The 162295-nt window shown below is 38.7% G+C and carries 168 protein-coding genes, 1 tRNA gene, 2 pseudogenes, 1 riboswitch and 1 other annotated feature (1 of these 173 running past the window's edge); of the genes and pseudogenes, 46 read left to right on the top strand and 125 right to left on the bottom strand.

Features of this window, described 5'->3' with window-relative positions; all coding sequences use genetic code 11:
• Positions 1-579: 579 nt before the first annotated feature.
• From ACTWQM_RS07070 to ACTWQM_RS07035, 8 genes are all read right to left on the bottom strand, one after another.
• Entirely contained in the window at positions 580-1956 is a 1377-nt protein-coding gene (locus ACTWQM_RS07070; RefSeq protein ID WP_443257475.1) for an MFS transporter, read from the bottom strand.
• 221 nt (positions 1957-2177) lie between these two features.
• The gene (locus ACTWQM_RS07065; RefSeq protein WP_443257474.1) at positions 2178-2846 is read right to left on the bottom strand and encodes an aspartate/glutamate racemase family protein; all 669 of its coding nucleotides are present in this window, start codon (positions 2844-2846) and stop codon (positions 2178-2180) included.
• Positions 2847-4199 carry a TRAP transporter large permease subunit gene (locus tag ACTWQM_RS07060; protein WP_443257473.1) on the bottom strand — a complete coding sequence of 451 codons (1353 nt, stop codon included), beginning with the start codon at positions 4197-4199 and terminating at the stop codon, positions 2847-2849. It lies immediately after the preceding gene.
• 277 nt (positions 4200-4476) lie between these two features.
• The gene (locus tag ACTWQM_RS07055) at positions 4477-5634 is read right to left on the bottom strand and encodes an NAD(P)/FAD-dependent oxidoreductase (RefSeq protein WP_443257472.1); all 1158 of its coding nucleotides are present in this window, start codon (positions 5632-5634) and stop codon (positions 4477-4479) included.
• A complete protein-coding gene (locus ACTWQM_RS07050) occupies positions 5621-6844 on the bottom strand; it encodes an NAD(P)/FAD-dependent oxidoreductase (protein ID WP_443257471.1) in 1224 nt (407 codons plus the stop codon). The genes ACTWQM_RS07055 and ACTWQM_RS07050 overlap by 14 nt, the downstream gene beginning before the upstream one ends.
• On the bottom strand, positions 6841-7143 hold the full coding sequence (locus ACTWQM_RS07045) for a (2Fe-2S)-binding protein (protein WP_443257470.1): 303 nt from the start codon (positions 7141-7143) through the stop codon (positions 6841-6843). Before ACTWQM_RS07045 ends, ACTWQM_RS07050 begins: the two co-directional genes overlap by 4 nt.
• Positions 7140-7418: a (2Fe-2S)-binding protein gene (locus ACTWQM_RS07040; RefSeq protein ID WP_443257469.1), complete on the bottom strand. Its 279-nt coding sequence runs from the start codon at positions 7416-7418 to the stop codon at positions 7140-7142. Before ACTWQM_RS07040 ends, ACTWQM_RS07045 begins: the two co-directional genes overlap by 4 nt.
• A 181-nt stretch (positions 7419-7599) precedes the next feature.
• On the bottom strand, positions 7600-8118 hold the full coding sequence (locus ACTWQM_RS07035; RefSeq protein WP_443257468.1) for a hypothetical protein: 519 nt from the start codon (positions 8116-8118) through the stop codon (positions 7600-7602).
• 236 nt (positions 8119-8354) lie between these two features.
• Here ACTWQM_RS07035 and ACTWQM_RS07030 point away from each other — a divergent pair, with 236 nt between their 5' ends.
• A complete protein-coding gene (locus ACTWQM_RS07030) occupies positions 8355-9413 on the top strand; it encodes a YeiH family protein (protein WP_443257467.1) in 1059 nt (352 codons plus the stop codon).
• 221 nt (positions 9414-9634) lie between these two features.
• Here the strand turns inward: ACTWQM_RS07030 and xsc are convergent, their stop codons facing one another.
• The 8 genes from xsc to ACTWQM_RS06990 form a co-directional block, all read right to left on the bottom strand.
• On the bottom strand, positions 9635-11410 hold the full coding sequence (xsc, locus tag ACTWQM_RS07025) for a sulfoacetaldehyde acetyltransferase (RefSeq protein ID WP_443257466.1): 1776 nt from the start codon (positions 11408-11410) through the stop codon (positions 9635-9637).
• Positions 11411-11449: 39 nt separating this feature from the next.
• Positions 11450-12394: a selenium metabolism-associated LysR family transcriptional regulator gene (locus ACTWQM_RS07020; RefSeq protein WP_443257465.1), complete on the bottom strand. Its 945-nt coding sequence runs from the start codon at positions 12392-12394 to the stop codon at positions 11450-11452.
• A 61-nt stretch (positions 12395-12455) separates the two neighbouring features.
• On the bottom strand, positions 12456-13811 hold the full coding sequence (locus ACTWQM_RS07015; protein ID WP_443257464.1) for an aminotransferase: 1356 nt from the start codon (positions 13809-13811) through the stop codon (positions 12456-12458).
• A 43-nt stretch (positions 13812-13854) separates the two neighbouring features.
• Entirely contained in the window at positions 13855-14991 is a 1137-nt protein-coding gene (gene ald, locus ACTWQM_RS07010; RefSeq protein WP_443257463.1) for an alanine dehydrogenase, read from the bottom strand.
• A gap of 205 nt (positions 14992-15196) precedes the next feature.
• The gene (locus ACTWQM_RS07005; protein ID WP_443257462.1) at positions 15197-15916 is read right to left on the bottom strand and encodes a GntR family transcriptional regulator; all 720 of its coding nucleotides are present in this window, start codon (positions 15914-15916) and stop codon (positions 15197-15199) included.
• Positions 15917-16176: 260 nt separating this feature from the next.
• The gene (locus tag ACTWQM_RS07000; protein WP_443257461.1) at positions 16177-16686 is read right to left on the bottom strand and encodes a TRAP transporter small permease subunit; all 510 of its coding nucleotides are present in this window, start codon (positions 16684-16686) and stop codon (positions 16177-16179) included.
• A 25-nt stretch (positions 16687-16711) separates the two neighbouring features.
• Positions 16712-17815: a TRAP transporter substrate-binding protein gene (locus tag ACTWQM_RS06995; RefSeq protein WP_443257460.1), complete on the bottom strand. Its 1104-nt coding sequence runs from the start codon at positions 17813-17815 to the stop codon at positions 16712-16714.
• A gap of 111 nt (positions 17816-17926) precedes the next feature.
• Entirely contained in the window at positions 17927-19237 is a 1311-nt protein-coding gene (locus ACTWQM_RS06990; RefSeq protein WP_443257459.1) for a TRAP transporter large permease, read from the bottom strand.
• A 754-nt stretch (positions 19238-19991) separates the two neighbouring features.
• On the opposite strand from ACTWQM_RS06990, the gene ACTWQM_RS06985 reads away from it, so the two are divergent.
• The 3 genes from ACTWQM_RS06985 to ACTWQM_RS06975 all read left to right on the top strand — a co-directional run bounded on the left by ACTWQM_RS06985 (position 19992) and on the right by ACTWQM_RS06975 (position 21185).
• A complete protein-coding gene (locus tag ACTWQM_RS06985) occupies positions 19992-20258 on the top strand; it encodes a DUF1292 domain-containing protein (RefSeq protein ID WP_443257458.1) in 267 nt (88 codons plus the stop codon).
• Between the two features lie 130 nt (positions 20259-20388).
• Positions 20389-20877 (top strand): pyridoxamine 5'-phosphate oxidase family protein, encoded by a 489-nt coding sequence (locus ACTWQM_RS06980; RefSeq protein WP_443257457.1) that lies wholly within the window; start codon positions 20389-20391, stop codon positions 20875-20877.
• A gap of 134 nt (positions 20878-21011) precedes the next feature.
• Positions 21012-21185: a hypothetical protein gene (locus ACTWQM_RS06975; RefSeq protein ID WP_443257456.1), complete on the top strand. Its 174-nt coding sequence runs from the start codon at positions 21012-21014 to the stop codon at positions 21183-21185.
• Positions 21186-21505: 320 nt separating this feature from the next.
• On the opposite strand, the gene ACTWQM_RS06970 is transcribed toward ACTWQM_RS06975, so the two are convergent.
• Positions 21506-21583, bottom strand: a complete 78-nt coding sequence (locus tag ACTWQM_RS06970; protein ID WP_443257486.1) for a putative holin-like toxin — start codon at positions 21581-21583, stop codon at positions 21506-21508.
• Between the two features lie 410 nt (positions 21584-21993).
• On the opposite strand from ACTWQM_RS06970, the gene ACTWQM_RS06965 reads away from it, so the two are divergent.
• The gene (locus tag ACTWQM_RS06965; RefSeq protein WP_443257455.1) at positions 21994-23661 is read left to right on the top strand and encodes a peptide ABC transporter substrate-binding protein; all 1668 of its coding nucleotides are present in this window, start codon (positions 21994-21996) and stop codon (positions 23659-23661) included.
• Positions 23662-23923: 262 nt separating this feature from the next.
• Here the strand turns inward: ACTWQM_RS06965 and ACTWQM_RS06960 are convergent, their stop codons facing one another.
• From ACTWQM_RS06960 to ACTWQM_RS06880, 17 genes are all read right to left on the bottom strand, one after another.
• Positions 23924-25618, bottom strand: coding sequence for an ABC1 kinase family protein (locus tag ACTWQM_RS06960; protein ID WP_443257454.1), 1695 nt, complete (start codon positions 25616-25618; stop codon positions 23924-23926).
• A gap of 220 nt (positions 25619-25838) precedes the next feature.
• Entirely contained in the window at positions 25839-26465 is a 627-nt protein-coding gene (locus tag ACTWQM_RS06955; RefSeq protein WP_443257453.1) for a sterol desaturase family protein, read from the bottom strand.
• 82 nt (positions 26466-26547) lie between these two features.
• On the bottom strand, positions 26548-27249 hold the full coding sequence (locus tag ACTWQM_RS06950) for a GntR family transcriptional regulator (protein WP_443257485.1): 702 nt from the start codon (positions 27247-27249) through the stop codon (positions 26548-26550).
• Positions 27250-27518: 269 nt separating this feature from the next.
• Positions 27519-28076, bottom strand: a complete 558-nt coding sequence (locus tag ACTWQM_RS06945; protein ID WP_443257452.1) for a DUF1697 domain-containing protein — start codon at positions 28074-28076, stop codon at positions 27519-27521.
• A 95-nt stretch (positions 28077-28171) separates the two neighbouring features.
• On the bottom strand, positions 28172-28570 hold the full coding sequence (locus ACTWQM_RS06940) for a VOC family protein (protein ID WP_443257451.1): 399 nt from the start codon (positions 28568-28570) through the stop codon (positions 28172-28174).
• A gap of 219 nt (positions 28571-28789) precedes the next feature.
• On the bottom strand, positions 28790-29416 hold the full coding sequence (locus ACTWQM_RS06935; protein ID WP_443257450.1) for a DJ-1/PfpI family protein: 627 nt from the start codon (positions 29414-29416) through the stop codon (positions 28790-28792).
• Positions 29417-29651: 235 nt separating this feature from the next.
• The gene (locus tag ACTWQM_RS06930; protein ID WP_443257449.1) at positions 29652-30167 is read right to left on the bottom strand and encodes a DinB family protein; all 516 of its coding nucleotides are present in this window, start codon (positions 30165-30167) and stop codon (positions 29652-29654) included.
• 175 nt (positions 30168-30342) lie between these two features.
• Entirely contained in the window at positions 30343-30744 is a 402-nt protein-coding gene (locus ACTWQM_RS06925; protein WP_443257448.1) for a DUF6157 family protein, read from the bottom strand.
• A gap of 107 nt (positions 30745-30851) precedes the next feature.
• Positions 30852-31391 (bottom strand): helix-turn-helix transcriptional regulator, encoded by a 540-nt coding sequence (locus tag ACTWQM_RS06920; RefSeq protein ID WP_443257447.1) that lies wholly within the window; start codon positions 31389-31391, stop codon positions 30852-30854.
• 12 nt (positions 31392-31403) lie between these two features.
• Entirely contained in the window at positions 31404-31829 is a 426-nt protein-coding gene (locus tag ACTWQM_RS06915) for a helix-turn-helix transcriptional regulator (RefSeq protein WP_443257446.1), read from the bottom strand.
• A gap of 228 nt (positions 31830-32057) precedes the next feature.
• Positions 32058-32411 (bottom strand): DUF2200 domain-containing protein, encoded by a 354-nt coding sequence (locus tag ACTWQM_RS06910; protein ID WP_443257445.1) that lies wholly within the window; start codon positions 32409-32411, stop codon positions 32058-32060.
• 317 nt (positions 32412-32728) lie between these two features.
• Positions 32729-33160, bottom strand: a complete 432-nt coding sequence (locus tag ACTWQM_RS06905) for an SRPBCC domain-containing protein (protein WP_443257444.1) — start codon at positions 33158-33160, stop codon at positions 32729-32731.
• 796 nt (positions 33161-33956) lie between these two features.
• Entirely contained in the window at positions 33957-34307 is a 351-nt protein-coding gene (locus tag ACTWQM_RS06900; protein WP_443257443.1) for a VOC family protein, read from the bottom strand.
• 403 nt (positions 34308-34710) lie between these two features.
• The gene (locus tag ACTWQM_RS06895) at positions 34711-35283 is read right to left on the bottom strand and encodes a dihydrofolate reductase family protein (RefSeq protein WP_443257442.1); all 573 of its coding nucleotides are present in this window, start codon (positions 35281-35283) and stop codon (positions 34711-34713) included.
• Positions 35284-35364: 81 nt separating this feature from the next.
• Complete coding sequence (locus ACTWQM_RS06890) at positions 35365-36201, bottom strand: helix-turn-helix domain-containing protein (protein ID WP_443257441.1); 837 nt, start codon at positions 36199-36201, stop codon at positions 35365-35367.
• Between the two features lie 446 nt (positions 36202-36647).
• Complete coding sequence (locus tag ACTWQM_RS06885) at positions 36648-36998, bottom strand: hypothetical protein (protein WP_443257440.1); 351 nt, start codon at positions 36996-36998, stop codon at positions 36648-36650.
• A 269-nt stretch (positions 36999-37267) separates the two neighbouring features.
• Positions 37268-37444, bottom strand: coding sequence for a hypothetical protein (locus ACTWQM_RS06880; RefSeq protein ID WP_443257439.1), 177 nt, complete (start codon positions 37442-37444; stop codon positions 37268-37270).
• A 423-nt stretch (positions 37445-37867) separates the two neighbouring features.
• Here ACTWQM_RS06880 and ACTWQM_RS06875 point away from each other — a divergent pair, with 423 nt between their 5' ends.
• Together ACTWQM_RS06875 and ACTWQM_RS06870 are read left to right on the top strand one after the other, a co-directional pair.
• Positions 37868-38521: a pyridoxine/pyridoxamine 5'-phosphate oxidase gene (locus ACTWQM_RS06875; RefSeq protein ID WP_443257438.1), complete on the top strand. Its 654-nt coding sequence runs from the start codon at positions 37868-37870 to the stop codon at positions 38519-38521.
• Between the two features lie 48 nt (positions 38522-38569).
• Entirely contained in the window at positions 38570-38743 is a 174-nt protein-coding gene (locus ACTWQM_RS06870) for a hypothetical protein (protein ID WP_443257437.1), read from the top strand.
• A gap of 665 nt (positions 38744-39408) precedes the next feature.
• Here ACTWQM_RS06870 and ACTWQM_RS06865 read toward each other — a convergent pair.
• From ACTWQM_RS06865 to ACTWQM_RS06835, 7 genes are all read right to left on the bottom strand, one after another.
• Entirely contained in the window at positions 39409-40197 is a 789-nt protein-coding gene (locus ACTWQM_RS06865) for an HAD family hydrolase (RefSeq protein ID WP_443257436.1), read from the bottom strand.
• Positions 40198-40955: 758 nt separating this feature from the next.
• The gene (locus ACTWQM_RS06860) at positions 40956-41306 is read right to left on the bottom strand and encodes a VOC family protein (protein ID WP_443257435.1); all 351 of its coding nucleotides are present in this window, start codon (positions 41304-41306) and stop codon (positions 40956-40958) included.
• A gap of 106 nt (positions 41307-41412) precedes the next feature.
• A complete protein-coding gene (locus ACTWQM_RS06855) occupies positions 41413-41823 on the bottom strand; it encodes a hypothetical protein (RefSeq protein WP_443257434.1) in 411 nt (136 codons plus the stop codon).
• 126 nt (positions 41824-41949) lie between these two features.
• Positions 41950-42516 (bottom strand): GNAT family N-acetyltransferase, encoded by a 567-nt coding sequence (locus ACTWQM_RS06850; protein ID WP_443257433.1) that lies wholly within the window; start codon positions 42514-42516, stop codon positions 41950-41952.
• 196 nt (positions 42517-42712) lie between these two features.
• Positions 42713-43006 (bottom strand): VOC family protein, encoded by a 294-nt coding sequence (locus tag ACTWQM_RS06845; protein ID WP_443257484.1) that lies wholly within the window; start codon positions 43004-43006, stop codon positions 42713-42715.
• A gap of 453 nt (positions 43007-43459) precedes the next feature.
• Positions 43460-44275, bottom strand: a complete 816-nt coding sequence (locus ACTWQM_RS06840; protein WP_443257432.1) for a nuclease-related domain-containing protein — start codon at positions 44273-44275, stop codon at positions 43460-43462.
• 138 nt (positions 44276-44413) lie between these two features.
• Positions 44414-45028, bottom strand: coding sequence for a DUF4352 domain-containing protein (locus ACTWQM_RS06835; RefSeq protein ID WP_443257431.1), 615 nt, complete (start codon positions 45026-45028; stop codon positions 44414-44416).
• A 256-nt stretch (positions 45029-45284) separates the two neighbouring features.
• Here ACTWQM_RS06835 and ACTWQM_RS06830 point away from each other — a divergent pair, with 256 nt between their 5' ends.
• Positions 45285-45680, top strand: a complete 396-nt coding sequence (locus ACTWQM_RS06830; protein ID WP_443257430.1) for a (deoxy)nucleoside triphosphate pyrophosphohydrolase — start codon at positions 45285-45287, stop codon at positions 45678-45680.
• Positions 45681-45967: 287 nt separating this feature from the next.
• Here the strand turns inward: ACTWQM_RS06830 and dcm are convergent, their stop codons facing one another.
• From dcm to ACTWQM_RS06785, 9 genes are all read right to left on the bottom strand, one after another.
• Positions 45968-47065, bottom strand: a complete 1098-nt coding sequence (gene dcm, locus ACTWQM_RS06825; protein ID WP_443257429.1) for a DNA (cytosine-5-)-methyltransferase — start codon at positions 47063-47065, stop codon at positions 45968-45970.
• 189 nt (positions 47066-47254) lie between these two features.
• Positions 47255-48406 carry a restriction endonuclease gene (locus ACTWQM_RS06820; protein ID WP_443257428.1) on the bottom strand — a complete coding sequence of 384 codons (1152 nt, stop codon included), beginning with the start codon at positions 48404-48406 and terminating at the stop codon, positions 47255-47257.
• A gap of 213 nt (positions 48407-48619) precedes the next feature.
• Positions 48620-49036: a very short patch repair endonuclease gene (locus ACTWQM_RS06815; protein WP_443257427.1), complete on the bottom strand. Its 417-nt coding sequence runs from the start codon at positions 49034-49036 to the stop codon at positions 48620-48622.
• Between the two features lie 124 nt (positions 49037-49160).
• On the bottom strand, positions 49161-50123 hold the full coding sequence (locus tag ACTWQM_RS06810) for a PD-(D/E)XK motif protein (RefSeq protein ID WP_443257426.1): 963 nt from the start codon (positions 50121-50123) through the stop codon (positions 49161-49163).
• On the bottom strand, positions 50113-51519 hold the full coding sequence (locus tag ACTWQM_RS06805; RefSeq protein ID WP_443257425.1) for a DNA cytosine methyltransferase: 1407 nt from the start codon (positions 51517-51519) through the stop codon (positions 50113-50115). Before ACTWQM_RS06805 ends, ACTWQM_RS06810 begins: the two co-directional genes overlap by 11 nt.
• Complete coding sequence (locus ACTWQM_RS06800) at positions 51446-52195, bottom strand: hypothetical protein (protein WP_443257424.1); 750 nt, start codon at positions 52193-52195, stop codon at positions 51446-51448. Before ACTWQM_RS06800 ends, ACTWQM_RS06805 begins: the two co-directional genes overlap by 74 nt.
• 10 nt (positions 52196-52205) lie before the next feature.
• Positions 52206-53135 (bottom strand): hypothetical protein, encoded by a 930-nt coding sequence (locus ACTWQM_RS06795; protein WP_443257423.1) that lies wholly within the window; start codon positions 53133-53135, stop codon positions 52206-52208.
• A complete protein-coding gene (locus ACTWQM_RS06790) occupies positions 53132-55159 on the bottom strand; it encodes a hypothetical protein (protein ID WP_443257422.1) in 2028 nt (675 codons plus the stop codon). The genes ACTWQM_RS06795 and ACTWQM_RS06790 overlap by 4 nt, the downstream gene beginning before the upstream one ends.
• Before the next feature lie 17 nt (positions 55160-55176).
• Complete coding sequence (locus ACTWQM_RS06785) at positions 55177-57948, bottom strand: Z1 domain-containing protein (protein WP_443257421.1); 2772 nt, start codon at positions 57946-57948, stop codon at positions 55177-55179.
• A gap of 990 nt (positions 57949-58938) precedes the next feature.
• On the opposite strand from ACTWQM_RS06785, the gene ACTWQM_RS06780 reads away from it, so the two are divergent.
• Entirely contained in the window at positions 58939-59790 is an 852-nt protein-coding gene (locus ACTWQM_RS06780; RefSeq protein ID WP_443257420.1) for a DegV family protein, read from the top strand.
• 91 nt (positions 59791-59881) lie between these two features.
• Positions 59882-60178 (top strand): hypothetical protein, encoded by a 297-nt coding sequence (locus ACTWQM_RS06775; RefSeq protein ID WP_443257419.1) that lies wholly within the window; start codon positions 59882-59884, stop codon positions 60176-60178.
• 112 nt (positions 60179-60290) lie between these two features.
• On the opposite strand, the gene ACTWQM_RS06770 is transcribed toward ACTWQM_RS06775, so the two are convergent.
• Positions 60291-61241 (bottom strand): MBL fold metallo-hydrolase, encoded by a 951-nt coding sequence (locus ACTWQM_RS06770; protein WP_443257418.1) that lies wholly within the window; start codon positions 61239-61241, stop codon positions 60291-60293.
• A gap of 359 nt (positions 61242-61600) precedes the next feature.
• On the opposite strand from ACTWQM_RS06770, the gene ACTWQM_RS06765 reads away from it, so the two are divergent.
• Positions 61601-62599 carry a DUF3231 family protein gene (locus tag ACTWQM_RS06765; RefSeq protein ID WP_443257417.1) on the top strand — a complete coding sequence of 333 codons (999 nt, stop codon included), beginning with the start codon at positions 61601-61603 and terminating at the stop codon, positions 62597-62599.
• A gap of 329 nt (positions 62600-62928) precedes the next feature.
• Here the strand turns inward: ACTWQM_RS06765 and ACTWQM_RS06760 are convergent, their stop codons facing one another.
• The 16 genes from ACTWQM_RS06760 to ACTWQM_RS06685 all read right to left on the bottom strand — a co-directional run bounded on the left by ACTWQM_RS06760 (position 62929) and on the right by ACTWQM_RS06685 (position 77627).
• On the bottom strand, positions 62929-63630 hold the full coding sequence (locus ACTWQM_RS06760) for a hypothetical protein (protein WP_443257416.1): 702 nt from the start codon (positions 63628-63630) through the stop codon (positions 62929-62931).
• Positions 63631-63652: 22 nt separating this feature from the next.
• Complete coding sequence (locus tag ACTWQM_RS06755) at positions 63653-64231, bottom strand: cob(I)yrinic acid a,c-diamide adenosyltransferase (RefSeq protein WP_443257415.1); 579 nt, start codon at positions 64229-64231, stop codon at positions 63653-63655.
• A gap of 2 nt (positions 64232-64233) precedes the next feature.
• On the bottom strand, positions 64234-64641 hold the full coding sequence (locus ACTWQM_RS06750) for a bifunctional adenosylcobinamide kinase/adenosylcobinamide-phosphate guanylyltransferase (RefSeq protein WP_443257414.1): 408 nt from the start codon (positions 64639-64641) through the stop codon (positions 64234-64236).
• On the bottom strand, positions 64638-65264 hold the full coding sequence (locus tag ACTWQM_RS06745) for a histidine phosphatase family protein (RefSeq protein ID WP_443257413.1): 627 nt from the start codon (positions 65262-65264) through the stop codon (positions 64638-64640). Before ACTWQM_RS06745 ends, ACTWQM_RS06750 begins: the two co-directional genes overlap by 4 nt.
• Complete coding sequence (gene cobS, locus ACTWQM_RS06740; protein ID WP_443257412.1) at positions 65222-66028, bottom strand: adenosylcobinamide-GDP ribazoletransferase; 807 nt, start codon at positions 66026-66028, stop codon at positions 65222-65224. The genes ACTWQM_RS06745 and cobS overlap by 43 nt, the downstream gene beginning before the upstream one ends.
• Entirely contained in the window at positions 66018-66878 is an 861-nt protein-coding gene (locus tag ACTWQM_RS06735; RefSeq protein WP_443257411.1) for a cobyric acid synthase, read from the bottom strand. The genes cobS and ACTWQM_RS06735 overlap by 11 nt, the downstream gene beginning before the upstream one ends.
• Positions 66875-67435, bottom strand: a complete 561-nt coding sequence (locus tag ACTWQM_RS06730) for a bifunctional adenosylcobinamide kinase/adenosylcobinamide-phosphate guanylyltransferase (RefSeq protein WP_443257410.1) — start codon at positions 67433-67435, stop codon at positions 66875-66877. The genes ACTWQM_RS06735 and ACTWQM_RS06730 overlap by 4 nt, the downstream gene beginning before the upstream one ends.
• Positions 67417-68493 (bottom strand): threonine-phosphate decarboxylase CobD, encoded by a 1077-nt coding sequence (gene cobD, locus ACTWQM_RS06725; protein ID WP_443257409.1) that lies wholly within the window; start codon positions 68491-68493, stop codon positions 67417-67419. The genes ACTWQM_RS06730 and cobD overlap by 19 nt, the downstream gene beginning before the upstream one ends.
• Positions 68468-69433: an adenosylcobinamide-phosphate synthase CbiB gene (gene cbiB / locus ACTWQM_RS06720; protein WP_443257408.1), complete on the bottom strand. Its 966-nt coding sequence runs from the start codon at positions 69431-69433 to the stop codon at positions 68468-68470. The genes cobD and cbiB overlap by 26 nt, the downstream gene beginning before the upstream one ends.
• A gap of 3 nt (positions 69434-69436) precedes the next feature.
• Positions 69437-70897 (bottom strand): adenosylcobinamide amidohydrolase, encoded by a 1461-nt coding sequence (locus tag ACTWQM_RS06715; protein ID WP_443257407.1) that lies wholly within the window; start codon positions 70895-70897, stop codon positions 69437-69439.
• Positions 70897-71964 (bottom strand): FecCD family ABC transporter permease, encoded by a 1068-nt coding sequence (locus tag ACTWQM_RS06710; protein WP_443257406.1) that lies wholly within the window; start codon positions 71962-71964, stop codon positions 70897-70899. Before ACTWQM_RS06710 ends, ACTWQM_RS06715 begins: the two co-directional genes overlap by 1 nt.
• Positions 71927-72925, bottom strand: coding sequence for an ABC transporter substrate-binding protein (locus ACTWQM_RS06705; RefSeq protein WP_443257405.1), 999 nt, complete (start codon positions 72923-72925; stop codon positions 71927-71929). Before ACTWQM_RS06705 ends, ACTWQM_RS06710 begins: the two co-directional genes overlap by 38 nt.
• Positions 72926-73222: 297 nt before the next feature.
• Positions 73223-73408: riboswitch (cobalamin riboswitch) on the bottom strand.
• 461 nt (positions 73409-73869) lie between these two features.
• The gene (locus tag ACTWQM_RS06700) at positions 73870-74550 is read right to left on the bottom strand and encodes a hypothetical protein (protein WP_443257404.1); all 681 of its coding nucleotides are present in this window, start codon (positions 74548-74550) and stop codon (positions 73870-73872) included.
• Between the two features lie 232 nt (positions 74551-74782).
• Complete coding sequence (locus ACTWQM_RS06695) at positions 74783-74860, bottom strand: putative holin-like toxin (protein WP_443257483.1); 78 nt, start codon at positions 74858-74860, stop codon at positions 74783-74785.
• Between the two features lie 261 nt (positions 74861-75121).
• Complete coding sequence (locus tag ACTWQM_RS06690) at positions 75122-75814, bottom strand: OmpA family protein (RefSeq protein WP_443257403.1); 693 nt, start codon at positions 75812-75814, stop codon at positions 75122-75124.
• Positions 75804-77627 carry a MotA/TolQ/ExbB proton channel family protein gene (locus tag ACTWQM_RS06685; RefSeq protein ID WP_443257402.1) on the bottom strand — a complete coding sequence of 608 codons (1824 nt, stop codon included), beginning with the start codon at positions 77625-77627 and terminating at the stop codon, positions 75804-75806. Before ACTWQM_RS06685 ends, ACTWQM_RS06690 begins: the two co-directional genes overlap by 11 nt.
• Positions 77628-77843: 216 nt before the next feature.
• Between ACTWQM_RS06685 and ACTWQM_RS06680 the strand changes: the two genes are divergently transcribed.
• The 3 genes from ACTWQM_RS06680 (at position 77844) to ACTWQM_RS06670 (ending at position 80854) form a co-directional block, all read left to right on the top strand.
• On the top strand, positions 77844-77981 hold the full coding sequence (locus ACTWQM_RS06680) for a hypothetical protein (RefSeq protein ID WP_443257401.1): 138 nt from the start codon (positions 77844-77846) through the stop codon (positions 77979-77981).
• A gap of 124 nt (positions 77982-78105) precedes the next feature.
• Positions 78106-79287, top strand: a complete 1182-nt coding sequence (locus ACTWQM_RS06675; RefSeq protein WP_443257400.1) for an MFS transporter — start codon at positions 78106-78108, stop codon at positions 79285-79287.
• Positions 79288-79573: 286 nt separating this feature from the next.
• Positions 79574-80854 (top strand): HRDC domain-containing protein, encoded by a 1281-nt coding sequence (locus ACTWQM_RS06670; RefSeq protein WP_443257399.1) that lies wholly within the window; start codon positions 79574-79576, stop codon positions 80852-80854.
• A 246-nt stretch (positions 80855-81100) separates the two neighbouring features.
• Here ACTWQM_RS06670 and ACTWQM_RS06665 read toward each other — a convergent pair whose 3' ends face one another.
• Together ACTWQM_RS06665 and ACTWQM_RS06660 are read right to left on the bottom strand one after the other, a co-directional pair.
• Complete coding sequence (locus ACTWQM_RS06665; RefSeq protein ID WP_443257398.1) at positions 81101-81430, bottom strand: endonuclease/exonuclease/phosphatase family protein; 330 nt, start codon at positions 81428-81430, stop codon at positions 81101-81103.
• A gap of 66 nt (positions 81431-81496) precedes the next feature.
• Positions 81497-81871 carry an endonuclease/exonuclease/phosphatase family protein gene (locus ACTWQM_RS06660; RefSeq protein ID WP_443257397.1) on the bottom strand — a complete coding sequence of 125 codons (375 nt, stop codon included), beginning with the start codon at positions 81869-81871 and terminating at the stop codon, positions 81497-81499.
• Positions 81872-81973: 102 nt separating this feature from the next.
• Between ACTWQM_RS06660 and ACTWQM_RS06655 the strand changes: the two genes are divergently transcribed.
• The gene (locus ACTWQM_RS06655) at positions 81974-82198 is read left to right on the top strand and encodes a hypothetical protein (RefSeq protein ID WP_443257396.1); all 225 of its coding nucleotides are present in this window, start codon (positions 81974-81976) and stop codon (positions 82196-82198) included.
• A gap of 41 nt (positions 82199-82239) precedes the next feature.
• Here ACTWQM_RS06655 and ACTWQM_RS06650 read toward each other — a convergent pair whose 3' ends face one another.
• The 4 genes from ACTWQM_RS06650 to ACTWQM_RS06635 all read right to left on the bottom strand — a co-directional run bounded on the left by ACTWQM_RS06650 (position 82240) and on the right by ACTWQM_RS06635 (position 86103).
• Positions 82240-82809: a hypothetical protein gene (locus ACTWQM_RS06650; protein WP_443257395.1), complete on the bottom strand. Its 570-nt coding sequence runs from the start codon at positions 82807-82809 to the stop codon at positions 82240-82242.
• Entirely contained in the window at positions 82802-83734 is a 933-nt protein-coding gene (locus tag ACTWQM_RS06645) for a ParA family protein (RefSeq protein WP_443257394.1), read from the bottom strand. Before ACTWQM_RS06645 ends, ACTWQM_RS06650 begins: the two co-directional genes overlap by 8 nt.
• Before the next feature lie 271 nt (positions 83735-84005).
• Entirely contained in the window at positions 84006-85412 is a 1407-nt protein-coding gene (locus ACTWQM_RS06640) for a hypothetical protein (protein ID WP_443257393.1), read from the bottom strand.
• Positions 85393-86103 (bottom strand): ABC transporter ATP-binding protein, encoded by a 711-nt coding sequence (locus ACTWQM_RS06635; RefSeq protein WP_443257392.1) that lies wholly within the window; start codon positions 86101-86103, stop codon positions 85393-85395. The genes ACTWQM_RS06640 and ACTWQM_RS06635 overlap by 20 nt, the downstream gene beginning before the upstream one ends.
• A gap of 233 nt (positions 86104-86336) precedes the next feature.
• On the opposite strand from ACTWQM_RS06635, the gene ACTWQM_RS06630 reads away from it, so the two are divergent.
• Entirely contained in the window at positions 86337-86786 is a 450-nt protein-coding gene (locus tag ACTWQM_RS06630) for a hypothetical protein (RefSeq protein ID WP_443257391.1), read from the top strand.
• Positions 86787-87103: 317 nt separating this feature from the next.
• Here ACTWQM_RS06630 and ACTWQM_RS06625 read toward each other — a convergent pair whose 3' ends face one another.
• The 10 genes from ACTWQM_RS06625 to ACTWQM_RS06580 form a co-directional block, all read right to left on the bottom strand.
• Positions 87104-88837, bottom strand: coding sequence for a CocE/NonD family hydrolase (locus ACTWQM_RS06625; protein ID WP_443257390.1), 1734 nt, complete (start codon positions 88835-88837; stop codon positions 87104-87106).
• A gap of 218 nt (positions 88838-89055) precedes the next feature.
• Positions 89056-89937, bottom strand: a complete 882-nt coding sequence (locus tag ACTWQM_RS06620) for a glycine betaine ABC transporter substrate-binding protein (protein WP_443257389.1) — start codon at positions 89935-89937, stop codon at positions 89056-89058.
• Between the two features lie 20 nt (positions 89938-89957).
• Complete coding sequence (locus ACTWQM_RS06615; protein WP_443257388.1) at positions 89958-90788, bottom strand: ABC transporter permease; 831 nt, start codon at positions 90786-90788, stop codon at positions 89958-89960.
• Positions 90785-91984, bottom strand: a complete 1200-nt coding sequence (locus ACTWQM_RS06610; protein WP_443257387.1) for a quaternary amine ABC transporter ATP-binding protein — start codon at positions 91982-91984, stop codon at positions 90785-90787. The genes ACTWQM_RS06615 and ACTWQM_RS06610 overlap by 4 nt, the downstream gene beginning before the upstream one ends.
• A gap of 25 nt (positions 91985-92009) precedes the next feature.
• The gene (locus ACTWQM_RS06605) at positions 92010-92468 is read right to left on the bottom strand and encodes a thioesterase family protein (protein WP_443257386.1); all 459 of its coding nucleotides are present in this window, start codon (positions 92466-92468) and stop codon (positions 92010-92012) included.
• 14 nt (positions 92469-92482) lie between these two features.
• Positions 92483-93457, bottom strand: a complete 975-nt coding sequence (locus tag ACTWQM_RS06600; RefSeq protein WP_443257385.1) for an L-carnitine dehydrogenase — start codon at positions 93455-93457, stop codon at positions 92483-92485.
• A 13-nt stretch (positions 93458-93470) separates the two neighbouring features.
• Positions 93471-94349: a 3-keto-5-aminohexanoate cleavage protein gene (locus tag ACTWQM_RS06595; RefSeq protein WP_443257384.1), complete on the bottom strand. Its 879-nt coding sequence runs from the start codon at positions 94347-94349 to the stop codon at positions 93471-93473.
• A 217-nt stretch (positions 94350-94566) separates the two neighbouring features.
• The gene (locus ACTWQM_RS06590; RefSeq protein ID WP_443257383.1) at positions 94567-95091 is read right to left on the bottom strand and encodes a TetR/AcrR family transcriptional regulator; all 525 of its coding nucleotides are present in this window, start codon (positions 95089-95091) and stop codon (positions 94567-94569) included.
• A gap of 371 nt (positions 95092-95462) precedes the next feature.
• A complete protein-coding gene (locus tag ACTWQM_RS06585) occupies positions 95463-95876 on the bottom strand; it encodes a putative immunity protein (RefSeq protein WP_443257382.1) in 414 nt (137 codons plus the stop codon).
• Positions 95877-95975: 99 nt separating this feature from the next.
• Positions 95976-96395, bottom strand: a complete 420-nt coding sequence (locus ACTWQM_RS06580; RefSeq protein ID WP_443257381.1) for a pyridoxamine 5'-phosphate oxidase family protein — start codon at positions 96393-96395, stop codon at positions 95976-95978.
• A 174-nt stretch (positions 96396-96569) separates the two neighbouring features.
• Between ACTWQM_RS06580 and ACTWQM_RS06575 the strand changes: the two genes are divergently transcribed.
• Together ACTWQM_RS06575 and ACTWQM_RS06570 are read left to right on the top strand one after the other, a co-directional pair.
• A complete protein-coding gene (locus ACTWQM_RS06575) occupies positions 96570-97724 on the top strand; it encodes a DUF3137 domain-containing protein (protein WP_443257380.1) in 1155 nt (384 codons plus the stop codon).
• Between the two features lie 15 nt (positions 97725-97739).
• Entirely contained in the window at positions 97740-98309 is a 570-nt protein-coding gene (locus tag ACTWQM_RS06570; RefSeq protein ID WP_443257379.1) for a LemA family protein, read from the top strand.
• Positions 98310-98576: 267 nt separating this feature from the next.
• Here the strand turns inward: ACTWQM_RS06570 and ACTWQM_RS06565 are convergent.
• The 8 genes and pseudogenes from ACTWQM_RS06565 to sda form a co-directional block, all read right to left on the bottom strand.
• Positions 98577-98797: pseudogene (locus tag ACTWQM_RS06565) on the bottom strand (hexameric tyrosine-coordinated heme protein).
• A 125-nt stretch (positions 98798-98922) separates the two neighbouring features.
• Positions 98923-100206 carry a GntP family permease gene (locus ACTWQM_RS06560; RefSeq protein ID WP_443257378.1) on the bottom strand — a complete coding sequence of 428 codons (1284 nt, stop codon included), beginning with the start codon at positions 100204-100206 and terminating at the stop codon, positions 98923-98925.
• Between the two features lie 36 nt (positions 100207-100242).
• Positions 100243-101421, bottom strand: coding sequence for a thiolase family protein (locus tag ACTWQM_RS06555; RefSeq protein ID WP_443257377.1), 1179 nt, complete (start codon positions 101419-101421; stop codon positions 100243-100245).
• 85 nt (positions 101422-101506) lie between these two features.
• Entirely contained in the window at positions 101507-102286 is a 780-nt protein-coding gene (locus ACTWQM_RS06550) for a 3-hydroxybutyrate dehydrogenase (protein WP_443257376.1), read from the bottom strand.
• Between the two features lie 18 nt (positions 102287-102304).
• Positions 102305-102979 carry a 3-oxoacid CoA-transferase subunit B gene (locus ACTWQM_RS06545; protein WP_443257375.1) on the bottom strand — a complete coding sequence of 225 codons (675 nt, stop codon included), beginning with the start codon at positions 102977-102979 and terminating at the stop codon, positions 102305-102307.
• An 18-nt stretch (positions 102980-102997) separates the two neighbouring features.
• Positions 102998-103693, bottom strand: coding sequence for a CoA transferase subunit A (locus ACTWQM_RS06540; RefSeq protein ID WP_443257374.1), 696 nt, complete (start codon positions 103691-103693; stop codon positions 102998-103000).
• Between the two features lie 218 nt (positions 103694-103911).
• Complete coding sequence (locus tag ACTWQM_RS06535; protein WP_443257373.1) at positions 103912-105276, bottom strand: sigma-54 interaction domain-containing protein; 1365 nt, start codon at positions 105274-105276, stop codon at positions 103912-103914.
• Between the two features lie 577 nt (positions 105277-105853).
• Positions 105854-106021, bottom strand: a complete 168-nt coding sequence (gene sda / locus ACTWQM_RS06530) for a sporulation histidine kinase inhibitor Sda (RefSeq protein ID WP_443257372.1) — start codon at positions 106019-106021, stop codon at positions 105854-105856.
• 258 nt (positions 106022-106279) lie between these two features.
• On the opposite strand from sda, the gene ACTWQM_RS06525 reads away from it, so the two are divergent.
• Positions 106280-107095, top strand: coding sequence for a helix-turn-helix domain-containing protein (locus ACTWQM_RS06525; RefSeq protein WP_443257371.1), 816 nt, complete (start codon positions 106280-106282; stop codon positions 107093-107095).
• Positions 107096-107323: 228 nt separating this feature from the next.
• Here ACTWQM_RS06525 and ACTWQM_RS06520 read toward each other — a convergent pair whose 3' ends face one another.
• Together ACTWQM_RS06520 and ACTWQM_RS06515 are read right to left on the bottom strand one after the other, a co-directional pair.
• Entirely contained in the window at positions 107324-108277 is a 954-nt protein-coding gene (locus tag ACTWQM_RS06520; RefSeq protein WP_443257370.1) for a hydroxyacid dehydrogenase, read from the bottom strand.
• Positions 108278-108475: 198 nt separating this feature from the next.
• A complete protein-coding gene (locus ACTWQM_RS06515; RefSeq protein ID WP_443257369.1) occupies positions 108476-109342 on the bottom strand; it encodes a DMT family transporter in 867 nt (288 codons plus the stop codon).
• 232 nt (positions 109343-109574) lie between these two features.
• Here ACTWQM_RS06515 and ACTWQM_RS06510 point away from each other — a divergent pair.
• The 7 genes from ACTWQM_RS06510 to ACTWQM_RS06480 all read left to right on the top strand — a co-directional run bounded on the left by ACTWQM_RS06510 (position 109575) and on the right by ACTWQM_RS06480 (position 116325).
• Positions 109575-109647, top strand: a tRNA-Val gene (locus tag ACTWQM_RS06510).
• Between the two features lie 395 nt (positions 109648-110042).
• The gene (locus ACTWQM_RS06505; protein WP_443257368.1) at positions 110043-111773 is read left to right on the top strand and encodes an ABC transporter ATP-binding protein; all 1731 of its coding nucleotides are present in this window, start codon (positions 110043-110045) and stop codon (positions 111771-111773) included.
• Positions 111763-113580 (top strand): ABC transporter ATP-binding protein, encoded by a 1818-nt coding sequence (locus ACTWQM_RS06500; protein WP_443257367.1) that lies wholly within the window; start codon positions 111763-111765, stop codon positions 113578-113580. The genes ACTWQM_RS06505 and ACTWQM_RS06500 overlap by 11 nt, the downstream gene beginning before the upstream one ends.
• 93 nt (positions 113581-113673) lie before the next feature.
• Positions 113674-114399, top strand: coding sequence for an alpha/beta hydrolase (locus ACTWQM_RS06495; protein ID WP_443257482.1), 726 nt, complete (start codon positions 113674-113676; stop codon positions 114397-114399).
• A gap of 182 nt (positions 114400-114581) precedes the next feature.
• On the top strand, positions 114582-115103 hold the full coding sequence (locus tag ACTWQM_RS06490; protein WP_443257366.1) for a YjcG family protein: 522 nt from the start codon (positions 114582-114584) through the stop codon (positions 115101-115103).
• Complete coding sequence (locus ACTWQM_RS06485; protein WP_443257365.1) at positions 115100-115525, top strand: GNAT family N-acetyltransferase; 426 nt, start codon at positions 115100-115102, stop codon at positions 115523-115525. The genes ACTWQM_RS06490 and ACTWQM_RS06485 overlap by 4 nt, the downstream gene beginning before the upstream one ends.
• A gap of 104 nt (positions 115526-115629) precedes the next feature.
• Positions 115630-116325 carry a DUF421 domain-containing protein gene (locus ACTWQM_RS06480; RefSeq protein ID WP_443257364.1) on the top strand — a complete coding sequence of 232 codons (696 nt, stop codon included), beginning with the start codon at positions 115630-115632 and terminating at the stop codon, positions 116323-116325.
• 54 nt (positions 116326-116379) lie between these two features.
• Here ACTWQM_RS06480 and ACTWQM_RS06475 read toward each other — a convergent pair whose 3' ends face one another.
• From ACTWQM_RS06475 to ACTWQM_RS06465, 3 genes are all read right to left on the bottom strand, one after another.
• On the bottom strand, positions 116380-116643 hold the full coding sequence (locus ACTWQM_RS06475) for a hypothetical protein (protein WP_443257363.1): 264 nt from the start codon (positions 116641-116643) through the stop codon (positions 116380-116382).
• Between the two features lie 150 nt (positions 116644-116793).
• Positions 116794-116997, bottom strand: a complete 204-nt coding sequence (locus tag ACTWQM_RS06470; protein ID WP_443257362.1) for a hypothetical protein — start codon at positions 116995-116997, stop codon at positions 116794-116796.
• 162 nt (positions 116998-117159) lie between these two features.
• The gene (locus tag ACTWQM_RS06465) at positions 117160-117390 is read right to left on the bottom strand and encodes a hypothetical protein (protein WP_443257361.1); all 231 of its coding nucleotides are present in this window, start codon (positions 117388-117390) and stop codon (positions 117160-117162) included.
• A 203-nt stretch (positions 117391-117593) separates the two neighbouring features.
• On the opposite strand from ACTWQM_RS06465, the gene ACTWQM_RS06460 reads away from it, so the two are divergent.
• On the top strand, positions 117594-118052 hold the full coding sequence (locus ACTWQM_RS06460) for a CotY/CotZ family spore coat protein (protein WP_443257360.1): 459 nt from the start codon (positions 117594-117596) through the stop codon (positions 118050-118052).
• A 47-nt stretch (positions 118053-118099) separates the two neighbouring features.
• On the opposite strand, the gene ACTWQM_RS06455 is transcribed toward ACTWQM_RS06460, so the two are convergent.
• On the bottom strand, positions 118100-118579 hold the full coding sequence (locus ACTWQM_RS06455; RefSeq protein ID WP_443257359.1) for a CotO family spore coat protein: 480 nt from the start codon (positions 118577-118579) through the stop codon (positions 118100-118102).
• A 72-nt stretch (positions 118580-118651) separates the two neighbouring features.
• Positions 118652-119992: a magnesium transporter gene (gene mgtE / locus ACTWQM_RS06450; protein WP_443257358.1), complete on the bottom strand. Its 1341-nt coding sequence runs from the start codon at positions 119990-119992 to the stop codon at positions 118652-118654.
• A 719-nt stretch (positions 119993-120711) separates the two neighbouring features.
• On the opposite strand from mgtE, the gene ACTWQM_RS06445 reads away from it, so the two are divergent.
• Entirely contained in the window at positions 120712-121893 is a 1182-nt protein-coding gene (locus tag ACTWQM_RS06445) for an FtsW/RodA/SpoVE family cell cycle protein (RefSeq protein WP_443257357.1), read from the top strand.
• On the top strand, positions 121893-122633 hold the full coding sequence (gene prpE / locus ACTWQM_RS06440) for a bis(5'-nucleosyl)-tetraphosphatase PrpE (protein ID WP_443257356.1): 741 nt from the start codon (positions 121893-121895) through the stop codon (positions 122631-122633). Before ACTWQM_RS06445 ends, prpE begins: the two co-directional genes overlap by 1 nt.
• Here prpE and ACTWQM_RS06435 read toward each other — a convergent pair.
• Genes ACTWQM_RS06435 through ACTWQM_RS06425 form a run of 3 tightly spaced genes read right to left on the bottom strand, consistent with a single transcriptional unit; the run spans position 122624 to position 124968 of the window.
• Complete coding sequence (locus tag ACTWQM_RS06435; RefSeq protein ID WP_443257481.1) at positions 122624-123502, bottom strand: RluA family pseudouridine synthase; 879 nt, start codon at positions 123500-123502, stop codon at positions 122624-122626. The genes prpE and ACTWQM_RS06435 overlap by 10 nt on opposite strands.
• A gap of 33 nt (positions 123503-123535) precedes the next feature.
• Positions 123536-124345, bottom strand: coding sequence for an NAD kinase (locus ACTWQM_RS06430; RefSeq protein WP_443257355.1), 810 nt, complete (start codon positions 124343-124345; stop codon positions 123536-123538).
• A 14-nt stretch (positions 124346-124359) separates the two neighbouring features.
• A complete protein-coding gene (locus ACTWQM_RS06425) occupies positions 124360-124968 on the bottom strand; it encodes a GTP pyrophosphokinase (protein ID WP_443257354.1) in 609 nt (202 codons plus the stop codon).
• Positions 124969-125140: 172 nt separating this feature from the next.
• Between ACTWQM_RS06425 and ACTWQM_RS06420 the strand changes: the two genes are divergently transcribed.
• The 4 genes from ACTWQM_RS06420 to ACTWQM_RS06405 all read left to right on the top strand — a co-directional run bounded on the left by ACTWQM_RS06420 (position 125141) and on the right by ACTWQM_RS06405 (position 127685).
• A complete protein-coding gene (locus ACTWQM_RS06420; RefSeq protein WP_443257353.1) occupies positions 125141-125725 on the top strand; it encodes a CYTH domain-containing protein in 585 nt (194 codons plus the stop codon).
• 82 nt (positions 125726-125807) lie between these two features.
• Entirely contained in the window at positions 125808-126188 is a 381-nt protein-coding gene (locus tag ACTWQM_RS06415) for a globin domain-containing protein (protein WP_443257352.1), read from the top strand.
• A gap of 17 nt (positions 126189-126205) precedes the next feature.
• Positions 126206-127102 carry a ClpXP adapter SpxH family protein gene (locus ACTWQM_RS06410; protein WP_443257351.1) on the top strand — a complete coding sequence of 299 codons (897 nt, stop codon included), beginning with the start codon at positions 126206-126208 and terminating at the stop codon, positions 127100-127102.
• A 400-nt stretch (positions 127103-127502) separates the two neighbouring features.
• The gene (locus tag ACTWQM_RS06405; protein WP_443257350.1) at positions 127503-127685 is read left to right on the top strand and encodes a hypothetical protein; all 183 of its coding nucleotides are present in this window, start codon (positions 127503-127505) and stop codon (positions 127683-127685) included.
• A gap of 119 nt (positions 127686-127804) precedes the next feature.
• On the opposite strand, the gene pepF is transcribed toward ACTWQM_RS06405, so the two are convergent.
• From pepF to ACTWQM_RS06365, 8 genes are all read right to left on the bottom strand, one after another.
• Entirely contained in the window at positions 127805-129616 is a 1812-nt protein-coding gene (gene pepF, locus ACTWQM_RS06400; RefSeq protein ID WP_443257349.1) for an oligoendopeptidase F, read from the bottom strand.
• Between the two features lie 91 nt (positions 129617-129707).
• Positions 129708-130889: a competence protein CoiA gene (locus tag ACTWQM_RS06395; RefSeq protein ID WP_443257348.1), complete on the bottom strand. Its 1182-nt coding sequence runs from the start codon at positions 130887-130889 to the stop codon at positions 129708-129710.
• A 474-nt stretch (positions 130890-131363) separates the two neighbouring features.
• A complete protein-coding gene (gene mecA, locus ACTWQM_RS06390; RefSeq protein ID WP_443257347.1) occupies positions 131364-132071 on the bottom strand; it encodes an adaptor protein MecA in 708 nt (235 codons plus the stop codon).
• A 317-nt stretch (positions 132072-132388) separates the two neighbouring features.
• A complete protein-coding gene (spxA, locus tag ACTWQM_RS06385) occupies positions 132389-132784 on the bottom strand; it encodes a transcriptional regulator SpxA (RefSeq protein WP_092493689.1) in 396 nt (131 codons plus the stop codon).
• Positions 132785-133479: 695 nt separating this feature from the next.
• Positions 133480-134067: a GNAT family N-acetyltransferase gene (locus ACTWQM_RS06380; RefSeq protein WP_443257346.1), complete on the bottom strand. Its 588-nt coding sequence runs from the start codon at positions 134065-134067 to the stop codon at positions 133480-133482.
• A gap of 279 nt (positions 134068-134346) precedes the next feature.
• The gene (locus tag ACTWQM_RS06375) at positions 134347-135567 is read right to left on the bottom strand and encodes a putative glycoside hydrolase (protein WP_443257345.1); all 1221 of its coding nucleotides are present in this window, start codon (positions 135565-135567) and stop codon (positions 134347-134349) included.
• 351 nt (positions 135568-135918) lie between these two features.
• The gene (locus ACTWQM_RS06370) at positions 135919-136857 is read right to left on the bottom strand and encodes a cation diffusion facilitator family transporter (protein ID WP_443257344.1); all 939 of its coding nucleotides are present in this window, start codon (positions 136855-136857) and stop codon (positions 135919-135921) included.
• Positions 136858-136904: 47 nt separating this feature from the next.
• The gene (locus ACTWQM_RS06365) at positions 136905-137234 is read right to left on the bottom strand and encodes an ArsR/SmtB family transcription factor (protein ID WP_443257480.1); all 330 of its coding nucleotides are present in this window, start codon (positions 137232-137234) and stop codon (positions 136905-136907) included.
• Positions 137235-137426: 192 nt separating this feature from the next.
• Here ACTWQM_RS06365 and ACTWQM_RS06360 point away from each other — a divergent pair, with 192 nt between their 5' ends.
• The 4 genes from ACTWQM_RS06360 to alr all read left to right on the top strand — a co-directional run bounded on the left by ACTWQM_RS06360 (position 137427) and on the right by alr (position 142620).
• Positions 137427-138470, top strand: a complete 1044-nt coding sequence (locus tag ACTWQM_RS06360; protein WP_443257343.1) for an NERD domain-containing protein — start codon at positions 137427-137429, stop codon at positions 138468-138470.
• Positions 138471-138794: 324 nt separating this feature from the next.
• A complete protein-coding gene (locus ACTWQM_RS06355; protein WP_443257342.1) occupies positions 138795-140042 on the top strand; it encodes a PucR family transcriptional regulator in 1248 nt (415 codons plus the stop codon).
• Positions 140043-140153: 111 nt separating this feature from the next.
• The gene (gene ald / locus ACTWQM_RS06350; protein ID WP_443257341.1) at positions 140154-141284 is read left to right on the top strand and encodes an alanine dehydrogenase; all 1131 of its coding nucleotides are present in this window, start codon (positions 140154-140156) and stop codon (positions 141282-141284) included.
• A 148-nt stretch (positions 141285-141432) separates the two neighbouring features.
• The gene (gene alr / locus ACTWQM_RS06345) at positions 141433-142620 is read left to right on the top strand and encodes an alanine racemase (RefSeq protein WP_443257340.1); all 1188 of its coding nucleotides are present in this window, start codon (positions 141433-141435) and stop codon (positions 142618-142620) included.
• A 396-nt stretch (positions 142621-143016) separates the two neighbouring features.
• Here the strand turns inward: alr and ACTWQM_RS06340 are convergent.
• The 4 genes and pseudogenes from ACTWQM_RS06340 to fabF (ACTWQM_RS06325) all read right to left on the bottom strand — a co-directional run.
• Positions 143017-143237: pseudogene (locus ACTWQM_RS06340) on the bottom strand (amidohydrolase); the annotation flags it as partial.
• A gap of 346 nt (positions 143238-143583) precedes the next feature.
• On the bottom strand, positions 143584-144048 hold the full coding sequence (locus ACTWQM_RS06335) for an acyl-CoA thioesterase (RefSeq protein ID WP_443257339.1): 465 nt from the start codon (positions 144046-144048) through the stop codon (positions 143584-143586).
• Positions 144049-144076: 28 nt separating this feature from the next.
• On the bottom strand, positions 144077-145819 hold the full coding sequence (locus tag ACTWQM_RS06330) for a class I adenylate-forming enzyme family protein (protein WP_443257338.1): 1743 nt from the start codon (positions 145817-145819) through the stop codon (positions 144077-144079).
• 45 nt (positions 145820-145864) lie between these two features.
• Positions 145865-147094, bottom strand: a complete 1230-nt coding sequence (gene fabF / locus ACTWQM_RS06325) for a beta-ketoacyl-ACP synthase II (RefSeq protein WP_443257337.1) — start codon at positions 147092-147094, stop codon at positions 145865-145867.
• A 252-nt stretch (positions 147095-147346) separates the two neighbouring features.
• Positions 147347-147524: a binding site (T-box leader), on the top strand.
• A gap of 54 nt (positions 147525-147578) precedes the next feature.
• Between fabF (ACTWQM_RS06325) and trpS the strand changes: the two genes are divergently transcribed.
• The gene (trpS, locus tag ACTWQM_RS06320) at positions 147579-148574 is read left to right on the top strand and encodes a tryptophan--tRNA ligase (protein ID WP_443257336.1); all 996 of its coding nucleotides are present in this window, start codon (positions 147579-147581) and stop codon (positions 148572-148574) included.
• A 149-nt stretch (positions 148575-148723) separates the two neighbouring features.
• On the opposite strand, the gene ACTWQM_RS06315 is transcribed toward trpS, so the two are convergent.
• The 6 genes from ACTWQM_RS06315 to ACTWQM_RS06290 form a co-directional block, all read right to left on the bottom strand.
• Entirely contained in the window at positions 148724-149485 is a 762-nt protein-coding gene (locus ACTWQM_RS06315; protein WP_443257335.1) for a YjbA family protein, read from the bottom strand.
• A gap of 99 nt (positions 149486-149584) precedes the next feature.
• A complete protein-coding gene (locus ACTWQM_RS06310) occupies positions 149585-149791 on the bottom strand; it encodes a hypothetical protein (RefSeq protein WP_443257334.1) in 207 nt (68 codons plus the stop codon).
• Between the two features lie 911 nt (positions 149792-150702).
• Positions 150703-151941, bottom strand: coding sequence for a beta-ketoacyl-ACP synthase II (fabF, locus tag ACTWQM_RS06305; RefSeq protein ID WP_443257333.1), 1239 nt, complete (start codon positions 151939-151941; stop codon positions 150703-150705).
• A gap of 29 nt (positions 151942-151970) precedes the next feature.
• Positions 151971-152909, bottom strand: a complete 939-nt coding sequence (locus ACTWQM_RS06300; RefSeq protein WP_443257332.1) for a beta-ketoacyl-ACP synthase III — start codon at positions 152907-152909, stop codon at positions 151971-151973.
• 91 nt (positions 152910-153000) lie between these two features.
• Positions 153001-153981 carry a BMP family ABC transporter substrate-binding protein gene (locus tag ACTWQM_RS06295; RefSeq protein ID WP_443257331.1) on the bottom strand — a complete coding sequence of 327 codons (981 nt, stop codon included), beginning with the start codon at positions 153979-153981 and terminating at the stop codon, positions 153001-153003.
• Between the two features lie 73 nt (positions 153982-154054).
• On the bottom strand, positions 154055-154624 hold the full coding sequence (locus tag ACTWQM_RS06290; protein WP_443257330.1) for a hypothetical protein: 570 nt from the start codon (positions 154622-154624) through the stop codon (positions 154055-154057).
• A 138-nt stretch (positions 154625-154762) separates the two neighbouring features.
• Here ACTWQM_RS06290 and ACTWQM_RS06285 point away from each other — a divergent pair, with 138 nt between their 5' ends.
• Positions 154763-154948 (top strand): YjzD family protein, encoded by a 186-nt coding sequence (locus tag ACTWQM_RS06285; protein ID WP_443257329.1) that lies wholly within the window; start codon positions 154763-154765, stop codon positions 154946-154948.
• Between the two features lie 105 nt (positions 154949-155053).
• On the opposite strand, the gene ACTWQM_RS06280 is transcribed toward ACTWQM_RS06285, so the two are convergent.
• Complete coding sequence (locus ACTWQM_RS06280) at positions 155054-155392, bottom strand: hypothetical protein (RefSeq protein ID WP_443257328.1); 339 nt, start codon at positions 155390-155392, stop codon at positions 155054-155056.
• 94 nt (positions 155393-155486) lie between these two features.
• On the opposite strand from ACTWQM_RS06280, the gene ACTWQM_RS06275 reads away from it, so the two are divergent.
• Together ACTWQM_RS06275 and ACTWQM_RS06270 are read left to right on the top strand one after the other, a co-directional pair.
• Positions 155487-156311: an undecaprenyl-diphosphate phosphatase gene (locus tag ACTWQM_RS06275; RefSeq protein ID WP_443257327.1), complete on the top strand. Its 825-nt coding sequence runs from the start codon at positions 155487-155489 to the stop codon at positions 156309-156311.
• A 55-nt stretch (positions 156312-156366) separates the two neighbouring features.
• A complete protein-coding gene (locus ACTWQM_RS06270) occupies positions 156367-156636 on the top strand; it encodes a YrhK family protein (RefSeq protein ID WP_443257326.1) in 270 nt (89 codons plus the stop codon).
• Between the two features lie 28 nt (positions 156637-156664).
• Here the strand turns inward: ACTWQM_RS06270 and ACTWQM_RS06265 are convergent, their stop codons facing one another.
• Entirely contained in the window at positions 156665-157789 is a 1125-nt protein-coding gene (locus ACTWQM_RS06265) for a TIGR04053 family radical SAM/SPASM domain-containing protein (RefSeq protein WP_443257325.1), read from the bottom strand.
• Positions 157790-157929: 140 nt separating this feature from the next.
• On the bottom strand, positions 157930-158169 hold the full coding sequence (locus ACTWQM_RS06260) for a DUF2249 domain-containing protein (RefSeq protein ID WP_443257324.1): 240 nt from the start codon (positions 158167-158169) through the stop codon (positions 157930-157932).
• A gap of 211 nt (positions 158170-158380) precedes the next feature.
• Here ACTWQM_RS06260 and ACTWQM_RS06255 point away from each other — a divergent pair, with 211 nt between their 5' ends.
• Positions 158381-159079, top strand: a complete 699-nt coding sequence (locus ACTWQM_RS06255) for a Crp/Fnr family transcriptional regulator (protein WP_443257323.1) — start codon at positions 158381-158383, stop codon at positions 159077-159079.
• On the opposite strand, the gene ACTWQM_RS06250 is transcribed toward ACTWQM_RS06255, so the two are convergent.
• Positions 159071-159631, bottom strand: coding sequence for a hypothetical protein (locus ACTWQM_RS06250; RefSeq protein ID WP_443257322.1), 561 nt, complete (start codon positions 159629-159631; stop codon positions 159071-159073). The two genes, ACTWQM_RS06255 and ACTWQM_RS06250, sit on opposite strands and share 9 nt — an antisense overlap.
• Before the next feature lie 176 nt (positions 159632-159807).
• On the opposite strand from ACTWQM_RS06250, the gene ACTWQM_RS06245 reads away from it, so the two are divergent.
• The 4 genes from ACTWQM_RS06245 (at position 159808) to ACTWQM_RS06230 (ending at position 161793) form a co-directional block, all read left to right on the top strand.
• A complete protein-coding gene (locus ACTWQM_RS06245; RefSeq protein ID WP_443257321.1) occupies positions 159808-160008 on the top strand; it encodes a DUF2249 domain-containing protein in 201 nt (66 codons plus the stop codon).
• Positions 160005-160220 carry a DUF2249 domain-containing protein gene (locus ACTWQM_RS06240; protein ID WP_443257320.1) on the top strand — a complete coding sequence of 72 codons (216 nt, stop codon included), beginning with the start codon at positions 160005-160007 and terminating at the stop codon, positions 160218-160220. The genes ACTWQM_RS06245 and ACTWQM_RS06240 overlap by 4 nt, the downstream gene beginning before the upstream one ends.
• A 171-nt stretch (positions 160221-160391) precedes the next feature.
• Positions 160392-161468, top strand: a complete 1077-nt coding sequence (locus ACTWQM_RS06235; protein WP_443257319.1) for a hypothetical protein — start codon at positions 160392-160394, stop codon at positions 161466-161468.
• Positions 161469-161490: 22 nt separating this feature from the next.
• A complete protein-coding gene (locus ACTWQM_RS06230) occupies positions 161491-161793 on the top strand; it encodes a metal-sulfur cluster assembly factor (RefSeq protein ID WP_443257318.1) in 303 nt (100 codons plus the stop codon).
• Positions 161794-161838: 45 nt separating this feature from the next.
• Here ACTWQM_RS06230 and moaD read toward each other — a convergent pair whose 3' ends face one another.
• Positions 161839-162072 (bottom strand): molybdopterin converting factor subunit 1, encoded by a 234-nt coding sequence (gene moaD, locus ACTWQM_RS06225; RefSeq protein WP_443257317.1) that lies wholly within the window; start codon positions 162070-162072, stop codon positions 161839-161841.
• Positions 162065-162295, bottom strand: the final stretch of a protein-coding gene (locus tag ACTWQM_RS06220) for a molybdenum cofactor biosynthesis protein MoaE (RefSeq protein ID WP_443257316.1). 234 nt of this gene lie beyond the right edge of the window; only the last 231 of its 465 coding nucleotides appear in the window; its start codon lies beyond the right edge, outside the window — the gene reads right to left on this strand; it ends in the stop codon at positions 162065-162067. The genes moaD and ACTWQM_RS06220 overlap by 8 nt, the downstream gene beginning before the upstream one ends.

The following is a 162295-nucleotide window of genomic DNA, read 5'->3' as shown; positions in this document are numbered from 1 at the left end:
TGTTATTATTCATAGTAAGGCTCCTTTCGTAATGTGGCTCTGATTTGGGTTTTTCTTTCTTAGTAACAGTCTACCAAATTAACCCACGACTTTACGATTAAGGAGCCAGTTTTGTTCATAGTAGCTAAATGGGTAAAAAGCTTTCCTAGAATGTTGAAACGGTTCCTGGTTCCGTTATTCACCCAATAACGATGAAAAATGTGGCTGAAAAGGGGAAATAGCGGAATGAGGATTACATAACACGATTAAAATAGGCGTTTTTAAGGAAATAACGGAATGAGGATCCGCCAAATCAGTGGGCACATCCTAGTGAATAAATACGGGAATACTAGCGGGTAACTTTAGTTGAAGAAGGACATTATGCTAGAACGTTTAGAAAACTTGGCTTATCGCCAAGCCCTAATATAGATAATCCTTAGTTGCACTTATGCAGTAAGAAAGTATTTATACTTTCTTAACTACCAAAAAAGCTCAGAATGAATTCTGAGCTTTTTGTCTTGCTTTTTAGGAAACTATAAAATTAATTTACATAGAAACTAGTGTTTTTCTTTCCCAAAACTGACCCCGTTAGCTTTCATACTACTTCCTTCTAAACGACATATAAAAGAAACATCCATTCAAAATCGTCAACACGACAAATCCGACAAAAACATTACTGTAAACCACTTCGTTCCCCTGTGCAATTGAAAATGGGTTTAATTTTAAATCATTATTATAGTCAAGTATTTTTCCAATAATCGCCCCACCGAAAGCACCAGACATAAAGTTAACCAAATTATATATCCCCATTCCGACACCTATCTCATTCCGCGGGAGAACAGATGAAATCAGATTGGCTGTAGAAGTCTGGATAAACGGAAAAGCGATGAAGGTTATGATTAGCACGATACTGATAAGCCAAGCAGGTCCTCCCGTAAAAGTGGATATTAGCAAGAATCCAGTAATCATCAGCGCGAAAGCAATAAAAACTACTTGTTCACTACCCCGTCTATCAGTTAGAAGTCCTGCCCACCTTCCCATAAACGCAGCAACCATGGCACCTGGAAATAATGTAAGACCGATAAGCAGCGTACTCAATTCGTTTACCTCACTTAACAAGAGAGGCATGATAAACATTAGGCCCATCATTGTCATAATCGCAAAAAAACCAGCAATAATCGTTGTTCGGTATGGAGCATTTTTAAATAAATCCGGACGAATAAACGGAATGTCACTCTTGGATACTCTCCACGCAAACAAACCAAAGAATACAATGCTAATGACCATGTACCACCAATCAAACATCGTAATAAAAAGGATAAGATCGGCAACAGCTACGGCAATTAACACAGCCCCTAGAATATCAACTTTCCCTTCCTTTTTCTCCTCTTCAGGCATCCAGATTCGGAAGAAAGGTATAGTAATCATTACAAGTGCAGAAATTAAAAATAAAAATTGCCAGTTCAACGCACCCGCAACAAAACCACCAATCACTGGTCCTACTCCGGAGGCAAACGCCATTGTACTTGAAACAATTCCCAGTACCCTGCCTCTTTCATCCCAGAAATACCGTGACGGCACAATGAATGCCAATGCAAGAATGGAAGATGCGCCCATAGCTTGTATCAAACGTGCAATGACAACCATTAGAAACGTTGGTGCAAAAAAGCCAAAAACCGAACCTGCCGCAAATAAGCTCAATCCAATCGTCAATAACAATTTCAACGGATAAATATCAGCTAATTTTCCATACATCAACGCGCCAATTGCATACAGAATGATATACCCCGTTACAACCCAGCTTACCTGTGAGGGTAAAAGAGAAAAAGATTTTGCAATATCAGGTACAGCGATCATGAACATGGTTCCATTCATAACTGAAAATAATAAAACAGAGCACATTAGGAAGATTATTTTCTTTTTCTCTGATTTGGATAACGAATACTCTTCAGTCACTTGTTCAGCAATCGCACTCATTTCTCATTCCCCCTTCCCTTATTAATAGCTTTCTAGATATCAAAAACTGCTCAATCCAGAAAAGCGAAAATAAAAAGCATCATGTTGAATGAGTTTAACAAAAATATAATAAAGAGGGAATTATTTAAATTGATTTATTGGAGTAGTTGATATATCGAAGGAATAAATGCCTGTCACCTTATACTCTTCTAAACTGTCCAGGCACGTGTTGATTGGTGAATTCACAATTCTTTTACCACATAGTTAACTAAAGACGTAATATCAAAAACTGGCAAGTCCGTCACTTCACGTATGGCATGTTTATACGGCGGCATATTGGTACATTCAAGTACAATAGCAGTTATATCCGGATACTTGTATATGAGCAAACGAACTGCCTCTTTCATTTCCAGGGATACTTTTTCCATATCCAATTCCTGTGTTTCATCCACGATTGCGGCAGTAAATGCTAGCCTGTCATCCATACCCTCGATTGCGACTGGTATGTCCCCAGCATTCGCACCTTCCAAATGCTGCTTAGTCAAACTCACTTTCCTTGCTGTAAGAACACCTATTCTTCCACCTGTTACCTTATAAACTAATGGAATTTGGATTAAGCTGGATGCGAAGAAAGGAACTTTTAACTGATTTTGTATTTCCTGTTGAAAGATGGAAAGGAAACCACAGCTGGTGGTTATTGCTTTCGCCCCTTTTTTCTCTAAATACTTAGCTGATTCAATAAAAGGTTCGATTAATGCAGCATCTCCCCATTTAATTACGTGGTCGATAGTTGCTTTTTCTACTAGTCTATATTCGATAGGAAAGGAAAAGGTATCCGGATTTCCTATATCTCCCTTTGGCCGGTAAAAATCGGTATTTAGCATCAGAATTCCCAATTTTGCTTCATCCATTTAGATGAACCACACGATCAATCCGATGATTAAGAAATATAGCGAGTTCGGCAGCGCCAGCATCATGACTTTTAATGGGTCTACTTTTGTATTTAAAATCCCGCCTATCAACCCACAAATGACAAATGCTGTTAAACCTACCGGTGGCATATTCTGACCCGCTGCAGCTATATGGGATGCGCCTAAAGCAATCAGTTCCGGGGCTACCTCCATTTTTTCGAGGATGGGGCCAAGAAATGTTACAATAACGGACTGGGAAGTTGTCTGTGAACCGGTAAGCATTCCTACAACTACCATCGACAGCGCCCCGCCCAATTTCACCATCGATGAAGCCAGTCCCTCAGTCATGAGAGCCACCTTATCTATTAGTCCGGAAGCGTAAAAAACCCCTACCATAACCCCTGCACAAATCTGTATTTGGACAGTCTGATTCACTTTTCCCAAGCCATTTTTAAATACCCCTTTGGTGTCTCTTCTAACTGCAGGAAATAAAAAGCTGACCAGAAAAGCAATGATAATTGCACTCACAACCTGAAAGGTAATACCCTGGACAATTCTTATTTCTTTTAAAGGCTCCAGAATAAAAGCAAATATAGAAATTTCGGTAAAAATATTATAGTCAAATAACGTATTGGCCAGCACAATGGAGATTAAAACAAGCAGTGGTATCAAGGTTTTCCATCGTTCTTTCAAAATTTGGATAACCGACTGCTCCGGAATTAATTCCTTTGGCATTGTTTTCCCTCGGACAAATCGAAATGATTCCAAGATAGCCAATATCGCACCAATTGTCACGGTTACATAAGCAATCTTTATAACCGGACCTGGATCAACACCTACCAATGAAGCAGAAAGAAATACACCTTGTGTAATTGGCGGCATAATGGAACCGATGGAAGCACCAAGCAAAATAATCATCCCAATTTGTTCCGGTTTCAATTTTAATTCTGTTAATGAATTAATAACAAGAAACCCAATGACTGTCGCTGCCGCTATTGCATCCCCAAGAAGTGAACCAGCTAGAATTAGGGTAATAAATATGGCGACTATTAAACCCTTAGGCGAATTCCCGAATGCTGCGCGAAGACTGTTCAATGTTGTATCAATTGCTCCTAATTTAGCTTGCGATTCAGCATAGAGACTGCCAAACAATGACAGCATGATGACCCAGGACAGGCGGTCAATTCCATCTACGAACGCAAGCACTGTTTCTCCAATATTTAATCCTGAAATAATTGCGGATGATACAGCAGCTACAAGCAGTGCTACTCGTATATCACCTCCAATCCGTGGAATTCGTTTCACCAATGCAATAATAAACAGCAACGCCAGCGGTATAAAAATTTCAATCATACATACCCAGCCCCTTGTATTGGCTGATTTCTTAAGGGTTGTTGTTATTGATATAAATTGCGATTTAGCCTTTAGGTAGCTGTTGGACCCCACTGTGGAAATACACGGAAACTCCTGGTGGAGGCGAGACCAGCCGCCCTAAGGTTCGTGTAGTGTATTTCCGTAGCGGTATCATAGCACTCAAATCTTTTTAAAAGTGTATCGCAGTTTATATCAACTACTTGTCTTGTTAAGGAGAAAAGCAGCAACCCTTAAAAAACAGCCTTAATTTGTAAAACTAAACAGCCTGCATCCGATCCATCCGTAATGGTTCGAGCAAATCCTTATCGTTTGAGTTGTTGTCTGCTAAGCTGGCAACCAGCACACCAGTGATCGGTGCAAGCGCAATGCCATCCCCTTCATGACCAGCAGCTATGATAAACCCTTTCACATCTCGTGATTCATCAATAATCGGAAGTCCATCACCTGTAAATGGCCTGAAACCCACCATTGTACGAATAATTCGGATCTGTTTTAACGCTGGAGCAATGCGACTTGCATGTGCAGCTATTGCAGAAAGTACTTCAGGCTCAACTTCTTTATCGAATCCCTTAAATTCCCTGCTTCCGCCGATCAGCAGATTTCCGCTTTCCGTCTGCCCAAGCGAAAGCCCAATTCCATATGGCGGATCATTGGTATTACTATCTTCCAAGTGCTTGGCGGCAATATACTGCGAACATAATATATTTCCATGAATTAACGGTTTTACTTTTTCTGATATTAGAATCACACCACGCCGCGGCATAATGGTAAGTCCAATACCGGCCATTTCCGCTATTTTAGAAGCAAAAGGACCTGCTGCGTTAACAACAAGTTCGGTTGCAATAAAACCTTTATCTGTCTGTACACCTGTTACTTTTCCTTGGTTTACCGCAATATCGGTTACTTCTGTATGTGTTTGTATTTCCACTCCCTTTCGCTTAGATGACTCGGCAAATCCCTGGCTTAATAGAAGTGGGTTGACCTCTGCATCCTGTTTACTGTAAGCAGCCCCAGCAATATGCGATGATAAACTTGGCTGCCATGCAAGGGACTCTCTCCTGTCCAACAGCTTCACATCAATCCCGGCCTTATTTTGCTTTTTGATAAAATCCTTCATGAAGGGTAAATGGGATTCATTTTCGATGACGATCATCCCGCCATCTTTTTTAAATTCAATCGAAGCTCCCAGTTCATCTTCCAGATTCTCATAAAGCTTTCTGCTGGCATTTGCTAGTTTAATAGGAAAACCGGGTTTCTTTGATTGCAGAAAGATTGCCTTATCACAGGCTCCGGACGTTTGTGCCCCTATTTCGCCTTTGTCGATCAAAACCACGTTTCGGTGCTCTGCCAACCGGTAGGCAATCGATGTTCCAATCACACCTCCACCAATCACGACAGCATCAGCTGTCTGCATATTGCTTCACTCCTTTAGAATTGTAATCCTTCCAACATTGTTGAGATTTTTCCCTGCCTGCTACGATATTCTGCTGAAACGTTATTACCGCATCTTCCCTTGCCTCTGTTAGATTTTCCTGTGCTACGTCTATTAATTTGTAGCTGACCAGTCCGAGTTTTCCGGCAACCGCTGTTCCTGCAAGGTCACCCTGTGCCATCGCAACCTTTGCGCTCTCAATTCCAGTAATATTGCCGGCAACAAAAATCCCGGGCTGAGTTGTCTCCATCTCCGGACTATGTAACGGAATATGACCACCTAATTCCTTGATATATACCGATTCACACCCAGCTGCACATGCTAATTCCGTAAGCGGATACAGTCCACCCGAAATACAGACACAATCCACATCAACCGTCTTGATCCGATTCTCATTCGGAATACCTTCCTGACTTACAGGGACAACCTTGATATGTTCCACCTGTTCAGCGCCGCCAATTTCCAAAACTGTTTTCCTTAAATAAAGAGGGATACCCCAAATCCTCATTCCAATCCGTGGATAAAATTTAGCTCCAACATGTTGGATAAATGGATATTTTGCCAGATCCCCGCCAATCTTGAAGAATAAGTTAGGTGCGGCGTGAGCCATACTGGATAAATAACTGATCGTCTGGCTTGGTGATGACTTGTCTTTTGAACATACACTGTCAGGCGGAAGGAATATTCCGACCACATGAATACCAGCCATTTTCAATTGTTGTGCTACAGATAATGAAAGAGGATCCACGCCAATAATCGCTACTTTTCTGCCAGGCTTTATACGATGATAGTTAGTCAGAGTCTGTGCTGCTCCGACTGCCATCACTCCCGGTAACGTCCATCCAGGAATTGGGATTGCTTTTTCAGCTGCTCCTGAAGCAATTAGGACATGTTCCGCTTGAAGTTTTTCTCCACTATTCACTAACACCTTCCTGCGCGGATAAATCCCCCACACTTCTTTGCCCTGAAAAAGTGTAACCCCTGCCTGAAACAAATTTGCTTCCAGTTCTTGGGCAATCTTCCTGCCATGCCACCAACCTTTCTTAGGTTCTTTATGCAGCTGACCTAGTAATTTCCCCCCTGCAGATGGATTTTCATCAATTATCGCTACCTTTGCACCGTATGAAGCAGCTTTGATTGCTGCACTCATTCCAGCAGGACCTGCACCAATTACAATCAGATCATATTTCATGAGTTATCCCCATCCTGCGATTCAATGTGCATTTGACCCTGTACATTTGTAATGCATGCCCGCACGCTTCGTCTCCCATCAACTGTTACACGGCATTCATAACAGTGACCGATTCCACAGTATATACCGCGTGACTTGCTGTTTTTTTCCGAATATCGCAGTACACGAATTTGATTAGCAAGTAACGCAGCGGCAATCGACTCCCCTTCATATGCTTGGTAATCCACCCCATTGAATGTAATCGTTACCGGTCTCTTTTCCAAATCTTCAAGAACAGGATGGTCCGTAATGCGCATCATTCAACATCCTTTCTCTCACCGGCAAGTTCAGCCAGACTTAAGGGCCGTACAGGATAAGTAAAGGTTAACCCCGAACCATCCGGTATTTCCTTGTCAGTATAATTAGCAACAATTTGTTCGATAAGTGGACGGCACGTTTTTCCCTGACATATCCCCATACCAGCTCGTGTTCTCAGTTTTAATGCCTTCATTGTAGTAAACCCATCATATATACCTGCTTTCAGCTCACTTAACATAACTTCTTCACATCTGCATATTAATAAATCTTTAGACATAATTACCTCCCTATTGTTCAACTGAACATGGACAAGAAAAGCGCTTATAAAATTTTATGAATCAGAAGTTTCTTTCATGCACATGCAGGCTTTACTTATCCAGGGTTTAGGAAATAAAAAAACAGAGCACCTTCTTAAGGCACTCTGCATTAACCGATCTTCATTATTCGATTTATTTAGATTAAGATCCTCCTGCTCCGCCACTTGCCCCCGCAGAATTATTACGTTTAATAGTCAGGTTAACACCCATCACAACCGCTATTAATTCTTCCATGGCTAAGTGAGAAGAATTACTGCTCAATTCATATGCTGGTGATTGAAAGAAGCCACTAACCTTCTTGAATGCGGCAACCAAATTTTCATCCTGATTAAGAATGTCATATTCCTTGGAAAACGCTTCTGATTTAATTTCATACTTACCATGATGATACGAATGATAGACAAACTTTTTGGAAAACAAGGCAAAACGTTGCTTTAACTTCCCAAGTTCCTGCTCACTTTGATCCTTCACAATCCACCCGCGTGAGAAAAAAGGAGAAGAACCTGTCACTACTATATTCCCATCAACATCCAGAATAGCGACACTTGAGGAAAAAGCACTTTTTAAGTCAAGTGACCCGACTACCTCCTGTTCACTATTAAAAATTTCCGTTGTTCCTTTTGAAAAGAAGTTATCTGTGAAATAAATTGACTCCCCCATCATAATCCTCCTAGTTTAATACTGTTATTTTAGCTACGAATTAGGTGTTGACTATGTTTCATTTAAAATAAGAATAGTGCCTCCTTGGTTGCACGCCATAAACACTGCCACCAATATATGTAAAGGATATTATGAAATTTATGTTATTACTTTTTTTTATAAAAACTATAATAATAATTAATTTTACTTATAATTACCATTGCCTTAATCTAAATTAGGAGGGGGAATTATTTTTTATGTCTGCTGAAAATCAAAAAATACACGCCATTCAACAAGAACCCGAACATAAAGGAAATACATTTTCAAAACAAAGGTTGAAGTGGATTGCTGGAGTTGCATTTACATTTTTCATTGCGTTATTAGGCTTATTACTTGCTCTTATACCTGGATTCGCATATGTTGGCCAATTAGCCTGTGCAATTATTATAGCTATTATATATCGACAAATATTCGGTTATCCAGAAGCATTACGAGCAGGAGTGACATTCTCCTCCAAAAAATTACTTAGATTAGCAATTATTTTATACGGTCTTAGATTAAATATTAATATCGTACTTAGCGATGGTTTAGGATTACTCCTACGAGATGCATTCGTCATATTATTCGCAATTCTTATGATGATTTGGCTTGCGAAAGTGTTTAAAGCTAATACAACTATCTCCTTATTATTAGGTGTCGGGACTGGAGTATGTGGAGCAGCAGCAATTGCTGCTGTTGCACCAATTATTAAGGCAAAAGATGAAGATACAGCAATTGGTGTCGGGATTATCGCGTTGATGGGTACTGTATTTTCAATTGCCTATACAATAATACGTCCCGTACTGCCTATATCAGCTGTAGATTATGGTACCTGGTCGGGAATTAGTTTGCATGAACTTGCCCACGTTGCACTGGCTGCTGCTCCTGCAGGGAAAGATGCGCTGGCTATTGCTTTACTTGCTAAATTAGGCCGTGTATTCTTGCTCATCCCATTATGCTTTATTCTTATCTATATTATGAAATCAAAAAATAAAAGCTCAAATCATTCAAGTACACAAATAGCCTTCCCATGGTTCTTAATTGGTTTTATTTTATTAAGTGTTTTAGGTACTTATGTGTTTGGACATTCTATTCCAGTATCTGAAGGAATACTTAACATTATTTATACTTTAACAACTTGGTTATTAACTGCAGCTATGGTAGGGCTTGGTCTTAGTGTCAGCTTTGCTGATTTACGTACTAAAGCCATGAAGCCACTTATTGCTATGACAGTTACATCTGTTGTTCTTTCTGTTTTTGCCTATTTTATTGTGTAATACCAGTATATATAAGCTTAAATCATACCAACTTATACGCAAAATATATTCCTGAATGTTAACTCCCAAGATCAAGTTATATAGCATGGCACGATAGAAAACCTCCCTGCCAGTCTGAATTGGTAGCGAGGTTTTTTACTATCAGCCTTTTTCGATTAACTAAACGTTCCCTCTAACATTAATAGGATCAGGCAAAAAGCCTGATCCTATTTCCAGTCATATTACTTTTTCCATTCATCGTAGTCTAAATGTTTATATTTATCTAAGAACCTTTTTGGCATTTTTAATGCGTCTTTTCTAAATGGGGGTGCAAGCTGAGTACCATCCACGAAAATGTTAAGGACTGCTGGCTTTCGTTTCGCCAATACTTCTTTCACTACTGGTCCTATCTCCTCTGGTTTTTCAATTGTGTAACCAAGCGCACCCATTGATTTTGCTACATCAGCGAAATCAGGTGCATCTATATCAGATCCAACGTAGCGATCATCGTAATAGTCTACTTGGTTCTTCTTCTCAGCCGCCCATGATTTGTTGTTAAACACACAGGCAATAACAGGAATACTTTGTTCTACTGCAGTACTAACTTCGTGTAAGCTCATTCCCCAAGCGCCATCCCCGATAATTGCCACAACTGGTGAATCCGGTTCTGCTAACTGAGCTCCAAGTGCTGCCGGATATGCAAATCCTGTATTACCAAATGTGAGCGCGGCAATATGACGTCTGGTTTGGTTAAACTTCAAATATGCGTTAGCAGTCGATGATACGTTTCCAATATCGGATGAGATAATTGTGTTGTCAGGCAATGCTTTTGTTAATTCTAACAGTGCACGTCGTGGATTGATTGGACTGCCATCTTCCATAGCCAAGTCAACCAATTCTTGTTCCCATTCATTTTTCAACGTGCTAACTTCTTCCAAACGTGCTCGATTTTTCTCTGGAGAAGAAATTGCTGACTTCAATTGACTATATATTTCATCACTCGTAGCCTTCGCATCCCCAATAATTCCAACTGCTACCGGGTGCGTTCGCGCAATTTGACGTGGGTTAATATCGACCTGAATTATGTTAGCATTTTTCGGAAAATAATCAATATCATAACAAGGTAATGTTCCAAATACAGATAGCCTCGTTCCGATTGCTAGAACGACATCTGCTTTCTTTAACGTATGCATGGCAGCTTTTGATCCCATGTAACCAATCGGGCCAACTGCAAGCGGATGGTCTGCCGAAAATGCATCATTGTGCATATATGATACAGCTACAGGTGCTGTTAAATGTTCAGCTATCTTCCTGACCGAATCAACACCTTCTGCATCAACTGCTCCACGACCTGATATGACTACTGGATATTCAGCATTTTTAAGAAGCTCTACAGCATTCTCAATTGATGCAGGGTCTCCAGCACCTCTCTTTTCGGCACGGTATTGGTGTGGTTCAAGAATTTGATCTTCTAGCTCTCCATAAAATAGGTCACGTGGGATATCAAACAATACTGGGCCACGCTCTGCATACGCAATCCGAAAAGCGGTCCGCAAACAATCAGCTACACGGCTTTTATGTGTAACCCGTACAGTTTCCTTGGTGATGTCTTCAAATATAGATACCTGATTTGCCTCCTGAAACCCATCCCATCCAATTGTAGGTGTCCCAGCGGAAGGAGAGATGATGACCATTGGTGTATGTGCCTGATTCGCGGCTGCAACCGATGTTACCATATTGGTGATACCCGGACCGTTCTGCCCAACAATAACCCCAGCAATACCAGAAACGCGTGTATAGGCATCTGCCATGTGTCCTGCACTTTGTTCATGGCGAACAGGCAGGAAACGTATGCCAGCTGTTGGGAATAGATCTAACATATCCATAAAAGCCGAGCCAACGATACCATAAACCTCTTTAACATTTTCTGCTACAAGTGTTTCGACAATTGCCTCACTTGGCGTCATTTTAACTTTTTGATTGGTTGATTTCCTCACTTCGGTTTGTTGTCTTGCCATTAAAAATTCCTCCTTAAAAAATAGTTATTTCTCCATTTATCATTGCACAATATTTCCTATTGGTAGATGGACTAAATTGCAGACTTCCTTTTCCTGTACAATGCTTAATAATTCTTCCAAGAATAGTTCAGTTGTTGATGTTAAAATATGATCTTTTCTAGATGCGATATAGAAAGAGCGATAAAAGGAAATATCATCAATTGGATATGTTTTCAGCAATTTTAACCTTTCCTCTTTCTTTATCGCACTTTTAGAAATAATTGATACACCCAGACCAGATTCAACTGCAGCTTTAATCGACTCCGTACTCCCTAATTCCATCACTACATTTAAATCATCAACAGAAAGTCTGCTCTGTGTTAAATAATTATCCACGACAGCTCGTGTACCAGATCCTTCTTCCCTAACAATAAGCGGTAATTTTTTAAGTTGATCAAGCGAAATATTTACTTCATTAGTAGAAAAATAGGCTGGTGCCGCTATTAGAATAAGTTCATCCTCCAAAATCGGTTCCAAAACAATTTGTGGATCCTCTATTGGCGTTTCAATTAACCCAACATCAATTAATTGATCCTTAAGTTTAGCTACGACTTCACTCGAATTCGCAATCTTAACACTTAGCTGAACTAGGGGGTAGGAGTCTATGAATTTCCTTAAAAACTCAGGAAGTATATATTCCCCAATTGTTAAACTGCACCCTATACTTAAATTACCGTCGACAGTATTTTCGTTCTGTAAAATTTCTTTTTGAGCGGAGTCAGTTAGACGAACAATTTCCCTGACATATTTCAGTAAAATATGTGCAGACTGTGTCATCTCTACTTTTTTCGTTGTTCGCTCAAATAACTTCGTGTTCAATTCCTCTTCTAGGGCTTTTATCTGCGATGTTATTGTTGGCTGCGTGACATATAATATCTTTGCAGCTTCAGAAAAGCTCTTTTTTTCAGCGACTGCAATAAATGTCTTTAATCTATCGTAATTCATCTAAACAACCTCTCCTTTCAACCATCATCCCTCCTTACTGGCAGCGTGAATCAGGTTTATTCTAGAGACTACGAATAACAGCACTTACGGTTTCCACAATAAAGTCCAAATCATCTTCTGTACTCGATAGAGGTGGTGCCACTATCACAACATTATTTTGACCTGGGACAGTGTCACCATTTTTGCCAATGATTAAGCCTTTCTGTTTACACTTGCCAATAATTTCAGCCATTTTCAATTCGTCGAGCGGTACCTTGGACTCTTTATCCGTTACCATTTCCAAACCCAACAAAAAACCAATTTGTCTAACTTCACCAACATTTTCATGTTCGATTAATTGATGAAGTTTACTTAATTTCTTATCGCCTAAGTTTCTTACGCGTTGTATAATATTTTCCCTTTCAATAATTTCTATATTTTTAAGTGCAACAGCACATGCTGCTGGATGACCACCATAGGTTGAGATATGCCTGAAGTGATTATCTTTTCCTTCTTTATTAAAAGCGTCATAAATTTCAGATTTGACAGAGGTAGCTCCTAGTGGTAAATAACCACTGGTTAAGCCTTTTGCCATTGTAATAATATCAGGTTGAACACCTTCCGCATGCATGAAACCAAACATTTCACCTGTTCGACCATAACCTGAAACGACTTCATCCATAATTAGCAGTACATTGTGCTTTTTACAAATGTCTGCTACACGTTGAATATATTTGGTAGATGGGATAATGACACCTCCACCTGAAATAAATGGTTCCATGATGAAGGCCCCAACAGTTTCCTCGCCTTCCCAATTAATCATTTCCTCAAGCATTTGGGCAGCTTTTAAATCAGACTCTTCTGCATCCCCACCAAATATAGATCGATAGCTATATGGTGGGTAAACATGTAAAAAACCTGGCACACCTGGATCATACTTAACGCGGCGGTTTGCCTGTGCAGTTGCACTTAATGCCCCGAGTGTTGTGCCATGGTAACCCCGATAGCGGGAAATAACTTTATATTTTCCAGGATTTCCTGTTTGACTGTGATATTGACGTACAATTTTAAATGCCGCTTCATTTGCCTCTGAACCACTATTGGAAAAGAAAGTTTGATAGTTTCCTCCTAATAATTCACTAATTTTTCCCGCTAATTTGACTGCGGGCTGATGATTCATTGTTAACGGAAAATACGAAAGCTTTTTCATTTGTTCTGCTGCTGCATTTACTATTTCCTGACGCCCATAACCAAGGTTTAAACACCACAAACCGGATACGCCGTCAAGATATTTATTACCGTTTTCATCTGTAAACCATGATCCCTCACCAGACACTGCTACAGTTTGCTCAGCATCCGGGTTATAACGGTGCATTGCATTCCATAGTCGGGATGGTGTTTCATTAACCGCTTTACTCATTTGAACCTCTGCCTCCATACCTTTTCCCCCATTTCATTATTAATCTTACTCCCAGGCATTTTTAATAATTTGAAACTGGATTACTTGTAGAAATAGAAGACAACGATTTATAGGACATATTGTGTGTATTGGCTATTTTTTCGTATGTTACGAACCCATCATGTGTATTGACGCCTTTGGCAAACGCATGATTAGTTTCAGCAGCCTTTAGTAATCCTTTATTTGCAAGCAACAAGCCGAACTGAATTGTATTGTTCGTCAATGATAGTGTTGCTGTTCGTGATACGGCACCAGGCATATTTGCGACTGCATAATGCAAAACATCATGTTTCAGATAAACCGGATCATCATGAGTAGTAGTCTTATCAATTGTTTCAATTGATCCACCTTGATCAACCGCGACATCAACAATGACAGATCCTTTGGACATTCTCCTTACCATATCTTCAGAAACTAATTGTGGCGCTTTAGCACCAGGAATCAAGACTGCACCAATTAACAGATCTGCATGTGTTACTGCTTCTTGAATATTTAGCGGGTTTGACATTACTGTAGTAACTGCTCCACCGAACAAATCGTCTAATTCACGGAGACGATTTGCATTGATATCAATGATTGTCACGTGTGCTCTTAGACCGATCGCCATTTTCGCAGCATTTGTTCCAACAGCACCACCACCAATAATGACAACATTTCCCGGTCTGACTCCTGGTACACCACTAAGAAGGACACCTTTTCCTCCCTTGGGTCTTTCCAAAAACTGAGCACCAATTTGTACAGACATTCTGCCAGCAATTTCACTCATAGGAGTTAATAGTGGTAATGATCCATCATTGTTCTGGATCGTTTCATATGCAATAGCGGTTACTTTTTTCTCAACTAGCTTTCTCGTCAACCCTGGTTCGGCAGCTAGATGAAGGTACGTAAACAGAACTAATCCCTCTCTAAGGTAATCATACTCTTCAAGCTGCGGCTCTTTAACCTTCATCACCATTTCTGCAGCCCATGCTTCATTTGCAGAAGCTACAATCTCGGCACCTGTTGCTTTATATTCTTCATCCAAGAAACCGCTTTCATTACCAGATGAGCTTTCCACCAGCACACGATGCCCTGCCTTCACGAAAGCTGTAACGCCAGAAGGGGTTAGTGCAACCCGATGTTCATTATTCTTAACTTCCCGAGGAACCCCAATAATCATTAACATCACTCCTTTCTCCCCAAAAATAACGACCATAACATTCTCATGATAAGCGATAGGTCACGACGTCCGTACCAGTTATTATAGGTCTGCTTCTATTATATAAAATAATGGTACAAAAATTCAATGTTTTTTGTTAATTCTGATATTAAGATATTCAATATGCTTTATTATGAAATATGATAAATAGAAATTGCTGTTAAAACTAACCAAACTTTCTCGATAATTTTATTTTAAACATATACATATCACTCCGATAATATGCTTCTTCCATTTCAATTATGGTACCCGCCTGATCTTGAATAACACGCTCCGCAATTAGAACGTTCGTACCAGGTGTAATGTCCAAATAATCTAAGTCTTCCTGTAACATTTGCCCACTTGAGATTGTTTGATCTGCTTCAGCAAACTGTATACCTAATTCGTGTTGAACTAAATCATATAGTGTAGCGTTATCCAGGTCGTATTTAATTAAAGCTTCTCCAATAGCAATTGGGTAGTAATGTCGTTCCACGCCAATCGGAATATCATTCGCAAATCTTACCCGTTTGATAAAATATGCTTCCTTAAAACCAGTCTGCTCCTGGATATATGCTGGTGGTGTAGTCTTATAATGTGTGATTAGTTTAGCCCCTGGTTTCATTCCTATATGACGGATTGTCTCCGTCGTACTACTTAAGTTCCCAAGCCAATCATGAAGCGGTTTTACCGAAACAAACGTACCTTTCCCATGCCTTTTTTCAAGGATCCCTTCCCGAACTAATAGATTAATAGCTTCCCTAACGGTACTTCTGCTAATACCAAATTTATTCATAAAGTCTCGCTCACTTGGTATTTGATCCAAAAATTCTCCGTCAGTAATTTGTTTTTCTATTCTATTTTTTAACTGCAAATGAAGTGGTAAATAACTCTTTTGGTCTAGCATTAGTACAACCTCGTTTCAAGTTTAGGAATTAGTTTATTAAATTATATGTAGTTTATAACGAAGTAGTATTGGAATCAACTTAAAAATAGAAAAAGGATTGAAAATACTGAATATTTTTATGATATATTCCATTAATAGTAACCGGTAATTTTATGATGAAAGTAAAAAAAATAAAGCCTGTTGCTTAAACTAAGAGCTTAATTTAAGCAACAGACCTAAGTTTGTAGAAAGGGGCAAACCAATCCTTCAATGAGAATAATTTATCGCTTTTCATTACCAATGACTGTTTGTACGTCAATGACAAGTTTTTTAATAGCAACAAGCAGTACACAAAAAACTCCAATCGGTATAAATGCCTTCAAATGGTAAAGTGGGATTGGAACCGCCGTTGGTGTAGTTTGTTTTAGTGCAAAGGAAGCTTGTGCTGCCTCTATTCCTTTCGTGATCAAGACGTACAAATACAAAAATGTTAAACAGAAGGTGAAAATATCAACAATTGCCTTTACTCTAGGTGGAAATTTAGCATAGAAGAGATCAAGTTTGACAAATGCCTCTTTATTTAGGGCATATGCTCCAGATACGCAAGCTAATAAAACCATAGCATACTGAATGGTTACCGAAATCCACAGTGAAGGCGAGTTGAAAAAATACCTCATTATCACGTCAAATATGCCAAAGGACATAACATAAATAATAATCAGCCACCCAATTCTACCCATTATTTCGCTAATAGAATCGATAACATGTTCGACCATGCTCCAAGTTTTCATTTTTGTAAATTCGCCCCCTTTCTATTTATTCGATCTTGCCTTTGTCTTTCATGAATTGTTTCCAAAGTTTAACTCCCTCTGCGTTAAGTTCGCTTTCTTCAGCAATCTTAGGCCATATCTCATTTATTGCCTTTTCACGCATTCGGTCTACTTCTTCATCACTTAGCGTGATAACCTCTCCACCACTATCTTTCAAAACTTGTAAAGCTTCATCAACTTTTTCAGCATGCATCTGACTCGTCTTGAAATAGGTAGATTTGAATATATCATCAATTTGGTCTCTCTGCCAGTCATTCAGAGATTTCCAAGAATCCTGATTCACATATATCTCTTGATGTTGTGCTGGGGTCCATCCTGGTAATATTGCATAATCAATGACTTCCTGAAACTTCATATCATCGATCCCACCCGTATCCCAGAACGTACCTTCAATTGTCCCTAAGTCAATGGACATATAAATTTCTCCTCCAGGTAATGAAACTGGCACTCCCCCCATAGTCTCTAAGAAAGTAGCTTGCGGTCCACCAGCCCTCATTTTACGTCCCTCGAAATCTTCTAATTTAGTAATTGGAGAGTTCGTAAAGGCTGCATTAGGTCCCTGATTCGTCCAACCTACCCAATGAAGACCAATCTCGTTTGCAGCTTCCTGAACAAGTTCACCAATACGGTAGTCTGGGTTCCCCCACATAGCTTCCCAAGCTTCTTCCGTGTTATCTGCCCCCATTGACATTCCATAAGCTAATGTTCCCTCAGGCATACTGCCACCATAAACAGTTGCCCATCCAGCATAAAGATCAGTCGTTCCCGCAATAGTTGCACCAAAAGCTTCATCTCCACTTGTAATTGACCCTGCTGGGAGCAACTCAATTTCAATCGTCCCCTCCGTTGCTTCCTCTACAGCCTTAATCCAAGGTACGACACCATTATCCCAGCCAGCATCGGATGAATCAAAAGCAGGTTGAAAGACCCACTTAGTTACTTCGTCGGGTGGTCCACTTTCTCCCTCAGAACTTGCATCAGAATCAGAAGTGCCTTCAGTTTCACTTGCTGTATCCTCTTGGCAGCCAACTAGAACAAAGATAGAAAAAACGAGTAACAGTATTAAATACAGAAATGAATATCTCCTCATATAATTTAGTCCTCCCTTTTATTAATTTTGCATGAAGACTTTTACCAAAACTTGAATATATCACCTCCCTTTTTCTTAAGAATCACTCACTACCTTCTTTAATAGACCCCCTTAATCCATAATGGTATTAGGAAGCCACAGTGCAAGTTCAGGGAACAGAAGTAGTAGAATTAAAGCAAGTAATTGAATAAGTATGAACGGTAAAACGGACTTATAAATATCTCCCATAGATACACCTTTAGGCAAGATACTCTTAATCCAGAACAGAACAAAACCAAATGGTGGAGATAGGTAAGCCATCTGGATATTGACAATAAATAGAATCCCAAACCATAAAAGGTTAATATCCATAATGTTGAGGATTGGAACAAACAAAGGGGTAACAAGCATAATTATGGCCCAGTCATCCATCACCATCCCTAAAATCATGATGATGAACATCATCATGATGAGGACACCCCATTCTCCACCTGGCATGGAAGTAACCAATGAGGTAATAACATCTTGAGCACCAACAGCACTAAATACGTTCACAAAAAGGTTTGCTCCAATTAAAATCCATAATCCCATTCCAGTAAGTTTGACCGTGAATTCGAGAGAATCTTTTAATATTTTCCAAGTGAGCTTACGGTACACAATATTAATGAGTAATGCTCCACTTGCACCGAATGCCGCAGCTTCTGTAGGTGTCGCTACTCCAAGCCATATAACACCCAAAACAAGAAATACAAGTACTATAAATGGCCAAATACTAAGGACTGTATTAACCTTTTCCCTAAAGGAAAACCTTTCATCCCGGGGTAGGGGTGGCCCCATATGTGGCTGGATTTTACATCTAATTACAATATAAATCGAATACATGATAGCAAGCATTATACCTGGTATAACGCCACCCAGGAACAAAGCCCCAATGGATTCGTTAGCTAATAACCCGTAAAATATTAATGGGACACTAGGTGGAATAAGAGCTCCTAGTGCTCCACCCGCTCCAATAGATCCAATCGCAATTCCCCGATGGTAGTTGTACTTCATCATAGAGGGGTAAGCGATTTGTCCCATTGTAATCGTAGCAGGAGGGGTAATCCCTGTAATAGCAGCAAATAGAGTACTAACCTGCACAGTCCCAACGGCTAAACCACCTGGAAGATGTCCAATTAATTTATAAGCTGCATCATAGGCAGATTCTGCAATCCCCGAAAAACGTATAAGATTCCCCATAAATAAAAACAATGGTACTGTTACTAAAATATGCTGCCACGGTGTAGAAAAAAAAGCACTAGGTGCAGCCATTAGGGTATGCGGAGTTAACAAATAAGCAAATAGAACAGCCGTACCCCCTAGGCCCAGGGCAACTGGTAATCCTAAAAACAATACAAAAAAGAGGCAAAGGAACATTAGTAAGGCTATAAGTTCAACACTCAATCTACCATATCCTTTCTACATTTAGTTAGCACCTTTTAAGTGGAAGGAGGGTATTCTTATCAACTCTTTCAATGCAATCCATAAAAATTGATTAATGGATACCTCTTCCTCTATTATTTCTTTAATATTTGAATCATAGAATATGACGTATATAAGATTAGATTAGAAAACTTGGCTTATCGCCAGCGAAAACCTTAGGTGCACTTATGCAGTAAGAAAGTATTTATACTTTCTTTACTGCCACAATTCCAGCCGTGGATCAAAGTTTGAAGAACAGTTTCTAAAATATGTAACATTTGGGCAAAACTTAGCTCGGATTTCCACTGCTGTACATTTGATCACCTCCTTGAGATAATTATTAGCTATGAGTAATTACTCAGTTACTTAAAGGCGTATAGTTGTCATCAATACAAAGGTGGTTCTTCTATTTTTTTACTCTATTTTCATTAAAGCAAAAATATACACAAAATTCAATATATTAAGAAATTCAACTTATTACATATTTCTATAGTCATTATCACAAATTCTCATAATTAATTCTGAGGGAACAAACATCAACACTGTCCTGACACTATGTACAAGAGACATCTTAACCTTAATTTCTTGAAATTACTAGATACAATTATAGAGTATGATAGAAATAATACTGCTTCAAAACAGTGCTTCACTTTTTAATAACTTGCATTAATTTCATACTTAAAGGAAAGAATGTTACCATGACTTTTAAGAACTAGCATAAGGAGGATTATTTAAATTGGACAAAATAGAAGTTGGCGAAGTTTTTACAATAAGTGACGAGTCAGAAGAGGAACAATCTGTTGAAGTACTGGCAAAGGTTACATTAGAAGGAACTGACTATGTGGCAGTCAGCTTTGTACAGGACTTACAAGCAGAAAGTAAAGATGACATTGATCTCTTCTTCCTCAAAATAGACGATGACAATGATTTATCAGCAATTGAATCCGACGAGGAATTTGACAGAGTTTCAGAAGCATTTGATGCAATTTTAGATGAGGAATAATGTTTTAAAGGGAGCGACATTTAATGGTCCTCCCTTTTTTAATTTAATGATGATGTAATAAGCATTTACTCTTTTTCACCTGAATAAAAGTTGGTCTAGAGGGCATTATTACCTTGAAGGAGTGATAGAAATGGCAAACATCATGAAACAAGATGATATTGAAACATTGAGAGAGTTAATTAAAGATGCAGACACGGCCATGTTGACTACAGCTACTGAAGAAGGGCTTGTTTCTCGTCCCATGAAAACACAAGAAGTAGAGTTTGATGGTGACTTATGGTTTTTTACCAAAAAAGAGACAAATAAATATGATGAAATATTACATAATCAAGATGTTAATGTAGCATATGTAGGTAAATCTTATGTTTCCGTCCGTGGTAGAGCGGAAATCGTTGAAGATTTAGGCAAGAAAAAGGAATTGTGGAGCAAAATATACGAGAAAATAATGCAAACTTCTTATGATGATCCTAATGTTATTTTAATAAAGGTGAATGTGGAAGCAGCCGAATATTGGGAAGAAGGAAATTTCATAAAGAAAATTGCATTTTACTATAAACGCATGACAAAGCAAAGTTCTAAATCAACAGACATTAATGAAACATTAGAATTTAATAATTAATAACAAAAGTGGATTTTACATACTTCAAATGTGCACCAAGGGGACATTTAGGGACAGGTTCCTTGTCCCATTTTCACTGAACCAGACAATAAGTTTTTCGATATAAAAGGTGACGATAAGTTAGAAGGAACTAAGTGATAGTAAAGAAAGAAATGCAAATGCTACTGCCGATGTTGACTTCGGCGATACTCCAATTATTCAGCTTTCACCGCATCTACACAGATGATGTACTCATTCAGCAAGGGATTGGAGATTTTCCTACACAGAAACCCAGTTCACCAATCCTCGCTCTAATACTAGTTTTATAGCCTCAAAAACAAAACTATCTCCTAACAGTACCAAAAAGGAAATACCAGTTCATTAGGAAGTGTTACATAATTAGGAAAGCATTTATAACTTAGCGGGATACCGCTTGATGAACCCCTGTATATTGATAAAGTAAAAATTAAGTAAGATGTTTAACATTTAATCAAAATAAGGTATACTATAAACAGAGAGTCATACATTAATAAAGACTGAATGGTGCGCTAACACCATTCAGCCTACGTGTAATAGCCCTTCAAAGGGGCGGCTCACGTAAAGAGTTAAGAAAATAACTACCCTAAACGCTTGCGCAGGCTCAGGGTGGTTATTTTTTGTTTGACATTATCGCAACAATTAACGTTCCGAACGAGATCATGAGAAACATGGTCTCAAAAAATGTCATAGGCATCACCCCCTTTGCAGGGAAAGTGAGCCACCACCCATGAAAAAACCTGATTACACTGTCTCTATTATATCAAAGATTCTTGAACTATTAATGATAATAAACAAATTCTCCTCAGATTAAAAATGCCTGTCCTTGACACTATTCATGCCGCCCCCTTCTATGACCTTATTATTAATTTGCTTGCACCCGCCATCCACATTATATAAATATAGTGAACCATTAACAAACGATGTCCAAGAAAATTATTATGATAAGGCTTACTTTTATAAAAAATTACAAATTCCGATAAAATTCTATCATTTCTCACTTTACAAACTAAGTTAACGGGATTACAATATTACAATGTTGTAAAATTTCCATTAGATTCAATACGGTTAATTTTCAAAAAAAACATAGGAGGGGCTCAGATGAACTTAAAAAAATGGGTTATATTCGCAGTACTGACTCTATTATTAAGTATATTGGCCGCGTGTTCAGAGGACTCTAATGACGCAGCGGATTCCAATGATTCAGCAACAGAGACAACAGAAGATGGAGAGAAAGTATTAAACTTTACAAACAAAGTAAACATCGCAACCATGGACCCTTCAATCGCAACAGATGAAGCTTCCTTCAATTTTTTAGCAGCTACCACGGAAGGGCTATATCGGCTTGATGAGAACGCAAAAATTACGGAGGGCATTGCCACGGGACATAAAGTTAGTGAAGATGGACTTACATGGACATTTACATTAAGGGAAGATGCAACTTGGGGAAATGGTGATCCCGTAACCGCTCATGATTTTGTTTATGCATGGCGCCGTGCGGTCAATCCAGATACTGGATCTGAATACGGTCCATATATGATGAATAACGTAATTAAAAATGCCACAAAAGTAAGCGGTGGGGAACTTCCTGTTGAAAAACTAGGTGTAAAAGCTGATGGAGACTATACATTAGTAGTTAATCTGGAAAATCCAACACCCTATTTTGAGTCGTTAACAACCTTTGGTACCTTCTTCCCGCTGAACCAGGATTTTGTCGAGGAACAGGGAGATAAATTTGCCACAAATTCTGACACAGTATTAGCAAACGGGCCTTATACATTAGAAAATTGGGAAAGTACCAGTGATTCATGGGAATTAGTTAAAAATGATAATTATTGGGACGCAGATGCAGTTAAGATGGATAAATTGACGTTCAAAGTAGTAAAGGATCCGCAGACTGCTGTTGATTTATACGAATCAGGCGCAATGGACCGGATTGACCTATCTGCTGACCTTGTTGATAAATATAGTACACACGAAGATTATGTCGTATCACCGGACACTTTTGTTCACTTTATAAAGTTCAACCAGACAACATCTGAAGCACTTGCCAACAGAAATATTCGGGCTGCAATCAGCAGAGCCTTTAATAAACAAGCATTAGTGGATGAAATTCTTAATAATGGATCCATCGTTGCTAACGGGCTGATACCTAAAGACTTCACACCGCTTCCAAAATCCGGAGAGGATTTCCGTGAAGTAAGTGGTGACCTTGTAACCTATGATTTGGAAAAAGCAAAAAAATTGTGGGAAAAAGGGTTAGAAGAGCTTGGCACAGATACAGTAGAGTTAGAATTATTAACTGGGGATGATAAAACAACAAAAACGTTGGTAGAATATCTTGCAAATCAGCTATCTACAAATCTGCCAGGATTAAAAATTAATTTAAAACAAGTACCTAAAGAACAACGTCTTGATTTAGATACAAAGATGGATTATCAACTTCAAGTATCCAGATGGGGTCCAGACTTCCTTGATCCATTCACATTTATGAACCTTTGGACAACTAAAAGCGGAAACAATATGATGGGCTATTCCAATCCGGAATATGATAAATTAGTCAAAAAAACAGCAACAACATTAGCTTCTGATAATGCAGCACGCTACGAAAACTTCTTAGAGGCTGAAAAAATTCTCTTTGAGGATGCCGCAATTGCACCAATCTATCAAAGCTCAAGAGCCCAACTAATTTCACCGAAAGTAAAAGGTATTCACGTCAACCCATTCGGAGCAACATATGAATATAAATGGGCAGATGTAGCAGAGTAATCCAATAAAGTAGCAGGATCCAGTAATGTTGGATCCTGCTACTTTACTATTTATACCTCACTTTTTTGTGGGACATTTAGGGACAGGCCCCTTGTCCCGCTTTTCACTAAACTAAACAAATTCAATTGCTACAAAAAAGGTGACCATCAATACAGCAAGAATAAGAAAAACGACAAGTGTCTGCTTCATTGTTGACCTCCTCTATAACAGTACTTGTTAATTTGTGTTACCCACTTTCCATTCCGTTCAATCTTAGAATCTCTTACATCCGTCCTGATCGGATAATCGTTATTACCATAAGCACAAACATGAGAGCGGCGATGACTGCACCAATTTCAATGATTGGCAGGTTCCAGATGATGGTGTCCTGTCCGACAATTGCTAGGCCGATGATTAGGCTGCCCATTAAAATACTAAAGGCAAGCATCAGAACGCTGAACGACAACCGATTACTGATCTTGTCCACCCTGCGCATGATTTGATCGCCGCGTTTCACATTAATATCCAGCCCGATCTTGCCTTTCTTGATCACGTCCATTACTTCCTTCAAATCACTTGGCAATTCGGAAATAATACCAATGTCTTCACCAATCTCTTCCAATGAATTTCGGATAATTTCCCTAGGGCGATAACGCTGCCACATCAGCTTTTGTGCAAAAGGCTCCGCTGACCGCATTAGGCTGAATTCCGGATCGAGCCGCTGGAGAACTCCCTCAAGCGTCAGGATTACCTTGCTGACCAACGCCAGTTCTGTTGGTATTCTTATGTAGTTATGATATGACACATTCAATATTTCCAGGATAACTCTGCCGAGGCTCAGCTCTTTCATTTTGATATTTTCATAGCGTACATGCAAGTCGTCCAAGTCACGCTGTAATGCCTCTGTGTCTGTATCCTCACCGATAATGTCCATCTTAGAAAATGTTTTAATCATCGACTTCGTATTACCCTGATGAAGGTTCACGAGAATTGAAGCAAAATACTGTCGTGTCTTTTTATTAATCATTCCGGTTTGCCCGAAATCCAGTAAGGCAATCGAGTTCTTTGGCAACACATTAATATTACCGGCGTGTGGATCGGCATGAAAAAAACCATTCTCAAAAAGCTGCCGAAGTATTGTATCCGCAAGCCGCCGGGCAATTTTAACTCGGTCATACCCATTAGCATCCAGTTCCTCAATTTTGGAGATCTTTATGCCCTCGATTTTTTCCATCGTCAATACCCGTTTTGTTGAAAAATCCCAGTAAACATTCGGAACTTTTATAAACGCATCATCCTCAAACTGCTTGGAAATCCGTCCAGCACCAAGACCTTCCATTAAGTAATCCAGTTCATTTCTTAGCGAATTGGACAGTTCATCAATAATGTCACAGATACGGTATCGCTTTGCCCAGGCAGTGCGTTCCTCCAGTATACGCCCAAATCCCTGTAAAATTTCCAAATCGGTTTCAATCTTGGATTTCAGCCCTGGTCGCTGCACCTTTATAACGACATTCTCGCCACTAAAAAGCCTGGCAGTGTGTACTTGTCCGATTGACGCTGTCGCAAGCGGGGCGTCATCCACGTGTGCAAAAAGATTGCCGAGTTCATCCTCAAGCTCTGACTCTATTGTAGAACGCACATGTTCGAATGGAATTACCCGTGCATGATCCTGAAGCTTTTCCAATTCTTCTATTATTTCACGTGGCAGTGCATCATGGCGGGTACTGGCAATCTGGCCGAGCTTAATGAATGATGGCCCCAGATCCTGCAATGCATGCCGCAGCCGCTTTCCAACATTTTTCATGTTTCGATCGATTTCTTCAGCACCCTGTCCTGCTGCCAGTCCTCGGTCTGCCAAGCCAACCCGAAACAGGAAATGGCTGAATCCATTTTTCATAAGTACATTTATAATTTCGCGATAACGCTTTGTATGTCTGAATCGTTGCCCGAGCAAATTAATCAGCTCCTGTTTCATCTAATTTTGCATTACTTACTTCTTCCTCTTTTACGATACAGCTAAACGGCATCACACACAACAATTCTGCCATGCCTATCAGCTATCTTATGAAAATTAGGACTCAATCATGTCAGGTGCTTAATCAGGATGTTCGCTAAATTAGATGAATTGGAATTCTGGTAAGGGAATCCGGAATTAATCTGTATGGGAGGATAATATCAGTAGCTAAAATACCTGGTTAGTTAATGTTCTTTCGGCTGCGTTTTTCCAAATTTCTTGCTGTTTCACTTTTTTCAACATACTTGTGATCCCTATATGTGCCAAGTGTTTTATCAACGGTCGTATGTGTGACACCGTACCAATAATTTTCATTTTTAAAATGGTGCCAGAGGTGTGTTTTTTTAATGGTTCTTCCTAATTGTGTACGTGGTTTTATCGGCTTATGAGCAACATAATGCTTCCATTCATAATAAAGAAAATAGCCCATAACTCCCGCCAGAAAAGCTATTGTAAGCTGGAAGTTTTGCATAATCAGATAGAAAACGGATGAGCTAATGACAAAGTTTGGGATACTGAACCAAAGTGGTAGAAACAGTAAGCGCAGATCACTGGGGTCAACATGGTGATCATAATGTAATCGCTTAATCATTTTTAATAAGAAAGGATTCTTTGGTGTTTTGATATGAAATAAATACCGGTGAATCATATACTCACTCAGTGCATATCCAATCATACCAACCATAATCGCAATCCAAGTTCCATAATCCAATAAATTCATTGATGTAAAAATGACAACCGGGATAAATAACACAAGCATAATGGTTACATCAGGAAATGTGAAAAACTCTTTTAAATACTTCTTCATGAAACCCACTCTCCTTCTTAGAAAATTTGGCTTAGCCTTTGTTGCTTTTCACAGTAAAAAAGGATCTACACTGTCTTAACTGCTAATAAAATTCCTTATCACCCTGTACACCTAACGAAAGATGACTTTTCCATAAAGCATAGCTTTTTTCCATCATCGACCGGGAAACTTTTTCTGCCTGCTGATAATCCCCTTTAAGTGCAGCTGCCATAAGTTTTTTATAGTAACTAGACGAAGCTTCACGGCAAAATGAATATGAAAAATAGCGCGTAGCCATCTTTGTATAAGCACCATCGAAACTGTTTAGTGTTAATAGAAAGACTGGATTTTCCGCCAGAGCGGCTATATCCTTTTGCAACTTCCAATCATATTCCGCATAATCTTCCGCTTTGTCTTGCAAATCATCCATTTGAGAAAGCAAACCAACTACTTTTGGGTGGTGTTTCCTGACAGCTTCTTTAACATATTGAGCAGTTATACCAATACGAAACTCCAAAAAGTAAAGTACAAATTCATCTGGAATCTCATCAAGAGACTGTACAATATCAACGATAGTATGCACATTCCCTTGTTTCCAAAAATCGTTTACAGTCGCGGGCATCCCTTTCCTTAATGTCAGCCAGCCAGAACGATTCAACTTCTGCAGTACTTCCCTGATTGTTGGTCTGCCTACGCGAAAGGCAGCTGCAAGTTCTCTTTCTGGCTGCATCGAGCTATTAATTGGATATTCCCCTTGAAGAATTTTAATGATAAGGTTTTTTTCAATTTCCTTTGAAGATCTGATTGTGTTACATCTCCTTTGGTATTTCCATTAATTACTTTGGTATTACCAATTATATTACACTATCAATTTTAAGAATTCAATAAAAATTCAGATAAATATAATTTGAAATAAAAAATCCATCTTGAAAAAGGTTTGATCAAAACGGATACAGATAGATTTCAATTTGATTTTTATTAGAACACTTGGCATTCTCCAAGCTTTTGGTAAATGGAATAGGTGTTTATTCTCGCCTATTGACGCTATACTCAGAGTAGCACTTTTCTAAAAGATCATATATTCCTTTCATTTACCATTGCGCCGATCTTACTTAAAGTTTTCCAGTTACGAATTGTCACAGTAACCCCTAATTTCTGAAGGCTTTTGGCCAGATTGGAATTTTGAATACTATGATGGAATAAGAGGTAAATTTCCCGGCCCTCGATTAGATATGTTTCTTTTTCATTTTTATAACTGCTTAATCGTTTAATTCCTTCATGCGACGGAGGTCTGGACAGTAAAGCAACATATAGACTTTCTCCTACTGCAGATGCTTCTGCCTCAGATATGGTTTTCTCTGAAAATGGACAATTTCCGATAATCCTTTCCAGTTCCGTAGCTGTTCTTAAAATAACGTTTATAGAAAAGCCAAATCCTCCTTCAATTTTCTTTTCGATTTGTTTCTGCAACGCTTCTTCCTTTTCATTCGATTCGAACAGGATATTACCGCTTTGGATATAAGATTGAACCCGATTAAGACCTATCGTTTCAAGAAAGTACCTCAATTCAGCCATTTTTATTTTATTCTTTCCACCCACGTTAATACCACACAATAGTGCGACATAAATCATTTTCGATCCCCCTCTTCCGGCTGTTCGACACCATTCAAAATGGGCGCGCTTTGAGATAAAGGCACGCCCTATGAAGGCAACTACACACTTACTTATTATTTGTCCCTACCAAGCATTGTATAGATTTCAATCACGTTTCCATCCGGATCACGAAAATGGGCAATCCTGGCGCCCCAATCTGTTCGATCATGAGGTGCGTTCACAAACATGATGTTCTTTTTGCGAAAATTGCTATAAGCCTTATCCACATCTTCCACCTTAAATTGAAACAAGAATGATGATTGTGTTTCTGCATCCACAGGCTTATGTTCTTCACCGACCCCTTCAGCCATCACGTTTCGTGGTAAAAGCTCAATTTTGGTTTCTCCCGTTTCAAAAAGAGCATACTCCATCTCTTCCTCATATAGGCTAATTGGCAATTCGAGCTGGTTTTTGTAAAACGAAACGCTTTTTCTAAAATCTTTGACCAAAAGTCTAATTTGCAGTAGTTTCAACTTCATCACCTTCCAAAAAAGTAAGATTATTCGATCGGCATTATTACCCTTAATCTGACGACCTTGTCTTACTATATAACAACTTCACTGACAACCACGGTCAGTCAAGTTCGGATTTTTGATATAAGCGCAGCCCATTCTTTAACAATGTGCTATTCCTTATTAAGGAATAGCGCCAGATGATTGAATAATAGTTTATTTCGAATATCACTAAGATATCTAATTTTCCAGAGTCTGCATTAAATCGTAGAAATATTTTGCATCCCCTGTATCAAAGTAGTTATACCACGCCTCAAGAGTATCCTTAGAAAAGACTTCTAAATCTTCTATTACTTTTTTAGCAAAAAGCAATCCTCCTGCGGAACTAGCAGTAATCAAATTACCATCCTTAATTGCTTTTAAATCCCTATAATATGACTCTCCTTTAAAGTTTGGACAAACCATCTTAAGATACTCAAGGCTATTGCTAGTGTGTATCCGTTTATCCAACACCTCGCCCCCTGCAAGTGCAGTTGTTGCTCCACAAATTGCAGCGACAGTTGCCCCACATTCTAATAATTCAGTTGCCTTATCAATAATTGGAATATGTTTAGAATCCCCCCAAGTATCTGCCCCCGGCAACAATAAAAGTGCTGATGAATCAATAATGATTTCGTCAACGGTTATATCAGGTGTAACTGTCATACCACCTTTTGTTGTTATACATTCATTTGTAGAGCAAACAGTTTTTACAGAAACAGAGTCACTCTGCTTTTTAAAGTATTGACCCGAATTAAGCTCAGCCGTCACATATCCAAGTTCCCAGTCTGATAATGTATCTAGTACGTAATTGTAAACGGTAATCATGATAGTCCCTCCATAATTTATTCAAATGGATAGATCCCTCTAGAAATCCTGCAAAATGTTTTATATTCATTGCACCATCATAATAAAACTTTTATCCTGACAGCCGTTGTCAAGATAATAAATAACATGGTATCCCATATGAATATGCATGCTGGCACTAAATTCCTTATTAGAAAAAGGCGCCCAAAAATCGACGCCCTAACTCCAGTAAAGAACACCTTTTTTAGCTGTATAACTAGTTCATCGCATTCTTTTCATACAGAAAATGGATATAATCTGTTGGGACGCTTGGGTGCCCCAATTGGCGAATCATAGCTGCCAAATTACCACGATGATACGTCCCATGATTGACAACATGCTGGACCAAATCGGAAAGTTGTGTTTCCAATTGACCAAAATGTGGATGTTCGGGAGCCATGGGTCTGTCAAGATCATCCTCGCTGTTAAGAAACTCTTTATAGCGTTCAGACAGCTCTGTAAACATGACTTCAAGCTCCTCGAGATTTTTACCTTTCGTTGCTTCAGCAGCTTTAACGACGGAAGACTGAATTTGATCAAAATTGCCTTCGTGCATAGCACCGATCCAAATGGTATCAGTGATGTAAATGTGGGAGAGCGTTTCTGCAATTGAAGGAAAAACACTTTGAATTTCCTGTGAATAAATTTCTTCAGGTAACTCTTTTAAACGTCCGAAAAATTTGTTGTTTGCCCAAACGTGATAATCATACAGCTGTAATGTTTGATGTTTCATTTGAAATTCCTCCTTGTTTATTCACTTTTCTCCGGGAATGTTACAATCATAAAACAATACCCCTGACAATTGCTGTCAGGGGATTCACAAAATTACTAATCACCGCACTTTTTTTACTATTCCGTTCGGAAGAAGCCGTTCCATTTGAGGTTATTCTATAATTGACGATGGCACTTCATTTATTTTTAGACTTCATCGCCTTGACCTTATTGATTTCATCCTGCTGTTTAAGCTTCCGGTATCTCTCCGATTCAACTGGAACCATTTCAGTCTTGCCATTCGCATCAAAGTAAATTCCCCAGCCAAAACGTTTCGGTAGAGAAGAAGCCCGCATACAAGCACGGCTTTTCTCTAAAAAGTGCACCTTTTCTCCGTCACGGTTTACTTCTGGAATCTCTTTGTGTATCATATGTACCTCAAATTGTAACTCATCTTGTGTATAATAGCCCGGGTTCTCATGAAGCAGCGCATATTCAATTTCAGATATTGTCCTCTTTTTTCTATTAGATATAGGTATTTTACTAGCCTGTACAGGGCTATCATCAGAAATTAATATAAATGTACTGAAATAATTCATAGTATCTCCTCCATCTACTTGAAATTCCTACTGCCAGCTCTAATTTATAAATTGCCTTCTTTTCAAAAGTGACTCGGAATTCCTATATTATAGAAGCAACTTACCTCTCAACTTTCGTCAAGGTGCTCACTTGTTTCATAATATTTTGCAAGTTGTCGGGCCTTTTCTGCCATCTTATTCCTTAACGACTTTGGTTCCAATACTTGAATACCTGTTCCAAACGAAAGAAGGAACGCAGGCAATTTATTTTCTATCCGTTCAACGTTGATTTTGAAATGGGCCTCTTCATCTCCTCGTTCCATCAGGCAATGGTGCATATTTTGGCACAGATAATCCATAACCTCAGGTTTCCCGCGAACATGGACCATAGTAGTTGGCTCTTTTGCTTCCCAATCAAAGCTCCACTGATTTTTTAAATACTTGCTCGCCGAAAAATTGTCTGGTCGTTCAAAAAATAAACCAGAATATGACAGGTAGCTGATCCGATCTATACGAAACGTACGCAGTTCTTGTCTCAGGTGACAAAAGGCGACCACATACCAATAATTTTGTCGGTACACCAATCCATATGGATCAATCCGACGTTCAACAGCTCCTTCACCCTTCCGTTTATCATAGGATATATCAATGGTTTGACCCTCTGCCACGGTTTGTTCAAGCTACTTAAGCCAACGGTGCATCGATTCATCATGTTGTGAAAACATGACATCAAAACCACTCATGTGACGATCCAAATAGGCCTTCTGTTTGTAGTTCAAATTCTGTTGGATTTTTTCAAGGGCATGGCCTAAATCCGTTTCATACGGATACCCTGCTCCCCGTGCAAATGAGGCGGCGTGAAAAAGACTTTTCAATTCATTAAGATTAAAAAACAGCGGTGCTTCCCGAAAACTTTTCGGCAAATGATAGCCCCCGTCATGTCCCGAGTCCGCTACAATGGGCACCCCGCTTGCACAAAGTGCATCAATATAACGATAAACCGTCCGAACACTAATTTCCAATCTCTCAGAAAGTTGTTCCGCCGTCATGCTGTTTCTTGATCTTAACAGCCAAACGATAGCTAGCATATTGTCCCATTTTGCCAAGAAAATTCTCTCCTTATAAGTGTAAAATATCCTAGTTCCAACATACATAATTACTTGGGATATTTAAATCATTTGTTAATTGTGAAAGAATTTATCTTTCATACCTTAAATTTGTCGTCTACTCAGTCATGGTGTTTATTCAACGATCTGGCCCGGTTTCGCATCCAACTTACAAAAAGCACCGATTCTTTTATATTTTATATATAGAATCAGTGTTTCTCGCTATAATTATTGGTTTCGCAAAATCTTCTCCATCGCTTTTCCCTTTGCTAACTCATCGATCAGCTTGACCAGATAGCGAATTTCCTGCATGGTTGGTTCTTCGATGTCTTCCACTCGGACACCGCAGATCACACCTTTGATCAAAGTCCGTGAAGAATTCAGTTGGGGTGCTTTCGCAAAGAAGGTCTCAAAGTCTGTCTCTTTTTCCAGTTGCTCTTCTAACTCTTCCTGGCTATACCCTGTCAACCAACGGATGATTTCATCGACTTCGGTTTTCGTACGTCCTTTTTTCTCCGCCTTCGTAACATAATGAGGGTAGACATTTGCGACACTCATTGTATAGATCTTATGTTTGGTCATGATACATCCTCCCTTGCATGTATTTTTGCTTAATTGTTTCTTTAATTATACCATTCAAAAGCTATTTTGATTTCTCTTGTATAGCTATCTTTATTTTGTGTAAAAGGCATTTGATTCACATTTTGATGGTATCTTGAGCCTAGTAGAATCTACTTCATGTGCCATGTTTGCCTCTGAGCCGTTATCTGAAATTAATGTGTGTTTCATCTATCTGAGTAGTTTATCTTCTTTTCATCAGAACGTTGAACTTTTTTGTTGTTACAACATAAGATGAGTTATGACAAATCAAAATTATTACTGTCTATAGACACAACATTTTACTGTTCAGCATGCTTTCGCAATACTTCCAGTTGGTACTTCCATCCCTCGACATTCCCTTTTAAAAATTTACCTTTCTCTTCTTCAGAAACAGTGAGGCTGGAAAATCCACTTTCAACTACACGAAGCCTTGAGTCCCCATCCATTTCTTTCAACATAAACTCAATAAATGTAGAGTTACCTTCTCTTGGTTCCTCACCGGGAAATGAACTTGCCCATCGACAGGCAAGGTAATTCAGCGGATCAACCTTCTCGATTAATACCGGGAATTTACCGTACTTTGTATCTGCTATCACACGTAATCCATCAACCTGTACCTTGTCGGGGCCCGGTGCATCGCCCACCCACCATGCTGGCTGGCTTATCAACTCCCATACCGTTTGAACAGATGCATTAATAAAAATCTCTCGTTTAATACGATCATTATCCATGACTTCTCCTCCTAACTATAATACGTGCAACAAATGATAACGTCATAAAAGCAAAGGTGGTGCTAGTCATATTCCATTCTTGCTCCCTTCTTGAATAGTATTTCTTACGGAACAATGATTTGTACTAAAGTTGTTCATTTGTCATGCCCATTTAAAAAGGACTTCAGTAATTATAGTATAGATGTTTCAATATGTTATAAAAAATAGACTGGCTTTGCATGAGGGTTTTGTAGCACTGTCGATCTGCCGTTAGTCCTCATTGGGAGACTTCCTGGAGGAGGTGTTTGCCTATGGATATTGTTAGTGCGCTAACGCTAATGATATCCTTTGGGATGTTAGTTGCGTTTTTCGTTTCTGATAATAACCACAAAAAATAATCCTTCATGCACTCTAGCAGTATGTGAGGGGTTATCTTTCTCTACCTACCCCTCAACATCATTTATTAACCTGCATCAGACAGAATTTATTTTTTGTATCACGTATCAAAAATGCCTTCCTATTTGATAGGAAGTATTCCTCAAGTCTTTTTTGGCTGTTTCGTCAACTACCATTATACAAGACTTGGTGAGGTACTTCCTTCTTTGTATCTCAAACTTATTGGAGCGCAACGGCTATGAATTATGAAAATAACTCTATTAAGTGTTAATTAAATTCTATTGTACAACATTCAATTAGGTACACTTGTGTTCTGCACATTATTGTAGATTTTATATAGCTGAACTTCTTCCATCACACCCTTTTCATGCAAAAAAGGAGCAGTGTCTTACTCCGGAAATGATCCTGTTAACGCATTCATTCAAATATGTATTAAAATATTGATAAGTTTCCCGAACGGATCCCTAACGTAAAAACGCCGCACACCCCATGGCTCGTTGGCTGGCCCATACTCAATGGGAATTTTTCCCTTTTTTATCCGGGCTAGTGCACTATCAAGATCATCAACTTCAATTGATAAATCAGGTACCGGTGTCCCGGAGCCACCTTCTGAAAGGAAATTAATTTGAGTGTCCATTTTCTCTTGAGAGCCGTAAGTTGCGAGAAATTCCAAATTCATTAATTGATCAAGTCCAAGTACTTCCTCGTAAAAGTACCTTGCTTTCTTAATATCCTGTGTTTCCACATTGGCAACAATTCGTTTCACTTTCATTATTATCACCTCCCAGTTGCTATTAATTTCTACAATCACAACAAATAATCCTTGTTAAAATTCGAATTTCCCTTGAAAGTCTTATTTTAATAGATGGCGTTTAAATGAAAAATGAGCGCTGATCTTTATTTCAAAAAAGCGCCCGATTGTTGAATATCCTTTTTCTATTGAATAGTATATTTGTACTGTGAAGCACATGACTCTAATATTTTTTCCTCTTTCTAATTCAACATAAGACTCCCCATACACCAATTAATATGCAATAAAAAAGAGCATTCCACCTTTTTTAAGAATGCCCCCGTTAATTATCTGTAATATAACTTTATTTTTTTGATGTACTATTTTAATATGCCTTCGTGAGCTCTCGTCTACCAGAGGCGATGTTCTACCAGCATACCGAGAACTATTCAGCAGCAGCGTAGTGAAGCAGTACGTTGCCAGAAGCAAAGCTATTGGCTTTGAGGAAAGTAAGCTTGTTTTGATGTACCTCTTTGAAAAGTGGCTTTCCTCCGCTAGCAATAACTGGTGTCAGGATGAAGACATATTCGTCTATCAGACTGGCATTAGTTAGCTGCTGCACTATGGTGCCACTACCCATAATGAGAATGTCTAATCCATCTTTTTCCTTCAGTTTCTTCACAACTTCAGTTATATCTCCACTATAAAATTCAGTGTTCTCCCACTCGGACATCTTCATCGTTTCCGAAAAAACAATTTTCTTCATGTCGGTCAGCTCTTGCGCCAACGCCTTCATTTCTTTTGGGGCGTTCGGGTCACGAAGAACTGGCGGCCATGAAGCCTCGAACAACTCAAAAGTAGCCTTGCCTGCTATAAGCGTATCTGCCTTCACCAACTCGTGAGTAGTTTTATCAACATCGTTGTCTTGGACGAACCAGTCCATCCCTCCAGTCATTTCATTAAGACTAGCAAAATAGCCATCAATAGAAACTCGATTAATCATTTTAACTTTACGCATCGTAATGCTCCTTCCTTTATATTTTACATTCCCATTATAATTGGAAGGAGTAATATAAAATTGTAAAAAGCCGTCATTTAGCTATAAATACGATGAACCTGCCTCATCGCTCTGGAATTCACTTACTTTATTCGTAATGCTTTTCGGTGTAACCCAGGAAAACGCTTTGATGTCGCGAATAAAATGCGATTGATCGTAAAAGTTAAGCGCGTAAGCAATATCTGAAAATCGTTCGTACTGCCCTGTAGCCATCATCCTCAGTGCCTCATTCACTCGCTTTATTCGAATGTACAACTGTGGTGACATACCAACGACTCGGGCAAAACGCTTCTGGAATTGACGCTCCGAAATATGAAATGCCGACAATAAATCTTTCACTTTAACAGTTGAAATGTGTAAACGAATAAAACTCAGCGCCTGCTCGATTAGTTCATCCCTTTTATTCGTTTGCTCCAGCTTTGTAATAAGGAATTCGCCGAGCATAGTAATTCGTTCGGCATTGGTTTTGATGTCTAAAAGTTGCTTCTCAAGCTCTTTTGCGCCAAATTGGTCGGGATTTAGAAAACCTTGGTTGAGCGAGGAAGCATCCATACCAAACAGCGTATAAAGCGCGTGAGACTTGAAGACCACTTGTATTGTCGTGTACGGCTTGTTTCTGAAGTGCATGACACTCGGATCCGAACCTTGTCCATGTAGAAACAATATTGGGATATTCGAAATTTGTGCTGATCGGGTCGTAATACATTCTATAGCAGCTGAAGCATCGGTAGAAAGCTGAAATACGATACCAGGAAGGCCATTCGGACACACTTTAACATCCAGTGCTTCACTACTAGTGTGCGAGGCAATCCGAAGGCATTCAATATCGCGTCTTAATAACTTTGGTGGCGGCAAGACTGTAAAGTTTATGGATCTCATAACCTGCTAAAACCTCCGTCTAAAAGTAGTTGTTGATTCCTATGGGTACAGGCTGATACACGCTTCAAACCTCCATATTCAAGGTAGCTTAGGCTCTACCATAATAGTCTTGTATTCGACGAAACATAGGATAAACCCTTTTACTACTGAAACTTTGATTAATTAGAAAACACCAAATATCAGGTCGTTGATTAATGGATCTTCTTCAAAAAAAACCACACTTTTACTTTAAGTACATTCTTTTCACAAAGTCACCTTTAAAGAAGACGTTTACTGCGCAGTATTGGTCTAATACGTAATACAAGAGTTACTCTACAGTCTGTCCCAGTATATAAAGAAAAGCAACCATTTATTCAATGATTGCTCCCGATTGTGGCAAAGTCAATTAAGTTCTTCAGCCAATGGAATAAGGTAAACCAAAGAAGTTAAGAGATAAAAAGAAGAATTTAACCGTGCTTTCTCGTTTCAAATTCTTCAGTTACTTGTACGACTGGCTCATCCCAAGGGTGATTAGGGTAAATACCTTCTTCAATTACTTTTGATAATAAATTTTTATCTCTTGGAATGGAAAATTCTATTTTAAAAGATGTTACTTGCTTCCTCTCCCCTATACTACCCTCTGTTGGCACAGAATTTTCTGAAGGGACGAATTGTTCTATTCCATCATTGGAATGCCACGCTACGTTCTTGTAGTTTCCATAAATTAAACTATCAACACTTAACACACCTTCAATTACTCTATCCACAGATTCTGGAACCACATAAGTATTAATTCTGTATATTGGTATTAATTTCATAATTCTTTTCCCCCTCTTTTCGATATAACCTTTTACCACAGTTTCGCTACATATATGCTGGCCAACTGAATTCCATAAGTAATTTAATTTTTACAAGGCGTTACTTAATTATATGGCCCGATTGTTGAAAGATCAGCCTTGTAGTTAATCTAAAATCATTAGAAAATTTAGCTTATCGCCAAGCCTCAGTTGCACTTGTGCAGTAAGAAAGGATTTATACTTTCTTAACTGCTAAATCAATCAACTTTAATGTAAATTTAAAATAAGGTTTAATTAAAACTAACCGGCCTGACCAGGATTTCATTTACATTCACATAATCAGGCTGCGTTATGGCATAAACAACTGTCCTTGCAATATCAGCTTGTTCGAGGTTTTTCCGGTCACTGTCAAACGGACTTTCCGAACTCAGTGGCTTATCAACCATGCCTGGTGAAATATTGGACACGCGGACGCTATATTGACGAGTTCCTTTTCCAAACCTGTGGAAATTGCGCGAACGGCAAACTTTGTCGCACAGTATAATGTGAGCCTCTTGGTTACTTCAAGGACTGCATCAGAAGAGATATTACGATATGACCACTTGACTTTTTCAGCATATCAGGCAAAACAGAATGATTTCCGTATAGTGCCCCCTTAAATATTGATATCAATCATCTCTGCCATACGATATACTTACTTAATTTAATCGTATTGTAGCACATTTTGAAAGGGTATCTTTTTTCCATGTATTCAAGAATTTATCCGTGATTTTTAATACAGTAGCATTACAGCTGCTATTTACCTTTAAAATAATGATAAAGTTGATTCATGATATTAAATCTTTTATGTTAAAAAAAGATGCTAGATTAATAATGAAAGGAGGAGAATTATGAAGCAAGCAAAGGATTTATTAAGCAATTTAAAATCATTGGCCGGTCCATTACCAGATTTTCATCCAAACGAGATAACGGACAATCCGTCAGATTTGTTTTTTCAATGGCTAAACGTGGCAATTGAAGAAGGAGTTCGCGAACCTCATGCAATGACACTATCCACTGTCGATGCGGAAGGAGCTCCTGACGCCAGAGTATTAATCTTGAAAGATGTAACCCGTGACAGGTGGTATTTTGCAACATCACTGGCAAGCCGAAAAGGAGAACAGCTGCAAGTAAACCAGAAAGTCGCCTTAACTTTTTATTGGTCTGAAATAGGCAGGCAGGTTCGAATACGTGGAGTCGCTTCCGAAATGACAAAAGAGAGAAATACTGAGGATTTTTTGAAGAGGTCGAGTGCAGCTCAGGCAATGGCACTAATCGGAAATCAGAGTAAAACATTGGATAGACGAGAAGATTTAGAGAGTGAACTGTTAAAAACGAAAGACTTGGTAAATCAAACCCCTAAAACAATAAGTCCCAACTGGAAGCTTTTTGCTGTCCTTGCTGATGAAATCGAATTCTGGCAAGGTGATCCAGACCGTAAACACATGCGGGTACAATACCAGCGTAACGGTGAGCAATGGAGGCATCGTTTGCTGTGGCCCTGAGTACCTGAACAGAATACTATCACAAAAACGGAGCGTTTGAAATCCGCATTGAACCAGCTTCCGCCAAAATGGTATGCACACGGATCAGCCATGGCCAATACCCTGCAGCAAATGTCTGCATCGATTGGTACTGCTATATTGGTAACACTTGTTTCCATGGGGAGAAAAAGCTTTGAACCAGAAGCACTCGCCACAAATGAGGTGATCGGCCAGCAAACATAAGTGGTTGGATTTTGAATGGGCGGTTTATGGGCAGTACTTTCCTTGCATTCGCCGCCTTATATTGGCACTGTTTCTTCATCCGCCAAAAAAAGAAAATGAGATTGTGCGGCAAATTCATGGGGAAGATGCCAGTATGAGGTAACAACTATAATCAAAAGTGCCTGTCGCCTGGAACGATTTGGATCGTTTCAGGGAGCAGGCACTGCTTTTGGTAAAAATTTTAACCTTGCAAAGGAGTCTAACCCCATTTCTCATCTTCAAAATAAAAACTTCACAAAAATTCATTAGCTGATTTCAGCCATTAAAATGGACCACTTTTGTCACGTTTTTTACCAGCGATTGTCGCAATTATTATCAAGGGTAACATCAAGGAAGTGCGGATTTACAAAGTTAGGTAATTTGGAAGATAATAGAAGCTAATTTTATCACTGTTTTACTGAGCAATTAGCCTTCCTTTATTCAATAATAACTGCCGGATAGCTTAACAAAGAATCTAATACAAATGGTATGATAATTAGCAATATAGAATTCAAAGCACGACAATTAGATCGATGTGGTTCGGTTTGGGGGGGAATGATTGAAGGTACAAAGAGGACCACCTATATGGGAATGATCATCTGATAAACGATTTCTTCACGTTTATCGCTTCTTAGTTCAGTAACACCTCAGACAGCAAATGACTGAACGAGGTATTTTTCAATAAATTCAGCCAGACCATCCTGTTCATGATGACCGGTTGTAACATCTGCGGCTGCTTTCACTTCTTGGTCAGCATTCGCCATTGCGGCGCTGATTCCGGCATAACGCAGCATTTGAATATCGTTCGGGCCGTCACCGATGGTTGCTGTTTCTTCCGGATTAATGCCAAAAGCTCTAATTAGCACTTGAATGGCAGCCCATTTGGAAACACCGGGGGCAACTATCTCAAACCCGTCTTTCCAGTCAATGACATCCGCTGCATCACTAAATAAATGTGACATATGCGAACCATGGCTGCCTGTTCTTACACTGTATTTCAGCACATTCCGGTAATCTACATGCCGCAGGTCGCCGATATACCTTGGCGGAACCTTACCTTCCCTGGTCCACTCATCAACCTCCTTGCACGTCTTGTTGCAATAGAGACCGTCGGTTGTGTGCACAATGATATTGCACGGAATTTCATTCGTTACACGATGAAAATGCGCCTCATCCAGTACAACCGGATTCATCTGGGCAACCCTTCCCGTGAATCCATCATGAATGGAAGCACCATTCAGGCAGATCATCGGCGCTTTCAAGCCAAGCAGACTATGGTATGGTGCTGTGATCTCATATTGACGCCCTGTCGCCAGAAAAACTTTAACACCCTGATTTGTTAATCTGTTGATCGTTTCCGCATTGCGTTGTGAAATCTCATTTGATGACGTCAGCAATGTTCCATCCATATCAATGAACAATGCACGTATATTCATTTTTTTCCTCCTCCCTATTACACATCAACCATATCACCTAAATGTAAAGTGTACATTAACTGTGTGTAATGATTTGATGAAGACTTGAGGGAGGAGTGTGATATGATATAAACCATCGATGCTTGTAGTACGGATTGTGGTGCTAAACCTTGGCAGGTGGTTCTTCCGACTGCAAACATACACCCTGTATTTTAGCATATTATCGACAAATGAAAGCTAAAGCCTTTGAGGATTTCTGTACTCCGTCTCATAAACACCGGTATGATCAAAAGAGGTACTTCTCCTTCCTTCTCCAAAGACAACATATTATTGCTTTTACTCATTGGCGCAACAACCATAGATGCAGGAGACTCAGACTTCAATGAATATACCAACTAAACAAACATCAAAACAATGGTCTATACTATTAGGTGTGGAAGTTGAATCTGCGGAGGTTTATATGTTTAGAAATGATCCTAACTCTACAACAATGTATTCACTTTTTAGTTGTCCTAATGGTAAGGATTGCAAAGCGAGCATGAGTTTAGATCGGGGTAAGTCCGTACTTTTAAAACCTTTATTTTTGCTGAAAAATATACAGAATTAGAAGTAGTAATCATTTGGACCGAAAAAGGTAGCAAGCGCAGAACCCTAAAGGAAACATTTTTACATTTACTAAATAACCTTTTACTTCAACTCAGCGGTTTATATGGGTGCTTACCCTTATTAAAGGAAGGCGCCCTTTCTGGAATAAAGTTATTATCATTTATTGACTTATATTAAAGTTCCTGATATAAGCCAATCCTATTTCCATAAGGATCTTCAAAAGAACACCAAGCTGCTGGCACACCTTCTCTGGTATTAACACTTTCTATCTCTGTGCTCAAAACTTCCATAAGCCGTTCTCTTTCATTCTCAATATCTTCTACGCCTAACCTCAACGGACCATTTCCATTTGTCGGTTCACCTTTAGCAACCTGAAGCCAAGTGTTGGGAACGATCTCCCACTCTGCAAAATCCCCGTGTGGTATGAAGTCAGGTTGTCTGTTAAAAAGCTTTTCATACCACTTTATTCCTACTTCATAATCAGCTATTCTTACTTGAAATGTTACACCAGTATTCTTCTCCAATTGCAAATTCCTCCCTATGACATTAAAATGCTCTAATATAATACTACTACGACAGACTCCCAGCTGGACCTTTATATGCGCCTTTGAATACATTCCAAAAAGACAACTAAATTGAAATACTCGGCCCTTTTTCCTCATACCACCGGAGCATTCTCCATTCTCCATCTGACTCTTTACGCCATACCTCAAGAGATAAAGCCCGAACTGTTTTTTCTTGATTTTGATGCGTAATTTCATATGAAACAGCTGCCTGTGTTTCAGATTGGGGAACAATATTTAAGGCAGAGTAAATAAACTTAATGTGTTTCCCTTTATAATGTAATGCCGCACCTTTGTTTCCCTCTTTAATTTGTTCCGCATTGAATAATTTTACTTGATCCTTATCAGGCATATAAAGATACCCCTGGAATTCCTTAGAATAATATTTATTCATTTCATTAAAGCTACCATTTGAGAAGTTTTCATGTAATTCTCGCATTCGATAAACTCGAGTTGCTATTTCATTTTCAATACTCATTAGTTACCTCCTATGAAAATAGACTGCCAGTTTCACTTTTTAAAAAAGATCAGATATAAATACTATTTCGACAGTCAATAGAAGACTCCTGCTTATTCGATTAGCGCACCCGATTGCTGATGATCATTATTTTAATGAGTTTTTTCTTTTCAGCCAACTTTCTTTTGTCAGTTTCATATTGATAGAATCTATCCATTCTCCTTCAAATTCTAGATCGTATTTATCAATATTTTCTATTTCAAAGCCAACCTTTTCATAAACATACTTGGCCCTTGGATTAAAATCAAAAACACTTAAAGTAAGTTGGTTAAGTGTAGTGTTGTTAAATATATAATCAATTATAAGTTGAGTTGTTTCAGTTCCTAACCCACGATTTCTTCCCCTTGGTCCAATAAGTATCCTAAAATTCATGCTATGATTTTTTTCATCGTATAAATTGACCACTACCTCTCCCACTAGTAAGCCCTGGGATTGGTCAACAATAGCAAGATCCAAGCGATCAGTTTGTTCATTTCTTGTATTGTACCATTGGAGAATTGATTCTCTATTAAACCCCGAACTGCTTCCTGTCAATTTTAATACTTCGGGATCCTTTAAGCATTCTTCTATAAAAGGAAAGTCTTCATCCTTAAAAGGTCTAAGAACAATTTTTTCCCCTTCTATTAGTGGTTTATGACCTAGATATAATACCATTTCTTTTCACACTCCATTAACTCAATTTAACATTTACCTGGATTAATTGGTACGTAACGTAATACTATGTGTTCCCCAACAATACGGTCCAATTAATGAGGGTGCCATTATTCTATGATGGCGCCCGTTTTCGGAACATGGTTTTCTATCACCAGTACTGCAATATATAATTCCTTATAATATTAAAACGGGAAACCTATTCCTGCCCGAAACCAAGTTCGTTACCATCCAAATCTTTAATAGTAAATTTCCGACTGCCATATGGAGTATTGAACAATTCCTCAACTACTTCAACTTTATGTTTAATCTCTTCCCAAAAAGCATCAATATTTTCTACCTTAAAATTAAATCGCCCACGCGAAGGGAATTCATCATGTTCTATAATGGAAAACGTTGCCCCTTTATCAAATTCAAAATGAGCATAATTCGAATTTTCATGTGGCCAATAACCAGTTACCTTTAACCCCAAGGTCTCCTCATACCATTGAATAAGACATTCGCCCTTACGTGTTCCAAATAAATATTCAAAACAATCCCCCTCGTTAATTAATCTCTTTGTTCTGTATTGCTGCCTATTAACTTAGAATAATTATGTCAAAATTTCGTTATTTATACAATGAATTATTCCACAAAATAGCCCGATTGCGGAAAACTGATCTTATTGAAAGCCAATCAAATTTGCTATAACAAGGATAACATTTTAGATTCCAAAAACTATGATTTTAATCTTCAGTCATCCAGAAGGTAAAGTGGAAAAAAACTAATCCAAGGATGGTACGTTTCATTGCTGTAATCATTAACATTTAATTTAATTAAATCATCATTATAATAGTTAATATACAAGGGTTGAAGACTACGAAAGGACGATGATTTTTAAGTAGAAGAGCCTATCACTCGGAAGTATTCAGAGTAGTTCCAGGTGACGGCCACTATTTTGTAAATCTTACCGACTTCTTTGATGATCATAGCAATAAACTTTCCCACCGAACTTTTTATTCGCCATACAATAATTCTTAACCTTTTGTGAAACAGGTTTACTGCAGACAATGCATTTAGCAGCAGCTGATTTATTTGTGCTGTTCTTCTCTTTTAAACTTTTATTATGCTGGTCCCTTATCGTTGGATCTGTAATGTTTGATTTAGATAATGTATTGTATACTTGCTCAATATCCGCCTCTGTTAACAAAGGCTCTTTATGCTTCAATTTAGTAATAGCTACTTTTCTATTGATCGTTTCTGTTAGATAAATATCATAGATGACTATTTCATCTGCTGAGATTTCTCTTAAGTCCATGTCGATTTTCAGCTTACAGCGTTTTGTGAATGATATAAGCGAAATAAAATTAGAATGAAATTTCTTATCTACTATCGTTTTCAGCGCTTGAATATGGCCATAGTTCTGAATAACCGGGTTTATCATTTTAAACTTTCCATTGATAAGCCACTGTTTTCGGTTTCTTCCACCATATATCGTACCCTGGTAATTCTTTGTCTCAATAACAAAAATGCCATATGGCGTTAGTACAAGATGGTCAATCTGTGAATAGCCGGATGCCGATTTTTTATTTTTGATCATTATATCATTAAGATACATGTACTCTTCTGGGAACTGTGACAGCTGAATATCAATCTTATACTCGCCAATCTCCCCTTTTCTTCCTGCTACCACTTCATTATTTTTCTTATTACTAGTTTGTTCTTTCTTTGGTTTTGATTGAGGTTTCTCCTTTTTCTTAAACAGACCAAGCAAACGAATCATTCCCCTAAAATTTATTTACTTCTATTATCGGATTGTAAAGGAATGATGTTAATTGTTCCTATATAAAAAGGGATAAACCCACACTTAGATTTATCCCACTCAACACAGCCTCCCAACAGGAATAGCCGTATCCAATTTTTACTTCAGACTAATCTCAATGCTTTCTGTGCCAAAGAATCCTGTCTGACTGTGCAGCACTGAATCTTTTAGTTTCAGATCCTTCGATACTTCAAAGACAACCTTACCTGATTTGCTTAGACCTGGATTTATTTGTGTCAGGAAAAAGTCTCCCATACTATCGCCCATCGCCATCATAACCTGGCCATCCGTAATAGGCTCATATGTTGTTCCGTCAGCTGACTTGATTTTAAAATAACTGGAGTCAATTGTCAGGGGTTCTTTTTGGTCATTTTTAACCGTCACATCGAGAATAACAAATTTGCCACTTGTTGTAGCATTCTCAACAAATTCATTTCCACTGTCAATTTTATCCGGAGTTTTTACATTATCAACTGTAAAACCTACATTTGAAACGGTAGCTGTTTCCCCAACGCCTGCCTTCTTGACCTTTTCTTTTTCACTTTTATCTTTTTCCTGGCCATTATTGTCAGAAGTCTCTTCCTGTTTCGCATCACCGCTATCTCCTGATGCAGTATCCGGTGAATCATCACCACCTGAAAATAGTGCTATAATAATACCTAAAACGACAACTGCCCCAATAGCAGTTAAACATCCAGTAAATAATTTCTTCATTTTAATTGCCCCCTTACTTAGTATGATTTCATGGTATCAGTTAGGGTGTACAAAAAAATGTATAACCAAAGGATAAGTAGAGTTGCTAATTCTTTAGTCAATTTTAATGAAACATTTGCCCTGTCTCTCCTATTTCCTTAGAATAAGACCAGCCTATTATGGTGGAATACTTAGTCTATATGTAATATGCTAGTGAAGTACTATATATCATAGATCTTGTACTAGATTATTAAGGGATAAAGAAAGGTGGATTATCTTGAAAAAGACTATAAAAGTTGTCGCAGCTATAATTGAAAACGAACATAAAGAAGTATTGTGCGCACTTCGCTCACCGAAAATGTCTATTGCGAATATGTGGGAATTTCCTGGTGGCAAGGTAGAAATAGGCGAAGAATTACATACAGCGTTAGAACGTGAAATTAAAGAAGAATTTTCTTGTGAGATTAGTGCTTCAGATGTATTTCACGAAAACATTCATGAATATGATAGTTTTATTATTAACTTAGTGGCAATGAAGGCTAAGCTCGTTACAGGAGAACCCACTCTAAGTGAGCATTCAAAACTGGTGTGGTTAAAACGTGAAAATTTGAAATCACTAGTATGGGCACCAGCCGACATTCCCGCGGTAGAACAGCTGGTAGAAGAAGTATAGGCTACTTCATATGAAGTAGCCTATACTTTTTCCGTGAGTTCTGTATAAAGTTGTGGTGGAATTTTATGCTCCAATTCTAAATGAACCTCAATGGATTGTTTCAGGGTTCAGGCACTTCATTAAAATCAAATTATGTTAATGGTTTTTTCCAATATACTCACAAAAATGAAGAATATCCCCGATTATTTTTTACTTAAATACCATAAACTATAAATAATATTTCGGATAAAGAAGCTGACTTCCAGGCCTTTTAAAATTGAGAAAAAAGACCCAAAAGGGGTCTAGTTTTAAACTACATTTTTCTGTCCTTTCTCTTTTACACTACTACCAAACAAATCCATCGCTATCATCATATTTTCTGCTATGCGCTTTACAACAGGCACGCTCACTGCATTTCCTGCCTGTTTATAAATATGGCTATTTGCCATATTCTCTGGAACTTTAAAGTCTTCAGGGAAGCCTTGAAATTTTAAGGTTTCTTTTGGAGTAAGCTTTCTTATACCCCAGTTGTCTAATATTAATGGAACATTATGTCCCCCAGTCCCCATATTAGCGGTTAAAGTAGGACATACATTGCTCTGGTTTTCACGAACATAGACTCTCCGTAATTGATATACCGTATCTTTTCTATTCATTGATCGTGATAGCATACTATAATATTTACTTTCTTTGGTATAATAGAAATAGTCGTCCTGTTTTATATTTCGATCTAAGATATTATCAATAGTACTTTTCAAGTTTACCTTACTAGGAAACTTAAATGTTTCTAGAATTTTCTCATCTTTAAAACCTACAATAAAAATCCTTTCCCTATTTTGTGGTATATTCCCGTATTCCATTGTGTTCATAACTATGCTTTTAAAATGGTATTCACTATCTTTTAACATATCTTCAACAACTTTAAATGTATTACCTTTATCGTGTCCTTTAAGGTTTTTTACATTCTCAAGCAGAAAAGCCTTTGGTTGTCTATTTCTTATAAAACGGATTACATCAAAGAATAGCGTCCCTCTAGGATCTTTTGCATCTGTCCGTCCACCACAATGAGGACAAACAGGTCCATTTATATATTCGTCATAAGTGACCGAATGTTCATAACCACAATCATGGCATTCATATTTCATACCGTGTCGTCTACCTGCAACTGAGAAGGCAACACATGGCCAACCTGCAGTTATGATATCCGTTTTAGGCATTTCATATTCCATAACTTTTCTTACATCTCTTTCAACTAATCTATGATTAAAATTTTTTCTATAAGTAATACATGCATTTTTGTCAAACTCATTAGCCCAAACCACATCGGCGCCCGCTTGTTCAAAACCTTTGTCGATACCACCGATACCCGCAAATAATGATGCTACTGTATATTTGTTTTTTTCCATCTTTAAAGTAAACCTCCTGCCAAAAAAGGAACGAACGTTCTCATAACAATTTTAAGTATACTCTATTTTATCATGTTTTGTCTATTCTTAATGCCCTTTTAATTTGTTTTTAGTAGAATCTTACTGGAAACAGCAAATTGTATTTATACTAATTCAAAAATATATAAAAATAAGGTACCTTCTAACGACTTAATCCCTGAAATCATCTTCAAACTGGCTATATGATCCTTTGGAAGCAAAATTGATTTTAAACCTATTAATATCGTATTTAGTAATTAGAACAGAATCGATACCCACTCGGTCTAAATCTTCATAAGTGACTAGCTGTCCTGCTGGAACTTGAAGGACTGTTCTTAAGATCCAATGGCCCAACGCTTTATTAGGATTGGACATAAATCCTTTACCTCCACCTTGTGTTATCTTAGCATCTAGAACCACATTATTTGGCAGGATTAGTTTGAATTGTTCTTTAGTATTAGTGTATCTATTGTAAGGGAAAAATCCCTCAAATTGTCTATGAATCCAAGCAGGAATTGGTATATATACTTCATCTTTGTCCCTGCTTCTTCCTCTAGCATTCCATTGATTAAGCCCGCTCTTTTGCTCCACATCACCACTTTTTGCTGAGTAGAGGGGTAAAATTATTTGCTCATATTTTTCTTCAACTATTGCTTTCTCGTAAATCAAGTATTCATTACTTTGCTCGCTTAACAGGAATTCAAATGGATCATCGAGTATCTCAACTTCAAAAGTTTCTTGTGGGTTAGTAGTAAAGAACTGTTTATATAAGGTACTTTTCGCGATGTAGAACTTATAATTTGCATTTTTATCCCTAAAAAATATATTTTTATCTGATGATTTCTTTTTATCTATTCTTATTGAATCAAAGTCTATCAAGTGCATTTCTTCCTCGTATATTTCAAAGTTCCCATCTTTTCGTGTTACAAGGTGATATATCATTTCGTCAGTATCGTGTGCTCGCTGAGCGGCTTCAATACGCTGGTTTCTCAGTTTGGAGACCACCATAATTAGATTTAAGTCATCTAGCCCTCTGAATTTTTCTATGTCTTTATTGAACTCAGCTATCTTTTCATACTTCTTTCCATTACCGTGCATAAATGTTTTTAGTCCTATGCCAACATCACCCTTAAAAGCGTCAAAAGAAATGTCGCCTCTTGATAGGTTGTTAGCCTGTAATGCCTTACAGAAAATATTCTCAGCAGCACGATAATACAAATTGGGTGTTCTGCTTTCACTGAATAAATTAGATAGAGAACCGACTACTTGCAATAGTTTTATGTATTCTGCTTTTTGTTCCTCTGATTGGTTCTTATAAAACACAATATCACCTCTATTAATTATTCTAACAAAATAAACACAAATGACCAATAAACTATGACATTACTCTCTATCCACTTATTAAATTACCACAAAACACTGGAAGAGAAATTTAATAATATCAAATTACTTAATCTGATTTTTTATAAAATAAAGATATTGTTAGATCACCTTCAAAAAGTCACCTTTTTCCACCAAATTATATTAAAAATATCTCTATTTACCTTTAGCCTTTTCAATAAAGTTAACAATATTATCGACTGCCTGCGAGAAATCTTGTTTAAATTCATGCTCCCATACTCTTAGTATGTTCCATCCTTTTAATTCATAATAGTCCGTTACCTCTTTGTCTCTCTGAATGTTCCTTTCTAGTTTCTTATTCCAATAGTCTCTATTATTTTTTGGCATATTGCCATGGATGGGACATTGATGCCAAAAACAGGAATCAATGAATACTACAGTTTTATATTTCTTTATCGAAAAATCGGGCTTCCCAAATAAGGATTTCTCATTCCTTCTATATCTGTGGCCACGCTTCCAAAGTTCTGTACTTATTCTATCCTCTAATTTGGACACTGATTTAATAGCTGACATATTTCTGCTTCTTGCTTCTTTGGAAATTTTATAGGCCATAATATCACTGCCTTTTAAAAAATATTAATATTCTATTTTATTTATACCCTAAGACACAATAATAAACCTTTTCAGGCAAACACCAGCGGCACCATTTTTTAAATGATACCGCCACATAAATCCATTATGTTATTTTTATATTTAGCTCGTTACATTCAAGTCCTGCCAGGTTAATTTTATACGTTAATTGTAATATCCTATCCTTCTGCTTTACATCTTTTAACGCTTCTGTACTTAATAATGGAAAGTCATCGTTAACAGGGTACTCCAGTATTTGCAATAACCTAAAATCACGTTTTCTGTCTAGAGAATTTTCTTTAAAACCAAGACGGTTAACTTTCGAACTTAGCTTCTTCCAGTCCATCCCCAATTCAGCCAACTTTTCAATCATGCTATCTATACTGGTAAAACTTCCTCCTTTGTTCTCTGTTCCAGGATCTTCGAGTTTCACCAGTACTAAAGACATTTGACTATTTGGCTCCAATTGATACTGTCCAGAAATAGTGACTATATTATTATATTTTATCAATGACGTTTTAATTTCGTACTTATTTGTTTTGGTCACTATATCAATTGATTTACCTTCAGGCCCTGACCAATTCTCCTCTTTGATATCATTCATTACATATTTTTTTAAATAAAAAAGTGTTATTAATTCACCTAGAACACCATGAATTGTTTTTTCAACATTTCTATTACCAATTAGGTTTTTCCAATTAAGCCACCAATTTATCGGATTAGCTTTCAGTTGTCCTCTTTTATCTCCATTTTCACCAGGTTCCAGGAATAAAGCACAAATACCAGCAAATTCATTTCTGAGACTTTCATCTTGACTTGATAAGAGAAGGAGATACTTATTTTCACCTTCAATTATAAAGTCAGCTGTATAGTAAGAGACATTTGCAAAGGATTCATTAATTTTTATTTCAGAATCCACTTCAATTCCGACTCCATAGGAATCCTGGAACTTTATAGCCCAGGATGCATACAATTCTCCTATTCCTTCTACTATTGATGCATTGCCTTTGGACAAATTTGCGAACTTCCTTCTAATCTGTTCAGCCAGTTCCATTGGATTAAACCTCACTTTCCTGGGGTTGACGGATATTTTTTAACACTGCCTCTGCCACTCCTTTTGATAAAAGAGGTGGAACAGCATTTCCGATTTGCTTAAAAGCGCTGCCCATAGGCACATTAAATGTAAAATCATCTGGAAAGGATTGAAGTCGAGCCGCTTCTCTGACAGAAATACCCCGTGGCTCGTAAGGATGAATGTGGCTGTAAGTATCAGTCCCCAAATGTGCAACCAGAGTATGTGAAGGCTTTTCAGGATGTAACCTTTTCCATTTACTATGAAATTTTGTAGTGTCATAAGGTGGAATATAATCTTTTTTTAATTTATTATATTTTTCCACATTATTTATACCTATCTTATAATAATCGCACGCATCCTCAAATAATCCTGTAGCAATTTCATGAGCCCGCCGGTAGTCTTCCCCAGGCTTCATTTTTTCAAATATTCGGAAGTCCCTGACTGTTTTACGAAAAGAGTTAGCATCTATCATTTCCATATAACGGTTAGCCCCCGTCGCTCTCATTATTTTTTGATAAGCATTGATAGGAGGAGTCTGATATGGCATCTTAGTATTCATTTTGTTTAAAACATAACTTGTATTAGAGCTAGGAAAAAGACCGGGCAAGTCAGATAAAGCATCGTCTACAGTTACCCAGTCCGGTGAGTTTTCACTTGCAGTGAGCGGTAATTTAAAATTACCTAATTCAGTGAACTTTTTATACTTTGCTACTGTCTTCTCTTTACTAGTAAACAGCGGATTAATATGGGTAGGTTCAGGTAAATGATTTATCTCACCGAATTCTTCTTTAACGGCTATTACGAATACTCTTTCTCTTGTTTGAGGAACGCCAAAATCAGCAGAGTTCAAGATTGTCCATACTGCATTATATCCTCTTTCTTCGAGGATTTCACACACTGTTTGGGGAATATTCATTTCAAGAAAGTTAACTGACTCAGGAACATTCTCCATAACTATCGCTTGTGAGTCTAATTCTGTGGCAAGTCTGATAAACTCTTTATACAGAAATGCCCTTTTATCATTGAGACCATACCTGTGTTCACCTAATGATTTCAATTTTGATTTCCCTATTCTTGAATAAGCCTGACAAGGCGGGCCACCTATTGTTATAATAGGTGACTCATTATTTGGGGTGAGATTCTTAGCTTTCACTGTCATTACGTCCTCGCATAAATGTTCTTTGTCATTCCCTTGTTTCCAATGAAGGTTGTAAGAGGCCGTTTTGCATGCTTGATGATCAATCTCCACGCCAGACAGCACTTCCAGATCTTTCAAGTGAAATCCATAAGAAAGTCCTCCGCACCCAGAAAACAAATCAACTACTTTTGGTGTGGGAGTATTCAATTGTGTCTTTAGTTTGCTTTGTTTTTTCGCTTCCATCTGCTTCATCAAAATAGGTTATTAACTCCTCCACATATTTATTGGTTCCTCCAGTGAATAGAAATGGTTCTATTATCTTCGTTCGGGCAGTATTTAATTTCATAACTTTTCTAAACAAATTCCTGTTTAATTGAGAATCTGTAAGGTCACTAAATTGTTTCATGATTTCACGGGTCACATCTATCCTGTAACCATGAGGTCCGGACCTTTCAACCAGCTGAACAACTTCATCAGTTGTAAAGCCCTTTAGCACATCATAAGTCTGTTCATAAGTGTCTGCCCAGGAAAGATGAACATACCACCACATTGTTCGTAGCCAGATTCTTCTGCTTTGCTTATAGAACCTGCTTTCAGAGAGTCCCCATCTGTTATAGACTAAATCTGGTATAACTTTAATCGACAGATATATCCAAACTTCGTCATCTGAAGCCTGTCTAAGATTAAAATTATATTTTTCACCTAAAAGGAGGTATAACTCAATCCCAAACCTCAAATCATAAAGGTAATCTTTCTTATTTGTCCCAGCCTCATTTTCCTCAATATATTGAAGAACACGATCACTCGACTCTATTAACTTTTCTCTTAGTTCCAGCGTTTCTCCTTCACACTCAAATCGCGGTATTTTATCCTGCTCCCAGGCGCTAAATACCTTTCTAGCATTTGATTTCGATAAAGTTTTCAACATATTTTTCGCCTCACTTAAATCTTTCATCAAAATCTTCGCGTATAGATTTCAATAGGTTTTCGGGTGAAGAAACATCCCAGGAAAAAGCATTCACAAAATAATATATTGCCTCTCCGATACTGCCTGGTTCGGTTTGGTTATCTAAAATCTGCTGCCAGTCACCTGAAAGTTTCGCTTTCTCTATAATTATCTGTATACCGGTTGCAATAATTTCCAGCAATATAGGGGAAGATCCAATTCCCTTATCTGTTTTTAAAAACTTAGAGTTTCTGTGCCCCTTGTTAATTACAATTGCAGCATTCTCTTCAGTAAACTGTTCATATAATGGTTCATCAAAATCACATACAACCCACCACAGTGGTTTTAGAGGGTCATTTACTTCCACGATTGGGAACATTGAAGAGTTTCCATCAAACAATACTTCTGTACTCTCAAGAATACCCAGTATTGTGCCTGGGACCACATTATTCATTTCACTTCCCGCCGAAGCCAGATATAATACAACTTCAAAAGTTACCCTTCCTCTTATAGTTCCCCTTTCAATTGTAACCTCTATATTTTTTGTATAAAAGGTATCTGTGTAGTGAGAGATCTCTGCTATAGGTACTATCCTTTGTTGAGCTGAGTCCCTTGAATACCACCTGAACCCAATACCTAATACTGCATCTTCTCCAACTATCCCGCTACTTCCAAACAAAAAAGCCGGATTAGCGATCTCTATCTCCAGTCCAAGATTAAGGTTATGAGTGTTCGGATCCCAGTGAACTTTAGGGTCAATCAGCTGGTAAGTGTTTTCCTGTCCTTCAATTAAATCGACAGACATATTTACAATCTCATTTTCTTCATTTATATAAAATGCCTTTAACGGCTGTTCGTTATAGCCTATTTTTTGAAAAGTCTTCTCATCAAGTGTGCTGTAAAACATTAATGCAGTACTCAATTCTGTCCCTCCTTAACCAGTTCTATATTTTCCTGAATGGAGGCTTGAACTAATGGGTCATAGCTTTTCATATGAATTGTACCTTTAAGTTCACCCTGGTAGGTACCAAGTATTATCTGTGCCTTATTTTTCACTTCAAAACGTTCAGTACTTATCATACTTATATTAAATTGTCCCTGTCCGATATTTTCTTGTGTTTTTTTATCAAGCGACATTTCGATGATTTCAACAGGAAAACCTGTGCCAATTTCGGATTCCTTTTCCCAGATATCCCCTTTAAATTTTCTATTACCTTCTGACTCAACTAAAGCCTCTACCTCAATCAGTGAAGTATTCTTAGAAACATTAATTTCAAAGTCCATAATTAAGGTGTTTTCCATTCCGAGATTAACCCCAGTTATAACTAGTTTCCCAGTTGGTTTCTTTTTTCTTTTTCCATCTCCAGGTTTAGGTTTCGGGTTAACCCCAGGTTTAGAACCGAACCCTGACGGGGGAAGAAAAAGTTTAGCCAATGATTTGCTTAAGGCACCGCTTCTAGTAGTTTCACTTTCTTTTTCTGTTTGATTAAACGCTTGCCTTATTGCACTTGAAACCTTTTTCTTTATCCTGTCTACAATAGTATGCTTCCTATCACCCAGCATACTGTCAGACCAGGAAGAGTGGTCCGCTTTTTCTCCTTGTCGCAAATACTCATCAAGACTTAACTTTGCATCTGATGCAACTACTGTATTATCAGAGTCGGGAACAAAAATCCCTATAATAAATTCATCCGAAGAAGTATTCTCAATCCCGTGAGTCCATTTTCCTTCAGTTTCATAGCTTACTATCATTCCTGGTTTTCTTAAAAAAGTCACAATTGGCGGGTTACTATCATTCCCGTTAGGCAAATCAATATATTCATAGGGTGACTTTTTATTATCCGGAACACCCATTTTAAGATTATCCTTACTTACTTTTACAAAAGCTGCCTTTCCAGCTACCTTACTTGTCAGTACACCATACAAATCAATATTTTTTACTTTTAAATTATTTTTATTAAAATAAATGGTATCTTCAATATTCTCAGTTGATACCGTTGCGTTATAAAGTGATTGCAAAATCGAGAAAACGGGTTCCATATTATCCCTATGAATGGGTGCCCCACCTACTGACGGTGTAAGATAATTTCCATAAGGATATTTGTAATTGTCAATCCGAGGAGCGTACCATCGTTGCATAGCAATATTCAAATATAAATCCAAACCCTGATGCCACCACAACTTACTAACACTATCAGTTTTGGCTATTAATTTAGAATTGTCTATAAACGGGATAATTATGGTAGTACCTGTGTCTGTACCCTCATAGGGTGCAATATTAAAGTCTTTTAATATTTCCTGTATCTCATCTTCATCTGTTAATGGTTTGGTGGAATCTTCAGTATGAAGCTTCCCCCACCAGGCAATTCCCCGCTTCAAACCCTTTCCCTCATTTGGTAAAAGAGCATCAGTTTTCGACTCATCTTCTACCAGACAAGCTGCAAGTCTTGATTGATAGGTGCCATCATTCAGCTGGATTCTTGAATAGTAGATAACCAGACCTGAGCCCACGCGAAAATAAACAGTTTTCCCGAGCCCCCATGATCCTCCAGCCTCTTTTTTTTCCTGTGGCATACTAATTTCGTAGACAAGTTTAAGAAGGTTACCAAATTTGTTATCTTCTATTTGATCTTGATGCAAGGGACCTGTAAGTCCCGTAGTATTGGTATCTCTGATAACTATACTCTCATGGTCTTCTCCAGCAAACTTTGCTTCTATATTATCTTTAATTCCGCTGAAATGCTTAGATACTTGTGACTTCCTAAAACCTTTTGCGGAAATATCATATTCAATTGGTGTTGATAAATCTTTAGCTGCATCCAAACTATTTTGCACAGATTCTCTGATCAACAGATCCAAAATAGGGGTATGACTGTTTTGTATTAGTCTAAGAAGAGAACTCCCCCTCTCTGACATCCTTTCCATTTTTGCTATTTCTATTTCCATAGTTATACCCCCGAATTTTATTCACCGATTTCTTCATCACTATTAATCTTAATTACTAAACCTTTTGCATGAGGGCGATTAGAAGAATCCCCTGGTACATTTATATAGATACCTATGATATCGTCATCAAAGTTTAAATCGACTCTGCTTGCGCTCCCGTTTTTGTTGCTGCTTTCCCTTGCAGTAGAGTCTTTCTTAATTCTATATATTATAAGTTGAGGGACATCCCCTAAATCAGCTTTATCACGTATTTCCTGGATATGACTATTCGTTGATTTGCCGTTAAAGCCGTTTTCCAGAATACTTTTATCCTCAATGTCAGCAAATAGGTCATTCGGTCCTCTCAATACGCCTATATTAGCAATATTTTTATTGTAATTCATTGAAGAAGATTTTGCAGAACGATTAACTTTGCCTACCGAGTATGGCGGCACATACCACTGGTTTTTACTGGTTGGCTCACCATCAGCAACGGTACCTGCACCTGCTACAATTACATTCCAGTCTTTAAACCCGATTTCATTTTGTACTTTTCTAAACCAATCACAAAAAATTTCAATTTGATTAAAGACTACAGACCGCTGATTAAACATCATCTTTAGCAGCAGTTCCCTTTCTATGTCCTCAAATTTTACCCCTCTGTAGATAACAGAGTTTCCAGTAACAGATTTTTGTGGGGTTCCACAATGATTTAGCAGAAAGTCATCTGCAGTGTTTAAATTATTTTGAAGTATTTTTTCATCATTATCAAAGTGAATGGTTTGAATAGACGCTCCCGTGAAATCCATGTCGACTTTCTCAGCACTTTGCATTTTATTTTTTGCAGTAACTCTTAGCCATGATACTTTTGGAGAGTTTTTCACTCTTGGTCCATAGTCAGATGGGCTCTTGTGACCCAAAGCAAATTGTTCTATTTCTTCTCTCAATTCTTCTTCAAGACTTGTCAAAAACTGAAATTGTTCGAATGTTTTCTCAGTCACCCATATTCTTGGCATCAATTCATAACCCTTCCGATAACCAAACCAGCGACCCATCTGCATGAGGGAGTCTCCAGCAGTAGCAGCTCTGAGGAAATAGGTGCTGACCAGTCCCTCTATAGTTAGCCCTCTGGATAATGTACTGCCGCCGACAACAATAAAGGCTGGAGCTCGATCAAGACCTTTAAGTTTTTCCTTTGATGGATAAGCCAGTCGAACATGAGCGTTTTCGTCATTTATTCCGTTATTAGCACTATTATCAACACACAAATGTATTCCCCTGTGATAATTCAGGTCTCCGGACTCATTCATTTTTATATGGGAAATTCGTTCTTTAAGTTCCATTATGTGATGCTTTATATCATCAAACTTTGGGTAGTCATTTAATTGTTCATCTGGAATTGGATATTCTTTAAAGCTGTTTCTGAATTGTGACAGGCTAAATCTGTCTTTCTCATTTTCAAAGATTTTTCGGCACGTCTTAATAAGATCCTTGTGAGGTATATCATTTATCCATTTAGAGATGGCTTCAGACATATTGCTGTGATGTGCCTGTAATTGACTTGTATGGACCAGCATGCTTAAGGGCTTTTTATAATTGAAATATCTCATCACAGCTGATGCACAAAAGAACCAGGATATACTTTCAGCTAGACTTTGTGGTATATTTTGGTCCTCTCCATTATGCAACTGATCTTTAATATAATCCAAATCATTTTGACTGATTTTTCGTACTATATCAAGTCGTTCAGGTTCCTCAGTCTCTTCTTTTCCAAAGATCTGTTTGGGTCCGAAATACTCCTTTGCAACTGGTAACATACCAATAAAGTCCTTAGGATAAAGCGATTCGGGAGCTGACTCATTAAGGAAGTTTGAATATGGTGTCGCTGTATAGCTTATATAATTCATCGACTTAGGCCTGTAGCTCTGACTGCCAACTTCTACAAGGTTAATCACCAATTCATTTATCTTCGCACGTTCATCTTTATCAAAGTTTTTTGTATTAATACTTCCCTGGTCGGCTTCATCATCAATTACTAATATTTTCATCTGTTTTAATTTGTTTGTATCCTGTTCTAACCAGCCTACAAGGTTTTCCAGCCTAGTCTTGTTTTTAAGACAGACATTAAGATATTTTTGAGAGGAACTGTCGGTAAAATCCAGGTTTTGCGTTCTATCCCCGGGTTCTGAATGACGGGAGAGTCTATGCATTGACCTCCAGTTATTATTTCCAGGACTGTTCAAATCGTTAATTAGACGATTCTGAGTTTGTTCTCTAAGGTTTTCAATCATACCAGATAATACTATAAAAGTATTCCATCCCCAATCTGCAGCCATTGCTATTAACCCTGCCATACTTGCGGTTTTCCCAGACTGTACCTGTCCAATTACCAATCCTTTCTTTGGCCCACTCTCTGTTGTGTCTCTGTTAAGCTTTTTAAGAAGACTCAAAGTACTCTTTTCCACACCATTTACAGCTTCTTCTCTCCACCCATTTTCAAGCAGTCCTTTTCGGTATAACTGCCATGATGATCTCTCACCTTTAGGCACGAAAGTATCATTATCCTCGTCTTTAGAAATAATCGAAGTATCTCCTTTAGACTTCTCTATATTCTTACGTTTCTCGTACTCGCTTTCTTCCTCTTTAACAATTTCTCTCCAGATATCTTGACTAATATATTCACTAAGAGTCCCTACAGTCTTAAGTGTCTTATAGGTATCCTCTATTTTTGGCCAGTCGATTCCGTTTTCTTTCATTTGCCTAATCTGATCCCTTGTTGAATCATATTTAGGTAGGTGTATATCTGTCATTGTAAAGCCCCCATTTAATACTAATATATAAATATAAGTTTTATCACTCAGTTAATTACGCACCAATTTAAAATCATTAATAATAACTAATATTACTGTAACATTCGTAATATATATGTAACTATAATAACAAAGAATACAGTAAAGTACTATACCGATTTATGTAGTGCTGAAAAATAATAAATAGATTTATAGAAGACAATTAAAATGACCTATTATTTTACATTTCTATTTACTGTGTGGTCTCACTTTCCTTTTATTCCGAACATACTTAACCCGTGCTGAATCTTAACTGTACTGACATGCACTTTTAAATTCCGGAAAAAACGCCAAATTAATGCCCCTTCAAAATTCATTAGCACTATTGGTCATGATGTAATAGGTAGGTGAAGGAAGGATACAAATAAGATGTCAGGAAAATTCTGCGTTAGCTATTCCCAAATTTTCTCTGTATTGAGTGGATGACTTTCATCAGTATTGCTTATCGATTACATATTAGTACTAATTACGAATAATTCTGTTCTTAAGATGTGTTATTCTCACCTATTAATTCGAAGTTCCCCGTCTTCTGTATCCCGGAGTACTTTTACTTTTTCTTATGGTAATGGCTAACTGGTACTGCTAAATTTATTGTATCTTTAACGGAGTCACACAATCCATTTGTACCCTTTTCAATCAAACATTATTTCACTCACTTTTATGATATAGAATAGACTTTGCAAAAAATGTATAGGTATATCCCTCTTTACATCAACATGCCGAATTGTTATTAAAAAATTTGGTTCTAGATGACACCTTTTAAGGCCGACGTTTGATTATATAAATAAAAGGGGGTTACTATTACTATCGTTTATGACAGGGTAAAAGTGTGATGAAATTAAGAAATACTACTATCCTATTGAATGAATAACTCCCCCCTTTACTGTATAATTAGTCACACGTAATGTAGGACGTACAGGAGTAGCTTTTTTACACGAAAGGGGATGTACTATGAGAAGAATTATCTTATCAACAGAAAGTGGAGCAGATTTACCAGAGGATTTGGCGGAGAAGCATGCTGTTCAGGTGGTGCCGATGCATGTCATCATGGATGGGAAGGATTACTTAGATGGTTCGTTACCCGTACAAGATATTTATGACTATTATGATCGCACGAAAAAAATACCCTCTACAACTGCCACAAACGCTCATGAATATCATGACTTTTTCACGAAGATAAAGGTGGATTATCCTGATTGTATCATTATTCACATTGGATATACGTCAAAGGCATCCGCTTCTTTTCAAAGTGCAGTGATAGCCTCTGAGGACTTTGAGGATCTCTTTCTAATTGATGCGTTAAACGTTACAGGTGGATTAGCGGCTATTGTGATGCATGCTGCTACCTTGCTGGAGAATGAACCTGCGATTAAACCTGATCGTCTAGTAGAAAAAATAGAAGCTATCATCCCGAAATCAAGACTGGCATTCGTACCCGGAAGCTTGGAGTTTCTAAGAGCAGGTGGCCGCGTAAGCAATGTCGCCTACCTCGGAGGGGCATTGTTAAAATTAAAGCCACGGATTGAATTAATCGATGGAAAACTGGTTTCTACCAAAAAGTATCGCGGAAAAATGAGTGGCGTTGCCGAAAAGCTTTTGCATGATTATTTAAATCAATTCGACATTGATCGGGAACAGCTTTATTTTCAATATTCGATTGGACTTGATGAAAGTATTAAGCTGCGGGTAGAAGAAATCGCAAAGGAATATGGTTTTAAAAATATAAAGTGGATGCAAGCCGGCGCTATGATTTCAACTCATGCAGGCCCTGGTGGATTTGGGATTGCAGGGTTGGAAGTTTAGTACAGTTCTGTTGCTCATGTTTTCTGATTGAAAAATACTAAAAGACACCTTAAACTTAAATTAAATGTATTTATAGAGAGGGGTTTTGACAATGTTCAGATGTGCATGGTGTATGGAGAAAATTGCTGATGATCAACCATTACATGCTCTCAATGTCAAGTTCGCTGATGGAATTGACTACTCGGATCAGGAAGGGGAAATTGTCCAAGTTTATTTAAATTCACGAGGGACAAGTGTTCCGATGATCGTTACTACAGCAGATTCTGAAGCCAAGAAAAATGGAGGGGACGGCGTATTCGCAGTCTGCTCTGAAACATGCGGCGAAAAAATGCGAACTACCTTGAAGAAAGAAATTGACACTTTTAAATCCTTTTCAGCTGGCGGTTAATAGAAGCTTGGTGATTTTTAGGTTGGCCAAAGCCACAGGAGAAATGGGCGGACACCAGAGCAGGCAGAAACAGCCCTGTTTCACCTTGATTTAGTGTGTCCGCTTAGAAGCTCTAACCCCCAACCTCATACCAATACATCCCACCCTTAATTTCCCGTCTACATTCTCCCTTATATCGTAAATATTCCAGATGGGAAAGTGTTTCACCAATAGCAAACCTCATCTCATGAGTGGTCAGTTTTTTGGGAAATAATCTCTGACACGCACCGTACACTGTACTTCCGCCACTAATCGATTCTAATGTTTGTTCAAGCCTGTGGTCATGGTGGGTTTTTATTTCATCGATTCGATCATTCGCCCCGTAAAATGGCTGACCATGGGAAGGAACTACAAAATCAGCATCAAGCTTTTTTATCTTCTCTAAAGATGTTAGATAGGTTGCCAATGGATTGGGATCACCATGAAACCAATACGAAATATTCGGTGTTATTTTTGGTAAGATGTGATCGGTTGAAAGCAGTATATTCTTCTCTTGATTATAGAAAGTAATCAAGCCGTTCGAATGCCCTGGGGTAAAGATTACTTCATATTCATACTTGCCAATTGGGATTATCTCACCTTCCTGAAAGTAGTGGTCCACATTAGGGTAAGGTGTAACACGGGAAACAAATTCATTTGTATTGGTTGTCATGGAATTGGCAATCTCTTCAGGAACACCGGCCAGCGAGTAATTTGCTGCAAGTTTATGTATAAAGCTCTCCTGCCAGGCATTGATTCCCGCATCAGCGTCAATTTTTGTCATTGAAACACGTGCACCCGTTTTTTCCTGCATAGCTCCGACATAACCGAAATGATCAGGATGATAATGGGTAACTAAAATATCGGTAACCTTGTTTCCTGCTAATTCCTTGTCCCATCTATCTACCGTTTCCTTATTATGAAGTCCAGCATCAATAACCTTCCAGCCTTCCTCCCCTTCCGCAATAAAACAATTCACGTGGTTTAGCCGAAACGGAAGATCAAGCTTTATTTGCTTTAACCCGTATTCTTCTAGCAAACTCATAACCTCCTATATTTTGTCATGACGTATAATTCCAGCTCTTGCTTCCACTTGCGACTAGTACTAACCCATCTGTCCCTTCACTCCCTCTGTTCGTTAGTTCAATTTCTCTGCATTTAATTTTAACATAATATTCCAATTAGTGGATATTTCTGAACTAAAAAACAAAAGAAAAGACCGACTTTAACGTCAGTCTGCTTTATTTTACTATTCCACCCGTCTGTATAAATACAACATTTTAGAATTGTTTTTTAAAATGAAAAATAAGGAAAAACACTGTTGTTCATATTTCCCATGATTACGGGTAAATTATTAACTAGTAACTTTATTGGACGAAAAATAAATGAAGAGGTGATGAAAAAATGAAGTTAACTTCTGCTGAAATAACCAATTTGTGGAACACGTATATGAATGATAGTGGCGTCATTTGTCATTTACAACACGAAGTAAATAAAGCTGAAGATATGGAAATAAAGGCATTAATTCAGTATGCTTTGGATATATCAAAATCACATATCGAAACAATAACAAAAATACTAAATAATGAAAACTATCCTATTCCACATGGATTTAAGTTAGATGAAGATGTGGACGTTACGGCTCCTAGGTTATTTACTGATATTTATTCTTTATTCTCTACTAACAATTTAGGTAAATTAGGGCTGAATGCATATAGTGTAGCATTACCACTTGCTGTGAGAGAAGATATTTATACTTTTTTTAGTGAATGTCTACGTGAATCAGATGATATTCTTAAGAAGACCAATGATCTATTGTTAAAAAAAGGGTTATTTATGAAGCCACCACTTCTTCCAACCCCTGACAACTTCGATTTTGTGGGGAAGAAAAGCTTTCTTGCCGGATACCTTGGAGAGAAAAGACCATTAACTGGTACTGAAATTACGAATCTTTATGCCAATTTCCAAAGAAATGCACTAGGATCAGCCACTATGATTGGGTATAGTCAGGTTGCAAATAAGAAGGATGTAACCGACTTTATTCTAAGAGGGAAAGAAATAGCACAAAAACATTGTGAGATATTTGGATCTTATTTAAGCGAATCTGATATTCCTAGTCCTACGACATTGGATACAGAGGTTACGGATTCAATCACATACACGTTTTCTGATAGAAAGATGCTGTTCTATACTACAGCCTTAACGGCAATCAGTGTTGGTTATTATGGAGCTAGTATGTCTGTGAGCCCTAGAAGAGATCTTGGAGTCATGTACAGCAGACTTGTAGCGGAAAACTTAAAATTTGCGGATGACGGGGCTAAATTGATGATTAAATACGGGTGGTTGGAAGAGCCACCACGAGCACTTGACCGTGATGAATTAGCAAAGAAAAAGCGAGGGTAACTTATAGTGCCCTTCCATTGATGACTTTAAAATGATAACTTGGTTATCTTCAGCAATTGTACAAGCCTTTTGAAAATTCTGGTCTCTTAGTTTTTGGAAAATCCAATATCCACTTAAAAAAAGCTAAGTTAAGTTAATCTTTCTTCGCAACCTTCATTCTGTTGGTGCGGGCAAAAGATAAACTTTATCAAACCCACCCCCTTGAGTTAAGGTAGTGTCCGCTCAACAGTCGAAAGATGGGTCCCTTATCCCCACCTATTCCGCTAGAATCTCTTGCGTCCTCTAAGGAGACAATAGGGACAGGTTCCTTGTCCCATCTCCTTGGATCCCTAGCTTGGCACAAGTATATGAAAGTGGCTGCCTGCAATTTTTTCGATTTTGTCAGTATCACTTTTATTAAAGGCTATCAGAAAACTGGTGGATGGCCCTGACGATTTTTCCAGATCAATCTCACAATCTAGCTTGTCTTCGCTTTTTGTCCATTCTTTCCATGCAGAAGCAATTCCCTTGGATCCAACCGTTGATATCGCTTTTACTTCATCCAGTTGACAGAGTTGCCGAAATAACCAAAGTGGTGCAATTTCCTCTTGTTGATTGATGACTTCCTCGCCCAGTAATGGTGTTCCAATAACTGCATAGCTTTCATTTCCTCTCCATTTCTGCTGATCCTTCTCTTTTCTTCTTGTTCCAATAATCGTTAAGCCAAGGCCTGACTGCAGACTGGCGAAGTTACTTTCAGTGCTTCCCGTAACTGGAATTGTATCCATCCTTAATTCTTCCAACACCTGTTCCACACCACTTTTGTAATCTTGCCAGGCTTCGTCACTTGTAAAGTTCTGCATGACGATTGCTCTCACATCACCTCGAACTGCAAGGCATTCCATGATGGCAACACGGCACGCATAGTAGCCCACGACTTTATTTGGTGTACTTACTTTATCTTCATGTTTTTCGCCGATTGAACCACTATTATCAGAGGTAATGATAAGTTCCTGGTCAGCCGTTAATGGTAAAATAACAGGGCCCAGCATAAACGATTAACTCCTTTTTAGTTTATTTCTTTTTATTACTGCCACGGAAAACTTTGGCACTTCGCTCATATTCTACGTCAGGAACATTCAAACGAGCATTGATTACCCGTGCGACCGCAAAGAAGTAATCAGATAGACGGTTAACGTATTTCATTGGAATCGGGCTTACCTCTTCCTCTTTTTTCATTAGAGATACTATCAATCGTTCCGCTCTTCTGGTTACTGTCCTGGCGATATGAATGGAGGCTGCAGCATCCGAGCCGCCTGGCAGTATAAACCGTTCCAATTCAGGTGCTTCATCAATAAATTCATCTATTTTTTTTTCGAGATATGTAATTGGATCTTCTGTTAACTTATGTTCTCTCTTATTTGAAATATTGGATAGTTCAGATCCGCAGTCAAATAATTCATGTTGGATTTTCTCAAGGTCAGCCACAATATCTTTAAAGTTATCTTTATCCAATTCTGAAATAGCCTTTCCAACAAATGAATTTACTTCATCAATAGTTCCATATGCTTCAACACGGATATCATCTTTTTCCACTCTTCCTCCAATGACACTTGTTTTTCCTTTATCCCCTGATTTTGTATAAAGTCGCATGCTTAACGCTCCCTTTCATTTTTAATCGTTTGTTCGATTCCATACCAGATAACATCCACCCGATCTGCCTGCCTCACTAGTTCCTGATAGGCCCATCCCGTTATGTCTCTCCATAACCGGTCACGTTTATCTATTGGTACAATACCTTTGGATATATCGGTGCCTATAATAACAATTCTTCGCTGCCTATCTGCTTTTTCCCATTGCAGCCATGGTTCTATGTCCTGTATGAAATTTTTAAGTATTATGTCTGCCGATGTTGAAGTATCTAGTTGTTTGTGAATCCACTTTTCCACACCCTCCAAAATTACTGTAGAAGGTAGTTCCGTAGTTTCATATCCTTCCAGCATTCCATCATCATCATATGCTGAAATCCACAGGAAGCGGTCCAACGTGTAATGTCTCTTCACCCAGTTGCGTTTTCCATTGCAGGCACCACCTGTAATGAAGTGCATGGCTTATTCTCCTTCCAATCACATTCGTTCCAGCAAAGTTTGATCCCGGAACCATGAGGAATTTTCCACTCCCAAAAGGTTTTCTTCTCCTTGGTCAGCTTTGTTAATAAGAAACGGATCACACCACCATGTGTCACAAGCAATGTTTGTCTGCAGTTTTCTTTCTCAATCAGTTCTTTCAGTGTGTCCCAGCCGTGCATTACCCGATGATTCATTTCAGCGAGTCCTTCTCCCTGTGGTGGCTTGCTTTCATAAGGATCGTCCAGCCATTCGCGGTATTGTTTATCATGACGAAGCATCGCATAGGTTTTCATTTCCCATTGTCCAAAATTCATTTCACGAAATGCTTTACTTTCCATGGGATACGAGTTGTGATGCAAGATATCAGCTGTTTGTTTACACCGCAGCAAATCACTCGAAATACATAAATTATATCCAGCCATCTCATTTCGTAGTGCTGCAAGTTTGCTTTGTGCTTCTTCAGTAATCGGTGGGTTACTCCATCCAACGTATCTTTTCTCTAAATTTTCCCTTGTTACACCATGGCGAAAGAGTGTAACAACCACAGCGTTATCCATAATACGAATTCCACCCCTTCTGAACTTGCCCCTAACGTATCCCCTGTAATGCCACCAAAGTTCTTCTTCACTTTTCCAGCAAGGGTATAGCCAGCAACTGCCATTGTAATAGTAAGCGTTAGGTAAAATACGAGTAAATCAACGTTTAAAAAGTATACTCCTGTACCAATTACTAACAAATAGAAACCATACACAAAGCCGAAAAATCTGCTTGCACCTTGTTGGAATAAGTGAGCCATTCCATTATTTCTAGCTGTTGGCATAAGTTGGAGATACGTACCCATAAGCATTTTACCAAGAAACGGTACGAAGATAACCAAGACATAAATCGCTTCACCCGCCAGTCTCACCAGCTCATACAAAATAACCAGTCGTCCGATAAGAAAGACGATAAGCACCAGGACACCGAACGCACCGACTCGGGGGTCTTTCATTATTTCCAGTCTTTCTTCAACAACTGTGTAGGAAAAATAGGCATCACTTGTATCGATAAGACCATCCAAATGTATACCGCCGGATAAAATAATCAATAACAGCCATAGGCAAAACGCAATTATCAGATCAGAAAAAGGTGTATACGACTGAAGCACATATAAAACGGACGCATAGATGGCACCTTGTACTAACCCAAGTACCGGGAATGTCCTTAATGCATAGGAAAGATAGAAACGATTCATCGGGAGCTGTTTTCTAACCGGAATACTTGTGAAAAATTGAAGGTTGATGCAAACACCTATCATGACTCCCATTAGCCTAATTAGCATAGGTTTCTCCTAAAATAACTTCCAATAGCTTTTCCCAATTCATATGGCTCTCCAAGTGTTCGGCCAGCTTGTCATAATCAGGCTTTTCACCTGCTGATTTAGAAGGGGTTGAATTTATTTTGCTGTTATTTAAACCCTTCAGGCTATCCTCTTCAGCAAGATTGTGGTCAATATGCGGAATAACACCGAGCACGGGGATTCCGGTATACGCCTCCAGCCACTCCCTTCCCGAGGTAAAAGAGGAAACATCCCCATGGAATTTATTAACGATCAGCCCCTTTACCCGGTTCCTTTCTTCCTGTGTCAGTAATTCCAGTGTTCCGACAACACTCGCAAACGCGCCTCCCCTATCAATATCCGTAACAAGCATAACAGGGACATCGGCCATTCTCGCTACTCCCATATTGGTAAGATCGCGGTCTTTTAGATTCATTTCCACAGGACTGCCTGCTCCTTCGATAAAAATAAAATCGGAATGTTGATCATGTTGGTTTAATGCCTCTTGCGTTGTTTGCCTTGCCAGGTCATAATAGCTTCTTCTGTAATCCCAGCCAGGAATGCTGTCCACTTTTTCTCCAAGAACGAATACTTCTGTCTGACCATGTTCACGGGGCTTCAATAGAATTGGGTTCATCAAGACGGATGGATCAAGATAAGCTGCTTCTGCCTGCTGAGCTTGTGCAATACTCATTTCTTTTCCGTCTGTTGTGAGAACTGATTGATCGGACATGTTCTGTGCTTTAAAGGGCGTAATAGTATATCCTTTCTTTGCAAATAACCGGCAGAGTCCGGCAGTAAGAATGCTTTTACCCACATTGGAAGCTGTACCTTGAATCATCAAGCCTTTCATCCGACTGCTCCTTTCTTTTGAATCGGTATGCCGTTTTCCACCAAATAGGCACCCCCCGCTTGACTGACTATATTCTGATGAACGTTTCCAAGTATAGATTGATACTTCCCTGTTAATGTTGTTTGGGACGGTATCTCTTGGTTAACTTCATTGGAAACAACAATCAAACCAGCTGCAGCTTCCTGAAGACTGAATATATCCCGTAAAATACATTTTATGACTTCATTTGGATCAACCATATTTTTTTCAAATAAATAATTGTTTACTAGTGTTGTCACGCAGTCCAGTACAAGTATATCCTGTTTCGAAAACTGGCTGGAAATACGGTACAGCTCATAAGGGTACTCCCATGTTTTCCAGGGTAGGGGTGCGCTTGAACGATTCTGCTGATGACGGGATATTCGATCATACATTTCCCTGTCAGAAGGTACACCGCATGCTATATAATTCAATTTTAAGGCATGCTGCTCTCCCCATTCTATTGCCATTTCCTCAGCAAAGGAGCTTTTCCCACTTCGTACCCCACCTGACACAAAAATCAGCTTCCCCTTTTCCATTGAATTAGCGCCTCCATCAGTAATTGGTTCTCTTCTTCCTTTTTAACGGCAGCACGGAGCCACTTCCCTTTGAGTCCTGGAAAATTATAGGTATGCCTCAATACAAGCCCTTTTTTTACTAGAAACATAAACAATTCCTGCTGTGAATCCAGCGATGGATCTCTGATTAAGTAAAAATTAATTGCTGAGGGACTGTGTACAAAGCCTATTTCCTGGAAAAAGGAAAATAACCGGTTTCGCTCTTGGTCGATATATGAACAGGTTTGTTTTGGGTGGTCGACTGCCTTCAAACACTCATTGCCAGCTTTTAAAGCGATCGCATTAACACTCCAATGCGGCTGACTTTTACTTATTTCGAAAAGAAGTTCCTGATGCCCAGCAAGAAACCCTAAACGCAGTCCTGCAATACCATACATTTTTGTCAATGAACGTAATACTAGCAAGAATTGGTTTTTGCCGGCTTTTTTAATAGAGCTTATTGGACTGGAAGAAAAATCATAAAACGCCTCATCAATGATTAATAAAGTTTTCGTTTGTTCACATGTATCAATCAGCCAGTCAATTGTTGTACGATCGTATTGGACGCCTGTCGGATTATTGGGATGGCAGAAAAACACAGCATCGGCCGCACGTAGCTTCTGTTGCAGCAACTCACCTTCAAATTTCCATTCAGGTGGATCAAGAAGAAAGTGAGAAATTGTACAATTTTCGATACGGCATGCAGACTCATATTCGGAAAAAGCAGGGTGGATGATTAATACCTTCTTCCCCTGAAGGTGGCGGGCAATTAACGTAATGAGTTCAGATGCTCCATTTCCAGGCAACAGATAAGACGCTGCTATCCCTTCCTTCAAAGCAATCGTTTGTTTAAGCGTTGTGAATGATGGATCAGGATAATCATAAATACCCTCAAACCAATTCTGCCAACTATTTTTAATTACATCAGGTGAGCCTAACGGATTAATATTGACACTGAAATCCACAGTCTTCTCTGGCTGATCCATCCCCAAAGCTTTGTACAGATGTGCTGGATTAGAGCCATGTGCCGGCAACTGCATAACATCCTCCCCCTATCCATAATAGTATGAAAAAGATTCCCACCGAACGATCCATAATTGAAACAGCATCTAAAATATGTTCTTTTTGCAAGTCTTTTATCGCCCGTCCCATGAAAGCGCGCTCTGATTTAATGCCTTGGTAATAGTTAATACCCCCAAGCTGAACCTCTAGCAAAAGAGCCATAGCTGCTTCTCCCCAACCGCTGTTTGGACTTGGGTGTTTAACTGCCTCCTGCTTCAGTTCATCGAATACCTGCATTTTCTTCTTAAGAGGTATCCTATTCCCTAAGATCATGCAAAAGCTGGTAATACGACTCGGCAGCCAGTTTAGTACATCATCAAAACGGGCAGATGCCCACCCGAATTGACTGTATCGTTCATTCTTATACCCAACCATCGAATCACACGTATTAACAGCACGATAAGTCATCGCAAAAGGCGCCCCGCCGATTAATGCAAAGAATAATGGGGCGGTAATGCCATCACTGACATTTTCTGCGACCGTTTCCACCGTTGCTCTAGTAATCTCACTTTCATTCAAATGTTTTGTGTCTCTTCCAACAATCATGGCAACCTGGCATCTGGCTGTTCGTATATCTTCTTTTTTTAAAGGCTGATAGACTTTCTTAGCAGCTTTTTTCAAATCGTTTTGGGCGATCGTCGTTGCAATGATTACTGCTTCGGCTGTGATGCCGGCCAAGAAATGAAGATGGTACGCTCCCGATATAATGAGGAATGTCATTGAAAATACAGTCACTCCAATTACAATTAACAAAAAAGCCCCTGTAGCCTTACGGGTGTTCCCATTATTCAAATAACGCTCCAGCCGGGAAATGAGGGATCCTACCCATCGTACTGGATGTGGTAAAGAGGGCGGATCACCAATGATTCGGTCGATCATTAAGGCTAGTGAAATACTGAGTAAATGATGAATGATCATACTCTACCTCGCTTGATAATACTGGATTGCCTTCCTTGTTTCTGTATAAACACTTTTTCCGATGAGCTGACCAAGCTCCGTTGCTGTTCCTGCATATGGCAAATCTTCCCCTTGTTGGGTAGCTGCAATCAGCATGCTGTCTGTCGAGGTTCCTGTTGCAATCGTATTTGTCCTGCTATCTTTTATTTCCAGCTCACGTAAAACTTGGGATTTTGCTTCTGTTGCAGTCATCGTCGCCTGAATAAAAGCTTCTTCTGTTAGTCTACCGTTCACAAATAACCAAATGTTAATTGTTCCCTGTTTTATCGGGTGACTCCGTTCAGAGGCTCTTGTACTATCTGTTGCATTGCCAACCCCCGCTGTTACGACGGTCAAGAGCGAAAATGTTTCTTTTTCCCAAAAACCATATGCAACATCCTTCAACTGAACCGCCGTCATCATGCCAACAGTTTGTGAGAGGTCAAACCCATAATGTGTAAGATATTCGTTCATTTCCGCTTTATGATCGGAACAATCATAATCACTTGGGACATGACGATTAATAAAGTAACTGTTCCAGCCAATGCCAGCTCCACACACGCCTGATGATAGGGTTCTTAATGGTAGTGGTGCACGGATAGTAATGTGTTCCTGTTTCACGCTCAACAAAGATGAATCAATTATTGTTTTATCCGGTAATACTTCATCTTCAGCTGGAATTAAGTGCATTTGCGGTTTAGCGATTGCTGGATGCGGATGTTTTTTCACCTCGGTTTGATATACCTCGTTAACCATGGACTCTGTTAACACACCATCCGGCATATGTAATGCCTTCGTTTGTCCGTCATGCATTAATAACAGGCGATCACAATATAGGCTTGCAAGGTTCAAGTCATGAAAAATTGAAACGACAGTCAGTCCTTGCTGTTTCGCACCTTTTTTCAACAAATCAAGCAAATCCTTTTGATAGGCTAAATCAAGATGATTCGTTGGTTCATCCAACAGCAATATGTCCGGTTGCTGGGCTAAAGCTTGGGCAAGAAATACACGCTGCTGCTCACCACCTGACAGCTCCTGTAAAGATTTATGCTGGAAGCCAACTATATTTGTCTGTTCCATTACCATTTGAAGCACTTTTTCATCCTCAGGTGACCAAGTCTGAAATAATCCCTGATGATGTGCATACCTTCCAAGTGCTACCGTTTCCTTCACAGTGTATGGAAAAGCGTGTGTAGTCAGCTGGGATAAAACCGCCATTTTCCGAGCAAGTTCTTTCTGTGAAAAATTAACCAGATTCTGGTTATCCACCTGAATCGATCCAGAAGTACATGGAATTAATCCACTGATTAGTTTCAAGAGGGTTGTTTTCCCGCTTCCATTTGGTCCTAATATCCCAAAAAATTCACCTTTGGAAACGGAGAAACCAATATTTTTAATAACAGGCTTTCCGTCGTAGCCTCCTGAGACATTTTCCAAGTCTAACATTACATACCGCCTCTCGTTCCTTTGCGTTGTCCCATTAGAATAAATGCAAACACTGGTGCGCCTATCAAAGCTGTAATCACTCCTATTGGCAGGATTGTCGGAGATATGATTGTCCGTGATACAAGGTCTGTCAGCATTAAAAAGCCAGCGCCTGTTAAAATTGAAAGTGGTAAAAGATGAATATGATCAGGTCCCCATAGCCGCCTTGTTAAATGGGGAATCACTAAGCCAACAAAACCAATCGCACCAGAAACCGCCACGGCTGCGCCTGTTAATATTGATCCGGCAATAAGGACCACCATTTTCCGTTTCTGCACGTCGACACCTAAATGCTGTGCTCGTTCTTCCCCAAATGACATGGCATTTAATTCCTTACTATTAATAAGAAGTAATAGGGCACCGAGAATGAAAAACGGGATAATAATACCTATATAGCTCCAGCCTCTCATGGATACACTTCCAAGCAGCCAGCCCATAATTTGTTGTAACTGTTCACCCGTAAACGCAATGATTAAGGAGATTAATGAGCCCAAAAAGGAACTGAAAATAATTCCTGTTAAAATAATCGTCTCAACCCGCATCGTCCGGTCAACGCGTCGTGCAAAAAACAATACAAGAAAAATGGTCATTAAGGCTGTCGTAATACTCATAACCGGTAATGTATAAAGTCCAAGAAAAGGAATGGAAATTTTAAAAAACAGTGTTGCAACTGCCCCAACTGAAGCACCAGAGGAGACACCTAATATATACGGATCAGCCAGTGGATTTCGCAGCAAGCCTTGAAAGGCCGCCCCTGCAATTGCAAGAGACGCCCCAACTAGACCAGCTAGAAACACTCTGGGTAAACGAATTTCGAAAACAATATTTTTATACATCTGATCAACTTGATCAGCAATAGGTAGGCGAAAAATTTGAGCACCAATAATCCTCACTGTATCTGAAATAGGAATAGAAACACTGCCAACCGATACAGCAGTCAGCATGGATATAATTAAGAATGCCAATGCTAGTACATAGGCGAATAAATACTTACTCTTCAAATAATTCCGGGTAGACAACCTTAGCAATCTCCTTTGCACCCTCAGCTAACCGAGGCCCTGGACGACTTACAATATCGGAATTAACATCATATACTTGTTCGTTTGCAACAGCATTCATATCCCCCCAGCCATCACGACTAGTTACCTGCTTTACTGGATTCTCAACATAACCTCCATAAGTCGTTATAATAACATCAGGATTCATTTCCAAAATAGCCTCTGGATCAATTGGAACCCAGCCATCCAGTTTTCCAGCGGCATTATCTGCATTAACAATTTCTAAAAGTGCATCAAAAAATGTGTTTTTTCCTGCCGTGTAAAGATCTGGAGCCGGTGCAACTTCAAAAAAGACGGACTTTCGTTCATCCTCACTGATTGCTGCGGTCTTTTCTCTAAGTAAAGCGAAGTCCTCTTCCATACCACCGACAACTTCCGATGCTTTTTCCTCTGTACCCGTGACCTTACCAATCTGCTTAATAGATGTATAAGTGCCTTCAATATCCTGTGCATTATTAACGACAAACACATTAATACCAGAATCACGAAGCTGCTGCAGTCCTTCCTGAGAACTTTGTGCACTGGACGCATGCGCAAGGACGAGGTCAGGTTTAAGACTAATAATGACCTCTATGTTCAATTCCATACCACCAATTTTTTCTATTTCCTTTACCTCTTCGGGATAATTATCATGGTCTGAAACACCTACTATTTTATCCCCTAATCCAAGTGCAAAGGCAATTTCTGTATTACTTGGAATAACAGAAACAATTCGCTCCGGTTTTTCATCGATCGTCAACTCATTATCAAGTGCATCCGTAACAGTTAATGGAAATGTGGAATCCGCTGTTTCCCCTGACTCTTCTGTTTGGTCCGTATTTTCATTTGTGCTTTGATCTTGACTCTCAGTATCTGTCCCTCCAGAAGCACAACCAATTAAAAGCCCCGCTGTAAGCACTATCAAAAGTAAAAATGAAAGAATCTTTTTCACGTTATTTCCTCCTCGGCGGGACAGGGGGACAGGTACCTTGTCCCAGTTTGATACGCGGGACGATAATCCTGTCCCCCCTGTCCCACTCCTCTTATTTAGTATTTTTTAGAAAACTCGGCTTATCGCCAAGCATTAATGGCGAAAGCCTTAGTTGCACTTATGCAGTAAGAAAGGATTTATACTTTCTTAACTGCGAACATAAAAAAAACATCTTCACGAGAAATGAAGATGGATATGTAAAAGGGCAGCCAAAAGCAAACTTGTCCCATTTACACCTTCCTATTCCCCGTAGGTTTGGTGCACAGATGGTAACAGGCAGGTCTCCTGGCTTATGGTCATCACTTACTGTACCTTCCCATACATATAAATGCACAGTGGACATTAACAGCTAGCTCGCAAATACAGTGACGGGATCGCGCTGGACTCTCACCAGCTTCCCTATTAAGATTTCTAATTGAAATCACCTGTACCTCTAAATCTATTAAATTATTCGCTACATTTCATAGTATACATATTTCTACAATTCTTGTCACTGTTTTTAAGAAAAGACGATAGTTAGGGACAAGTAGTACTTAAACAAAAGAATCCACAAAAATACTTTAGCGGACACCAAAGCCCTTATTTGCCAGAAACACCCTTGTCTTATCCTGATATATGTAAAATAAGGTCCACTGTGGCCGCTTTAATACAAAAAGTGTTATTTTTAGCAAAATAGTGGCTCCTGTGTCCGCTTAGAAAACTTGTCTTATCGCCCTTAATGGCGAAAGCCTTAGTTGCACTAATGCAGTAAGAAAGGATTTATGCTTTCTTATCTGCCAACAAATAATCTGGCTTTTAGGTTCCTTTTGAAACATTGATTCCTTCACCGGCGACAGGGAAACTTAATATGAGGGGGCCCCCCTCATTACACTTACAATTTCGCCACATCCATTTAGCTCCAAAAATTATACCATCCCTCGCATAAACACAAGCACCGGTCTATATTTTTCATAATGTGATTTCACTTTTCGGATAAGACCCTTGCACTCCCTTTCATCCATACATTTAACAACTTCTATTGCATTGTCGTCCCTCTCGTTGCTAATTGTTATATTTATTAATTCATCTTCATTCGTAATGTTAATGTATAAAGGGCGTGCATCGTGGTCTGCTACTGATCCTGAGAATGTTGTTAATAACAAGTCAATTGTGACATCCGCACTATCTTGATCTTCACATTCGAACACTTCCACAGCATTCTCCTTCACCTGTCTGCTAAGGTTAATAATCCGCCCTCCATCAGCCTCGAGTACATTGATATATCGAGTAGTGAAGTTTGGCTCAGTCGGTTCCCGGTTTTCGTTTGGGTCCACACCAATATTTTCATACCTTACCTTGAATGGGGGGATGTAGCTGTTTTTCGGTGGTTTTCTTAAATAATTAAAATAGAACAACGATGCAATTAATATTCCTATAAAATAAGCCATTAAAAACACCTCCATAGCTGCTAGCCGAACGTTCACATTTACACTATGGTACATTCCAAGGCTCTGTTCTGTATTTTCACATACTCCTGTTATTTTCAAATACATCCCTACAATGTATGGATTCTTCCTGTCCATAATTCCCGCAAATACTCTTTTCATCAAACTGTAATATTGGTGTTATTAAATGGTAACAGCCAGGCGAAAAAAGGGGAATGTCCCTGTTTTTGTTTGCATATCAGCTTTTAGTGTTATAATATACATAGAAAGACATACAATAGTAAAGACCGAAGATACAGACATATCTTCGGTCAGCAATAAATTGCTTCCCCTTCAAGAGGGGGCAGCGCTAGTAAGGAATAGACCTCACACTGACTGGTAATCTAAGGGAGGTCTATTTTTTCTGGTTAATAATCATCACAACAAGTGTTGCAAATGCAATCATTACAACCAATGTTTCAAAAACAGACATAGGCAACACCTCCTTTCGTTATAGCGTATCGCAGGCCACTACAACGACGGAAATGCGCCGACCCCCCTTAAGAAAAACGATTATTGCATGTATTCATTATACCACTATAGTTACCCTTGTTTAGTTGAATATTTTGGATTCACATTAAGTTTTTATATTGGCAGATTTCTCCTATGGTGGGAAGAATATTCGGTTAATTGATACTTTTCTCTAAGAACGGTGAATTTTTATAGAATTAAGCAATTAGTATTGCTACTTCCTTTACTCTTCCAAGATCTCTCGCGTCCTCTCAAGAATCTCTTCGTCCTTCAACCTGAATTTAAATTCCACTCTTCTGGAATCAGCTGCACTGTAATCACCTGAGTCATTTGTCCGGAAATCGGTATAAGACTTGCTGTTCACTGTTAATTTTTCCTGCAAATGGTCTTGAATATTTTTATATGGAAAGTCGTCGCTAAGAATGTAAGCTGCAACACTGTAGGCCCTTTCCTGTGCGAGCTCAAGATTATATAAATAACTGCCATCGCGATCGGTGTGACCTTCAATAATAATTTCCGCAATATATTCTTCATAGCCGTTCTGCAGCAAAATGTCCAAGTACTTAGGGACGAATTCATCCAAAAACTGAAAGGACGCAGGCTTCAACTCAGCCTTATCATATGCAAATAATATTTCTGTATCAAAGATGATCGCACCTGTCTTCTCATCCACTTCAATTTCCAGAGTTGAATCCTTGAATTCCGTCTGCAGCTCATTAACAAGCTTGGCTCGTACTCCCATTATTTGATCGATGGTCTTTTTCATTTCTTCAATTTGCAGGGATTTAATAATCATCATCGTAATGAAAATTAAGATGAAACATAATAGGATAATTGTCAACAGATCGGTAAACGATGGCCAAAAATGTCCGTCATCCTGTTCCTTTTTAAACAGTCTCTGGTATTTAGTAGTCATTTTGTCTCAACCCTATACCGTTCGTTCCTGGTTGCTGACCAACGGAATTCAACTGCCGATTTAACCCCTGTATCTCCCGGCCAAGGTCCTGAAGTGTTTGTTGGGCACTACGGGAATTGCTTTGACCGATCTCTTCAGACAAACGCCGTATCTCCTGGAACTCCTTCTTGATCGCTTCATTCGTCATTTCCACTGAATCAGTGATATTTCGTGCTACTTTATCAAGCTTATCCCCGAGTCCTCCCTCCAGATTAGCCACATAATTGGAGAGTGTATTTTTTAAAACGTCAACACTTACTTCCAACTGATTTTCGCGTTGGTTGAATGCATTGTTCATCTGGGATATCGTCTTGTTTATATCGTTAATCAGCTGGTTATTCTGCATGCCGATTTTCTCGTACGTATGGGTTGCTTCATTTACTTGTTTTTCAAATGCCTTCGATTCCTCGGAATGTGCTTTTAAATGACTATTAAAAGTTCGGTTAAATTCCTTCAACTCGTCAAAACGATCTGTTAACAGATACTTGTATTCGGCCTGTGTTTGATTGATCACTTCAAGGGCTTGTGGCAACTGGACAATCGAATTGCCCATTTTATCAAATTGCTTTGACAGTTCCCCAATATAGGAGATAATTCCGGCCAATTTAGAGCTAAGGTCGCTTCCGAAAACCTGTTTAAACTCTTTATTATGCGCATCCATTTTATTGGCTAGGTCATTATTTTTCTGGGTAATTTTTTCAAATGCAGCTTGTATGGATTCCTGCCCCTCCATGATCGAAGTGGTAAACGATTTTAATTCAACAACAGATTCCTCGAATTGATTCAGGGTATCCATCTGAGCTGTCGAAACTTCCTTTACTCTTTCATAAGTATTCTCAAACGCTTTAGCCATCCGCTCATTTTTTCCGTCCATTCGTTTAAAATAGGAAAACAGTGAATCAAAATTGTCATTTAACTTTTTGGTAGATTCACCAAATCCATCTGTCACCTCTTTCATATGGTGGAACAGTTCCTGAAACTCTTGCAGGTTGCTGGAAAGCCCTTCATTAAACTTGGCCAAATCTTTGGCAGATTGCTGCAGCCCGCTTGTATATTCCTGAAAGCCTGAAAATGCATTTTCAATCCCGGTTAGTGATTCCTGGTTCGTTTCCTGCAAATGCTGAATGGAATGATTAATGGTCTCTGACACTTCAATCAGCCGGCTTATCCCTTCCTGTTCATCCCCATCTAAATTGGATTCTACTTTTAACATGATGTCCGTAAGCATATATTCCGTGTTAAAAATTTTAATAAGCACGGTCATGATGAGGGAAAGCCCCATCCCCGCTATACTCGTGTAAAATGCCACATCAATTCCCGATAGTACTGCAGCTATATTCTCAACCAATTGGGCTCCCGTCGCATTGATACTGCCAAGGGAAATTGTCAGACCGATAAATGTTCCCAGCACCCCAATCAATATAAAAATGGAAACAGTCATCTGTACCATTTTGATGAGATTGACAACGGGCACGTTAAACACGCGCCAACCGGAAAATTTCTCTTGTACAAACGTCTCCGGTTTCACCGATTCCTTGGCACTGATTCTATCAAACTTTCCTTTAAATGTTTTTAGTGGTTCAATATCCATTTGATCTGTTGTTTCTATATAATTTCTAATTTTTTTAAGCTTGGTAAATAGACCAAGATGAACAAAAACAGTTAAGAAAAAGCTAATGAACAGAATCACGAAAATAAGCTCGGTAACTGGATTTGATAAAATGTCTTCTGCTATACGCTCACTCGTAAAAACCTCCAACAATAATTGCAGCATAGATACTCCTCCTGATAGAATCTCTTTCTATATTGCTATTCAGGGGGTGGACAAATCATGTTTGTTTTTGTGGACATGAACACGTACTTTCGGGACGTGGGGACAGGTCCCTTGTCCCATTTGATTGGGCTATAAGGAATAGCTACAACAGGGATTGTTTTTTCATCCAAGTTGAATTATCATGGAATTAACTTATTAGAAAAGGAGGCAGATGAAATGTTTACGTTAGTTAAAGTTGTACATGAAGTGAAGCGATTTATTGCGTTCATGGCAACTGTTTTTGGAATTTTTCAGCGAAATTGGATACGTATGTCTAATTTTAGCTTAATATTTCAAAAAACTTATCTGACGTAAAAAATTCTTGCCTCGATAGTATCGGTATTTAATTGAGATGGGAAAGGTTTATCCTTCGCTCGCGCCACAGGTAAGTTATTTTGCCTGTGGTTTTTTTTTGCGTCAGTTCACGGAGGATTTAACATTGAAAACAACAAGTTTAACAAAAAACATTCGATTTATTTATATTTATATATTTGTCGCCCAGTTATTTTTTGACCGGGCTTTATGGGTTATTTATTTGAACGACAAAGGATTAAGCATGAGCGAGATCGGAATAGTCGAGGCACTGATGCACTTAAGTGTCGTCCTGCTTGAAATTCCAACCGGTATAATCGCCGACGTATATGGACGGAAAGTGAGCCTGTTTATCGGTAATATCTTAAGTGTTGGGTATGGGACGTTCATGCTTGTCGGTGATTCCCTTTCCTTATTCGGCCTGGCTCTCATGACACTTGGAACAAGTATGACATTCCAGTCAGGTGCCGAGGAAGCACTTATTTATGACACACTGAAGGAAAAAAACAAGGAAAAACAGTATACACGCGTTTTCGGCAACATGACGGCGCTCGCATTGCTATCGCTTAGCTTTGCCAAACTGGCTGGCGGCTGGATGGCTGAAATCAACTGGGAGCTTGTTTATGGAGGTATTATTATCACCCATTTGCTGGCCCTAATTCCTATTGCCATGTTGCACGAACCCGAACGGGAAAAGAATTCCAGCTCCCATACAGGTATAAAGCGGCAATGGCTGAGTCAGCTAAAGGCAGGCATCCGAATTTGGCGAACCAACCAGGCTGCCCATATTCCGATTATCTTTTTTATCATGATTGGAACGTCGATTGTTATCCTGACTTTTTATGGTCAGGAATACTTCACACGCTTGGGTTACAGCTCGATGATAATCGGAATTATTTTTACAGTTGAAGGGCTGCTAGGTGTTTTAATGGCTAAGTTAGCATACAGACTTGAATCAAAATGGAGCTTTGGCAGTATTACAAACTATGGGTATCTGTTATACCTTGTGTTTTTCCTGTTATTCATTCTGTCACCGGACTGGGCAATCGTCATGTCATTCCTGATTCTTTCGCAGCTTGTGACACTTTACGAACCAATATTCTCTAACTTTATACAAGGAGGATTGGAATCCAATGTCCGTGCCACCTTCTTTTCGATGATTAGCGTGGTCGAGAGCTTTAGTATTATGCTCCTGTTTCCATTGTTCGGACTGATGATCGACACCATAGGATTTCGTAACGGCTTCCTGGGTCTGTTCGTGATGCTGGGGGTACTGTATATTGCTGGTGTAAGGCGTGTTGTTCGGTAATCGGTAATAATTGTAATGTGGGAACTTCTTTTTAATGAGAAGTTCCCTTTTTTATGTGCTAATGCCACCTTTTCTGCCTGGCATTCGATTTTATAGATAGAAAGATGTGGTCACTATTACTATCGAATGTTGGGGTGGAAAAGTGGCATGGGGAGGAAAAATATTTTTTTAGTCAATACGAAACAAAGCTAATCTGCTATAATAAACCTACTCAGACAAAATCTTACATTATTCGGGTTTACTAGGATTTTGAAAGCAAGACACCAATAAATAGTGGGGGTATTACATGTCTTTTCTTAAAAGTGTATATAATGTGTTAACAGATAAAAGAGAAATTAAGGAACCTATTGTATATAAGGATCTTGTTGAAGAATCTAGTTTTATGCAGAATTTAACAAAGCTATCAGAAAGCAGTGATCAAAATATAGATCTAAAGAAAGTAGATCATGATTTAAAGTTATTTTCTATTGGTCAGGCTGGAGAGAAAAGCGTCATATTTGAACTGCAGAATTCAATGCTTCCCTTCATAGTATTACATGATGTTTACCTTGAATTTGAGGATTACTATGCTCAAATGGACTTTGTTATTATCACTCATAAATTTATTCTCGTACTAGAAGTAAAAAAGCTGTTTGGCAATATAAAAGTTACGGATAAAGGTGAATTTCAACGCGTTATAACTAAAAATAACAGAGTGATTAATAAAGAAGGAATGTACAGCCCGATTAATCAAGTAGAAAGACAGGTAGCAATTCTTGAAAAGTTCCTTAAAGAGAAAGGACTTGCAAAGAAATGTCCAGTAAGGCATGCGGTTACATTTGCAAACCCAAAGACCATTTTGGATATTTCGAAAAAAGCACCTTCAAACATTCAATCCAGCATCATTCGGCACGACCAGATCAGGTCATTTTTAACCAGTGAATTAGAGAAGGATTCAAAAGTATTCATGTTCGATGGGAAACTGTATGATATAGCCGAAACACTCTTACAAAACTGTAAGGAAAAAAACTTCAACATTGAGAAGTACACCATAGACAATGGACAAGCTTTGCAGGAAGAGGTAATTCCAATACCTAAGAAACAAACGAATAATGAAAAAACGGATGACCTTAAAACCACACTTACTGAATTTCGCTTAGAGCGGTCAAAAAAGCTGGATATGAAAGCCTATCATATTTTCACCAACAAAACATTGGATGAGCTAGTTGAGAAGCAACCTGGCACAATGGGACAACTTTTAAAAATTGAAGGAATTGGTCAGAAAAAGGCTGAAGACTTTGGTGAAGATATAGTAGCTATTATCGTGAACAGCAAAAAAATAGCTGACGTTAAAAATTCAACTGTTAAGCAAGGCGATATAAAAACTATGCTGACTACATTCCGCACGAACCATTCCAAGCAACTAAATGTAAAGCCATTCTATATTTTTACCAACAAAACATTAGAAGCAATTATTGAGACAAATCCCAAAACTATAAAAGAGTTGCTGGAGATTGAAGGTATGGGTCCTAAGAAAGTGGACGAATTTGGTGGGGAAATTCTAGCGATTGTTCGAGATGCGGACTAATTCGATTTAAATCTATTATTCTGGCAAGCCATGGGGGTGGGCTTCCCTGTCCCCATGGCTTGGCTGATACTTATTTAATAGATACAGATAATTCCTGATTAGATACATGTGTAAGTATTTACAAAGTATGTAAGTTAACATTGAGCAATACATTCCTCTATCCGCACAGTAAAAACGACCACATAAAAATCCGCTCAGAACTCGAAAAACGCGGGACATGAGGGACAGGTTCCTTGTCCCACCTAGTTAAACCAGCAGCTCTGCCACCACTAATGCATGGTCCGAGTAATTGTTAAGCCTTTCCTGTTGTGACAAATTACTACTATTCAACAGGTTGACTATTTTCCTGGAAAGAAAGATGTAATCCAATCGAAATCCATTTTGCTTAGTACTATACCACGTATAATCCGTGGTAGTTAGGTGGCGTTTTTTCCATGCATCTATCCAGCCAAGCTGCTGCAAAATATGAATATAATTACTGTATTTTAATGGAGCCTTAGCATTTTCTTCTCGCGATACTGTATTAAGATCACCCATGATGACAGCGCGATTATCTATCTTGATTTTTTTCAGCAAACTCAGTTACTTTTTCCCAAAAGAGCCTTTTATCATATGTTTCATTTACATTTGGTACATGTACGCCTAAAAAATATAAGTTAAAACCGGGTAAGTAAACCGTCTTCCACCGGTGACTGCCTTGTTCAGGACCATAGGCAGTTGAATAATCTTCAAGTGGAAACCGTGACAAAAGCGTGGATCAGAGGAAATTGTGTAGTGCCAGCCATTTGCCTGCATTTCCTGTCTTAAAAATTGTTCTGCAGCATTTTCTCTGAACTCAGTTAACACAATCAAATCCGCATCATAACGAACTAATGATGCTACGATTTTTTTTATCTCCCTCTTTCCACCCTGGCGTATATTCCAGGTCAGTAGCTGTGGTTTATACATTTTATAAGCACTTCCTTCACACATTACAGGGTCCTTTAATGTAAGGTTACTCACTTTTCCCACTTGCATCAACCACAATATTATTATGGTCACTTGTTAAAAATAACCACCCATATATCGTAACATCTTGGCAAACCTATAAAAGTAATTAACTTAAAAGGAGATGTTCTCATGCCACAACAAGAAATTGATGTAAATCAGCTAAACCAGGCTAAAGGTAATGTTTCTCTTACAAAGGAATTATTGACACAAGCAATTGAGAAATCTTCATCTGATCAAACAATGTCGCAGGAAGCAATCAAACAAGCTGCATCAGAAATTGCCCAAGCTCAAACTGCCGTAAGCCAAGTCCAGAATGCTATAGCTGCACAACAAACTCGACAGCCAGAGCAATAAAGGGACATAAGGGACAGGTTTCTTTCTCGTCCCTGTCCCTTCTAATCCCCCGACCTTATAATCTCTCCTCTTATTCGAGCACCAACAACGGAGTCTGCAATCCGCTCCAGTAACTCCTGTTTTGTGTATCTCTGACTTACATAGACTCCTTGTACCTTGGCAAATGCGGTGATATCTTTTTTCAACCGTAGTATACTTTGGTTAGCTAGAAAACTCTTGGCCTCATCCAACGTGCTGCAACTTTGTAAGGCATTTTCGATTTGCTTCCAATTTGATTCTGCTATCTCATTGGCTGGAGAATGATTGATGTTCAGATGAGATGCTACCTTTTTATAAATTACTTTTTTGGTATCGTTGGGTTTAATGCTTATATTATGGCAGCCGCAGAATAAAGCGAGTTCTTTTTTCGTATAATTTTTCAGGTTTTTTTCAACATTCCAATCCTGCTTAATCTTATCCATGATCTGGTCATAATCAACTGTATGACCAGCCTTTGCTTCAAAACGAATAACAGCTTTCTTATCTACTAAATCCTGAAATTGTTTATTCGTTAACCCTTCCAAAAATTCCATTGTGATTCGCAGCATTTTTTCCGTTTCCTTTTTACTCATGATCTACCCCATATAATTCGAACAATTCACTTGTAATCTGCCTGATTTCGTCTCGCACTACTTGCTGTGGAAGGCTATTCCCCTTGGTTAACATGACTGGAATACCTGTTTCAGGAGCTGTGGCAAATTGTGTTTTCCCCTCGCGTAATACGTTACGAAAACATGAATGGCTCTTTTGTACTTGATTTATATATTCTCTTTGTACGGCGATCGGCCTCCCTTTATTAAAAGCAACCATTGTGAACACTACACCTAACACGCGAGGTGAAATTTTTTTCGAAACAGTTGAATCAGCTTCCTCACTATATTGATTATATTTTTCCGTTAGTGCATTTACATGGCGCATTAACGTATCGATTCCAAGCGTGGATAAATAATCCGCTTTTGCCGGAACAATATATGCGTCACTTGCTGCTAGTGCGTTTTGTGTGACTAAATTAAAGTTCGGCGGACAATCGATAATTACTATATCGTATTCATCCTTTATTTCATCCAGTTTCGTCTGAAGACGTGATAACACCTTTAGATAATTGCTGCGAATAGTTCTCTCTGTGTTCCCACCAAGCAGGCTTGAAAGTTCCATGTCGATATGAATTAATTCCAAGTGTGAACAGATCATATCGATTCTTCCGCCGATTTTCTTTAATCGGCCGTTAACGCGATTTGGGGTAATTATTAAATCCCCAAGTGATGCCTCCCCGTCTTTATCCAGAAAATCATCATACCAGTGCTTGATTGTCCGGCCCTGCCGATCAAGGCTTTGCCATTCTTCTATGTTCATAAATGATAAGGTCAGATTAGCCTGTGGATCCATATCAATCAGTAATACCTTCTTACCTCTGTTTGCTAGATCAGCTGCAATATTGGCGGATAGCGTCGTCTTTCCGACACCACCCTTATAATTCATAACAGAAATTACACCCAATAATATTCTCCCCCCAAAAACACTGTGATGTTGTTATGTATATGCGGGGGGAAAAAGCACTACTATTAAAATTGCCAAACTAACAGGAGGATGTAATTTATGAGCATTAACCCTTATTCTGGATTCGTACAATTTACTGGACAACGGTATATAAAGATTTTATGAGTACCCAAACTTGAATCAAATTACGTGAAACGGTCACTCATCAGGGTTATGAAAATCCAAGATCAATAAGATACTGTTTCTCCTAGCAATATATAAAGTCCCAAATCTAAACAACAGATCTGGGATCATTTCCATTATTGTTTCGCAGTTGAAAATATAAAGCCCAGACAATTCCTATTGCTATAAGCGAAATTACTGGGAGCATATGACTGATTGCAACTAAAATGGTGAGAACAAGACTTAACCCTTCCCGCAATTGAAGGAATCCAGATTTTTTAGCCAGCAGGATGATTGTTTTATCCATATTCACGTGATACGTATACAAGAACACACTAATTACGAACACTAACTGAAAAGGAGCCCATACGTCCCAATGCCTGATAAAGTATGAAAAGATGGGCAGAAATAAGAGCCCTCCACCCATTGCCATCCATTTGAAATATGTCCGCTTATACATAAAAAGATCCCACGGAAGCACTTCGACAACGTCTGCATGAAAGCGGTTCTGAAACAGGTTGGCGCACAGGGCTGAATAAACATGGATTCCAATTGCCATCCCAATATAATAAATCCATTCCTCGAAAAATTGAAACGCAACCAGCATCAGCAGGATTGCACCAATCACCTGTGTAATCACACCAAGGTTTTTGAGAAGGTACAGCTGCCAAAGCCTATGGTAGATAGATAATTTAGTAGCAAACGAACGCTTCCGCCTCGCAGAATTTTGAAGAATACTGTAGGTCTTTTTCTTTTTAAATTTAGTTTGAGAAACTTTCGAGACCACCAGCATGTTCCAAATATAGTAATCACTGATTTCAGTTACTCGTTCCCAGTTAATTCCCTTGAATAAGTGTGGCAGGATAACAATATGTGCGAGAATAATAACTACAAGTTGTACGAGTCCAATCAATTCCGACTCCAGTATAACTGCAATAAGATTACTTAAAATAAAAAGCAGCAGCCAACCGGCTTTCACCCAAAAACGCTTTTGAAACAGTTTCCATTGCGGCACTGTCATTACCAGATCATACACAGCAAATAGTGTTAGGTACGAGATAATTAATGAACTGGAAATGGGTGTTACTAAAATCATAAGTGCTGCTAGTGAGCCGTAAAGCAAGAGCAGTTTCAGTAATTTTTCCACCACTATAAATGCCCAAATTTTTTCTCTTCTAAATGGCAGCAATCCCAACTGATACTCAGAGGTGGAAAATAATATACCTGGATGCTGGAAAGACCTAACGATATAACGGATCGGCAGCACACTTAATAATAGTAAATAGCCTTTGCTCGCATTCTCTTCTATGAAAGCAAAAAATGGTGCGAGCTCCTCGCTGATATTACCGGTAAGAAACAAACTCAGCCCTATATAACCAACTAATGCAGCAACATAAATGGCTGTCGTTAGATCAAATACTACTGCTGCTACTTGTTTGTAAACCTTTTTCTTTTTGGCGAAACGGCCCCTGCGAATTAACCAATAGGCACGAAGATCAGTCTTTGTAGTTCTCATCATGCTTCCTCCGTCTAATTGTTTTAAAATCACTTATCAGGCCTTGATCCAACACTTCCCCGTGCTGGAGCATAATATATGTATCTGCAATATCCTTTACCCGCTCCAGCTGATGGGATGTTAATAATACTGCTGTTCCGCTCAGGGCTTTTCCCTGAATTAATTCCTCTAAATAATCCATTGCATAGACATCAAGTCCCATGAATGGTTCATCGATTAACAGTAGCGGTGTATCCGGAAGCAGCGCACAGATGGTTTGCACTTTTTGGCGCATACCTTTGGATAATGATTCAGGATATTCGTTTAGTTTGTCCTCCAGTTCAAAGCCAGAGATATAGGTTTTTATTTTCTCCTCCATTATTGCCTCTTCTATCCCATAACTCGCTGCGTAAAGCTGAAAATGCTGCATGACAGTAAGCTCTGTAAGTAAAAGCGGTTCTTCCGGCAAATAGGAAATTTGCTCTTTATATGTTAAAAAATCATCGTCTTGTGTTGATGTTTCTTTAATGGTTATTTCACCTTTTGCTTTTTCCAGTTCACCTAATATTGTCTTCATTAATGTCGATTTCCCTGCGCCATTATGTCCAACCAGTGCCACTACGCTTGATTCCTCTACAGCAAACGAAATATCGCTGAGCAGTACACTGCCACCTAGCTGCGTCTCAACATTTTTCAGTTCTAAAACTTTCATATGTATCCTCCAGCATAATTAAAGTGATGTTTTCTCTAAATATTCGACAACACTCATGGTTATTCCTTCTTTTAAGTGGGACATTGGGGTCAGGTTCCTTGTCCCACTTGTGCACCTTAGCTGAATGCACTGGGACGAGGGAGCTGACCTTCGTCCGCGAATCATTCGTATTTTTAAAAAATCCAGTGGTATAATAGGTGTGAATTTTAAATCACACTTACCGTGGAGGTCTCATGCTTACATTTGAAGAAAAACTAGCAATTATTGAATCATTTCCTGAATTACAGCGTCACGATGTTTCACTTGGTCGTGTCAATTTCCATTTTGATGAAAGTGTACTGGATAAAAAAATAGTAGTATATCGGCTCCATCCAAACGGAAACGGCTTTGTTTTCGCTGAAGAAATAGATGATAACTACCCGATCGATTCGAAAGGCATGGTAAATATCCGTGACTTTACGGAACAGGAACTACGAAAAGTGATAAAACAATCAATTGATTCGCTGTCAGAATCCGAGCTAATTGAAGAGACATGGATAAATCCTGAAAACCAGACATTAATGTTAACCAACGATTATAATGCTTGGAATATCTATGCTGGGGAAGACTTAGACGGAACCCATGCAACGTATAATGCCGCGGCTGACTATCTCCACCAGGAGGGATTCAGACGGTTGAAATAATGCGGTATTTAGTGGTTAAATTTTCTAATCCAAACCACAATGTGAATCCTCGTTCCGCTAAATGCATGAAAAGCGGCTCTAAAAGGGATGTGGCGGATCCTCGTTCCGTTAATTGTACAAATTCAATGGAAAATAGGGCTGAAAATGGCAAATAGCGGAATGAGGATCCGTAACCATGCTTGAAACAGGGTTTTTGTAAGGAATAACGGAACGAGGATTCATCAGAAGGCAAGCAAGGTTCGCTGGTTCTTGTAAACCCTTTTCTTGTTCCATTAAAAAACGCTCAGAATCTCCTGAGCGTTTTTCCTTGCGAATATTTATTCAGCCGGGATCACTGGCAATACGACATGCGATGAGTGTTCGCTGTCATGTACTATTGTTTGTGTTACCTGTACCATTTCTGATGTATCCAGCGTAGTTTCACCCGTATTTGGGTTAACATCATACCACGGGTAGTTACTGGAAGAGATTTCGACCCTGATCCTATGTCCAGGCAAGAATACATTACTTGTTGCCCATAGATCTATTGCATATTTAACAGTCTTGCCACGCACTCTCCCCTGTCCATTAATATGCGATACACGAACAATTCCGTCCGTAAGATTATAGGCAGTTCCATCCGGAAATACATCAACAAGTTTGGCTGTGAAGTCTGTGTCAGGCGCATCCGTAGACGCCCATAACACAACTTTCACCCATCCTGTTATTTCTATAGGTGTATCAATTGGGGCAGACGAATAGATAAGCACATCTTTCCTCTGTTCTATTCCGCTTTGATCTCGAGGTCCAGCATTTTTCCCATTGTAAAATAAGACACTGCCTCCGTTAGTCGGAACTGGACTTTCTGGGTCGTAAACAAATTGATCGGCTTGTTCTGCTTCAGGCGGAACTGTAGTCAAAGTACCAGAATCCATATTAGAGTTTGCTTTTCCATCACTATGAAAATAAAATGGTGTATTGTTTGTGCGTTTTAATGGCCATTCTTTCTCAGAACGCCACTGATTTATACCCATCACAAATATCTTAATTGGCTCGTCATCTTCCGGTAATACAGTATTTTCTTGATTAAGCCAATAGTCAAACCAGTTTATATGAAGTGATGTGATATCCTCCTTGCCTTCAATCGACAGACCTGAACTAGTAATGCCAAATGAGCGTTCGCCGATTTCAGAACTAAATGCTCCATGTCCCCATGGTCCAATGATTAACTTCTGATTATGATACGATTTTTTCATATCCTGATAGTTTTTGATAGTTGGTCCCAAAAAGTTATCATACCAGCCAGCAAGGTGATATGCAGGCAAATTCAAATCCTCTGAGCTGAATGTTCCTTTTGAGAGTGATTCCGTCAGATATACCTTATTAAGATATTTCCCAAATAATTCCCTCAGTTCCGGATGTTTCATAACTGGCGGCCATTGATTTATCGGCTTAAAGTCATGCCATTTTTCGATGTTATCAAGATCATTGGTAATTTCTTTGATTGTTTCGGCATATTCACTGCTATCCTGTTTTCGTTTTAGATAATCAGGTGCTACGGAATCCAGAATCCACGTCTCTGCTGAAGCAAAATTAAACACACCATCCCTGCTAAATGCTTCTCCAGAAATACTTCCAGTCATCGCAGGAAAAATAGCTTTTAATGATGGTGGTTTTTCAAGTGCTGCATACAATTGCGTGAAACCATAATAGGAAAGCCCAAACATCCCAACATTTCCATTCGAATATGGGAGCTGAGCTGCCCATTCGACAGTGTCATAACCATCTTCTGCCTCTTGTTCGAAGGGCACAAATTCTCCCTCAGATGCGAAACGCCCCCGTACATCCTGGATAATCACAACAAAACCGTTCATTGCAGTTCTGATTGGATCTATGTACCGATGCGAAAAGTCAGGAAGATTTTTATTATATGGTAACCTGCATAATAAGATTGGATATGTTCCACCATCATTTGGACGGTATATATTGGCGTACAGCTTAACTCCATCCCGTACGGTACATGGTACTTCCCTGTCAACAATAATCTGGTTGCTTTCTTTTACTTTTGCCATGTTCAACACCTCCCTATTAGAAAACTTGGCATTCGTTAAAGGGATTCTTATGAAAGCGTATTTTGCTTTCTTAGAACCCCTTATACTCTGGAGTGCAAGCCTTTTGGTGAATGCCATAGTTGCACTTATGCAGTAAGAAAGTAGTTATACTTTCTTAACTGCTAAAAATAATGCCTGTGCTGATCATAACTACAATCAGCACAAGGCATATTCAAGTTTTATTTACCAAGCATTTTATCCACTTTATCTTGGTTATTATCAATCCAGTTTTGTGCTACTTTCGTTGGATCCATGCCTTCTTCTTCAATCTTAACGATCATGTTCTCAACATCGTCAATTGGAATGCTCCAATTGCTCAAAAACTCATATGCATCCGGGGCATTTTCCTTCAGCTTATTGTTGGTAATAACATGTACAGATGACTTTTCAAAAAATCCTTCTCCATCTTCAAGTATCTTGAGATCAAACTTGTTGAACATCGTGTGTGGGCGCCAGCCGTAAAATACAACCGGTTCTTCATTTTGCATTTTACGCATTGCCTGGGCCATCATTCCGCCTTCAGAAGAATTGATTTGTTTCATGTCAAGTCCGTATCCTTTAATGGCTTCATCAATAACCTTGGTTACACTTGCACCTTCTTCGATGCCAAATAATTTATTATTAAAATCGTCTTCCATTCCTTTTAGGTCACTAATTTTGTTGACATCTTCCATATAAGTTGGAACTACCAGACCGGAAGCTGCTTCAGGATAGCTTACTGCGGTATCTGTGATATCATCTGAATATTTATCTAAATAAATTTGGTGAACAGGCAACCAGGAATCCATAAATACATCAATATCGCCTCTTGAAAGACCAACAAATACACTGCCTGCATCTGCCTGTGTTTCCTCAACCTTATAGCCCATATCTTCTAATAAAATTCGAGCAACCTTTGTTGGAGGAACAGTGCTTGTCCAGGGTGTAACACCAAAAGTAATTGTTTGTTTTTCATCGGAATTTTTACTGTCTGCACTTGCCCCATCACTTGATTCTGATGAACAGCCCACAATCATTAATAGTAATAGCGTTGCAAGTGAACTTAGTAGAATTTTCTTCATTATAATCTCTCCTTGTTGATTTATAGTTTGTTGCCGATGCTTTGTGTTAATCGGTCTAAAATAATTGCTAGTACAACGATTGCTAATCCCGCCGTTAAGCCCAGACCAACATTAACCGTTGATATACCTTTTAATACTTGCGCCCCTAATCCAGGTGCGCCAATCATTGACGCCACAACCGCCATTGATAGTGCCAGCATAATTGTCTGGTTTATCCCAGCCATTATAGTCGGAACTGCCAAAGGTAGCTGTACTTTAAATAATAATTGTTTACGTGTTGATCCAAATGCCCTGGATGCCTCGACAACTTCTTCAGGTACTTGCTTAATTCCTAAACTTGTAAACCTGACTGCAGGTGGTGTAGCAAATACGAAAGTTGCAATCACAGCCGGAACACCACCAAGTCCAAATAACAGAATAGCCGGGATCAAGTAAACAAATATCGGCAGTGTCTGCATGAAGTCTAAAATGGGCCGCGTAATTTGATCTGCAACTTTATTCGTCGCACTGAGTATTCCGAGTGGAACTCCGAGAATGACAGATATGATAGTGGAAACAATTACAATTGCCAGTGTCTGCAGAGATTCAGGCCACAGCCCAACAGAACCCAAGTATAATCCACCAATTAATGTGAACAGGGCCAGCCCCTTACCAGATAGCTTCCATGCAAACAAAATGATGACAATGGTAATAAATTCAGGAGGGATTGCAACCAGAAGATTTGTAACACCTTCCACGAATGATCTCAGGATCATACTGATTTGGTTAAAAAATCCACTCATCTCAGGTAATAGCCAGTCATTTACGAAAGAATTTGTCCATTGCTCTAATGGGAAGTTAAAGTAATTCATGTTGTAACCTCCTCATCTTTTTCTTTACCAAGCACTAATCCGGAAAGAATTGAAACTCTGGAAATGATGCCAAGCAAATGGTTATCCTCCAGTACCACAATCGGATATTTTGCATCGGCTGCAACGCCAAGCAGATCATCCAGCGGTGTATCCGGAGAAGTTGTATGAACATCATTTATCAGAAAATACTCCATAGATATATCCTCTTTATATGCTTTTATCGCATCATCAATCGTCAAAAGTCCTTTGAATTTCTTTTCTTTGTCAACAACAAAAATACTGGATGCTCCAACGTCTTCCATTTTCCGTACTGCCATACGTGGACCATCTTTATAGGACAGCAGTACTTCTGGTTTCCGCATGACATGTGATGCCTCCAATACCTTGGAACGGTCAACATCCTTAACAAATTGTGAAACATAGTCATTTGCCGGATTTTCCAGAATTTCTTCGGCAGTACCAATTTGAACGATTTCGCCATCCTTCATAATTGCAATGCGTTCACCAAGTTTCAATGCCTCATCCAAATCGTGGGTAATAAATAAAACAGTTTTCCCTAACTTGCTCTGCATTTTCAACAGTTCATCCTGCATCTCAGTACGGATAATTGGATCTAATGCACTGAATGCCTCATCCATTAATAGAATATCCGTATCGTTGGTAAGTGCCCGGGCAAGCCCAACACGCTGTTGCATTCCTCCGCTCAGTTCACTTGGCTTACTATTCTCATAACCAGTTAGGCTAACATCCTCAATGGTTTTCATAGCTTTCTCTTTACGCTCTTCTTTGCTGACACCTTGTATTTCCAAACCATAGGCCACGTTGTGCAGTACGGAACGATGTGGAAGCAATCCAAACCGTTGGAAAACCATTCCTAGCTTTTTCCGTCTTGTTTCCATTAGCTGTTTCTTATCCATTTTGGTGACATCCTCACCATCAATCAATACTTCGCCTTTTGTAGATTCTATTAATCTATTGACTAATCTGATTAACGTAGATTTCCCACTTCCGGAAAGACCCATAATGACGAATATTTCTCCAGGCTTTACGGAAAAGGAAGCACGGTTCACACCCACCGTCATGCCTGTTTCTTCTAAAATTTCACCTTTCTTCTTACCATTTTTTAAATGTTTTAGCCCTTGTTGAGGATGAGAACCAAATATTTTTGTTAGATTATTTACCTCTATTTTATTCATATAAATTCTCCTCCTTCTATGCTTTTTATTTCTTTATTCCAATACGTCTTCCAACTTGTTCAGGTGTTTCTAGTTGTTTATGCTCGTCCCATAATTTCCCCATTTCAGTTGCAACCTGCTTAGGAAATGGTGCTGGTCTTTCCTGCTGCGTATCCATTCCCATCAGCATCTGCTCACTAGTTGCAAGTAAAACACCATTATCGTTTTTCATTTCAAAAAACACGTGGACTCTTTTGCTGTCAATATCCAACAATTGAATAGAAACAATAAGTTTTTCATCCTGATGCGCTTCCTTGAGATAGCAAAGATGTGTTTCTAGCGTGAAAATCGTATAGGACAGGTTAGTTCGTCCATCTTCATCCAATCCTATAAAATCCATAAACCGGTCAACGGCAATGCTAAATACGTTCGCATAGGCAGAGTCATTCATGTGACCGTTATAATCAACCCAATCAGTACGGACAGAATCCTGGTAACTAAACATGATCATGCTCCTCTCTATTTTCCACTCGCAGTAAGACCTTTCGATTCAGGCCAATATTCTTCAACAAGATCAATAAGCTTCACCAAAAATTCATCCCGTTTATCTTCCAATTCTGCAACAGACTTATCCCCAGCATGCGTTTCGCAGCCTTCAACAACCTTTTCTTTCAATTCATCAGTTAATTCAGGTGCTTCCAATTTTGTCCATGGAAGTTTTAACGTTGGACCGAATTGCTCCAGCATGTGGCGCATTCCCTGCTCTCCACCTGCCAAATGGAATGTCAGGAATGGGCCCATCTGTGCCCAGCGTAAGCCTGCACCGTACACTATTGCTGCATCAACTTCTTCAGTTGTCGCAATGCCATCGTTAACTAGATGCAAGGCTTCGCGCCACAGTGCTTCCATTAAACGGTCTGCTACATGCCCTTCAATTTCTTTTTGAACCACCAATGGTTTCATTTCTGCAGATTCATAGAATTTTGCAGCCTTATCAATTGCCGTCTTGTCTGTTAATTGTCCTCCGACAAGTTCGACAAGCGGCAGGATATGAACTGGATTAAAGGGATGTGCAACGATTAAACGCTCAGGATGTTTTAAATTTTCCTGTAATGTACTTGGTTTAATACCGGATGTACTAGACCCGATAATCGCATCTGGTTTTGCATATTGATCAATTGATTCCAGTACGCTTTTTTTCAAATCTTCTCGTTCCGGAACGTTTTCCTGAATCAAATATGCATCTTTAACTGCTTCTTGCACGGTAGGAACGAATGTTAAGCGATCAGGTGATGCACCATCAGCAAGGCCAATTTTCTCCATTGACTCCCACGCACGTTTAATACTTTGGTGGGTACGTTCTTCTGCGCCCTCTGCCGGGTCAAATGCAACTACATCATAACCTTTAGCTAAAAATCGGGTGATCCATCCGTTACCGATTACCCCTGTTCCTATGACAGCTAGTTTTTCTATTCGTTGTTCGTTTTCATGCATCGTCATTTCCTCCTCAAGGGGTTCTTAAACCATATTGAAGGCGTGCTTCTTCTGGTTTCATAATTTCAATATTATTTGCCTGCAGCATGTTTACTGCTTTTTCAACAAGTTGATCGTTACGTGCAAAAACACCTTTTTCTAGATATAAATTGTCCTCAAGACCCACACGGACATTACCGCCACGGATTGCAGTCTCTTCTGCTATTGGAAGCTGCATGCGTCCAATTCCAAATGCTGACCAATGCGCATTTTCCGGCAGACGACTTTTCAAATAGTTAATTGTCTCTATATCTGCAGCCGCCCCCCAAGGGATACCTAGGCAGAATTGAAGCATTGGGTCACCATCAATAAGTCCTTCTTTTACTAATTGATTGGCAAAACGAAGATGTCCTGTATCAAAGCATTCCAGTTCAGGCTTCACACCACTTTGCTGGACAAGTTTCGCCTGCTCTCTTAGCCAATCAGTTGGACTCATATAAATCATGTTGCCAAAATTAGTAGTGCCGCAGTCGAGTGTGCACATTTCCGGCAGCAATTCTCCTACCGGTTTATGACGTTGTTCAGGTGTTTGAATGTCTGTACCGTCACCACCAGCGGCTGGCGTGTCTAAACTCGGAATGAAGTCACCGCCACCACCTGACGTGATGTTAATGATTACATCTGTTTCAGATTCGCGAATACGATCAACAATTTCACGGTAATGATCAACTTGATGACTTATACCACCAGTTTCAGGATTACGGGCATGAATATGGGCTACTGTTGCCCCAGCTTTAGCAGACTCAATAGCCGCTTCAGCAATTTCTTTAGGTGTTACTGGAACATGGCTGCTTTTTCCCGTTGTATCACCAGCACCAGTTATAGCTGCAGTTAACATGACTTTATTACTCATCAAATTCTCCTTTATGTAAAATGTTTTAGTTGTTCTTTTAATACTGTACCATCCGGACGGTTTATAATCACAAGTGATACTATACCATCTGGACGGTTTGTTTGCAACCGGATAATTAGAAAAAATTTGTCGAATTATCTTTGGAAGAAAGCAAAAAAAAACCTAAAACCCTTAATATAACCGGGTTTTAGGTTTTTTAAAATTTAGAAGAAAAGGCTTATTCTTTGGAGTCGTTCGCCCATTCAATTAATCTCTTATATACAATCTCTTTTTTCTCTTCGCCAATATGATATATATCAAAAAGTTCTGCCAACCATATTCCATCCGTAGCCAATCGAATAATGGTTGCCTTGGTCGGGTCAATCCCATCGTTTTCTATCTCTTCCTGCCACTCAGAATACAAATCACGAATTGGATCCAGTAATTTTTCATTAACAGCTTTAGCAGCTAATAATCCTGAGTTCATATCTTTATTCTGATATGTCTGATTAAATGTGACATCAACATAGGAACGTGTCCATTTCCCATTGTCATTTGGATCAGCGGTGACATTATCAGCTATTTTCTCCCGATAATTATTCGTAAGGTGATCCACCATTCCCTTAACCAAAGCTTCTTTTGAGGGAAAATGATAAAGCAAGCCACCCTTACTTATACCTGCCTCTTTAGCTGCAGCCTCCAGCGTTAAATCAAAGATACCGTGCTTGCTGACAACCCTTGAGGCAGCATTTAGGATTTCCATTTTTCTCGAATTTCGACCCATTCCATTCACCTTTTTCATTAATTGACTTACTCATGCCCTTTACTATACCATCCAGACGGTTTTATTGCAATCATGCAAATGGAAAAATATAGTTGTTATGCTCAAAGACTTCCCCGGTAAAGTATGTCCAATCCAAACCACAATGTGAATCCTCATTCCGCTAAATGCTCGAAAGGCTGCTCTAAAAGGGATGCGGCGGATCCTCATTCCGTTAATTGTACAAATTCAATGGAAAATAGGGCTTAAAAAGACAAATAGCGGAATGAGGATCCTAACCTATGCTCGAAACAGGGTTTTTGTAACGAATAACGGAATGAGGAATCATGAGAGGGGTTTTGGTTTCCAATGTGCTACTTAAGATCATCCATCAATTCAAATAAATGCTGATATTGCCAGGCGCGTTCATTATTATTAGCTTTGGCAGCATAATTCGCAGCATGGACTGCGTGACCGGCAACGTGGGCGGTTGCTGCAGCATGACCGGTAGCACGAGCAACTGCACGGGCTTCGTCTTCTTTAGCATCACGTGCTGCAGCGTGTGCAGCAAATGCAGCAGAACGAGCTTCATTTACTGATAGTTCACCACGTATCCATGCACGTCCTGCTTCTACTGCTTTTCTTGGTCGGCTGTCATGAGGGTGCTCATCTTCAAAGAAAAACAGTACATGTTCCGCACAGTCAGCAGCCCAAATGTCTAATGTTCTGTGGTCCATCTTGCTCGTAAATGATACTATCTCCTTTTTCATGTCACTATCAGCTTCCATTATTAACCCTCCAATTCCAGCCTGTTACCTTATTTAAATCTATTGTCAGCATTGAAAAAACGCAAGCTATACCACAGTTAATTAGCTTGCGTTTTCGCTTTATAATTCCAGCACTTTAGGCGCTTTGCCTTTTTTATTCATTAACCGAATTTGAATTGGCTCAATCTCAAGTACAATGAAATTTGGGTCCTCTGGTCCATCAAAATAATGCTTCATATCTTCAATCCACAGCTGTTTTTTTAGCTCTTCGGAATTTCTGATGGTAGCCTTTCCTTCGTATTCCACATATTCATCACCAAACCCTTCGCCATCATATCCGAGTAGAATGTGTGTGAAAGGGTTTTTTTCAACTTCTTCGGTTTTATGTGTTTTTTTACTTGTTGCTGTATAAAGCTTCAGGTTTTCATGAAAAAAAGTCATATACCTGGAATGCGGTTTATCATCTTGTACCGTAGCCATCGGCCCGACATGACTATCCTGAAGTATTTTTTCAACATTTACTTTAATAGCATCACTCAATGAAATTCACTCCTTTTTCAAATTTTCTGCATGGTTAACTTATATGGAAAAATAACACACTCTTCATTTTGTGCTGTTGGCTGAAATTGTATACCAGAGTATAATATACGTTTTTATTTTCCCTCTGTATGATGTAGTTATAGATATGTCACCTATAAACGAGGGGAATGTACTGTGAAAAAGATTTCGAAAACCAGAGAAGAGTTCGATCAATTTTATGAAGAGGAAATAAAGGGTGAAATTGAAACGTTAGAAGCGAACAGAAATAATTTAAAAAAGAGGCGTAATAAACAAGCCAAAATAACTGCAGTAGCTGCGTTAATTCCTATTGTGTTTGGCCTGATTTTCTCAGACTACTTCATTGCGTTTTTTATTGCAACATTTGTCGTACTTATTATTGGATTTAGTAAGCTATCCAAAACATACAAGTCATTCGAAGGCGTCATGAAGCAACGAATTGTACGTAAGGTTGTAACATTTATTAATCCCGAGTTTCAATACGCACCAGAAAAACATATACCTAAAGAAACATTTTTAGATACGAGGGTTTTCCCAAAGAAACCAGATAAATATCTGGGGGACGATTTAATTTGGGGAAGTGTCTATGATCAGGATCAGCCTGAAACCGAGAAGGAACATGAATTATCAGCACAAACTGCTACACCAGAAAATATTAAACAGGTTACTTCCAGCCTGGAACGAAATGTGGGAGATTCACAACCGGAAGATATCCCCAAAACAGATATCGCTTTTTCCGAAGTGACAGCTATAGACGCATGGTCAGATACCGATGGACACCCACAAGAAACCGTCATTTTTCAAGGATTATTCTTTGATGTTGATTTTAATAAAGATTTTCAAGGAACTACTGTCATTGCACCAAGAAAAGATCTATTTTTCGACTTTAAAAAACTGGACATATTTCATAAGCAGCCTAAGCTTGAGGAAATCGAGCTTGACAACGTGGAATTTAATGAACGATTTGCAGTTAAGACTACAGATGAAGTTAAAGCACGCTATATTTTAACACCGGGCTTTATGGAAAAAATGTTAGCCTTGGCAGATGGAGCAAAAGAAAGGTCAAAAGAGCGTATACCGAATCAGCACTTAAAAATCGTCGCTAAAACTATTGAAAAGATTGTTCCTTATTTTTCATTTAAAGATGGGAAAATGTATTTCTTATTAAACACGCTCCAGGACCATTTCGAATTTAATATCGACAAGAAGGCTGACAAGGAATCGATTTATAATTATTTTGAAGATATTAACCAGGCATTAATGCTAGTGGAAGAATTAGATTTGAACCTAAAGCTATGGAATAAGACGTAAATGGGGTGATTAGTTATGACGATTTTTATAATCATTGGTGTAATTGCACTGTTTCTTCTCTATATCATTATCACATACAATAACGTTAAAAAAGGCGCAGTAAAAGTGGAACAATCCTTTTCCAATATGGATGTACTCTTACAAAATCGGGCAGATGAAATTGTTAATTTAATTTCAACGACGAAAAGTGCTGTGGAAAATGAGAAAGAATTACTTGAAGAAGTGACCGCTTTACGTTCACAGGTGAATCGCAATTCAACTAAAAATGTGGAAGAAAAATTGGCAGATTCCCAACGCTTAGAAGGTTCTGTCAACACCCTGTTAGGCAGACTGGAAGCGTATCCCGACATTAAATTCACCTCTCAATATAATCACTTGCAAAATCGAATTACAAATATTGAAGAAAATATACAGGCACAACGAAGAACTTTTAATGCCAGAGTAGCAGACTTCAATGCCTATCTCGTAACATTTCCAAGAAACATCATCGCATCTATCTTTAATTTCAGCCAAAAACCATCATTTGAAGTAACAGACCAATCCAAAAAAGAAAACCCTGACGTAGGTGCAATGTTTGAAGAATAAGGGACATGAGGGACAGGTTCCTTGTCCCGCTCAACAGAAAAGCCTGGCATGACGGACAATACTAATATCCGGTTACCAGGCTTTTTTTCATAGGTTAATAGATACTAATTAAACTTAGGATTTGGACCGTATTTATTCTCATATAAATCACTATCCAGACACATGAAAATTAATAAAACAATTGCCCCTGCCACAGTTTCAAAAAATACCTTAACTGCAAGAGAAAGGACCGAGCAAAAAGCCGCCCGGTCCTTAAATATATTGTTCTTATTTCCAATAGTTATTTACTGCAGCAACTGTCTGATAATGTATTGCAATAACTTGTGAAGCCATTGTTAAACTATCAGCGCTTTCTGCGTATTCCTTAGTTTTTCACGAACCTCTGGAGAAGTCTGGGTGTACCCCACACCTTTTCTGGAAATTGTGATCGCAAGTTCGAACCCTTCTTGAGGTGTATCTGTTTTTAAACTTGTGAGCCAATCTGCCATAAATATCATCTTCTTGTCCTTTTCCAAAAATATACATTATTTAGAAGAAAATACCAATTAAAGAAACTTACCCTCTTCTAGTTCGGAAGCATTCTGGGACAATAAACCTGTCCCCATTGTCCCGCCTAGAAGATTCCGATTGTGGCTAGTAGGATTACTACGAGTACGGATATTACTGGGATTAATACTGCAACGACAAATAAGTCTTTATAGCTGTCTTTGTGTGTCATTCCTGTTATGGCGAATAATGTTAGTACTGCTCCGTTATGTGGGAGGGCATCAAGTCCGCCTGACGAAAGTGATGCAATCCGGTGAAACTGCTCAGGATCTATCCCTGTATTCTGGGATATTTGATAATATTTATCTCCAAGAGCTTCCAAAGCTATTCCCATACCACCTGAAGCTGAACCTGTAGCACCAGCAAGTATATTAACAGCAATTGCTTCAGAGATTAATGGATTCCCTTTTACTCCCATTAGCAGTTCAGTTAACCGTTCAAATCCGGGAACAGCCCTAACTACTGTACCAAATCCTACTGCGGCACTAGTATTAATTATCGCTGTTACAGAACCAACCGCTCCGGCATTAATTGTCTTTACAAATCCTTTAAATTTCGAAATATTAAGCGCCATAATTAATATAATTCCTGCTATCAGCGCCACTACAACGTCCCACCCAAATACATTCAAGGTAATAAGTACAGTTAAAAGTGGTAATATCGATAACAAAAATGAAGGTGTATCCCCTTCTACATTGATAAATTTGTTATCCTTTGGCTCCGTAAATACTTCTCCTTTCGCTGTCATCTTTTTTTCACGCCAGCGTAAGTACAAGTAACCACCAACAGCCATTACTATCCCTGCAACTATCCCCATAACTGGAGCTGCCATCGCATCCGTATGAAAATAATCCATCGGAATCAGATTTTGTATCTGTGGTGTTCCGGGTATTGCTGTCATGGTAAATGTAAATGCACCAAGCGCAACTGTTGCTGGTATTAATTTTCTGCTGATATTGGCTTCACGGAATAGTGTTAACGCAAGAGGATAAACAGCAAAAACAACTACGAATAAACTCACGCCTCCATATGTTAATACTGCTGCTGAAACCAACACACCCAATATCGCACGCTGCGTGCCAATAACTTTAGTGAACGCAACTGCAACTGATCTAGCCATCCCTGTATCTTCCATTAACTTACCAAATACTGCCCCAAGCATAAATACAGGGAACCAGTCTTTTGCGAACGAGACAAATCCACCCATATATGTGTCTTTGTATGCCTCGAGAATATCCAAACCACCTGTAATTGCCACTACGCCGGCAGCAATTGGCGCTACCCATATAATCGACCAACCCAGATATGCTAATACCATTAATACGACAAGTCCTAATAAAATACCAAACATTCAAAAACCCCTCCTAGAAATATAAACCATTAAATTTTATGTTGCTTCTACAACCATAGCGATTCCTTGGCCGCCACCAATACATAAAGAAGCTATTCCATATTTTTTATTTCTTCTCTGTAATTCTTTGATAACGGAATAAAGCACTCGTGTACCGCTGGCGCCAATTGGATGCCCTAGCGCTATAGCTCCACCATTGACATTCACTTTTCCCCGATTAAGACCTAACTCTTTTTCAACAGCCAGATATTGGGCTGAAAATGCTTCATTTACTTCTATTAAATCAATTTCATCTAAAGATAAATTCGAGTTTGCCAAGGCTTTCTTAATAGCAGGTACAGGTCCAATGCCCATATAGGCTGGGTCAACACCGCCTACACCCCAAGAGATAATCTTGGCGATTGGGGTTGCCTTGTTTTCCTGCACAAACTTCTCGTCTGCCAAAACCACTGCCCCAGCACCATCATTTATTCCGCTGGCATTTCCGCCAGTTACCGTGCCATCCTTTTTAAAGGCAGGTTTTAACTTAGCAAGTTTTTCGGTGCTTGTATCTTCACGGATCTGCTCGTCATCTTCAACAAGAGCAGTACCTTTTCTAGATTTCACCTCAACTGGTGTGATTTCTTCAGCAAACTTCCCCTTCTCTCTCGCCTCTGCGGCCCGCTGATGGCTTAAGTAAGCGTATTCATCTTGGTCCGCGCGAGATATAGAGTATTTTTCAGCAAGATTTTCTGCCGTTACGCCCATACCACCGCCAATGTATTCATCGGTCAAAGCAGCCCAGAGCATGTCATCGATTTGCGGTGTTCCAAGTTTTGCTCCAAAGCGACTCCCTCTCAGCGCATAAGGTGATAGACTCATGCTTTCAACACCACCAGCAAGCGCCACTTGACCTTCTCCAAGCATGATCGATTGAGCCGCAGAAACTACCGATTGTAACCCTGATCCACACAAGCGATTTACTGCAAGAGCTGGACTTGCATGTGGGATACCAGTTTTTAAGGAAACATGCCTAGCGAGATATGGTGCATTTTTGGACGAGTGAATAACATTTCCCATCACGGTTAAGTCGATATTTTCAGGACTTATCCCACTGCGTCTGATTGCTTCCTTGCTCGCTGTTACACCAAGATCCGTTGGGTCACTGTCTTTAAGACCTCCTCCAAAACTTCCAAATGGAGTCCGGGCACCTTCTAAAATATATACATCGTTCATCTTCTCACTCCTCATAGATTAGCAGATTCTAATTATCGAGCTGTGTATGATTGTCCGGGACAAGGGACCTGACCCCACGTCCCTTCTATTGAGCTGTGTAGCCTCCATCTAATACAACTGCCTGGCCTGTTACACCTTTTGCTTTGTCACTGGCAAGGAACATTGTGTAATCAGAGATTTCCTTAACAGATAACAGGCGTTTCTGTGGTACCAGCGGATAAATAACATCCTCTAACACCTTCTCGAGCGAAACATTTCGGTTACCTGCCAAATCTTCAAGCTGATTTCGGACAAGCGGGGTATCAACATAACCCGGGCATACAGCATTAACCGTAATTCCGTGTTCTGCACCCTCTAATGCGGTAACTTTTGTTAGCCCAATCACGCCATGTTTTGAACTGTTATAAGCGGCTTTTCCAGCAAAACCAATCAACCCATTAATTGATGCCATATTTAAAATTCGGCCAAATCCTTGTTTCTTCATGATTGGAAATACATGTTTTGTTGCCATAAATGGTGCAACGAGCATAACCTTCGTAATGAACTCAAATTTTTCAGTTGGAAAGTCTTCAATTGATGCAACATGCTGTAACCCGGCATTGTTAATCAGGACGTCAATTCTGCCATAACGTTCAACCGTTTTATCAATGGCAGAAGTGAGCTCATCTTCATTTGTTACATCACACTTAATTCCAAAGCAGTCATGCCCTTGTTTACTCAGTTTTTCCGTAACTTCATTTACTTTTGCTTCGTTAATATCTGAAAAAACAACTTTTGCTCCATTTTCAACAAAGTCAACGCCAATCTCGTACCCTATTCCACTTGCTGCACCTGTAATAAAAACGACCTTGTTATCTACTAACATCTGAACCCCTCCATTTTCTTATAGTGATGCCGCTTTCAAATTTTCACTTACAATAAGTTCTGCTTCTGTAGACTGAACAACTTCCTCAACTGTCCAGCCATTCGTTACCTCTATAAGTTCCAAACCAGCACCAGTAACATCAATTACCGCTCGATCGGTTATAATTCGGTTAACCACACCTTTTCCTGTTAACGGAAGTGTGCACGCTTTTAATATTTTCGGCTGACCATGCTTATTGACATGATCCATGATAATAACAATTTTTTTAGCCCCATGGACAATATCCATTGCGCCACCCATTCCTTTGATCATTTTTCCTGGGATCATCCAATTAGCCAAATCCCCTGTTTCCGAGACTTCCATGCCTCCGAGAATGGCAAGATCAAGATGTCCCCCGCGAATCATGCCAAAAGATTCCGCACTGCTAAAATAAGATGCACCTAATGAAGCTGTCACAGTTTCTTTTCCAGCATTTATCAAATCAGGATCAACTTCTTCCTGTGATGGTGATCTGCCAATCCCAAGCAAGCCATTCTCTGACTGAAGAACAACTTCTTTACCTTCTTGGATATAATTTGCAACCATTGTAGGCATGCCAATTCCTAAATTCACATATGAACCGCTTACAATTTCCTGCTCCGCACGCTTTGCAATGTTTTCACGGATTGTGGCTTTATCGGCTTGGTTTGTCATAAATCATTTCCCTCCTTCTTACGCTTGTTTTCTTAATGTTAAACGCTCAATGCGCTTCTCTTGCTTGCCTTCAATTAAACCTTGCACATAAATGCCTGGGGTGTGAATGTGGTCTGGGTCAAGATCGCCCGGCTCAACAAGCTGCTCAACTTCAGCAATTGTTACCTCTCCCGCTGCAGCAATTGATGGACTAAAGTTTCGGGCTGTTTTGTTGTATACAAGGTTTCCGTTTTTGTCTCCTTTTGCTGCCCGGACAAGACTGAAATCTGCCTTCAGCGCTGTTTGAAGCAAGTACTCTTTGTTATCAAACGTTCGTACTTCCTCACCTTCAGCAAGTGGGGTCCCCACTCCTGCTGGTGTATAAAATGCAGGAATTCCAGCTCCGCCTGCACGAATTCTTTCTGCTAATGTGCCTTGAGGAACAAGCTCAATCTCTAAATCTCCTGATAAAACCTGTCGTTCGAATTCCTTGTTTTCCCCAACATACGAGCCAATCATTTTATCAATCTGTTTATTTTTCAGCAGCAGGCCAAGCCCCCAATCATCAACACCGCAATTGTTGGATATAACTGTCAAGTGCTTCACGTTTGATTCTACTAATGCCAGTATCAGATTCTCAGGGATTCCGACAAGGCCAAATCCGCCAGCCATAATCGTGGAACCATCCTGAATGTCCTTAACTGCTTCCTTAAATGATGTATAGGTATTTTTCATCTTTTACACTCCTCTCACCTTTATATAAGCAAAAAGTATGCCAACTTTAGTTATCCTTTGAAAATGTCATAATATCGACTTTTTTAGCTTGAACGAAAAAAATCCATATTCCAATTTTACGGAAAATGGATTTAAATTCTTATTCAATAGTAATGTAAGCCCTTACTTATTATAGCGTTTCCACGAATACGGAATACTTTTCCGAAATCATGGAAAGATTATATTCCGTATTTTTTTATCTTATCGTACAATTTCGATTTGCCGATTCCCAGCAGTTTTGCAGCTTTTAACTTATCCCCATTGGCTTTTCTTAAACTTCTTTCGATTGTTTGTTTCTCTGTGTTATTCAAAATTTCCTTTAACGTACCATTCTGTTGCAGAGAATAGGAATTGGGCCGGATGCGATCTGGTAAGTCTTCCAATTTAATAATTTCTGTATTCGTTAAATGGACCGCCGATTCAATGACATTTTCCAACTCCCTAATATTCCCCGGCCATTGGTATGTCATAAAGCAATCCAATACCAACTGGTCAAAGTCGATAACCCGTTTGCCTGAGCGCTCTGTAACTTTAGTAAGAATATATTTGGATAAAACCCGTAAATCCTCTGTTCGTTCTCGAAGTGGAGGGATCTGAACCTGTACAACATTTATCCGGTAAAATAAATCGTCTCGGAAGCGCTGCTCTTCGATTAATTTTTCCAGGGACTGATTTGTGGCAGCTATAATCCGCACATCTATCTTCTGTGTATCATTTGCCCCAAGCGCTTCAACTTCTCCTTCTTGTAAAACCCTTAAAATCTTTACTTGGGCACTTAATGGCATGTCACCAATTTCATCTAAAAAAACGGTACCACCATCAGCAAGCTGAAACTTACCTAATTTGCCACCTTTTTTAGCTCCTGTAAAAGCACCTTCTTTATAGCCGAATAATTCCGATTCCAGTAAATGTTCAGGTATCGCTGCACAGTTAACTTTAATAAAAGGTTTACCACTTCGTTCACTCAAGTGATGAATACTGTGCGCAAACAATTCTTTACCAGTTCCACTCTCACCTCTGAGTAATACGGAAACATCGCCAGGCGAAACTTTTTTTATTTTATTTTTCAGTTCATTCATTTGCGGGGAACTACTTACAATATCATGAAGCGAGTATGTTGTTCCATGCTGATTTTTCAATTGACTGCGATAATGTTCCAGTTCCAGCAATAAATCCTTAATATGGCTGTTCATCTTTTTCCATTCTTTTGTATCACGAAACAGGACCGTTCCAACGGCGCCAACTACTTCCCCGTCAGAACGTACAGGAATCCGATTTGCGATCATATGATTACCACGGATATATTGAAGATCAGCAATTTCTTCCTTTCCGGATTTGGCAACTATATGCATTCTGCTATTTTCAATGACATCTGTAACATGTTTGCCAATTGCTTCTTGTTTATTTGTTTCAAGAAAATCACAATACGTATTATTCATGTATGTTATCAAGCCATCACCATCTACTACAACAAAACAATGGTAAGCGTTCTCAAAAACCGTTTCAAAAATCTCTTCTTTATATTTATCTGCTAAATGATGCAATGTAACACCCCTCCACACGTTATATTTATTATAACAAAAAGAATAAGAAGGTATGTAGGATCCTATTGAGAAAAATTCTTGAGCGCTGTGAGATTCTTGCTCACCTAAGGATGGCTGGCGGGTCTCATCTGGAAAAACAAGGAGGGCACTAAATAACTAAGAGGATGAAGTACTGCCACTTAAAATGAGCCTCCACCAAATAATCGAAGTGAATCCTCATTCCGCTAAATAGCAGAAAAGGGGCTCTGAGAGGGGTGAGACGGATCCTCGTTCCGCTAAATGCAGAAAATCAGCCAAAAACGGGGCAGAATTAACAAATAGCGGAACGAGGATCCGAACCCGAGCTTAAAATGAGGGTTTTTAAGGAATAACGGAATGAGGATCCGCCAAACAGTTGAAGTGGATCCTCATTCCGTTCCTCGAAGCAAACAACTAGTCCCAAGGCAGAGTGTATTCCAGCTGTGTGGCCAAAGAGCCAGGCACACTTTGCACTTCAAATCGGTTACCCCTAATTTGTGTTGCCACTTAAATCAATAGCAATAATTTTTTAGAAAACAACGATTAAAAAAGTTATAGTTTATTCCGCTGTCATTTCGGTTAGTAACTGTGTTTCGTAATTTCTGAAAGTAATACCCCTTCTATCCAGCTCATTCATTAATAACTCAAGAAAATCTTTTTCCAGCTTTAGCCTTAACGCCTTCTTATATGCGTTTAATAGCGCTTCGTCACTTAAATACATCATCATTTTAATACCCCTATTTTTAATTATATTTTTTCTATCAAATATAAAATCAGAATTTTCATGGTATAATATAACTTAGTAAATATCTATCTTTTTAATCTAGCGATCTCTGTCTCTTTATTTAACATAATAAATGTTACCTACAGGATGCTTTCAAATCAAGGTAAAAAGCGAAATGTGTCGAATTGCCACAAATAAAGGCATATTAATCAAAATGGTTATAGTATTAAAAACTTGAACATTAAGACTGGAGGGGGAGTTATGAGGAGAGAATGGTTAATCCGGCTTCGGAAGTCAAAACAATTCACGCAGGAAAAAGTGGCTTTGGATGCTTATATTGATAGGGCATTTTATTCACAAATTGAAACTGGAAAACGTAACCCCAGTTTTGACATTGCTCATAACATCGCAAAAGTTTTAAATTTTGATCCCATGATATTCTTTCAGGATACGCTTAATATTGAACAGAGTTCCCCTTCTTATCGTCATATACCTGAATATTTCAGGAGCTTGAATAGAGGAGATATACTGTACCTCTTTACTAATTTCGATAACTACCTTGAACATGTAATAACATTCCTTATTACGGGTGTTCAAAAAGATAATTATTGTATTATCATCGAGCAAAATAGGAACTACATACAGATTCAGCAACGATTGGAAAATTTCTTATCGAAGAGTGAAATAGAAGCTTATATTTATTTTATTGACCAGGAAGAAATCCTTCAGCGTGAACCTAAGGATATTGTGGATATATTTCGTAAATTACAGGATTTATTTGAAGAAAAAAACCCTGTACGTATATGGATGGTTGAAGAGCAATATACCGAAAATGATTGGATTGCGGAGTTAGGCAATCACCTTAATTTAGAGGAAAATCATAATCTGAAAGTAACTTACAGAAATATATTATTTTTACGTGCTTATGATGCTTCGCAGATTTCAGCAGGTCTGCATATCAAAAAGATGCAATGCTACTCCTATCTTATGACAGATTCTGAAATAGTAAACTCTCCATTTTATCGTTCATGTAATAAATCGTTTGTCTTCCCTTCCCTGTTCATCCAAGAGAGTTAGCAGAATAATAATATGGGAGTAATTTGAAGTTGCCCGTTAGGCGTTTGGTTCCAGATTACTCAAAAGTCAGCTACTATAATATATCAAATGGAAGACCTCCAATACTTTTTATGCATAGAGGAAAAGAGGTCTTTTAAAATGGCAATTATTCAGTTGCTGTATTGAATTCACAGGGGATTGTTTAGCAGCCGATGTCATGTTCTTTCACAAGTTTAGCTATAACGCAAATCATACCACCGAACAAAGAGACTTACCGCCTTCCAGAACTTTCATCACTTCTTTGGCAATCAGCATAGCTGTACGGGATTGCGATTCATCTGTTAAACCGGCAATGTGCGGGGAAAGCTGGATGGATTCAACCTTGGAAAGCGGAGAACCCTTCTGAACTGGCTCTGTTTCCAGCACATCAAGATATGCCCCAGCAATTTCCCCAGATTGTACTGCCTCGACCAAATCCTGCTCGTGTATGATTCCGCCTCTTGCTGAATTAATCACATAAGCATGGTGCTTCATGTATTTAAAATTATCTTTATTGATCATATGTCGCGTTGCTTTTGTCATTGGAACGTGAATCGAAACAAAGTCTGAGTTAGTGAGCAGTTCATCAAGCGTTCCCACCGGATGAACTCCGGTTTCTGTCAGTATATGATCAAATGGTTTAACAAATGGGTCATACCCGATGACATCCATTCCAAAAGCATTGGCCCGTTTGGCAACACGGTGGGCGATTTCACCCATACCGACGAGTCCGAGCGTCTTCCCGTTTAATTCGTATCCGGTAAAAAACTTTCGATCCCAATTACCCTTGCGAACATCAGCATCTGCTTCAGCCAAAGGACGGTAGGCATCCAGCATCGACGCCATCACATACTCTGCAACTGACGTGGCATTCGCATGTACGGCTGGAATGACCGGCATGTTTCTGGCTTTTGCCGCCTCCAGATCAATGTTATCCAGTCCAACACCAAGACGGCCGATGACTCTGGTATTTTTTGCTGCATCAAGCAATTCTGCATCGACCTTTGTTTCATTCCTGACAATGAGTGCATCATAAGCCGGCACCAATTCAAGTAGTTCACTTCTTTTCCGTCCCAATTCCATATCATAATCCACGGAATAGCCATTATACTTGAGCTCTTCTATTCCATCATCCCACATCAACTCGGTTACGAGCACCTTCATGAGCCTTCACTCCCTATGCGAGTAATTTATTATCTATGTATCTGTTCCTAAATTTTGCCTGAAGTAAACTGTTCTAAAGTTCCTACTTGATTATATGCAGGGAAAGGGATAAATAATCTCATCGGACGAAATTAAAAACAGAGCAGCACCATTAATGATACTACTCTGCTTTCAAGCTATTTTTTTTATAAAAATTGACTATTTTGCCTTCTGCATATCCATCCGGTTATTTTTCAGGAACATATAAAAAGATGAACCAAAGATGATGATATACCCAGTCACACTGAATAACGTTGGAATCTGTCCGAATAGAACAATGCTTAATAATGCCGAATAAACGACAGTCGAATAAAAGAAGATTGATATTTCATTGGCTGGTGCAAATTTATAAGCAAGTGTCACTCCAAATTGTCCGACAGTGGCACAGCATCCAGCCAGGATAAGGAACGCCCATTGCTTCATACTCATCGGTTCGTAAAATAGAATTGTGAATGGCAGCAGAACCACTGTTGCAAAAGATGAAAAGTAAAAAACGACGGTATAGTATTTTTCTTTATTTCCCAAAACCCGAAGAAATGTGTAAGCACCAGCTGCGAATACTGCCCCGAGCACACCAATGATGTACGGGAAAATCTCGACCGAAAATTCGGGCTGAATGATAAATAATGCGCCGATAAACGCTACAATTACGGCAAAGACCTGAAACCGGCGAGCGATTTCTTTCAGAAAAATTGCTGAGAATATAATAAGAATGAACGGACTGAGTTTATTCAGCATCTCGGCATCTGATAAAACCAAACGATCAATAGCATAAAAGTTCAAAACGATTCCAACAGTCCCAAGTGCTGAACGGGAAAGCAGAAGCTTCTGATGCTCTTTTTTTCCAAACAGTCTTTCTTTATGATGCAGTACGAATCCTAATGTAATAATAGCAGCTACTATATTGCGAAAAAATGCTTTTTGCGCTGTTGGCAAATCACCGGATAGCTTCACGAAAGCCCCCATAAGTGAAAAACCTAAAGCGGATACCAATAATAATATAATGCCTTTGTTGCGATCAGACATCAGTTGTTCCTCCAATTGCTAAATTCTAAGTCACTTGAACTATGCTATTACAAAACCAGAAGAATGGAAAGAAATCTGTTTAATGAGCGGGGGAATGGCTTTTTGTTGTGGCTATCATTCCTGGATTTGTACTTGGAGCAGGATGCATTTTAACTTAGAGGTAAAAAATATATTGACAGAATTTATCACTCTACTATATAGTTATAGTTGTCCGATAATTTACAATTTATACGATTCCGTAGCTCAGCTGGGAGAGCGTATGCTTGACAGGCATGAGGTCGTTGGTTCGAGCCCAATCGGAATCATTAAAGTTATTCAGCTGTGATCCCTTGTATATAAAGGGTTCACAGCTTTTTACTGTTAATAGAAATGTTTAACTTCCAGTGGACTAAGTACAGAAAATATTGCCCCCGCTCGCTTCAGGTATTAGCAACTCAGTTTACTCAGTCTTCGCCACGGTTATTCAGTCTCCATACGATGATTCTGCGTTTATTCAGTTTTCATCCCCAGGAATTCAGGATTCGTAGTACAACATTCAAGATTCACCCGAGTTTATTCAGTTTCCGCGCCCCCCTCCCTCCTACCAAAAAGCGCAAAAAAGCACTTCCACACTCGAAATAAAAACGCTTTACTATTATAATAGATTTTACACATATCTCGCCTTTCAAGCTGGCGATAACTTGCATCGGAGGTTCAACACGTGAAGAATATTTTTTCTTTTTTGAAGCCTTATAAAATTCCTATCTCTGTAGCCTATAGCTTGACGATGATTGAGCTTATGGTTGAACTGCTTCTCCCCTTCTTTCTTGGAAAGATGATTAATGATGGGGTTATGAATAAGGATCTGGACACTATTATGATGTGGGGCTTTATTATGATTGGCCTTGCGTTTACTGCGTTTATCGCGGGGATTTTTAATTCCTTTTTTGCGTCGCATACGAGTTTGGGATTTGCTTATGATATTCGGGAGAAGCTATTTCATAAAATTCAGTCGTTCTCGTTTGCAAATTTGAATCAATATCCGACATCCGGTCTTGTGACACGGTTTACGAATGATGTCCGCCAGCTGCAGAATACGATTTTTATGGCATTGCGGATCATGGCAAAGGCCCCATTGATTGTTATCGGTGGTGTGGTGATGGCATTTATTGTGAATGGCAGGCTAGCACTGATTTTCCTAATTACGGTGCCACTTCTTGTTGTTTTTATAGTATGGGTGCTTAAGGTTGCAAGCCAGATGTTTGATAAAGTGCAGAGTCGTGTCGATAATGTGAACCGTGTGATGCAGGAAAATCTTGCTGGGATGCGGTTAATCAAGGCGTTCCTGCGTCGCAGCCATGAGGAAGAGCGATTTACCAAAGCAAATAGCGATTTGGCGACAATGACGCGGTCAACATTCCGCTTTATTGAAGCATCAATGCCGATTCTTCTTTTTGTTATGAACTTAAGTCTGATTTTCATATTATGGTACGGGAACTCACTGGCGGTATCCGGGCAGACATCAGTCGGGGATGTTGTTGCAATAGTAAACTATGCGTTACGCGTTGCAATGGCAATTTCGATGTTCACATTTATTATCCTGGCATTTTCACGTGCAAAAGCGTCTGCAGAACGTTTGGATCAGGTGCTCCGCGTTAATGTCGATCTCGTTGATTATCAGGATGCGCGGGATGAGGCTGCCGTACCCAGTGGAAAAATTGAGTTTGATGACGTTTCGTTTAAGTACCCAAACCAAAAAGAACCAGTACTTGAGGACATTTCATTCCAGGTGAATCCAGGTGAAAAACTTGCGATAATTGGTGCAACAGGCTCTGGTAAAACATCATTATTCCAATTGATTCCACGGTTGTACAATGTAAAAAACGGTACTATCTATATTGACGATGAACCAATAACGTCCTATACATTGGAACAGCTTAGGCGGAGCATTGGCTATGTTCCTCAGAACCCGCTTCTGTTTACAGGTTCTGTCACGGATAATATTGCATGGGGAAAAGAAAAAGCATCACAGGAAGATGTTTTTCAAGCTGCACGAGACGCGCAAATTCATGACACGATTATGGACTTGCCTGACCAATACGATACAAAGATTGGCCAAAAAGGTGTTAATCTATCTGGTGGTCAGAAGCAGCGGATTTCAATTGCGCGCGCATTGATCCGCCGCCCGAAAATACTAATGCTTGATGACAGCACGAGTGCTTTGGATCTAGCGACTGAATCCAGGTTGCTCGATGCCATTCAGCATGATGATTGCACAACATTAATCATCACCCAGAAAATCTCGACTGCTATGAGTGCTGATCGTATTTTACTGCTGAATTATGGTGAAGTACTTGCCCTTGGTACACATGATGAACTACTGGAACAGTCCAGCCTGTATCGCAGAATCGTAGAATCACAGTTTGGAAAGGAGCTTCCTGATGTCACTTAAAGCTATTAAACGCCCTTTTCAATATAAAAAAATTCCGCTCGAGAATATAAAACATGATAAAAAGGATAAAGCCCGCAACACCTCTGGTACGATCAAGCGAATCTGGCTATATCTTGCTCGTGAGAAAGCGATGCTCGCACTGGTGATTTTCATGGTCCTTATCAGTTCCGGATTAAGTCTGCTTGGGCCATTCATGGTCGGGATGGCGATTGATGATTACATTGTGACACAAGAGGCATCAGGACTAGGCATGCTGTTAATCTGGCTGGTTATTATCTACCTGTTTCATTCGTTATCGATTTTTTTACAAAATTACTGGATGGTAGGCATTGCACAGAATACGGTTTATTCGCTGCGTTCAAACCTGTTCCATCAGTTCCACCGCCTTCCGATATCCTATTTTGATAAACGGCAGCATGGCGAATTAATGAGCAGGATTACCAATGATATTGATAATGTAAATAACACACTGAACCAGTCCGTTATTCAGATTTTTGCGAGTATCCTGACCCTTGTTGGTACTTTTGTTGTCATGCTTATCTTGAGCCCGCTCCTGACAGCTGTGACGATGACGATTATCCCAATTATGTTTCTTGGAATACGCTGGATCACTAAGCGTACTGGTCCATTGTATAAACTGCAGCAAAATCATTTGGGCGAGCTGAACGGGTATGTTGAAGAAACCGTTTCAGGACAGCATGTTATTAAAACTTTTTCCCAGGAAAAGCGTGTGATTAATGAGTTTAAGGATCGGAACAAAGATCTGCAGCATTCCGGCTTTTGGGCGATGACGATTTCCGGATTTATTCCAAAGGTCATGAACATGCTGAACTTTTTAAGCTTTGGCCTGATAGCATTGGTCGGTGGCATTCTTGCAATTGAAGAGATTATCACAGTTGGGGTTATCGTAATTTTCACCGAATATGCACGTCAATTTACCCGCCCGTTAAATGAGCTGTCAAACCAGTTTAATATCCTACTGTCAGCTGTTGCTGGTGCAGAGCGGGTTTTCAATGTAATCGACGAAGACCAGGAAGAAACCGATGAACAAACGGCAAGAGAACTTAAGCACACGGACGGAAATATACAGTTCCAGAATGTCTCGTTTGCTTATGAAGATACACCTATATTAAAGGATGTCACGTTTGAAGCGAATTCTGGTCAAACGGTAGCATTCGTTGGTCATACTGGTGCCGGAAAAACAACAATCATTAATTTAATTTCTCGTTTTTACAATTATGATTCCGGCAAAATAATGCTTGACGGTATTGATATAAAAGAGATAAAGCGTTCAAGTTTAAGACAGCATATGGCGTTTGTGCTGCAGGATGCATTTCTTTTCAATGGAACCATCCGGGAAAATATACGTTACGGACGCCTGGATGCCACGGACGATGAAATAATTTCAGCTTCGAAAAGTGCGAATGCACATGACTTTATTGAACGGCTTCCTAATGGATATAATACCGTTCTGGATCAGGATGGCAGTGGAATCAGCCAAGGTCAGAAACAACTTATCACGATAGCTAGGGCGATTTTAGCCGATCCAGCAATCCTTATTTTGGATGAAGCAACAAGTAACATTGATACCGTAACCGAATTAAAAATTCAGGATGCGTTGAAAGGACTGATGCATGACCGGACCAGCTTTGTAATTGCCCATCGGTTAAATACGATTCAGCAAGCAAATAAAATAATCATGCTTGAGCATGGCGAAATTATCGAACAAGGTTCCCATGAGTCATTAATTGAACAAAAAGGAAATTACTATGACCTGTACAAAGGCCAACTGAATCAGCACAGATAGAATATCCATTCCAAACATGATAGACTATTTGTGAACTAGACTATTTGTGAACTGCATTTATTTAAAAAGACACATTCAAATGAGGTGGATACCATCGGACGAAAAGGAACAATGGTCGACAAAGAAATTGAAAGCAACTATCTGAATGAGACAATGACACTTAAACTTTACCAGCCGGAATCGTTTTCTCCTCTTTACAAATATCACATTTGTATCATGCAGGATGGAGATGATTACTATCAGCTTGGCCGCATTGCTACATTGAGTGATAAACTCCATGCCAGTGAAGAAATTAATAATACGGTTTTTGTTGGTATTCATTATCAGGATAAATATGACCGCAGAAAAAAATATCACCCAACAGGTGAACAGCAGCAGGCCTATATCAAATTTCTCGTACACGAAGCAGTTCCATTCCTTGATAACCTGCTCCCTACTTATCATATGGGCCAATCCCGTGCATTAATGGGAGATTCGCTAGCTGGAACGTTAGCTCTGATGACAGCATTGAAGTATCCAAACACATTTGGCAAAGTAATTATGCAATCGCCATATGTTGATCACACTGTTACAGAAGCCGTTAAAAACGCAAAAAACTCGCACTCCATCGATATTTATCATACGATTGGTACAGCTGAAACAGCGGTAGATACAACAGACGGAAAACAAGCTGATTTTATAACACCAAACCGTGAGCTAAACGAACTACTTCAGAGCAAAGGCATGAGCTATACGTACCATGAACTAGAGGCTGGAGAACACACGTGGAAATATTGGCAAAAAGATATGAAACGAGCACTATCAACGCTTTTCGGCTAAATATTTACTAATTTCTGAAAATCTTTTTCCTACACGAAGTAATTTTTTGTTATAATAGAAGATAGACCAAAATTTAATAAGGAACTTTTAGCAGTCTGGAGTATAATGATTACCCTACTGCAAAAGTACAACGAAGGCATCAAACCGTAAGTTTTCTAAAATTAAAAGGAGGATTCATTCTTATGACAAAATATGGTATAGCAATTTTTCCATCAAAGCCAATCCAAGATGATATCAACTCTTACCGAAAACGTTATGACCCGCATTACGCACTTGTTCCACCACACCTTACACTTAAGGAAGCGTTTGAAGCGGATGATGAAACCATCGATGAACTTGTTACCGAATTAAAGTACATCGCAAACGACGCAGAACCGTTTAAGCTGCAAATCAACAAAGTAAGTACGTTTGCACCGGTGACAAACACAATTTATCTGAAGGTCGAACCAACGCAGCAGCTGCTGGATTTATTTGAAAAAATGCAAACAGGCAAGTTTCCTGAAAATATGGAGTACAATTTCGTACCGCATATTACGATTGCTCAGAAGCTTTCCCAGGACGAGTATTCCGATGTGTTTGGCAGCATGCAAATGAAAGACATTCAATTTGAGGATACGATAGATCGTTTCCAGCTTCTCTATCAATTGGAAAACGGAACATGGACAGTATATGAATCGTTTGTTTTCGGGAAGGAAAAAGTGTGAGAATAGAAGTAGTTGAGACAAATGACCAGAGGCAGCAGGCATATAACGTACGAACAGCAGTCTTTGTTGATGAACAAAATGTACCACCCGAAGAAGAGCTGGATGCGTTTGACGAGCAATCCATTCATTTGATTGGCTACGATACTGACAAACCTATCGCAGCAAGTCGGGTACGTTTTGTAGACAACTACGGCAAGTTAGAGCGCATTTGTGTGCTTAAGGATCAGCGCGGTAAATCCAATGGCGCACAAATGATTGAGTCAATGGAAGCTATTATCAAAAATGAAGGCTACGCGAAAGCTAAATTGAATGCTCAAACCCATGCGATTGATTTCTACCAGCGTCTTGGATACAAGGTGATCTCCGGTGAATTCATGGATGCTGGCATCCCGCATGTAGCAATGACAAAAGAATTAAGTTAAAAAGCGACAGTTTGTGTTTTAAACCAGACTGTCGCTTTTTCAATGTATGCTAACTCCCTTTTCGGATATCCTAAATGATGAATGTGCTGTGAGGGGGAGCTTAAATGGAAAACTTATTGCCCATACTTAGTGAAACATTGTTTGGCTTTTTCGCCTTGTTTGTATTAACTAAGGTCCTAGGTAAAACACAAATAATACAACTGACTGCATTTGACTTTATTGCAGCATTGGTTTTGGGTGAACTTGTGGGAAATGCTATTTTTGATGACCAGGCGGGAATAATTGAAATTTCCTTTGCAGTATTAGTAGCCGGAGCTGTTTTATACGTGACAGAAATTATTACGCAAAAATATAAAGGATCCCGTTCCCTGCTTGAGGGAAATCCTGCAATTGTTATTCATAAAGGAAAATTAATAAAGGAAGAAATGAAGAAAAATAAATTGGATATTAACCAACTACAGCACCTATTAAGGGCAAAAGATGCATTCTCCATTTCGGAAGTGGAATATGCAATCCTGGAAACAGATGGTACGGTTTCCGTAATGAAAAAACCCGTTCACCAGACAACGACGAAACAGGATTTTAATATTGCCCCTAAACCTGTCAGGCTGCCAACTACACTAATTAATGATGGAGAAGTCCTGTGGGATAATTTGAGAGAATCGAATTTATCGGAAGAATGGCTGGAACAGGAATTAACCAAGCAGAATTTCAATTCGGTAAAGGAAGTATTTTATGCAGAGTGGAATGAAGGGAACAACGAATTATTTGTCCTGCAGTTTACTGAGAAAGAAACATAGCTTATTTCAGACATAATATTGAGCCCTTCCACCATTGGCAAGGGCTCTTTGTTTTCATATACTATCACTAAAATAACGGCCTTTTCCGGTTACATCTGCATGTATTTTCTCGGCTGATGGCGTTTTTACAGCAGATAACTTATAACTGGATTCCCTGGTTGCTTCTACTCGCCCTTCCTGTCTGGCTAAATCCTGGTGTTTTGCTTCTAAAATTGCTTTGTACGGTTTCTCGATGTAATAAGGATCCTGTTTATCTTCTGTTACACGCTGCTGGTAATCTTTATACTGATAATGATTTATCGGTAAAATATAGCCCACCGTGAACATCCCCCTCCACCTTCTATTATAATTAAACGTATAATAAAGAAATTTTTACGAAGATGTATTTTACTTTTTTAACAGCCAGGAACACCACTTAATTCATAATATATTCGGTACCTAACTAACAATACCCTTTTTTAGTGGAAATTATTCCATTCTTTTTTCAAATTCATGCATTATTTTTTCAAAATCAGCTACTCCTTGCAAAAACTCCTTATTCCAGGTATCCATCTCCTTTTCAAAAACATGCATTTTCTTCTCCGGATATTGGAACCACTTTTCATTTTTAGCTAAATGCTTTTCGATTATCTTCAACTGCCTAAGCAATCGAATATCACGCTTCTCTCGCATTCACTCACTCCTTAAGAAGACTTAGCATACGTAAAAGGAATTCTGATTGCTTTCTTAAAAACCTTACACTGTGGAGTTCCTAAGTTGCATTTGTGCAGTAAGATAGGATTAACTGCTAAAGAAAAAGACAGCTAACCAAAGCTGTCTGCATCCTTCTGCTTATTATATCCAGGAAAATGGTCCACGATTTTGGTTATCATCGGAATCGGAACTTGAGCTTTCATCATCACGATCGTCGTGTCTTGTATCTTCTGCACCTTCTACACGCTCATCATCATCATCTCTACCTCCGAAAAAAGGATCTCTTCGACGGCGATCAGGTCGATCAAAGTACACATTATCTGCTTTTATTACTAGGTCCTTGACATGAATGACTTTTCTGTTATCAGACATTTCATTAACACTCCTTTTGAGATTCATGGTCGCTATTAGTCTATGTATCTTTTTTCAATGGGTATAGACAAATGCCCCAAGTTAAAAAGAATTTCTGTTATAAATATCTCTATAATGCTGACGAATGCCCACACCATATACCTATTAACACATATCCTATTAAAGACAACAAGTCAATAACATTTAGGAAGGAGATATAATTCATGGGTTGTGGAAAAGACTTTGATACAGGTAGCTGTGTATGCGATATTTTAAGAGAAATAGTTGATGCACAAAACGATGTTGTAGAGAATTGCTGTGACACGAGCTGCGAACGTTCCATCAGCGATTTGCTAGGGGAAACAGACAATGGGAATGGATTAGACACAGTACCGGTAATATTATACTGTAAAGATAGTTGTAAACCTTTTAAAGGCTTCGGTGCTCATCCAGATGATATCGGGGATGTTCAGGCTAGCTTCTACTTCCGCGTTAAACGTGTGATGGATGACTGCTGTGCTGTAGTTGAATTATTAAGAGACCCGGATGATAATGACGACAATCCAAAGGACCCAGTAGATCAGGATACAAATCCTTTACGTGCTACAGGAATTTGCATGACAGTTGACTTAAATTGCTTCTGTCATATAACATGCCTTCCTGCAGTCTCAGCTTTTAACTAATCAAAAACTAAAAGTGCGCCAGCATAATGTGGCGCACTTTCTTTTTTTTAAAAACCAATAAGACGAATATCATTAATCGAATTGAAGGGAATTTCTGTTGTGGAAGTTCTTCTGCCGACACGCATGATAACATTCTCTTCCTTAAAATCAACAATGGTACCGCGATAATTTCGTTCTTCTGTTTTAACCTCACATTTCATTGCAGGAACATGCTTTGGTGGATTAACAAAATAGTCAATTCGCTCATTTAATGTCATATCCTTAAATTTTTTCCGTTCCTGGTCCGAACTTTCATCACTCTCATCTGCTTCTTCATTTGTATCTTCTGCTTTACTTTCACTTTTCTTACTAAAATTATCCCGTTTTAGGGGTCGCGTCTGTACACTTTTCGTTTCCTGAGTCACCGTCTGTTCAGCAGGTGCTTTTTTCGGTGTTGTGTATTGATGTTGCATTGGAGCTTTTGGGGTTCCTATTGAAGGTTGATGAATATAGAGTAATGGGCTTTTGGCAAACTTTTTTTCTCCCATCATGCATTCTCTCCTTTGTATTCCATTAGTCAGACCATTATATGAACCCAGTTTCGAATATGTGTATTTCGCCTATACCAAAAAGCTCATAAATACTGTCGCCATCCCAAAATAGATAAGAATTGAAATAATATCATTTATTGTTGTAATAAATGGTCCAGATGCAACAGCCGGATCAATATTCAGCCGATCCATCAAAATTGGGACAAGTGATCCTGCCAACGTCGCCACAATCAGCGTTGCCATAATCGATAAGCCCACCAATAGTCCAAGGAAAAATTGACCTTGCCACAGGAAAATCATAATGGTAATCACTATACCACAGACAGTTCCAGTAATTAAACCTGTACCTGCTTCCCGTAATACAAGCTTCATCTTTCCCTGTTTGCCATAATCACCGTTTGCAAGTCCACGAACGGCAACAGCAAGTGCCTGTGTTCCCGTATTTCCGGCCATTCCAGCAATTAACGGTATAAAAATTGCCAGAACTGCCACTTCATCAAGTGTACTTTCAAACTGTCCAATCAGACTCGCTGTCAGCATTCCCAAAAATGATAATATGACAAGCCATGGCAGGCGTTTTTTTGCCGAGACAAACGCATTATCGTTTGGCCGATCGATATCAGTTACTCCAGCCAGTTTAGAGTAGTCATCACTTGCTTCCTCATCCATAACATCCAAAATGTCATCGACAGTAATAATCCCTAATAAATGATTTTGAAAATCAACAACTGGTAAAGCGAGGAAGTCATAATCACGCATCATTTGGGCAATTTCTTCCTGATCTTTTGCAACAGATACGGAGACAATCTTTTCACTCATCAAATCAGAAATCAGTGTATCATCTTCTGCTATAATCAGATCACGTAACGATAGAACCCCAACAAGCTTCTTGTCCTCATCAACTACATACAAATAATAAATTGTTTCTGCCTCTGGTGCTTCAGCCTTTAAATACTGCATCGTTTCCTTCGCAGTCCTAGTTTGATATATCGCCACAAACTCAGTAGTCATAATACTGCCGGCAGTTTTCTCCTCATAATGCAGGAGCTGTTTAATTTCATCGGAAGCTTTTTTATCCATTATGGTGAGAAAACTGACAACAGCATCTTTCTCCAGCTCATTTAAAATATCAACCGCGTCATCTGTTGACATGTCAGCAAATACCATTGCAGCAAAACGTGGATCCATTTCCATGAAAAACGGTTCAATATCGTCAAGGTCGATGTTTTCCATAAATTCTGCTGTTTCTTCAGGGGACAGATACATGTAAATTCGTAATCGGATATCTTCTGGCTGTTCCATAAAAAACACGGCTTGATCATATGGATGTAAATCAAGAAATTCATCTCGGAATGCTTCTGTTTGTTCATTTTTTATAAAGGTTTGCAATTGGTTATCTATATTTTCCACATGATCACTTCCTTCTGCTAGCTTTGTTCTGCAATAATTATAGCATGGAAAAAGACATTCTGAAATCAACTCCTCATACACGTCTTATTGAAAGGCGCTTGTAATTTTGTTGCTTTTAAGATGCGTGGTTGAAATAAACAGGGTAACAGTTTATTATAACGTATTCAGTTTTAGGAGAGTAAAATGCTACTATCATTAGAAATCAATTAGCGTAAATTTCGCCCCTGCTTTGAAGAATCTATTTTTAATGGAATGAGGATCCGGTTTACCGCTTTGGCGGATCCTCATTCCGTTATTTCCTTTAAAACCCTCGTTTTAAGCTTGGGTTCGGATCCTCGTTCCGCTATTTGTCATTTGCGCCTCAAATTTGGCTGATTTTCTGCTTTTAGCGGAACGAGGATCCGTCTCGCCCCTTCCGAGAGCACCTTTTTGCAATTTAACGGAATGAGGATCCACTTCGACTAATTGTCAGGACCACATTCCGAGTTTTCACTTATTATGCATTTTATACTTCTAGTGCATTTACAAATAGTTTGGGCTATTTGTAAATTATAAGATTGCTAAGCTATGAAAGTATAAATGCTTTCATACTGCATAAATACAGCTATGCCATTCTAATAGAAAACTCCTTTTTGAAATGAGGTCTTAATTTATTTATCATTTTCGTGTAAAATTATTAAAGATACAAACAAGATCTATACAGAGAGCATGGTTATTATATGAAAAATATTAATATTGATTATACATTAGTGTTCATCCTAATCCTTTTAGGTTTAGTAAGCCTTTTTACTTTATATACAATCGAACCAGGTTTACCTAAAAAATATGACGGTTCCAACTTTCTGCTTAAACAGGCTTTATGGCTCGTAACAGGCGGAATCGTAATTTTTATAATTATGTTAATTGATTATGATCGTTTTCACCAGATTACATGGATTTTATATGGAGTTGGCTTAACTTCACTATTTATGCTTTTTCTTGGTTTTCCAGCTGGTATTGTTCATCAAGCAAATGGGGCTGTCAGTTGGTTTAAATTTCCTGTAATAGGTACAATCCAACCTGGGGAGTTTATGAAGATTATCCTAGTTATGACACTTGCACATGTGATGGTTCGTCATAACAGTAATTATTTTGATAAGACAATTAAAAGTGATTTGGGTCTGCTGGCAAAAATACTTCTAATATCCGCACCCCCAATGGCTTTATTAGCAGTACAGCCGGATTTGGGTGGGTTGTTAGTACTGATAGCGATAACTGGCTTTATGATTCTCGTGTCAGGAATTAAGTGGCGAATTCTCTTCTCAATAGCTTTTATCGTCATCGATATTGTCCTGCTGGCCATTGCCGCGTGGTATTTATTTCCGGGTCCAATTGCTGACTTTCTGGAAGAATCCGTATTTGATCACGTATCAAGCAGGTTCTATGGCTGGTTAAACCCGCAGCAGAATTATGATGCAGGCTACCAGCTGATTCTGGCTATGATGGCAATCGGGTCAGGTCAGTTATTTGGAAAAGGTATTGGTAATATGGAGGTTTATGTACCGGAACGCCATACCGACATGATTTTCACGGCAATCTCAGAGCAATTTGGCTTTGTCGGCGCAAGTCTTGTTGTCATGTTGTTTTTCTTATTGGTTTATCGTCTGATTCACATTGCATTGTTAAGTAATGATACGTATGGCAGTTATCTTGTAACAGGGTTGATTGGGATGTTTGCCTATCAGATTTTCCAGAATATCGGAATGTCCATCCAGCTGCTGCCTATCACGGGACTTCCACTTCCCTTCATAAGTTACGGTGGCAGTTCAACAATTACTTACATGCTGGCAATCGGTATTGTTCTTAATGTCCATTCGAGAACGAAAGAATATATGTTTAGCGAGGCTAGGTGGAAAGAATAATGAGCATAGACGTTATCGGTGATGTACATGGATGTATGGAAGAGCTTCAAGAACTCTTCCATGTATTAGGGTACAAATACGAGCAGCATATTTTTGTACACCCTGACGGCAGAATCCCAGTATTTTTAGGGGACATTACTGATCGGGGTTCTCATTCTATAGCGTTAATTAAGCTTGTATATGACATGGTTATCGAACACAAGAAAGCCTACTATGTTCCGGGCAACCACTGCAATAAATTATATCGTTACTTTTTAGGAAATAATGTCAAACAGCGTTATGGCCTGGAAACAACAGTATCGGAATATATTTCATTAGCCAAAACTGAACAGCATGCGGTTAAACAACAGTTCATTGCGTTATATGAAAATGCTCCATTATATCTGACGTTACCGGAAGTAAATGCAATTGTGGCTCATGCCGGAATTAAAGAAGCTTATATAGGACGAACGGATAAACGGGTAAAAACCTTTGTCCTATATGGTGATATTACGGGCGAATTTGACGAAGATGGCCGTCCGATCAGACGTGATTGGGCCCAGGATTATTTAGGAAGTAACTGGATTGTTTATGGCCATACACCGATTATAAAACCGCGTATCATTAACAATACGATTAACATTGATACTGGATGTGTATTTGGAAATTCACTGACTGCTTTTCGGTTACCTGAGGAAGAAACTGTTTCTGTACCATCAAAACAGCCATTTATTGAGGAAAAGTTTCATTCCTATGAGTGAATCAATTCGGCCATATCATGAGCTGTCGGTATCGTAAAATGCATGATTTCTTTTGTTAATGGATGCATAAAGGAAAGCTGATAACAATGCAGTGCCTGACGGTTAATCGTCTCAGTGGAAGCACCATACAGGTCATCCCCTGCTATCGGATTGCCTAAATTAGAAAAATGCACGCGTATTTGATGCGTCCTCCCTGTCTCCAGATGAACATCCAGCAATGAATGGACTACAGACTCTTCCAAAACGTTATAATGCGTTATAGCTGGTTTTCCTGAAGCTGTTACTGTTCGTTCAATAATCGAACCATCTTTGCGTCCAATCGGAGCATCGATGGTTCCTTTTTTATGTAGTAAATGACCTTCTATTATTGCATGGTAGCGTCGGTTTACGTTGCCTGCCTTCTGTTCTGCTGCCAAAATCGAGTGACTGTAACGGTGTTTAGCAATAAGCATTAGCCCTGAAGTGTCCCTGTCAAGGCGTGTAACAATGTGAACCGTGTACGGTAAATCGTGGTTTTCATAGTAGAAAAGAACCCCATTCGCAATAGTTCCAGAAGGGTGAATACTGGATGGTATTGTCGCAATGTTTGCCTGCTTATTAATAATTAATACATCCTCGTCCTCATAAACAATCGAAAGCGGCATTTCTTCAGGTATCATAAAAGGACCCTTTTTCTCTTTTGGAAATGTTACAGAAAGCTCATCACCAACTGCTAATTGGTAGCGAACTGTTTTGGGTGACCCATTCACACTGATTTCCCCACCATCATGAACGATTGCTTTAATGACATTTCTGGAGAAAGCTTGTACCCGCTGTAAATATTCACGAATAATCAGTCCTTGATGTTCATTTTCAATTATCCACTTCAACACGCTTCACCTTCCACACATTTTACCTTATTACTAAAATTCCTTATCATCATCTGCAACAAATGAATCGCGTACTCTATCCCAGAATGGAAATGGTCTGAATCTTGCAAATCTGACGCGCTCTTTTGCCACACGGCATTGAATTGATTTTACATTTGTATAGTTTTGCGTAAAATGATCGATGGTGATTAAAAAGCTGCGGTCCACGATAGGTTTCAAAAGGCATGTGTGGTGTTTTGGTAAAATTAATGGTGAGCCAATCGTACGGAAAACACGATTGTTAATCGATGCCATTTCAGTAAGCTGAATCGCTTCAAGTGATGGATGAATGATTCCGCCGCCTAATGCCTTATTATACGCTGTACTGCCTGAAGGGGTTGAGATACATAAACCATCACCACGGAATGTTTCGAAGTGGTCACCTTTTATCTCCACATCAAACACAACTGACCCTTCTGTTGTTTTTATTGTTGCTTCATTTAAAGCGAGAAAACGGTCCTCTTTTCCTCCGTTTTGACCACGAATAATTACTTCTAATAACGGATATTCGACAACCTGGAAAGGAGTTTTGGCGATTTCAATTATTAATTTTTCAACCTCATCCGGCACCCAATCCGCATAGAAACCTAAATGACCTGTATGTACGCCAATAAATGCAGTGGAATCAATACAATTAACATAGCGATGAAAAGCCTCGAGGAACGTGCCGTCGCCGCCCACCGAAATGACTAGCCCAGGATCATCTTCATCATATTCCAGATCAAAATCAGTTAAGTATTGTCTCATGGTCGCTTTAATTTTGTTTGATCTTTCATCGCCTTTTGATACTATCGCAAATTTCACAGTCAGCTCTCTCCTTACTTTCGATGGAATATACGTTGTGCTTCTTGCACTTCATTTTTAATAATCGACATTTCTTCATCCAATTTGAATGCTGCTTCCGACGCTCGTTGCAGTCTTGATTTAATGTTTGTCGGAATGCTTCCTTTATACTTGTAGTTTAATGAATGTTCATTTGTGGCCCAGAAATTCATGGCTAATGTGCGAATCTGAATCTCAGCTAGAACCATCTTAACGCCATGTATCGTTTCAACTGGATACTCAATAATCATATGATATGATCTATAGCCACTTTCCTTCTTTCTTGACACATAATCTTTTTCCTCAATAATCGTTAAATCTTCACGTGATTTGATCATATTAACAATTGTATAAATATCATCAACAAACTGGCAAACAACTCGAACACCTGCAATATCCTGCAGCTCCTGTTCAACTTGATCCAGTGGTATTTCTCTACTATCCGCCTTTTCCAAAATACTAGGAACTGGTTTTACCCGTCCTGTTATAAACTCGATTGGCGAATGTCTTGATTCGTGTTCAAATTGTGCACGAATTCCTTTCAGTTTTACTTTTAATTCTTCCACTGCTTGTGAATAAGGGGCAAGTATTACATCCCAATTCATTCTCACACCACCCTATATCATCTTTTATCTCATTTTATCATACTATACGAAAATGGATAATCTTTGCATATTCGTATATCATTCGCCATAATTAACAAAAGTGAAAGTGACAGGTTACTTTTGGTCGCTTACTTTTTAAACTTCTATTAATAATTATAACGGAGGTTTCCAATTGGCACAGGAAATTGAAATCGAATATAAAAATTTATTAACAAAAGACGAGTTTGATCGCGTCTTATATAGTTTGCCTTTCCCAAGTGATGCCGAAACACAAACAAATCATTATTTTGAAACTGCTGACTTTTCTCTTAAAAAAAATGGTTGTGCATTAAGGATCAGAGAAAAAAATAACACATTTACACTAACATTAAAAGAACCACATGATACTGGACTGCTTGAAACACATGATACGTTAACAAAACAGGAAGCTAACCAATGGATAAACGAAGAATTCATTGGAAAAGAATACACATCAAAGCAGTTGGAAAATAAAGGTATTAATCTAAATGATTTAAAATACTTAGGAAGCTTGACAACTGAACGACGTGAACTAAATTATCATGACGTGTTATTGGTGCTTGACTACAGTACATATGGTGACACATCTGACTATGAAATGGAATTAGAAGCTGCTTCCGAGGAAATTGGTCTTAAAACGATGCAGGATGTTTTGGATAAATTTAACATTAAACGACGCCAAACACCTAATAAGATACAGCGTTTCTTCACCTCCAAGACGAAAAACGACAGAAATTAACCTGTTTTATAAATCAGATTAGTTGCTCTAGAATTTTTACGTTGCTACAATTAAAACAAACATAGTAGGAGAGAATATCTGTATGACCAAACTTGGAACAATGTTCGAAGCAATTGGCGGCTTTGATTCGATTGATAAATTAGTGACAAATTTTTATAAACGAGTGGGCAATCATCCAAAGCTGATTCCAATTTTTCCAGACGATTTAACGGAAACTGCCCGAAAACAAAGAATGTTTTTAACACAATTTTTTGGTGGACCGAGACTATATTCAGAAGAACGCGGTAATCCAATGCTGCGCAGACGTCATTTACCTTTTGAAATTACACCGGAACGAAAAGACGCCTGGTTGGAATGTATGAATGCAGCACTAAAAGATGCAGAAATTGATGAACCATATAAAACAGCTATATTTGAAAAACTGACCATGACCGCACACCATATGATGAATACACCGGAATAACAGAAAGGAGAATCGATGTGAGTTGGAGTCAATCTGGGCTAATGAGCTCAAAAAGTACAAACACATCGGCAAAATATAGCTACTTCGATTTTGTAAAAAAACCAATTGAAATTTATGTTTTTGTAGACCCGCTCTGCCCTGAATGCTGGTCGTTAGAACCTTATTTAAAGAAGTTATCTATAGAATATGGGCGATTTTTCACTATACGCCCAATTATCAGCGGGCATTTAAATACACTTAATAAAGATAAATTTGATAAACCAAAACGATTACGGGATATCTGGGAAAAAACAGCTAATCGCACGGGGATGAGCTGTGATGGTGATTTATGGATTGAGAATCCTGTTTCATCCCCATGGATTGCATCACTTGCTATAAAAGCAGCAGAACTGCAAGGAAAAAAAGCGGGTCGAATCTTTTTGCGAAAAATACAGGAAAATGTTTTTCTAAAAAAGCAGAACATCTCCGATGAAGCAGTATTGATGGAATGCGCAAAACAATCTAACCTTGATATTGAGGAATTTAGAGATGATTTATATTCGACGTCAGCTAAGAAGGCATTTCAGTGTGATTTAAAGCTGACAAAGGAAATGGAAGTAGATTATATCCCGACGATTGTGTTCTTTAATCAGGTTTCTGAAGAAGAAGGAATTAAAATTTCCGGCCTTTATCCATATGATATTTATGTTCAGGTACTGAAACAGATTCTACAGAAGGATCCAGTACCTTCAAGCAAACCACCATTGGAAAACTTCCTTAAAAATTATGGTGTTGTCGGCAACAAAGAAATTTCGGTAGTATATGACTGGACAACAGCTAAGACAGAAAAAGAAATGAAGAAATTACTGTTAAGACGATCAGTAGAAAAGATTCCCGTGAAATACGGAACATTCTGGAGATATAATGATGAATAATACGCAAAGCATTGTGTTGTGCTTTGTGTATTTTTTTGTCTTTTTTTATAGGGTTCTCTTGATATTGGTGAGCCGATTACAAATTTTTTTCATGACAGCTGGCGGCTGCGCATTCTGCAACCATCTCATTCTTAACTGCCAAGAAAAGAAAAAAGGATATACGGGGCAGCGTATATCCTTAAAAGTCTCCGACCTTTATATTAACAAAGGGGGGATGGGAGAAAGTTTCATAATCAAACAAAAGGGGTTTTTGTTTGTGATTCATCTCACATTTATTATGTTATCAATAGCATGTGCTTTTATCAATCGCAGGTGAACCTTTTCACAAAAATGTCACACTTCTAATTCAATTTTTTGTCACATATGATTTACTAACATACTAATGATTGGAGTGGATAACTTGCAGGAACTTCTCCCACTTATTTTTTTAATCACAACGGTTGTTGTCATTTTCGTAAATATTCTCGGACTCATGCAGTTGATTCCACTATTTATTACATTGCCAATGTTGTTTATTTCAATTTATCTAACCATTTATACATTTACACATCGAAATGTTTACCGTGGAGGAATGCGAGGATAATATTAGAAAACTAGGCTTATCGTCAAGCCTTAGTTGCACTTATGCAATAAGAAAGGATTTATACTTCTTAACTGCTAACAAGACTGTCACCACAAGTAAAATGGTGACAGCCCTTTTTATTATCCCAATAACAGTTCTTCCATTTCGTTAAGCTTTTCTTCAAACACATCAATTGCTGCCAATATCGGCTCTTTCGATGTCATGTCTACGCCTGCTTTCTTCAGTACTTCAATTGGATAATCACTGCTTCCCGCTTTCAGGAAGTCAAGATAACGATCAACTGCTCCTTCTTCCCCATTTAAAATTTGGGTGGAAAGTGCAGTTGCTGCAGAATATCCAGTCGCATACTGGTAGACATAATAATTCATGTAAAAATGCGGAATTCTCGCCCATTCCAGGCCAATCTCCTCATCTGAAACAACGTCATCCCCAAAGTATTTTTTATTCAGATTATAGTAAATTTCCGTCAGTTTCTCAGCAGTTAAGGCCTCACCCTCTTGCATGCGTTTATGAATATCATGCTCGAATTCAGCAAACATTGTTTGACGGAAAACAGTCCCGCGAAATCCTTCCAGAAAGTGATTTAGCAGATAAAGCTTTTGTTTCTTGTCGTCCACATGGTTTAACATATAATCATTGAGCAGTGCTTCATTACATGTTGATGCAACTTCTGCTACAAAAATCGAATAGTTGCCATACCGAAATGGCTGCGATTCATGCGTGTAATAGCTGTGTAATGAATGTCCAAGCTCATGTGCTAAGGTAAATAAATCATTCACCTTTCCCTGCCAATTAAGCAATACGTATGGATTTGTTCCATATGCACCTGACGAATATGCTCCGCTTCGTTTTCCTTTATTTTCTTCAACGTCGATCCAGCGATTCTCAAAGCCTTCTTTCACTTTACTCACATAATCCTCACCAAGGGGAGCAAAGCTGTCAATCACATATTCCTGGGCTTTTTCATAAGGAATCGTCATATCGACATCTTTTACAAGTGGTGTGTACATATCATACATGTGTAACGCTTCGAGTCCGAGTACTTTCTTACGTAATTCGGCATAGCGGTGCAACAATGGCAATTTGTCATTAACTGCCTCAACCAGATTATCATACACCTGCTCAGGAATATTATTACCATCCAGAGCTGCGTGCCGTGCGGAATCATAATTACGTACCTTTGCATTAAAATTATCTGTTTTAACCGTACCAGTTAATGTAGCGGAAAATGTATTTTTAAACTTGCCGTACGTTTCGTACATTGCTTTAAATGCAGCTTCACGTACACTGCGATCTTTAGACTCTAGAAACCCGATATAACGTCCATGGGTCAAATCAATTTCTTCCCCATCTTCATTTTTAATTGTAGGGAAAGTTAAATCTGCATTATTAAGCATGCCAAAGGTATTATCAGCGGTGGACATTGGCTCTGATGCTTCTGCCAGTAACGCCTCCTCTTTTTCACTTAATACATGTGGGCGCTGACGTGAAATCTCATCGAGCGTTTTTTCATATAACTTTAATTCTTCCTTTTCTTTAACAAAGCTTTGCAGTTTTTCTTCGTCCGTAGACAGGATTTCTGGAACAATATAACTCATGGAACTTGATGCAATTGTTAGCAGATTTTCAGCCTTTGAATTCATCTCCTGATATTTGGAGTTGGTTGTATCCTGATCAGAGCGCATATGTGCATATGTAAACAGCTTACCTAGTCGTTCTGACAGTTGATCCTGCAGTTTTAATACATCATACAGATTTTGTGCCGATTCCGTAATTTCACCTTGAAATTTTTCAATTGATGGGATATCATCCTTCAATGATTGCAATTCTTTCTCCCATGCGTCATCTGTTTTAAAAATATCTTCCAGCTTCCACGTTTTTTCTTCTGGTATTTCACTTCTTTTTGGTAATTCCTTTGTTGCTTTTGCCACTATGGTTTCCTCCTTTGTCCTCTTTCCTTACTATTTCTAGATTAAATGAAAAAAGTCCTTCATTTCATTAGTATAACGAAATAATTGGTAATCATGCCCGTATTTTGTTTGCGATCAGCAAATTTAATAGCTTCTCATCACCAGCAAGGGCATCCTCAATATTTTTATAAAATTGGATGGAATTTTTTTTGGTAAAATAATTAGGAGAAACTTGCTGGATTACATCTAACTGTTCCAGGAACTGAAGGTATTGATAGACCGGGTTATCCGTTTGCTTGATTAAGGGGAATTCTTTCGGATGATGGATATGACGGCGAAGTAGATGCTGACATGATTTAAGTGAAATACGGCTGTCTATTGGGAGGGAATCTATGACTTCAAGACAAAGCCTGCTTTGCCAGTCCCATGGTGGTGTTTTCATCATAAATTGTGAGTTAATTGGCAAGTGGATTACTGATGGAAGGAACTCCTTGTGTGTCCGTTTGAGATAAAGCCATTGATACCATTTCAACTCCCTGCCATATAAACGGTTTGTCGCCTTTAATCGAAAAGAACGTTTTTCCCACTTCCAGGATTGCAGCAAATCATTTTTAGAAAAAGAATGGGCTTTAAATAGTTCTTTAAATGTCATTTGATTTAATTTTTTCGTATGAAATTTGCCGATTGCCGTTTGTGTTTTTGAAAAGTAGATATCCTGAAATGTAATGAACTGAAGACTATTGGGACAAAAGAAGAATAACATGAGAGGTAATGCGGCAGAAAATTGGTGAATAAATTGAGATAGGAATTGATCAATTTTTAAGTAACTCCGGTTACTTTGTGTGAGGCGATTCGCACCCAGGATCCAAATCGGTGTTATACCTGCACTAAGATATCCTTCATTGCGCTCACGGACTTGATATGCAGGAATTCGTGCACATTGATACTCAATTGCTACGAGTTTGTTGTTAATGGTAATCAAAATATCCGGCCGCTGCTTAATCTCAGGTATATATGCCTCTAATTGGACAGTAAGCTGTTGATGCTTAAGCCATTGGTATAATAACAGTTTCCCCTTTTCATGATACGGCCCTTCCCCACCCTCACTCGAAGGACAGCTGCTATTAGAACGATGAGCAAAATGCGGAATCATTTGCGTACCAGCTTTTAAAATTAATGGCTCATTACAGGTTGGACAGGTAAATTCCTCCCGTTCTTTTAGTATTGAAATTTCTTGCTTTGTTAAGGCTGCTGGCGTTACAAAAGTTCCATATTTGGTTTTAGCCTGAAGCATTAGAACGACACCTCCATCTTTAATTATTCGACAGAGAGTGACAAAACCCTTTAATAAAATAGGCTCTTTTTTTAAGATAGAAACAAACTGCAATTTCACGTTTACTGAACGTATCGCCAATTTCTAATACAGATAAGCCCTAGTTGCACTTATGCAGTAAGAAAGGGTTTATTTCTTAACTGCCAGAACAAAAGCGCAAGCGCCTGTTCAGCGCCGTATGGACTGTGCCCGCGCATCGCGGGTAGGTCGACGTCGCCACAGAAAGTGGTGGTTTTAGTCGAACATCCTTTATTTCTTATCGCAGACATGGGGAGGGAAGTCCGCTAGGCGCTAGGGCTGGCCGGTGAGAACGCCACGACCTGTGCGTCACCGGCACTAGTACGTCCTGTACGTCGGAGTTCGACGTCGCTGATTCGGAAGTCCAGTTATCCACAGTATTTTATAATTTCCTATACAATAAAAAAAGACACTCTATTAAGAGCGTCCAATAGTAGCTGGAAAATGGGAACGTACTTGTTCAAACGTATTATCTGAAAATATTTGTTTCCCGTATTCTTCCAGAAAATGAATGGTTACTTCCGTGTCATTTGCAAATTCAAATACCTGACTAATCATGTCTTCTTGCTGATCATCTTTAACTTCCTCGTCTTGAGGGAATTCTATATACAGATAATATTTATCGTTGTAATGGAAGAGGGTATCTTCTATTTTATCTGTGTTATCTTGGAAATAATGACTTAACTGAATAACATCTTCAAAATCATTAAACATTACATTTAGCGACAGATTTCCATCTTCGTCCTCTTCTTTTTTAGACTTGGATGATTTTTCATCATTATCACCAAACTTGTCATCCAGCATATCCTCAATTTTATCATCAACTGAAATATCGATTGTCTTACCATTCTCAGTTGGAAGCTCGATATTCTCACCATTTTTGGATACCTGTGCTTTCGTCACAACAATTTCAAGACCCTTATCCAAGGCTTGCACCTGAATCCACAATGGACCTTCGACATTAAAGTCTTCTTTATAATTAACTTCATCCATCATTTGCCAGAATAATTGTTCACTACGTTCGCGATTATACCAAATTTCCTCACGTTCAAATCCACGATCTTCTATATCGATATAGGTAATATAGAATTTTACCGTATTCTCATTTATACGTTCTATTTCCATCTTATTTCTCTCCCTTCTATTAGAAAAAGCTTGACTTCACGGTCAATAGTAATGGTGGAAGAGACTACTTCACCTTTAATATTTATTTATTATTCGTGTTCCCTTTTTTACACGTTATTAACCATTCTTTAATCTATATTATTATTGTATGACATCTTATACAAATTGAAAATTCATATGCCTATAAATTGATAATTAATTTCATATTTTAACCTATTTCACTCGATTTGTCACTAGCTTTTTATGAAAAAAAAACGCAGACCTCTGACTTCAGGATCTGCGTTTTTGTTAGTGAATGTATTACATCGACAAGTAAATTAGTTTACTAATCGTTGAGCTTCACGTAATTGAAAAGTCCTAACCGTTCTTGGCAGGAACCTGCGAATCTCATCTTCGTTATACCCAACTTGCAAACGTTTCTCATCAAGAATAATTGGCCGACGTAATAATCCAGGATTTTTTTGGATCAGATTAAATAAATCTTTCATCGGCAGCTGATCAATATTGACGTCCAATTTTTGAAAGACTTTTGATCGTGTTGAGATAATCTCGTCTGTACCATCTTCAGTCATACGTAATATTTCCTTTATCTCATCCAGCGATAATGGTTCGGAAAATATATTACGTTCTGTGAAAGGTATATCATGTTCTTCTAACCATGCTTTTGCTTTTCTGCAAGATGTACAACTTGGTGAGGTATAAAGTGTTACCATGAAACTTCACTCCTCAATCTTAAAAGTGTGTATGGTCATTTCATAAACATTTGAATAACTTATTAGATTAAAATAAGTTTAAATAACCTATATGTATAATTATACTACATTTGTCAAACAAAAGGTAGGGTGTTTCCCAGAAAATCTGCTATATTGCTAAATGTTCATGAAATGTTCTCATTTAGTTTTAACATACCCCAAACCATTTTTAATTAAACCTTTTAATTGAAAAAAGCTGAGAAACTTGGATGATTGTTAAGGGATTTTTAGAAAACTAGGCTTATCGCCAAACCTTAATGTCGAATTCCTTTTTCCACTTATTCAGTACGAAAGGTTTTATACTTTTGTATAAAAATACCTCTATAACTTATTTTTAGCGGACACAGGAGACGCTATTTCTATATGAAAGTAACTTTCTCGAAGTTATCCGGACACAGAAGCCCTTATTATACATATATCATGGTTATTTGACTGTATTTGTGTAAAATAAGGTCCTTGGTGTCCTCCCCTCAAATTTGCTATTTGAAAAATAATTTTCGTTACAGATGGTGGCTGCACATTCAGCAGCCATGGTAGTTTCTTAACTACTAAAAGGTGCAATCTCACTACCCTTACACTTAGTGCAACATCTGTAGTTTCCTTACTACTGAAAAAATTAGCCTCTAGCTGTTAAGCAGCAAGAGGCTAATACCTGTTTATGCTTTTTCTTTTAGATTCTCAAATATATTATCAGACCCACGTTCTTCATCGTAGCTGAGTACTTCATCAACCGGTTGATATGCTTGACCATATATTTCTTCGTCTTTATATGTATGAATATCTTCATACATTTTCTTCATTTTTTCATAAATAACTTCTTCGGAATCATCAGTTGGAGACCAATAAAGGATTTCCATAGGAGTATCCTCATTTGTAGCTAATGATCGGCGATTGTAGCCAATGGATTGCGCGTGGGAAAAACCTTCCCGCTTATAAAAATGAAGTCTCTTGGCTGTATCTGTGTCATCGTAATCAACTGGTTCCACTTCCAGAATAATTGGCTTATCTTTTTCTTTAAGCTTTTCTATCAGCTTATGTCCAGTTCCTTTACCTCTTGCATTAGCTGAGACCCATACATAATCAATAAATAAAAATGAATTAAACTCAGCAAACATTAAGACGTGATCGTCACTCTCATCTTTATAGTAAACATCGCCTTTTTCCTTTAAAAGCATATCCATATGCTCTTTGGATTTCATTTCCTCAACCGGGAAATATTTATTTAACTTTTGATACCAATTCATAGATCTACTCCTTAATCTTTAGTAGTCTTTTACATTATAACGAATGAGCCTGCCTTTGTTAAATCGATTGTGATAGTGAATATGGCTTATGAATAACAAATAATGGGTAAATCCATAACTTATCTGCTACAGAGTCCATTATCCTTTTATTTTTTAGAGATAGCCAGTTATTTCCTCAAATTTGATTTTGAAGCTTATTATACGTAAAAAAACCGGGCTCTATTCATTAAGAGAGTCCGGTTTTTTCATGATCATCACCTATGTTTATATACTTTTTTCTTAGTTGAGCGGTGTATAGTCAACATTGTCAGTGTAAGAATTTCCTGCATTCCAAATTAGAAATTCATTAATTCCATTTTCCTGCAATGCCCTTATTTGCGCTTCAACTTCGGCTTTCCCGTATTGTTTAGTAGCACCATTATATAGCCATGGGGCTTCAAAATCCTGAATCCATGGTCTGGAGGTTGGTGGTTCTTCCAATTTTCCCAACACTTTATTCTCAACTTTGGCATATTCCGTCACCAATTTATATGGCTCCTTATCTGGCACAGGAATATCAAAATAAGACGTCCAATGACTTGGATAAATCATAGAAGAGATAACATCCACGTTATTTGATATCTTCGTAAAGTTCTGTCCAATACCTGGTGCTTCTAGAATTGTAGCAGCATAACCAAATATATCGACTGCGACATCTACATCATAATATTCCAATTCTTCCTTTGCATATGAAACAAAGTCAGTTACTGCCTTCACACGCCGTTTAACATTGTTCGTTTTATCATCTTTGTAATCGCCTTGGCTATAACTCAACTCACTATCGTAATTTTCAAATCCTTCCGGAAAACGCACATAATCAAATTGAATTTCCTGAAAACCAAGCTCTGCTGCTTTCTTGGCAATTTCTAAGTTGTATTCCCATACTTCCTTTTGAAATGGATTAACAAAAGCTTCCCCTTTATTATTAGTCCAGACTTTTCCATTTTTAGTAAAGGATAATTCAGGACGTTTATTTGCTAACACGGAATCTTTAAAAACAACTACTCTCGCAATTGGATAAATCCCTTTTTCTTCGAGGACTTTAATCAATTTTCTCGGGTCATCAATATAATTAATGCCTATATCCTCATATGGTGAGCCTTCTTTTGGCTTAAATGTCAAATTCCCGTGATCCTCTTTTATATCAATTACCATTGCATTCAGATCTGACTTTTCTACTAGATTACTAAGTTTTTCAAATCTGCTTCCCCCAGCAGATGGTCCTGTAACATAAATACCCCGAACAGCATCCGGATATTCAAAATCTACTCCAGCATCATATGTGAAACGCTGCAATTTTTTGCTCGTGTCAATTGGGGTTATGCTTGTCTGTCGTTCCATATGTGGATTGGCTTTATAGATTTCCTCGCCACTGCTTGTATGTAAAGTCATTGGAATTGCAATACCAAGTAGGAGAATAATACTTATTGTTGCCATTATCATGATGTTTTTCTTCTCCATTTTCTATCAATCTCCCATTCCCATTTTAATTATATTATAACGGATAACGAGATAATTTAGAATACAATATTATAAAATTTGTCGAAAAAATTCGCTTGATTTCGCTTGCAATTTACTTGCAGATGGTGTATATATCCTTTGTTCATTTTCAAAAAAATTTCTTTATAAAGTTTACGGTGTGAAACAGATGAATAGAACCAGTTAATTTGTTTAATAATTCCATGGCTATCAATAACAAGTTCACTCCCCGGCAACAATTTCACATACAAGGAGTTATGCCGTATATCAACGTAAAAAAATGGCTTGTTCTTCCAAGCCATTTTCTTACTACTACATTCCTCGTTATAACAATCAATGATCATGCTGGTTAACTGCTTGTTCATGATCGCTCTGACACATCAGCGAATCTTCATGCGGATGTTCATTATTTTCCATTTGAATCGTTACATGCCCAACACCTTTATGTTCCAGATCGTGTTCGATTGTTCGTAATAGTTTTTGACTTTCATGAACAGATAAGTCTCCATCTACAACTGCGTGACAAGAAAGTGCATTTTGACCACTTGTAATACTCCATACATGCAGGTCATGTATGCTTTTAATGCCTTCAGCGTTTTCCATCGTATTAATTATGTCATCTAAATCTACGTTCTTTGGTGTTCCTTCCATTAACACGTGAATAGCATCTTTTGTAACTCTCCATCCACTAACCAGCACTAAAACTGCAACAATAACACTTGCTAGTGGGTCGGCCCATCCCCAATTGAAAAATATAATGAGCAATGCAGCAACAATTGCACCGACGGAACCTAATAAGTCACCTAATACATGAAGAAAAGCAGCACGTAAATTTAAATTTTCTTCTGTATCACCGCGCAGTAATATCCATGCCACAAAAATATTAACCAACAGACCAATAGAAGCAACAATTAACATTCCGGTCGTCGCAACTACAGGTGGTTCTGTAAATCTTTTGTAAGCCTCGTAAAAAATATAAATTGAAATAAGTATGAGTGTGACTCCATTAAATACAGCAGCTAATATTTCAAATCGCTTATATCCATATGTTTTACTGTAATTAGCTACTTTTTCTCCAAATTTAAAGGCTAAAAGTCCAACTCCTAGTGACACGGAGTCGCTCAACATATGACCTGCATCCGATAACAATGCAAGACTATTAGTAAGGAAACCTCCTATTGCTTCAATAATCATATAGCCCGTTATTACTATAAAACTGATCATTAAAGCTTTTTTATTTGCACCATGTGTATGGTCATGATCGTGCCCCATTCTGTAATACCTCCTATGGAAAACTTGCTCATATTAAATGTGTAATTTTAATGATGGCAAGCGTGATCTAACGTTTGTTTTAACATATTCATTACATGTTCATCATCATGAGAATAAAATAACGTCGTACCTGCTCTGCGATATTTAACTAGTCGTAAATTTTTCAGGAAGCGTAATTGATGTGAAACAGTAGATTGTCTAAGGTGCAACGTTTCTGCAATCTCATTTACGGAGTATTCTTTATTAAAGAGTAAATGAAGAATCCGAATTCTTGTTGGATCCCCTAATGCCTTGAAAGTTTGAGACACCACAAACAATGTTTCTTCATCCAGATCTTTACTAATTTCGTTTTCTTCTGCTTCTTTATTATCCTCCATTATAATTCCCCCGCCTTCCGTTTCAATTCCGTTTTTAATATATGTGTATATCAGTATATGTTCATATTGTACTTTTAATACATGCTTCATGTCAATCATTAGTACAATAGCTTCATGCTCCTTTTTTATTCCATTTCTATATTCTAATATAGTATAATAAAACTAGATTCTATAAATAAGTGGAGGTGGAATATGCCCTATAAATCGCGTACTATATCGAATGCATTAATAATCTTAGAATTATTAAACAAACGAAAGAACTTAGATAACAAGGATAAGCATCACTATTTTAATCTAAAGAAAGGCTATCAAGGAGAGGTACTATTTGATAACTTAACAGAAAAATTGCAGTGTGAATGCTTAATATTAAACGATTTGTTACTAGTAGTAAATAATACCACGTTCCAAATTGACACCCTCATTATAGTGGCAGGTAAGATCTATTTTTTCGAAGTGAAAAACTATGAAGGCGATTATTATTACGAGCATGATAAGCTATTCAAGAAACCCAACTTAGAAGTTATTAATCCATTTCACCAATTGAGTAGAAGCGAATCCTTACTACGTCAGTTACTTCTCAGCCTCGGATTCAAACTCCAAATTGATGCTTCCGTTGTTTTTATCAATCCCAAATTCACCTTATACCAAGCACCTCTAGATAAACCAATTATTTTTCCAACTCAAATTAGTCAATACATGGAAAATTTAAATGCAATACCTTCAAAATTAACGGAAAATCATAAAAAACTTGCAGAACAATTATTGTCATTGAACAACACCGATTCTCCATTTAAACAAATACCTCCCTACGATTATGACCAACTAAAAAAAGGGATTACCTGTGCTAAATGTGATTCACTTTCCGTATCTGTAATGAAAAAGAAATGTGTTTGTCACGAATGTGGCTACAGAGAACCGATTACAAGCGCTGTATTAAGAATTGTTAAAGAGTTTAAGATTCTATTCCCTAATGAGAAGATTACTACCAATACCATTCATGTTTGGTGCCAAGTAGTGCAACGAAAAGGACTATTCGAAAAATACTGGCAACTAATTTTCATGTTGTCGGAGTTCATCAATGGACTTACTACGAGTAAAATATTAAATGACTTTAGTCCTTCATCACTTGATGAAGGACTTTTTGCTGGTTTCACACCAGTTTTGCGCTCTCATTTCTTTCATGAGAACACTTTCGACAGCTTCATCGTCACTTTCGGGCTCTCATCTCTTTCATGACGACACTTTCGACAGCTTCATCGTCACCTTCGCGCTCTCATCTCTTTCATGACGACACTTTCGACAGCTTCATCGTCACCTTCGCGCTCTCATTTCCTCCATGAGGACACTTTCGACAGCTTCATCGTCACTTTCGCGCTCTCATCTCTTTCATGACGACACTTTCGACAGCTTCATCGTCACTTTCGCGCTCTCATTTCTTTCATGAGAACACTTTCGACAGCTTCAACTTCACTTTCGCGCGTGAAATCTGTTTGAGTATATACTAAAATAAGAATGTAGCTATTTGTTTATTTACTCAAATAATAGATGGAGGAAATATAAATGACAAAACATCCAGATACACTGAAAAGCCGCCTAAATAAAGTATATGTTTCTCCTGAAGATCTGGCCGACCATATAGCCGACATTTTCAAGTGTCCGATCACAATAGAAGATTCCAATCATCACCTTATCTCCTACAGCAAACATAAAGAAAATATTGATGAAGCACGAATTTCAACCATCATGAATCGAAAAGTTCCCGATAAAGTGATAAATGGGCTATGGAAAAATGGTATCATGCCCAGGTTAATTGACAGTGACGATCCTGTCATCATTCCGGAAATAAAGAAAATCGGTCTTGGAAGCCGTGTTGCCATCTCAATCCGTAAATCCAATGAGATTCTCGGGTTTATTTGGGCACATACTTCCGATCAAACACTATCCGATGTAGAAATACAATTATTTAAGGAAGCTTCAACATATGTTCAAAAGTTTTTCCTTCAAACCCGGCAGCGGCGACAAAAGTCTGAGGAAGGTTATAAGGATTTCTTTTGGCAGCTTTTGCGGGGAGACTTCCAGGATGGTGACGAAATTTTCCGTAAGGCCCAGCAGTTCAATATCAATCTTGATGGTAATAAAGCCATCGTCGTCATCAACTTTTCAAATGAAGTTACGGAACAAATTGAAAAGCATGCCTACTATCTTTCAGAATCACAAGTAAAAGTTTCAGTCGTTACCCGATTATTTGATGATAATGAATTTATTATGCTTGTCAGATTAAAAGATGAAATGCATCCCAAACAAACGATAAGTGACTTTGTGCAGCAATTTATTCAGAAAATGAGCAATCAGTTAAAACTAGATAATGTCTATGGCTCTGCTGGATTATTCTATCACGTCCCCCAGAATATAACCGATTCCTATCATCAGGCTACAGAAGTATTAAGACTGAAAGAAAAGTTTCCGGAGAAGCTTAATGGTATTTTTCTGTATGAGGAATTAGGCGTCTATCAGTTTATTGAACGATTATATGAATTCCAGAAACAAATTAATTACCAAAACCGGCAGATTGAAAAACTTCGAAATTATGATAAAAAACATCATACATTCCTTGTGCTCACACTAGATGTCTACCTGCAATGTGATAATAATGTATATCAGGCTGCAAAATCATTATTCATCCATCCCAATACAATGAACTACCGGTTAAAACGTATTAGGGAGGTTAGCGGAATCGACCTGAAAGACCCTAATCAAAAAATAACGCTTTACCTCGATCTGATTATAGAAAATCTAAAAGAAGTATGATTTGTGCATTTACACAAATCATGCTTTTATATTTCATCATTTCACCTAATGGAAACGCTTCAAAAAACAGCTATGATAGGATAAGAAACTCATAAGAAGGAGCTGTTAAACATGATTATTGGAGTACCGAAAGAAATTAAAAATAATGAAAACCGTGTTGCAATGACACCTGCTGGGGCGGCTAATTTAATAAAAGCTGGACACACAGTCTATATTGAAAAGGATGCCGGTTTGGGAAGCAATTTTAAAGATGACGAGTACCAGCAGGCTGGAGCGAAAATTATCGAAAATACTTCCGCCGTTTGGGAAGAAGCAGAAATGATTATGAAGGTTAAAGAACCTCTTGCTTCTGAATACAACTATTTCCGGAAGGGGCTCATCCTATTCACATACCTGCATCTTGCTGCAGAGCCAGGGTTGGCAAAAGCATTGGTTGATAACGAAGTAACTGCAATCGCCTATGAATCTATAACAGTTAACCGCACATTACCTTTGCTTACTCCAATGAGTGAAGTAGCGGGACGAATGGCTACACAAATTGGGGCGCAGTATCTGGAAAAATCTAAAGGCGGAAAAGGTATTCTGCTTGGAGGGATACCAGGAGTAAACCGCGGAAAAGTAACCGTTATTGGTGGAGGAGTTGTAGGAACTAATGCTGCCAAAATCGCCCTTGGCTTTGGTGCAGAGGTTACAATTCTTGATTTAAATCCAGTGCGTCTGCGTGAATTGGATGATATTTTCGGGTCAAGTATTCAAACACTTATGTCCAATCCTTATAACATCGCTGAGGCAGTAATAGATTCCGACCTTGTTATAGGTTCCGTATTAATTCCTGGCAGAAAGGCTCCAAAACTTGTAACTGAAGAAATGGTTAAATCAATGCAGCCTGGATCTGTCATTGTCGATGTCGCAATTGACCAGGGCGGTAACTTTGAAACAGTCGACCATCCAACTACACATGATGACCCAATTTATGTAAAGCATGATGTACTTCAATATGCGGTTGCCAATATTCCTGGATCTGTACCACGCACAGCTACGGTTGGATTGACAAATGTTACCGTACCATATGCTGAGCAGATTGCTTCCAAAGGAATTGCAAAAGCCGTTCAGGATAATCCAGCCGTACTTTCCGGCTTAAATACTGCAAACGGAAAAATCACCTATCAAGCAGTTGCACAGGATCTCGGGTATGAATACGTAACACCAGAAGCTGCACTACAACAAAATAATTTTGCTTAATAAGCATAAAGTATCCTTCTACTTAAAGTAGAAAGGATACTTTTTTAGCAGATAAAGTGTAACTACTTTGATACTGCATAAGTGACCAGGCCTTAGGAGCATAGGTTAAGAAGGACACTAAGAAAAATTCATCATGGGAGGGATCATAATGCATCATGTAAGCTACAGAGATACATGGGCAGAAGTATCACTAGATAACATTAGAGGCAATGTATTGGCTTTTAAAGATCATATCAGCAGCGATACGAAACTAATGGCAGTTGTCAAAGCTGACGGCTATGGGCATGGAGCAGTTGAAGTGGCGGAAGAGGCTATTGCCGCAGGTGCTGATTATTTGGCAGTTGCCCTATTGGATGAAGCTGTTCAGCTCCGCAAAGCTGGTAATAATTTTCCAATACTGGTACTCGGCTACACACCACCGGCAGCTGTAAAAAAAGCTGTCGAACTAGATATCACCTTGACCGTATTCACTGAAGATGCAGCCCAAAGTATAAGAGCAACCTCAGAGTCATTAAAAAAATCAGCACGTGTTCATCTTAAAATAGACAGTGGCATGAACCGAATTGGAATAAACAATCAAGAAGAAGCACTTAAACTGATGGAGGTACTTAAATCCAAATATGTCTTTCTTGAAGGTGCTTTCACTCATTTTGCCGATGCGGATAACCCTGATCCTGCCTATACCACAGAACAATTTAATGTGTTCAACCAGATTATCGAATTTTTGGAGCAACATGTGCCAATTCCTATCAAACACTGTTGCAACAGCGCAGCCACAATTGCCTATCCAGGCATGCACCTGGACATGGTTCGTGTTGGAATAAGTCTATACGGCTTATATCCGGGTGAACATCTTAAAAAGGAAATTTCCTTAAAGCAAGCAATGAGCCTAAAGACCAAACCTGTCTATATCAAGACACTTGAAGCGAATAATGCTATTAGCTATGGTCTTTCGTTTAAAACAAAAAATAAGAGTCGCATCGCTACCCTACCAATTGGTTATGCAGATGGTTTTTCGCGTTCCCTATCAAACAGGGGTCATGTAACAGTCCGTGGAAAACATGCTCCAATTATCGGCAAGATCTGTATGGACCAATCGATGATTGATGTTACTGAGGTCGATGATGTTGAAGTAGATGACACGATTACTATTTTCGGGGATCCTGCTGAAGGCTTTATTCCGATGGGAGAAGTGGCTGATCTCATGGACACAATTCATTATGAAACAGCTTGTCTTATAGGTGAACGTATTCCAAGAATCCATATAAAGAATGGAGCAATGAAGAAAAAAGATTTATTGAACAAAGAACAGGAAGGTCCGGTTTACGGTCACTAGTTTGTCTGCCATTCTCTGTTTGTATACTAGTAATTTCGTTTTATTATATGTTGTACCTTGTGATTGATTACACTTACACCCCTTATCCGTTTATGGGTACTTAAGTTCGATAACCAGAAGAAGGACAAAAGTGTTTCAGGCAAAGTGAAATCCGAACTATGATTCAAAATTCTTGAAATAGAATTCAAATTAGTTCGGATCTATTTTTCATTCTGATATAAATAAAATGTGAAATAGTACGGAAAATATACTCGAGTGCGTGCTTGACATCGTTTCAGAAATAGTTTCCGCTTGCTGCTGGTACTTATAAATTTTAGAATTCTTAGCTTAACGCAGCAGTAAGAAAGTATTTATACTCTCTTACTGCAAAAAAAACTTCCTCATATCAAGTTGGCCGATTGTTTTGCCTGGCAATTCCCTTTTATTGTTACAATGATTCCATTTCCATTTCCGACATTCGTTTCGACTTCAACATCCTTTCCTTTGTAAAAATCAGCAATATAGGTAACTGTTCTTTCTTCTTCAAAAGAAAGTTCAGGATACTAATGTAAATCGCGACGGATTTCAATCATTTCATCTTCCCGTTCTTCCAGCATTTTCATTAGTTCATTTCTCATCAAGTAAGACCTCTTTCAATTTTAATTAGGTAGTTCAGCCATTGTTGTTGTTTTATTAGTATTACCAAGAACAGGGAAATAGCTGCCATTATTACATATGATCATTTACATGTGTTATATTCTTTACTCTTTTTCATTAATTACAATTAAAGCATTAGCATAAGAAACTAAGTCTAGTTTACTTCAGAACCCATAAAACATATGGATAAGTTATATGAAAATGGCTTGCAAGCAAAATTGAAGTACCTACTGTTTCAAAAGATCACACCAAAAAATGACCATCAAATTAATGGTCATTTCTGCATTTTATAAATATCGTTTTACTTTCTTTTTCACTCTCTAATTACTATATTAAATTTTGAAGAACAGTATAAACTTCAGGAGTAACTTTATTGATACGTGCTGGTTTCCACTCCTGATTTACCCACATATGCATTGTTGAACCTTTTGCAAGGAGCTCCCCGGAAGGTTCAACTGTTTCTTTCTCCTCGCTTCGTTTGAATTCTTCTTCACTAATTTTCCTTGCTTCATATGAAAACTCCAAACGCACTGGAGAAGCGTTGGCTATTTTTGTAAAAATAGCGATACAATCGTCAAAGTGAGCAGACTTTTTATAATTCACATTTACATCTATTACCGGAAGAAGAAGACCTAGGACTTCCATCTTTTTATAAGCAATCCCGTAATGACGCATCCATTCAGTACGGCCAACTTCAAACCAGGTTACATAATTGCCATGATGTACGATACCCATTTGATCCGTATCCTTATACTGGACACGCATCTTTTCCCGTTGCCAGGCTTCTGCCATTTTTAATCCTCCCGTCATGAAAATTTCATCACTTGTTTCTTGATAGTTTTTCTTCTGCTATTTCCGTTAAACGGAATTTCTGCACTTTCCCTGTGCTCGTCATTGGCCACTCAGAAGAATCTATAAACCAAATATGACGAGGAATTTTAAAACGGGCAAGTCGGGAAGAACACCAGTCTATAATGTCCCTTCGTGTACAGGTTTCATCCTCTATTAGTTCAATAAAACCAGCACCTATTTCTGTTGTTAAAACATCTGGGACACCAATAACGTTTACCTGACTGACTGCTGGATGATGGGAGATTGCTATTTCTACCTCACGAGGAGATACCAGCTCTCCTGATACCTTGTACATCTCTTTACTTCTGCCAAGAACCTGAATATATCCATTTTCGTCAATTCTTCCCACATCCCCTGTTCGCAGCCATCCATCTTTATCGATTGTCTTTGCCGTTTCTTCCTGCTTTTTATAATAGCCATGGGTAACCGTCCCCCCTCTAACTGCAAGTTCACCTACAGAACCAGCAGGCAAATCTTTCCCGGTATCCCGATCAATCGTTTTATACTGAACTGCACTGCCATTAAATTCCGAAAGTCCACTGACCCCATTGAGTTTCGGACGTCCAACCCTTGAAGAAATGCGTTCCAGCGAATCACCAATTTCCGTCGTAACCCCTGATGAAGCCACCTCTGTTTGACCATATCCAGTAATTATTTCGGTTAAACCAAGTACGTCTATTGCTTTTTTCCATACAGGAACTGGAGCTGGTGCTGCACCACACCACATGGCAAAAAGATTGGATAAATCAAATTCAGAAACACGCGAGTGATTCAATAATGGTACCAATGTGGAGGGTACACAGAGATAATCGTTTGCTTTATATTTCTCCATTAACTGCAGTGATAAAAGAGGTGACGCCCCAAGTGCTGATATGAACGAACCACCGACAAACGACATCGCAAAAATCGCTTCAATAATAGCAAAGCAATGATAAAATGGCAGAGGCGCATATGTCACCCGTCCATCTTCAATTGCCCTGCTCATACACGTACCATATCCGCAGCGAAGAAGCATATCATCTGTAAGCATTACACCTTTTGGGCTCCCGGTAGAACCGGATGTATACATTATGATAGCAACCTCGTCTGGATAACGGGACTCATCCCACCTTTGTTCCAATTGCCCATCTGTCACAGATTCTGATCCTTTGGTAAAGTCATCCCATGTTAGAAAATGATTTTTGACGGTAGGCTGTTTTTTATTTTCAAAGCAAATAACTTGCTCTAATTCACTATCTTCTTGAAAATCCGCTTCATCCAGTAATTCGGAAATCGCTTTACCATGTTGTTTATCCTTTATCGTTTGCTCTAAAATTAAATACTGCGTGTCTGACTGAGAAATTATATATCTCAATTCATCCTTCGTAAGCATCCCATTGATTGGAATAAATACTGCTCCAACTAGAGAAGAGGCAATCATCAATGATGGGAAGGTGGAATCATTATCCATTAAAATCGCCAAATGATCTCTTCGCTTCACCCCTAATTTTATAAATGCCTTTGCATATTGAACAGCCCTTTCCCAAACTTCTCCATATGTAATTTCCTCATTATTTATGTAAATATAAGGTCTATCTTTATATTGACTACATGCTTTTGAAAAGTGTCTCGCAATTGTATCCCGTGGCCATACTGGAAAACGTTCCTCTAATACCTTTCGTCTTTCAGAAACACTCTGACTTAGAGTTGTTTGATTTGTGATTGAAGACATTCATACTCCTCCTTCATATTTTTATGAAAAAAATATCGCAAAAAGTCAGCCCTTTTTAAAAGCAATAACAGCATTATGACCGCCAAATCCAAAACCATTGGACAAAGCAAAAGTAATCTTACCTTTCACAGCTTTATTTCCTACATAATCCAGGTCACACTCTTGATCTGGATTTTCCAAGTTAATCGTCGGCGGAAAAATATTTTCGGCCATACTTTTCAGTGTAATTATCGCCTCAATGCCTCCTGCTGCACCAAACAAATGACCTGTCATGGATTTCGTCGAACTGACTTTGAGATGTTGTGCATGTTCCCCAAAAACATCTTTGATCGCTTTTGTCTCAGAAATATCACCCGCCGGAGTACTTGTCCCATGGGCATTAATATAGTCTACATCTTCCAGCTGAACCTGTGCCCGCTCCATTGCCAGCTTCATCGCTTTTGCTGCTCCTTGAGAATCCGGCGCTGTAATATGGTATGCATCTGTTGTACTTCCATAACCGATAATTTCACCAAGTATAGGTGCACCACGATTTTTTGCATGTTCATATTCTTCCAAAAATAAAACACCTGCTCCCTCTGACATGACAAAGCCATCACGGTTAAGGTCAAATGGACGAGAAGCCGTTTCAGGTGTATCATTTTTAGTTGACATTGCACGCATTTTTGAAAACCCGGCAAAATAAAGTGGTGTAATGGTAGCCTCTGCCCCACCAGCTAAAATTGCATCTGAATATCCATGAGCAATATTTAAGTAGGCTTCACCAATAGCATGATTACTCGTCGCACAGGCAGAAACTGTTGCAAAGCTTGGTCCTCGAAAGCCTGTTTTAATCGCAACTAATCCCGAAGCTATATTATTTATAGACGTTGGTATTAAGAACGGAGAAACCCGTTTCACCCCTTTTTCCAGCATTGTTTTGTGATTTTGTAATAGAGTTTGCAGACCCCCAGCACCAGAGCCGATATAAATTCCAACTCGATCCTTATCCACTGTATCCAAATTTAGTTTTGACTGATCCAATGCCTGCATTGCAGCAGCATACCCATATTGTGTGAACAAATCATACTGTTTTAATTCCTTAGCTTCAAGATACTTCTCCCCTTGAAAATCATCTATATAACCTGCAATTTTTGTGTTAATATCCTCATATTCCTCGGACTCCAGCTGCTTGATGCCGGACTTTCCCTTCTTTATGTTATCCCAAAGGGTTTCTGCATCATTTCCTAGTGGTGAAACAACACCCGTCCCTGTAACCACAACTTTACGTTTCAAGCTTAATCTTCCTTTCAACATTTCTTATTATATAGATAGGATTAGTGCTCAATTTATACTTGTATTTTATCATAATTAGAATTATTTTGTTAATTTGTCAAACGCCTTCCTGGACTTTTTTGGGTAATCTCCTACCAATTGTTTGATAGCTTCTTTAGCTAAAAATAATCATCTTCTTTCTGTAAATATACCAGTTTATCAATGAGACTTGATTTCCACCTCTACTTTCATATATAATAAAGCAAATTAATAAACTTAGTGTTGACAAAGATATAGTACAATTACCCTCTGGATTTTCAGAGAACTTGTGGCTGGTGAGAACAAGTACCACGGTAAATTGGAATTGGACTTTCGAGCTAAACTTTTTAAAGTGATTTCACCATTAATGGTGAGATAATCAGGGTGGCACCGCGGTTCATTCGTCCCTTTTCGACAGGGATAAATGGGCTTTTTTTAATGGAAAAAATATACTGGAGTGTGGAAAATGAAAACAATATTTTCTGGGATTCAACCTAGCGGAACGTTAACGATTGGTAATTATTTAGGTGCAATACAACAATTTGTAGAGTTTCAGGAGGATCATGATTGCTACTTTTGTATTGTGGATGAGCATGCAATAACCGTACCTCAGGATCGACTGAAGCTAAGACAAAACATTCGTTCACTTGCAGCTTTATACCTTGCAGCTGGAATTGATTCGGATAAATCAACCTTGTTCATTCAATCGGAGGTTCCAGCACATACACAGCTGGGCTGGATGCTGCAGTCCATCAGCTATATCGGTGAACTGGAGCGGATGACACAGTTTAAAGATAAATCAACAGGTAAAGAGACGGTTTCATCTTCATTACTAACATACCCGCCACTAATGGCTGCGGATATTTTGTTATATAATACAGATATTGTCCCTGTTGGTGAAGATCAAAAGCAGCATCTTGAGCTGACACGAAATCTGGCACAACGTTTCAATAATAAATTCAATGACATTTTCACGATACCTGATGTCCACATACCTAAAGTTGGCGCACGCATCATGTCATTACAGGACCCAACAAGTAAAATGAGCAAGTCAGATGAAAATGAAAAAGCATTTATTTCCATGCTTGATGAGCCAAAGAAGATTGAGAAAAAAATCAAAAGCGCTATCACTGATTCAGAGGGTATAGTTAAATTTGATAAAGAAAATAAACCTGGCGTTTCTAACCTGATTACCATTTTGGCAAGCTGTACAGGAAAATCGGCGGAAACAATCGAATCAGCTTATGCCGGAAAAGGATATGGTGAATTCAAGCAGGACGTCGCGAACGCTGTTGTGGATGTACTGAAACCTATTCAGGATCGCTACAATGAGTTAATCGATTCAGAAGCATTGGATGAAATTCTAGATAAAGGGGCAGAAAAAGCTTCATTAACAGCTAATAAATCATTAGCAAAGGCTAAAAAAGCAATGGGATTAGGGCGCGTGAAGAAAAAGCGTTAAAAAATAAGGGTACTCCGATTTTTATAATCAGAGTACCCTTATTTTGTGTAGATTAACTTTATCGATTCTGTGTCGATTTTTATTGATTCCTTGTCGAACTTTATCGATTAAGCCATATCCTCCCTGAATTTGGCAAACCCAATAAAGCTCTACTTCTGCTTCGACGTATTTTGCTCTGGCGCTTGTTCAAGCTCCCACATTCTTTCCAGAAATGGCTGTCCTTTAATCATCTTACAGCACAACTCTTCATGTCCAATACTCCAGCCTTGCTTAACACCCTCGTAAAGTGCTTCCCATACTTTATCCTCGTCCATATATCTGATATAAGGGTATTTTTTTGGATCCCATTCAGTCAGCCAGTAGCGGAGTTCCTCTAAATTATTCGCAGTTCTTAATTGATCAAGGGCAATCATCAGCAATTGCTTGAGCTGTCTTTCTCGACGTGTCAATCCATGAACAAGCTGAGGTGCCATTGAAAGCATGTGATATTCTTTTTCTACTATTTCTCCTTCGAATTTAAACGACTCTGGTTTGGTGGTTTTGATCATATCGAACACTAGCTGCTCCTGACGTGGAATTAATCTGCTTTTGCGAATAGGTATCATGTACCCAATTGAATCAAAGGCAATTATATCCTTTCCATCGGTAACGACACATGCGTAATCAAGTACTGTTCTCTCCTGACCCTTGCGGACATATGCGCGTTTATGGATCATATCTAAAAGTCCTTTAGGTAAATCATGCATGTCATTTTCTATGTAGTTGTAAAGCACTTCAGATATGTATAGTAATGGAACCTGATCTAACAACTCTATCCCGTCTTCCTTCCGCCACTCATGAAAATAGCAGACACTATAGCCATTTTCTTCACCTTCAAACCAGTTAACCCAAACATCGTGTAAATACAACATATACAACCCTCGCTTCTTTGCACATTATGTTTTCTAAAATGAAATCATTTAAAATACATTATGACCATCATGCAAAAAAATATTCGATTTGCGAGAAGTTTACATATTGTTTGGATATCGGAAAAGCGCGATTGCCATTAAAATGAAGCCAATTGGTAAAAAATAACATTCAAGCCGTCCCGTTATAAAAATAAAATAATCCGCCCAAGAAATCCCTGAGGGCAGGAAATTCATATATGCTATCGTTGTTACCCCGCCAGTAACAGCTAGTCCAAAGCCTATTAAAAATAAAAAGACAGTCCCCATCTTTTCCACCACCCATGCTTGTCCAGTACATTTATTCTATTTTATGCATGGGCATTGAAATACATGAATAGGAGTAAAAAGATCAAGCTGAATCAAAGATTACCTGGGAAAATCCACAGAAAAGGAGGGCGCGACAAAAATGTGTTTTAGTCAAAATAAAATCCGAACTACAATTCAAAATTCCTGAAATAGAATTCGAATTAGTTCGGATTTTTTGGTTCTTATTAGATATAAAATGCGACGTACTATGGAAAAATAATTTCAGTCTAGGACACGCTGCGGAAATACACTTCGCTTTCCGTGGGCGGCTGATGAGCCTCAGCTCCCACAGAAGTCTACGTGTATTTCCTGCGCTGGATTGTGTATTACAATCCTAAAAATAAACAAATGTTATTGTGATAGCTAAAAAAAGATCTAAATTATCATTTAAATTAGCAACTCCAAGAAACGCGCAGTTCTTTATAATTCTAACTGCAGGGAAATACTCACTTTCACCGACCCGGATACCAAGGCGGCATCTGCTCAATCTGACGTTTTTACAGTTTCTTCTTAGTCACGGGCACCCTCTGACGCTAAGAGGCAATGTCACGATAAGCATTGATTAATTTACAGGATATAGTGAGAGCAACACCTAGCGTAGGAAATACATGGAGACTCCAGCGGGAATAGCAACAGCTGAAGATCCCGCAGGAAGCGGCTTTTGCTTCCGAGGAAGCTGAAGCGTTGCCCGCGGAAAGCGAAGTGTATTTCCGACAACGGTATCATAGCATTCATTTTATAAAGGATGGGAGGAAATTACCATAAATTTTATGTCGCATTTTATATCAACTACATAGTATAAACATCCTACCCTGTTAGTATTCCTCTTTAAGTGAAAAGTTTCAGTTATATCCCTGTCTCTTTCATTTAAACTAGTTAAACTTTTTAAACAGCAAAGAAACATTATGCCCGCCAAATCCTAGTGAATTACTCATCACAATGCTGACATCCTTTTTCCTTGATTCGTTGGTAACATAATCAAGATCACAATCCGGGTCTGGCGTTTCATAGTTCATTGTTCCAGGGATTAGACCGTCCGCAATTGATTTTATTGAAATAACTGATTCAATACCACCAGCTGCTCCCAACAAGTGTCCTGTGATCCCTTTTGTCGATGATATAGGCAATTTGGATGCATATTCATCAAAAACTGTTTTGATAGCAACTGTTTCAAACTTATCGTTGAGATGTGTACTTGTTCCATGGGCATTTACATAATCGACATCTGCAGGGGTAATGCCTGCGTCTTCAATTGCCTGCTGCATGGCACGTGCAGCTCCTTCGCCATTCTCAGCTGGAGCAGTAATGTGATATGCATCACCTGTTGCACCATATCCGACAATTTCACCGTAAATGCGTGCACCTCGTTCCTGGGCAGATTCCAGCGTTTCTAGAATCAGAATTCCTGCTCCTTCACCCATAACAAATCCATCACGTTCCAGATCAAATGGACGACTCGCTTTCTTTGGATCTTCATTTGTTGATAGTGCTTTTGCAGATGAGAACCCTGCAAAAGCCATATTCGTTATTGGTGCTTCGGTTCCGCCTGCAATAATACAATCAGCATCCCCACGTTCAATAGCCTTAAACGCGTCACCAATTGAATTGGCGCCAGACGCACATGCTGTTACGGTACATGAGTTAATCCCTTTTGCACCAAACTGAATAGATACTTGACCTGCTGCCATATCAGGAATCATCATTGGTACGAAGAAAGGACTCACACGACGGTATCCTTTTTCCAAAAACTTCGTATGCTGATCCTCTAATGTTCCCATTCCACCAATGCCAGAACCAATCCAGACTCCGACCCGGTAGGCATTGTTTTCATCAATTGTCAGATTTGCGTCGTCAATTGCCATCTTGGAAGCAGCCACTGCATATTGAGTAAACAAATCCATCTTTCTTGCATCTTTTTTTTCCATGAAATGGGTTGGATCAAAATCCTTCACTTCTGCCGCTACATGTGCGGGAAAATCATCTTTATTAAGTCTAGTAATATAATCAATTCCGGAATTCCCTGCGACAACATTGTCCCACATTGTCTGTACATCATTACCTACGGGGGAAACTGCTCCAAGTCCTGTTATAACTACTCTTCTTTCCTCCATTGCGTATTCCTCCTATGACGTAAACTAAGTTATTTGCCCCAGCGAAGCGCAATTGCACCCCACGTTAATCCTCCGCCAAAGCCAACTAAAACGACTAAATCATCATCTTTTATCTTACCACTCTTCACACCTTCAGATAAAGCTATCGGAATAGAAGCAGACGAATTATTTCCATACCGTTTAACGGAAGTTGCCATTTTATCCTCTGAAATACCTAATTTTTCACGAGCCGCTTCCATGATTCTAATATTTGCTTGGTGCGGCACTAAATAATCAACATCTTCTTTATTGTATCCAGCTTTTTCAACGACATTTACCGAAGAATCCGGCATTTGTCTCACTGCAAATTTAAATACTTCTCTACCATTCATAATAAGGTGATCTTCATCGTTCTGGTATAATTCTTTTCCGCCTGAACCATCTGCTCCAAGTTCAAATGAGAGAATTCCTTTACCTTCTGAAACTGGTCCAACTACTGCAGCACCAGCACCATCACCAAACAGTACGCATGTATTACGGTCTGACCAATCGGTAATTTTAGAAAGTTTCTCGACGCCCACTACTAAAATGTTTTTATAGGCATTTGTTTCGATAAACTGTTTAGCTGTAACTACCCCATACATAAACCCTGAACAAGCTGCACTAATATCCATTGCCGCAGCTTTATTTGCTCCCAATCTATCCTGGATCATACACGATACAGATGGAAATGGCGTATCTGGTGTTACCGTTGCAACAAGTATCATATCAATATCTTCTGCCTTTACATTCGACTCTTGCAATGCATTCTGGGCAGCAAAAAAAGCCATGTCTGACGTATTTATATCATCGCTCGCAATTCTGCGTTCTTCAATTCCAGTTCTTGTTCTTATCCATTCATCATTAGTATCAACAATTTTTTCCATGTCATGATTAGTCACTACGTTGGTTGGGACATAATGTCCAGTACCTAAAAGACCAACATCCATATTTTCATCCCCTTATAACTAATGTTAATATCAAATCTTATGACTTGGTACTAATTTTAATGCATTCTTAATCAATGTGCAAGAAAAATAATTAACCTGACTCTTGTTCATTTGGTAATAGTCCAGTCTCTTTATATTCTTCAACAGCTTCGTTCATCTTATCCTTAAATTCCTCAGGGACGTCCGGGTTATATTTCCCTAAGGAGATAACTTCATCCTTAAAGTCAAACGTCAACACGCCGCCACGCAGTTCTCCTTCATTGAATTTTTCTGCCGTTAGGACATATAATTTTTCAACATGCTGTAAGGTACTTGTCAGAACCGTTTCTTCAGCGATATCAGATTGATCTGTAACATACCCAATCGCATAAAGTCCATCCTCACTAGCACGTTTAATAATCGAAGCGCTAAACGTATCACCAGTTGGATAAAAAACATCCACATTATTGCTCTGCATTTGTTCATACTTCTTTAGCGCAATATCTGTGTTATTATTCCAGCTGTTTACATAATTTAAGTGTACCTCAACTTCAGGGTTTTGGTATTTTGCCCCTTCATAAAAACCCTCTATCTCAGGCTGCCATTCAAACGCTCCAACAACCCCTACATTACCTGTTTCCGTCATCCTAGCTGCAATCATCCCACCAAAAAATCCCATGGCATGTGAATTAAAGTTAAGACTTGTCAAATCTTCGCCAAATTCACCACCATTAAAATATACAAAATGAACGTCCGGATATGCCGTAGAAATATCTTTAAAGTACTTCCCATATGTACTGCTGTGACCAAAGATAAGATTCACTCCTTGGTTAACCAATTCATCGACTGCCTTCGCAATTTCCTGTTCCGTTTGTACACCTTCCTTGAAATATACATCAACATTAAACTCCTCTTCGATTTCAAGTAATCCCTGGTATCCCTTTTTATTCCATGGCTGATCATGAATAGACGTTTCAACAAGCATTCCAGCCTTCTGTAAGTTACCTTGATTAAAATAATTCGAACAACCAGATAAAATCATAATTATAATAACTGTTAATGTAACTATCGAAACATTTTTCAACGTTCGCACTCCAATCCGGACAAATGTTAGCTTGTCTTATTTTAAAACATAAAACATATTAAATGCTTCACATTCTCAAGCATTAATAAAGTTCTTTAAACTTATCATAGTGCTTTATAACCATTTCCAGATTCTCTTCTATAGTTATATTGTTTCGAATATAGACGGAATTTTCAAGTTTTATCTCCTTACTTTGTTTATTATTTATTGATTTGACCTCTAAAATTTCTGGTAATTGGGACGACTTCACCCACTGGATAAGGCTTTTCATAAAGTCTCCAATATAAATTGCCTCATTAAAAAAAATATCTGAATCAAACGAAATGAACGTGTTTTGATGGTACATTCCATCTTTTCTCATAGGCATCCACTCACCAAAAAGTATTGGGAGTTTAATTCTATGGCTTATATTCTGCTGCATTGTTAATACAAGTTCACTATCTTTGATGGTAATTGATCTATCGTAAGTTGTACCTCTTTTTAAAGACGACAAATGCTGAAATGATGCATTCCTCCCGACATACATGGACAGGTGTTCTTTTTTATCTGAGGAAAGATCATCCAGTCCATCTACTTTGTAGCCATTTTCCAATAAGCAGTTAACAAGATGAAAGCCCATCCATTGAAAACAATTCTCTACCAAAAATAACATAATATCCATCCTTCACTTTATTCTTTAACTCCCTTTCATAACGAATTAATACTTTTATTTTTTATGTGGATTTGATAAACTATATGAGGAAAGTTTCACGAATCAGTACTTGTCGTAAATAAAAAAGAGGTGTAAATTATGCGGTTTCTACTTCCATTAGTTTGGGCACTTTTAATTAGTGGTGTTATTTCATACGTTTTAAGCAGTATGGCTGGCAACCCATTCAACTTGACGAACACAGTTATACTTGCCGTGATTATTACAGTAGCTATTAGTGTTTTAGGTGAAGGTGCTTTAAAAGGCGAAAGTGAACAAAAATATTAGTAAGCTTATGCAGTAAGAAAGGGTAAATCCTTTCTTGCTTACCAGCTAAATCACTTATGTGTGTACCCTTGCCTTCAAGGTAATGAATGGCAAGGGTTCTGTGTTTTAATACCAGGGTAAAACGCTTAATGCCGTAAGTGCTGCCAAAGGTAAGATGAGCCGTCTGAATCTTCTTGGACGTCCATAACCATATCCGTAACCAGGGTATCCGTAACCGTAACCAGGGTACCCGTACCCGAAACCAAATTGGCGCTGGTTCCCGTATGGATATGCATTTGCATGCTGCTCATCCCCTTGCCCTAAAGGAACAGCAACATATACATATTCATCATCAAGACCTGTTATGATGCCATCTACTTTGGCACCATCATTCATTTCAACCAGTACATAGGAATGCATATGATTCTTACATAAATCGTACATATGTTGGTAATTCTGATTCATATTTTCAACCTCCTCACCAACTAGACTATTCATTGGCCTATAGGTTGGTGACTCGTCTTGGTTGAAAATCCATTTAACATTTGGAGGGAATACAATGGAAGTAATAAATTCGCTTTGGGTATTAATAAAATATTTCTTTTTAGGCCTTGTACAAGGTTTTACGGAGCCAATCCCAATTTCATCTAGCGGTCATCTTGTTATTTTACGTGAGCTTTTTGGCGTTACCGCAGTAAAGGGACTTTCTTTTGAAATACTGGTAAACTTTGGCTCACTTCTTGCCGTACTTATTATTTACCGGAAAGATATCTATCGATTGGTTGAAAATGGAATCCGGTATATTACAACGAGAGATAACGCTGCAAAAAGTGATTTTCAATTTATCTTATTTCTCGTTATTGCAACGATTCCAACTGGTGTTCTTGGAATATTATTTGAGGATTATATTGAAAGTGAGTTAAGCAAAGTATCTGTAATCGGGTATACGTTGCTTATTACAGGTATCGCCTTATGGATCATTCGTAACTTACGCGGTAATAAGAATGATGGTGACATAACCATAAAGGACGCGATTATTGTTGGTTTAGCTCAAGCTGTTGCTCTCATTCCAGGAATCAGCCGGTCAGGTGCAACGATTGTCGCAGCAATGCTTGTTGGCATGAAATCAGAAACAGCTTTACGTTTTTCATTCCTGCTTTATATTCCAGTAAGTTTAGGAATCACGATTATGTCTGCCGGTGAAATCCTTGGAGATGGTAACATAAGCGTACTGGCGATACCTTATATCCTGGCATTTGCAGCATCACTTGTTGCCTCCTATTATTCATTACGCTGGTTTATGAATGTAATGGCACGCGGAAACCTAAAATATTTCGCGTTCTACTGCTTTATCGTAGGAATTCTTGTTATTCTTTTCCTATAATTAAGTTTCGTAAATCCCTCCATTTGGGTAATTTAACCCTGTGGAGGGATTTTTTATGGCATTTATTAATGATGAAAAAAATTTCCTGGATATCCATCTCGGAACCTATGAACTATCATTTAACAAAAAATATCGATTGATCAGTTTGTTGAATGACTTCACACTTGGACTTTGGTTCTTGATTGGAAGTGTGTTTTTTCTTTTTGAACCTTTAAAAACTGCAGGTGCCATTTTATTTATCATAGGAAGTGCTCAGTTGATCGCCCGGCCGATTATAAAAATAGTACATGCCTTTCAATTTCATCATAAAAGAAAAAACTTCTAGCCATACACCTGCTAGAAGTTTTTGAAGTCTAGTTAACTTGTTTCTTCTTTTTTCGCATTGTTTTTGGAATATAAACGCAATATGGCTCGCTCTCCATGTAATCACCGGTAATGTTATATGCCCTTGATCTTGACCCGCCACATACATGGCGGAACTCACATACCCCACATTTACCTTTATATTTATCGGGGCTACGCAGGTTTTGGAATACCTCTGACTCACGATAAATCGTTGCAAGTGGTGTCTCGCGCACATTTCCGGCTTTTATTGGTAACAAACCACTTGGAAGGACATCACCTGTATGGGAAATAAAGACAAATCCGTTCCCATCATTGACCCCTTTAGGTGCACGGCCAAGCCCGTCAATTTGACCTGTTTTGCCGCTCATTAGTGCGTCCTCATAGCGAATTGCATCATCATGATCTTCATTCTCACGCATTTTTCCTTGAATAACAACACGACGATAATGCTGTGCTGCGGTTGTTTTTATGTCGTATGGAACCCGTTTTGACAGTTTATATAGCCAGCGTAATACTTTCTCATGTTGAGCAGGTGAAATCATATCACTTTCTTTTCCACGACCAGTTGGCACAAGGAAAAATACACTCCAAAGCACACAGCCTAATCTCTCCACCATCTTAGCCATTTCATCCAGGTAGTCGACATTGTATCTTGAAATTACCGTATTTATCTGGAGGGGCATTTCCAGCTCGTGTAAGTAGTTTATCGCATTCATCGTTAAATCGAACGAACCTGACGTACCGCGGAAATGATCATGAACCTCTGCACAATGCCCATCAATCGAAAATGCCCATCTTGCGAGCCCAACGTTTTTCGCCTTCTCCATTGCTTCTTTCGTTACATTCGGTGTCGCGGATGGTGTCATCGAAACACGCACACCTTTTTTTACCGCATATTCAGCAATATCAAATACATCCGGACGCATCAATGGATCACCACCTGTAAAAACAAGCATCGGATTATTCATTTCATATATATCATCAATTAATTTTTTGCCTTCTTCAAACGTTAATTCTAACGGGTGCCGATGGTATTGTGCTTCTGCCCGGCAATGCAGACATTTCAATTCACAGGCACGTGTCAATTCCCAAATAACGATAAACGGGTTTTCATTATAGTCTTGTGAAAACATGTTACCCCTCCTAAAATGATTGCTGCATAAAGCTTATCTATTTTTTCTGCAATTGGATGTGATATTTTTCACTAATCTGCAACTGTCATAATATCGACAACATTAAAACCCTTGGAATAATCACCAAGGGCTCAATAAATTTATTGTTTACCGATTGCTACGCGCCATAATGATGGCCCTTCTTCTAGGTATTCCCAGGTAAATGTATCTTCACGTTCAATCATGAACTGATAATGAAGCGGCTTTGGATTATGATCATTTGAAAGTTCCATAAACTCTCCTGACTTTAGCTCATCAAACACTTCAAATATTTTCTGATGTCTAAACCTTGGCTCTATTTCCGGTGCTTGGATTTTCACTGCAAACTGTGTATCATTCATTTTATTTCCCCCCTTAAATTGGAATTTGTGATAACCTTTAACCAACTACATCATAACTGTAAATTTTACTCTAGGTTGTGAGTGAGAACACACCTTGTTATGATATTTATCACGCTCACATAAAGTTTTCACATTTCCTAATTATACATAGCCATATAACGTGTTAGAATGTAAGTGGGACTAATATAAGAGTTAGTTTGCAGAAAGGAGCATGACTGTGAATACTCAATCCATCCAGGAACTATTACAAAAAGTTCCATTATTTAAAGATCTAACAGACTTTGAAATGGAACCAATTGTTGACTTAGCCAAACACCGCATGTACCGTCATGGCACACATATTTTTATGCAAGGCGATCCATTGACAAATGTATACTTTATTCATCAGGGCAAAGTAAAGATTTATAAAACTGACTTTCATGGTAAAGAACAGATTGTAAACGTTCTGCAGCCTGGGGATATGTTTCCTCACCAAGGCTTTTTTAGACAAGACGATTGTCCAGCACACTCTGAAGTTCTGGAGGATGCCATCTTAATTTACATTCCTATTAAGACCTTCGAGAATTTTCTTATTACCCATCCGGAAATTTGTATCAAGCTTTTCCGTGTATTAGGTGACAAAATTATGGATTTACAAAATAGATTAGAAGAAAAAATTCTACATAACACATATGAACAAATTATTATGTTGCTTTTAAGACTTGCCAAAAATTATGGAAAAGAAACTAAGGATGAAATGATAAAAATAAATACCCATTTCACAAACCGCGAGCTTGCGAACATGATAGGCTCCAGTCGTGAGACCGTCAGCCGTACACTCACACAATTAAAGAAACAAAGCCTGATAACTACTGATAAATCAGGATCTTTCGTTCTAGATACTGATGCATTGGAAGAAGAATTATTTTAAGTAAAGGTCATCCCAAATTGAGGATGACCTCTTTTCGTCTGTTGAAAATTTACTCTTCTGGTGATTCGAGCACTTCTTCTGCTGATTATCGCTCTCCTTCTGCTGATTCACGCTCTCCTTCTGCTGATTCACGCTCTCCTTCTGGCGATTCATGCTCTCCTTCTGGCGATTCACGCCCTCCTTCTGCTGATTAACGCTCTCCTTCTGCTGATTATCGCTCTCCTTCTGCTGATTCACGCTCTCCTTCTGGCGATTCACGCCCTCCTTCTGCTGATTAACGCTCTCCTTCTGCTGATTCACCCTCTTCTTCTGCTGATTCACCCTCTTCTTCTGCTGATTCACGCTCTCCTTCTGGCGATTCACGCCCTCCTTCTGCTGATTCACGCTCTCCTTCTGCTGATTCACGCTCTTCTTCTGCTGATTCATGCTCTCCTTCTGGCGATTCACGCTCTCCTTCTGCTGATTCACGATCTTCTTCTGCTGATTCACGCCCTCCTTCTGCTGATTCACGCCCTCCTTCTGCTGATTCACGCCCTCCTTCTGCTGATTCACGCCCTCCTTTTGTCGATGCTCACACTCTTCTCGAATATTTTTTCATAACGTGATACAAGTCACTACTTTTTTAATTGAAAATCATTATCATGATAGTAGATTCAGAATAAAACATGAGGTGATTTCATGAAAACAGATGTAAAAGTTATTGAACTTGAATGCGCGAGGATTTGCGCATGAAGAAGGAACCTTTCGATAAAATCATGGGTGCTGTCAAAGAAGTAAACGATGGAGAATCTCTTATCCTGCATGCACCATTCAATCCTGTTCCACTGCACGCAATATTAAGACGTAAGGGATTTGACCAGGTGGTTGAAAAAGTAGAGTCAAAACATTGGAAAGTAACCTACACAAGAAAGGTGGCTGTCACAAAATGATTATTGATAATCGAGGCCTAGAACCACCTCAACCCATGATGCGTACGTTAAAGACACTGGATAAAATGGAAAACGGTGCATCATTTTCAATCATTAATGACCGCCGTCCATTATTTTTATATGAAGAACTGAATGGTCGCGGATACCAGCACGATACGGAAGAGCAAGATGATGGAAGCTTTAAAATTACAATCACGAAATCTGGTGAGTAGTATGATGCCTGGCGGAAGCCTGAATTCAGACACAAATATAAAATTGCCTCTAGCCTTTATCTTATATGCACTAGCGGCACTCGTTATTTCACAAACAATTTTATTTCTTAATAACGATATACTGGCAACGGGACAATTCAGAATTCCAGACATTTGGATGGGAGACACTTTTTGCTTTTAGGGTATGCGGTAATGATTGCAATGGGAGCGATGTATCAGCTCGTTCCTGTTGCATTCATAACACCAATCTGGAGTCAGACATTTGGCTTTATTCAGTTTCTGATAACTGCAATTGGTGTAACAGCATTTGCTTTATTACTTGGACTAATGCCTGAATACGCATTATACGGTGGGATAGTAGCCATTATAGGAATTATTATGTTTATCATTCAAATGGCTAAAACAATCTTTAAACAAAAGAAAAAGAACACCATGACACTATTTGTGATTGGTGCGATTACAAGCTTTTTCCTAACAATCGTTGCTGGCTTTTTACTAGCCTGGAATATCACGGTTGGTGGTATCGTCAGCCATGGGACGATTTTATCATCTCATATTGTCCTCGGAGTTTCCGGATGGTTCACATTATTAATCTTTGGATTTTCCTATAAGCTTGTTCCAATGTTCAGTTTGTCACATGGTTATTCGATGAAATGGGCAAAACCCGCATTCATCACATATATTACAGGCCTAATTAGCTTAATAAGTTCATTCTGGATGGAAAATACACTAGTACAATCAATCGGCTGGTTTTTACTTTTAGCAGGTTTTTTCTTTTTTGTTCTTGATATAAAAGAAATCTTAGCTAAACGGCTCAAGAAAAAGTTAGATAAGCCATTTTCATTTTCTGTTTTAGCTATTTTTAATGGACTGGGTGTCCATATGCTTGCCTTCACGTTCAGTGTTAGTGGTGTTCGTGAATCTGCTGTTTGGGGATGGCTGATATTTTTGTATGTTATGAGCTGGATCATTTTTAGTATTCTTGGCTATCTGTATAAAATCTTCCCTTTTCTGTGGTGGACTCATAAATACGCAGATAAGATTGGCAAAGAAAAGGTACCTACACTGAAAGAAATGATTAATGAAAAGCATGCCGTCATTCTATTCACATTATTTGTAATCAGTGTTGTTGGCCTTACCGGAAGCGGCTTACTTTATATCGGATTTTTAGTATTTGTTTTTCAGGGGCTGCTTACAGTTACGTCCCTGCTATACGCTTTATCAATTATTCATGTGCTTGTTAAGTAAAATCAGAAAGGAGACTTTCTTCATGTCATTGGATAAAAAAGTTGGAGCTGCCTTATTTGAAGTAATTGATCCGGAGCTTGGCATAAATATCATGGACCTTGGACTTATTTATGGAATCGAGGTTGATTTTGATGACAATATTAGAATTGTAATGACACTAACAACTCCCGGATGTCCAATGCACGACAGTATAAAATCAGGTGTCCTGCATCGTGTCAGTCAAGTTGAAGGTGTTGGTGAAATAAAAATTGACCTTGTATGGGAACCAGCTTGGTCACCCGTAAAAATGAGTGATCGTGCTAAAGAAATGCTTGGAATTGGTTGATAGCGTATCGTACGGCTGCAAAGATTGAGCCGAACGATACTTTTTTTAACCACCACTTACCGGCGGGATAAATGCGACAACATCCCCCCTATTTACAACGCTATTTTCCCTCGCGTATTCTTCATTAATCGCTACCATCGCATTGTTCAGCGTATCCAATTTATACGTTGATAAGAGATTGTTTTTCAGCTCTGTCACGGTAATTCCATCCGCTTCAACAGACACTTTTTCGTTTCCTACATTCTCTTGTAACTCAGCAAAAAATAACACATCAATCATTTCGCAATTCCTCCTCGGAAGGTATATATGTCGTCTGTTCCTTCTGATCTCCTACCCATTTTGTACCGTCTTCCCAATGCTCTTTTTTCCAAATAGGAACAATCTCCTTGATTCGTTCAATTGCATACCTGCTTGCTTCAAAAGAATCATTACGATGCGGTGTCGATACAGCAATCACTACCGCTATATCTGATATATCCAAGTGGCCAATCCTGTGAACAAT

The sequence above is a fragment of the Virgibacillus sp. L01 genome, from assembly GCF_052246775.1.
Taxonomy (GTDB): domain Bacteria; phylum Bacillota; class Bacilli; order Bacillales; family Amphibacillaceae; genus Lentibacillus.
Note: the sequence above shows the minus strand (reverse complement) of the source record. Positions and strands in the feature narration are given on the sequence as shown.

Bases quoted from the DNA above. Each gene is read 5' to 3' on its own strand.
- ACTWQM_RS07070 (WP_443257475.1), bottom strand. From the start codon at position 1,956: ATGAGTGCGATTGCTGAACAAGTGACTGAAGAGTATTCGTTATCCAAA.
- ACTWQM_RS07065 (WP_443257474.1), bottom strand. From the start codon at position 2,846: ATGGATGAAGCAAAATTGGGAATTCTGATGCTAAATACCGATTTTTAC.
- ACTWQM_RS07060 (WP_443257473.1), bottom strand. From the start codon at position 4,199: ATGATTGAAATTTTTATACCGCTGGCGTTGCTGTTTATTATTGCATTG.
- ACTWQM_RS07055 (WP_443257472.1), bottom strand. From the start codon at position 5,634: ATGCAGACAGCTGATGCTGTCGTGATTGGTGGAGGTGTGATTGGAACA.
- ACTWQM_RS07050 (WP_443257471.1), bottom strand. From the start codon at position 6,844: ATGAAATATGATCTGATTGTAATTGGTGCAGGTCCTGCTGGAATGAGT.
- ACTWQM_RS07045 (WP_443257470.1), bottom strand. From the start codon at position 7,143: ATGATGCGCATTACGGACCATCCTGTTCTTGAAGATTTGGAAAAGAGA.
- ACTWQM_RS07040 (WP_443257469.1), bottom strand. From the start codon at position 7,418: ATGTCTAAAGATTTATTAATATGCAGATGTGAAGAAGTTATGTTAAGT.
- ACTWQM_RS07035 (WP_443257468.1), bottom strand. From the start codon at position 8,118: ATGGGGGAGTCAATTTATTTCACAGATAACTTCTTTTCAAAAGGAACA.
- ACTWQM_RS07030 (WP_443257467.1), top strand. From the start codon at position 8,355: ATGTCTGCTGAAAATCAAAAAATACACGCCATTCAACAAGAACCCGAA.
- xsc (WP_443257466.1), bottom strand. From the start codon at position 11,410: ATGGCAAGACAACAAACCGAAGTGAGGAAATCAACCAATCAAAAAGTT.
- ACTWQM_RS07020 (WP_443257465.1), bottom strand. From the start codon at position 12,394: ATGAATTACGATAGATTAAAGACATTTATTGCAGTCGCTGAAAAAAAG.
- ACTWQM_RS07015 (WP_443257464.1), bottom strand. From the start codon at position 13,811: ATGGAGGCAGAGGTTCAAATGAGTAAAGCGGTTAATGAAACACCATCC.
- ald (WP_443257463.1), bottom strand. From the start codon at position 14,991: ATGATTATTGGGGTTCCTCGGGAAGTTAAGAATAATGAACATCGGGTT.
- ACTWQM_RS07005 (WP_443257462.1), bottom strand. From the start codon at position 15,916: ATGCTAGACCAAAAGAGTTATTTACCACTTCATTTGCAGTTAAAAAAT.
- ACTWQM_RS07000 (WP_443257461.1), bottom strand. From the start codon at position 16,686: ATGAAAACTTGGAGCATGGTCGAACATGTTATCGATTCTATTAGCGAA.
- ACTWQM_RS06995 (WP_443257460.1), bottom strand. From the start codon at position 17,815: ATGAGGAGATATTCATTTCTGTATTTAATACTGTTACTCGTTTTTTCT.
- ACTWQM_RS06980 (WP_443257457.1), top strand. From the start codon at position 20,389: ATGGCAAACATCATGAAACAAGATGATATTGAAACATTGAGAGAGTTA.
- ACTWQM_RS06970 (WP_443257486.1), bottom strand. From the start codon at position 21,583: ATGACATTTTTTGAGACCATGTTTCTCATGATCTCGTTCGGAACGTTA.
- ACTWQM_RS06965 (WP_443257455.1), top strand. From the start codon at position 21,994: ATGAACTTAAAAAAATGGGTTATATTCGCAGTACTGACTCTATTATTA.
- ACTWQM_RS06960 (WP_443257454.1), bottom strand. From the start codon at position 25,618: ATGAAACAGGAGCTGATTAATTTGCTCGGGCAACGATTCAGACATACA.
- ACTWQM_RS06955 (WP_443257453.1), bottom strand. From the start codon at position 26,465: ATGAAGAAGTATTTAAAAGAGTTTTTCACATTTCCTGATGTAACCATT.
- ACTWQM_RS06945 (WP_443257452.1), bottom strand. From the start codon at position 28,076: ATGATTTATGTCGCACTATTGTGTGGTATTAACGTGGGTGGAAAGAAT.
- ACTWQM_RS06935 (WP_443257450.1), bottom strand. From the start codon at position 29,416: ATGATTACCGTTTACAATTACGTACTAGATACATTATCAGACTGGGAA.
- ACTWQM_RS06930 (WP_443257449.1), bottom strand. From the start codon at position 30,167: ATGAAACATCAAACATTACAGCTGTATGATTATCACGTTTGGGCAAAC.
- ACTWQM_RS06925 (WP_443257448.1), bottom strand. From the start codon at position 30,744: ATGAATTATTTCAGTACATTTATATTAATTTCTGATGATAGCCCTGTA.
- ACTWQM_RS06910 (WP_443257445.1), bottom strand. From the start codon at position 32,411: ATGACCAAACATAAGATCTATACAATGAGTGTCGCAAATGTCTACCCT.
- ACTWQM_RS06905 (WP_443257444.1), bottom strand. From the start codon at position 33,160: ATGGATAATGATCGTATTAAACGAGAGATTTTTATTAATGCATCTGTT.
- ACTWQM_RS06900 (WP_443257443.1), bottom strand. From the start codon at position 34,307: ATGAAAGTGAAACGAATTGTTGCCAATGTGGAAACACAGGATATTAAG.
- ACTWQM_RS06895 (WP_443257442.1), bottom strand. From the start codon at position 35,283: ATGCGTAAAGTTAAAATGATTAATCGAGTTTCTATTGATGGCTATTTT.
- ACTWQM_RS06890 (WP_443257441.1), bottom strand. From the start codon at position 36,201: ATGAGATCCATAAACTTTACAGTCTTGCCGCCACCAAAGTTATTAAGA.
- ACTWQM_RS06885 (WP_443257440.1), bottom strand. From the start codon at position 36,998: ATGAAATTAATACCAATATACAGAATTAATACTTATGTGGTTCCAGAA.
- ACTWQM_RS06875 (WP_443257438.1), top strand. From the start codon at position 37,868: ATGAAGCAAGCAAAGGATTTATTAAGCAATTTAAAATCATTGGCCGGT.
- ACTWQM_RS06865 (WP_443257436.1), bottom strand. From the start codon at position 40,197: ATGAATATACGTGCATTGTTCATTGATATGGATGGAACATTGCTGACG.
- ACTWQM_RS06855 (WP_443257434.1), bottom strand. From the start codon at position 41,823: ATGAGTATTGAAAATGAAATAGCAACTCGAGTTTATCGAATGCGAGAA.
- ACTWQM_RS06850 (WP_443257433.1), bottom strand. From the start codon at position 42,516: ATGGTATTATATCTAGGTCATAAACCACTAATAGAAGGGGAAAAAATT.
- ACTWQM_RS06840 (WP_443257432.1), bottom strand. From the start codon at position 44,275: ATGATTCGTTTGCTTGGTCTGTTTAAGAAAAAGGAGAAACCTCAATCA.
- ACTWQM_RS06835 (WP_443257431.1), bottom strand. From the start codon at position 45,028: ATGAAGAAATTATTTACTGGATGTTTAACTGCTATTGGGGCAGTTGTC.
- dcm (WP_443257429.1), bottom strand. From the start codon at position 47,065: ATGGAAAAAAACAAATATACAGTAGCATCATTATTTGCGGGTATCGGT.
- ACTWQM_RS06815 (WP_443257427.1), bottom strand. From the start codon at position 49,036: ATGGCCTATAAAATTTCCAAAGAAGCAAGAAGCAGAAATATGTCAGCT.
- ACTWQM_RS06805 (WP_443257425.1), bottom strand. From the start codon at position 51,519: ATGAAGCAGATGGAAGCGAAAAAACAAAGCAAACTAAAGACACAATTG.
- ACTWQM_RS06800 (WP_443257424.1), bottom strand. From the start codon at position 52,195: ATGTTGAAAACTTTATCGAAATCAAATGCTAGAAAGGTATTTAGCGCC.
- ACTWQM_RS06790 (WP_443257422.1), bottom strand. From the start codon at position 55,159: ATGGAAATAGAAATAGCAAAAATGGAAAGGATGTCAGAGAGGGGGAGT.
- ACTWQM_RS06785 (WP_443257421.1), bottom strand. From the start codon at position 57,948: ATGACAGATATACACCTACCTAAATATGATTCAACAAGGGATCAGATT.
- ACTWQM_RS06780 (WP_443257420.1), top strand. From the start codon at position 58,939: ATGAGAAGAATTATCTTATCAACAGAAAGTGGAGCAGATTTACCAGAG.
- ACTWQM_RS06775 (WP_443257419.1), top strand. From the start codon at position 59,882: ATGTTCAGATGTGCATGGTGTATGGAGAAAATTGCTGATGATCAACCA.
- ACTWQM_RS06770 (WP_443257418.1), bottom strand. From the start codon at position 61,241: ATGAGTTTGCTAGAAGAATACGGGTTAAAGCAAATAAAGCTTGATCTT.
- ACTWQM_RS06765 (WP_443257417.1), top strand. From the start codon at position 61,601: ATGAAGTTAACTTCTGCTGAAATAACCAATTTGTGGAACACGTATATG.
- ACTWQM_RS06760 (WP_443257416.1), bottom strand. From the start codon at position 63,630: ATGCTGGGCCCTGTTATTTTACCATTAACGGCTGACCAGGAACTTATC.
- ACTWQM_RS06755 (WP_443257415.1), bottom strand. From the start codon at position 64,231: ATGCGACTTTATACAAAATCAGGGGATAAAGGAAAAACAAGTGTCATT.
- ACTWQM_RS06745 (WP_443257413.1), bottom strand. From the start codon at position 65,264: ATGGATAACGCTGTGGTTGTTACACTCTTTCGCCATGGTGTAACAAGG.
- cobS (WP_443257412.1), bottom strand. From the start codon at position 66,028: ATGCTAATTAGGCTAATGGGAGTCATGATAGGTGTTTGCATCAACCTT.
- ACTWQM_RS06735 (WP_443257411.1), bottom strand. From the start codon at position 66,878: ATGAAAGGCTTGATGATTCAAGGTACAGCTTCCAATGTGGGTAAAAGC.
- ACTWQM_RS06730 (WP_443257410.1), bottom strand. From the start codon at position 67,435: ATGGAAAAGGGGAAGCTGATTTTTGTGTCAGGTGGGGTACGAAGTGGG.
- cobD (WP_443257409.1), bottom strand. From the start codon at position 68,493: ATGCAGTTGCCGGCACATGGCTCTAATCCAGCACATCTGTACAAAGCT.
- cbiB (WP_443257408.1), bottom strand. From the start codon at position 69,433: ATGATCATTCATCATTTACTCAGTATTTCACTAGCCTTAATGATCGAC.
- ACTWQM_RS06715 (WP_443257407.1), bottom strand. From the start codon at position 70,897: ATGTTAGACTTGGAAAATGTCTCAGGAGGCTACGACGGAAAGCCTGTT.
- ACTWQM_RS06700 (WP_443257404.1), bottom strand. From the start codon at position 74,550: ATGAAAAGAGTATTTGCGGGAATTATGGACAGGAAGAATCCATACATT.
- ACTWQM_RS06695 (WP_443257483.1), bottom strand. From the start codon at position 74,860: ATGTCTGTTTTTGAAACATTGGTTGTAATGATTGCATTTGCAACACTT.
- ACTWQM_RS06690 (WP_443257403.1), bottom strand. From the start codon at position 75,814: ATGACTACTAAATACCAGAGACTGTTTAAAAAGGAACAGGATGACGGA.
- ACTWQM_RS06685 (WP_443257402.1), bottom strand. From the start codon at position 77,627: ATGCTGCAATTATTGTTGGAGGTTTTTACGAGTGAGCGTATAGCAGAA.
- ACTWQM_RS06680 (WP_443257401.1), top strand. From the start codon at position 77,844: ATGTTTACGTTAGTTAAAGTTGTACATGAAGTGAAGCGATTTATTGCG.
- ACTWQM_RS06670 (WP_443257399.1), top strand. From the start codon at position 79,574: ATGTCTTTTCTTAAAAGTGTATATAATGTGTTAACAGATAAAAGAGAA.
- ACTWQM_RS06660 (WP_443257397.1), bottom strand. From the start codon at position 81,871: ATGCAAGTGGGAAAAGTGAGTAACCTTACATTAAAGGACCCTGTAATG.
- ACTWQM_RS06655 (WP_443257396.1), top strand. From the start codon at position 81,974: ATGCCACAACAAGAAATTGATGTAAATCAGCTAAACCAGGCTAAAGGT.
- ACTWQM_RS06650 (WP_443257395.1), bottom strand. From the start codon at position 82,809: ATGAGTAAAAAGGAAACGGAAAAAATGCTGCGAATCACAATGGAATTT.
- ACTWQM_RS06640 (WP_443257393.1), bottom strand. From the start codon at position 85,412: ATGAGAACTACAAAGACTGATCTTCGTGCCTATTGGTTAATTCGCAGG.
- ACTWQM_RS06635 (WP_443257392.1), bottom strand. From the start codon at position 86,103: ATGAAAGTTTTAGAACTGAAAAATGTTGAGACGCAGCTAGGTGGCAGT.
- ACTWQM_RS06630 (WP_443257391.1), top strand. From the start codon at position 86,337: ATGCTTACATTTGAAGAAAAACTAGCAATTATTGAATCATTTCCTGAA.
- ACTWQM_RS06625 (WP_443257390.1), bottom strand. From the start codon at position 88,837: ATGGCAAAAGTAAAAGAAAGCAACCAGATTATTGTTGACAGGGAAGTA.
- ACTWQM_RS06620 (WP_443257389.1), bottom strand. From the start codon at position 89,937: ATGAAGAAAATTCTACTAAGTTCACTTGCAACGCTATTACTATTAATG.
- ACTWQM_RS06615 (WP_443257388.1), bottom strand. From the start codon at position 90,788: ATGAATTACTTTAACTTCCCATTAGAGCAATGGACAAATTCTTTCGTA.
- ACTWQM_RS06610 (WP_443257387.1), bottom strand. From the start codon at position 91,984: ATGAATAAAATAGAGGTAAATAATCTAACAAAAATATTTGGTTCTCAT.
- ACTWQM_RS06605 (WP_443257386.1), bottom strand. From the start codon at position 92,468: ATGTTTAGTTACCAGGATTCTGTCCGTACTGATTGGGTTGATTATAAC.
- ACTWQM_RS06600 (WP_443257385.1), bottom strand. From the start codon at position 93,457: ATGCATGAAAACGAACAACGAATAGAAAAACTAGCTGTCATAGGAACA.
- ACTWQM_RS06595 (WP_443257384.1), bottom strand. From the start codon at position 94,349: ATGAGTAATAAAGTCATGTTAACTGCAGCTATAACTGGTGCTGGTGAT.
- ACTWQM_RS06590 (WP_443257383.1), bottom strand. From the start codon at position 95,091: ATGGAAATCCTAAATGCTGCCTCAAGGGTTGTCAGCAAGCACGGTATC.
- ACTWQM_RS06585 (WP_443257382.1), bottom strand. From the start codon at position 95,876: ATGGAAGCTGATAGTGACATGAAAAAGGAGATAGTATCATTTACGAGC.
- ACTWQM_RS06570 (WP_443257379.1), top strand. From the start codon at position 97,740: ATGACGATTTTTATAATCATTGGTGTAATTGCACTGTTTCTTCTCTAT.
- ACTWQM_RS06560 (WP_443257378.1), bottom strand. From the start codon at position 100,206: ATGTTTGGTATTTTATTAGGACTTGTCGTATTAATGGTATTAGCATAT.
- ACTWQM_RS06555 (WP_443257377.1), bottom strand. From the start codon at position 101,421: ATGAACGATGTATATATTTTAGAAGGTGCCCGGACTCCATTTGGAAGT.
- ACTWQM_RS06550 (WP_443257376.1), bottom strand. From the start codon at position 102,286: ATGTTAGTAGATAACAAGGTCGTTTTTATTACAGGTGCAGCAAGTGGA.
- ACTWQM_RS06545 (WP_443257375.1), bottom strand. From the start codon at position 102,979: ATGACAAACCAAGCCGATAAAGCCACAATCCGTGAAAACATTGCAAAG.
- ACTWQM_RS06540 (WP_443257374.1), bottom strand. From the start codon at position 103,693: ATGAAAAATACCTATACATCATTTAAGGAAGCAGTTAAGGACATTCAG.
- sda (WP_443257372.1), bottom strand. From the start codon at position 106,021: ATGATGATGTATTTAAGTGACGAAGCGCTATTAAACGCATATAAGAAG.
- ACTWQM_RS06525 (WP_443257371.1), top strand. From the start codon at position 106,280: ATGAGGAGAGAATGGTTAATCCGGCTTCGGAAGTCAAAACAATTCACG.
- ACTWQM_RS06520 (WP_443257370.1), bottom strand. From the start codon at position 108,277: ATGAAGGTGCTCGTAACCGAGTTGATGTGGGATGATGGAATAGAAGAG.
- ACTWQM_RS06515 (WP_443257369.1), bottom strand. From the start codon at position 109,342: ATGTCTGATCGCAACAAAGGCATTATATTATTATTGGTATCCGCTTTA.
- ACTWQM_RS06500 (WP_443257367.1), top strand. From the start codon at position 111,763: ATGTCACTTAAAGCTATTAAACGCCCTTTTCAATATAAAAAAATTCCG.
- ACTWQM_RS06490 (WP_443257366.1), top strand. From the start codon at position 114,582: ATGACAAAATATGGTATAGCAATTTTTCCATCAAAGCCAATCCAAGAT.
- ACTWQM_RS06480 (WP_443257364.1), top strand. From the start codon at position 115,630: ATGGAAAACTTATTGCCCATACTTAGTGAAACATTGTTTGGCTTTTTC.
- ACTWQM_RS06470 (WP_443257362.1), bottom strand. From the start codon at position 116,997: ATGCGAGAGAAGCGTGATATTCGATTGCTTAGGCAGTTGAAGATAATC.
- ACTWQM_RS06465 (WP_443257361.1), bottom strand. From the start codon at position 117,390: ATGTCTGATAACAGAAAAGTCATTCATGTCAAGGACCTAGTAATAAAA.
- ACTWQM_RS06460 (WP_443257360.1), top strand. From the start codon at position 117,594: ATGGGTTGTGGAAAAGACTTTGATACAGGTAGCTGTGTATGCGATATT.
- ACTWQM_RS06455 (WP_443257359.1), bottom strand. From the start codon at position 118,579: ATGGGAGAAAAAAAGTTTGCCAAAAGCCCATTACTCTATATTCATCAA.
- ACTWQM_RS06445 (WP_443257357.1), top strand. From the start codon at position 120,712: ATGAAAAATATTAATATTGATTATACATTAGTGTTCATCCTAATCCTT.
- prpE (WP_443257356.1), top strand. From the start codon at position 121,893: ATGAGCATAGACGTTATCGGTGATGTACATGGATGTATGGAAGAGCTT.
- ACTWQM_RS06425 (WP_443257354.1), bottom strand. From the start codon at position 124,968: ATGAATTGGGATGTAATACTTGCCCCTTATTCACAAGCAGTGGAAGAA.
- ACTWQM_RS06415 (WP_443257352.1), top strand. From the start codon at position 125,808: ATGACCAAACTTGGAACAATGTTCGAAGCAATTGGCGGCTTTGATTCG.
- ACTWQM_RS06395 (WP_443257348.1), bottom strand. From the start codon at position 130,889: ATGCTTCAGGCTAAAACCAAATATGGAACTTTTGTAACGCCAGCAGCC.
- mecA (WP_443257347.1), bottom strand. From the start codon at position 132,071: ATGGAAATAGAACGTATAAATGAGAATACGGTAAAATTCTATATTACC.
- spxA (WP_092493689.1), bottom strand. From the start codon at position 132,784: ATGGTAACACTTTATACCTCACCAAGTTGTACATCTTGCAGAAAAGCA.
- ACTWQM_RS06380 (WP_443257346.1), bottom strand. From the start codon at position 134,067: ATGAATTGGTATCAAAAGTTAAATAAATATTTCCCGGTTGAGGAAATG.
- ACTWQM_RS06375 (WP_443257345.1), bottom strand. From the start codon at position 135,567: ATGGAGAAGAAAAACATCATGATAATGGCAACAATAAGTATTATTCTC.
- ACTWQM_RS06370 (WP_443257344.1), bottom strand. From the start codon at position 136,857: ATGGGGCACGATCATGACCATACACATGGTGCAAATAAAAAAGCTTTA.
- ACTWQM_RS06365 (WP_443257480.1), bottom strand. From the start codon at position 137,234: ATGGAGGATAATAAAGAAGCAGAAGAAAACGAAATTAGTAAAGATCTG.
- ACTWQM_RS06360 (WP_443257343.1), top strand. From the start codon at position 137,427: ATGCCCTATAAATCGCGTACTATATCGAATGCATTAATAATCTTAGAA.
- ACTWQM_RS06355 (WP_443257342.1), top strand. From the start codon at position 138,795: ATGACAAAACATCCAGATACACTGAAAAGCCGCCTAAATAAAGTATAT.
- ald (WP_443257341.1), top strand. From the start codon at position 140,154: ATGATTATTGGAGTACCGAAAGAAATTAAAAATAATGAAAACCGTGTT.
- alr (WP_443257340.1), top strand. From the start codon at position 141,433: ATGCATCATGTAAGCTACAGAGATACATGGGCAGAAGTATCACTAGAT.
- ACTWQM_RS06335 (WP_443257339.1), bottom strand. From the start codon at position 144,048: ATGGCAGAAGCCTGGCAACGGGAAAAGATGCGTGTCCAGTATAAGGAT.
- ACTWQM_RS06330 (WP_443257338.1), bottom strand. From the start codon at position 145,819: ATGTCTTCAATCACAAATCAAACAACTCTAAGTCAGAGTGTTTCTGAA.
- trpS (WP_443257336.1), top strand. From the start codon at position 147,579: ATGAAAACAATATTTTCTGGGATTCAACCTAGCGGAACGTTAACGATT.
- ACTWQM_RS06315 (WP_443257335.1), bottom strand. From the start codon at position 149,485: ATGTTGTATTTACACGATGTTTGGGTTAACTGGTTTGAAGGTGAAGAA.
- ACTWQM_RS06310 (WP_443257334.1), bottom strand. From the start codon at position 149,791: ATGGGGACTGTCTTTTTATTTTTAATAGGCTTTGGACTAGCTGTTACT.
- fabF (WP_443257333.1), bottom strand. From the start codon at position 151,941: ATGGAGGAAAGAAGAGTAGTTATAACAGGACTTGGAGCAGTTTCCCCC.
- ACTWQM_RS06300 (WP_443257332.1), bottom strand. From the start codon at position 152,909: ATGGATGTTGGTCTTTTAGGTACTGGACATTATGTCCCAACCAACGTA.
- ACTWQM_RS06290 (WP_443257330.1), bottom strand. From the start codon at position 154,624: ATGTTATTTTTGGTAGAGAATTGTTTTCAATGGATGGGCTTTCATCTT.
- ACTWQM_RS06285 (WP_443257329.1), top strand. From the start codon at position 154,763: ATGCGGTTTCTACTTCCATTAGTTTGGGCACTTTTAATTAGTGGTGTT.
- ACTWQM_RS06280 (WP_443257328.1), bottom strand. From the start codon at position 155,392: ATGAATCAGAATTACCAACATATGTACGATTTATGTAAGAATCATATG.
- ACTWQM_RS06275 (WP_443257327.1), top strand. From the start codon at position 155,487: ATGGAAGTAATAAATTCGCTTTGGGTATTAATAAAATATTTCTTTTTA.
- ACTWQM_RS06270 (WP_443257326.1), top strand. From the start codon at position 156,367: ATGGCATTTATTAATGATGAAAAAAATTTCCTGGATATCCATCTCGGA.
- ACTWQM_RS06265 (WP_443257325.1), bottom strand. From the start codon at position 157,789: ATGTTTTCACAAGACTATAATGAAAACCCGTTTATCGTTATTTGGGAA.
- ACTWQM_RS06260 (WP_443257324.1), bottom strand. From the start codon at position 158,169: ATGAATGATACACAGTTTGCAGTGAAAATCCAAGCACCGGAAATAGAG.
- ACTWQM_RS06255 (WP_443257323.1), top strand. From the start codon at position 158,381: ATGACTGTGAATACTCAATCCATCCAGGAACTATTACAAAAAGTTCCA.
- ACTWQM_RS06245 (WP_443257321.1), top strand. From the start codon at position 159,808: ATGAAGAAGGAACCTTTCGATAAAATCATGGGTGCTGTCAAAGAAGTA.
- ACTWQM_RS06240 (WP_443257320.1), top strand. From the start codon at position 160,005: ATGATTATTGATAATCGAGGCCTAGAACCACCTCAACCCATGATGCGT.
- ACTWQM_RS06230 (WP_443257318.1), top strand. From the start codon at position 161,491: ATGTCATTGGATAAAAAAGTTGGAGCTGCCTTATTTGAAGTAATTGAT.
- moaD (WP_443257317.1), bottom strand. From the start codon at position 162,072: ATGATTGATGTGTTATTTTTTGCTGAGTTACAAGAGAATGTAGGAAAC.